At 70.4% G+C, this 227,978-nt stretch carries 205 protein-coding genes, 1 tRNA gene, 3 pseudogenes and 2 riboswitches (2 of these 211 only partly in view); of the genes and pseudogenes, 97 read left to right on the top strand and 112 right to left on the bottom strand.

The window, feature by feature from the left end; genetic code table 11:
- Nucleotides 1–1,259: the 3' portion of an IS256 family transposase gene (locus ACVN90_RS05025; RefSeq protein ID WP_475098597.1), read on the top strand. 10 nt of this gene lie to the left of the window's left edge; 1,259 of the gene's 1,269 nt are visible here — the last part of the coding sequence; its start codon lies off the left edge, out of view; it ends in the stop codon at nt 1,257–1,259.
- Between the two features lie 281 nt (nt 1,260–1,540).
- Nucleotides 1,541–2,491 (top strand): hypothetical protein, encoded by a 951-nt coding sequence (locus tag ACVN90_RS05020; RefSeq protein ID WP_475101064.1) that lies wholly within the window; start codon nt 1,541–1,543, stop codon nt 2,489–2,491.
- Nucleotides 2,492–2,834: 343 nt separating this feature from the next.
- Here the strand turns inward: ACVN90_RS05020 and ACVN90_RS05015 are convergent, their stop codons facing one another.
- Nucleotides 2,835–4,769 (bottom strand): BglG family transcription antiterminator, encoded by a 1,935-nt coding sequence (locus ACVN90_RS05015; RefSeq protein ID WP_475101063.1) that lies wholly within the window; start codon nt 4,767–4,769, stop codon nt 2,835–2,837.
- Between the two features lie 129 nt (nt 4,770–4,898).
- Between ACVN90_RS05015 and ACVN90_RS05010 the strand changes: the two genes are divergently transcribed.
- From ACVN90_RS05010 to ACVN90_RS04960, 11 genes are all read left to right on the top strand, one after another.
- Nucleotides 4,899–5,252: a PTS sugar transporter gene (locus ACVN90_RS05010; RefSeq protein ID WP_475101062.1), complete on the top strand. Its 354-nt coding sequence runs from the start codon at nt 4,899–4,901 to the stop codon at nt 5,250–5,252.
- A 42-nt stretch (nt 5,253–5,294) separates the two neighbouring features.
- Nucleotides 5,295–5,573, top strand: coding sequence for an HPr family phosphocarrier protein (locus ACVN90_RS05005; RefSeq protein ID WP_475101061.1), 279 nt, complete (start codon nt 5,295–5,297; stop codon nt 5,571–5,573).
- Nucleotides 5,574–5,576: 3 nt separating this feature from the next.
- Nucleotides 5,577–7,232: a phosphoenolpyruvate--protein phosphotransferase gene (gene ptsP, locus ACVN90_RS05000; protein ID WP_475101060.1), complete on the top strand. Its 1,656-nt coding sequence runs from the start codon at nt 5,577–5,579 to the stop codon at nt 7,230–7,232.
- A 40-nt stretch (nt 7,233–7,272) separates the two neighbouring features.
- Nucleotides 7,273–8,832 carry a PTS mannitol transporter subunit IIBC gene (locus ACVN90_RS04995; RefSeq protein WP_475101059.1) on the top strand — a complete coding sequence of 520 codons (1,560 nt, stop codon included), beginning with the start codon at nt 7,273–7,275 and terminating at the stop codon, nt 8,830–8,832.
- Between the two features lie 167 nt (nt 8,833–8,999).
- The gene (locus tag ACVN90_RS04990; protein WP_475101058.1) at nt 9,000–9,437 is read left to right on the top strand and encodes a PTS mannitol transporter subunit IIA; all 438 of its coding nucleotides are present in this window, start codon (nt 9,000–9,002) and stop codon (nt 9,435–9,437) included.
- On the top strand, nt 9,437–10,600 hold the full coding sequence (locus ACVN90_RS04985) for a mannitol-1-phosphate 5-dehydrogenase (RefSeq protein ID WP_475101057.1): 1,164 nt from the start codon (nt 9,437–9,439) through the stop codon (nt 10,598–10,600). The genes ACVN90_RS04990 and ACVN90_RS04985 overlap by 1 nt, the downstream gene beginning before the upstream one ends.
- A gap of 150 nt (nt 10,601–10,750) precedes the next feature.
- On the top strand, nt 10,751–11,434 hold the full coding sequence (locus ACVN90_RS04980) for an alpha/beta hydrolase (RefSeq protein ID WP_475102064.1): 684 nt from the start codon (nt 10,751–10,753) through the stop codon (nt 11,432–11,434).
- Between the two features lie 4 nt (nt 11,435–11,438).
- The gene (locus ACVN90_RS04975) at nt 11,439–12,167 is read left to right on the top strand and encodes a TSUP family transporter (protein WP_475101056.1); all 729 of its coding nucleotides are present in this window, start codon (nt 11,439–11,441) and stop codon (nt 12,165–12,167) included.
- 113 nt (nt 12,168–12,280) lie between these two features.
- Entirely contained in the window at nt 12,281–13,672 is a 1,392-nt protein-coding gene (locus ACVN90_RS04970; protein WP_475101055.1) for a flavin-containing monooxygenase, read from the top strand.
- Nucleotides 13,669–14,676 carry a bile acid:sodium symporter family protein gene (locus tag ACVN90_RS04965; RefSeq protein WP_475101054.1) on the top strand — a complete coding sequence of 336 codons (1,008 nt, stop codon included), beginning with the start codon at nt 13,669–13,671 and terminating at the stop codon, nt 14,674–14,676. The genes ACVN90_RS04970 and ACVN90_RS04965 overlap by 4 nt, the downstream gene beginning before the upstream one ends.
- On the top strand, nt 14,673–15,629 hold the full coding sequence (locus tag ACVN90_RS04960) for an SDR family oxidoreductase (RefSeq protein ID WP_475101053.1): 957 nt from the start codon (nt 14,673–14,675) through the stop codon (nt 15,627–15,629). Before ACVN90_RS04965 ends, ACVN90_RS04960 begins: the two co-directional genes overlap by 4 nt.
- Before the next feature lie 223 nt (nt 15,630–15,852).
- Here the strand turns inward: ACVN90_RS04960 and ACVN90_RS04955 are convergent, their stop codons facing one another.
- The 8 genes from ACVN90_RS04955 to ACVN90_RS04920 form a co-directional block, all read right to left on the bottom strand.
- On the bottom strand, nt 15,853–16,968 hold the full coding sequence (locus ACVN90_RS04955) for an adenosine deaminase (RefSeq protein ID WP_475101052.1): 1,116 nt from the start codon (nt 16,966–16,968) through the stop codon (nt 15,853–15,855).
- A 92-nt stretch (nt 16,969–17,060) separates the two neighbouring features.
- On the bottom strand, nt 17,061–18,350 hold the full coding sequence (locus tag ACVN90_RS04950; protein ID WP_475101051.1) for a thymidine phosphorylase: 1,290 nt from the start codon (nt 18,348–18,350) through the stop codon (nt 17,061–17,063).
- Nucleotides 18,347–18,748: a cytidine deaminase gene (locus ACVN90_RS04945; RefSeq protein ID WP_475101050.1), complete on the bottom strand. Its 402-nt coding sequence runs from the start codon at nt 18,746–18,748 to the stop codon at nt 18,347–18,349. The genes ACVN90_RS04950 and ACVN90_RS04945 overlap by 4 nt, the downstream gene beginning before the upstream one ends.
- A gap of 97 nt (nt 18,749–18,845) precedes the next feature.
- Complete coding sequence (locus tag ACVN90_RS04940) at nt 18,846–20,126, bottom strand: ABC transporter permease (RefSeq protein WP_475101049.1); 1,281 nt, start codon at nt 20,124–20,126, stop codon at nt 18,846–18,848.
- Complete coding sequence (locus ACVN90_RS04935; protein WP_475101048.1) at nt 20,123–21,490, bottom strand: ABC transporter permease; 1,368 nt, start codon at nt 21,488–21,490, stop codon at nt 20,123–20,125. Before ACVN90_RS04935 ends, ACVN90_RS04940 begins: the two co-directional genes overlap by 4 nt.
- Nucleotides 21,487–23,001, bottom strand: coding sequence for an ABC transporter ATP-binding protein (locus tag ACVN90_RS04930; RefSeq protein ID WP_475101047.1), 1,515 nt, complete (start codon nt 22,999–23,001; stop codon nt 21,487–21,489). The genes ACVN90_RS04935 and ACVN90_RS04930 overlap by 4 nt, the downstream gene beginning before the upstream one ends.
- A gap of 113 nt (nt 23,002–23,114) precedes the next feature.
- A complete protein-coding gene (locus ACVN90_RS04925; RefSeq protein WP_475101046.1) occupies nt 23,115–24,260 on the bottom strand; it encodes a BMP family lipoprotein in 1,146 nt (381 codons plus the stop codon).
- Between the two features lie 179 nt (nt 24,261–24,439).
- Nucleotides 24,440–25,555 (bottom strand): mannose-1-phosphate guanylyltransferase, encoded by a 1,116-nt coding sequence (locus tag ACVN90_RS04920; RefSeq protein ID WP_475101045.1) that lies wholly within the window; start codon nt 25,553–25,555, stop codon nt 24,440–24,442.
- Between the two features lie 296 nt (nt 25,556–25,851).
- Here ACVN90_RS04920 and sdhC point away from each other — a divergent pair, with 296 nt between their 5' ends.
- The 7 genes from sdhC (at nt 25,852) to trpS (ending at nt 32,775) form a co-directional block, all read left to right on the top strand.
- Nucleotides 25,852–26,283, top strand: coding sequence for a succinate dehydrogenase, cytochrome b556 subunit (gene sdhC, locus ACVN90_RS04915; protein ID WP_082497100.1), 432 nt, complete (start codon nt 25,852–25,854; stop codon nt 26,281–26,283).
- A complete protein-coding gene (locus ACVN90_RS04910; RefSeq protein WP_056370644.1) occupies nt 26,283–26,732 on the top strand; it encodes a succinate dehydrogenase hydrophobic membrane anchor subunit in 450 nt (149 codons plus the stop codon). Before sdhC ends, ACVN90_RS04910 begins: the two co-directional genes overlap by 1 nt.
- Before the next feature lie 44 nt (nt 26,733–26,776).
- A complete protein-coding gene (sdhA, locus tag ACVN90_RS04905) occupies nt 26,777–28,600 on the top strand; it encodes a succinate dehydrogenase flavoprotein subunit (RefSeq protein WP_475101044.1) in 1,824 nt (607 codons plus the stop codon).
- On the top strand, nt 28,600–29,400 hold the full coding sequence (locus ACVN90_RS04900; protein WP_475101043.1) for a succinate dehydrogenase iron-sulfur subunit: 801 nt from the start codon (nt 28,600–28,602) through the stop codon (nt 29,398–29,400). Before sdhA ends, ACVN90_RS04900 begins: the two co-directional genes overlap by 1 nt.
- Nucleotides 29,401–29,476: 76 nt before the next feature.
- Nucleotides 29,477–30,829 (top strand): YihY/virulence factor BrkB family protein, encoded by a 1,353-nt coding sequence (locus ACVN90_RS04895; protein WP_475101042.1) that lies wholly within the window; start codon nt 29,477–29,479, stop codon nt 30,827–30,829.
- Between the two features lie 41 nt (nt 30,830–30,870).
- Complete coding sequence (locus ACVN90_RS04890; RefSeq protein WP_475101041.1) at nt 30,871–31,737, top strand: exodeoxyribonuclease III; 867 nt, start codon at nt 30,871–30,873, stop codon at nt 31,735–31,737.
- A 30-nt stretch (nt 31,738–31,767) separates the two neighbouring features.
- Complete coding sequence (gene trpS / locus ACVN90_RS04885; protein WP_475101040.1) at nt 31,768–32,775, top strand: tryptophan--tRNA ligase; 1,008 nt, start codon at nt 31,768–31,770, stop codon at nt 32,773–32,775.
- A 179-nt stretch (nt 32,776–32,954) separates the two neighbouring features.
- Here trpS and ACVN90_RS04880 read toward each other — a convergent pair whose 3' ends face one another.
- Nucleotides 32,955–33,752, bottom strand: a complete 798-nt coding sequence (locus ACVN90_RS04880) for an endonuclease domain-containing protein (protein WP_475101039.1) — start codon at nt 33,750–33,752, stop codon at nt 32,955–32,957.
- 649 nt (nt 33,753–34,401) lie between these two features.
- Between ACVN90_RS04880 and ACVN90_RS04875 the strand changes: the two genes are divergently transcribed.
- Nucleotides 34,402–34,971, top strand: coding sequence for a GNAT family N-acetyltransferase (locus ACVN90_RS04875; protein WP_475101038.1), 570 nt, complete (start codon nt 34,402–34,404; stop codon nt 34,969–34,971).
- A 42-nt stretch (nt 34,972–35,013) separates the two neighbouring features.
- Nucleotides 35,014–35,874, top strand: a complete 861-nt coding sequence (locus ACVN90_RS04870) for an Fpg/Nei family DNA glycosylase (RefSeq protein ID WP_475101037.1) — start codon at nt 35,014–35,016, stop codon at nt 35,872–35,874.
- Nucleotides 35,875–35,876: 2 nt separating this feature from the next.
- Here ACVN90_RS04870 and glpK read toward each other — a convergent pair whose 3' ends face one another.
- Both glpK and ACVN90_RS04860 read right to left on the bottom strand, forming a co-directional pair.
- The gene (gene glpK, locus ACVN90_RS04865) at nt 35,877–37,415 is read right to left on the bottom strand and encodes a glycerol kinase GlpK (protein WP_475101036.1); all 1,539 of its coding nucleotides are present in this window, start codon (nt 37,413–37,415) and stop codon (nt 35,877–35,879) included.
- 73 nt (nt 37,416–37,488) lie between these two features.
- Complete coding sequence (locus tag ACVN90_RS04860; protein WP_475101035.1) at nt 37,489–39,228, bottom strand: glycerol-3-phosphate dehydrogenase/oxidase; 1,740 nt, start codon at nt 39,226–39,228, stop codon at nt 37,489–37,491.
- 79 nt (nt 39,229–39,307) lie between these two features.
- On the opposite strand from ACVN90_RS04860, the gene ACVN90_RS04855 reads away from it, so the two are divergent.
- From ACVN90_RS04855 to ACVN90_RS04825, 7 genes are all read left to right on the top strand, one after another.
- A complete protein-coding gene (locus ACVN90_RS04855) occupies nt 39,308–40,267 on the top strand; it encodes a sugar-binding transcriptional regulator (protein WP_475101034.1) in 960 nt (319 codons plus the stop codon).
- Between the two features lie 90 nt (nt 40,268–40,357).
- A riboswitch (FMN riboswitch) is annotated at nt 40,358–40,534 on the top strand.
- Nucleotides 40,535–40,602: 68 nt separating this feature from the next.
- Complete coding sequence (gene ribD, locus ACVN90_RS04850; RefSeq protein WP_475101033.1) at nt 40,603–41,640, top strand: bifunctional diaminohydroxyphosphoribosylaminopyrimidine deaminase/5-amino-6-(5-phosphoribosylamino)uracil reductase RibD; 1,038 nt, start codon at nt 40,603–40,605, stop codon at nt 41,638–41,640.
- Complete coding sequence (locus ACVN90_RS04845) at nt 41,640–42,290, top strand: riboflavin synthase (RefSeq protein ID WP_475101032.1); 651 nt, start codon at nt 41,640–41,642, stop codon at nt 42,288–42,290. The genes ribD and ACVN90_RS04845 overlap by 1 nt, the downstream gene beginning before the upstream one ends.
- Nucleotides 42,287–43,561: a GTP cyclohydrolase II gene (gene ribA / locus ACVN90_RS04840; protein ID WP_475101031.1), complete on the top strand. Its 1,275-nt coding sequence runs from the start codon at nt 42,287–42,289 to the stop codon at nt 43,559–43,561. The genes ACVN90_RS04845 and ribA overlap by 4 nt, the downstream gene beginning before the upstream one ends.
- Nucleotides 43,558–44,034 carry a 6,7-dimethyl-8-ribityllumazine synthase gene (ribH, locus tag ACVN90_RS04835; RefSeq protein ID WP_475101030.1) on the top strand — a complete coding sequence of 159 codons (477 nt, stop codon included), beginning with the start codon at nt 43,558–43,560 and terminating at the stop codon, nt 44,032–44,034. The genes ribA and ribH overlap by 4 nt, the downstream gene beginning before the upstream one ends.
- 109 nt (nt 44,035–44,143) lie before the next feature.
- Nucleotides 44,144–44,497, top strand: coding sequence for a Fe-S protein (locus tag ACVN90_RS04830; RefSeq protein ID WP_475101029.1), 354 nt, complete (start codon nt 44,144–44,146; stop codon nt 44,495–44,497).
- A 229-nt stretch (nt 44,498–44,726) separates the two neighbouring features.
- Nucleotides 44,727–46,208: an MFS transporter gene (locus ACVN90_RS04825; protein ID WP_475101028.1), complete on the top strand. Its 1,482-nt coding sequence runs from the start codon at nt 44,727–44,729 to the stop codon at nt 46,206–46,208.
- Here the strand turns inward: ACVN90_RS04825 and ACVN90_RS04820 are convergent.
- From ACVN90_RS04820 to ACVN90_RS04805, 4 genes are all read right to left on the bottom strand, one after another.
- On the bottom strand, nt 46,205–46,828 hold the full coding sequence (locus ACVN90_RS04820) for a DUF4166 domain-containing protein (RefSeq protein ID WP_475101027.1): 624 nt from the start codon (nt 46,826–46,828) through the stop codon (nt 46,205–46,207). The genes ACVN90_RS04825 and ACVN90_RS04820 overlap by 4 nt on opposite strands.
- A gap of 154 nt (nt 46,829–46,982) precedes the next feature.
- Nucleotides 46,983–47,810, bottom strand: coding sequence for an ABC transporter permease (locus ACVN90_RS04815; RefSeq protein ID WP_475101026.1), 828 nt, complete (start codon nt 47,808–47,810; stop codon nt 46,983–46,985).
- Nucleotides 47,807–48,679 carry an ABC transporter permease gene (locus ACVN90_RS04810; protein ID WP_475101025.1) on the bottom strand — a complete coding sequence of 291 codons (873 nt, stop codon included), beginning with the start codon at nt 48,677–48,679 and terminating at the stop codon, nt 47,807–47,809. Before ACVN90_RS04810 ends, ACVN90_RS04815 begins: the two co-directional genes overlap by 4 nt.
- Nucleotides 48,676–49,617 (bottom strand): ABC transporter ATP-binding protein, encoded by a 942-nt coding sequence (locus ACVN90_RS04805; RefSeq protein ID WP_475101024.1) that lies wholly within the window; start codon nt 49,615–49,617, stop codon nt 48,676–48,678. The genes ACVN90_RS04810 and ACVN90_RS04805 overlap by 4 nt, the downstream gene beginning before the upstream one ends.
- Before the next feature lie 153 nt (nt 49,618–49,770).
- Here ACVN90_RS04805 and ACVN90_RS04800 point away from each other — a divergent pair, with 153 nt between their 5' ends.
- Both ACVN90_RS04800 and ACVN90_RS04795 read left to right on the top strand, forming a co-directional pair.
- Nucleotides 49,771–49,986, top strand: a complete 216-nt coding sequence (locus ACVN90_RS04800; protein ID WP_045300911.1) for a transcriptional regulator — start codon at nt 49,771–49,773, stop codon at nt 49,984–49,986.
- Nucleotides 49,987–50,011: 25 nt separating this feature from the next.
- Entirely contained in the window at nt 50,012–52,012 is a 2,001-nt protein-coding gene (locus tag ACVN90_RS04795; protein WP_475101022.1) for an ABC transporter ATP-binding protein, read from the top strand.
- A 150-nt stretch (nt 52,013–52,162) separates the two neighbouring features.
- On the opposite strand, the gene ACVN90_RS04790 is transcribed toward ACVN90_RS04795, so the two are convergent.
- Nucleotides 52,163–54,043: a phosphoenolpyruvate carboxykinase (GTP) gene (locus tag ACVN90_RS04790; RefSeq protein WP_475101021.1), complete on the bottom strand. Its 1,881-nt coding sequence runs from the start codon at nt 54,041–54,043 to the stop codon at nt 52,163–52,165.
- A 141-nt stretch (nt 54,044–54,184) separates the two neighbouring features.
- Here ACVN90_RS04790 and ACVN90_RS04785 point away from each other — a divergent pair, with 141 nt between their 5' ends.
- A complete protein-coding gene (locus ACVN90_RS04785) occupies nt 54,185–55,621 on the top strand; it encodes a helix-turn-helix domain-containing protein (RefSeq protein ID WP_475101020.1) in 1,437 nt (478 codons plus the stop codon).
- A gap of 146 nt (nt 55,622–55,767) precedes the next feature.
- On the opposite strand, the gene ACVN90_RS04780 is transcribed toward ACVN90_RS04785, so the two are convergent.
- Together ACVN90_RS04780 and ACVN90_RS04775 are read right to left on the bottom strand one after the other, a co-directional pair.
- Entirely contained in the window at nt 55,768–56,847 is a 1,080-nt protein-coding gene (locus tag ACVN90_RS04780; protein WP_475101019.1) for a winged helix DNA-binding domain-containing protein, read from the bottom strand.
- Between the two features lie 45 nt (nt 56,848–56,892).
- A complete protein-coding gene (locus ACVN90_RS04775; RefSeq protein WP_475101018.1) occupies nt 56,893–57,324 on the bottom strand; it encodes a winged helix-turn-helix transcriptional regulator in 432 nt (143 codons plus the stop codon).
- 113 nt (nt 57,325–57,437) lie between these two features.
- Here ACVN90_RS04775 and ACVN90_RS04770 point away from each other — a divergent pair, with 113 nt between their 5' ends.
- From ACVN90_RS04770 to ACVN90_RS04755, 4 genes are all read left to right on the top strand, one after another.
- The gene (locus ACVN90_RS04770) at nt 57,438–57,803 is read left to right on the top strand and encodes a DoxX family protein (protein ID WP_475101017.1); all 366 of its coding nucleotides are present in this window, start codon (nt 57,438–57,440) and stop codon (nt 57,801–57,803) included.
- Nucleotides 57,804–57,897: 94 nt separating this feature from the next.
- Complete coding sequence (locus ACVN90_RS04765; protein ID WP_475101016.1) at nt 57,898–58,038, top strand: hypothetical protein; 141 nt, start codon at nt 57,898–57,900, stop codon at nt 58,036–58,038.
- Nucleotides 58,039–58,047: 9 nt separating this feature from the next.
- A complete protein-coding gene (locus tag ACVN90_RS04760; protein ID WP_475101015.1) occupies nt 58,048–58,719 on the top strand; it encodes a VOC family protein in 672 nt (223 codons plus the stop codon).
- A 69-nt stretch (nt 58,720–58,788) separates the two neighbouring features.
- Entirely contained in the window at nt 58,789–58,995 is a 207-nt protein-coding gene (locus ACVN90_RS04755; RefSeq protein ID WP_475101014.1) for a three-helix bundle dimerization domain-containing protein, read from the top strand.
- Between the two features lie 59 nt (nt 58,996–59,054).
- Here ACVN90_RS04755 and ACVN90_RS04750 read toward each other — a convergent pair whose 3' ends face one another.
- From ACVN90_RS04750 to ACVN90_RS04730, 5 genes are all read right to left on the bottom strand, one after another.
- Nucleotides 59,055–59,648 (bottom strand): GNAT family N-acetyltransferase, encoded by a 594-nt coding sequence (locus tag ACVN90_RS04750; protein ID WP_475101013.1) that lies wholly within the window; start codon nt 59,646–59,648, stop codon nt 59,055–59,057.
- 3 nt (nt 59,649–59,651) lie between these two features.
- Nucleotides 59,652–60,020 carry a hypothetical protein gene (locus ACVN90_RS04745; protein ID WP_475101012.1) on the bottom strand — a complete coding sequence of 123 codons (369 nt, stop codon included), beginning with the start codon at nt 60,018–60,020 and terminating at the stop codon, nt 59,652–59,654.
- Between the two features lie 84 nt (nt 60,021–60,104).
- Entirely contained in the window at nt 60,105–60,311 is a 207-nt protein-coding gene (locus tag ACVN90_RS04740; RefSeq protein ID WP_116194131.1) for a dodecin family protein, read from the bottom strand.
- 86 nt (nt 60,312–60,397) lie between these two features.
- Nucleotides 60,398–61,867 carry an NAD-dependent succinate-semialdehyde dehydrogenase gene (locus ACVN90_RS04735; RefSeq protein ID WP_475102062.1) on the bottom strand — a complete coding sequence of 490 codons (1,470 nt, stop codon included), beginning with the start codon at nt 61,865–61,867 and terminating at the stop codon, nt 60,398–60,400.
- A 241-nt stretch (nt 61,868–62,108) separates the two neighbouring features.
- A complete protein-coding gene (locus tag ACVN90_RS04730) occupies nt 62,109–64,028 on the bottom strand; it encodes an FAD-binding monooxygenase (RefSeq protein WP_475101011.1) in 1,920 nt (639 codons plus the stop codon).
- 123 nt (nt 64,029–64,151) lie between these two features.
- Between ACVN90_RS04730 and ACVN90_RS04725 the strand changes: the two genes are divergently transcribed.
- The gene (locus ACVN90_RS04725; RefSeq protein WP_475101010.1) at nt 64,152–64,865 is read left to right on the top strand and encodes an IclR family transcriptional regulator; all 714 of its coding nucleotides are present in this window, start codon (nt 64,152–64,154) and stop codon (nt 64,863–64,865) included.
- 12 nt (nt 64,866–64,877) lie between these two features.
- Here ACVN90_RS04725 and ACVN90_RS04720 read toward each other — a convergent pair whose 3' ends face one another.
- Nucleotides 64,878–65,186 (bottom strand): hypothetical protein, encoded by a 309-nt coding sequence (locus ACVN90_RS04720; RefSeq protein ID WP_475101009.1) that lies wholly within the window; start codon nt 65,184–65,186, stop codon nt 64,878–64,880.
- 151 nt (nt 65,187–65,337) lie between these two features.
- On the opposite strand from ACVN90_RS04720, the gene ACVN90_RS04715 reads away from it, so the two are divergent.
- A complete protein-coding gene (locus tag ACVN90_RS04715) occupies nt 65,338–66,990 on the top strand; it encodes a thiamine pyrophosphate-binding protein (protein WP_475101008.1) in 1,653 nt (550 codons plus the stop codon).
- 85 nt (nt 66,991–67,075) lie between these two features.
- Here ACVN90_RS04715 and ACVN90_RS04710 read toward each other — a convergent pair whose 3' ends face one another.
- The 10 genes from ACVN90_RS04710 to ACVN90_RS04665 all read right to left on the bottom strand — a co-directional run bounded on the left by ACVN90_RS04710 (nt 67,076) and on the right by ACVN90_RS04665 (nt 76,059).
- Nucleotides 67,076–67,837, bottom strand: coding sequence for an enoyl-CoA hydratase/isomerase family protein (locus tag ACVN90_RS04710; RefSeq protein WP_475101007.1), 762 nt, complete (start codon nt 67,835–67,837; stop codon nt 67,076–67,078).
- A 10-nt stretch (nt 67,838–67,847) separates the two neighbouring features.
- Nucleotides 67,848–69,062 (bottom strand): 1,2-phenylacetyl-CoA epoxidase subunit PaaE, encoded by a 1,215-nt coding sequence (paaE, locus tag ACVN90_RS04705; RefSeq protein ID WP_475101006.1) that lies wholly within the window; start codon nt 69,060–69,062, stop codon nt 67,848–67,850.
- Nucleotides 69,062–69,517, bottom strand: coding sequence for a 1,2-phenylacetyl-CoA epoxidase subunit PaaD (paaD, locus tag ACVN90_RS04700; protein ID WP_475102061.1), 456 nt, complete (start codon nt 69,515–69,517; stop codon nt 69,062–69,064). The genes paaE and paaD overlap by 1 nt, the downstream gene beginning before the upstream one ends.
- Nucleotides 69,518–69,549: 32 nt before the next feature.
- Nucleotides 69,550–70,374 (bottom strand): 1,2-phenylacetyl-CoA epoxidase subunit PaaC, encoded by an 825-nt coding sequence (gene paaC, locus ACVN90_RS04695; RefSeq protein ID WP_475101005.1) that lies wholly within the window; start codon nt 70,372–70,374, stop codon nt 69,550–69,552.
- Nucleotides 70,371–70,676, bottom strand: a complete 306-nt coding sequence (gene paaB / locus ACVN90_RS04690; protein WP_159845965.1) for a 1,2-phenylacetyl-CoA epoxidase subunit PaaB — start codon at nt 70,674–70,676, stop codon at nt 70,371–70,373. The genes paaC and paaB overlap by 4 nt, the downstream gene beginning before the upstream one ends.
- Complete coding sequence (gene paaA, locus ACVN90_RS04685; RefSeq protein WP_475101004.1) at nt 70,676–71,650, bottom strand: 1,2-phenylacetyl-CoA epoxidase subunit PaaA; 975 nt, start codon at nt 71,648–71,650, stop codon at nt 70,676–70,678. The genes paaB and paaA overlap by 1 nt, the downstream gene beginning before the upstream one ends.
- 39 nt (nt 71,651–71,689) lie before the next feature.
- A complete protein-coding gene (gene paaI, locus ACVN90_RS04680; RefSeq protein WP_475101003.1) occupies nt 71,690–72,148 on the bottom strand; it encodes a hydroxyphenylacetyl-CoA thioesterase PaaI in 459 nt (152 codons plus the stop codon).
- A gap of 142 nt (nt 72,149–72,290) precedes the next feature.
- Nucleotides 72,291–74,408, bottom strand: a complete 2,118-nt coding sequence (gene paaZ / locus ACVN90_RS04675; RefSeq protein WP_475101002.1) for a phenylacetic acid degradation bifunctional protein PaaZ — start codon at nt 74,406–74,408, stop codon at nt 72,291–72,293.
- On the bottom strand, nt 74,405–75,217 hold the full coding sequence (locus ACVN90_RS04670) for a 3-hydroxyacyl-CoA dehydrogenase family protein (RefSeq protein WP_475102060.1): 813 nt from the start codon (nt 75,215–75,217) through the stop codon (nt 74,405–74,407). Before ACVN90_RS04670 ends, paaZ begins: the two co-directional genes overlap by 4 nt.
- Nucleotides 75,218–75,324: 107 nt before the next feature.
- Entirely contained in the window at nt 75,325–76,059 is a 735-nt protein-coding gene (locus ACVN90_RS04665) for an enoyl-CoA hydratase/isomerase family protein (protein WP_475101001.1), read from the bottom strand.
- 114 nt (nt 76,060–76,173) lie between these two features.
- Here ACVN90_RS04665 and ACVN90_RS04660 point away from each other — a divergent pair, with 114 nt between their 5' ends.
- Nucleotides 76,174–76,782 (top strand): TetR/AcrR family transcriptional regulator, encoded by a 609-nt coding sequence (locus ACVN90_RS04660; protein ID WP_475101000.1) that lies wholly within the window; start codon nt 76,174–76,176, stop codon nt 76,780–76,782.
- 67 nt (nt 76,783–76,849) lie between these two features.
- On the opposite strand, the gene ACVN90_RS04655 is transcribed toward ACVN90_RS04660, so the two are convergent.
- The gene (locus ACVN90_RS04655) at nt 76,850–78,235 is read right to left on the bottom strand and encodes an MFS transporter (protein WP_475100999.1); all 1,386 of its coding nucleotides are present in this window, start codon (nt 78,233–78,235) and stop codon (nt 76,850–76,852) included.
- A gap of 128 nt (nt 78,236–78,363) precedes the next feature.
- On the opposite strand from ACVN90_RS04655, the gene ACVN90_RS04650 reads away from it, so the two are divergent.
- The 15 genes from ACVN90_RS04650 to ACVN90_RS04580 all read left to right on the top strand — a co-directional run bounded on the left by ACVN90_RS04650 (nt 78,364) and on the right by ACVN90_RS04580 (nt 92,042).
- A complete protein-coding gene (locus tag ACVN90_RS04650) occupies nt 78,364–79,869 on the top strand; it encodes a fumarylacetoacetate hydrolase family protein (protein WP_475100998.1) in 1,506 nt (501 codons plus the stop codon).
- Nucleotides 79,866–80,555 carry a GntR family transcriptional regulator gene (locus ACVN90_RS04645; protein WP_475100997.1) on the top strand — a complete coding sequence of 230 codons (690 nt, stop codon included), beginning with the start codon at nt 79,866–79,868 and terminating at the stop codon, nt 80,553–80,555. Before ACVN90_RS04650 ends, ACVN90_RS04645 begins: the two co-directional genes overlap by 4 nt.
- Nucleotides 80,556–80,614: 59 nt before the next feature.
- The gene (hpaE, locus tag ACVN90_RS04640; RefSeq protein ID WP_475100996.1) at nt 80,615–82,147 is read left to right on the top strand and encodes a 5-carboxymethyl-2-hydroxymuconate semialdehyde dehydrogenase; all 1,533 of its coding nucleotides are present in this window, start codon (nt 80,615–80,617) and stop codon (nt 82,145–82,147) included.
- A 43-nt stretch (nt 82,148–82,190) separates the two neighbouring features.
- Nucleotides 82,191–83,357 carry a 3,4-dihydroxyphenylacetate 2,3-dioxygenase gene (gene hpaD, locus ACVN90_RS04635; protein WP_475100995.1) on the top strand — a complete coding sequence of 389 codons (1,167 nt, stop codon included), beginning with the start codon at nt 82,191–82,193 and terminating at the stop codon, nt 83,355–83,357.
- Nucleotides 83,358–83,366: 9 nt separating this feature from the next.
- The gene (locus ACVN90_RS04630; RefSeq protein ID WP_475100994.1) at nt 83,367–84,152 is read left to right on the top strand and encodes a 2-keto-4-pentenoate hydratase; all 786 of its coding nucleotides are present in this window, start codon (nt 83,367–83,369) and stop codon (nt 84,150–84,152) included.
- Nucleotides 84,137–84,955 (top strand): aldolase/citrate lyase family protein, encoded by an 819-nt coding sequence (locus ACVN90_RS04625; protein ID WP_475100993.1) that lies wholly within the window; start codon nt 84,137–84,139, stop codon nt 84,953–84,955. The genes ACVN90_RS04630 and ACVN90_RS04625 overlap by 16 nt, the downstream gene beginning before the upstream one ends.
- 146 nt (nt 84,956–85,101) lie before the next feature.
- Nucleotides 85,102–85,899 carry a transglutaminase-like domain-containing protein gene (locus tag ACVN90_RS04620; RefSeq protein ID WP_475100992.1) on the top strand — a complete coding sequence of 266 codons (798 nt, stop codon included), beginning with the start codon at nt 85,102–85,104 and terminating at the stop codon, nt 85,897–85,899.
- 40 nt (nt 85,900–85,939) lie between these two features.
- Complete coding sequence (locus tag ACVN90_RS04615; protein WP_475100991.1) at nt 85,940–86,503, top strand: hypothetical protein; 564 nt, start codon at nt 85,940–85,942, stop codon at nt 86,501–86,503.
- 76 nt (nt 86,504–86,579) lie between these two features.
- Nucleotides 86,580–86,960, top strand: coding sequence for a YciI family protein (locus tag ACVN90_RS04610; RefSeq protein WP_475100990.1), 381 nt, complete (start codon nt 86,580–86,582; stop codon nt 86,958–86,960).
- On the top strand, nt 86,960–88,015 hold the full coding sequence (locus ACVN90_RS04605; protein WP_475100989.1) for an RNA polymerase sigma factor: 1,056 nt from the start codon (nt 86,960–86,962) through the stop codon (nt 88,013–88,015). Before ACVN90_RS04610 ends, ACVN90_RS04605 begins: the two co-directional genes overlap by 1 nt.
- Nucleotides 88,016–88,327: 312 nt before the next feature.
- Nucleotides 88,328–89,182 (top strand): ABC transporter substrate-binding protein, encoded by an 855-nt coding sequence (locus tag ACVN90_RS04600; RefSeq protein ID WP_475100988.1) that lies wholly within the window; start codon nt 88,328–88,330, stop codon nt 89,180–89,182.
- Nucleotides 89,183–89,204: 22 nt separating this feature from the next.
- Nucleotides 89,205–90,050 carry an amino acid ABC transporter permease gene (locus tag ACVN90_RS04595; protein ID WP_475100987.1) on the top strand — a complete coding sequence of 282 codons (846 nt, stop codon included), beginning with the start codon at nt 89,205–89,207 and terminating at the stop codon, nt 90,048–90,050.
- Entirely contained in the window at nt 90,047–90,781 is a 735-nt protein-coding gene (locus ACVN90_RS04590; RefSeq protein ID WP_475100986.1) for an amino acid ABC transporter ATP-binding protein, read from the top strand. Before ACVN90_RS04595 ends, ACVN90_RS04590 begins: the two co-directional genes overlap by 4 nt.
- A gap of 155 nt (nt 90,782–90,936) precedes the next feature.
- Nucleotides 90,937–91,398, top strand: coding sequence for a MarR family winged helix-turn-helix transcriptional regulator (locus tag ACVN90_RS04585; protein WP_475100985.1), 462 nt, complete (start codon nt 90,937–90,939; stop codon nt 91,396–91,398).
- Nucleotides 91,395–92,042: an NAD(P)H-dependent oxidoreductase gene (locus ACVN90_RS04580; RefSeq protein WP_475100984.1), complete on the top strand. Its 648-nt coding sequence runs from the start codon at nt 91,395–91,397 to the stop codon at nt 92,040–92,042. Before ACVN90_RS04585 ends, ACVN90_RS04580 begins: the two co-directional genes overlap by 4 nt.
- 2 nt (nt 92,043–92,044) lie before the next feature.
- Here the strand turns inward: ACVN90_RS04580 and ACVN90_RS04575 are convergent, their stop codons facing one another.
- The gene (locus ACVN90_RS04575; protein ID WP_475100983.1) at nt 92,045–92,926 is read right to left on the bottom strand and encodes a bifunctional methylenetetrahydrofolate dehydrogenase/methenyltetrahydrofolate cyclohydrolase; all 882 of its coding nucleotides are present in this window, start codon (nt 92,924–92,926) and stop codon (nt 92,045–92,047) included.
- A 136-nt stretch (nt 92,927–93,062) separates the two neighbouring features.
- A complete protein-coding gene (gene glyA, locus ACVN90_RS04570) occupies nt 93,063–94,337 on the bottom strand; it encodes a serine hydroxymethyltransferase (protein WP_475100982.1) in 1,275 nt (424 codons plus the stop codon).
- Between the two features lie 38 nt (nt 94,338–94,375).
- Nucleotides 94,376–94,460, bottom strand: a riboswitch (ZMP/ZTP riboswitch).
- A gap of 151 nt (nt 94,461–94,611) precedes the next feature.
- On the opposite strand from glyA, the gene ACVN90_RS04565 reads away from it, so the two are divergent.
- The 5 genes from ACVN90_RS04565 (at nt 94,612) to ACVN90_RS04545 (ending at nt 101,445) form a co-directional block, all read left to right on the top strand.
- On the top strand, nt 94,612–96,126 hold the full coding sequence (locus ACVN90_RS04565) for a beta-N-acetylhexosaminidase (protein ID WP_475102058.1): 1,515 nt from the start codon (nt 94,612–94,614) through the stop codon (nt 96,124–96,126).
- 27 nt (nt 96,127–96,153) lie between these two features.
- Nucleotides 96,154–97,290: an N-acetylglucosamine-6-phosphate deacetylase gene (gene nagA, locus ACVN90_RS04560; protein ID WP_475100981.1), complete on the top strand. Its 1,137-nt coding sequence runs from the start codon at nt 96,154–96,156 to the stop codon at nt 97,288–97,290.
- A gap of 313 nt (nt 97,291–97,603) precedes the next feature.
- A complete protein-coding gene (locus ACVN90_RS04555) occupies nt 97,604–99,583 on the top strand; it encodes an RNA polymerase sigma factor (RefSeq protein WP_475100980.1) in 1,980 nt (659 codons plus the stop codon).
- Nucleotides 99,584–99,640: 57 nt separating this feature from the next.
- Nucleotides 99,641–100,057: a YrdB family protein gene (locus tag ACVN90_RS04550; protein WP_475100979.1), complete on the top strand. Its 417-nt coding sequence runs from the start codon at nt 99,641–99,643 to the stop codon at nt 100,055–100,057.
- Complete coding sequence (locus ACVN90_RS04545) at nt 100,054–101,445, top strand: FAD-binding oxidoreductase (RefSeq protein WP_475100978.1); 1,392 nt, start codon at nt 100,054–100,056, stop codon at nt 101,443–101,445. Before ACVN90_RS04550 ends, ACVN90_RS04545 begins: the two co-directional genes overlap by 4 nt.
- A 21-nt stretch (nt 101,446–101,466) precedes the next feature.
- Here the strand turns inward: ACVN90_RS04545 and ACVN90_RS04540 are convergent, their stop codons facing one another.
- The 6 genes from ACVN90_RS04540 to ACVN90_RS04515 all read right to left on the bottom strand — a co-directional run bounded on the left by ACVN90_RS04540 (nt 101,467) and on the right by ACVN90_RS04515 (nt 107,736).
- Nucleotides 101,467–102,246, bottom strand: coding sequence for a glucosamine-6-phosphate deaminase (locus tag ACVN90_RS04540; protein ID WP_475100977.1), 780 nt, complete (start codon nt 102,244–102,246; stop codon nt 101,467–101,469).
- Nucleotides 102,239–103,192 (bottom strand): ROK family protein, encoded by a 954-nt coding sequence (locus tag ACVN90_RS04535; protein WP_475100976.1) that lies wholly within the window; start codon nt 103,190–103,192, stop codon nt 102,239–102,241. The genes ACVN90_RS04540 and ACVN90_RS04535 overlap by 8 nt, the downstream gene beginning before the upstream one ends.
- 43 nt (nt 103,193–103,235) lie before the next feature.
- On the bottom strand, nt 103,236–104,078 hold the full coding sequence (locus ACVN90_RS04530; RefSeq protein ID WP_475100975.1) for a carbohydrate ABC transporter permease: 843 nt from the start codon (nt 104,076–104,078) through the stop codon (nt 103,236–103,238).
- A complete protein-coding gene (locus ACVN90_RS04525) occupies nt 104,075–105,040 on the bottom strand; it encodes a carbohydrate ABC transporter permease (protein WP_475100974.1) in 966 nt (321 codons plus the stop codon). Before ACVN90_RS04525 ends, ACVN90_RS04530 begins: the two co-directional genes overlap by 4 nt.
- Before the next feature lie 87 nt (nt 105,041–105,127).
- A complete protein-coding gene (locus tag ACVN90_RS04520) occupies nt 105,128–106,402 on the bottom strand; it encodes an extracellular solute-binding protein (RefSeq protein ID WP_475100973.1) in 1,275 nt (424 codons plus the stop codon).
- Between the two features lie 134 nt (nt 106,403–106,536).
- Entirely contained in the window at nt 106,537–107,736 is a 1,200-nt protein-coding gene (locus ACVN90_RS04515) for an ROK family transcriptional regulator (RefSeq protein ID WP_475100972.1), read from the bottom strand.
- A gap of 220 nt (nt 107,737–107,956) precedes the next feature.
- Between ACVN90_RS04515 and ACVN90_RS04510 the strand changes: the two genes are divergently transcribed.
- Nucleotides 107,957–109,810, top strand: coding sequence for a L,D-transpeptidase (locus ACVN90_RS04510; RefSeq protein WP_475100971.1), 1,854 nt, complete (start codon nt 107,957–107,959; stop codon nt 109,808–109,810).
- Between the two features lie 89 nt (nt 109,811–109,899).
- On the opposite strand, the gene ACVN90_RS04505 is transcribed toward ACVN90_RS04510, so the two are convergent.
- Entirely contained in the window at nt 109,900–112,113 is a 2,214-nt protein-coding gene (locus ACVN90_RS04505; protein WP_475100970.1) for an NADP-dependent isocitrate dehydrogenase, read from the bottom strand.
- A 146-nt stretch (nt 112,114–112,259) separates the two neighbouring features.
- Between ACVN90_RS04505 and ACVN90_RS04500 the strand changes: the two genes are divergently transcribed.
- Nucleotides 112,260–112,712: an N-acetyltransferase family protein gene (locus ACVN90_RS04500; RefSeq protein WP_475100969.1), complete on the top strand. Its 453-nt coding sequence runs from the start codon at nt 112,260–112,262 to the stop codon at nt 112,710–112,712.
- 161 nt (nt 112,713–112,873) lie between these two features.
- Nucleotides 112,874–113,842, top strand: coding sequence for an acetylxylan esterase (locus ACVN90_RS04495; RefSeq protein ID WP_475100968.1), 969 nt, complete (start codon nt 112,874–112,876; stop codon nt 113,840–113,842).
- Between the two features lie 10 nt (nt 113,843–113,852).
- On the opposite strand, the gene ACVN90_RS04490 is transcribed toward ACVN90_RS04495, so the two are convergent.
- Together ACVN90_RS04490 and ACVN90_RS04485 are read right to left on the bottom strand one after the other, a co-directional pair.
- On the bottom strand, nt 113,853–115,988 hold the full coding sequence (locus ACVN90_RS04490; RefSeq protein ID WP_475100967.1) for an alpha-galactosidase: 2,136 nt from the start codon (nt 115,986–115,988) through the stop codon (nt 113,853–113,855).
- Nucleotides 115,985–117,010 carry a LacI family DNA-binding transcriptional regulator gene (locus tag ACVN90_RS04485; protein ID WP_475100966.1) on the bottom strand — a complete coding sequence of 342 codons (1,026 nt, stop codon included), beginning with the start codon at nt 117,008–117,010 and terminating at the stop codon, nt 115,985–115,987. The genes ACVN90_RS04490 and ACVN90_RS04485 overlap by 4 nt, the downstream gene beginning before the upstream one ends.
- A gap of 292 nt (nt 117,011–117,302) precedes the next feature.
- Between ACVN90_RS04485 and ACVN90_RS04480 the strand changes: the two genes are divergently transcribed.
- Genes ACVN90_RS04480 through ACVN90_RS04455 form a run of 6 tightly spaced genes read left to right on the top strand, consistent with a single transcriptional unit; the run spans nt 117,303 to nt 124,924 of the window.
- On the top strand, nt 117,303–118,616 hold the full coding sequence (locus ACVN90_RS04480) for an ABC transporter substrate-binding protein (RefSeq protein WP_475100965.1): 1,314 nt from the start codon (nt 117,303–117,305) through the stop codon (nt 118,614–118,616).
- Between the two features lie 18 nt (nt 118,617–118,634).
- Nucleotides 118,635–119,627: a carbohydrate ABC transporter permease gene (locus tag ACVN90_RS04475; protein ID WP_475100964.1), complete on the top strand. Its 993-nt coding sequence runs from the start codon at nt 118,635–118,637 to the stop codon at nt 119,625–119,627.
- The gene (locus ACVN90_RS04470) at nt 119,624–120,532 is read left to right on the top strand and encodes a carbohydrate ABC transporter permease (RefSeq protein ID WP_475100963.1); all 909 of its coding nucleotides are present in this window, start codon (nt 119,624–119,626) and stop codon (nt 120,530–120,532) included. The genes ACVN90_RS04475 and ACVN90_RS04470 overlap by 4 nt, the downstream gene beginning before the upstream one ends.
- Nucleotides 120,529–123,045 carry a glycoside hydrolase family 2 protein gene (locus tag ACVN90_RS04465; protein ID WP_475100962.1) on the top strand — a complete coding sequence of 839 codons (2,517 nt, stop codon included), beginning with the start codon at nt 120,529–120,531 and terminating at the stop codon, nt 123,043–123,045. The genes ACVN90_RS04470 and ACVN90_RS04465 overlap by 4 nt, the downstream gene beginning before the upstream one ends.
- A complete protein-coding gene (locus tag ACVN90_RS04460) occupies nt 123,042–124,013 on the top strand; it encodes a glycoside hydrolase family 113 (protein WP_475100961.1) in 972 nt (323 codons plus the stop codon). Before ACVN90_RS04465 ends, ACVN90_RS04460 begins: the two co-directional genes overlap by 4 nt.
- The gene (locus ACVN90_RS04455; protein WP_475100960.1) at nt 124,010–124,924 is read left to right on the top strand and encodes an N-acetylglucosamine kinase; all 915 of its coding nucleotides are present in this window, start codon (nt 124,010–124,012) and stop codon (nt 124,922–124,924) included. The genes ACVN90_RS04460 and ACVN90_RS04455 overlap by 4 nt, the downstream gene beginning before the upstream one ends.
- Nucleotides 124,925–125,056: 132 nt before the next feature.
- On the opposite strand, the gene ACVN90_RS04450 is transcribed toward ACVN90_RS04455, so the two are convergent.
- The 14 genes from ACVN90_RS04450 to ACVN90_RS04385 form a co-directional block, all read right to left on the bottom strand.
- On the bottom strand, nt 125,057–126,886 hold the full coding sequence (locus ACVN90_RS04450) for an ABC transporter ATP-binding protein (protein WP_475100959.1): 1,830 nt from the start codon (nt 126,884–126,886) through the stop codon (nt 125,057–125,059).
- Nucleotides 126,868–128,727, bottom strand: a complete 1,860-nt coding sequence (locus ACVN90_RS04445) for an ABC transporter ATP-binding protein (protein WP_475100958.1) — start codon at nt 128,725–128,727, stop codon at nt 126,868–126,870. The genes ACVN90_RS04450 and ACVN90_RS04445 overlap by 19 nt, the downstream gene beginning before the upstream one ends.
- 403 nt (nt 128,728–129,130) lie before the next feature.
- A complete protein-coding gene (locus ACVN90_RS04440; protein WP_475100957.1) occupies nt 129,131–129,640 on the bottom strand; it encodes a methylated-DNA--[protein]-cysteine S-methyltransferase in 510 nt (169 codons plus the stop codon).
- The gene (locus ACVN90_RS04435; RefSeq protein ID WP_475100956.1) at nt 129,637–131,220 is read right to left on the bottom strand and encodes an Ada metal-binding domain-containing protein; all 1,584 of its coding nucleotides are present in this window, start codon (nt 131,218–131,220) and stop codon (nt 129,637–129,639) included. The genes ACVN90_RS04440 and ACVN90_RS04435 overlap by 4 nt, the downstream gene beginning before the upstream one ends.
- Before the next feature lie 62 nt (nt 131,221–131,282).
- The gene (locus tag ACVN90_RS04430; RefSeq protein WP_475100955.1) at nt 131,283–131,528 is read right to left on the bottom strand and encodes an LIM domain-containing protein; all 246 of its coding nucleotides are present in this window, start codon (nt 131,526–131,528) and stop codon (nt 131,283–131,285) included.
- Nucleotides 131,525–131,908: a hypothetical protein gene (locus ACVN90_RS04425; protein ID WP_475100954.1), complete on the bottom strand. Its 384-nt coding sequence runs from the start codon at nt 131,906–131,908 to the stop codon at nt 131,525–131,527. The genes ACVN90_RS04430 and ACVN90_RS04425 overlap by 4 nt, the downstream gene beginning before the upstream one ends.
- Complete coding sequence (locus tag ACVN90_RS04420) at nt 131,901–134,234, bottom strand: WXG100-like domain-containing protein (protein WP_475100953.1); 2,334 nt, start codon at nt 134,232–134,234, stop codon at nt 131,901–131,903. The genes ACVN90_RS04425 and ACVN90_RS04420 overlap by 8 nt, the downstream gene beginning before the upstream one ends.
- Nucleotides 134,231–134,524 (bottom strand): hypothetical protein, encoded by a 294-nt coding sequence (locus tag ACVN90_RS04415; protein ID WP_475100952.1) that lies wholly within the window; start codon nt 134,522–134,524, stop codon nt 134,231–134,233. The genes ACVN90_RS04420 and ACVN90_RS04415 overlap by 4 nt, the downstream gene beginning before the upstream one ends.
- Nucleotides 134,521–134,850, bottom strand: coding sequence for a WXG100 family type VII secretion target (locus ACVN90_RS04410; RefSeq protein WP_378900156.1), 330 nt, complete (start codon nt 134,848–134,850; stop codon nt 134,521–134,523). Before ACVN90_RS04410 ends, ACVN90_RS04415 begins: the two co-directional genes overlap by 4 nt.
- A gap of 80 nt (nt 134,851–134,930) precedes the next feature.
- Nucleotides 134,931–135,224, bottom strand: a complete 294-nt coding sequence (locus ACVN90_RS04405; RefSeq protein WP_109212292.1) for a WXG100 family type VII secretion target — start codon at nt 135,222–135,224, stop codon at nt 134,931–134,933.
- A 125-nt stretch (nt 135,225–135,349) separates the two neighbouring features.
- Nucleotides 135,350–136,090: a hypothetical protein gene (locus ACVN90_RS04400; RefSeq protein ID WP_475100951.1), complete on the bottom strand. Its 741-nt coding sequence runs from the start codon at nt 136,088–136,090 to the stop codon at nt 135,350–135,352.
- A gap of 76 nt (nt 136,091–136,166) precedes the next feature.
- Nucleotides 136,167–136,850 carry an FHA domain-containing protein gene (locus ACVN90_RS04395; RefSeq protein ID WP_475100950.1) on the bottom strand — a complete coding sequence of 228 codons (684 nt, stop codon included), beginning with the start codon at nt 136,848–136,850 and terminating at the stop codon, nt 136,167–136,169.
- 117 nt (nt 136,851–136,967) lie between these two features.
- Nucleotides 136,968–141,296 carry an FtsK/SpoIIIE domain-containing protein gene (locus tag ACVN90_RS04390; protein ID WP_475100949.1) on the bottom strand — a complete coding sequence of 1,443 codons (4,329 nt, stop codon included), beginning with the start codon at nt 141,294–141,296 and terminating at the stop codon, nt 136,968–136,970.
- Nucleotides 141,293–142,345 carry a hypothetical protein gene (locus tag ACVN90_RS04385; protein WP_475100948.1) on the bottom strand — a complete coding sequence of 351 codons (1,053 nt, stop codon included), beginning with the start codon at nt 142,343–142,345 and terminating at the stop codon, nt 141,293–141,295. The genes ACVN90_RS04390 and ACVN90_RS04385 overlap by 4 nt, the downstream gene beginning before the upstream one ends.
- A gap of 87 nt (nt 142,346–142,432) precedes the next feature.
- Between ACVN90_RS04385 and ACVN90_RS04380 the strand changes: the two genes are divergently transcribed.
- Nucleotides 142,433–143,188: a hypothetical protein gene (locus ACVN90_RS04380; RefSeq protein ID WP_475100947.1), complete on the top strand. Its 756-nt coding sequence runs from the start codon at nt 142,433–142,435 to the stop codon at nt 143,186–143,188.
- A complete protein-coding gene (locus ACVN90_RS04375) occupies nt 143,181–143,873 on the top strand; it encodes a hypothetical protein (RefSeq protein ID WP_475100946.1) in 693 nt (230 codons plus the stop codon). Before ACVN90_RS04380 ends, ACVN90_RS04375 begins: the two co-directional genes overlap by 8 nt.
- Nucleotides 143,874–143,887: 14 nt before the next feature.
- Here ACVN90_RS04375 and ACVN90_RS04370 read toward each other — a convergent pair whose 3' ends face one another.
- Genes ACVN90_RS04370 through ACVN90_RS04355 form a run of 4 tightly spaced genes read right to left on the bottom strand, consistent with a single transcriptional unit; the run spans nt 143,888 to nt 148,001 of the window.
- Nucleotides 143,888–144,220 carry a hypothetical protein gene (locus ACVN90_RS04370; protein WP_475100945.1) on the bottom strand — a complete coding sequence of 111 codons (333 nt, stop codon included), beginning with the start codon at nt 144,218–144,220 and terminating at the stop codon, nt 143,888–143,890.
- A 19-nt stretch (nt 144,221–144,239) separates the two neighbouring features.
- Nucleotides 144,240–145,844: a bifunctional phosphoribosylaminoimidazolecarboxamide formyltransferase/IMP cyclohydrolase gene (purH, locus tag ACVN90_RS04365; RefSeq protein WP_475100944.1), complete on the bottom strand. Its 1,605-nt coding sequence runs from the start codon at nt 145,842–145,844 to the stop codon at nt 144,240–144,242.
- A gap of 28 nt (nt 145,845–145,872) precedes the next feature.
- Nucleotides 145,873–146,475 carry a phosphoribosylglycinamide formyltransferase gene (purN, locus tag ACVN90_RS04360; protein ID WP_475100943.1) on the bottom strand — a complete coding sequence of 201 codons (603 nt, stop codon included), beginning with the start codon at nt 146,473–146,475 and terminating at the stop codon, nt 145,873–145,875.
- Nucleotides 146,476–146,516: 41 nt separating this feature from the next.
- Nucleotides 146,517–148,001: a cell division protein PerM gene (locus ACVN90_RS04355; RefSeq protein ID WP_475100942.1), complete on the bottom strand. Its 1,485-nt coding sequence runs from the start codon at nt 147,999–148,001 to the stop codon at nt 146,517–146,519.
- Nucleotides 148,002–148,129: 128 nt separating this feature from the next.
- Here ACVN90_RS04355 and ACVN90_RS04350 point away from each other — a divergent pair, with 128 nt between their 5' ends.
- Entirely contained in the window at nt 148,130–149,614 is a 1,485-nt protein-coding gene (locus ACVN90_RS04350) for an NCS2 family permease (protein WP_475100941.1), read from the top strand.
- A gap of 58 nt (nt 149,615–149,672) precedes the next feature.
- Here the strand turns inward: ACVN90_RS04350 and ACVN90_RS04345 are convergent, their stop codons facing one another.
- From ACVN90_RS04345 to ACVN90_RS04330, 4 genes are all read right to left on the bottom strand, one after another.
- On the bottom strand, nt 149,673–150,416 hold the full coding sequence (locus ACVN90_RS04345; protein ID WP_475100940.1) for a formylglycine-generating enzyme family protein: 744 nt from the start codon (nt 150,414–150,416) through the stop codon (nt 149,673–149,675).
- 65 nt (nt 150,417–150,481) lie between these two features.
- Nucleotides 150,482–152,050 (bottom strand): polysaccharide deacetylase family protein, encoded by a 1,569-nt coding sequence (locus ACVN90_RS04340; protein ID WP_475100939.1) that lies wholly within the window; start codon nt 152,048–152,050, stop codon nt 150,482–150,484.
- Nucleotides 152,047–152,571, bottom strand: coding sequence for a hypothetical protein (locus ACVN90_RS04335; protein ID WP_475100938.1), 525 nt, complete (start codon nt 152,569–152,571; stop codon nt 152,047–152,049). The genes ACVN90_RS04340 and ACVN90_RS04335 overlap by 4 nt, the downstream gene beginning before the upstream one ends.
- Nucleotides 152,572–152,645: 74 nt before the next feature.
- Nucleotides 152,646–153,086 (bottom strand): nitroreductase family deazaflavin-dependent oxidoreductase, encoded by a 441-nt coding sequence (locus tag ACVN90_RS04330; RefSeq protein ID WP_475100937.1) that lies wholly within the window; start codon nt 153,084–153,086, stop codon nt 152,646–152,648.
- A 57-nt stretch (nt 153,087–153,143) separates the two neighbouring features.
- Here ACVN90_RS04330 and ACVN90_RS04325 point away from each other — a divergent pair, with 57 nt between their 5' ends.
- Entirely contained in the window at nt 153,144–153,377 is a 234-nt protein-coding gene (locus ACVN90_RS04325; protein WP_475100936.1) for a tautomerase family protein, read from the top strand.
- 57 nt (nt 153,378–153,434) lie between these two features.
- Here the strand turns inward: ACVN90_RS04325 and sucD are convergent, their stop codons facing one another.
- The 3 genes from sucD to ACVN90_RS04310 all read right to left on the bottom strand — a co-directional run bounded on the left by sucD (nt 153,435) and on the right by ACVN90_RS04310 (nt 157,292).
- Nucleotides 153,435–154,337 carry a succinate--CoA ligase subunit alpha gene (gene sucD / locus ACVN90_RS04320; protein ID WP_475100935.1) on the bottom strand — a complete coding sequence of 301 codons (903 nt, stop codon included), beginning with the start codon at nt 154,335–154,337 and terminating at the stop codon, nt 153,435–153,437.
- Nucleotides 154,338–154,370: 33 nt separating this feature from the next.
- Nucleotides 154,371–155,534, bottom strand: coding sequence for an ADP-forming succinate--CoA ligase subunit beta (sucC, locus tag ACVN90_RS04315; protein ID WP_475100934.1), 1,164 nt, complete (start codon nt 155,532–155,534; stop codon nt 154,371–154,373).
- Nucleotides 155,535–155,708: 174 nt separating this feature from the next.
- Nucleotides 155,709–157,292, bottom strand: a complete 1,584-nt coding sequence (locus ACVN90_RS04310; RefSeq protein ID WP_475100933.1) for an FAD-dependent oxidoreductase — start codon at nt 157,290–157,292, stop codon at nt 155,709–155,711.
- Between the two features lie 122 nt (nt 157,293–157,414).
- Between ACVN90_RS04310 and ACVN90_RS04305 the strand changes: the two genes are divergently transcribed.
- From ACVN90_RS04305 to ACVN90_RS04290, 4 genes are all read left to right on the top strand, one after another.
- Nucleotides 157,415–158,104: a TetR family transcriptional regulator gene (locus ACVN90_RS04305; protein WP_475100932.1), complete on the top strand. Its 690-nt coding sequence runs from the start codon at nt 157,415–157,417 to the stop codon at nt 158,102–158,104.
- A 64-nt stretch (nt 158,105–158,168) separates the two neighbouring features.
- A complete protein-coding gene (locus ACVN90_RS04300) occupies nt 158,169–160,889 on the top strand; it encodes a cation-translocating P-type ATPase (RefSeq protein ID WP_475100931.1) in 2,721 nt (906 codons plus the stop codon).
- A gap of 79 nt (nt 160,890–160,968) precedes the next feature.
- On the top strand, nt 160,969–162,123 hold the full coding sequence (locus ACVN90_RS04295; RefSeq protein WP_475100930.1) for an alcohol dehydrogenase catalytic domain-containing protein: 1,155 nt from the start codon (nt 160,969–160,971) through the stop codon (nt 162,121–162,123).
- A gap of 9 nt (nt 162,124–162,132) precedes the next feature.
- Entirely contained in the window at nt 162,133–162,522 is a 390-nt protein-coding gene (locus ACVN90_RS04290; protein WP_475100929.1) for an MmcQ/YjbR family DNA-binding protein, read from the top strand.
- Here the strand turns inward: ACVN90_RS04290 and ACVN90_RS04285 are convergent.
- Nucleotides 162,519–162,941, bottom strand: coding sequence for a DUF1801 domain-containing protein (locus tag ACVN90_RS04285; RefSeq protein WP_475100928.1), 423 nt, complete (start codon nt 162,939–162,941; stop codon nt 162,519–162,521). The two genes, ACVN90_RS04290 and ACVN90_RS04285, sit on opposite strands and share 4 nt — an antisense overlap.
- Nucleotides 162,942–163,016: 75 nt before the next feature.
- On the opposite strand from ACVN90_RS04285, the gene ACVN90_RS04280 reads away from it, so the two are divergent.
- The 7 genes and pseudogenes from ACVN90_RS04280 to ACVN90_RS04250 all read left to right on the top strand — a co-directional run bounded on the left by ACVN90_RS04280 (nt 163,017) and on the right by ACVN90_RS04250 (nt 172,109).
- Nucleotides 163,017–163,358 (top strand): YciI family protein, encoded by a 342-nt coding sequence (locus tag ACVN90_RS04280; protein WP_475100927.1) that lies wholly within the window; start codon nt 163,017–163,019, stop codon nt 163,356–163,358.
- A 201-nt stretch (nt 163,359–163,559) separates the two neighbouring features.
- Nucleotides 163,560–164,798: an acyl-CoA dehydrogenase family protein gene (locus tag ACVN90_RS04275; protein WP_475100926.1), complete on the top strand. Its 1,239-nt coding sequence runs from the start codon at nt 163,560–163,562 to the stop codon at nt 164,796–164,798.
- 63 nt (nt 164,799–164,861) lie between these two features.
- Nucleotides 164,862–166,012: pseudogene (locus ACVN90_RS04270) on the top strand (AI-2E family transporter).
- A gap of 179 nt (nt 166,013–166,191) precedes the next feature.
- Nucleotides 166,192–166,386 (top strand): hypothetical protein, encoded by a 195-nt coding sequence (locus tag ACVN90_RS04265; protein WP_475100925.1) that lies wholly within the window; start codon nt 166,192–166,194, stop codon nt 166,384–166,386.
- A gap of 426 nt (nt 166,387–166,812) precedes the next feature.
- Nucleotides 166,813–169,740 (top strand): helix-turn-helix transcriptional regulator, encoded by a 2,928-nt coding sequence (locus ACVN90_RS04260; RefSeq protein ID WP_475100924.1) that lies wholly within the window; start codon nt 166,813–166,815, stop codon nt 169,738–169,740.
- A 53-nt stretch (nt 169,741–169,793) separates the two neighbouring features.
- Entirely contained in the window at nt 169,794–170,840 is a 1,047-nt protein-coding gene (locus tag ACVN90_RS04255; RefSeq protein WP_475100923.1) for an ATP-dependent DNA ligase, read from the top strand.
- 96 nt (nt 170,841–170,936) lie between these two features.
- Complete coding sequence (locus tag ACVN90_RS04250; RefSeq protein ID WP_475100922.1) at nt 170,937–172,109, top strand: serine hydrolase domain-containing protein; 1,173 nt, start codon at nt 170,937–170,939, stop codon at nt 172,107–172,109.
- 42 nt (nt 172,110–172,151) lie between these two features.
- Here ACVN90_RS04250 and ligD read toward each other — a convergent pair whose 3' ends face one another.
- From ligD to ACVN90_RS04220, 6 genes are all read right to left on the bottom strand, one after another.
- Nucleotides 172,152–173,195, bottom strand: coding sequence for a non-homologous end-joining DNA ligase (ligD, locus tag ACVN90_RS04245; protein ID WP_475100921.1), 1,044 nt, complete (start codon nt 173,193–173,195; stop codon nt 172,152–172,154).
- A gap of 41 nt (nt 173,196–173,236) precedes the next feature.
- A complete protein-coding gene (locus ACVN90_RS04240; RefSeq protein ID WP_475100920.1) occupies nt 173,237–173,833 on the bottom strand; it encodes a dihydrofolate reductase family protein in 597 nt (198 codons plus the stop codon).
- A gap of 3 nt (nt 173,834–173,836) precedes the next feature.
- A complete protein-coding gene (locus ACVN90_RS04235) occupies nt 173,837–174,313 on the bottom strand; it encodes an SRPBCC family protein (RefSeq protein ID WP_475100919.1) in 477 nt (158 codons plus the stop codon).
- Entirely contained in the window at nt 174,310–174,684 is a 375-nt protein-coding gene (locus tag ACVN90_RS04230; protein ID WP_475100918.1) for an ArsR/SmtB family transcription factor, read from the bottom strand. Before ACVN90_RS04230 ends, ACVN90_RS04235 begins: the two co-directional genes overlap by 4 nt.
- 137 nt (nt 174,685–174,821) lie before the next feature.
- Complete coding sequence (locus tag ACVN90_RS04225; protein ID WP_475100917.1) at nt 174,822–176,018, bottom strand: SseB family protein; 1,197 nt, start codon at nt 176,016–176,018, stop codon at nt 174,822–174,824.
- A 188-nt stretch (nt 176,019–176,206) separates the two neighbouring features.
- Complete coding sequence (locus tag ACVN90_RS04220) at nt 176,207–176,623, bottom strand: hypothetical protein (protein ID WP_475100916.1); 417 nt, start codon at nt 176,621–176,623, stop codon at nt 176,207–176,209.
- Between the two features lie 76 nt (nt 176,624–176,699).
- Here ACVN90_RS04220 and ACVN90_RS04215 point away from each other — a divergent pair, with 76 nt between their 5' ends.
- Nucleotides 176,700–177,308: a MerR family transcriptional regulator gene (locus tag ACVN90_RS04215; RefSeq protein WP_475100915.1), complete on the top strand. Its 609-nt coding sequence runs from the start codon at nt 176,700–176,702 to the stop codon at nt 177,306–177,308.
- A 104-nt stretch (nt 177,309–177,412) separates the two neighbouring features.
- On the opposite strand, the gene ACVN90_RS04210 is transcribed toward ACVN90_RS04215, so the two are convergent.
- Entirely contained in the window at nt 177,413–179,872 is a 2,460-nt protein-coding gene (locus tag ACVN90_RS04210; protein WP_475100914.1) for an ATP-dependent helicase, read from the bottom strand.
- A 79-nt stretch (nt 179,873–179,951) separates the two neighbouring features.
- The gene (locus tag ACVN90_RS04205) at nt 179,952–180,833 is read right to left on the bottom strand and encodes a CHAD domain-containing protein (RefSeq protein ID WP_475100913.1); all 882 of its coding nucleotides are present in this window, start codon (nt 180,831–180,833) and stop codon (nt 179,952–179,954) included.
- Between the two features lie 90 nt (nt 180,834–180,923).
- Between ACVN90_RS04205 and ACVN90_RS04200 the strand changes: the two genes are divergently transcribed.
- Complete coding sequence (locus ACVN90_RS04200; protein WP_116194236.1) at nt 180,924–181,313, top strand: YccF domain-containing protein; 390 nt, start codon at nt 180,924–180,926, stop codon at nt 181,311–181,313.
- Nucleotides 181,314–181,318: 5 nt separating this feature from the next.
- A complete protein-coding gene (locus tag ACVN90_RS04195) occupies nt 181,319–181,996 on the top strand; it encodes a GntR family transcriptional regulator (protein WP_475100912.1) in 678 nt (225 codons plus the stop codon).
- Nucleotides 181,997–182,134: 138 nt separating this feature from the next.
- On the opposite strand, the gene ACVN90_RS04190 is transcribed toward ACVN90_RS04195, so the two are convergent.
- The 3 genes from ACVN90_RS04190 to ACVN90_RS04180 all read right to left on the bottom strand — a co-directional run bounded on the left by ACVN90_RS04190 (nt 182,135) and on the right by ACVN90_RS04180 (nt 186,543).
- Complete coding sequence (locus ACVN90_RS04190) at nt 182,135–182,653, bottom strand: hypothetical protein (RefSeq protein ID WP_475100911.1); 519 nt, start codon at nt 182,651–182,653, stop codon at nt 182,135–182,137.
- A gap of 92 nt (nt 182,654–182,745) precedes the next feature.
- Entirely contained in the window at nt 182,746–185,781 is a 3,036-nt protein-coding gene (locus tag ACVN90_RS04185; RefSeq protein WP_475100910.1) for a hypothetical protein, read from the bottom strand.
- Between the two features lie 15 nt (nt 185,782–185,796).
- Nucleotides 185,797–186,543: an EAL domain-containing protein gene (locus ACVN90_RS04180; RefSeq protein WP_475100909.1), complete on the bottom strand. Its 747-nt coding sequence runs from the start codon at nt 186,541–186,543 to the stop codon at nt 185,797–185,799.
- 181 nt (nt 186,544–186,724) lie between these two features.
- Between ACVN90_RS04180 and ACVN90_RS04175 the strand changes: the two genes are divergently transcribed.
- On the top strand, nt 186,725–187,045 hold the full coding sequence (locus ACVN90_RS04175) for a hypothetical protein (protein ID WP_475100908.1): 321 nt from the start codon (nt 186,725–186,727) through the stop codon (nt 187,043–187,045).
- An 8-nt stretch (nt 187,046–187,053) separates the two neighbouring features.
- Here ACVN90_RS04175 and ACVN90_RS04170 read toward each other — a convergent pair whose 3' ends face one another.
- Nucleotides 187,054–187,494 (bottom strand): MarR family winged helix-turn-helix transcriptional regulator, encoded by a 441-nt coding sequence (locus ACVN90_RS04170; RefSeq protein ID WP_475100907.1) that lies wholly within the window; start codon nt 187,492–187,494, stop codon nt 187,054–187,056.
- Between the two features lie 227 nt (nt 187,495–187,721).
- Here ACVN90_RS04170 and ACVN90_RS04165 point away from each other — a divergent pair, with 227 nt between their 5' ends.
- A complete protein-coding gene (locus ACVN90_RS04165; protein WP_475100906.1) occupies nt 187,722–189,068 on the top strand; it encodes a diguanylate cyclase in 1,347 nt (448 codons plus the stop codon).
- A gap of 50 nt (nt 189,069–189,118) precedes the next feature.
- Here the strand turns inward: ACVN90_RS04165 and ACVN90_RS04160 are convergent, their stop codons facing one another.
- Nucleotides 189,119–189,913, bottom strand: coding sequence for an ABC transporter permease (locus tag ACVN90_RS04160; protein WP_475100905.1), 795 nt, complete (start codon nt 189,911–189,913; stop codon nt 189,119–189,121).
- Entirely contained in the window at nt 189,910–190,968 is a 1,059-nt protein-coding gene (locus tag ACVN90_RS04155) for an ATP-binding cassette domain-containing protein (RefSeq protein ID WP_475100904.1), read from the bottom strand. The genes ACVN90_RS04160 and ACVN90_RS04155 overlap by 4 nt, the downstream gene beginning before the upstream one ends.
- Before the next feature lie 61 nt (nt 190,969–191,029).
- Here ACVN90_RS04155 and ACVN90_RS04150 point away from each other — a divergent pair, with 61 nt between their 5' ends.
- A complete protein-coding gene (locus ACVN90_RS04150; protein ID WP_475100903.1) occupies nt 191,030–192,052 on the top strand; it encodes a helix-turn-helix transcriptional regulator in 1,023 nt (340 codons plus the stop codon).
- A gap of 137 nt (nt 192,053–192,189) precedes the next feature.
- On the top strand, nt 192,190–193,920 hold the full coding sequence (locus ACVN90_RS04145; RefSeq protein ID WP_475100902.1) for a cation:proton antiporter: 1,731 nt from the start codon (nt 192,190–192,192) through the stop codon (nt 193,918–193,920).
- Nucleotides 193,921–194,025: 105 nt separating this feature from the next.
- On the opposite strand, the gene ACVN90_RS04140 is transcribed toward ACVN90_RS04145, so the two are convergent.
- Together ACVN90_RS04140 and ACVN90_RS04135 are read right to left on the bottom strand one after the other, a co-directional pair.
- Entirely contained in the window at nt 194,026–194,250 is a 225-nt protein-coding gene (locus ACVN90_RS04140) for an HNH endonuclease (RefSeq protein ID WP_475102057.1), read from the bottom strand.
- Nucleotides 194,251–194,310: 60 nt separating this feature from the next.
- A pseudogene (locus ACVN90_RS04135) lies at nt 194,311–194,760 on the bottom strand (DUF222 domain-containing protein); the annotation flags it as partial.
- 307 nt (nt 194,761–195,067) lie between these two features.
- Here ACVN90_RS04135 and ACVN90_RS04130 point away from each other — a divergent pair.
- The 3 genes and pseudogenes from ACVN90_RS04130 to ACVN90_RS04120 all read left to right on the top strand — a co-directional run bounded on the left by ACVN90_RS04130 (nt 195,068) and on the right by ACVN90_RS04120 (nt 197,549).
- A pseudogene (locus tag ACVN90_RS04130) lies at nt 195,068–196,014 on the top strand (SDR family oxidoreductase).
- A 133-nt stretch (nt 196,015–196,147) separates the two neighbouring features.
- Nucleotides 196,148–196,993 carry a helix-turn-helix transcriptional regulator gene (locus ACVN90_RS04125; RefSeq protein ID WP_475100901.1) on the top strand — a complete coding sequence of 282 codons (846 nt, stop codon included), beginning with the start codon at nt 196,148–196,150 and terminating at the stop codon, nt 196,991–196,993.
- 28 nt (nt 196,994–197,021) lie between these two features.
- Entirely contained in the window at nt 197,022–197,549 is a 528-nt protein-coding gene (locus ACVN90_RS04120; RefSeq protein WP_475100900.1) for a DUF1697 domain-containing protein, read from the top strand.
- Between the two features lies 1 nt (nt 197,550).
- Here ACVN90_RS04120 and ACVN90_RS04115 read toward each other — a convergent pair whose 3' ends face one another.
- From ACVN90_RS04115 to ACVN90_RS04075, 9 genes are all read right to left on the bottom strand, one after another.
- Entirely contained in the window at nt 197,551–198,444 is an 894-nt protein-coding gene (locus tag ACVN90_RS04115) for an aldo/keto reductase (RefSeq protein WP_475100899.1), read from the bottom strand.
- Nucleotides 198,445–198,527: 83 nt separating this feature from the next.
- On the bottom strand, nt 198,528–199,523 hold the full coding sequence (locus ACVN90_RS04110) for a LacI family DNA-binding transcriptional regulator (protein WP_475100898.1): 996 nt from the start codon (nt 199,521–199,523) through the stop codon (nt 198,528–198,530).
- A gap of 9 nt (nt 199,524–199,532) precedes the next feature.
- Nucleotides 199,533–200,546 (bottom strand): acetylxylan esterase, encoded by a 1,014-nt coding sequence (locus ACVN90_RS04105; RefSeq protein WP_475100897.1) that lies wholly within the window; start codon nt 200,544–200,546, stop codon nt 199,533–199,535.
- Nucleotides 200,543–201,943 carry a Gfo/Idh/MocA family protein gene (locus tag ACVN90_RS04100; protein WP_475100896.1) on the bottom strand — a complete coding sequence of 467 codons (1,401 nt, stop codon included), beginning with the start codon at nt 201,941–201,943 and terminating at the stop codon, nt 200,543–200,545. The genes ACVN90_RS04105 and ACVN90_RS04100 overlap by 4 nt, the downstream gene beginning before the upstream one ends.
- Nucleotides 201,940–205,683 carry a hypothetical protein gene (locus ACVN90_RS04095; protein WP_475100895.1) on the bottom strand — a complete coding sequence of 1,248 codons (3,744 nt, stop codon included), beginning with the start codon at nt 205,681–205,683 and terminating at the stop codon, nt 201,940–201,942. Before ACVN90_RS04095 ends, ACVN90_RS04100 begins: the two co-directional genes overlap by 4 nt.
- 31 nt (nt 205,684–205,714) lie before the next feature.
- Nucleotides 205,715–206,653: a carbohydrate ABC transporter permease gene (locus ACVN90_RS04090; protein ID WP_475100894.1), complete on the bottom strand. Its 939-nt coding sequence runs from the start codon at nt 206,651–206,653 to the stop codon at nt 205,715–205,717.
- Entirely contained in the window at nt 206,650–207,633 is a 984-nt protein-coding gene (locus ACVN90_RS04085) for a carbohydrate ABC transporter permease (protein WP_475100893.1), read from the bottom strand. Before ACVN90_RS04085 ends, ACVN90_RS04090 begins: the two co-directional genes overlap by 4 nt.
- A gap of 72 nt (nt 207,634–207,705) precedes the next feature.
- Nucleotides 207,706–209,109, bottom strand: coding sequence for an ABC transporter substrate-binding protein (locus ACVN90_RS04080; protein WP_475100892.1), 1,404 nt, complete (start codon nt 209,107–209,109; stop codon nt 207,706–207,708).
- A 90-nt stretch (nt 209,110–209,199) separates the two neighbouring features.
- On the bottom strand, nt 209,200–209,847 hold the full coding sequence (locus ACVN90_RS04075) for a prolyl oligopeptidase family serine peptidase (protein ID WP_475100891.1): 648 nt from the start codon (nt 209,845–209,847) through the stop codon (nt 209,200–209,202).
- Nucleotides 209,848–209,955: 108 nt separating this feature from the next.
- On the opposite strand from ACVN90_RS04075, the gene ACVN90_RS04070 reads away from it, so the two are divergent.
- Nucleotides 209,956–212,982, top strand: coding sequence for an alpha-mannosidase (locus ACVN90_RS04070; protein ID WP_475100890.1), 3,027 nt, complete (start codon nt 209,956–209,958; stop codon nt 212,980–212,982).
- Nucleotides 212,983–213,015: 33 nt separating this feature from the next.
- Here ACVN90_RS04070 and ACVN90_RS04065 read toward each other — a convergent pair whose 3' ends face one another.
- Together ACVN90_RS04065 and ACVN90_RS04060 are read right to left on the bottom strand one after the other, a co-directional pair.
- Nucleotides 213,016–213,807, bottom strand: coding sequence for a ZIP family metal transporter (locus tag ACVN90_RS04065; RefSeq protein ID WP_475100889.1), 792 nt, complete (start codon nt 213,805–213,807; stop codon nt 213,016–213,018).
- A 262-nt stretch (nt 213,808–214,069) separates the two neighbouring features.
- On the bottom strand, nt 214,070–214,987 hold the full coding sequence (locus ACVN90_RS04060; RefSeq protein ID WP_475100888.1) for a DMT family transporter: 918 nt from the start codon (nt 214,985–214,987) through the stop codon (nt 214,070–214,072).
- 242 nt (nt 214,988–215,229) lie between these two features.
- On the opposite strand from ACVN90_RS04060, the gene ACVN90_RS04055 reads away from it, so the two are divergent.
- Complete coding sequence (locus ACVN90_RS04055) at nt 215,230–215,637, top strand: DUF4383 domain-containing protein (RefSeq protein WP_475100887.1); 408 nt, start codon at nt 215,230–215,232, stop codon at nt 215,635–215,637.
- Nucleotides 215,634–216,164, top strand: a complete 531-nt coding sequence (locus ACVN90_RS04050) for a hypothetical protein (RefSeq protein WP_475100886.1) — start codon at nt 215,634–215,636, stop codon at nt 216,162–216,164. The genes ACVN90_RS04055 and ACVN90_RS04050 overlap by 4 nt, the downstream gene beginning before the upstream one ends.
- Nucleotides 216,165–216,211: 47 nt before the next feature.
- Here ACVN90_RS04050 and ACVN90_RS04045 read toward each other — a convergent pair whose 3' ends face one another.
- The 5 genes from ACVN90_RS04045 to ACVN90_RS04025 form a co-directional block, all read right to left on the bottom strand.
- A complete protein-coding gene (locus tag ACVN90_RS04045) occupies nt 216,212–216,802 on the bottom strand; it encodes a fasciclin domain-containing protein (protein WP_475100885.1) in 591 nt (196 codons plus the stop codon).
- A gap of 137 nt (nt 216,803–216,939) precedes the next feature.
- Nucleotides 216,940–217,713 carry an anti-sigma factor gene (locus ACVN90_RS04040; RefSeq protein ID WP_475100884.1) on the bottom strand — a complete coding sequence of 258 codons (774 nt, stop codon included), beginning with the start codon at nt 217,711–217,713 and terminating at the stop codon, nt 216,940–216,942.
- Nucleotides 217,700–218,251 carry an RNA polymerase sigma factor gene (locus ACVN90_RS04035; RefSeq protein ID WP_475100883.1) on the bottom strand — a complete coding sequence of 184 codons (552 nt, stop codon included), beginning with the start codon at nt 218,249–218,251 and terminating at the stop codon, nt 217,700–217,702. Before ACVN90_RS04035 ends, ACVN90_RS04040 begins: the two co-directional genes overlap by 14 nt.
- A 37-nt stretch (nt 218,252–218,288) precedes the next feature.
- A complete protein-coding gene (locus ACVN90_RS04030) occupies nt 218,289–218,918 on the bottom strand; it encodes a class F sortase (RefSeq protein WP_475100882.1) in 630 nt (209 codons plus the stop codon).
- An 11-nt stretch (nt 218,919–218,929) separates the two neighbouring features.
- A complete protein-coding gene (locus tag ACVN90_RS04025) occupies nt 218,930–219,754 on the bottom strand; it encodes a DUF4397 domain-containing protein (protein ID WP_475100881.1) in 825 nt (274 codons plus the stop codon).
- Nucleotides 219,755–219,941: 187 nt separating this feature from the next.
- On the opposite strand from ACVN90_RS04025, the gene ACVN90_RS04020 reads away from it, so the two are divergent.
- A tRNA-Met gene (locus ACVN90_RS04020) sits at nt 219,942–220,014 on the top strand.
- A gap of 22 nt (nt 220,015–220,036) precedes the next feature.
- On the opposite strand, the gene ACVN90_RS04015 is transcribed toward ACVN90_RS04020, so the two are convergent.
- From ACVN90_RS04015 to ACVN90_RS03985, 7 genes are all read right to left on the bottom strand, one after another.
- Complete coding sequence (locus ACVN90_RS04015) at nt 220,037–220,750, bottom strand: head GIN domain-containing protein (RefSeq protein WP_475100880.1); 714 nt, start codon at nt 220,748–220,750, stop codon at nt 220,037–220,039.
- Between the two features lie 90 nt (nt 220,751–220,840).
- A complete protein-coding gene (locus ACVN90_RS04010; RefSeq protein ID WP_475100879.1) occupies nt 220,841–221,653 on the bottom strand; it encodes a M23 family metallopeptidase in 813 nt (270 codons plus the stop codon).
- 383 nt (nt 221,654–222,036) lie between these two features.
- Nucleotides 222,037–222,933: an alpha/beta hydrolase gene (locus tag ACVN90_RS04005; protein ID WP_475100878.1), complete on the bottom strand. Its 897-nt coding sequence runs from the start codon at nt 222,931–222,933 to the stop codon at nt 222,037–222,039.
- A 477-nt stretch (nt 222,934–223,410) separates the two neighbouring features.
- The gene (locus ACVN90_RS04000; protein ID WP_475100877.1) at nt 223,411–223,737 is read right to left on the bottom strand and encodes a putative quinol monooxygenase; all 327 of its coding nucleotides are present in this window, start codon (nt 223,735–223,737) and stop codon (nt 223,411–223,413) included.
- Between the two features lie 9 nt (nt 223,738–223,746).
- Nucleotides 223,747–225,789 (bottom strand): vWA domain-containing protein, encoded by a 2,043-nt coding sequence (locus tag ACVN90_RS03995; protein WP_475100876.1) that lies wholly within the window; start codon nt 225,787–225,789, stop codon nt 223,747–223,749.
- A gap of 99 nt (nt 225,790–225,888) precedes the next feature.
- Nucleotides 225,889–227,277 (bottom strand): AAA family ATPase, encoded by a 1,389-nt coding sequence (locus ACVN90_RS03990; RefSeq protein ID WP_475100875.1) that lies wholly within the window; start codon nt 227,275–227,277, stop codon nt 225,889–225,891.
- 115 nt (nt 227,278–227,392) lie between these two features.
- On the bottom strand, nt 227,393–227,978 hold the 3' portion of the coding sequence (locus tag ACVN90_RS03985; RefSeq protein ID WP_475100874.1) for a PepSY domain-containing protein. Its footprint extends 167 nt past the window's final position; the window shows 586 of its 753 coding nt (coding positions 168–753); the start codon falls outside the window, past its right edge; the stop codon is at nt 227,393–227,395.

Genomic DNA, 227,978 nt, shown 5'->3' with positions numbered 1-227,978 from the left:
ACCAGTCTGCCTTGACGACCCTGATTGCCGAAGTCCTCGCCGAGCCGGAGCTCGCTCATTCGGACGTGTTCCGCCGGATGCTGCAGGCCGGCTTGCAGGACCTGATCGACGCGGAAGCGACGGTGAAGATCGGCGCGGCGCCGCACGAACGCACCCCGGAGCGCACCACTCGGCGGAACGGCACCCGCCCCAAGACGCTCGCGACCCCGGCCGGGGAGGTGGACTTGGCGATCCCGAAGCTGCGGGAGGGATCGTTCTTCCCGTCGTTGCTGCACCCGCGCCGCCGGGTCGACAAGGCGCTCTACGCCGTGATCTGCCAGGCCTGGATCGACGGGGTGAGCACTCGCAAGGTCGACCAGCTGATCCGGGCGCTGGGCAACGACACCGGTATCAGCCGGTCGACGGTGTCGCGGATCTGCAGTGAGATCGACGAGGCCGTGCAGGAGTTCCTGCACCGCCGGATCGACCACACGTGGTTCCCCTACCTCTTCCTGGACGCCACCTACCTCGACGTCCGCCACCGCGGCCGGGTCGTCTCCCAAGCCCTCGTCGTCGCCACCGGCGTCAGCGGCGAGGGCCGCCGGGAGATCCTCGGGATGGCGCTGGGAGACGCGGAGACCACCGACTTCTGGACCGAGTTCCTCCGCAGCCTCCGCGACCGGGGACTGAAGGTCGCCACCGACGCCGACCCGCTCGGGGTCGCCCTGGTCACCAGCGACGCGCACGCCGGCCTGAAAGCAGCGGTGAAGGCGATCCTGCCCGGAGCTGGCTGGCAGAGATGCCGAGTCCATTTCGCCCGCAACGTCACCCAGAAGATCGGATCCGCGCGCTCCAAGCCGGTCAACGCGCTGATCACCACGATCTTCGCGCAGACCACGCCGGAGGCCGTGCTCGCCCAGTACCAGGCCGTCACCGACAGCCTCCGCGGGTCGTTCCCCGAGATCGCCGCCATGCTCGAAACCGCCGAGCCAGACCTCACCGGTTTCGCCTCGACCCCTCGAGAGCACTGGCAGAAGGTCTGGTCCAACAATCCGATCGAACGGCTCAACCGCGAGATCAAACGCCGCGCCGACGTCGTCCAGATCTTCCCCGACCGCGACTCCGTGACCCGCCTCATCGGCGCTGTTCTGCAGGAGCAGCACGAGGAGTGGCAATACGGCGAACGCCGCTACTTCTCCGACATCTCAATGCGCAAGCTCATCCACTCCCTGCACGAACACACCGAGCCCGCCCGCACCGAGCTGTACCTCACCGCCTGACCATCACCCACCATCGGCAACAACAGAAGTGACACCACGCCACGGGACTTGACCCGCCCGGGTATCCGTGTCCACTCCCGGCCCTCGGGATTTGGGGCGCGGCGCGTGCAATCGGGGCGCACGGCGCACGCCCCAAGAGATGGCCGCGCGCCCCAAGACTCGCCCAAGCGCGGGGAACGGATGCCGCGAGCGCAGGCGGCCCCTCCTCCACAGGGTGGTCTTGTCCACAGTTTCTGGTTCGGACGCCGTGCCCGCGGTGGAATCGCCGGAGACTCGCCAACATGGGCACCCTCGCACTCCTCAGACGCGCCGAGCTTCTCGAAGCAACGACACCCCGCCGGCTCACCGCCGCGGTCACCGCCGGTGAGTTCACGCGACTCCGCGTCGGGGTGTACGTGGAAACGGCGGCGTGGAACGCCGCGAAGCCGGAGGCTCGCGTCATCGCTCGCGCCCACGCCCTGGCGCTGACCGTGCGCTGCGTTCCCGTCGTCTCACACGAAACGGCGGCCGCCGTCCACGGTCTCCCGCTCTATCGCGCGGATCGAAACCGGATTCACGTCATCGCGCCCCAGGCGCGACCGGGCGCTGCCGGTGGCGTGATCCGCCACCGCGGAGAACTTCGGGACGATGAGGTCGTCGACATCGATGGACTGAAGGTCACTTCGCTCGCGCGCACCGTCGCAGACGTCGCCCGAACCGCCTCGTTCGAGCAGGCTGTCACTGTCGCTGACGCCGCCCTCCGCCAGCAGTTCGTCACCGCTCCGGATGAGTACGACCTCGACGCGGCGGCGCGATTCCGGCAGGAGGTCCTCGCGATCGCGAGCCGATCAGCGCATGGCCTCACGCGTGCTCGTCGCGTCGTCGGATTCGCTGATGGCCGCGCACAACTCCCCGGCGAGAGCATCAGCCGAATCCGGCTCCGCGAGATCGGTTTCCGTGTCATCGAACTGCAGGTTGCGGTGCCCGGGCGAGGCATCCATCCGTACTACGTCGACTTCGGCCTGGACGAGGCCAACGCCTTCGGCGAGTTCGACGGCGCGATCAAGTACGTCGACGGGAAGATCCTCGACGGCCGCACGTCGTCGCAGGTCTTCGATGAGGAGAAGCAACGCGAGGACTGGATCCGCGGAACCACACAGCGCCGCTACGCCCGGTGGGGGTGGCCGCACGTCGCGTCGGCGACGGAATTGCGGACGCGACTCGAAGCCTTCAGCATCCGCCCGCCCCGCTGACGTCGTCGCCCGGGTATGGGGCGCGCCGCGTCCGTTCGGGGCGCGCGGCGCGCGCCCCGAGAGTTCGGCACGCGCCCCAATCCAGAGCGAGCGTCACCCCGTACCCGCGACGCGACACCGGCGCGCAGCATCCGCTCCCGTCTACTGAGTTTGGGGCGCACCGCGTGCGTTCGGGGCGCACGGCGCACGCCCCTAACGCGCGCCACGCGCCCCAGAAGCTCGCCGCGCACCCCGAACCCGTCAGCAACCCAGAACGAGAGCAGCCGGAGCGGAAAGAGATGAGACGGATGCTGCGCCCCGGGGCGCGACGACACGCGTGCGGGCCGGCGGGCCCGGGCGCGGCTCAGCCGTCGATGACGGCGACGAGCTCGTCGAGGAAGGCGTTGAACTCGGCGCCGCGGCGCACGATGCGCTGCACGCTGTCGCGCTCGCTGAACACCTCGACGAACTGCTCGAACACGGTCTGGAAGGCCTCGCGGTCGGTCTCGGAGAACGCCACCAGCGCCACGACCTGCACGCGGCCGTCGCCCCACGGGATCGAGGGGTCGGCGATGCCGATGGCGATGGCGGTGCGGGATGCCGTCATCTCGAGCGCGTGCGGCACCGCCAGGGCGTCGGTGAACGCGGTCGACGACAGGCGCTCGCGTTCGATGGTGCGTTCGACGTACGCGGCGTCGATGACGCCACGGGCCTGCAGCAGGGCGCCGAGCCCGCGGATCACCCCCTCCTCCCCCGCGGCCTCGTCGAGGCCGCGCAGGAACGCCGACGGCTCGAAGTAGCGCTCGAGCTCCGCGCGCAGCCGGGCGAGGCGCCGCGAGCGACGGATGCGGCCCGCCGCCGACTGCACGCGCTCGACGTCGGCGTCGGTGAGGAACGGCTGGATGCGCACGATCCGGTCGGTGGTCGTCGGCGGGTCGATCGTCGTCAGGACGAGGTCGGTGTCGATCGAGGACCAGTCGGGATCGACGCGCGTCTCGACGCCGACGACCTCGATCGCCTGCCCGAGCGAGCGGTCGACGCTCGAGCGCAGCAGCTCGTGCAGGTCGTAGTAGCCGGGGCACACGATGGTCGCGGTGAGCAGCTGGTCGGCGCGGCGGCTGCGCTCGAGCCTTCCCCCGACGTGCATCGCGATGTACGCGATCTCGTCGTCGGGCAGCGGAATGCCGAGCCGCTGCTGCAGGCGGCTCGCGATGAACACCGCGACCTCGAAGATCATCGGGTACGTCGACTTGAGCGACCGCGTCAGCGGATTGCGCGACCACGCCTGCTCGCGCGCCCGGTGGAGCAGGTTCTGCACGTGCAGGGCGAGCCGTGACACGAAGTCGTCGTGGGCGATGTCGACCAGGAACTCGTCAGCGGCCGCGGTCACGACCTCGCGCACGACGGCTTCGATCTCGGGATCGAGGGAGGACGGCGCGGTTCCGGATGCTGCGTCCTCGTGCCCGTCGGGCGCCACGACGCGCGTCAGCACGAGCGTCGCAAGGTGCTGCAGATCGGCGCTGCCGAGCCGTACGCCGAGGTGCCGCTCGGAGAGCTCCGCGATGATCTCGGCGACCTGGTTCTGGGTCGGCCGCTCCTGCACCGAGCCCCCGACGGCGTCGAGCGGGCGGTCGCGCGAGGTGCGGTCGGCCGCGATGGCGATGTGCATCACGACGTCGGCGATGCCGAACTCGTTCACGAACCAGCCGAGCTCGCCGAGACGAGCGACGAGCTCGGTCTTGAACGGACCGAACGCCTGGGCGCCGACCGACCCTTCGCCGAGCGTGCGGCGGAGGGCCGCGAGGTCGAAGGATCCGGCATCCATCTCGTCGTGCGCGAGCTTGCTCAGCAGGCGCCGCTGGGCGCCCTCGGTGCCGCGCAGCCGGGCGCGCGACGCCGAACGCTCGAGCGTGAGCTCGGTGCCGCCCAGGAGGCCCCGGACGCGGGCGAGGTCGGCGTCGAGGGTGGCGGGCGAGACGTGCAGCGCGTCGGCGGTCTCGAACACGTCGATGCCGTCGGGGGCGTCGAGGAGCGTGCGCACCAGCGTGTGCAGCCGGTCACGCGGGGTGCCCGTGTCGCCGCCGGCACGGAGCGCGGCTGCGGCGTCAGATCCGGCGCGGTAGCCCTGCGGGCCGGACTCGACCGCGACGCCCGGCGCCACCCGCGCGTTCGCGGCGGTGACGTAGGAGCGGATGCTGCGCGGAGTCACGCCCAGCGCGTCGGCGAGAGCGGATGCCGTGACCCAGTCGCCGTCACGCAGGAGGAGTCCGAGCACACGATCTTGCCGGGCTCGGGTCACGGTCCCAGTCAACCACGCGCGTCCGGGCCCGCGGCCGCCGACGCCCCATCGTTTCCGCCCCTGCGGAAGAAGGAGTGGTTGTGCCACTCCCAGCGTTCTCACAAGAATGGCCAATGAGGAGGCGGATCGATGAGGATCCTGGTGGTCTGCGGAGCGGGTGCCTCGAGCACCTTCGTCGCTCAGCGCGTGCGTCACGCGGCCCACGCAGAGGGACTCGACTATTCCGCCTTCGCCGGCACCGAGCAGTCGCTTCCGATCGATCTCGATGCCGCCGACGTCGTCCTCGTGGGTCCGCACCTGCTCCATGCGCTCGAGCGCATAGAACGGGATGCTGCCGCGCGAGGCACGACGGTGGTGCTGCTGCCGCCCGACATCTTCGGAGACCGGGACGGCACGCGGACACTCGCGCTGGTCCGCGCCGCGATCGGGGGCCCCGGGGGGCCGCTCCCGGCCGCGGATGCGGCGCCGCCCCACCACGACTGAACAACACCGCGACGAACCAGGAACAGACAGAGAGGTCACGACATGCCACCCATCTCCCGCACCGTCCGGATCGGATCGGCGCACGGTCTGCACGCGCGTCCGGCGAAGCTGTTCGCGCAGGCGGCGAAGGATGCCGGCATCCCGATCACCATCGCGAAGGATGCGGGCAGCCCCGTCAACGCGGCGAGCATCCTCGGCGTGATCGCGCTCGGCATCGAGCAGGGCGACTATGTGACCCTCACCGCGGACGGCGACACCGCCGAACGGGCGCTCGACACGCTCGCGGAACTCCTCACCACCGACCACGACGCGGAGGCCTGAACCATGACCGAACTCCGGGGTGTCGGAATCGGACTGGGCGTCGCCCAGGGACCCGTTGCACGCATGGCAGAGCCCGCGCCGGCGCCGTCGGACGCGCCGAGCACGATCAGCGCGGACGAGGAGCAGGCGCGGGTGACGGATGCCGTCGCCGCCGTCGCGCGCGAGCTCGAGGCCCGCGGCGCGCAGGCGGGCGGAGCGGCGCAGGAGGTGCTCGAGGCGCAGGCCATGATGGCCGAGGACCCGACGCTCGCCGACGAGATCGGCACGCGGCTCGCGCAGGGGAAGACCGGCGAGTTCGCGGTCTTCGACGCGTTCGCGTCGTTCCGCGACCAGCTCACGGCGATGGGCGGCTACCTCGGCGAGCGCGCGGCGGACCTGGACGACGTCGCGCAGCGGGTGATCGCCCGGCTGCGCGGCGTGCCTGCTCCGGGTGTCCCCGATCCGGGGCATCCGTTCGTCCTCGTCGCGAAGGACCTCGCACCGGCCGACACGGCGCTCCTCGACCTCGACAAGGTGCTGGCGCTCGTGACCACCGAGGGCGGCCCCACCTCCCACACGGCGATCCTCGCGCGCGAGAAGTCGATCGTCGCGATCGTGGGTGCGACGTCGGCGACGGGACTGCGCGACGGCGAGACGGTGATCGTGGATGCTGCCGCCGGCGTCGTGACGACCGAGCCGACCACCGACGAGCTCGAGCGGGCGCAGAACCGCGCCGACGCGCGCGCCGCGCAGGCGTCGGCGCCGATCACCGACGGAGCCCTCGCCGACGGGACCAAGGTGCCGCTGCTGGCGAACCTCGGCAACCCGGACGGCGCCACCGATGCTGTCGCGCTGGGCGCCGAAGGCGTGGGACTGTTCCGCACCGAGTTCCTGTTCCTGAGCTCGAACCAGGCGCCCACCGTCGAGCAGCAGCGCGAGGCGTACACGAAGCTCCTCGCCGCGTTCCCGGGCAAGAAGGTCGTCGTGCGCGTGCTCGATGCCGGCGCCGACAAGCCGCTCGCGTTCCTGAACGACGCGCACGAGGAGAACCCCGCACTCGGGCTCCGCGGCATCCGTGCCCTCCGCGCCAGCGAGGACATCCTGCGCGAGCAGCTCACGGCACTCGCCGAAGCGGATGCCGCCACCGACGCCGACCTGTGGGTCATGGCGCCGATGATCGCCACCGTCGAGGAGACGAACTACTTCACGGATCTCGCCCGCGACTACGGCATCAAGACCGCGGGCGTCATGGTGGAGGTGCCGTCCTCGGCTCTGCTCGCCGACCGCATCCTGGTGGACGCGGACTTCGCCTCCATCGGCACCAACGACCTCACGCAGTACACGCTCGCCGCAGACCGCCTCCTCGGGTCGGTCGCGTCGTTCCAGGACCCGTGGCACCCTGCCGTGCTGCGCCTGATCCGCGAGGTCGGCGACGCCGGCGCCGCGAACGGCAAGCCGGTCGGCATCTGCGGTGAGGCGGCGGCAGATCCCCTGCTCGCCGTCGTGCTCGTCGGCCTGGGCGCCACGAGCCTGTCCATGGCACCCACGGCCCTCGCCGACGTGCGCGCCACCCTTCTCCAGCACACCATCGCCGAGGCACGCGACATCGCCTCGGCCGCACTCGCCGCGAACGACGCGGCATCCGCCCGGTCCGCAGCCCAGCAGGCGGCCACCCGATAGGCCGTCGCGGCGGCCCGGAACCCACAAGGGAGACAGCAAAATGACAACGGCGTCAGTGCCCACTTCGGGCACCAGCAGGGCGCGGGTCGGAGTCCAGCGCTTCGGCACGTTCCTGTCCGGCATGATCATGCCGAACATCCCCGCGCTCATCGCGTGGGGCATCTTCACCGCGTTCTTCATCGCGGTCGGCTGGACCCCGGTCCCGGCGCTCGCGACGCTGGTGGGGCCTTTCATCCACTACCTCCTGCCGATCCTCATCGCATACACCGGCGGAAGCATCATCTACGGCGTGCGCGGCGGCGTGGTCGCCTCGATCGGCACGTTCGGCGCGATCGCCGGGTCGGACTACCTGATCGCGCAGATCAACGCCGACCTGCCGGCCGACAACCAGCTCGGCCAGGTGCACATGTTCATCGGCGCGATGATCATGGCGCCGATCTGCGCCTACTCGATGAAGTGGCTCGACAGCCTCTGGGACGGCAAGATCCGCGCGGGCTTCGAGATGCTCGTGAACATGTTCTCGGCGGGCATCTGGGGCTTCGTGCTCGCGATCATCGGCTTCTACCCGATCGCGTGGATCGTCAACGGCATCATGCAGGTGCTGAGCAACGCGGTGGACTGGCTCGTCTCGATGAACCTGCTGCCGCTGACGAGCATCATCATCGAGCCGGCGAAGGTGTTCTTCCTGAACAACGCCATCAACCACGGCGTGCTGACGCCGCTCGGCATCCAGGAGTCGGCCGAGACCGGATCGTCGATCCTGTTCCTCCTCGAGGCCAACCCCGGCCCCGGTGTGGGTCTGCTCCTCGCGTTCACCTTCTTCGGCATCGGCGCTGCGCGCGCGTCGGCCCCGGGCGCCGCGGTGATCCAGTTCTTCGGCGGCATCCACGAGGTGTACTTCCCGTACGCCCTGATGAAGCCGATGCTGATCCTCGCGCTGATCGCGGGCGGCATGACCGGCGTCACGACGAACATGCTCCTGGGCGGAGCCCTCCGAGCCCCGGCCGCACCGGGCAGCATCTTCGCGGTGATCGCCCAAGTCGCGAACAACGCGTACTTCGCCGTCCTGCTCTCGGTGGTGCTGGCGGCGACGGTGACGTTCGTCATCTCGTGGGTCATCCTGCGGGCCTCGCGCAAGCGCGACCTCGAGGCCATGGCGGCGACCGATGACGCGTTCGGCGCGGCGATCACGCAGACCGCGGCCGCGAAGGGCAAGTCGTCGGCGGCACTGGACGGCCTGCGCAGCGGCGCCGCCACGAGCGCGGACGGCGGCATCGAGCCGGCGACGATGACCGAGCGCGACATCAAGAACATCGTGTTCGCGTGCGACGCCGGCATGGGTTCGTCGGCCATGGGCGCCAGCGTCCTGCGCAACAAGATCAAGAAGGCGGGCATCGAGGACGTCACGGTCACCAACAAGGCGATCGCGGCCCTGGACGCCTCGGCCGACCTGGTGATCACGCAGAACCAGCTCACCGACCGCGCGCGGCAGAAGACGCCCAACTCGGTCCACGTGTCGGTCGACAACTTCATGAACTCGCCGCGCTACGACGAGGTCGTGGACCTGGTCCGCGCCCAGCACGAGGATGGGACCGCGTAGCTGAGACCGCGGTGGGGCCGGGCGGGCGCGAGCCCCCGGTCCCACCGCCCTCGGCACGGCCGCGCCCCGCTGCTCGGAACGGGCGGCGGGTCGCGGCATCCGTTTCTCCTCCGACAGCACCCCCGACGACGACGACACACCAGACGAACGACGAGAAAGGCGAGAACATGGCACGCGAGGTTCTGAGCATCGGCCAGGTGCGGATCCACTCCGGGAGCGCGACGCGCGATGAGGCGATGCGGGAGGCCGCCGACATCCTGCAGTCGGCGGGCGCCGTCACCGGCGCCTACTACGACGCGATGCTCCAGCGCGAACAGACCGTGTCGACGTACATGGGCAACGAGCTCGCGATCCCCCACGGCACCAACGAGACCAAGGGCGAGATCCTCGACTCGGCGCTGTCGGTGGTGCGCTACGACGGCGGCGTGGACTGGGACGGCAACCCGGTGACCTTCGTGGTCGGCATCGCCGGCAAGGGCGACGAGCACCTCGAGATCCTGTCGCAGATCGCCATCCTGTTCTCGGACGAGGACGAGGTCGAGCGTCTCAAGACGGCGCAGACGCCGGAGGAGCTGTTCGGCCTGGTGTCGGCGGCGGGCGTGTGATGAAGGCCGTCCATTTCGGGGCCGGCAACATCGGGCGGGGGTTCGTGGGGCTGCTGCTGCACGAGGGCGGCTACGAGGTCGTGTTCTCGGATGTCGCGGCCCCGCTCGTCGACGCGATCAACCGCGTGTCCCGCTATACGGTGCACGAGGTGGGCGAGGGCGGTCGCGACACCGTGGTGACGGGCTTCACGGCCATCAACAGCGCGGAGCATCCCGAGCTCGTCGTGGAGGAGATCGCCGGCGCCAACGTGGTCACGACGGCCGTGGGGCCGACGATCCTCAAGTTCGTCGCGCCGCACATCGTCGCCGGGCTCGCGCTGCGCGACCCCTCCAGCCCGCCGCTGCAGGTCATGGCGTGCGAGAACGCCATCAACGCCACCGACCTGCTGCGCGACGAGATCAAGGCCCTCGCGGGCGACGCGTGGGACGCGCTGGCCGCACGGGCGGTGTTCGCCAACACCGCCGTCGACCGCATCGTGCCGGCCCAGCCGGAGGGGGCGGGTGTCGACGTCACTGTCGAGCCGTTCTTCGAGTGGGCGATCGAGCGGCCCCCGTTCGGCGACGACCCGCCGAACATCCCCGGCGCGCACTTCGTCGACGACCTCGCGCCCTACATCGAGCGGAAGCTGTTCACGGTCAACACCGGGCACGCGGCGACGGCGTACTTCGGGGCGCAGGCCGGCGTGGAGGGGATCGCCGGGGCGCTGGCCGATCCCGACATCGCATCGCGTGTCGAGGCTGCGCTCGAAGAGACGTCGGCGCTGCTGGAGGCCAAGCACGGGCTCGACGCCGCGTCGCTGGCGGACTACCGCGCGACGATCCTCGGTCGCTTCCGCAACAGGGCCCTCCCCGACACGGTATGGCGTGTCGGCCGGCAGCCGCTGCGCAAGCTCTCGCGCCACGAGCGATTCGTCGGCCCCGCGGCCGAAGCCGCCGAGCGCGGGCTCGGCGTCGACGCCCTCGTCGCCGCGATGGGCGCGGCGCTCGCCTTCGACGACACCGAGGACGCCCAGTCCGTCGACCTGCAGCGGATGCTGCGGGAACAGGATGCCGCGTCCTTCACCGCGTCGGTCACGGGCCTCGAGCCGGGGCATCCGCTGTTCACGAAAGTCGAGGCCGTCGTCGCGGCCCGGCAGGCGGACCTCGGAACCGCGAAAGGGTAGATTTCCGCCGACTACGCTCATGTGGTGACCGCACGCGACGCCGACCCCGCTCCCGACACTTCGACGGACACCCCGTCCGAACGGGTGGCGAAGCCCCGCCGCCGCGGGGTGCGGGTCTTGTGGTGGATCCTGGGCTCGCTCGGGGCGCTCATGGTGCTCGCGGTCGTCGGCATCCTCATCTGGAGTCAGGTCGGCGTGATGGCAGCCGAGCCCGAGCCGCTCGCCGAGGTGGAGGCGAACGCCGCGATCGAGATCACCGACACCGACGCGGGCATCGTGCTCTCCCCCGCCGGCGAGTCCGCCGACGTGGGCCTGGTCTACATCCCGGGCGCCAAGGTCGACCCGTGGGCCTACGCCTACAAGGTGTCGGGCCTCGTCGAGGACGGGGTCACCGTCGTCATCACCAAGCCGTGGCTCAACCTCGCATTCTTCGACATCAGACCGCTGTCGACCTTCACCGGCCTCGCGCCCGACGTCGACACGTGGCTGGTCGGCGGCCACTCGCTCGGCGGTGTGCGGGCGTGCCAGCTGGCGACGGACGCGGACGGCCTCGCCCTGTTCGGCTCGTACTGCTCCAACGACCTGTCGGAGTCCGGCCCGCCGGTGATCAGCGTCTCGGGCAGCGAGGACGGGCTCTCGACCCCGCAGAAGATCGCCGACGCGCGACACCTCCTCCCCGAGGACGCCGAGATGCACGAGATCGAGGGCGCCAGCCACTCCTCGTTCGGCGACTACGGTCTGCAGGCGGGCGACAACGAGCCGACGATCTCCGACCAGGACATGCGCGACCAGCTCACCGAGCTCGTCGGAGCGTTCGCCCTCGCGCAGGGCTGAGAGCGTGGCCCTCACCCTGGTCCTCGCGGCGATCGCGACCTTCGTCGCGGCGGTGATCCAGCGCATCACCGGACTCGGATTCGTGCTCGTTCTCGTGGGGCCGATCGTCCTGCTCTACGGCCCCGTCGAGGGCGTCACCATCGCCGTGCTCCTCGCGCTCGTGGCCGCACTCACCGCGGTCCCCTTCGTCTGGAGGCACGTCGAGTGGAAGCGCACGTGGCGGCTGATCTGGCCAGGCCTCGTCGCGTCACCGTTCGGCGTCCTGCTGGCGCACCTGCTGCCCGAAGCCGCGCTGCTGCTCCTGATCGCCGCGATGGCGTACTTCGCGCTGGTCGCGAGCCACATCCCCGCGCTCTCGGCATCGCTGTCGGGTCGGCCGGGCGCGATCGTCGCCGGCTCGGCCGCCGGCTTCATGAACGCCGCGAGCGGTCTGTCCGGCCCCGCGCTGGCCGCGTACGCCGTGGGCGACAAGTGGCCGCAGCGCCGGTTCGCGGCCAGCGTGCAGGTGATCTTCCTCGCGTTCGGCATCGCTTCGGTCCTCCTGCGCGGGCTCCCCGTCTCGCCGATCGAGGACGTGGGGACGCTCGTGGTCGCCACGATCGCGGGCATCGCGATCGGCACGATCCTGTCGCGCAACGTGTCGCCGCGAATCGCCCGGGCAGCGATGCTCGCCATCGCGTGGACCGGTGCGACGGTGGTGCTGGTGCGGGGCATCCTGGCAGTCTTCGTCTGAGCGCGATGCCGGATTTCGGTTAATCCCGACTCACGCTTAGGGTTGCTTCGAACCTGGGGTCGGCACCGTCGCGCCGACGACACGACGACGTGTGGAGACGGAATGAAGGACGCATGAGCGCGCACCGCTATGCCATCATCGGCGCCGGCCCGTCGGGCCTCTCCGCCGCTCGGGTGCTGCAGAGGGCCGGGATCGCCTTCGACGGCTACGAGGCCTCGCGCGGCGTCGGCGGGCTCTGGGATATCGAGAACCCGCGCTCCACGATGTACGAGTCGGCGCACCTCATCTCGTCGCGCACGACGACCGAGTTCGCCGAGTTCCCGATGCGTACGAAGGCCGACTACCCGAGCCACCGCGAGCTCATCACGTACTTCCGGGACTTCGCCGACCACTTCGGGCTGACCGAGCGGTTCCGGTTCGACACGAAGGTCACCTCGCTCACTCCCACAGACGACGGCGGGTGGATGCTGCGCGCCGAAGGCCCGTCGGCAGGCTCGGGGACCGGCCCCGCCTCGGGCGACGGAGTCGCGGTCGAGCAGCGCTACGACGGCGTGATCCTCGCGAACGGCACGCTCGCCGAGCCGAACGTCCCGGCGTTCCGCGGCGAGTTCACCGGTGAGCTCCTCCACACCAGCGCCTACAAGTCCGCGACCCAGCTCACCGGCAAGCGCGTGCTCGTCATCGGCGCCGGAAACTCCGGCTGCGACATCGCCGTCGACGCCGTGCACCACGCGGCCTCCGTCGACATGAGCGTGCGCCGCGGCTACTACTTCGTGCCGCGATACCTGTTCGGCAAGCCCTCCGACACGCTGAACCAGGGCAAGCCGCTCCCGGCGCGGATCAAGCAGTTCGTCGACACGCGGGTGCTCCGCGCCTTCACCGGCGACCCGGTGCGGTTCGGCTTCCCCAAGCCCGACTACAAGATCTACGAGTCGCACCCCATCGTCAACACGCTGATCCTCAACCACCTCGGCCAAGGGGATCTGCGGATCGTTCCCGACGTCGACCGCTTCGACGGCCGCACCGTGCACTTCCGCGACGGGTCGTCGGGCGAGTACGACACAGTCCTCCTCGCGACGGGCTACAAGCTCGACTACCCGTTCGTCGACCGCGCGGCGCTGGCATGGTCGGGCATGGCCCCGCGCCTGTTCCTCAACACGTTCACCCCGACGTTCAACGGCCTCTACGTGATGGGCATGATCGAGGCATCCGGAATCGGCTGGCAAGGCCGCTACGAGCAGGCCGAGCTCATCGCCGCCTACCTCGCGGCTCTCGAGCGCCACCCCGAAGCGGCGTCAGCCTTCCGCGCGCGGGTGGCCGGTGAGCCGTGGCCCGACCTCACCGGCGGCTACAACTACCTCGGACTCGAGCGCATGTCGTACTACGTCAACAAGGACGCGTACCGCAGCGCAGTGCGCACCGCCACGCAGGCTCTGAAGACGGATGCTGCGCCCCGGGCGCCGCGACGAGCGCGCGGTGCCGCGCGGAAGAAGGTGACGGCGTGAACCCCGACGACGTGCTGCTCAACTTCAACCCGGGCACGCTCGTGATCCTCAACGTCGTGCTCGGACTCATCATGTTCGGCATCGCGCTCGACACGACGCTGGACGACTTCAAGGTCGTCGCACGCAAGCCGAAGCCGTTCGTCATCGCGATCCTGGCGCAGCTCATCGTGCTGCCCGCCGTCACCTTCGCGCTGACACTCATCCTGCCGGTCACGCCGTCGATGGCGCTCGGCATGATCCTCGTGGCGTGCTGCCCGCCCGGCAACATCTCGCAGGTGCTCACGCATCGCTCGGGCGGCAACGTCGCACTGTCGGTGTCGATGACGGCGGTGTCGAACCTCATCTACATCTTCGTGCTGCCGCTCTCGGTCGCGTTCTGGGGCTCGCTGCACCCGACCGCGCGAGAGCTCCTCGTCGCGGTGGAGCTCAACCCGTGGACGATGTTCGCCGACATCCTGCTCATCATCGGTGTGCCGTTTGCACTGGGCCTGTTCATCCGCCACCGCTTCCCCGCGTTCTCCAAGCGCGTGCAGCCGTTCGTGAAGTGGTTCTCGCTGCTCGCGCTCGTCGGCTTCATCGTCGCCGCGCTGGCGGGCAACTGGGCGTACTTCGTCGCGTTCCTCGGCATCATCGTGCTCGTCGTGACGATCCACGACGCCGTCGCCCTGGGGATCGGCTACAGCACGGCCGTCGTCGGCGGCCTCGGCACGCGCGAACGCAAGGCGATGACGTTCGAGGTCGGCATCCGCAACGCCGGCCTCGGTCTCGGGCTCGTGTTCGCGTTCTTCGGCGGCCTCGGCGGCATGGCGATCGTCGCCGGCTGGTGGGGCATCTGGGACATCATCGCCGGGCTCATCGTCGCCGCGCTCTGGGCGCGGCACACGAAGAAACGGACGGGCTCCGCCAAGGGCGACGCGTCACGCCGGGCGCTTCGCGCCGCCTCGACCGAGCGCACGGCGGGCCCGACGAACGACCCGGCTGGTCCCGCGGAGCCGGTCAAATGAGCCGGCGCGTCCTGGTCACCGGCGGCTCCGGCTTCCTCGGGTCTCACGTCGCCGCCGCGCTCGTGGCCCGCCCCGATGTCGAACTGGTCGTGGCCGGCGACGTGCGGCGTCCGCAGCATCCCGTCGACGGCGTCGTCTACGACGACTGCGACGTGACCCGCCCCGATGGCCTCGTGCCGCTGCTGCGCCGCCACCGGATCGACGTGGTCGTGCACCTCGCCGCCATCGTCAACCCCGGACGCGACCACCATCTCGAGTACCGGGTGGACGTCGACGGGTCGCGCCACGTGCTCGAGGCGTGCGTCGAGGCCGGCGTGAAGCGGGTCGTCGTGTCGTCGTCCGGCGCCGCGTACGGCTACCACCCCGACAACCCCGACTGGCTGCGCGAGACCGATCCGGTGCGCGGCAACGACGAGTTCCCGTACTCCAAGCACAAGCGCCTCGTCGAGCAGCTGCTCGCGAGCTACCGCACCGCGCACCCCGAGCTCGAGCAGGTGGTGTTCCGCATCGGCACGATCCTCGGCCCCGCCGTGCAGAACCAGATCACGGCGCTCTGGGACGGCCCGGCCCTCCTCAAGGTGCGCGGCTCGGAGTCGCCCTTCGTCTTCGTCTGGGTCGACGACGTCGCGGCCGCGTTGGCGCGCGCCGCCACCGACGGCCCGGCCGGCGTCTACAACGTCGCCGGCGACGGCCGTGTGACCGTGCCCGAGATCGCCCGGCGCCTCGGGAAGCCGGTCGTGACCGTGCCCGCCGCGTTGCTGGGCTTCGGCCTGCGGATGGGACGGATGCTGCGCCTCACCGTCCACGGACCCGAACAGGTCGGCTTCCTCCGCTACCGCCCCGTGCTCGCGAACACGCGCCTGAAGGACGAGTTCGGCTTCACGCCCTCGAAGACGTCGTCCGAGGCCTTCGAGGCGTACCTTGCGTCGCACCCCGGCGTCGCCCGCCGCTGACCGCTTCTTTACCCCGTCCACCCGCCCACCCGCCCGCCGCTGACCCCTCGCCCGCCGCTGGCGTCGGGCACACAGCATCCGTCTCCCAGATCAGGAGATCTGACGGGCACAGGATGATCCGCGCGAAGATCTCCTGCCTCCGACAGATCTCCTGATCTCAAGAAGACGAGGGAGAGCGGATGCCTCGAGCCGAGGCATCCGTTCACCTGAACCGGTGAGTCGACTACGCGTCGAAGCCGTCGGCGATGAGGTCGATGAGCTCCTCGCGCTCCTCCACGGGGAGGAAGGCGCCCGCGGCGGCGTTGAGCTGGAAGGCCTCGAGGTCGTCGAGGCCGTACTCGAAGGTCTCGGCGAGGAGGGCCAGCTCGCGCGTGAGCGAGGTGCGGCTCATCGTGCGGTTGTCGACGTTCACGGTCACCGCGAAGCCGAGCTGGTAGAGCAGGTCGAAGGGGTGGTCCTCGAGGGTCGTGCCCCAGCGCTCGATGGCGCCGGTCTGCAGGTTCGACGAGGGCGACAGCTCGAGCGGGATCTCGCGGTCGCGCACCCAGCGCGCCAGGTCGCCGAACTGCACGAGCACCTCTTCGCCGGCACGCGAGACGACCTCGAGGTCCTCGGCGAGGCGCACGCCGTGGCCGAGGCGCAGCGCGCGGCCGTCGATGAGGGCCGAGCGGATCGAGTCGAGGCCCGCCGCCTCGCCCGCGTGCACCGTGACCGGGAAGAACTCCGAGGCGAGGTAGTCGAAGGCCTCGCGGTGGTTCGAGGCCGGGAAGCCGTCCTCGGCGCCCGCGATGTCGAAGCCCACGGCGCCTCGATTGCGCCAGTCGACGGCGAGACGTGCGATCTCGAGCGATCGGTCGGCGTGGCGCATGGCCGTGATGAGCTGACCGACGCGGATGTCGTGTCCCCGGCTCTCGGCCGCGTCCTCGCCCTCCTCGATGCCCTCCTGCACTGCGGCGACGACCTCGTCGAGCGACAGCCCGCGGCCGAGGTGCTGCTCGGGCGCCCAGCGCACCTCGCCGTAGATCACGCCGTCGGCCGCGAGGTCCTCGACGAACTCTCGCGCGACGCGCGTCAGGCCCTCGCGGGTCTGCATGACGGCGGTGGTGAGGTCGAACGTCTTCAGGTACTCGACGAGCGAGCCCGAGTCGCTCTTCTCGGCGAACCAGTCCGCGAGGTCGTCCGGGTCGGACTCGGGAACCTCGAGCCCGATCGCGTCGGCCAGCTCGATGATCGTCGCGGGACGCACTCCGCCGTCGAGGTGGTCGTGCAGCGAGACCTTGGGCAGGCTCCGCAGCGAGACTCCGTCGAGGATGGCGTCGCCGTGCTGGTCGATGGGCATGGGGTTCTCCTCGATTGCGATCGCAAGGTGGGGGTGTGGACGGATGCTGCGGCCCGGGCGCCGCGTGGGGTCCGGCGCGGGACTGCCCCAGCCTAGGCCGTGATGCGTTCCAGGACGAGCGGAGTGCGCTCCGGTGCGTCCGCGCCGATCTCCCACGCGCCCTCGAGCGCTTCGAGGGCACGGTCGAACCGGGAGGCATCCTCGCCCAGCAGGGTGAACAGCGGCTGACCGGCCGACACCTGGTCGCCGGGCTTCACGTGAAGATCGATGCCCGCGGCATGCAGTACGGGGTCCTGCGCTCGCGCGCGTCCGGCGCCCAGGCGCCACGCGGCGACGCCGAACGGGAGCGCCTCCATGCCGGTGACGTAGCCGCCCTCGGTCGCGGTCACCGTGTGAGTCTCGTTCGGGGCCGGGAGCGCAGCATCCGGATCCCCGTCCTGCGCCGTGATCATCGCGCGCCAGGCGGCCATCGCGCGGCCGTCGTTCAGCGCCGCCTCGACGTCGGCATCGGGCTGACCCGCGAGCGCGAGCATCTCGCGGGCGAGCGCGACCGTCAGCTCGACGACATCTGCGGGGCCGCCGCCGGCGAGCACCTCGACCGACTCCCGCACCTCGTTGGCGTTGCCGATGGCGAGGCCGAGCGGCGTGTTCATGTCGGTGAGCAGGGCCGTCGTCTTCACGCCCGAGTCGGTGCCGAGCGCGACCATCGTGCGGGCGAGCTCGCGCGCACGGTCGACGTCGCGCATGAACGCGCCCGAGCCGAACTTCACGTCGAGCACGAGTGCGTCGGTGCCCTCGGCGATCTTCTTCGACATGATGCTCGACGCGATGAGCGGGATCGCCTCGACCGTGCCGGTGACGTCGCGCAGCGCGTAGAGCTTCTTGTCGGCCGGTGCGAGGCCGGAGCCCGCGGCGCAGATGACCGCGCCCACGCCCTGCAGCTGCGCGAACATCTCGTCGTTCGACAGTGCAGCGCGCCAGCCCGGGATCGCCTCGAGCTTGTCGAGCGTGCCGCCGGTGTGGCCGAGCCCGCGGCCCGACAACTGCGGCACCGCGACACCGAAGCTCGCCACGAGGGGGGCGAGGGGAAGCGTGATCTTGTCGCCGACGCCGCCGGTCGAATGCTTGTCGACGGTCGGCTTGCCCAGCCCCGAGAAGCTCATCCGCTCCCCCGACGCGATCATCGCGTCGGTCATGACGCGGATCTCGTCGCGGGTCATGCCGTTCAGCAGCACGGCCATCGCGAAGGCCGCCATCTGCGAGTCGGCGACGTAGCCGCGCGTGTACGCGTCGACCATCCAACGCAGAGCCGGCTCGGCGACCGCGCCGCCGTCGCGCTTCGTCCGGATGACGTCGACCGCGTCGAAGGCCTCGACGGTCATCGTGCGGCCTCCTCGAGGTCGCGCGGGCCGAACGCGTCGGGCAGCACCTCGTCGATGGTGCGGATGCCCGACACCGTCTCGAGCAGCATGCCCGGGATCGCGAACTCGTACAGCAGCTGCCGGCAGCGGCCGCACGGCATGATCGTGTCGCCGTGGCCGTTGACGCACACGAACGCCACGAGGCTCCCGCCGCCCGAGTTCGCGAGTTCGCTCACGAGCCCGCACTCGGCGCAGAGGCTGATGCCGTACGACGCGTTCTCCACGTTGCACCCGGTCACGATGCGCCCATCGGTCACGAGGGCGGCGGCGCCGACCCTGTAGCGCGAGTACGGGGCGTACGCGCGCTCCATCGCGTCCGTCGCCGCGCCGCGCAGCTCATCCCAGTCGATATCGGTCATGAGCGCGCTCCGTTCGCGGGGGTTCGGGTATCAGGAGGGTCGACGGATGCCGCTTCCCGGCATCCGTCGGCCTTCATCGGCACTGCAGGCACCGGCGTCATCCCTTGATGTACGGTTTGCCCGCTGCCGCGGGGCCGCGTATCTGACCCGCGAAGCCGGCGACGGCGATGATCGTCACGACGTACGGCAGCATCAGCATGAACTCGCTGGGGATCGGCGTCCGGAGCACGGTCAGGAGATTCTGCAGGTTCGTCGCGAAGCCGAACAGCAGCGCCGCGAGGGTCGCCCGGATCGGATCCCAGCGGCCGAAGATCACCGCGGCGAGGGCGATGAAGCCGAGGCCCGCGGTCATCTCCTTCGTGAACTGTCCCACCGAGACGAGGGTGAAGTATGCACCGCCGATGCCGGCGATCGCGCCCGCGAGCGAGACATTCCAGAACCGGCTGGTGTTGACCTTGATGCCCACCGTGTCGGCCGCCTGCGGGTGCTCGCCGACGGCGCGCAGACGCAGCCCCCAGCGGGTGCGGTAGAGGCCCCACGCGACCAGCGCGATCGTGGCATACATGAGGTAGACGATGAACGTCTGGTTGAACAGCACCGGACCGATGATGGGGATCTCGCTGAGGAGCGGGATCTCGATGCGGGTGAAGCGCACGGGGCGGTTCAGTTCGGCCTCGTTCGGCACGAGCAGCGCTCCGTAGAGGAAGCCCGTCAGGCCGGTGACGAGCACGTTGAGCACGACACCGACGATCACCTGGTCGACCAGGTACTTGATCGAGAACGCCGCGAGCACGAATGCGACCAGCACGCCGCCCACCATCGCGCCGACGAGGCCGACGAACGGGTTGTGCGTGATGCTCGCGAGGAGCGCCGCGCTGAACGCGCCGAAGAGGAACTGACCCTCGATCGCGACGTTGACGACGCCGACCCGCTCGCCGATCACGCCGCCCAGGGCGCCGAAGATGAGCGGCACGGACAGCGACAGCGCGCCGAACAGCAGCCCGGTGACGGGCACGAGGCCGCCTGCTGCGGCCCAGACGAGGAACGCGAACACCGCGAGCAAGCCGAAGACGATCGGAAGCCAGATCCCCGTGGAACGGTAGTTCGCGGAGTCCCAGAACGCCCACAGCGTGAGCAGCACCAGGACGCCCACGAGGATCCAGCAGGTGATGGCCGTCGGGACGCTCAGGTTCGGCAGCGCGATCGACGACGACGGGTCGCTGAGACGGAACGTGCTGATGCCGTTGCGCGGGACGAACAGGAAGAGCAGCGCGACCAGCGCCGTCGCGATGGCGAGGGTGATCGGCAGCTTGAGATGCCGCACCTTCACGGTGGCGAGCTGGATCGTGCCGTCGGGCGCAGGAGCCAGAGCGGTCATGCGGACACCGCCTTCTTCGCGGCCTTGGCTCTCGCCTTGGCGGCCTTCTCGGCATCGGTCTTCGGCAGGAAGAAGATCGTGCGGATGAGCGGCGGCGCCGCGATGAACAGCACGATGAGCGACTGCACGACGAGGACGATGTCGACCGGGATGCCCTGGGACGCCTGCATCGTGAACGAGCCGGCCTTGAGGGCGCCGAACAGGATGCCGGCTGCGAACACTCCCCACGCCCGGCTGCGGCCGAGCAGGGCGACGGTGATGGCATCGAAGCCGATGCCGGCGTCGATGAGCCCGTCGAACCCGGTGGTCACCGAGCCCTGGATCTGGTTCATGCCCGCGAGGCCCGCGAGACCGCCGGCGAAGAGCATCGCGTAGATGTACATGCGCTGCACCGAGATGCCCGACGCCCGCGCGGCGTGCGGGTTCTCGCCGACGGCGCGCAGGCGGAAGCCGAGGCTGGAGCGCTCGACCAGCCACCACACGAACACCGTCGCGGCGATCACGATGATGAAGCCCCAATCCAGCAGCGGGAAGCGGGGCCCGAGCAGATCGGGGAACTGCGCGTTCGCCGGCGTCGCCGCCGAGATCGGCTGGTCGCCGGCGGGGCGCTGCAGGATGCCGGGCGTGCGCACCATCCACGTCACGAGGTAGAACGCGACGTAGTTGAGCATGATCGTGAGGATGACCTCGTGGGCGCCGGTACGCGCCTTCAGCACACCGACGATGCCACCCCAGATCGCACCGCCGGCGATGCCGGCCGCGAGGGTCAGGGGCAGCTGCAGGAACATCGGCAGGTTCAGGTTGAACGTGAACAGGGCCGCCGTCGCACACGCGATGAGAATCTGGCCGCGGCCGCCGATGTTGAACAGTCCCACCCGGAACGCCAGCGCGACGCCGAGACCCGCGGCGATGAGCGGGGCGGCGAAGCCGAGCGTGTTGGTGAGCGGGCGGATCTGCGTCGCGAAGTCGTTCGCGCGGGGGTTGTAGATCGCACCCCGGAAGAGCGCCTCGTAGCCGCCGTACACGGCGTTCCAGATCGCGCCGAGGGTGTCGCCGGGTCGCGCGAAGAAGTATCCGGACGCCGCCTGGACGTCCTCGTCGGTAAGAGCCATGAGGATGCCGCCGACGACCATCGCGACGACGATCGCGAGGACGGTCGTCACCCAGTTGCTGCGCAGCAGCTCCTTGATGAAGACGTTCTGGCGCGGCGGCGGCGGCACCTCGCCGTCCACCGCACCGGGTGCCGCGGGCGTGGGTGCGGGAAGGTCGGGAGAGCCGGTGAGCGGACCCGACACGGGCGGGAGCTGTTCGGCCGGCAGCCCCTTGAGCGGGTCTCCGCCCGCGGCGGGGTTCTGATCGTTCACGCGACGGCCTCCTCTGGCTTCTCGCCGGCCATCATGAGGCCGAGAACGTCACGGGGGGTGTCGCCGGGGACGATGCCGACGATCGCGCCGCGGTACATCACGGCGATGCGGTCGGCGAGGGCGGCGACCTCGTCGAGCTCGGTCGAGACGACGACGACCGGGATGCCGGCATCCCTGGTCTCGACGATGCGCTTGTGGATGAACTCGATCGAACCGACGTCGACGCCTCGGGTCGGCTGCGCCGCGACGAGCAGCTTCAGCTCGCGGCTCATCTCGCGGGCGATCACGACCTTCTGCTGGTTTCCGCCCGAGAGCGTGCCGGCGGGCACGTCGGCTCCCTGGGTGCGGATGTCGTACTCGGAGATGCGCGCCTTGGCGAAGTCGTCCAGCACGCCGCGCCGGATCGTACCGCCCGACACGAAAGCCTTGTCGCCGGACCGGTCGAGGATGAGGTTCTCGGCGACCGTGAAGGTGCCGACGAGGCCGTCCTCGGTGCGGTCCTCGGGCACGAAGCCGACCCCTTCGTCGAGGATGCTGCGCACGCTCTTGCCGACGAGCTCGACGCCGCCGAGCTCGATCGAACCGGTCACTCGCTCGGCGAGGCCCACCATGGCCTCGATGAGCTCGGTCTGGCCGTTGCCCTGCACTCCTGCGACGGCGAGGATCTCGCCGGGGCGGACATCGAAGCTCACGTCGTCCACGACGACGGTGCCGTTCGCGGTGACGACACGGAGGTCGCGCACCTCGAGGCCGCCCTCGCCGCGCTTCGGCGGGTCCTTGTGGACGGTCAGCTCGACCGCGCGGCCGACCATCAGCGAGGCCAGCTCCGCGTTGGACGCGGTCGGCGACGCCTCGCCGACGACCTTTCCGAGCCGGATGACGGTGATGCGGTCGGCGACGGCGCGGACCTCGCGCAGCTTGTGGGTGATGAACACGATCGACGTGCCCTCGTCCCGCAGCTGCTTCATGATCGTCATCAGCTCGTCGGTCTCCTGCGGCGTGAGCACCGCAGTGGGCTCGTCGAACACGAGCACCTTCGCGTCGCGCGACAGCGCCTTGATGATTTCGACGCGCTGCTGCACCCCCACCGGCAGGTCGCCGACGATCGCGTCGGGATCGACCTCGAAACCGAAGCGGTCTGCGACGGCGCGCACGTGCTGGCGGGCCTTGGCGAGGTCGAGCGCCCCGAGCGCCTTGGTGTCTTCGTGACCGAGCATGACGTTCTCGGCGACCGTGAAAACCGGAATCAGCATGAAGTGCTGATGCACCATGCCGATGCCCGCGTTCATCGCGTCGCCGGGACCCCGGAAGTGCTGGACCGCGTCGTCCAGGAGGATCTCGCCCTCGTCGGCCTGGTACAGGCCGTAGAGCACGTTCATGAGTGTGGATTTGCCGGCGCCGTTCTCGCCGAGAAGGGCATGGATCTCACCCGGCTGGACCACGAGATCGATGTGGTCGTTCGCGACGAGGGACCCGAAACGCTTCGTGATCCCACGGAGCTCGAGCTTCATATGTGCACCCTATATATGCTGTCGGCCGCCGCGCCATCCATCTGATGGCGACGGGGAAGAACGCGGCCGGGTGGAGTCGTCCACCCGGCCGCGTTCCGCTGATTCCTGCTGCCTTACGGCGAGCTGGGCGAGGTCACCTCGAGGTCGCCCGAGATGATCTGCTCCTGCAGCGCGGCGAGCTCGTCGAGCAGGCCCTCCGGCAGCTGCGACTCGAACGAGCCGAAGCCCGACAGGCCGACGCCCTCGTTCTCGAGCGTTCCGATGTAGGTGGTGACGTCGAAGTCACCGGTCGCCGCCTCCATGGTCGCCTGGTAGACGGCCTCGTCGATGCGCTTCATGATCGAGACCAGCACCATGTCGGCGACCGAGGGGTCGGCGGCAGCGAGGTCGGAGTCGACACCGAGCATGACGGTGCCGCTGCCCGCGTCGGTGATCGCGTCGCGCGCGCTCTGGTAGATCGGGCCGCCGACCGGGAGGATCACGTCGACGCCCTGGTCGAGGATGCCCTGCGCGGTCTGCTTGGCGGTGTCGTTCGCGGCGAAGCCACCGGTCATCGAGCCGTCCTGCGCGTCGACGTCCCAGCCGAAGGTCTCGACCGCGGCACCCTTGTCTTCGTTGTACTTCTCGACGCCGTCGATGAAGCCGTCCATGAAGATCGTCACGGGCGGGATCGGGATGCCGCCGAAGGTGCCGACCTTGTTGACACCGGCCTGCTCCGACCACGCGGCGGCGGCGTAGCCGCCGAGGTACGCGGCCTGGACCGTGTCGAACAGGAGGGGCTTGATGTTCGGCGCGTCGGTCGTCCCGTCACCGGTCTCCTTGCCGTCGTCGCCGGTCTTGCCGCTGTTGTCAGCCCGGTCGTCGATGATGGCGTAGTTCACATCGGGGTTCGCAGTCGCGGAGGCGATGGTGTCGGCGGAGAGCTTGAAGCCGACCGAGACGATGAAGGTGCAGCCCTCTGCGATCAGGTTCTCGAGGTTCGGGGCGTAGTCGTTGGCCGAGCTCGACTCGACCTCGATCGGCTCGACGCCGAGCTCCTCGGCGGCGCGCTCCATGCCTTCGAGGGCGGACTGGTTGAACGACTTGTCGTTGAACCCGCCGTCGTCCGACACGAGGCAGGGGGTGAAGCCCTCGACGACGTCTGCGGCGTCTCCCGTGGATTCCGTCTCCTCAGGGGCGGAGCCGCAGCCGGCGAGGGCGATCAGCATGCCCGCGGCGACGGTGACGCCGACGAGCTTCTTGGTGCGTGAGATGGTCAACTCAGCCTCCACTACGTTCCCCCGCGTCCTTCACGGGGACTGCACAAAGTTACCCACTGTGACGGCGCGGTTGCATGCATCGTGAGGCGTCGTTCGCGAAAGGTTACAAAGACGCAATATCCCGCTCAGATGAGCAGACCATCAGGGAAAACGGATGCCGCGGGCAGCGGCATCCGTTTTCACAGAACTTCGCCGCGCCCGCTGAGCTTGAGGGCGTCGACGACGCCCTTCACGCGCTGCGCGTGCTCGCTCGTGGTGACCAGCAGGGCGTCCTCGGTGTCGACGACGACGATGTCGCGCACGCCGATGAGGCTGATGACGCGCCGGGTCTGGCTGACGACGATGCCGCTGGCCGCGTCGGAGAGGATGCGGGCGTTCTCGCCGAGGATGGCGAGGTCGTTCTTGCGGCCGTGGGAGTTGAGCTTGGCCAGGCTGGCGAAGTCGCCCACGTCGTCCCAGTCGAAGTGCCCGGGGATGACGGCGAGGCGCCCCTTCGCGGCGGCGGGCTCGGCCACGGTGTAGTCGATCGCGATCTTCTTGAGCGTCGGCCACACGCGGTCGACGACGGGTCCGCGCTCTTCGCGATCGTCCCAGGCCTCGGCGAGATCCATGAGGCCCGCATAGAGGTGAGGCTCGTTCTCCGCGATCTCGCCGAGCAGCACGTCGGCGCGCGAGATGAACATGCCCGCGTTCCACAGGTAGTTGCGGTCGGCGAAGTACTCCTTCGCGGTCTCGAGGTCGGGCTTCTCGACGAAGCTCTCGACCAGCGCCGCCTCGGGCGCCCCCTCGACCTTCAGCGCGTCGCTCTTCTTGATGTAGCCGAACCCGACGGACGGCTCGGACGGCTGGATGCCGATCGTGCAGATGTAGCCCTCGCGCGCGGTCGCGACGGCCTGGTTCACGGCCCACTCGAACAGCTGCGGCACGCGGATGACGTGGTCGGCGGCGAACGAGCCGATGATCACGTCGGGCTCGCGGCGCGAGAGGATCGCCGCGGCGAGCCCGATCGCGGCGGTCGAATCGCGGGGCTCGGACTCGAGGAAGACGTTCTTGTCGTCGATGCCGGGGAGCTCCTTCTCCACGGCGGCCCGGTGCGCGCGGCCCGTCACGACGGCGATGCGGTCGGGTCCGGCAAGCGGCTCGAGCCGGTTCCAGGTGTCGCGCAGCAGGGTGTGGCCCGACCCGGTCAGATCGTGGAGGAACTTCGGCGCGTCGGCGCGCGACAGCGGCCACAGCCGGCTGCCGATGCCGCCGGCGGGGATCACGGCGTAGAAGTCGTCGATGGGTCCAGGCATGGCACCAGGCTATCGGGCGACGTTTCGCGGGGATGGACATCGTGCGGCGACCGCGTGACAGGACTACATCCGGCGGCCCACCGCCAAGAATCCAGGTTCTTTCGCCCCGCGAAGATCCCTCCGGATGGAGGGGTCGTAAGGGTCCCCTTCGTCGCCCGCCCGCGAAATGCGGGAATAGGATGTTTGCAGCGCCCGCGTGACGCCGATGGCCCGAAGCCCCGGTTCCGGGCCCTCTTCGGGGGCCGTCTCGCCGTCCGAGGCCAGCCCCATCGTGTTTCGATCCAAGGAGGACGCACGTGTCTGCACCAGCACGCGTCACACCGTCGGTATCCGAGACCACCTCCCGAGTCCCCCGAGGCACGCTCTATCGCGGGAACGAAGGCATGTGGTCGTGGGTGCTCCACCGCATCACCGGCGTCGCCATCTTCTTCTTCCTGCTCGTCCACATCCTCGACACGGCCCTCATCCGGGTGTCGCCCGAGGCGTACGACGCAGTGATCGGCACGTACAAGAACCCGGTGATGGCCCTGGGCGAGGTCGCCCTGGTCGGCGCCATCGCGTACCACGCGTACAACGGCCTGCGCATCATCCTGGTCGACATGTGGTCGTGGGCCACCCGCCACCAGCGCCAGCTGTGGTGGGGCGTGCTGGGCCTCTGGGCCGTGACGATGCTGGGCTTCGTCCCGCGTCACCTCATGCTCGCCTTCGCTCCGGGAGGGGGCCACTGATGACCGCCATCGCCGATCCGCGCGCACCGCGCGCCGCCGTCCGCCGCCGGGGCGCCAACCTCGAGAAGTGGGGCTGGGTCTACATGCGCGCCTCGGGCGTGCTGCTCGTGGTCCTCATCTTCGGCCACCTCTTCGTGAACCTGATGGTCGGCGAGGGCATCCACGGCATCGACTTCGCGTTCGTCGCCGGTAAGTACGCCACGCCGTTCTGGCAGTGGTGGGACGTGCTCATGCTGTGGCTGGCGCTCATCCACGGGGCGAACGGCATGCGCACGATCGTCAACGACTACGTGACCCACGCGGGCACGCGGCGCGTGCTGGTCTGGGCGCTCGGCCTCGCCGCCGCGTTCCTCATCGTGCTCGGCACGCTCGTCGTCTTCACGTTCGACCCGTGCATCGGGTTCGACGCCGAGACCGCGTCCGACACCATCATCAGCATCTGCGGCTAAGCGTTCGGGCGTTCCCCGAGCATCGACCACCGAAAGCACACAGCGTGAGCACTGAGACCACCGACAGCTACGTCAAGGACGGCGTCCACTACCACCAGTTCGACATCGTCATCGTGGGCGCCGGCGGCGCCGGCATGCGCGCCGCCATCGAGGCGGGCCCCGGGGCGAAGACGGCCGTCATCACGAAGCTGTACCCCACCCGCTCGCACACCGGCGCGGCGCAGGGCGGCATGGCGGCGGCCCTCGCCAACGTCGAAGAGGACTCGTGGGAGTGGCACACCTTCGACACCGTCAAGGGCGGCGACTACCTCGTCGACCAGGACGCGGCCGAGATCCTCGCCAAAGAGGCGATCGACGCGGTCATCGACCTCGAGAACATGGGCCTGCCGTTCAACCGCACGCCCGAGGGCAAGATCGACCAGCGCCGCTTCGGCGGCCACACGGCCGACCACGGCAAGACCCCGGTGCGTCGCGCGTGCTACGCCGCCGACCGCACCGGCCACATGATCCTGCAGACGCTGTTCCAGAACTGCGTCAAGCTCGGCATCAACTTCTTCAACGAGTTCTACGTGCTCGACCTGATCACCGTCGGCGAGGGCACCGACAAGCAGATCGCGGGCGTCGTCGCGTACGAGCTCGCCACCGGCGACCTGCACGTCTTCCAGTCCAAGGCCGTCATCTTCGCGACGGGCGGCTTCGGCAAGATCTTCAAGACGACCTCCAACGCTCACACCCTCACCGGTGACGGCGTCGGCATCATCTGGCGCAAGGGCCTGCCGCTGGAGGACATGGAGTTCTTCCAGTTCCACCCCACCGGCCTCGCCGGGCTCGGCATCCTCCTCACCGAAGGCGCCCGCGGTGAAGGCGCGATCCTGCGCAACGTCTCGGGCGAGCGATTCATGGAGCGCTACGCGCCGACCATCAAAGACCTCGCGCCCCGCGACATCGTCAGCCGCTGCATGGTGCAGGAGGTCGCGGAGGGCCGCGGCGCCGGCCCGCACCGCGACTACGTGCTGCTGGACTGCACCCACCTCGGTGCCGAAGTGCTCGAGACGAAACTCCCCGACATCACCGAGTTCGCCCGCACGTACCTGGGCGTCGACCCGGTCGTCGAGCCGGTGCCCGTCATGCCGACCGCGCACTACGCGATGGGCGGCATCCCCACGAACAACGACGCGCAGGTCCTCTCGGACAACACGACGGTCGTCCCCGGACTGTACGCCGCCGGCGAGTGCGCGTGCGTGTCGGTGCACGGCTCGAACCGCCTCGGCACCAACTCGCTGCTCGACATCAACGTCTTCGGCAAGCGCGCCGGCCGCAACGCCGTCGAGTACGTGCAGACCGCCGACTTCGTGCCGCTCCCCGAAGACCCCGCCGCCGAGGTGCGCACCCTCATCGAGGGCCTGCGCAACAACCCGGGCACCGAGCGCATCGCCGTCCTCCGCAAGACGCTGCAGGACGAGATGGACCGCAAGGCGCAGGTGTTCCGCACCGACGAGTCGCTCGGCGAGGTGCTCCTCACGATCGAGGAGCTGCGCGAGCGCTACAAGAACGTGCACGTCGACGACAAGGGCAAGCGGTTCAACACCGACCTGCTCGAGGCCGTCGAGCTCGGCTTCCTCCTCGACATCGCCGAGGTCGTCGTCGTCACCGCGAAGAACCGCCAGGAGAGCCGCGGCGGTCACATGCGCGACGACTTCCCGAAGCGCGACGACGAGAACTACATGCAGCACACCATGGCGTACCTGTCGGGCGACCCGCACTCGTCGAACGCCGAGGACCACATCCGCCTCGGCTGGAAGCCGGTCGTCTTCACGAAGAACGAAAAGGGCGAATTGAACTACCCGCCGATGGAGAGGAAGTACTGATGGCGACCTCGGTCACCGACGTCATCGAGCGCACCGACGCCGACGCGCCCGTCCGCGCGGAGGAGTCCCAGAGCGACACCGGCATCCAGTCGTTCCTCGTCACCTTCATCATCCGGCGCTTCGACCCCGAGGTCGACGAGGAGCCGCGCTGGGTCGACTACGACGTCGAGCTCTACTCGACGGACCGCGTGCTCGACGCCCTGCACAAGATCAAGTGGGAAGTCGACGGCTCGCTGACGTTCCGCCGCTCGTGCGCCCACGGCATCTGCGGGTCCGACGCGATGCGCATCAACGGCCGCAACCGGCTCGCGTGCAAGACGCTCATCAAGGACCTCGACATCTCGCAGCCGATCTACGTCGAGGCGATCAAGGGCCTTCCCCTCGAGAAGGACCTCGTCGTCGACATGGAGCCCTTCTTCGCGTCGTACCGCGAGGTGCAGCCGTTCCTCATCGCGAACTCGACGCCCGAGAAGGGCAAGGAGCGCATCCAGTCGATCGTCGACCGCGAGGTCTTCGACGACACCACCAAGTGCATCCTCTGCGCCGCCTGCACGTCGTCGTGCCCGGTCTTCTGGACCGACGGCCAGTACTTCGGCCCGGCCGCGATCGTCAACGCGCACCGCTTCATCTTCGACTCGCGCGACGACGCGGGCGACGTGCGTCTCGACATCCTCAACGACAAGGAGGGCGTGTGGCGCTGCCGCACGACCTTCAACTGCACCGAGGCCTGCCCGCGCGGCATCGAGGTCACCAAGGCCATCGCCGAGGTCAAGCAGGCGGTCCTCCGCGGACGCGTGTAACCCCGGTTCTCTTTCACGCAGACGGATGCCGCATCCCTGAGGGATGCGGCATCCGTCTGTCGCTAATCTGAAGACCGTGACGCACACTCCCCCGCCCGATGCCCGTGCGGCAGCGGACGCCGCGCAGCGCGAAGAGGAGTCGCTGCGCGAGCGCTGGGAGGCGACGGAGCACAGCCTGCGCCAACGGTTCGACGCACCGATCACCCGCGCGACGCGGCTGACGCAGGCGACGATGGCGTGGTTCCCGGTGCGGGTCTGGCGGCACTTCCTCATCGAGAACGGGTTCCTCCTCGCGGCGGGCGTCAGCTACGTCGCGCTGTTCGCGTGCTTCGCCGCGATCTACCTCGTGTTCGCGATCGTGGGGATCTGGCTGGGCGGCAGCCCGCAGGCGGTCGAGGCGCTCATCGAGCTGATCAACGTCTACATCCCCGGCCTGATCGCCGACTCGGGCGGTCTCGCCACCCCCGAGCAGGTGCAGGAGATCGCCTCGTCGAACTCGGGGGTCCTCGGGTGGACGGGTGTGATCGCGCTCGGCACCCTCATCTGGACCGCCATCGACTGGGTCACCTACTCGCGGCGGGCGGTGCGTGAGCTGTTCGCCATCCCGCCGGATCGCCGCAGCTACTTCCTGCTGAAAGCGCGGGACTTCGTCGCCGCCCTCATCTTCGGCGCCGCGCTGATCGTCGGCGCCGCGCTGAGCACTGTCGGCGCCCTGGCGATGAACTGGATCTTCTCGTTGCTCGGCTGGACCGAGACCAGCGCGTTCACCGAGATCAGCGTGAGCATCGGCTCGCTGGTGATCGGGTTCGTCGTGACGTCGACCGCGCTCGTCGGGCTCTTCCGCTTCCTCACCGGAACGAAGCTGCCATGGCGGCGCATCTGGCCGGGCGCCATGCTCGGCGGCCTCGGGATCTCGGTGCTGCAGCTCGGTGCCGGCCTGCTCCTGAGCTACACGCCCTCGAACCCTCTGCTGGCGACCTTCGCGATCTTCATCGGGATGCTGCTGTGGTTCCGGCTGCTCGGAATCGTCATGCTCGTCGCCGCGGCGTGGATCGCCGTCGCGGCGAAGGACCGCGACGTCGTGCTGCTGCCGCAGACCGACGCCGAGCGCGTCGCCGCCGAGCACGCGGCGCTGCTCGTTGCCGCGAGGGTGCGGCTGCGCACCGCGCAGGACGCCCGCGACCAGGCACCCTGGTACCGGGTGTGGGTCGCCGACCGCGCGGTGCGCGACGCCGAGGAGGAGCTCAGTCAGGTCGAGGCGGCGACTCCCGCGGCGGCAGGGCACAGCCCCTCCGCGGCCGCGACGGCGTCGAAGCCGGCCGCGCCGGCGGCCTCGGCGCCGACGTCCGCCCTGCCGAAGTCTGCGGGTAAGGCGAAACGTTCGCGGACGTCGAAGGACACGTCGCGCACAGGCGCAGACCACCTCTGACACGTCTGCCGATGTCGGTGGCCCCGGATAGTCTTTCCGTCGTGTCTCGCCGTGTTCGCATCGCCTCTGTCAACGTCAACGGAATCCGCGCGGCGACGCGCAAGGGCATGCTCGAGTGGCTCGACGCCGCCGATATCGACGTGATGGCCTTGCAGGAGGTCCGTGCGACCGAGGACGAACTGCGTGCCGCTCTCCCCGGCTGGGAGATCGTGAACGACGAGGCCCTCGCCAAGGGGCGCGCCGGCGTCGCCGTGGCGAGCCGCATCCCCTCGGTGGAGGTGCGCCGCGTGCTCGGGCCCGCGGCCGAAGACGCTGCTGAGGTGCTCGACAGCGCCGGCCGCTGGATCGAGGCCGACTTCGACATCGACGGCGAACGCCTGATCGTCGTGAGCGCCTACGTCCACACCGGCGAGGCCGATACGCCCAAGCAGGACGCCAAGTGGGCCTTCCTCGACGCGATGGAGACACGGATGCCGCAGCTCAAGGCCGCGTCCCCTCTCGCGCTCGTCATGGGCGACCTCAACGTCGGCCATCGCGAGTTCGACATCCGCAACTGGAAGGGCAACGTCAAGAAGGCCGGCTTCCTCCCGCGCGAGCGGGCGTACTTCGACCGGTTCTTCGGCGAAGAGGGCGCGGAGGTCACCGGCGCCGACGGCTCGACCGGCCCGGGCCTCGGCTGGGTCGACATCGGCCGCCGCTTCCACGGCGACGTCGACGGCCCCTACACGTGGTGGTCCATGCGCGGGCGCGCGTTCGACAACGACACCGGGTGGCGCATCGACTACCACCTCGCGACGCCCGAGCTCGGCGACCGGGTCGCCGACTACCGTGTGGTGCGCGCACCCTCGTGGGACACGCGCTGGAGCGACCACTCCCCCGTCGTCGCCGACTATTCGATCGGGCGCTGAGGCGCAGCATCCGCTTTATAGACTTGTCGGATGAGTAGATCGCGCCTGTACTCCGGCATGCAGCCCTCCGCCGACTCGCTTCAGATCGGCAACTACATCGGGGCTCTCATGCAGTGGCGCGACCTGCAGGAGTCGTACGACGCGTTCTTCTCGGTCGTCGACCTGCACGCGATCACCGTCGCGCAGGACCCCGAGCACCTCCGCGAGAAGACGCGCCGCACCGCCGCCCAGTACATCGCCGCCGGCATCGAGCCCTCGAAGTCGACGCTGTACGTGCAGTCGCACGTGCCCGCGCACCCCGAGCTGGCGTGGATCCTGTCGACGATCACGGGCTTCGGCGAGGCCGGGCGCATGACGCAGTTCAAAGACAAGTCCTCGCGCTACGGCTCGGACGCGACCTCGGTCGGACTGTTCACGTACCCGGTGCTGATGGCCGCCGACATCCTGCTGTACCAGACCGACATCGTGCCCGTCGGCGACGACCAGAAGCAGCACGTCGAGCTGACCCGCGACCTTGCCGAGCGGTTCAACAGCCGCTTCGGCGAGACGTTCAAGGTGCCGATGCCGGTCATCCAGCAGGAGACGGCCCGCATCTACGACCTGCAGAACCCCACCGCGAAGATGTCGAAGTCGGCCGAGACCGATGCCGGCGTGCTGTGGCTGCTCGACGACCCGGCGGTGTCAGCGAAGAAGATCATGCGCGCGGTCACCGACTCCGAGGGTTCGGTGCGCTACGACCGCGAGGCCAAGCCCGGTGTCTCGAACCTGCTGGTGATCTACGCGGCCCTGACCGGTCGCCAGATCCCGTCCATCGAGGACGAGTACGCGGGCCGCGGCTACGGCGACTTCAAGAAGGGCCTCGCCGAGGTCGTGGTGAACGAGTTCGGCCCGGTGCGCGAGCGCGCGCTCGAGCTGCTCTCCGACACCGCCGAGCTCGACCGCGTGCTCGCGGTGAACGCAGGCAAGGCCGAGGAAGTCGCGAACCGCACCCTCGCCGACGTCTACGACAAGGTCGGCCTCCTCCGCCGCTCCCGCTGACCGCGGACGGGTGCCGCGGCCCCGGGCTGCAGCATCCGTCCGTCCCGGTTCCCAATTCAGGATCGGCATCCCGTCGCTCTGCGGTGCCGCCTGTGTTCTCGGGCCGAGGACCAACCATCCTGCGCGCATCTCCTGAATTCGGAACGCTCTGAACCGGGGACGCAGGCGCGGCGGCACGCTCAGCGACCGTTGCGGGCCGTCAGCCCCGAGATCGCCTGCATGACCTCGTCTGGCCGGTGCATGATGTCCTGTGCTGTCAGCCGCAGTACTGAGTAGCCCTGGCGCGCGAGCGCGAGGTCGCGGCGGTAATCCTTGAGCTGCTGTGCCCAGTCACTGTGGTGCTGCTTGCTGTCGCACTCGATGACGAGCCAGCCGTCGACCACAAGGTCGACGAACCCGACGTCGTCGAACTCGACCTGCAGGTCGAAGGTGCAGCCGAGAGCCCGCAGGATGAGGCGGACGAAGGTCTCGGGTCCCGACTGCGCGCGGCCGTCGATGAGCGGGCGAAGGACCGAGTACCGCGCGGGAATCAGCGCGAAGACCTCGGAGACCTGCGCTTCGGTGAGCAACTTCTTGTTGAGCGCGCTGTCGATCGAAGCGACTGCGGCGCGGGGACTCTGGCAGATCATGGCCTGCGCGAGGGCGACAACGATGTCGACGCAGGTCGCACTGCCCGGATCCTCAGGCAGCACCTCCCAGTGGAGCCGTGTGCCATGCGGCTTCGACAGGTCGAGACGCTTCTTGCGGTTGTGCGGCGAGCGCATGCGGCTGGCCCTCGGCGTGAGATGCACGTGCAGCCGGGAATTCTCCAGCACGAAGACCTCGAGCATCTCCAGCAGTGACAGGCAGGTCAGGCGGCCTCCGACCCGCACGGCCCGCACAACGGCGTCCGGGGCATCGGCGGGCAGGTAGCGGTCTCGCCGGGCGCGTATGAGCTTCCCGGTGCGCACGAGCGCCGTGATCTCCCGCCGGGTCATGCCTTCTTGGAACATCTCCGCGCGTGTTCTGTGCCTCTCCCACATTCGACCGAGGCTCGCGCAGGGCGGACGGCACGGTCGGACACTCGCCCGGTTCTGTGGAGGACTGCTGGCCGCCGCCGCCTGTGGAGGAGCCCCCGCTCGCCCCTCTTCCTCCTCCTCCCCTCTTGTTCCTCCTCCCCTCTTGTTCCTCCTCCCCTCTTCTTCCTCCTCCCCTCTTCTTCCCCCTCCCCTCGGCGCTGTTCCGAATTCAGGATGCGCAAACGCGCCGGACGACCGGCGCCCCGGAATCTCGGCACCAGCGGTCCGGTATCCCGTCGGCCGTCCTGAGTAGGGAACTGAGGGGGATCTCGGCCGAGCCCTGGAACGGCGAGCGCGGCCGCGTCGAGCGCGGGGCGGTGATGGCGGAGACACGCCCCGGACGGTGTTCCCAACTCAGGACGGGCGTGCGCAGATCTGCGGCGGGCCGCGGATTCACCCGATCCGGGGTCCGGCGAGCACCCGCCGATCCTGAATTCGGAACTTGGGCGCCGCCGCCGACACTGGGGCGCCGGCCATCGGATCAGTACCGCAGACGCGCGGCATACATGTTGGCAACGAGACGCGTGGGGAGGCGAGCGGCGCACCCAGGAGCTCATAGGGTGGGCTGATGGAGCCCGTGACCCTGCGCACCGCGCGCCTCGAGCTGTCGGTGCCGCGCGTGGAGGACGTCGACGCCATCCACGCCGCGTGCCAGGACCCCGACATCCAGCGCTACACCAGGGTGCCGTCGCCGTACGCGCGCGAGGACGCCGAGAAGTTCGTCGTCGCGGTGGCCGAGCAGTGGGCGGGCGAGCTGCATCGCACGTGGGTGATCCGCGACGGCGCGACGCTGGTCGGCACCATCGGGTTCTACCGTCTCGACGGTCACGGCAACGGCGAGATCGGGTACTGGATCGCTCCGGACCAGCGCGGGGGCGGACGCCTGCGGGAAGCCGCGAATGCCGTGATCGACTGGGCCTTCTCGCCCGACGGCGCGGGCCTCACGCGCATCGAGTGGCGGGCGGTCGTGGGCAATGAGGCGTCGGCGCGCGTCGCCCGCGCGCTGGGCTTCCGCTTCGAGGGCACCCTCCGGCAGGCGCTCGTCAACTTCCAGGGCCGCCGCGACGACGGCTGGATCGGCGCGCTCCTGAAGACGGACGACCGGATGCCGCAGCCCTGGCCTGTGCTCGGGGGCTGACGGCCCGGCCCGCGTGTCGCCGCGGCATGGCAGGATGAGCGCATGCCCGAGATGCCCGAGGTGCAGGGACTCGTCGACTTCCTCGGCGAGCGGCTCACCGGCGTGCAGATCACGCGGGCGACGGTCGCGAACATCGCCGCACTGAAGACGTACGACCCGCCGATCGACGCGCTTCAGGGGCAAGCGATCACCGGTGCCTCGCGCCACGGCAAGTTCATCGACCTTGCCACCACCGGCCCTCACCTCGTGTTCCACCTCGCCAAGGCCGGATGGCTCCGCTGGTACGACGAGCTGCCGAAGACGATCATCCGCCCCGGCAAGACGCCCATCGCGCTGCGCGTCGCGCTCTTCGACGGCGCCGGGTTCGATCTCACCGAGGCCGGCACGAAGAAGTCGCTCGCCTACTACGTGGTACGCGACCCCGCGGACGTGCCCGGAGTCGCCCGGCTCGGCCCCGACCCTCTCGACGCCGCCTTCACACGCGACACCTTCGCCGACCTCCTCGCCGGTCGTCGCACGCAGATCAAGGGCGTGCTACGCGACCAGATGATCATCGCGGGGGTCGGCAACGCGTACTCCGACGAGATCCTGCATGCGGCGAAGATGTCGCCGTACGCCCTCGCGTCGTCGCTCTCCGACGACGACATCACCCGACTCTTCGAGGCGATGACGGTGACATTGACGGATGCTGTCGCCGAGGCATCCGGAAAGCCACCGGCCGAGCTGAAGGACGCGAAACGCCGGGGCATGCAGGTCCACGGGCGTCGCGGCGAGAAATGCCCGGTCTGCGGCGACGAGGTGCGCAGCGTCTTCTTCGCCGACAACTCGCTCGAGTACTGCCCCACCTGCCAGACCGGCGGCAAGATCCTCGCCGACCGACGCCTGTCGCGTCTCCTCAAGTAAGGTCAGTCGCCCGTCGTGCCCATGAGCACGCGAGCATCGTCGTCGACCCAGTCGAGCGACTTCGACACCGCCTTGCGCCACTGCCGGTAGCGGCGTTCGCGCTCGTCCTCGGGCATCCGCGGTTCGAAGCGGACATCCTCCCGCCAGTGCGCGCGCAGCTCGTCGAGGTCGTTCCACACTCCGGTCGCGAGACCCGCGGCGTACGCGGCACCGAGCGCCGTCGTCTCGACGACCTTCGGCCGCACGACCGGGATGCCGAGGATGTCGGCTTGGAACTGCATGAGCAGATCGTCGCGGGTCATGCCGCCGTCGACACGCAGCTCGTCGAGCGTGCGGCCGGTGTCGGCGACGACCGCGTCGATGACGTCGCGAGTCTGGAACGCCGTCGACTCGAGCGCCGCGCGCGCGATGTGCGCCTTGTTGACGTAGCGGGTGAGGCCGACGAGCGCGCCGCGCGCGTCGGGGCGCCAATACGGCGCGAACAGCCCCGAGAACGCCGGCACGAAGTAGGCGCCGCCGTTGTCGTCGACGCTCGCCGCCAGGGTCTCGACGTCTTCCGAGCGCTCGATGATCCCGAGGTTGTCGCGCAGCCACTGCACGAGCGATCCGGTCACCGCGATCGACCCCTCGAGGGCGTAGCGCGCGGGCTCATCCCCGATCCGGTAGCCGACGGTCGTGATGAGACCGCTGCCCGAACGCACGATCTCGGTCCCGGTGTTCACGAGGAGGAAGTTCCCGGTGCCGTAGGTGTTCTTCGACTCGCCGGCGTCGAACGCGGCCTGGCCGAAGGTCGCCGCCTGCTGGTCGCCGAGGATCCCGGCGATCGGCACCCCGTCGAGCACCGACGGCAGCGAGGAGTGCCCGACGACCTCGGACGACGAGCGGATCTCGGGCATCATCGCGCGCGGGATGCCCCACACGGCGAGGAGGTCGTCAGACCAGTCGAGGGTGCGCAGGTCCATCAGGAGCGTGCGCGACGCGTTGGTGACGTCGGTGACGTGGATACCGCCGCGTGCACCGCCCGTGAGGTTCCACACCACCCAGGTGTCGGGCGTGCCGAACAGCAGCTCCCCCGCTTCGGCGGCCGCGCGCGCGCCGTCGACGTTGTCGAGGATCCACGCGACCTTCGATGCCGAGAAGTACGTCGCCAGTGGCAGCCCGGTCGACTCGGCGAACCGGTCCGCCCCGCCCTCGCCCGCCAGTTCATCGATGCGCGGCTGGGTGCGGGTGTCCTGCCACACGAGCGCGTTGTGCACGGGGCGCCCGGTGCGCTTCTCCCAGACGATCGCGGTCTCGCGCTGGTTCGTCACACCGATCGCGGCGACGTCGGATGCTGCGAGCCCGGCGCGCGAGAGACATGAGGCGATGACCCACTCGGTGTTGGTCCAGATCTCCACAGGGTCGTGCTCCACGCGTCCGGCACGGGGAAAGATCTGCTCGTGCTCCCGCTGAGACACCGCGACCACGGCACCGGCGGCGTCGAACACGATGGCACGCGTGGAGGTCGTGCCCTGATCGATGGACAGCACGTGGTCGGGCAACGAAAGTCTCCTTGCTCGGCGGGCGACATCGCCCGCGCGGGTCGGCCGCGCGCCGAGCGCGCGTGCGGTCAGGCTATCGCGCGGCGGCGGGGATCCAGGACGGGTCCGCAGCGTGGATCCGGTCCAGCGCGCGCTCCGCCTCGAGCGCGGTGCGTGCGCCATCCCAGTCGAGCACGGAGGCGACTGCGTCGGCCGCCTCGGCGACCGCCTCCGCCGTCGCCTCGCCGAGGAATGCGATGCTGGTGCGCCGCAGCAGGAGGTCGTCGAGGTGCGCGACGTCCTCCGTCGCCGCGAGGTGCCGCAGCTCACCCGAGCTGTACCCGGGCAGGTGCTCGAGCAGCACGTCGTCGGCATCCGCCGCGATCGCGTCGACGACCGCAGCGGCGACCGTGCCGTAGCGGTCGAGCAGCATCGCGACACGGGCGGCCGGCACGGCGGCGGCATGGGCCGAGATCCACTGCTGCCGCGCGCGCTCGGTCATCGGGAAGCCGCGGCCGCCGCCGATCGGCACTCCCCGGGTCGAGCTGCGGCGCGGCCGCGCCAGCAGCTCGAGGGCGCGGTCGGCGAGGTGCTCGGCCGACGCACGGAAGGTGGTCCATTTGCCGCCGATGAGGCTCAGGACCGTGGCATCCCCACCGATCAGCGGTGCGGACTCGACCCGGTAGTCGCGCGAGACGAACCCCGGCGAGACGTCGTCGTGGCCGGGGAGCGGCCGGACGCCCGCGAACCGGTAGACGATCTGGGAGCGCACAACCGGAATCGTCGGCAGCACCTGGCCGATGAGCTCGATGAAGTAGTCGACCTCCGCCTCGGTGCACACGATCGAGTCGGCCATGTCGTGCTCGAGGTCGGTGGTGCCGACGAGCACGCGTCCCTTCAGCGGGTAGATGAGGACGATGCGGCCGTCCTCGTTCTCGAAGAACAGCTCCCGTCCGCCGGTCGCCGCGAGCAGTTCGGGGTGGTCGAGCACGACATGCGAGCCCTTGGTGCCGCCCATGTACCGGGTCGGATCGCCGAGGGCGAGGTTGGTGAGGTCGGTCCACGGACCACTGGCATTGACGACGACGGATGCTGAGAACCGCACCTCTCCGCCGGTCAGCGCGTCGCGCAGCACGACCCGCCCGTCGTCGACCCCGACAGCTGCGGTGTAGTTCGCCGCACGGGCGCGATCGCCGCCCGCTGCGCGACCGTCGCGCAGCACGTCGATGGCAAGGCGCTCGGGGTCGTGGAGGGACGCGTCCCAGTAGGTCGCGGTGTACTTCACGTCGGGGTTCAGCTGCGGCAGCTGGGCGAGCGAGCGCTTGCGCCCGTGGAAGGTGTGCCGCGGCACCGTGCTCTTGCCGAACACGCCGCCGCCGCGCGAGAACGAGTCGTAGATGACGAGCCCGATCTTGATGAGCGCCGCGCCGCGCTCGTGGTGCGTTCCGCCGCCGTGGCGCAGGAATCGCAGCGGCGCCGAGAGCACGCCGGAGAACGTCGAGAAGATCGGGATGGTGGTCTGCAGCGGCCTCACGAAGTGCGGGGCGGTTCGCAGCAGCGCGTTGCGCTCGGTCACGGCCTCGTGCACCAGCCGGAACTCACCGTTCTCGAGGTAGCGGATGCCGCCGTGGATCATGTGCGACGACGCGGCCGACGCGCCGCTCACGAAGTCGTCACGCTCCACGAGCGCGACATCGACCCCCTGCATCGCGAGGTCGCGGAACGTCGCCAGACCGTTGATTCCGCCGCCGATGATGAGCACGTCGGCGTAGGGCCGCTCCGCGAGCGTCGCCCATCCTCGTTCCGCAGCCCGCGCCGTCATCGCATCCCCCATCGTCGTGCTGTCCGCAGTCCCATCATGACACCTCTGGACGTCCTTGCAGGCGATATGCACATACGTGCACGATGGTTCCATGGACCAGATCGGGGACGCCCGCACGATGCACCGCGCGCTCACCGCCGCGCACCTCTATTACGTGCAGGACCGCACGATGGATGCGATCGCACGCGAGCTCGGCACGTCGCGCTCGACCGTGTCGCGGCTCCTCACCCACGCACGTGCGACCGGCATCGTCGACATCCGCATCCGGTCCCCCTTCGCCGCGCCGCAGCGACTCGAGGACCAGCTCGCCGAGCGCTTCGGCATCCTCGCCCAGGTGGTTCCCGTGCCCGACGACGCCACCGACGTCGACCGGCTCCAGCGCGTCGCCGTCGCGGCCGCACATGCACTCCTCGACCTCGTCCAGGACGATATGACGGTGGGCGTCGCGTGGGGATCGACCACCGCCGCGGTGAGCCGTCACCTCGTTCCGAAATCGGTGCACGGCGCGACCTTCGTGCAGCTGAACGGCTCGGGCAACACCCACTCGACGGGCCTGCTCTACGCGAGCGAGATCCTCAGCCGCTTCGCCGCCGCCTACGACGGCAGCGCGCAGCAGTTCCCCGTGCCGGCGTTCTTCGACGACCCCGCCACGAAGGACGCGATGTGGCGCGAGCGCAGCACGCGACGCATCCTCGACATGCTGCCCTCGATGGATCTCGTGCTGTTCAGCACCGGCTCGGCCGGGTCGCGCGTGCCGAGCCACGTCTACAGCGGCGGCTACCTCGAGCCCGCCGAACTCGACCAACTCGCCGACGATGGCGTCGTCGGCGACGTGGCCACGGTCTTCTACCGCGCGGACGGATCGAGCGACGGCATCGCCCTGAACGACCGCGCCACCGGGCCCAGCCTCGCCGTGCTGCGCGGCATCCCGCGACGTGTATGCATCGTGTCGGGGGTGTCGAAGCTGGCGAGCCTGAAAGGTGCGCTCGCCGCACATATCGCGACGGACCTCATCGTCGACGAGGCGACCGCGCGAGCGCTCCTGGAGTGAGGTTCCGGCGCCGAGACTCGTGCACACGGACTTCATGCGAAGACATGGAATGAATGGACGGATGCCGCGTTGACTACACTCGAGAGCAGCAAACGTGCTCCGGGGTCGGTGTGAATCCGAACCGGCGGTGACAGTCCGCGAGCCAAGGCATCAGCATCCCTTTCGGATGCCGCCGCGGCCGATCCGGTGGAATTCCGGAACCGACGGTGATGCGACAGGTTTCTTCACGGAGGCCGGTCGCTAGTCCGGATGGGAGGCAGCACGAAGGCGACGCCGTGCGCGCGCCTTCGCTTCCCTTGCCCCGGGGCGTCGAGAACGACGAGACGAGGGGCCGGATGGCGAGCACAGCGGAACACGACGCGATGCGTCGGGCGCTGGCGATTGCGCGACGCGGCCCTCGCGGCGTCAACCCGCAGGTCGGCGCCCTGTTCCTCTCCCCCGACGGTGAGGTCCTCGCCGAGGGCTGGCACCGCGGCGCCGGCACCCCGCACGCCGAGGTCGACGCGCTGTCACGGCTCGCGCCCGGCGCCGCACGCGGCGCGACCGCGATCGTGACGCTCGAGCCGTGCAACCACACGGGTCGCACCGGCCCTTGCTCGGAGGCGCTCATCGCCGCCGGCGTCACGCGGGTCGTCTACGCGATCGCCGACCCCGGCGACCACTCCTCCGGCGGGGGCACGCGGCTGCGCGCGGCCGGGGTCGAGGTCGAGGCGGGCCTGCTCGCCGACGAGGCGACAGCGCTCCTCGACTCGTGGCTGACCGTCCAGCGCCTGCGCCGCCCGCACGTGACCGTGAAGTGGGCCCAGAGCCTCGACGGTCGGGCGGCGGCAACCGACGGCACCAGCAAGTGGATCACCGGGCCGCAGGCGCGCGCCGACGTCCACCGCCGCCGCGCCGAAGCCGACGCGATCGTCGCCGGCACCGGCACGGTGCTCGCCGACGACCCGGCGCTCACCGCCCGCACCGACGACGGCTCGCTGCTCGGCCACCAGCCCGTTCCGGTCGTCGTGGGCTCGCGCGCGGTGCCCGACGCGGCGGCTGTGCGGCAGCATCCCCACGCATTCCTCCAGTACCCGGGCGACGACGCGTCGGGCGGGCTGCCGGCCGTGCTGGAAGACCTTCGCCACCGCGGCGTGCAGCGCGTGTTCGTCGAGGGCGGCCCGGCCCTCGCGGCGTCGTTCCTGCGCGAACGCCTCGCCGACGAGCTGCTCGTGTACGTCGCACCGGTGCTGCTGGGCGGCGAACGGGTCGCAGTGCAAGACATCGGGGTGACCACCATGAGCGAGGCGAGGCGCCTGGCCGTAGCATCCGTCATCCCCCTCGGCGACGATCTGCTGTTCGTCGCCCACCCCGCTTCGGAAGGAGACGAGTGATGTTCACCGGAATCATCGAAGAGATCGGCGAGGTCACGGGTGTCGAGCCGTCAGGAGACGGCGTGCGCGTGACGGTGCGCGGGCCGAAGGCCGTGTCGGATGCCGCGCATGGCGACTCCATCGCGGTCAGCGGCGTGTGCCTCACCGTCGTCGAGCAGGGCCCCGACTGGTTCACCGCCGACGTCATGAAGCAGACGCTCGACATGTCGACGCTCGAGGGCGTCGCCGCCGGTCGCGTGGTCAACCTCGAGCGCGCGACCGCCGCCCACGGCCGCCTCGGCGGGCACGTGGTGCAGGGCCACATCGACGGCACCGGCACGGTGCTCGAGGTGCGCCCCGGAGAGCAGTGGCAGGTGCTGCGCATCTCCGTGCCGGGCGAGCTCGCCCCGCTCGTCGTCGACAAGGGCTCGATCGCCGTCGACGGCGTCTCGCTCACGGTGAGCGGTGCAAGCCCGGCCGCCCCCGGCGACGGGTGGTTCGAGGTCTCGCTGATCCCCGAGACCCTCGCCGCGACCACCCTCGGCGCCCGTGTGCCGGGCGACCGCGTCAACCTCGAGACCGACATCCTCGCGCGCCACGTGCAGAGGCTGATGAACTTTGCTCGATTCCCCGCGGACGCGTCCGCACCCACGGAAGGAGGCTCGAAGTGAGCCTTGCCACCATCCCCGAGGCACTGGAGGCGCTGCGCGCCGGCCGGCCGGTCATCGTCGCCGACGATGAGAACCGCGAGAACGAGGGTGATGTCATCCTGTCGGCCCAGCTCGCCACCCCCGAGTGGGTCGCGTGGACTGTCCGCTGGACGAGCGGATTCCTGTGCGCGCCGATGCCCGCCGACTGGGCCGACCGCCTCGACCTGCCGCCCATGGTCGAGAACAACGAGGACGCCCGCGGCACCGCGTACACCGTGAGCGTGGATGCCGCCGACCGCATCTCGACGGGCATCAGCGCCACCGATCGCGCGCACACGCTCAACGTTCTCGCGAACCCGGAGTCGACGCCCACCAGCGTGATCCGTCCCGGCCACATCCTGCCGCTGCGTGCCGTCGACGGCGGCGTGCGCGACCGCGCGGGCCACACCGAAGCCGCGGTCGAGCTCATGAAGCTCGCCGACCTCGCACCCGTGGGCGTGATCGGCGAGGTCGTCGCCGAGGACGGCAGCATGATGCGCCTGCCCGGACTGCAGGAGTTGGGCGCCGAGTACGGCATCCCCGTCATCACGATCGAGCAGCTCGTCGCCTACCTCGATGAGAACGTCCCGTGCGACCCCGCGACCCGCAGCGCCCACAAGCGCCGCGTGAGCCTCCGCGCCGAGGCTCACGTGCCCACCGCGCACGGCGAGTTCCGCTTCCTCGCATACAAGGACCGTGTCACCGGCACCGACCACATCGCGGTCGTGTCCGGCGAGCTGTCGGAGGCGCCGCTCGTGCGCGTGCACTCGGAGTGCCTGACCGGCGAGGCGTTCGGCTCGCTCAAGTGCGAATGCGGCCCGCAGCTCGAAGCGGCGCTCGACGCCATCGAGCAGGACGGCGGTGTGGTCATCTACATGCGCGGCCACGAGGGTCGCGGCATCGGCCTCATCAACAAGCTGCGCGCCTACTCGCTGCAGGAGCGCGGCCTCGACACCGTCGACGCCAACCTCGCACTGGGCCTGCCCGCCGACGCGCGCGACTACGCGGCGGCCGCCGGCATCCTCACGGACCTCGGCGTCGAGAAGGTGCGCCTGCTGACCAACAACGCCGACAAGGTGAAGCAGCTCCGCGACCTCGGACTCGACATCGTCGAGCAGGTGCCGCTGCTGGTCGGCGTCGGCCCGAACAACCACCAGTACCTGGCGACGAAGCGCGATCGCATGGGACACCTGATCGACGAGGCGGATCTGGCAGACGCCATCGCCCACATGCACGAAGGAGCAGAACGATGAGCGGCAAGGGCGCACCCGAGGCCACGGCACCCGTCGACGGCAGCGGGCTCGACGTGGTCGTCGTCGCGGGCACGTGGCACGAGACGATCACCGACGGCCTCATCGCCGGTGCCGCGCGCGCCGCCGAAGCCGCCGGCGCGTCGCACCGCCTGGTGCGCGTGCCCGGCTCGTTCGAGCTGCCGGTCGTCGCGAAGGCTGCTCTGGAAGCCGGAGCCGACGCCGTCGTGGCGCTGGGCGTCATCATCCGCGGCGGCACGCCGCACTTCGAGTTCGTGTCGAACGCGGCGACCGACGGCCTGACGCGCGTCGCACTCGACACCGGCAAGCCGGTCGGCTTCGGCGTGCTGACGCTCGACGACGAGGCACAGGGCATCGCCCGCGCCGGTCTCGAGGGCTCCGTGGAAGACAAGGGGTTCGAGGCCGCCGACGCGGCCATCCGCACCGCGGTGGTGCTCCGCAATCTGCGTTCCTGAGCCGTGCGGAACTCTACCCTTTCGCGATTCCCGGGAATCGCGAGAGGGTAGATCTCCGCACGAGTGACAGCGGCGGGTGACAGAAACAACCTTCAGCTAGACTGATGGCATGGAAATCCTCCGCCACGTCGTCGTGCTCGTCCACCTCGTGGGCTTCGCCATCCTCTTCGGCGCCTGGGTCGTCGAAGCGGTGAACGGAAAGCACCAGATCACGCGCCTCATGAACTGGGGCCTTGCGATCGCCGGCCTCGCCGGCCTCATCCTCGCCGCCCCGTGGGGCATCGACTACGAGCTGAACTACGTCAAGATCGGCGTGAAGCTCGTCATCCTCGTCATCATCGGCGCACTCCTCGGCATCGGCGCCGGCCGCCAGCGCAAGACCGGCTCGGTGCCCGGCGCCATCTTCTGGTCGATCGGCGTGCTCACCTTCGCCAATGCCGCGATCGCGGTGCTGTGGCGCTGACCGACTGACACACGAAACGGATGCTGCGGCCCTGGGCCCGCAGCATCCGTTTCCGTATTCGGGAGCCGCTGCGGAATCACAGGACTAGGCTGGTCTTTTGTGCCGGGCGACACGCCCGCACTCACGGTGATCCAGTGCAGTGCCGCCTGACGCGTCACCCCTGCGCCCGGCGTCCGCCCACCGCTGCATCCCACCCGGATGCCCCGCTCCGCGCACGCCCCAGGTGAATATGTCCTCCCCCAGCACGACCGTCGCGACTCCCGCGGCGCCCGCCAATCCCCGCTCCCGCGTCATCCTCGCGAGCCTCGTCGGCACCACGATCGAGTTCTACGACTTCTACGTCTACGCGACCGCCGCCGTCCTCGTCTTCCCGATCCTCTTCTTCCCGACCGGCAACGACACCACATCGCTGCTGCTGTCGTTCAGCGTCTTCGGGGCCGCGATGGTCGCGCGTCCGCTCGGCGCGATCGTCTTCGGCCACTTCGGCGACCGGTTCGGCCGCAAGGCCACCCTCGTCGCCTCGCTGCTCACGATGGGTATCGCGACGTTCCTCATCGGGTGCCTGCCGACGTTCAACGAGATCGGCGTGTGGGCGGCGGTGCTGTTGCTCGTGCTGCGCCTCGCGCAGGGCTTCGCGCTCGGCGGCGAGTGGTCGGGTGCGGCGCTCGTCGCGACCGAGAACGCCCCCAAGGGCAAGCGCGCCTGGTACGGCACGTTCCCGCAGCTCGGCGCACCGCTCGGCTTCATCATCGCGAACTCGGTGTTCCTTGCGATCAACTTCCTGCTCCCCCACCCGGACGGCGCCGGTCAGCGCTCGGCCGATTTCCTCGCGTGGGGCTGGCGCGTGCCGTTCCTGTTCTCGGCGGTCATGGTCATCATCGGCCTGTGGGTGCGTCTGCGCCTCGTTGAGTCCCAGACGTTCGTCAAGGCCGAAGAGAAGGGCGCGATCCGCAAGTTCCCGCTCGGCACGGTCATCCGTCACCACTGGTGGCACCTGATCCTCGGCACGTTCATCATGCTGGCGACCTACGTGCTCTTCTACCTGATGACGAACTTCACGCTCTCGTACGGCACGAAGGCCGCCGACCTCGAGGTCGCCTCCGCCGCCGCGCAGAAGGCCGCCGAAGCTGCAGGCACCGCGTTCGACCCGGCCGCCTTCGCCGCGCAGTTCTACCCGGGGCTCGGTTTCGGCTACACCGACTTCGTGCTGATGCAGATCATCGGCGTGGTGTTCTTCGGCATCTTCACCCTGCTGTCGGGCCCGATCGCCGACGCGATCGGACGCCGCCGCCTGCTGCTGTGGGTCACGGGCCTCATCATCGTGTTCGGCCTCACGTTCAACCTGTTCCTGTCGCCGCAGCTCGACCCGAAGTTCACCGGCGCGCTGACGCAGGCGTTCCTCATCTTCGGCTTCATGCTGATGGGCTCGACGTTCGGCCCCATGGGCGCCGTGCTGCCGGAGCTGTTCCCGACGAACGTCCGCTATTCGGGCTCGGCCATCTCGTACAACGTGTCGTCGATCCTCGGCGCCGCGCTGGCTCCGATCGTCGCGGTCGCGCTGTGGGCCTGGGCGGACGGCAGCCCGTGGCTCGTGGGCGTCTACCTCTCGGCGATGGGCGTGCTGACCTTCATCGCCCTCCTCCTCTCCCCCGAGACGAAGGACGTCGACTACGACGCCGACCTGGGCGTCGGAGCCACCGGCTCGCTCTAGCCCCGCTTCGGAGGACGACGGATGCTGCAGCCCCGCGCGGGTTGCAGCATCCGTCGTTCGCACTCACGTGCGTCGCTCGTGCCGAACGGGCTTCGTGTGGGCGGGCGCGTCGGACGCGTCCGGGAACTCGCAGTGGAACTCGCCCGCGTACCGAAGAGGAAGCCGAAGACGCGGTTGTGCACCTCGAGGCGGATGCGGAAGACCTGCGCGCGATCGTCGTAGCTCTCGCGCAGCTCGGCACGACCGCTGAAGAGCATCGGGAAGCGGAAGCCGAGCGGCCCCGCGTAGAAGCGCTGCCGGTCGGATCGCAGCAGGAGGCTGCCGTCGGGCTCCGCGACCAGCTCCAGGTCGACCGCGAGGTGCTGATGACTGCCGAGGTAGTCGACCACCCGCCCGTCATCGCCGAGGATCATCGTGGCGTCGAAGCGGCGCACGGCACGAGGCATCCTGAAATGACGCACGAAGGTGACCGTCTCGCGTCCGAACGGGTCCCGGTAGGGATAGTTCTCGATCGTGAACGCGATGTCGCGCCCCGTCTCGGGGATCAGGATGTTGCGGAAGCGGCCGATCTGCAGGAACGGTATCGTCCACCACGGGCCGCGGGCGCTGCGGCGTGCCACAACTCCTCCTGCCACGCCTGCCCGCTCCGTCCCGCCGCGGTCTGGCCGGGGGCGCCGGCTCATCCCAGCGGAGTTATGGCACACGCCCCTGCGCGCACGACGACCGGCGCCGCGACCCCGCGGTCCAGAAGACGAATTCGACGTCGAGCGGGGATCAGTCGAGGAACAGAGCGCGGAGGCGCTTCGTCGTGAAGATCAGACCGATCGCGATCATGACCACGTAGTAGAGGACGTGCCACCACATGGCGGGGGTGAGGATGCCGGTGGTGAGGCCGCGGACGAGCTCGACGCCGTGCCACAGCGGGAAGGCCATGATGACGTGCTGGATCCACTCGGGGTAGATCGTGATCGGGTACAGCGTCGCCGAGAACAGGAACATCGGCAGCAGCACGAAGTTGATCCAGTCCATCTGCTGGAATGTCTTCATGTAGCTCGTGACCGCCATGCCGAGGCTCGCGAACCCGAAGGCGATGAGCAGCACCGCGGGCAGCGCCAGGATCGCGGTCCAGGCGAGGTTGAGGCCGAGGATCTGCATGATGATCATGAAGCCGGTCGCGTACAGCAGGCCGCGCAGCAGCGCGTAGAGGATCTCGCCCAGCGCGACGTCGAGCGGGCCGAGCGAGGTCGCGAGCATGCCCTCGTAGAGCTTGCCGTAGTTGAGCTTGAAGAAGACGTTCCACGTCGAGTCGTAGATCGCGCCGTTCATCGCGGAGACGGCGAGGAGCGCCGGGGCGATGAACGCCGCGTAGGGCACCTCGACGCCGCTGGAGGTCTGCACGTCGCCGATGAGGGCGCCGAGGCCGATGCCCATCGAGGCCAGATAGAAGACCGGCTCGAAGAAGCCCGAGAGCACGACGGCCCAGCTCGACGAGCGGGCGGCGATGAGGCCGCGCTGCACGACGGACTGCGGGTTGCCCGCCCACAGCGCGCGCACGCCGCCGGCGCGGACGGCGCCGGTCTCGGTTCCGGTCGCGACGGTCATGCGCCGAGCCTCCTCTGGAAGATACGGCGGCCGACGAGGTACCCGCCGATCGAGAGCAGAAGGAGGTATCCGACGTGCACGACGATCGCGAACGGGTCCATCGGCAGGCCGTAGGTGACGACGCGGCCGAGTTCGGTCGCGTGCCAGAGCGGCGACACCCACCCGATCCACTGCAGCCACAGCGGCAGCGTGTCGAGGGGGTAGAACGTGCCGGAGAACAGGAACATCGGCATGAAGATGAACCGCTGCACGAGAGCGATCTGGCCTTTGTCGTCGGTGATCGACGCGGCGTACGCCATGTAGGGGATGCCGAACGCGAGGCCCGCGAGCAGGCCGATCGGGATCGTCAGCCAACCCGTCTGGGGGTCGGGCACCGCCTGGAACAGCCACAGGAACAGGTAGTACGCGACCGTGACGACGATGATGCGCGCCGACGCGCCGACGACGACGCCGCCCGCGATCTGCCCCGGCGACAGCCCGGTCGCGCTGAACCCGTAGAAGTAGCGGCGCCACTTGAATCCGGCCATGACCGGGTACGAGAACTCCTCCGACGCGACGGAGATCGCCGCCGTCATCAGCAGTGCCGGCGCGACGAACACGAGGTACGAGACCTCGACGCCGTTCTGCGTGATCGGCGCGTCGATGAGGGCGGCGAGGCCGACGGCGAGCCCCAGCAGGTAGAGGATCGGCTGGCCAAGGGCGCCGACGATGATGGTCCAGCCGTATGCGCGCATCGCGCGCACCATGTGCTCGGTGACGTACCAGGTGCCGAGGGCGCGGGGTTTGCGACCCCACTGCATCGCCTCTTGGCGCAGCTCGTCGAGGGTGGGCTGCACGCGGATGGTGGCGTCTTCGGAAGGAGCGGTCATTCGATCAGCGACCTTCCGGTGAGCCGGAGGAACACGTCCTCGAGGCTCGAGCGGCGCACGAGCGACGTGATCGGCGTCAGCCCGCGATGGGCAACGGTCTCGAGCGCGGCCTCGCCGTCGTTCGCGTACACGAGGATGCGGTCGGGCAGCACCTCGACGCGGTCGCCGATACCCTCGAGCTGCGGGGCGACCTGCTCGTTGCGGTCGGAGCCGAAGCGCACCTCGAGCACCTCGCGGCTGGAGTGCTCGCGGATGAGCGAGGCCGGCGTGCCCTCCGCCATGATGCGGCCCTTGTCGACGACGATGAGGCGGTCGCAGAGCTGCTCGGCCTCGTCCATGTAGTGCGTGGTCAGCACGAGCGTCGTGCCGCGCTCCTTCAACCGGAACAGGCGGTCCCACAGCACGTGACGGGCCTGCGGGTCGAGACCCGTGGTCGGCTCATCGAGGAGCAGGATTCGGGGATCGTTGATGAGACCGCGCGCGATCGTGAGCCGCCGCTTCATGCCGCCCGAGAGTTGCTCGACCTTGCTCTTCGCTTTGTCTTCGAGCTGGGCGAACGCCAGCAGCTCGTCGGCCTTCTGGTGGCAGACCTTGCCGGGCAGGCCGAAGTAGCGGCCGTAGATGTAGAGGTTCTCGCGGGCGTTGAGCTCGCCATCGAGGTTGTCCTGCTGGGGCACGACGCCGAGGCGGGAGCGGATCTCGGGGCCGTAGCGATCGGGGTCGAGCCCGAGGATCGACAGCTCTCCGCTGGTGCGCGTCGAGACCGCGCCGACCATCTTCATCGTCGTGGACTTGCCCGCGCCGTTCGGGCCCAGCAGGCCGAACGACTCGCCCGGCGCCACCTCGAACGACAGGCCGTCGACGGCGAGGAAGTCGGGCTTGCCTTTGACCTTGTAGGCCTTGACGAGGTTCTCAGCGGTGATCACGGGGGCGGGCACCGGACTACCCTAACGCCCCGCTCCGACACGGCCCAGTGGCGTGCCGAGCTCACGTCGCGTCAACCGTAGTTGACACTCCCGGAGGCGTCAACTACGGTTGACACGGATGCCGCGACCCGCAGCATCCGTCACCGAAGAACGAGAGGCTGTCCGATGAGCGGCGACGAACTGACCACCCTGATCGGGGCGGCAGGCGGTCGCGAGCCGATCGCGGAGCTGCACCGTCTCGCCGAGGTGCGCCGCGAGCTCGCCCGCGCCGAAGAGGTGCAGGTGCGCAAGGCGCGCAACCTCGGCTTCTCGTGGCAGGCGATCGCCGGCGCCCTCGGCGTGAGCCGACAGGCCGTCCACAAGAAGTACGGTCGAAGGTAAGCCCCTTCACGAACGAGGTACACCCATGCCCTCCGCCGATCTCGACGAAGCCCCCGCCGGCCCCACCGAGGCATCCCCGCGCTCCCGCCCCCACCGCGGGCGCGGACGCCGCGGAAAGGCCGAAGAGGGGCCGCGCGCGACCTTCTCGCAGCTGCTCCCCTATCTCTTCGAGCACAAGCGCACGCTCGCGGTCGTGGTGGTGCTGAGCATCCTCAGCGCGGGCGCATCGCTCGTCCAGCCGCTCCTGGTCGGCCAGGTCATCACGCGCGTGCAGGAGGGGCTCGACCTCGGCCTCCTCATCTGGGCGCTGGTCGGGTTCGTCGTGCTGGCCTCGCTCATCTCGGGCTGGCAGCACTACCTGCTGCAGCGCACCGGCACAGCCGTCGTGTACTCGAGCCGCCGCCGGCTGATCGCGCGCATCCTGCACCTGCCGATCAGCGAGTTCGACGCACGCCGCACCGGCGACCTCGTCTCGCGCGTCGGCAGCGACACGACCTTGCTCTACGCCGCCCTCACCCAGGGCCTCGCCGACTCGATCGGCAACGCGCTGCTGTTCGTCGGCGCACTCGTCGCGATGGCGATCATCGACCCGCTGCTGCTCGCGATCATCGTGCTCGTGATCGGGGTCTCGGTGCTCGGCGTGGTCGCGCTGAGCGGCCGCATCCGCACGGCGTCGACCGAGCAGCAGGAGAAGGTCGGCGCACTCGCGTCGGGCGTCGAGCGCGCCGTCGGCTCGATCCGCACGGTCCGCGCCTCGGGCGCCACCGCCCGCGAAGTCGACGCGGTAACCGCGCAGGCGACGGAGGCGTACACCGTCGGCGTGCGCATCGCGAAGGTCTCGGCACTCGTGGTGCCGATCGCCGGCATCGCGCTGCAGGTGTCGCTGCTCGTGGTCATCGGACTCGGCGGCTTCCGCGTCGCGACGGGCGCGCTGTCGATCGCGAGCCTCGTCACCTTCATCATGTTCCTCTTCATGCTGATCGCACCGCTCGGCTCGTTCTTCGGCGCGATCACCTCCGTGAACCAGGCGCTCGGCGCCCTGGGCCGCATCCAGGAGGTGCTCGACCTTCCGACCGAGTCGCAGGACGACGCGGCGATCGCCGCACGAGCCCACGAGGCATCGGCGACCGCGCCGGCCTCGCACGAGCCCGCCGCGATCGAGTTCCGCGATGTGCGATTCCGCTACCCCGAGAACGTCGTGGCGGCGCGCCGCAAGGCGGAGTCCGAGGCACTGGCGGTGCTCGAGAGCGCGCACGTCGACACGTCGACGATCGTGCTCGGCGACGGCGCGGGCGACAGCGGCCTCGAGGGACTGGCGGATGCCGCAGCATCCGTCTCCGCAGAGTCCGGCGTGCTGCGGGGCGTGTCGTTCTCGGTTCCGCGCGGGGCGCGCGTCGCGCTCGTGGGTCCGTCGGGTGCAGGCAAGAGCACGACCCTCGCGCTCATCGAGCGCTTCTACGACCCGACCGACGGGGCGATCCTGCTGGACGGCACCGACGTACGTACCCTCGACCGCGACGCGCTGCGCGCGCAGCTCGGATACGTCGAGCAGGACGCGCCGACCCTCGCCGGCACCATCGGCGACAACCTGCGGCTGGCGTCTCCCGAGGCGACCGATGCGGAGTGCGAGGCGGTGCTCCGCGCCGTGAACCTCGGCGAGGTGCTGGACCGCAACCCGCTCGGCGTCGACGCGCCGGTGGGCGAGTCGGGCGTCATGCTGTCGGGCGGCGAACGCCAGCGTCTCGCGATCGCGCGGGCGTTGCTGGCCGCTCCCCCGATCCTGCTGCTGGACGAGTCCACCTCATCGCTCGACGGCCTCAACGAGCAGCGCATGCGTGAGGCGATCGACGCCGTCGCCGCCGGCCGCACCCTCGTCGTGATCGCGCACCGCCTGTCTACCGTCGTCGACAGCGACCACATCGTGGTCATGGAACACGGCCGTGTCGTCGGCCAGGGCACGCACTCCGAGCTGGTGCAGACCACCCCGCTCTACCGCGACCTCGCCAAGCACCAGCTGCTCGTCTGATCCGGGAGACGCCGACAGGCAGAAGGATGCCCCGGTCTCCCGCACAGAGGGGGCCGGGGCATCCGCGTCGACCGGCACGGTCCGAGGACCGCAGGTCGCTCAGGCGCCCGGCCCCTCTGCCAAGAAGAGGGCCGGGCGCCGGTCAGGGGGTCAGACGCGCTGCAGGCGGTACCGGAGCGCGGCGAGCTCGGCCCACAGCGGAGCCGGGACGCGACCGTCGAAGGTGCGGTAGAACTCCTCGGTGAGGTCGGCTTCGCGCAGCCACAGCTGCGGGTCGACCGCGAACAGCTCGTCGAGGTCGGCCTGCGACACCTCGATGCCGTCGAGGTCGAGGTCCGAGCTCTGCGGCAGGCGGCCGATCGGGCTCTCCACAGCGCCGACCTCGCCCTCGATGCGGCGGATGATCCAGTCGATCACACGCGAGTTGTCTCCGAATCCGGGCCACAGGAAGCGGCCGTCCGTGCCCTTGCGGAACCAGTTGACCTGGAAGACGCGCGGCGCGCGGTCGAACCGCAGCTTCTGGCCCACCTTGAGCCAGTGCCCGAAGTAGTCGGCCATGTTGTAGCCGCAGAACGGGAGCATCGCGAACGGGTCGCGACGCAGCTCGCCGACCGTGCCCTCCTGGGCGGCCGTCTTCTCGGACGAGATGTTCGAGCCCATGAAGACGCCGTGCGTCCAGTCGGTGGCCTCGACCACGAGCGGCACGTTCGTGGCGCGGCGTCCGCCGAACAGGATCGCGTCGAGCGGGACGCCCTGCGGAGCGTCCCAGTCGTCGGCGATCTGCGGGCACTGAGCCGCCGCGACGGTGAAGCGCGAGTTCGGGTGCGCGGCGGGACGACCGGATGCCGGGGTCCACGGGTTGCCCTCCCAGTCGGTGAGCTGTGCCGGCGGCTCGTCGGTGAGGCCCTCCCACCACACGTCGCCGTCGGGGCGCAGTGCCACGTTCGTGAAGATGGTGTTGCCCCACAGCGTCTCGACCGCGGTGACGTTGGTCGACTCGCCCGTGCCGGGCGCGACGCCGAAGAATCCGGCCTCGGGGTTGATCGCCCAGAGGCGGCCGTCGTCACCGGGACGCAGCCACGCGATGTCGTCGCCGAGGGTCTCGACGCGCCAGCCCGGGATGGTCGGGCGGAGCATCGCGAGGTTCGTCTTGCCGCACGCCGACGGGAACGCCGCGGCGATGTGGTACGCGCGGCCCGCCGGGTCGATCACGCGGATGAGGAGCATGTGCTCGGCGAGCCAGCCCTCGTCGCGGCCGATCACCGAGGCGATGCGCAGCGCGAAGCACTTCTTCGCGAGGATCGCATTGCCGCCGTAGCCCGAGCCGTAGGACCAGACCTCGAGGGTGTCGGGGAAGTGGACGATGTACTTCTCGTCGTTGCACGGCCACGCGACGTCCTGCTCACCCGGCTGCAGCGGGGCGCCGACCGAGTGCACCGTCTTGACCCAGTGCGCACCGCCCGCGATCTCGCGCAGCACGTCGGTGCCCACGCGCGTCATGATGCCGATCGAGGTGACGGCGTACGCGCTGTCGGTGACCTGCACGCCGACGTGCGACAGCGGGCCGCCGACCGGACCCATCGAGAACGGCACGACGTACATCGTGCGGCCCTTCATCGACCCCTCGAACAGCGGCGTGATGGTGGCGCGGATCTCATCGGGAGCGGCCCAGTTGTTGGTCGGGCCGGCGTCCTCCTCGCGCTCCGACGCGATGAACGTGCGCGCCTCCGTGCGCGCCACGTCGCTCGGGTGCGAGCGGGCGAGGTACGAGCCCGGGCGCCATTCCGGGTTGAGCTTGATGAGCTTGCCCTCGTCGACCATCTCGCGAAGGAGCATGTCGTTCTCGGCGCGGGAGCCGTCGACCCAGTGGATGCGCGCCGGCTGCGTGAGCGCAGCGATCTCGTCGACCCACGCGCGCAGAGCGACCATGCCTTCGCCCTGAACGGTCGGCGCTTCGCCATACGTCCGGCTGAGGGTGGGACGGGCGGAGGTGGAGCCTTCGGTTCGGGGGAAGATGTCGGCAAGGGCCATGGTGTCGCTCCTCGTTGATTCGACCGTCAGATGGTTTTGACGATGCAGATTCGTGCTCTTCCTCTACTTTCGGGCGTAACGGGCGGCTCTTCCCATGAAATCTGGTGTCAAGAGTTTCGATTCTTTCGCTAGCATCAAGGAATGCCCCCCACGTCCCTCGAACTGTCGACTCTGGGCCACCGCATCCGCCATCAGCGTCTCGCCCACGGGTACACGCTCGATGAGCTGGGCGCGCTCGTCGGAGTCGCCGGCAGCCAGCTCAGCCTCATCGAGAACGGCAAGCGGGAGCCGAAGCTCTCCCTGCTGCAGGCGATCGCGTCGACGACCGGCGTCGAGGTCGGAGACCTCCTCTCGGCCGAGCCACCCAACCGCCGCGCGGCGCTCGAGATCGAGCTCGAGCGCGCGCAGACGGGGTCGGTCTTCCGTCAGCTCGGCGTCACCCCCATCAAGGTGACGAAGGGCATGTCCGACGACACGATCGAATCGATCCTGGGCCTGCACCGCGAGCTGCAGCGCCGCGAGCGCGAGGCCATCGCGACGCCCGAGGAGGCGCGCCGTGCCAACACCGAGCTCCGGCTCATGATGCGCGAGCGCGACAACTACCTCGCCGACATCGAGAAGCTCGCCGAGAAGCAGCTCAAGGCTGCGGGACATGTGTCGGGTGCTCTCACCCACCGCACCGTCAGCATCATGGCTGAGAAGCTCGGCTTCGAACTGATCTACGTCAACGATCTCCCGCACTCCACGCGCTCGGTCACCGACCTCGAGCACGGCCGCATCTACCTGCCGCCGGCCTCCATCCCGGGCGGGCACGGTCTGCGATCCATGGCGCTCCAGGCGATGGCGCACCGCCTTCTCGGTCACAAGAGACCGACCGACTACGCCGACTTCCTGCAGCAGCGGCTCGAGATCAACTACTACGCTGCGTGCTGCCTCATGCCCGAGACGGCGTCGGTCGCGTTCCTCCAGCAGGCCAAGAAAGACCGCAACCTCGCCGTCGAGGACTTCCGCGACGCGTTCGGCGTGACGCATGAGGCGGCCGGCATGCGGCTCACGAACCTCGCGACGCACCACCTCGGCATCAAGCTGCATTTCCTCCGCGTCGACGGTTCGGGCGCGATCTCGCGCGTCTACGAGAACGACGACCTGCCGCTCCCGATGGACGTCACGGGCGCCGTCGACGGCCAGATCGCCTGCCGCAAGTTCTCGGCCCGCGCCGCCTTCTCCGAGCAGAACCGCACCACCGAGCACTACCAGTACACCGACACCCCCGCCGGCACGTATTGGTGCTCGACGCAGACCGGCACCACCGCCGAGGGCGAGTTCTCGATCACGGTGGGCGTGCCGTTCGACGACGCGCGGTGGTTCCGCGGCCGCGAGACGCAGAAGCGCGCGACCTCGACGTGCCCCGACGAGTCGTGCTGCCGCCGGGTCGCGTCCGACGTCTCGGAGCGCTGGACGGGCAAGGCATGGCCGAGCGCCCGCGTGCACATGCAGATGTTCTCGCCGCTCCCCCGCGGTGCGTTCCCCGGCGTCGACGACAACGAGGTGTACGACTTCCTCGACCGCCACGCGTGACCGCCGTCGCTCGGCGAAGGGTGCGTCCTGCCGAAAAACGGGTCGGGAACAGCGACCCGCCGGAGATGGATGCTGCGCCCCGGCGTGTCGCGTGACGGACCCGTGTTTCGGCGCTTGCATTGAGGGTCGGCCGGCGCGACCCGGACCTACGCCGTGATGAAGTCGCGGTAGCGGTCGAGGGCGGCGGCGATCTCTTCGTCGGTCGCGGCGCCGGGGGTGAACAGCTCGGGCACCGGGGACTCGGCATGGCGGCCCACCGCCAGGGAGTGCGTCCACACGCCGACCGCCTCGCCGCGGGCGACGAGGATGGGTCGCACGATGCCGTTCATGCTCGGCCCGATCGCGCTGAGGAACTCCGGCGCGCAGGGAACGGTGCGGTCGACGTACGAGAGGTAGTACTCCTCGAAGGGCGGCAGCGCGACGACCTCCGGGGCCGCCGCGCTGCGACGCGGCGCGGCACCGGCGACGACGTACTGCGGCTCGGGTTCGTCGGCGACGACACGCAAGGCGTCGGATGCCGCCTCCGCCGCCGCGCGTGAGACCCCGAGCGGAAGCCCGGTCCACCACGCGAAGTCTCGCGCGCCGGCCGGCCCGTGCGAGGCGATGTAGCGGACGAAGAACTCGGCCATCGGATCGGCCGGGGTCGCAGCATCCGTGATCCATTCGTCGGCGAGCACGAAGAACTGCTCCCGTGTCGGTCCCTTCTCGCGCGGCACGACCGGCCCCTGGCACAGCACGGCGCGCAGCGACAGTGCGACCAGCAGGTGATAGCCCCGCTGCCGGAACGTCGAGACGCCGCCCTGCTCCCACACCTCGAACAGCTCCTTGCGGGTGAGGCGGTTGCCGCCGCCGAGCGCGGCCCGCGCGAGGCGCTCCGCGCGGTCGGCCTCGTCGGCGTCGATCCCCTCGCTGCGATGAACGGCCGCCGCCTGCCGGCGCTGGCGCTCGGCGGTGAGCGACAGCACCCACTCCATGTCTGCGGTGGGGATCGTGTGGATCGTCCCGCGCATCGTCCACGTGCGCACGATCTCGCCGCGGCCGTAGGCGGCGTCGACGTCGCGCACCGTCGTGCGACCTCGCACGCGCGACGCGAGCGCCCAGCGCCCGCCCCAGAACTCCTGGCTCTGCGTCGCGAGCATGTGCCGCGCTGCGTCGGCGACCGTCGCCGCCGGGGCGCTCAGGCGATGCGACCTGAGTCGCTCGTGCCGCAGGGTCGAGGCATCCACCCGCCCATCATGGCGCAGGCCACGGACGCGCGGTGTCCGCGATCGTCAGCGCTGGTGCGCGGCGTCGTAGGCCTCGCGGGAGTCCTCGATGCGCGGGTGGTTCTCGATCGCCCAGTCGGCGAGCGCCATCGCGAGCTGGATGAGCGTGCCGCCGAGCGGGGTCAGCTCGTACTCGACGCGCGGCGGCACCTCGGCGTGCACGGTGCGCGTGATGAGGCCGTCGCGCTCGAGCTGGCGGAGCGTGAGCGTCAGCATGCGCTGCGAGATTCCCGGGATGTGCCGCTGCAGCTCGGTGAAGCGCAGTCGCTCGCGCCGCAGCGTGCCGATGACCAGCAGCGACCACTTGTCACCGATGCGGTCGAGCACGTCGCGGATCGCACGCCCGTGGTCGGAGCCGGGTGAGGCCTGCTCGCAGGAGCGCTCATAGCCGGTCGGCGTGGGCTCGCCGGGGAGTTCGACGGTGAGAGTGGTCGCCATCGCGTGTCACCTACTTACATCGGTGTGCCTTTTGCACGCGTCGTCCTCCTGACGCATCATGAGGTTGCTTACAAACAGTAACAGACCCCACGATCTCTCCCTGGAGTACCCGCATGATCATCGCCCTCTGGATCCTCAACGGCCTGCTCGCCCTCGCCTTCATCGCGGCCGGAGCGATGAAGGTCGCCCGTCCCAAGTCAGCCCTCGTCGCGAGCGGCATGGGATGGGCCGACGATTTCACCGACCCGACCGTGAAGCTGATCGGCGCCGCCGAGGTCATCGGCGGCATCGGCCTGATCCTGCCGCTCCTGACCGGCATCGCACCGATCCTCACCCCGATCGCCGCCGCCGCCCTGACCGTCGTCATGGTCGGCGCGGTCGCCGTGCACGTGCGGCGCAAGGAGAACGCGACCCCGTCGATCGTGCTTGCGGTGCTGTCCGCGGCGAGCGCCGTGGTCGGCTTCCTGGTCGTGCTCTGATCCCGCGCCGAGAGGAATGAGCGGATGCCTCGGCCCGAGGCATCCGCTCTCTGCTGTCGTGGACTCCGGGCACGCGGTTTCCTAAGCTGACGGAATGACGGTGCCCGCCGAGGATCCGCGAAGCTGCCCCACGTGCGGCGATCCGCTGCGGTTCGAGATCCTCGACGACGAGCGCTTTCTGGTCGCCTGGTCGTGTGTGAACTGCGGCCTGATCCGTACGACCGAACCGGTCTAGGAGATCCCCATGAGCGAGTCGACGAGCACGCCAGGCTGGATCTCTCCGGCCGCATTCCACCGGGCGCCGGGCGTCTCCGACTGGCGGGTCACCGGCACGGGTCCGCAGGCCGTCTTCACCGCGACCTCGCTCGCCCACGCCGCCGAGCTCGTCGCGCCGGTCGTCGCCGCCGCCGCGCGGCTCGACCTCCTTCCCGATATCGACGTGCGTCCCGAGGGGATCGTCGTGCGCATCCCCTACCGCGACGCGGAGGGCATTCCGGCGGCCGCCGTGGACTTCGCGGCTGCCGTGTCGCGGTCGGCCGCCGAGCGCGGACTGTCCCCGGATCCCTCGCGCGCGCAGTCGATCGGCGTCTACGTCGCCGAGCACTCGCAGACCGACGTGCGACCGTTCTTCATCGCCGCACTCGGCTACGAGCCCGTGGGCGACACGGATGCTGCGGACCCGCTGCGGTGCGGACCGCAACTGGCGTTCAACCCGATCACCGGAGACTCGCCGTCGAGGGGCCGCACGCACTTCGACGTCTTCGTGCCGGCCGACCAGGCCCAGGCGCGTGTGGATGCCGCACTCGCAGCCGGCGGGCGACTCGCGGACGACTCGCACGCTCCGGCTTGGTGGTCCCTCGCCTCGCCCGACAACCACGGCGTGGACATCGCGTCCTGGACGGACACCTTCGACTGATCGGCGTTATCCGCGACAGCGGTTCTCTTCTTCTTGACGAGAACCGCGGACGAAGAGCACCCTGAGCACATGACCCGTGAGCTGGCGGACGAGGATCAAGCCCTCTCCGACGTCGTGGACCGGCTGGAAGAGCGGTTCCCCTCGAAAGATCGTTCCGAGATCGAGCGCGCCGTGACCGAGGCCCGCTCGCACTTCGAGCGCGCGAAGGTGCGCGACTTCGTCCCCGTGCTCGTCGAGCGTGAAGCACGCGCGCGGCTGGAGCATCCCATCCAGTAACCCTCACGCGCGAGCGTTGTGTGGCAGCGTGCCGGCGTGCCGTCGCCCGGGTCGCGCAGTCAGGCGCCTGCCGGCGGGACCGTGATGCGCATCACGGTCTTGTTCTTGCCGATATGACGCTCGAACGTGAACCCCGCCTTCTGGAACATGGCCCTCGTTCCGTTGTGAAGGAACGACGACGACGTCTTCTTTCCGGCAGGCAGCTCGTTGGGGAACGAGACGACCTCGCCGCCGCCCGCCTGCGCGATCAGCCCGAGTGCGCCGTCCAGTGCCTCTCGCGCCACTCCCGAACGCCGGTGATCGCGGTCGACGAAGAAGCAGGTGATGCGCCACGGCGCCGGGTTCGTCTCGCCGGCGTCGTACTCCTTGCGGTGATAGATGCCGGGGAGTTCGGCCGGGCTGCCGTACTCGCACCACGCGATCGCATCGTCGCCGTCGAAGACCAGCGCGGCGTGCGCGACGCCCTCCTCGACGAGTCGCCGCTTGAATGTCGGCCCGTCGTACTCGCTCTTGACGGTCTGCACGGTGTCGCCGTGGAAGTACGAGCAGTAGCAGCCGCCCCAGACCCCGTTGTGCTTCTGCGCGAGCGCCAGCCACGCCGGAAAGGTCTCCGGAGTGAGCGGCTTGATCACGTGCGAGGTCGCCAGTGTCACGTCCTACCTCCGACCCGACCTCACGGCGGTGATGATCCGCGCCAGCGCCCACCCGGCGGCCGACACGAGCGGTACGCTCACGATGATCATGGCCACGGGGTTCGGCTGGAACTTCGGACCGTTCGGACCGTTCACGTACGCGCCGATGGGCAGCACATAACCACCGCCGCCCCCGCCGCTTCCTTCGCCCTCACCCTCGGGCAGACCGCCGCGCTGGGGCCACTTGCCCGACCCGCCGCCGCCGCCGAAACCGAAGATCACCAGCGCCGCCGGGGTCACCTGGCGCCCGCCGACGTCGATGGTCTCGCCGAACGCCATCTTCGCGCCCCAGGATGGCGCTGACTGGGTCAGGCTCTCGATCGGTGACTCCATCGCCCGCTCCTCCGGTTGCGTCCGCACGCGCTGACACCCAACATAGGGAGCCGTGCGGGACGCCACCAGAGGCGGCGCGACGGATTACTCCGGCGCGTACTTGAACGAGAGCTGGATCCGCGAACGGAACAGCAGGGTCCCGTCGTCGCCGACGACGACGTCCTGCTTCGTCACCTCGGCGATGCGCAGATCGTGCAGCGATCCTGACGCGGTGCTGATGGCTTCTCGGGCGGCCTCCTCCCAGGAGGCGGCACTCGTGCCGATGACGTCGATCACTCGGTAAACGCTCATCTTCAACCCCTCATCGCTTCATCGTCGATGCCGACAGGTCCATAGTGATCGCGCTCACGCGCGTATGGAAGGGGTCTCGCTGCGCATCAGAACGGGTTGGGCGTCAGCGTGTACTTGGTCTGCAGGTACTCGTGGATGCCTTCCGCACCGCCCTCGCGTCCGAGGCCCGACATCTTCCAGCCGCCGAACGGGGCGGCCGCGTTGGAGACGACGCCCATGTTGAGCCCCATCATCCCGGTCTCGAGGCGCTCGATCATCCGCTGGCCGCGGGCGAGGCTCTCGGTGAACACGTACGAGACCAGGCCGTACTCGGTGTCGTTGGCGAGGCGGACGGCCTGGTCCTCGTCGTCGAAGGGGACGATGGCGAGGACCGGTCCGAAGATCTCCTCGCGGAGGATGTCGGATCCCGCCTGCACGTCGGTCACGACGGTGGGCTCGTAGAACGTGCCGGGACCGTCGACCTCGTTGCCGCCGGTGGCCACCTTCGCGCCCCGCGACACCGCATCCTGCACGAGCTGCGCCGCCTTCGCGACCGCACGGTCGTCGATGAGCGGGCCGATCACGACGCCCTCTTCGGTGCCGCGACCGATCTTGAAGCCGTTGACGCGCTCGGTGACGCGACGGGCGAACTCCTCGGCGACGGAGCGGTGCACGATGAAGCGGTTCGCGGCGGTGCACGCCTGTCCGATGTTGCGGAACTTCGCCGCGATCGCGCCGTCGACCGCCTTGTCGAGGTCGGCGTCGTCGAACACCACGAACGGCGCGTTGCCGCCGAGCTCCATCGACGTGCGCAGCACGCCCTGCGCCGCCTGCTCCAGCAGGCGCTGACCCACCTGGGTCGACCCGGTGAACGAGAGCTTCCGCAGCCGCGGGTCGCGGATGATCGGCTCCGACACCGCACCCGACGTCGAGGTCGTGAAGACATTGACCACACCGGCCGGCACGCCCGCGTCCTCGAGCAGCTTCGCGAACGCGAGAGTGGTGAGCGGCGTCAGCTCCGCAGGCTTGATGACCACGGTGCAGCCGGCGGCGAGCGCAGGCGCGATCTTGCGGGTCGCCATCGCCAGCGGGAAGTTCCACGGGGTGATGAGGAAGCAGGGGCCGACCGGGTGCTGCGAGACGATCATGCGGCCGGTGCCCTCCGGGTTCGCGCCGTACCGGCCCTGCACGCGCGCGGTCTCCTCGCTGAACCAGCGCAGGAACTCGCCGCCGTACGCGACCTCGCCGCGGGCTTCGGCGAGCGGCTTGCCCATCTCGATCGTCATCAGCAGCGCGAAGTCCTCCTTGCGCTCCTGCAGCAGATCGAACGCGCGACGCAGGATCTCGGCGCGCTCCCGCGCCGGCGTCGCCGCCCAGCCCGGGAACGCCGCGGAGGCCGCGTCCAGCGCCGCGATGCCGTCCTCGGGCGACGCGTTCGCGATCTCCTTGACGACCTCGCCGTTGGACGGGTCGTAGACCTTCAGCGTCTTGCCGCCGGATGCCGCACGCCACTGCCCGCCGATGAACAGCCCGTCGGGGACGGACGCCAGCAGCTCGGACTCACGGGTTTCGGTGATCGTCGTGGTCACGGGGACTCCCTTGTCGGTGGACGGATGCCTCGGCACCCTCTTCGATCGTTGGTCTGGGGCTATTCTGCCCGCGGCCGCCAGTGCCGGCCGATGTACATCTTGTACAGTTCGCTGTCATGATTCGCCCGCCCGCACAGCGGTTGTGCTCTGACCGATTTCCTCATTCGAGGTCGAGCGCCGAGATGAGGACCGAGACTCGGGCCGCGAGTGCTCATCTCGGCTCTGCTCCTCAATTGAGGACGCGCGCGAGTGCCGGAGCGTGCTGGTCGACGAAGGCGCCGGCGAGGAACGCCGTCAGCTCGTCGGTCGCCGCGAGCGGGAGCACCGCGGCGACGTACTGGTCGGGGCGCACGACGACCACCACGCCGTCGCGCGAGAGGCCGCGCGCCTCGAAGATGTCGTCGGTCGTCCAGGCGCTCGGCGCGGCCGCGTAGACCTTCTCCCAGTCGGTGAGCCCGAGGGGTCCGGTCTTCGGCAGGAACAGTTCGGGCACGCGGTTGAGGTCGACCTCTTCGTGCGGCTGCTGGTAGACGACCTTGAGGTCGAACACGGCGTCGACGTCGGCCCCCTCCGGCGTGAAGCGCTGCACGGGCGACTCGGACGACGCCATGAACGCCGCCCAGTCGGAGAGGACGGATGCCTCGCCCGGGGCGGGTGCATCGGCGAACGCGTAGATCCGCCACCGGCCGTCGGCCTTCGCGTGGTGGCCGAGGTGGATGGCGTTGCCGTCGCACACCCGGACGACTTCTGCGGACTTGAAGCGCTTGCCCAGCGGGAACCCGTCGGCGAGCGCCTGGTGCGCAGCATCCGTCACGACCATCGACGCCCCGTACTGCGTCATGAAGCCCGACGGGAACTCGGCGGTGCCGAGGTAGAAGGTCGCGAGTTCCTGCGGGTCGGAGATCTCCTCGGGCTTGCGGGCCATGAGGGTCGACCACTCGCGGTCGAAGTCGATGAGCTGCTGCGCGACCGGCTGCCGCTCGGCCGAGTACGTCGACAGCAGCGAGGCGGGGCTGAGGCCCGTGAGCACATGCCCCAGCTTCCAGCCGAGGTTGAAGCCGTCCTGCATCGACACGTTCATGCCCTGGCCGGCCTTGGCGCTGTGCGTGTGGCACGCGTCGCCCGTGAGGAAGACACGCGGGTCGTGGCCCTGGTCGACGTCGACGTCGTCGAACTTGTCGGTGACGCGGTGGCCCACCTCGTACACGCTGTGCCACGCGACCTGCTTCACGTCGAGCGTGTAGGGATGCAGGATGTCGTTCGCTTTGGCGATCACGGCCTCGATCGGCGTCTGGCGCACGCGGTGATCGTCGTCGGCGGCGACCGCACCGAGGTCGACGTAGACGCGGCAGAGGTAGCCGCCCTCGCGCGGGATCAGGAGGATGTTGCCCGCCTCGGCGTTGATGGCGCACTTGGTGCGCCAGTCGGGGAAGTCGGTGTTGACGAGCACGTCCATGACGCCCCACGCGTGCGCCGCGAACTGCCCGACGTGCTTGCGGCCGATCGCCTCCCGCACGCCGCTGCGGGCGCCGTCGCAGCCGACGACGTACTTGGCGCGGACGGTGCGCTCCTCGCCGGCGCGCTCCCCCGCCGTGTGGCGCACGCGCACCTCCACCGGGAAGTCGCCGTCTTCGTGAACCGTCAGCCCGACGAACTCGATGCCGTAGTCGGGGACGATGCGCCCCGGGCCGTGCGCGGCGGCCTCGGCGAAGTAGTCCAGCACGCGCGCCTGGTTCACGATGAGGTGCGGGAACTCGCTGATCTTGAAGGCGTAGTCCTCGGTGCGCGCGGTGCGGATGATGTTGTCGGGGTTCTCGGGATCGGGGCCCCAGAAGTTCATCCACGCGATGTTGTAGGCCTCGGCGATGATGCGCTCGGCGAACCCGAACGCCTGGAACGTCTCGACGCTGCGCGGCTGGATGCCGTCGGCCTGCCCCAGCACGAGGCGTCCTTCACGGCGCTCGATCATCCGCGTCGTGACGCCGGGGAACTGCGACATCTGCGCCGCGAGGAGCATGCCCGCGGGGCCGGAGCCGACGATGAGGACGTCCGTCTCGTCCGGCAGTTCGGTCGGGCGGTCGATGCCGGTGCCGGCGGCGTCCTGCACGCGCGGGTCGGCGGAGACGTAACCGTAGTGGTGGAACTGCATCGGTGTCCTCCTCGGACGACGGTGTCGAGGGCTCGTGGCCTGAGGTTGCTGCGAGCGGAAGCGTGTTCTATATTCGAACACGCCGTTCTACTATTGAACAGATCGTATACGAAGGGATGTCGCATGACAAGGCTCGACGGCACCACCGCGCCCGCGTCGCAGACGCTGAGCCGCGGCATCCGGATCCTCGAAGTGCTCGCCGACGCACGCGGGCCCCTCTCGATCGACGAGATCGCGCTGCGCCTCGAGGTGCACAGGTCGGTCGCGTACCGGCTCCTGCGCACGCTCGAAGATCACGGGCTCGTCGAGCGCGACGCGGCGGGCCGCATCGAGCTCGGAGCACGTCTCGCGGCCCTCGCGGCGGGCGTCGCGCACGACCTTCAGGCCGAGGCGCTGCCCGAGCTCACGGCGGTCGCGGGCGACCTCGGCGTCACGTGCTTCCTCGCGGTGCTCGACCACGAGCAGTGCGTGACGCTCTCGAGCGTCGAGCCGCGGCACGCGGTGAACCCCGTCGCGCAGCGGCCGGGGACGCGGCATCCGGTCACCCGCGGTGCCCCGGGCAAGGCGATCCTGTCGCTGCTGCCGAAGTCCTCGTGGCCGGCCGACGTCTCAGCCGAGCTGGCGGCGGAGGTGACGGATGCTGCGGCCCGCGGCTTCGCGACCAGCCACGACGAGGTCATCCCGAGCCTGCGCGCGGTCGCGGTTCCCTTCGTGGTGCGCGGGCGAGGGCCCGCCGCGATCGCGGTCGTCTTCGTCGCGAGCTCGCACTCGGATGAGGAGATCGCGGCGCGTCTCACAAGCTCGGCGAGCGCGATCCGTGAGGCGCTCGGCGGCTGAGGTTCTTCCGGGCTACGCGGTCGTCGGGTACTCGGTGACGAGGCGGATGTTGTACTCCGCGACGCGCTGCGGCACCCCGGCGAACGCCTCGGCACGCGCCTCGGACGCCAGATACTCCTTCTCGAGCCCGGCGAACGCGTCCTCGTCGCCCGGGGCGCTCACGGCCCACACGAACTCGTTCGTCTCGGGAAGGCCGTAGGCGAACTCGATCGCAAAGCCGGCGGCGGGCCGCACCCGCGGCATCCACTCGTTCCACCAGGCGACGAACGCGTCGTACTCCCCATCGACGAGCGTGTACCGGCGGAGCTGGGTCGTCTTCATGACTCCCATCCTGCCCGAAGACCTATACTCGTCACGTCCGGTGGCACCGTCGCCCGCCGGTGCTCGAAAAATGGGCACGCAGCGCGCTCGCGCGAGACACATACGGCTCTTGATCCGTTCCGTCTCGAAAGGCACCGCCATGTCTCCTGCCATGAGCACCGTCTCGGCGCACGTCGCCCTCACGCTCGCCCGCCACATCGACCACGTCTTCGGCGTGATGGGCAACGGCAACGCGTACTTCCTCGACGCGCTCGAGCGCTCCACCGATGTGCACTTCACCGCGGTGCGCCACGAGGCCGGCGGCGTCGTCGCCGCCGACGCCTACCACCGGGCCTCCGGACGGCTGGCCGCCGCGACCGCGACGTACGGCGCCGGCTTCACGAACACGCTCACCGCCCTCGCCGAGGCGGTGCAGGCGCACGTGCCACTGGTGCTCGTCGTCGGCGACGAGCCGACCTCCGGACCCCGCCCGTGGGACGTCGACCAGATCGCCCTCGCGTCGGCTGTCGGCGCACGCACCTATACGGTCGGACGAGCGGATGCTGCGGCCACCACGATCATCGCGATCGAACACGCGCTCACGTACCGGGTGCCCACGGTGCTCGCGATCCCCTACGACGTCGCCGCCCGCGACGCCGGCCCGCTCCCCGAGGCTCCGGAGCCGCGTCTTCCCGCGCCTCTCGTGCCCGTGGGGCCTTTCGCCGAGGGCGCGGTCGAGGGACTCGTCGAGGCGCTCGCCTCGGCGGAGCGGCCCTTCCTGCTCGCCGGTCGCGGGGCGTGGATCTCGGGCGCCGGCGACGCTCTGGGCGACGTCGCCGACGCGGTCGGCGCCGTCACCGCCTCCACCGCGCTCGGCCGCGGCATCTTCCCTCGCGGCGAGTACGACCTGGGGGTGACCGGCGGCTTCGGGGCCGAGGGGGCGATGGAGCTTGTGCGCGAGGCCGACGTCGCCGTCGTGTTCGGCGCGTCCCTCAACCAGTTCACGATGCGCTTCGGCGATTTGTTCGCGCCCGGCACGCGGGTGTTCCAGGTCGACGTCGCGCCCGCCGCGACGCACCCGCACGTGGGCGGCTACGTGCGCGGCGACGCCGCGGTCGTGGCGCGCGCGGTCGCCGACGGACTGCGGGCGCGCGGCGGCACGGCGAGCGGCTGGCGCGAGTACGTCGACCTCATGCCGCTGCGCGCATATGAGCCCGGCGACGACGTCGCCGCCGACGGCCGCCTCGACCCGCGCACGGTCGCCGCGCGCATCGGCGAGCTGCTTCCGTCGGATCGAGTGGTCGTCTCAGACGGCGGTCATTTCATCGGCTGGGCGAACATGTACTGGCCCGTCGCCTCGCCCGACCGCATGACGATGGTCGGCACGGCGTTCCAGTCGATCGGCCTCGGCTGGCCGTCGGTGCCCGGCGCGGCGCTCGCGAAGCCGTCGGCGACCGTCGTGCTGACGACGGGCGACGGCGGCGGGCTCATGGCGTTGGCCGACCTCGAGACCGCCGTGCGGATCGCCGGTGGCCGGGGCCTCGCCGTCGTCTGGAACGACGCGGCCTACGGCGCCGAGATCAACCTCTACGGACTGAAGGGCCTCGCGAAGGAGCCCATGCTCATTCCCGAGGTCGACTTCGCCGCGCTCGCGGCCGGCGTCGGCGCCGAGGGCGTCGTCGTGCGCACCCTGGAGGACCTGGACCGGCTGGCGGAGTGGGCGGCCGAGCCCACAGCATCCCGTCGCTTCCTCGTGCTCGACTGCCGCATCTCGGGCGAGGTGATCGCGCCGTATCAGCGCGAGATCATCCGCGTGAACACCTGACCCGGCCTCTGCAATCGCGAAAGGGTAGGGTTCCGCCCACCCGAGGCGTGCGGACACAGACCCTTTCGCGATTCCTGCGTGGCTGTCACTCGCCCCGGAACTCGGGCCGGCGCTTCTGCTGGAAGGCGGCGAAGCCCTCGCGGTAGTCGGCGGTCGCGCGAAGCGCATCCTGCCCGCGGGTCTCTTCGGCGACGGCATCCCACAGCCGCGCATCGCGCAGGCGCGCGATCAGACGCTTCGACGCGACGAGGGCCGCCGTGGCGCCCGACGCCGCGCGCGCGGCGCGCTCGCGCGTGAACGACAGCACCTCGTCGGCCGGCATCGTTCTGCTGAACAAGCCGGCCGCCACCGCCTCGGCCCCGGTGAGCAGGTCGCCGGTGTAGATGAGGTCGAGCGCGCGGTGCGCGCCGAGGCGCTCGTACAGGAGCGCGTGACCGCCCGAGTCGAGCATCGCGCCCAGGTTCGCGAACGGCGAGCCGACCTTGGCCGTGTCGGCGACGTAGACGACGTCGGTCGCGATCGCGAGCCCGAGCCCCACACCGAGGCACGCTCCCTGCACCGCCGCGAAGGTCGGCGCGGGAAAGTCGGTCATGCGGCGCATCAGCCGCTCGACCTCGCCGAGGTATCCGGGCACGTCGTCGGTCTTGGGGTCGACGCCGGCGATGTCGCGGCCGGCGCAGAACGCGCGTCCCTCGCCCCGCAGCACGAGAGCGCGGGCACCGGATGCTGCGGCCTCGGCGTACGCGTCATCCAGCTGCCGGAGCGCCTCCAGGGAGAGGGCGTTGAGCTTCTCGGGCGCGTTCAGGGTGATCTCGGCGACGGCGCCGTCGATGGCGAGGTCGATCAAGGCAGTCCTCCTAGACGTCGTAGTCGACGACGACGGTATCGGTCGTCGGGTGCGACTGACAGGTGAGCACGTAGCCGCGCTCGAGTTCGTCGGGCTCGAGCGCGTAGTTCTCGGTCATCGTGACCGATCCCTGCAGCAGGCGCGCACGGCAGGTGCCGCACACCCCGCCGGCACACGCGAACGGCACTTCGGGGCGCACACGCAGCGCCGCGTTGAGGATCGACTCGTGCGCGGCGATCGGGCTGTCGACGGCCTGGGACTGCCCGTCGAGCGTGAACTCGATGCGGCGCACCGGCTCGTCCTTCGCGACGACCACCGGGCGCCCGGCCGACGGCTCGGCCCGCTCCCCCTCGCCCGTCGTGAAGAGCTCGTAGCGCACGTGCGCGGGGTCGACGCCGATGTCGGCGAGGGTGTCGCGGCACAGCTGCACGAGCTCGAACGGCCCGCACAGGAACCACTCGTCGACGGTGTCGGGCAGCACGAGGTCGCCGAGGATGCGCCGCAGGCGCGGCTCGTCGATGCGGCCAGACAGCAGGGGTGCGGTCCGTTGCTCGCGCGAGAGCACGTGATGCAGGGCGAGCCGGGTCGGGTAGCGGTCCTTCAGGTCCGACAGCTCGTCGAGGAACATGACGTCGAGGCTCGAGCGGTTCGTGTAGACGAGAGTGAACCGCGAGGTGCGCGACCGCGCGAGCACGGTCGCGGCGAGTGCCATCAGCGGCGTGATGCCCGACCCGGCAGCGATCCCCGCCACGTGCGTGTCGTCGAGGTCGGCGAGCTTGGAGGTGAACGTGCCCTGCGGGCTCATGACGTCGATCTCGTCTCCGACCTTCAGTTCGGTCTGCGCCCAGGTCGAGAAGCGGCCGCCGAGATCGCGCTTGATCGCGACGCTGATCGTGCGCGGGCCGCCGTCGCCCCCGCCGGCCTCCCCGGTCCCTGAGCTCGTCGAAGGGCGGCACAGCGAGTACGAGCGGCGCATCTCATGCCCGTCGAGCACGGTCCGCAGCGCGACATGCTGACCCGCGAGGTAGTCGAATTCGTTCCGCGACTCCTCGGGGATGGCGAACGTCACCTCGACCGAGGCATCCGTCAGCGGCCGCACCGCGGCGACCCGCAATGTGTGGAACCGCGCGCGACGTTTGGCGCCGCGCGGACCGCCGACGGCGGTCGTGAGCAGCGTCTCGGCGATGCGCGCGTTCTCGCTCGCCGCCGCCTCGTCCGGCCGCATCAGTGCACCTTGAAGTGGTCGAAGGGCTCGAGGCAGGCGCGACACTCGTACAGTGCCTTGCACGAGGTCGATCCGAACCGGGCGATCTCGCGGGTGTCGAGCGACCCGCAGCGCGGGCACCGCACCGACAGCTGCAGGCGGATGGGTCCAACCACCGCCGCGCGCCCGGTCGGCGGCGCGATGCCGTACTCGACGAGCTTGTGCTTGCCGGCATCCGTCATCCAGTCCGTGGTCCACGCCGGGGCGAGCACGAGCCTGACGTCGACCTCGTCGAAGCCCGCCGACGTGAGGGCGAGCACGACGTCGTCGCGGATCGCATCCATCGCCGGACACCCCGAGTAGGTCGGCGTGATCGTCACGGTCACGCGCCCCGCGTCAACGGCGACGTCGCGCAGGACGCCGAGATCCTCGATCGTGAGAACGGGGATCTCGGGATCGAGAACGGATGCCGCCATCTCCCACGCGCGCTTACGCGTCGCCGTCGCGGTCACCACGTCGCCCCCGGGTGCTGCCGCGCGAGCACCTGCATCTCGGCGAGCAGGTAGCCCAGCGTCGGGAAGTGCGAGCCGCGGCGTCCGCCGGCCGACGACATCGGCGTCGGCGGCACCTCGAGCTCGGCCTTCACGAACACCGCCGCGATCACCGCGTCGAACGCCGGCTGCAGGGCGGAGGGCCGCACGGCGACCCCGTCGAGCCGATCGATCAGCGTCTCGTCGCGGAACAGCTCTCCCACGTACGGCCACACGTCCCCGACCGCGCGCACCATGCGCCGACGCGACTCGTCCGTGCCGCCCGCGAGGCGCAGCGTCCATTGCACGGCGTGGTCGCGGTGGTACTCGACCTCCTTGACCGCTTTCGCGGCGATCGCGGCGAGCGTCTCGTCGGACGACCCCGTGAGCGCGGTGTACAGCTCGAACAGATACACGGATGCCGCCAACTGGCGCGCGATCGTCTGCGCGAAGTCTCCGTTCGGCTGCTCGAAGAGCCACGCGCTGCGGAACTCCGGCTCGTCGCGCCAGTACGCGAGGTCGTCCTCCGACCGGTCGTCGTACGTGCCGGCGTAGCGCAGGAACGAACGCGCGTGCCCGAGCAGGTCGAGCGCGATGTTCGCGAGCGCGACGTCCTCCTCGAGCTCGGGGGCGCGGGCGATCCACGCACCGAGCTGCTGCGACAGCACCAGCGCGTCATCACCGAGCCACAGCGCGTACTCGGCGACGTCCGCGGTCGCCGCGCGCCCCTCGCCCCCGGCGAGCTCGGCCGACAGCTCGACCTGCTCGACGGTCACGTCGCCGTGCGGGAGTTCCTCGCTCACAGGTGCGGCACCCCCTCCGACGCCGTGTAGTACGTGGCGTGCCGGTAGTTCTTGCCCGCAGGGCTCTCGAAGAACGCCCCCTTGGCGTCGGGGTCGCTCGTCGTGATCGCGTCGGCGGGCACGACCCAGATCGACGTGCCCTCGCCCCGGCGGGTGTACAGGTCGCGGGCGTTGCGCAGCGCGAGCTCGGCATCCGGCGCGTGCAGCGACCCGGCGTGCACGTGGCTGAGCCCGCGGTTCGCACGCACGAACACCTCCCACAGCGGCCACGACTCCCGCGGCGATGCACCTGGCGTGGTCATCACGCGGCTCCCTTCAACGACTCGGCCTCGCGCAGCTGCTGCTTGCGCGCGTACTCCGCGGCGGCCTCGCGCACCCAGGCACCGTCCTCGTGGGCGTTACGGCGGTTGCGGATGCGCTCGACGTTCATCGGCCCGCGGCCGGCGAGCACCTCGTGGAACTCCGTCCAGTCGATCTCGCTCGTGTGCCACCTCCCCGCCGCCTCGTCCCAGCGCAGCTCAGGATCGGGCAGCGTGACCCCCAGCACCTCCGCCTGTGGCACCAGCATCCCGATGAACCGCTGCCGCAGGTCGTCGTTCGAGAAGCGCTTGATCTTCCACGCCATCGACTGCGCAGAGTTCGGCGACTCGTCGTCGGGGGGCCCGAACATCATGAGCGACGGCCAGTACCAGCGGTTCACGGCATCCTGAGCCATCTCGCGCTGCGCGGGCGAGCCCTGCATGAGCGTCAGCAGGATCTCGAACCCCTGCCGCTGGTGGAACGACTCCTCCTTGCAGATGCGCACCATCGCCCGCCCGTACGGACCGTACGACGCTCGGCACAGCGGCACCTGGTTGCAGATCGCGGCGCCGTCGACCAGCCAGCCGATCGCGCCCATGTCGGCCCACGTCGGCGTCGGATAGTTGAAGATCGACGAGTACCGCGCGCGGCCTTCGATGAGCTGCTCGGTCATCTCGTCGCGGGTGATCCCCAGGGTCTGCGCGGCCGAGTAGAGGTAGAGGCCGTGACCCGCCTCGTCCTGCACCTTCGCCATCAGGATCGCCTTGCGCTTGAGGCTCGGCGCGCGCGAGATCCAGTTGCCCTCGGGCTGCATCCCGATGATCTCGGAGTGCGCGTGCTGCGAGATCTGCCGGATCAGCGTCTTGCTATACGCCGCCGGCATCCAGTCCCGCGGCTCGATGCGCGAGTCGGCCTCGATGATCGCATCGAACGCCGCCTGCTCGGCGGCCTCATCGATCAGCGTCTCGGTCGTCATCATCGACTCCTCATTTACAGACCGTTCGTTCAGTAAAGTCTACCCGGTGACGGATGCTTCGGCACCGCCGACCGCATCGTCGGGGTGGGCGCGGCGAGTGGTGACGGACCGGCCGCGGAACTCGGCGACCACGTCGCCGGTCTCGTCGGTGACGGTGACGTCATAGAGGCCGTTTCGTCCGGAGAGGATCCGCCGCCGGGCGTGTGCGGTGAGCGTCTGTCCGGCGTGCGTCGCCTTGAGGAACGAGATGTCGGCGCCGGCGGCGACCGTCACGTCGTCGTCCTCGTTGCAGGCCATTGCGAACGCCGTGTCGGCGAGCGCGAACACGAGCCCGCCGTGGGTGATCGCGAAGCCGTTCGTCATGTCGTCGCGCACTCGCATCGACACGACCGCTTCGCCCGGCTCGTCGCGCTCGACGACCATGCCGAGCGCGGCCGACGCGCGGTCGCGCTGCAGCATGCGACGCTGCCCGGCGAAGTGCGTGGCGGGGTCGGTCATGACGTCACGTCCACGCTGTCGAAATCGGCATCCGCTGCACGCCCGGTGGCGCCGTCCGCGCTCGCGCTGCACAAACCGGCATCCGCTGCTGAACAATTCGATCGCGATCGCCGATTTCGACCGCGCGACGCAGACGCGAGCATCACGCGGTCACCTCGGCGGACTCAGGAGAGACGGATGCCGCGGGGGTGGCAGCATCCGTGTCCGCCGTCTTCGCGACCAGCGTCAGCACGTCGTACGTCGCGACGATCTCCTCGCGCTGGTTGAGGATGACGGCGTCCCACCGCACCTCGCCGTACTCGTCGGTCTCGCGCGGGGTGATCTGCTTCGCCGTGAGCACCACGCGGATCTCGTCGCCAGGCGAAACGGGCGTCGTGAACCGCAGGTTCTCGAGGCCGTAGTTGGCGAGCACGGGGCCGGGCTCGGGGTCGACGAAGAGTCCAGCGGCCCACGAGACGAGCAGGTAGCCGTGCGCGACGCGGCCCGGGAAGAACGGGTTCGCGGCGGCGGCCTCCTCATCCATGTGGGCGTAGAACAGGTCGCCCGTGAAGTTCGCGAAGGTCTCGATGTCGTCAAGCGTCACCGGGCGCAGCGGCGACGCGATCTGGTCGCCGATCGCGAGTTCGGCGAGCGACTTGCGGAACGGGTGACGATCGGAACGGGATGCTGCGCCCTGGTGCCACACGCCGGTCAAGGCGGTGAGCATCGCGGGCGAGCCCTGCACCGCGGTGCGCTGCATGTGGTGCAGCACCGCGCGGATGCCGCCGAGCTCCTCGCCGCCGCCCGCACGGCCGGGTCCGCCGTGCACGAGGTGCGGGACCGGCGCGCCGTGGCCCGTCGACGTGCGCGCGTCGTCGCGGTCGAGGAACAGCAGGCGTCCGTTGTAGGCGGCGGTGCGGGCGAGCAGGGTCGCCGCCACCGCCGGATCGGACGTGGCCACGCTCGTCACGAGCGAGCCACCGCCCCGGCCGACGAGATCGGCCGCTTCATCCACGGTGCGATAGGCGAGCACGCTCGCGACCGGCCCGAACGCCTCGACGTCGTGCACCGCGTCGGGCAGCGCATCCGGCGCGCCGTCGAAGCCGATCACGATCGGCGCGAGGAAGGCCCCGTCGGGGGCGGTGCCGGTCGAGCCGTCGGCGAGCGTCACGTCCGGGGCATCCGTGCTCCCCAGCAGGATCCGGCCGCCCGCAGCCTCGAGAGCACCGACCGCGCGCAGCACCTCATCGCGCTGCGCCAGCGAGACGAGCGGGCCCATCGTGACGCCGTCGGCGTGCGGGTCGCCGACCACGACGCGCTCGGCGAGCTTGGCGCGGAGGGCGTCGACGAGCGGCTCGACGGCGTCCGCCGGCACGATGGCGCGACGGATCGCCGTGCACTTCTGGCCGGCCTTCGTCGTGAGCTCGACCATGAGCTGCTTGACGTACGCGTCGAACTCGGGCGTGCCGGGCACCGCGTCGGGGCCGAGGACGGAGGCGTTGATCGAGTCGGTCTCGCTCGTGAACCGCACGCCGGGCGCCGCCTGCTCCCTGAGCCGGGAAGCCGTCGACGCGCTGCCGGTGAAGCCGACGAGGTCGCCGAGCCCGAGGTGGTCGAAGAGTCCGGGAATCGCGCCGCTCACCAGCTGCAGCGAGCCGGCCGGCAGGCGCCCGGTCTCGACGAGGATGCGCACCCACGCCTCAGCGACGTACGCGGTCGGGGTCGCCGGCTTCACGATCGTCGGCACGCCCGCGAGGAAGGCCGGAGCGAACTTCTCGAGCGCCCCCCACATCGGGAAGTTGAAGGCGTTGATCTGCACGGCGACACCCGGCAGCCGCGTGTACACATGACGCCCGAGGAACGAGCCGTCCTTCGACAGCGGCTCCACCGGGCCGTCGAGGTACACCTGCGCGTTGGGCAGCTCGCGCCGGCCCTTCGACGAGTAGGTGAAGAGCACGCCGATGCCGCCGTCGACGTCGCTCAGCGAGTCGCGCGTCGTCGCGCCGGCGCGCTTCGACAGCTCGTAGAGCTCCTCCTTGCGCGCGGTCAGCGCAATGCCGAACTCCTTCAGCAGCAGTGCGCGCTGGTGGAAGGTGAGAGCGCCGAGGCTCGCCTGACCGACGGTCCGCGCGTGGGTGATCGCTGCGCCGAGGTCGATGCCGTCGGTGCTGACGAGCGTGACGATCTCGCCGGTCGACGCGTCGCGCACTTCCGTCGCGCCCGCTTCGGAGGCGGGAGCCCACCATGCGTCGCGCAGGTAGCTGGGGAGGATGCCGGTCACTTGTCACTCCATTCGTAGAAACCGCGGCCGGTCTTGCGGCCGAGATGTCCGTCGGCGACGAGGCGCCTGAGCAGCTCCGGAGGCGCGAAGCGCTCCCCGAGTTCGCGGTGCAGCTCCTCGGCGATGCCGAGGCGCACGTCGAGGCCGACCAGGTCGGTCGTACGGAGGGGACCGACCGGATGCCGGTACCCGAGCTCCATCGCCGCGTCGATGTCGGCAGCCGAGGCGACGCCCTCCTCGAGCATGCGGATCGCCTCGAGCCCGAGCGCGACGCCCAGCCTGCTCGACGCGAAGCCCGGGCTGTCGCGCACGACGATCGGCGTCTTGCCCAGCGCCGCGATCCATCCCTTCGCCCTGTCGACCAGCGTGGGATCGGTCGCGGTGCCGGTGACGATCTCGACGAGCTGCGACGCCGGCACGGGGTTGAAGAAGTGCAGCCCCAGGAAGCGCTCCGGGCGCTCGAGGCCGGAGGCGAGGTCGTCGATCGAGATGGACGAGGTGTTCGTGGCGAGCGCCGCGTCCGGCGCGAGAACGCGCTCCGCGCGGCCGAGGGCCTCGAGCTTCAGCGACCGATCCTCCGGGACCGCCTCCACCACGAGGCCGCAGCCGCGCAGGGACGCAGCATCCGTCGCCGTCTCGACCGCCGCGGCGAGCGCTTCGTATCCGATCTCGGTCGTGCCGCGCTCGACGCTGCGCCGCACGCTCTCGAGAAGGCGGACGGATGCTGCGCCCGCCGCCTCGTCGTCGCGCTCGACCACGATCACCTCGGCGCCGGCGAGCACGAACGCATGCGCGATGCCCGCGCCCATGCGCCCGCCGCCGATGACCCCGACCCGCCCGGGCACTCCGGTGGGCTCAGCGCGTTTCGTCTCGCTTCGCTCGCTCAACGACCGGAGGTCTTCGCCCGCCACGCCCATCAGCGCTTCCTCTCGAGGAAGGCGGCCATGCGCCGCTCCTTCTCGGGGCTCTCGAAGAGCTGCGCCTGCAGCTCCAGCTCGATCTCGGGGTGCGCCGCACGCGGGGCGAGCAGCGCGGTCTTCGTGTGACGCGTCGCCAGCGCATCGTTGTGCGCGATGCGGTCGGCGATCGCGTGGGCCGCGGCGAGCAGGTCGGCGGGTTCGTACAGCGACGACACGAGGCCCCAGTCGACGGCGGTGTCGGCATCCAGGATCCGTCCCGTCAGCAGCATCTCGGAAGCCCGAGCCTCGCCGACGATCTCGGGCAGACGCCACGTCGCGCCGGCCGCCGCGATGATGCCGAGGCCGGTCTCGGGGTTGCCGATCTTGAGGCTCGGCGTGCCGATGCGGATGTCGGCCGCATAGGCGAGCTCGGCACCGCCGCCCAGCGCATAGCCGTCGATCGCGGCGATGACCGGCATCGGCAGGTTCCGCACCCGCGTGAACGCCCGCGTGTTGATGCCCCTCCGTGCGTCGGCGGCGCGGCGCTCACGCAGCTGCGCGATGTCGGCGCCCGAGGCGAACACACCGTCGGATCCCGTGAGGATCAGCGTGCGCGGCTCGCGCTCGAGCTCGCCGCACAGCTCGTGCAGGCGGTCGATCGTGTCCTGGTCGATGGCGTTGCGCACCTCCGGCCGCGACAGCGTCGCGATGACGCGATCATCGCGGCGCTGGACCTTGAGCGACTCAAGCATCGGCATCCTCTCGATCCGCTCCGTCGCGGTCTCGCGCCCATAATATCTGATCGATCGTTCAGTAATGTCACCGTGTTGCGCGGCGTCGACGCCGACGGGTGCGAGACTGGGCGCATGTCCGCGAGCACCGACGCCTCCCCCGCGCGACGCGGACGACCGGGCTACGACCGCGAACAGGTGCTGGCGGTCGCCGTCACCCTCTTCAACGAGCAGGGATACGACGCCACGTCCGTCGCGGATCTCGCCTCACGTCTCGGCCTCACGAAGTCGGCGCTCTATCACCACTTCGACTCGAAGGAGCAGTTGCTCGCGCTCGCTCTCGACGAGGCGCTCGACGGACTCGAAGGCGTGCTCGACGAACCCGAGGCGTCGGCGGGCGACCCGGCCGAGCGGCTCGGCGCGGTTCTCCGCGGGGCGGTGCGCGTGCTCGTCGACAAGCTCCCCTACGTCACCCTCCTGCTGCGCGTGCGCGGCAACAGTGACGTCGAGCGTGCCGCCCTCGAGCGTCGGCGCGCTTTCGACCACCGCGTGACGGCGCTCGTGGCCGAGGCGCAACGCGCCGGTCAGGTTCGCGCGGATGTCGACGGCGCCGTCGCCACACGCCTGGTGTTCGGCATGGTGAACTCGATCGTCGAGTGGTACCGCCCCGGCGGCCCGACAGGCCGCGAGCGACTCGCCCACGACGTCGTCGCCGTCGCGCTCGACGGCATGCGCACCCGCTGAGACAGACGGATGCTGCGACCCTGAGCCTTCACAGCGGCTCAGGGGCGCAGCATCCGTTCCTCGAGAGTCAGGCCTTCGACAGGCCGTAGATGGGGCTGACCGACTGCTCGGCCTCGTGGTCCGGGCCGAGCGGGATGCCGGAGCGGTCGCGCAGCAGCAGCGTCGCGATGAGGCCGACGACCGTCATGCCGGCCAGGTACCACGTGACCGACAGCGTCGATCCGGTCTGCTGCACGAGCCACTGCGCGATGGTCGGGGCGAACGCGCCGCCGAGGATCGCGCCGATCGCGTACGAGATCGAGACACCCGAGAAGCGGATGGATGCGGGGAACAGCTCGGAGTAGAGCGCCGCCTGGGGTCCGTAGGTGAATCCGAGGCCGATCGTGAGGATCGCAAGACCCAGGAACAGCAGCCAGATGTTCCCGGTGTTGACGAGCGGGAAGAGCAGGAAGACACCGACGAGCTGGAGGATCCAGCCGATGATGTACGTCGTGCGGCGGCCGATGCGGTCGGAGATGAAGCCGGCGGCGAGCGTCGACAGCAGCCACGTGACGGCCGAGCCCGCGACGGCCCACAGCACGGGTCCGCGCTCGAGGCCGAGCGGTCCCTCGGGGTTCGTCGAGTAGCCCTGGATGTAGCCGCCCGTGGTCATGTAGCCGACGGCGTTGTTGCCCGCGAAGACCAGCGCGGCGATGAACACGAGGAGCAGGTGCTTGCGGAAGAGCGTGATGATCGGCATGCGCGCCTTCTCCTTGCGCTCGGCGAGCTCGGCGAAGACCGGGCTCTCCTCGACGCGGCGACGCACGTAGTAGCCGACGAGGATCAGCACGACGCTGAGCAGGAACGGCACGCGCCAGCCCCACACGAGGAACGCGTCGCCGGGGGCGATCATCGCCATGAGCGCCATGACGCCCGAGGCGAGCAGCAGGCCCAGCGGCACGCCGATCTGCGGCGAGGCGCCGAACGCGCCGCGGCGCTTCCTGGGGGCGTGCTCGACGGCCATCAGCACCGCGCCGCCCCACTCACCGCCGGCGGAGATGCCCTGGATGATGCGCAGGAGCACGAGGAGGATCGGCGCGGCGATCCCGATCGCCTCGTAGGTCGGCAGCACGCCGATGAGGGCGGTCGCCGCGCCCATGAGGATCAGCGTCCACATGAGCACGACCTTGCGGCCGTACTTGTCGCCGAAATGGCCGGCGAGGAAGGCGCCGAGCGGGCGGAAGAGGAAGCTCACGCCGACCGTCGCGAAGGCGACGATCGCACTGTTGGCGCCGAGCGGCGCGAAGAACAGCTGGCCGAAGACCAGGCCGACCGCGGTCGCGTAGATGAAGAAGTCGTACCACTCGACGGTCGTGCCGACGACGGTCGCGAAGACGACGCGACGGCGGTCTGTGGTGGACGCAATGGTTCCTGTGGGGGTGAACCCTGCTGCGGGCCCGGATGTGCTGCTCATGGTGACTCCTATGTCGGGGGGCTGACGGCGTCGTCGCCGGCGGACCGTTGGGGAATGGTTGCCGGATCTGGCACGATCATATACGATTTCGAATACGACGGAACAAATCGCTTCGAGTGAGGGAGCTCATGGACGAGATCACGGATGCCGCAGACCGCCGTTTCGCGGCCCTCCCCGGCCGCCCGGGCAAGATCGTGGCCATCCACCTCAGCTACGCGTCCCGTGCTGATCAGCGCGGGCGGCGGCCGCAGCATCCGTCGTACTTCTTCAAGCCGTCGAGTTCGATCGCCGCTTCGGGCGACACGATCGAGCGGCCCGACGGCACCGAGCTGCTCGCGTTCGAGGGTGAGATCGCGCTCGTGATCGGCACCCCGGCGCGCCGCGTCGGACTCGCCGACGCGTGGGACCACGTCGCGTGGGTGACGGCCGCCAACGACTTCGGGCTGTACGACCTGCGGGCGAACGACAAGGGCTCGAACGTGCGCTCCAAGGGCGGCGACGGCTACACGCCCGTCGGTCCTTCGCTCATCGACGCCCGCGCCATCGACCCGTCCGCGCTGCGGGTTCGCACCTGGCTCAACGGCGACATCGCGCAGGACGACACCGCCGCGGCCATGATCTTCCCGCTCGCGCAGCTGGTCGCCGACCTGTCGCAGCACTTCACCCTCGAGACGGGCGATGTGATTCTCACCGGCACCCCGGCGGGGTCGTCGGTGGCGCAGCCCGGCGATGTCGTCGAGGTCGAGGTCGATGTTCCGGGTGGCCCGTCGTCTGGCCGGCTCGTCACGACCGTGGTGCAGGGTTCGGCCGCGTTCGACGCCGAACTCGGCTCGCTGCCGGCGGTCGACGACCTCCAGCGCACCGAGGCGTGGGGCTCCCGCGAGGCGGCCGGACTGCCGACGGTCGACGCCGCAACCCCGGCCCTCTCCCGCGCGCTGCGCGCCAAGCTCGAGGCCGTGCCGGTGGCGGGGCTCTCGGCGCAGCTGCGCAAGCGAGGGCTGAACAACGTGCACATCGACGGCGTGCGCGCCCTCCATCCGACGTCTCTGAATGGCACCGTCAAGCTCGTCGGCGTCGCCCGCACGCTGCGGTTCGTGCCCAACCGCGAGGACCTCTTCGCGTCGCACGGCGGCGGCTACAACGCGCAGAAGCGCGTGTTCGACGCGGTGGGCGACGGCGAGGTCGTCGTGATCGAGGCGCGCGGCGAGGCCGGTTCGGGCACGCTCGGCGACATCCTCGCGATCCGCGCGCACGCCCGCGGCGCGGCCGGCATCGTCACCGACGGAGGGGTGAGGGATGCTGCGGCCGTCGCCGCGGTCGGCATCCCGGTCTACTCGTCCGGGGCGCACCCTGCGGTGCTGGGCCGCAAACACGTGCCATGGGACGCCGACGTCACGATCGCGTGCGGCGGCACCACCGTGCAGCCCGGCGACGTCATCGTCGGCGACGCGGACGGGGTCGTCGTGATCCCGCCGGGGATCGCCGAGGAGGTCGTCGACGCGGCGCTCGCCCAGGAGGACGAGGACGCCTGGATCGCCGATCGCGTCGCGGAGGGACATTCCGTCGACGGACTCTTCCCCATGAACGCCGAATGGCGCGCGAAGTACGACGCCCGAGAAGGAGGCCGCGCATGAGCCCGACCGAAGCCGACACGCTCAGCAAGTCGCAGCAGGCGTACCGCTGGATCAAGGAGCGCATCGCCAACCAGGAGTTCACCCCCGGCTATCGGCTGGTACTGGGCAGTATCGCCGGCGAGCTCGACATGAGCGTCGTGCCGGTGCGCGAGGCGATCCGTCAGCTCGAGGCCGAGGGGCTCGTCACCTTCGAGCGCAACGTCGGCGCGCGGGTGTCGATGGTCGACGACTCGCAGTACCGCTACAGCATGCAGGCGCTGTCGATCCTCGAGGGCACCGCGACGGCGCTGGCCGCCCGACGCCTCACGGCCGACGACATCCGCAAGGCGCGCCGCATCAACGAGCTGATGATCGAGACGCTCGAGCACTTCGACCCGCGCGCGTTCACCGCGCTCAACCAGGACTTCCACGCGGCGCTGTTCGAGAAGTGCGCGAACCCGCGCATGCTCGACCTCGTGCACGCCGAGTGGGCGCGCCTCGGCCACCTGCGTGACTCGACCTTCAGCTTCGTGCCGGGCCGCGCACAGGAGTCGGTGCGCGAGCACGAGAACATCCTCGTGCTCATCGAGACCGGTGCGCCGCTCGGCGAGATCGAGAAGGCCGCCCGCCGCCACCGCTCGGCGACCCTCGACGCCTACATGATCCACGAGCACCCCGACGAGGCCCTGGGCCTTCCCGCGTTCTGACTCACGGATGCCGCGCGCCGCGGCATCCGTCCCCCACAACCTCCGACGAAGGAGCAGCAATGACTGACACGACAACCGTTCTCGCGACGCGGCATGTGCCCGACGGGCTGCCGAGCCGCATCCAGCACTACATCGACGGGGAGTTCGTCGACTCGCAGGGCGGCGACACGTTCGACGTGCTCGACCCGGTGACGAACGAGACGTACGTCCAGGCCGCGGCAGGGAAGAAGGCCGACATCGACCGGGCCGTGGCCGCCGCGCGGCGCGCGTTCACCGAGGGACCGTGGCCGCGCATGCTGCCGCGCGAGCGTTCCCGCGTGCTGCACCGCATCGCCGACATCGTGGAGTCCCGCGACGCCCGCCTCGCGGAGCTGGAGTCGTTCGACTCGGGTCTGCCGATCACGCAGGCCCTGGGTCAGGCGCGGCGGGCGGCGGAGAACTTCCGGTTCTTCGCGGACCTGATCGTGGCGCAGGCCGACGACGCCTACAAGGTGCCGGGCCGGCAGATGAACTACGTCAACCGCAAGCCGATCGGCGTCGCCGGGCTCATCACACCGTGGAACACGCCGTTCATGCTCGAGTCGTGGAAGCTCGGCCCGGCGCTCGCGACCGGCAACACGGTGGTGCTCAAGCCCGCCGAGTTCACGCCGCTGTCGGCGTCGCTGTGGGCGGGCATCTTCGAGGAGGCGGGGCTGCCGACGGGCGTGTTCAACCTCGTCAACGGGCTCGGCGAGGACGCCGGCGACGCCCTGGTGAAGCATCCGGACGTCCCGCTCATCTCCTTCACCGGCGAGAGCCGCACCGGGCAGATCATCTTCGGCAACGCCGCCCCGTTCCTGAAGGGCCTGTCGATGGAGCTCGGCGGCAAGTCCCCGGCCGTGGTGTTCGCCGACGCCGACCTCGACGCCGCGATCGACGCCACCATCTTCGGCGTGTTCTCGTTGAACGGCGAGCGCTGCACGGCCGGTTCGCGCATTCTCGTGGAGCGCCCGATCTACGACGAGTTCGTCGCGCGCTACGCGGCGCAGGCCGACCGCGTCGTCGTCGGCTACCCGCACGACCCGAAGACCGAGGTGGGCGCGCTCGTGCATCCCGAGCACTACGACAAGGTCGTCTCCTACATCGAGATCGGCAAGTCCGAGGCGCGCCTGGTCGCCGGCGGCGGCCGCCCCGACGCGTTCGAGACCGGAAACTTCGTGCGCCCCACCGTGTTCGCCGACGTCGCGCCGGACGCCCGGATCTTCCAGGAGGAGATCTTCGGCCCGGTCGTCGCCATCACGCCGTTCGACACCGACGAGGAGGCCCTCGAGCTCGCCAACGGCGTGCGCTACGGCCTCGCCGCGTACGTGTGGACCAACGACCTCAAGCGCGCCCACAACTTCTCGCAGGCCATCGAGGCCGGCATGGTCTGGCTCAACTCGAACAACGTACGTGACCTCCGCACCCCGTTCGGCGGCGTCAAGGCCTCGGGTCTCGGCCACGAGGGCGGCTACCGCTCCATCGACTTCTACACCGACCAGCAGGCCGTGCACATCACGCTCGGCCCCGCCCACAACCCCACCTTCGGAAAGGCGGATGCCGCCGGCCACTGAGGGCCGCAGCATCCATCTCCGATATCCCACGTAAGGACGCGACATGACCCACCGTGACCAGATGACCCGCACCTCCTCCGGCTTCTACGTGAGCCAGGAGGCGCCGATCCTCTCCGACAACCCGATCCCCACCCCCTCCGTGCCGGCGCCGGACATCCTGCGCTGCGCATACATGGAGCTCGTCGTCACCGACCTGCTCGCGTCGCGCGAGTTCTACGTCGACGTGCTCGGCCTGTACGTGACCGAGGAGGACGAGAACACGATCTACCTCCGGTCCACGGAGGAGTTCATCCACCACAACCTCGTGCTGCGCCAGGGGCCGGTCGCCGCGGTCGCCGCGTTCTCGTACCGCGTCCGGTCGGCGGAGGATCTCGACAAGGCCGTCGCCTTCTACGAGGAGCTCGGCTGCCGCATCGAACGCCGCCCCGACGGCTTCACCAAGGGCATCGGCGACTCGGTGCGCGTCACCGACCCGCTCGGCTTCCCGTACGAGTTCTTCTACGCCACCGAGCACGTCGAGCGCCTGTCGTGGCGGTACGACCTGCACACCCCCGGCGAGCTGGTGCGCCTGGACCACTTCAACCAGGTCACCCCCGACGTGCCGCGCGCGGTGAACTTCATGCAGTCGCTGGGCTTCCGCGTCACCGAGGACATCCAGGACGACCAGGGCACGGTCTACGCCGCCTGGATGCGCCGCAAGCCCACCGTGCACGACACCGCGATGACCGGCGGCGACGGCCCGCGCATGCACCACGTCGCCTTCGCCACCCACGAGAAGCACAACATCCTCGCGATCTGCGACAAGCTCGGGGCGCTGCGCCGCTCTGACGCGATCGAACGCGGACCCGGCCGCCACGGCGTCTCGAACGCGTTCTACCTGTACCTGCGCGACCCCGACGGCCACCGCGCCGAGATCTACACGCAGGACTACTACACCGGCGACCCCGACAACCCCGTCGTCACCTGGGACGTGCACGACAACCAGCGCCGCGACTGGTGGGGCAACCCGGTCGTGCCGTCCTGGTACACCGAGGCCTCGCTCGTGCTCGACCTAGACGGCAACCCGCAGCCCGTCGTGGCGCGAACCGACAACTCGGAAATGGCGGTCACGATCGGCGCCGACGGCTTCTCGTACACGCGTCCCGACGACCAGACCGAGGCGATGCCCAGCTGGAAGCAGGGCGAGTACAAGCTCGGCCACCAGCTGTAAGGGGAACGGATGCTGCATCCCGATGACATCGCCCAGGTCGCGGCCGAGCTGGCCGAGGCCGACCGCACGCACGGCGTGATCCCGCGGATCACGGCGCGCTACCCCGACGCGACGGTGGAGGACTCGTACGCGATCCAGGGAGTGTGGCGCGACCAGAACATCGCCGCCGGGCGCACGCTCGTCGGCCGCAAGATCGGGCTCACGTCGAAGGCGATGCAGCAGGCGACGGGCATCACCGAGCCGGATTACGGCGTGATGTTCGACGACACCGTCTACCGCTCCGGCGCCGAGATCCCGGTCGAGAAGTTCTCGAACGTGCGGATCGAGGTCGAGCTCGCGTTCGTGCTCAAGGAGCCGCTCGAAGGCCCCGACTGCACCCTCGAGGACGCCCTCGCCGCGATCGACTACGCCGTGCCGGCCCTCGAGGTGCTGAACTCGCACATCGAGCTCGAGGGCCGCACCATCGTCGACACCATCAGCGACAACGCGGCGTACGGCGCCATGGTGCTCGGCGACGTGCACAAGCGCCCCGACGAGATCGACCTCCGCTGGGTGCCCGGCGTGCTCTCCCGCAACGGCGAGATCGAGGAGACCGGCGTCGCCGCGGGCGTGCTGGGTCATCCCGCGACCGGTGTGGCGTGGCTGGCGAACAAGTTCCACCAGCACGGCGCGCGGCTCGAGGCGGGCGAGATCATCCTCGCCGGCTCGTTTACGCGCCCCATGTGGGTGTCGCGGGGCGATACCGTCAGGTGCGACTACGGACCCATGGGAGTGATCGAATGCCGCTTCGTCTGAGCCCGACCTTCCGCGACGCGCTCGCGGCGGCCGACCGCCCGCTGGCGGGGATGTGGGTGTGCACCGGCTCGCCGCTGGTCGCCGAGATCTGTGCCGGCGCGGGCCTGGACTGGGTGCTCATCGACATGGAGCACTCCCCCAACGGTCTCGAGTCCGTGCTGGCCCAGCTGCAGGCCGTCGTCGCCTACCCGGTCACGCCGGTCGTGCGGGTGCCGATCGGCGACGTCGTCACGATCAAGCAGGTGCTCGATCTCGGAGCCCAGAACCTGCTCGTGCCCATGGTGTCTTCGAGGACGGATGCCGAAGCCGCCGTCGCAGCCGTGCGCTATCCGCCGCGGGGCATGCGTGGCGTGGGCTCCGCACTCGCCCGGTCCGCCCGGTGGAACCGCGTCGACGACTACCTCCAGGACGCCGACGACCATGTGTCGCTGTTCGTCCAGATCGAGACGGCGGCGGGGGTCGAGGCGGCCGCCGAGATCGCCGCGGTCGACGGCGTCGACGGGGTCTTCGTCGGCCCGGCCGACCTCGCCGCGTCGATGGGCGTCCTCGGCCAGCAGACCCACCCCGACGTCGTCGCCGCCGCCCGCCGCACGTTCGACGCCGTGCGCGCGGCCGGCAAGCCCGTCGGCGTCAACGCCTTCGATCCCGCCGCGGCCCAGGCCTACCTCGACGCCGGGGCCTCCTTCGTGCTCGTCGGCGCCGATGTCGCGCTCCTGGCCCGCGGCTCGGAAGCCCTCGCCGCGCGGTGGGTCGCAGCATCCCATCCCTCCGACGGCGTCGCAGGCGAACGCGCCTCGTACTGACCCGCGTACTCCGCGGGCGCATGCCGCCTGCCGCAGTCCTGTGTCCGCGCCGTCGCTCGACGCCGGTGACGGAGACGGCAGCTCTGGTGGCGCCGCACCGATGTCAAGGCCACGCGTCGGACCTGACCTCATGACACGCTGTGTCCATGAAGCGCGACGTCTCGAGCCGCATCACCCTGAACGTCACCGAACCCGCCGACCTCGTCTTCGCGGTCGCGGTGTCGGGCCACTACACACCGAATCACGAGGAGTTCCGGGCGACGCTCGACGGCTCGCCCATCGTGTCGCACGAGCTCTCCGATGTGCACGGCACGCGGCTGCACCGGCTGACCAGCGGGCCGGGCGAACTCGTGGTCGACTACAGCGCCCATGTGATCGGCCCGGGCGACACCGCGATCGCCCGCGAGCCCGACCTGCTCACGTACGCACGTCCGAGCCGCTACGCCGAATCGGACGCGCTGGCCCCCACCGCCGCCGCGGAGTTCGCGGGCATCGAGGATCCGGGGGCGCTGCTCACGGCCGTCTCGTCGTGGGTGGGCACGCGCCTCTCGTACGTCTCCGGCTCCTCGCTTCCCACCGACGGCGCGATCCGCACCCTGCTCAACCGCCGAGGGGTGTGCCGGGACTACGCGCACCTGTGCGTGGCGCTGCTGCGGGCTCTCGGCATCCCCTCCCGCGTCGTCGCCGTGTACGCGCCGGGACTCGATCCGATGGACTTCCACGCCGTCGCCGAGGCGTGGATCGACGACGCCTGGCGAGTGGTCGATGCCACAGCCCTCGCGCCGCGCCAGACGCTCGTGCGGATCGCGACGGGTCGCGACGCCGCGGACACGGCATTCCTCACCGTCGCCTCCGGTCGCGCCGACCTCGTAGCCCTGTCCGTCATGTCGACGGCCGATACCCTCCCGGTTGACGACATCGACGAACGGGTCTCGATCGCCTAGCGGTGCCGCGGCACGCCCCGAACGTGGCACAGTGATTCCCATGAAGAAGTGGGTCGTGCGGTTCGCGTCGCTGCTGGTGTTCAACATCGTCGTGCTGCTGGTCGTCGGCTGGCTGACGCCGGCGCGCGTCGGCTGGGCGGCGCTGTGGGCGGGCATCGTGCTGACGGCCCTGGTCATCTGGATCAAGCCGCTCGTCGAGAAGTGGTTCCGCTCTATGGCGGCGAAGTCCTCGAACCAGCGCACCAAGGCCGGCGAGAAGCTCGTCGAGTTCCTGCTCGCCTTCGCGGTCGCATTCCTCGTCTGGATCGTCACCGTCGTCTTCACCGGCGTCTCGATCGGCGGCGGCATCTTCGGCGCGTTCTGGGGCTGGGTCATCCCGCCGGTGATCCTGCTCATCGGCTGGGCGATCTACGGCGCCATCGACGACAAGGTCGAGACCCACGCCGGCACGCTCTACGACAAGGCGACCGGTTCGAAGGCCGGATCGACGGATGCTGCGGCCCCGCCCATCCCTTCGCCCGAGGCATCCACCGGCCGCCGCGAACTGAACGACGGACTCACCGACGAGCAGCGACGCATGCTCGACGAACTCGGCAAGGGCTGATTCCGCCCGACCTGTCGATCGGGGCGCACACCGATCGTCATACGGGTGTCGACAGCCCTCCAGAAAGGACGACACCATGCGGTACGCACTCCTCCTCCATTACCCCGAAATGACCCCCGACGACATGGGCGACGACGCCTGGGCCGAGGGCATGCGCGAGTTCGACGAGTACGCCAAGGCGCTCGACGACGCGGGCGTGCTGATCTCGGCCGAGGTCCTCCAGCCATCGGCCGTGACCACGACGGTGACCGCGCCCGACGGCACACTGCGCGTGCAGGACGGCCCGTTCGCCGACACCAAGGAGCAGCTCGGCGGCACGTTCGTGATCGAGGTCGCCGACCTCGACGCCGCCATCGGCTGGGCCGGCAAGGCGCCGTCGATCAGCTGGGGCACCGTCGAGGTGCGACCCAGCGCGACCCGCTTCGAGAACGGCGCCTGGACCCCGTTCGCGAGCTGATGCCCGCCGCCTCCGACTCCCGCACGGTTGCCGAGCGCACCGCGCGGGAGTCGTACGGCCGCATCCTGGCGGTCGTCGCCGGCTCCACGCGCGACGTCGGCCTCGCCGAAGACGCCCTCGCCGACGCCTTCGAGCGTGCCCTCACGACCTGGCCGGACTCCGGCATCCCCGCCAATCCCGAAGGGTGGCTGGTCACCGTGGCCCGTAACCGACTGCGCGACGCCCTCTCGTCGGCGGCTCGCCGCACGGGTGTGCCGCTCGACGAGGGGATCGCCGCGGTGCGCGCCGATGAGCGGGAGGTCGACGCGCTCACGGCGCTGGAGCGGGCCGAGGCGATCCCCGACCGCCGGCTCGAGCTGCTCTTCGCGTGCGCGCATCCGGCGATCGACCCGGCCATCCGCACGCCGCTGATGCTGCAGACGGTGCTGGGATTCGACGCGGCCGAGATCGCGCGGTCGTTCGGAGTCGAGCCCGCAGCGATGGCGCAGCGGCTGGTGCGGGCGAAGCGGCGGATCAGGGATGCCGGCATCCCGTTCCGCGTACCCACCCGCGCCGACATGCCGTCCCGGCTGCCGGCGGTGCTCGAGGCGATCTACGGCGCCTACGCCATCGGCTGGCTCGACCAGGGCGACGAACCGAGGGAGTCGCTCGCGGACGAGGCGCGATGGCTCGCCGTGCTCACGGCGACGCTCCTCGACGGTGAGCCCGAGGCGTGGGGTCTGGCGGCGCTGCTCACCTACGCACAGTCGCGCGCGCCGGCGCGTGCCGGCCTGCCCTGGCCCCCGCTCGACCAGCAGGACCCGGCACAGTGGGATCGCTCGCTCATCGCCGAGGGTGCCGCACTGCTTCGCCGCGCGTCGGCACTCGGGTCGCCGCTCGGGCGCTTCCAGCTCGAGGCGGCGATCCAGGCGGTGCACTGCGACCGCGCCCGTACCGGGGCCCTCGACGTCGCCGCCCTCGTGAAGCTCTACCGGGGGCTCGTCGCCATCGCGCCGACCGACGGTGCGCGGCGAGCGCTGGAGGCGGCCGAGGCGCGGCTCGCGTCCGCGTCGTGATGACGGATGCCGGGGCCGCGGCATCCGTCTTCCGCGTTGCGCTGCCGGAATCGGCATCCGCCGCCGTTCGGAGCAGCCGCGGATGCCGATTGCGGTAGCGCGAGCGCAACCGGCCGCGCGGGAACAGCCGCAGATGCCGGTTCGGGCAGCGCGAAGATGTTGGGGAACGGATGCTGCGGATCCCGGTTTCCTCGGCATCGGACCTGTAACAAACCGACCCGCAACCGAGCGCTTCGGCGGACCCGTGGCCAAGATGGAGGGATCGCGAAGCGACAGCACGCACGCGCGATCACCCGACTCCAGGAGGCACCCATGTCGCGCCGCATCCGTCTCATCCGCACCGCCGCCGTCGGCGTCGCCGTCGCGGCCCTCGCCCTGACCGGCTGTGCCTCGGGCTCCGCCCCCGCGAGCAGCGAGGCGCCGGCCGCCGACGCGGGCTACCTCACGCCCGGCAAGCTCACCATCGCCACCGGCGAGACGGCGTACGAGCCCTATGTGATCGGCGACGACCCGGAGTCGGGCGAAGGGTTCGAGGCAGCCGTCGCCTACGCCGTCGCCGAGGAGCTGGGCTTCGCCGCCGAAGACGTCGAGTGGGTGCGGACGAGCTTCGAGTCGGCGATCGCGCCGGGACCGAAGAGCTTCGACTTCAACATCCAGCAGTACACGATCACCGACGAGCGCAAGCAGGCCGTCGACTTCTCGTCGCCGTACTACGAGGCGAGCCAGTCGGTGGTCGCGCTGAACGGCGGCGCGGCCGAGGGCGTGACCGACATCGCCGGACTCAAGGATCTGGTGCTGGGCGCGATGTCGGGATCCACGAGCGCGACGACGATCGAGGAGGCCATCGCCCCCACGACGGCACCCCAGCTGTACAGCTCCAACGAGGACGCGGTCGCCGCGCTCAAGGCCGGCCAGATCGACGCCATCGTGCTCGACACCCCGACGGCCTACACCGCCGTGAACTTCTACATCGACGACTCCTTCACGGTGGGCGAACTGCCAGCGGCGGGGGTCCCCGATCAGTGGGGCCTGCTTCTGGCGAAGGACTCCCCGCTGACCGCGGACGTCACCGCCGCCGTCGACACGCTGCGCGAGAACGGCACACTCGACGAGCTCGAGGAGGAGTGGCTCTCGGTGCTGAGCGAGGGCGTGCCGCAGCTCAAGTGACGTCGTCGGCTACGTTCGTTCGGTGACCACGCACCAGCCCAGCGCGCTCGAGCTCGACCGCCGCGCCTATCGGCGCCGCCGCTCGCGGCAGTCGGTGCTCCTCGCGATCGCCTCGTCGCTCGTGTTCGCGGTGATCGTCTGGGTGACGGTCATCAACACCGAGGGCTGGTCGAAGGTCCAGCAGTCGTTCTTCAACCTCGACGTCGCGATCCAGGCGCTGCCGAAGGTGTGGGACGGCTTCCTGATCAACCTGCAGGTCCTCGCGTACTCGGTCGTGACCGTCGCGGTGGTGGCTCTCGTGATCGCCGTGCTGCGCACGCTCCGCGGGCCGGTGTTCTTCCCCGCGCGCGTGCTCGCCGCCGGCTACACCGACCTCTTCCGCGGACTGCCGTTCATCATCGTGCTCTACCTCATCGGCTTCGGCCTGCCCACGATCACGAACACGCGCATGCCGGTGGTGCTGCTCGGCGTCATCGCCGTGACACTCACGTACTCGGCCTATGTCGCCGAAGTGATCCGCGCCGGGATCGAAGCGGTCCACCCGTCGCAGCGCCTCGCCGCGCGGGCGCTCGGCCTCGGCTACGTGCAGACGCTGCGCCGTGTCGTGCTGCCCCAGGCTCTGCGCAAGATCACACCGCCCCTGATGAACGACTTCATCTCGATGCAGAAAGACGTCGGGCTGATCTCCATCCTGGGCGCGGTCGACGCGATCGCCGCCGCGAGATCGGTGGCGTCGCTGACCTACAACTTCACCCCGTATGTCGTCGCCGGCGTGCTGTTCATCCTGCTCGCGATCCCGACGATCCGTCTGACCGACTGGTACACCGCGAGGCTGCGCGAGCGCGAGCAGGCGGGGGCGATCCTGTGACCGCCCTGCTGCGCGCGACCGGCATCCACAAGTCGTTCGGCGAGCGCGAGGTGCTCCGCGGCGTCGATGTCGAACTCGCGACCCACGAAGTCGTCGCGCTCATCGGCGCGAGCGGGTCGGGCAAGTCCACGCTGCTGCGGTGCCTGAACCTCCTCGAGCCGATCGACGACGGGCAGATCTTCCTCGAGGACGAGGACATCTCCGACCCGCGCGTGGACGCCAACCGCGTGCGCGCCCGCTTCGGCGCGGTGTTCCAGAGCTACAACCTGTTCCCGCACCTGACCGTGCTCGACAACGTCACCCTCGCCTCACGGGTCGTGCACCGGATGCCGCGGCGCCAGGCCGAGACGCGCGCACTCGAGCTGCTCGGCCGCATCGGGCTCGCCGACCTCGCCCGCGAGCACCCCGACCGGCTCTCGGGCGGCCAGCAGCAGCGCGCAGCGATCGTGCGGGCGATCGCGACCGACCCCGAGGTGCTCTTCCTCGACGAGATCACGTCGGCACTCGACCCCGAGCTCGTCGGCGAGGTGCTCGAGCTCGTGCGGCAGCTCGCCGCCGACGGTGCGACGATCCTCATGGCGACGCACGAGATGGCGTTCGCGCGCGACGTCGCCCACCGCGTGGTGTTCCTCGACGCGGGCACGATCGTCGAGGAGGGCCCTCCGTCCGAGGTGCTCGCGACTCCTCGCGAAGCTCGCACGCGGGAGTTCCTCGCCCGCTTCACCGCCTGACCCCAGATCCTCGGCATGTTCATATCGCGTGCTCTCACCGAGCGCACGCGTTATGCGCGGGCATAACGCGTCACCTCGGCGAGATCACGTGATGTGAACGCGGCGTAGTGAGTCAACTTGTTGACTCAGGGTGAGTCAACTGGTTTACTCAATATGTGTCCGACCGCCTGACCTTCACCCTCCACGAGCTCATCGCCGAGCTCGACGCGTTCGCCGACGCCGCACTGCAGGCCGGGTGGGGCGTGACGTTCAACCACTTCCAGTTCCTCGCCGTGCTCTATGACCACGAGCCGGTCGACATGACGACGCTCGCCCGCTGCCTCGGCGTCACGAAGGCCGCCGTGAGCAAGCGGGTTCCCGCGCTCGTCGAGGACGGGTGGATCACCGCGGCCTCCCAGCCCGGCGCGGGACGCAGCATCCTGCTCGCCCTCACCCCCAAGGGCACGGCGCTCGTGCGCGACGCCGGCGAGGTGCTCGAGCGCGAGTTCGCCGCGATGCTGACGCACCCCTCCCTCGCGGGCGACCCCATCGACGCCCCCCGCCTCAACGCCCAGCTCGTCGCCCTCACCGCCTTCATCCAGCAGCAACCGACCGCCCCACAGGAGACCCTCGCATGAACGCTCCCCGCATCCTCGTGATCGTCGGCACGCCCTTCGCCGGCAGCCTCAACCACGCCCTCGCCCAGTCGTACGCCGACGCGGCGCGCGCCGGCGGCTCCGAGGTGCGCGTCGTCGACCTCGCGAACGACGCCGTGCCGCAGCATCCGTCCGTCCGCGATGACGTGCGCCTCCCGCGCACCGATGCCGATGTGCAGCTCACGCCCGAGGTCGCCGCCTACGTCGCCGACGTCGACTGGGCCGACCACCTCGTGTTCTTCTTCCCGCAGTGGTGGGGGTCTCTTCCGGGCGCCCTCAAGACGTGGATCGACCGCGTCTTCGTGCGCGGCTTCGCGTACCGCTACCGGCCCACCGGGCGACTGTGGGACAAGCTGCTCACCGGACGCAGCGCCCGCATCGTGATGACGATGGACTCCCCCGCGTTCTGGAACGCGTGGGTCTACCGCAACGCGCCGATCCGGTCGCTGCGCAACGCGACCCTGGAGTACTGCGGCGTCAAGGTGCGCGGGGTGACGCGACTGGCGCAGGTGCGGCACAGCTCCGAGGCCGACCGTGAGCGCTGGGTCCGCGGCATGGCATCATTCGGGGCGACGGATGCCGCGTCCGTGCGTCCGCGCGAGCGGTCCGAGCTCGTCGCCGCCTGACGTCAGGCGAGCGAGCGCTCGGCGGCCTCGACGACGTTCGTCATGAGCAGGGCGACCGTCATCGGGCCGACCCCGCCGGGGTTCGGCGAGAGGTAGCCGGCGACCTCGGCGACGTCGGGAGCGACATCGCCGTAGACGCGGGCCTTCCCCGACTCGGGGTCGTCCTCGCGGGTGACGCCCACGTCGAGCACCGCGGCGCCCGGCTTGACGTCCTCGGCGCGCACGATGTGCTTGACGCCCGCCGCGGCGACGATGACATCGGCCTGGCGCAGGTGGTGCGACAGGTCGGCCGTGCCCGTGTGGGTGAGGGTCACGGTCGCGTTGATCTCGCGGCGCGTGAGCAGCAGGCCGATCGAGCGGCCGATGGTCACGCCGCGGCCGACGACGACCACATCCTTGCCCTTGAGGTCGTAGTCGTTGCGCAGCAGCAGCTCGATCACACCGCGCGGCGTGCACGGCAGCGGCGTCGTGATCGGGGAGTTGACGTTGAGCACCAGGCGCCCGAGGTTCGTCGGGTGCAGGCCGTCGGCGTCCTTCGCGGGGTCGATGCGCTCGAGGATCGCGTCGGTGTCGAGGTGCTTCGGCAGCGGCAGCTGCACGATGTACCCGTGGCACTCGGGGTCGGCGTTGAGCTCGTCGATCAGGGCCTCGACCTCGGCCTGTGTGGCGTCGGCGGGCAGCGCGCGCTGGATCGAGTTCATGCCGATGGCCTCGGACTGGCGGTGCTTCATGCCGACGTACAGCTGCGACGCCGGGTCGGCGCCGACGAGCACCGTGGCGATGCCCGGGGTGATCCCGCGGGCTTTCAGCGCGGCGACGCGTTCGCGCAGCTCGTCCTTGATCTCGGCCGCGGCCGCGCGCCCGTCGAGCTTCTGTGCGGTCATCCTTGGTCTCCTCGTATGGTCGTGCGCTCGTACGCCGGGGCGGGGCGGGGACGGATGCTGCAGCCCGAGGCAGGGCCGCAGCATCCGTTCGACTGTGGTACCAGACGGCGCCGCCGGAGTGCGGCGGCGTTCCCACTCAGTGGCGGAAGTCGGGGTACAGCGGGAACGCGGCGGTCAGGGCCGAGACGCGCAGGCGCAGCTCCTCGACGTCGGCGCCGGGCTGCAGCGCCAGCGCGATGACGTCGGCGACCTCGGTGAACTCGGCATCGCCGAAGCCGCGGGTCGCGAGCGCCGGCGTGCCGATGCGCAGGCCCGACGTGACCATCGGCGGGCGCGGGTCGTTGGGCACCGCGTTGCGGTTCACCGTGATGTGGATCTCGTGCAGGAGGTCCTCGGCCTGCTTGCCGTCGATCTCGGCGTTGCGAAGGTCGACGAGCACGAGGTGCACGTCGGTGCCGCCCGATCGGACCGCGATGCCGGCGTCCTTCACGTCCTGCTGCGACAGGCGCTCCGCGATGATGTGGGCGCCGCGCAGCACGCGCCCCTGGCGCTCCTTGAACTCGGGCGTCGCCGCGAGCTTGAACGCGGTCGCCTTGGCGGCGATGACGTGCATCAGCGGGCCGCCCTGCTGGCCCGGGAAGACGGCGGTGTTGATCTTCTTCGCGATGTCGGCGTCGTTGGTGAGGATGAAGCCCGAGCGGGGGCCGCCGATCGTCTTGTGCACGGTCGACGACACGACGTGCGCGTGCGGCACGGGGTTCGGGTGCAGACCCGCGGCCACGAGGCCGGCGAAGTGCGCCATGTCGACCCACAGGGTCGCGCCGACCTCGTCGGCGATCGCACGGAAGGCGGCGAAGTCGAGCTGACGCGGGTAGGCCGACCAGCCCGCGATGATGACCTTGGGCTGGTGCTCGAGGGCGAGGCGACGCACCTCGTCCATGTCGATCGTCGAGGTCTCGGCGTCGACGCCGTAGGCGACGATGTTGTAGAGCCGGCCCGAGAAGTTGATCTTCATGCCGTGCGTGAGGTGACCGCCCTGGTCGAGCGACAGGCCGAGCAGCGTGTCGCCGGGGCGCGCGATGGCGTGCAGCACGGCGGCGTTGGCGGTGGCACCCGAGTGCGGCTGGACGTTCGCGAACTCGGCACCGAACAGGGCCTTGGCGCGGTGGATCGCGAGCTCCTCGGCGACGTCGACCTCTTCGCAGCCGCCGTAGTACCGGCGGCCCGGGTACCCCTCGGCGTACTTGTTGGTCAGCACCGAGCCCTGCGACTGCAGCACCGACACGGGCACGAAGTTCTCGGAGGCGATCATCTCGAGGTAACCGCGCTGGCGGTCGAGCTCGCGGTCGAGCACCTGGGCGATCTCAGGATCGACCTCGGCGAGCGGGGCGTTGAAGAACTGATCGGTCATGCGATCTCCAGACTCACGGCTTTCGGATAGGGGTGTCCCACATCGGCCCAGGCGTGCGGTCGAATGCCGTAGTCGGTCGCTCCCCGGTGGTGGCCCACCTCAACGCCAGTCGCGACAGACCGAGCATAACGGAACACGACCCGCTAGGCTGAGTCCGATCCCTTTTGTTAGGACTCTTTACATGAAAAGTCGACGAGGACGGGCTGTCGCGGCAGCGGTTCTCGCCGCTGCGCTGCTGGCCGGCTGCACCCCGGTCGCTCAGAATGGAGACACCGTGTCGCTTCCCGCCGTCGTCCCCGCCCCCGCCTCGATCGAGGCCGGCTCCGGCGCGCCCTTCCGGCTCGCCTCTGCCACGGCGGTGAAGGGGGACACGGATGCTGCCGCCGCCCTGTCCTCGATCGTCGAGGCTCGCACGGGCCTGACCCTCGCGACGGGCGACGGCGCGGGCATCGAGCTGCGGATCGACGCGGGTTCCGGCGAACCCGAGTCGTACCGGATCGCGGCGGACGCAGCATCCGTCGTCGTCACCGCCGCCGATGCGGCCGGACTCTTCTACGGCGTGCAGACGCTGGGCCAGCTCATCGCCCGCGAGGGCGACCAGTGGACGATCCCCGCTGTGACGATCGAAGACGCCCCGCGCTTCGCGTACCGCGGCGTCATGCTCGACGTCGCCCGCCACTTCCACCCCGTCGAGACAGTCACGGCCTACATCGACCGCGCGGCGTCGCTCAAGTTCAACGCGCTGCACCTGCATCTCACCGACGACCAGGGCTGGCGTCTCCACCTCGACTCGCGACCTGAGCTCACCGCGAAGGCCTCGGGCACGTCGGTCGGCGGTGACCCGGGCGGGTTCTACACGAAGGCCGACTACCGCGAGATCGTCGAGTACGCGGCATCCCGTCACATGATCGTGGTGCCCGAGATCGACATGCCCGGCCACACCCACGCGGTCGGTCTCGCGTATCCCGAGCTCGCGGAGGACCCGAGCATCAGCGACCACATGCGCGAGATCATCCGCGACTACGGCGGCGAGGAGCCGCGCGTGGGCGCGCCGTACGACGGCATGGCCGTCGGGTTCTCGTCGCTGAAGATCCACGACGAGGCGACGTACGACTTCGTGGCCGACGTGTTCGGCGAGCTCGCCGCGATGACGCCGGGGCCGTACCTGCACTTCGGCGGCGACGAGTCGCTCTCGACCACCGACGAGGACTTCGCCGAGTTCGTGGCGCGCGCGAGCGAGATCATCGCCGACCTCGGCAAGACGCCGGTGGCGTGGCACGAGGCGGGCGCCGCGGCCGGCATCGCCGACACCACGGTCGGCCAGTACTGGGGATTCCTCACGCCGCAGGAGGGCGCCGCCGAGAAGGCCAGCGCGTTCGTCGACAACGGCGCGCAGCTGATCCTCTCCCCCGCCGACGCGATCTACCTCGACATGAAGTACCCGTCCGGCCCCGAGCTGGGCCTCACGTGGGCGAACGGCCCGACGAGCGTCGAGCGCGCGTACTCGTGGGAGCCGTCGGATGTCGTGCCCGGCGTCGACGACTCCGGCATCCTCGGCGTCGAGGCGCCGCTGTGGACCGAGACGATCCGCACCGCCGCCGACATCGACACCATGGCCTTCCCGCGCGCCGCTGCGGCCGCCGAGGCCGCCTGGTCGCCGGCGACCGGAGCGAGCGAACTGCGCACGTGGGCGTCGTTCCGCGAGCGTGTCGGCGCGCTCGGGCCGCTGTGGACGAGCATGGGCATCGGCTTCCACCCGTCCGACGAGATCCCGTGGGCCACCGAGTGACCCGCGCCGAGTGATCCGGAGCACCGTATGAGCACCCTCGTCCACTCCGTCCGCCTGCTGGGCTCCGCCACGGTCGACAGCGACCGCACCGACGCGTGGGCGCTGTTCGACGACGGTCGCATCGCGGCGGCCGGCGCAGGAGTCGAGCTCCCGGCTGCGGACGAGGTCGTGGACGGCGGGAACGGATGCCTCGTCCCCGGCTTCATCGACATCCACGTACACGGCGGAGCGGGCGCGAGCTTCGACGACGGCCCGGATGCCGTCGCAACGGCCCGTGCCGTGCATCGCGCGCACGGCACGACGCGCGCGGTGCTCTCGCTCATCACCGCGCCGATCGACGACCTCGCCGCCCGCGTCGCCATGGTCGCAGACCTCTGCGACGCCGATCCCACCGTCCTCGGCTCGCACCTCGAGGGCCCGTTCCTCGACCCGGGCCACAAGGGCGCGCACACCGAGTCGCTGCTGCGGGCGCCGGACGCGGCATCCGTCGACCGTCTTCTCGAGGCCGGACGTGGCACGATCCGCCAGGTCACACTCGCTCCGGAGCGCCACGGCGCCTTCGATGCGATCCGGCGCTTCGTCGACGCGGGTGTGGTGGTCGCGGTCGGCCACACGAACGCCGACGCCGATACGACACGGCGCGCCTTCGACGCCGGCGCGACCCTCATCACGCACGCGTTCAACGCGATGCCGGGCATCCACCACCGCGCTCCGGGTCCTGTGGTGTCCGCCCTGCGCGACGAACGGGTGACGCTGGAGGTCATCGCCGACGGCGTGCACGTCGACCTGGAGCTCATCGCGACGCTGTTCGCGATCGCCGGCGACCGGATCGCGCTCATCACCGACGCGATGGCCGCAGCCGGCTCGCAGGACGGCCGGTACGAGCTGGGCGGACTCGCGGTGCGCGTGACCGACGGCGTGGCACGGCTCGAAGAGGGCGGCGCGATCGCCGGCTCGACCCTCACGCAGGACGCCGCGCTGCGGCGCGTCGTGGGCGCGGGCGTGCCGCTCGAGGTCGCCTCGCACGCCCTGAGTCGGCAGCCCGCCCATGCGATCCACCGCGACGACCTGGGCACGCTCGACGTGGGCGCGCTCGCCGATGCGGTGCTGCTCGACGATGCCCTCGCCGTGCACCGTGTCTGGGTCGCCGGGCACGACGCCTGAGCCCGCTCGCGAGCACGTGAAAGGCGGGGCCGAAGGTCCCTCCCCCGAGATACCTTCGAGCCCCGCCTTGTCCGCGGGAGTCCCGCGGGGGGCGGCCACCGTCGTGCCCCACACAAGGGCGGCCGGCCACTCTGACGAAAGAGACGGCGAGACTCCCGATCTATTACGCGAGTTCTGGAAAATCGTTCGGAACGGATGCTGCGCCTTCGGGTCTCAGCCCTGGTCAAATCCGGGTGCGGCGGCGACAATGGAACCTGCCGCGGTCCGCACCCGGGATCGACATCGTCGATGTGCGCCGCGGAACTGGGGGACCATGGACCACGACGAAGTGCAGGAGCACGAGACCGACGTCGCCACCGACGCCGACGCCGATCTCGTCCTGCGGACGAGATCGGGCGACACCGACGCGTTCGCGGAGCTCTGGCGGCGCCACTACCGCGCGGGCGTCACCGTTGCGCGCAACATGACCTCGAGCCTCGATGCCGACGACCTCGTCCAAGAGGCGTATACGCGCATCTACCACTCGATCGTCCACGGCGGCGGCCCGACCGGGTCGTTCCGCGCGTACCTGTTCACCAGCATCCGCAACACCGCGGCCGCGTGGGGGCGCGCGCGCCGCGAGACCGCGTACGAGGAGCTCGACGGCGTCGAGGATCCCTCGGGCGCCGAGCACGAGAGCGAGGCCGCGCTGGACCGCGGGCTCACGCATCAGGCGTTCCGCAGTCTTCCGACACGGTGGCAGGAGGTGCTCTGGTACTCCGAGATCGAGCGCATGAAGCCCGCCGAGATCGCACCGCTGCTGGGCATGAAGCCGACGGCGGTCGCGCAGCTGACGTTCCGCGCGCGGGAAGGCCTCCGCGAGGCCTGGATCCAGGCGCACCTGCGGTCGGTCGTCGACGGCTCGGACTGCCAGTGGACCATCGAGCACCTCGGCGCGTACTCGCGTCTCAATCTCGGCCGCCGCGACCACGCCAAGCTCGAGCGGCATCTCACCGGCTGTGTGCGGTGCTCGATCGTCGCGAGCGAGGCGAAGGAGGTCTCGAGCCGCCTCGCGCTCGTGCTGCTGCCGATCGCGCTCGGCGCGGTGGGCACCGCGGGCTACCTCGCGACCGTCCAAGGCGGCGGCACCTCGTTGGTGGCGCTGGCCTCGATGCCCTCGAGCGTGGTGCACGGCACCGTCACCATCGCTCCGGGCGGAGTCGTGGGGGCGGGGGCGAGTGCGAGCGCCGGGGTGGGTGCGGGTGTGGGCACGGGTGCGGCGGTGACGTCGGCCGGTGTCGGATCGGCGGGGGCGGTCGGCGCAGCAGGGGCGGCGACCGCCGTCGCTTCGTCGGCGGCGGTCTTCGGCACGTCAGCGGTCGCCGGCATCGGGGCGGCCTCCGGGCTCGCCGCCGCCGGCCTCGTCGTCGTCAGCGGCGTGGTCGCCGCAGCGGTGATGCTGCCGGCTGCAGCCGGCCCCGAGCCGGCGCCGACTCCCGCACCGACGACCGAGATGTCGGCCGAGAACGCGAACGCGCCGGCACTGCTTCAGGACGACACCGGCGACTCCGCGCTCCAGCTGCCGGCCGAGCCGGGTCCCGGCCCGGCGGACATCCCCGTCGTCCCCGATGCCGCAGCCGGCGACGTGAACTCGCAGGGCGGCGGCACCGCGGAGTCGGGCGGCGGCAAGGCCACCGGCCAGACCGGCAACGGCAACGGCAACGCCTCAGGCACGAACAGCACCACGTCCGGCAGCAACGGGAACGGCAATGGCGGGACCACCGGTAACGGCGGCTCGACCGGCAACGGAACACCCACCAACGGCACCGGCAACGGCAATGGCGGGACCACCGGAAACGGCGGCTCGACCGGCAACGGAACACCCACCAACGGCACCGGCAACGGCAACGGCAACGGCAAGGGCAACGGGGGCGCCACCGGAAACGACGGCACCACCGGCAAGGGCAACGGCAACGGCAACGGCAACGGCAACGGCGGCGCCACCGGAAACGACGGCTCGACCGGCAACGGAACACCGACGAACGGAACCGACAACGGCAACGGGGGAACCACCGGAAACGGAGACTCGACCAGCAACGGAACACCGACCAACGGCACCGGCAACGGCAACGGCGGCAACACGGGCGCCGGCGCCGGCCCGTCGAAGGTGGGCGCGAACGTTCCTCGCGGCGTAGGACGCGGCGTCGCAGACCGCAACAACGCCATGCTGCCGCCTCCTGCCGAGGCGCCTGCGGACGCTGACGTCCCGAACGGCGTCCCCGTCGAGACCGTGCCGGCCGACGGCGGCGACTGACCCGCGCACGAGGGGGCCTGGCGGACGCGGACCGTACGCCGCCGTAGACTGGAAGCCATGTCCGACACGCCGAACGTCACTCCCGCGCGCCCTGCCGAACCGGCACCGGGAACGCGCGCACCCCTGGCCGATGGCAAGGCTTCGCCGCTGGCGGCGATCGACATCATCGCGTTCATCTGCGAGATCTTCGCGTTCGGCACGCTGGCGCTGTGGGGCTTCACGATGTGGCAGTTCCCGTGGAACATCGTCGCCGGCGTCGGGGCTCCTGTGGTCGCGATCCTTCTCTGGGCCCTCTTCGTGTCGCCGCGCGCCGTGTTCGCGGTGCACCCCTTCGTGCGCGCCGTCGTCGAGCTGCTCGTCTACGTCTCCGCGACCGCCGCCTGGTGGTCGATGGGCAACGCCTGGATCGGCCTCGCGTTCGGAGCCGTCGCGGTGACCGCCGGCGTCGTCGCCGGCCGACGGCGCCTGTCGTGACCGCGGGCGCCGACGCGCTCGCACTTCTCCGCACGGCGCTCGGCGACCGTGTCGACACCTCACCGGACTCGCTCCACGCCGCGCGCGCCGACAAGTCGGGGCACGCGGCATCCGGTCTCCCCCTCGCCGTCGTGCACGCGCGCAGCGTCGACGACGTGCAGCAGACGCTCCGCATCGCCGCCGGCACGGGCACGCCCGTGGTGACCCGCGGCGCCGGCACCGGCCTCGCCGGGGGTGCGAACGCGGGAGACGGCGAGATCGCCCTGTCGGTGCGGGGCATGGACCGCATCCTCGAGGTGCGCCCCGACGACCTCCTGGCGGTCGTCGAGCCCGGCATCCTCAACGCCGAACTCAACGCCGCGCTCGCCCCGTACGGCCTCTGGTGGGCGCCCGACCCGGCGAGCCGCGCGATCTCGACGGTCGGCGGCAACATCGCGACCGGCGCGGGCGGACTGCTGTGCGCCAAGTACGGCGTGGTGCGCGACGCGGTGCTCGGCGTGGACCTGGTCCTCGCCGACGGCCGCCTGCTGCATCTCGGCCACCGCACCGTCAAGGGCGTGACGGGCCTCGACCTGACGTCCTTGGTCATCGGATCGGAAGGCACCCTCGGCGTCGTCGTCGGAGCGACGCTGAAGCTCCGCCGCCTGGTGCCCGGTGAGGTGTGCACGATCGCCGCCACCTTCGGCGACGTGCGCACGGCGGCCGAGGCATCCGCCGCGGTCACGGCGTCGGGCGCGCAGCCCGCGATCATGGAATTGATGGATGCTGCGTCCCTCGCCGCCGTCCACGCGCTCCTGGAGCTCGCGGCCCCGACTCCCGGTGCGGCTCAGCTCACGATCCAGACCGACGGGCCCGCCGCGATCGCCGAAGCCGAGGCCATCGCCGAGGTGCTCCGTCGCGCCGGTGGGACCGTCGCCGTCTCGCACGACCGCGAAGAGGGCGAGCGGCTGCTCGCGATCCGCCGGTCGATGCACCCGGCCATGGAGTCGCTCGGCACCGCGCTCATCGAAGACGTGTCGGTGCCCCGTTCCGCCCTGCCGGCGATGTTCGACGAGATCGCCCGCGTCGAGCGCGATCACGGCGTCGTGATCCCGACGGTCGCGCACGCGGGCGACGGCAACCTCCACCCCAACTTCATCTTCGAGGCCGAGCCGGACGAGTTCGGTGTCGTCGAGGCTCCGGATCACATCTGGGCGGCCGCCGACGACCTGTTCCGCGCGGCGCTGCGCCTCGGCGGCACGCTCACCGGCGAGCACGGGGTGGGTGTGCTGAAGCGCCGCTGGCTCGCCGACGAGCTGGGCGACGACCAGTGGGAGCTGCAGCGACAGATCACCCGCGTGTTCGACCCACAGGGCATCCTCAACCCCGGCAAGGTCTTCGCGCGCTGAGTCGCAGCATCCGCCCCTGCGTCAGATGCCCTGCCAGTCGGGCTTGTTGTCGTAGGCGTAGCGGTAGTAGTCGGAGCGGGTCAGCTGCGATGCGGCGGCCTCGTCCACCACGACCGTGGCGTGGGGGTGGAGCTGGATCGCCGAGCCCGGGAGCGACGCCGACAGCGGGCCCTCGACGGCGCCGGCGACCGCGGCCGCCTTGCCCTCGCCGAACGCGAGCAGCACGAGGTGGCGGGCGCGCAGGATCGTGCCCAGGCCCTGCGTGATGCAGTGCATCGGCACGTCGTCGATCGAGTCGAAGAATCGCGCGTTGTCGCGGCGGGTCTGCTCGGTGAGGGTCTTCACGCGGGTGATCGACGAGAACGACGAACCCGGCTCGTTGAAGCCGATGTGGCCGTCGGTGCCGATGCCGAGGATCTGCAGGTCGATGCCGCCCGCATCGCGGATGGCCTCGTCGTACTCCTCGCCATGGTGCTCGATGCCCTCCGGCGTGCCGTCGGGCGTGCGGATGAGCGCTGGATCGAGGCCGAGGGGCTCGACGACCTCGCGCGTGATCACCGAGCGGTAGCTCTCGGGGTGCGCGGGGTCGATTCCCACGTACTCGTCGAGCGCGAAGCCGCGCACGCGCGAGAGGTCGACGCCCTCGAGGCGCGTGCGCAGCGCCTCGTACACGGGCAGCGGGGTGGACCCGGTCGCAAGGCCGAGGACCGTCTCGGGGTTCGAGCGGATGAGCCCTGCGATGTGGTCGGCGACGAGCGCTCCCGCTGCCGCCTTGTCGCGGACGATGACGATCTCAGCCATGGACCAGTGCCTCCTCGGTGTCGTGTGTGGCGTCGCCCTCCGCGCCCACGAGCGCGGCTCCGAGCGCGGCGGCCGGCGAACCCGGCGGCAGCAGCTCGACCCGGTCGGCGAGGTGCAGCGAGCGCATGAACGGGGATGCCTCGGCGCTGGCCGCGAGCTCGGCTGCGACATCCGTCATCAGTCGGTCTCCCAATGCCGTCACACCCCCTCCGAGGACCACGATATCGACGTCGGCGGTCAGCACCAGCACCCTGATCGCGGCGGCGACGCCCCGGGCGAGACCGGCCCGCAGCTGCCGCGCCGACGCGTCGCCCGCGTCGGCGGCGTCGAAGACGTCGCGCACGGGCAGGGCTGACCGTTTCGCCCAGCGCTCGGCGATCGCGCCGCCGCCCGCGAAAGCCTCGATGCAGCCGCGCTGACCGCACCGGCACAGCGGTCCGTTCGGGTCGACCGAGATGTGTCCGACTTCGCCGGCGGTGCCGCGCGCCCCGCGCCACAGCACGCCGTCCGAGACGATGCCCGCGGCGATGCCGGTGCCGAGGTTGAGGTACGCCATCGATCCCGGCGCCGGGGCGCCGCCACGGGTGTGCAGCGCGTGCGCTCCGAGCGCAGCCGCCTTGACGTCGTTCTCGACCTGCACCGGCACGCCCAGCGCGGGGGCGACGGCGGCGGCGAGGTCGAGCTCGTCCACCCCGAGGTTCACCGCGTGCACGACGCGGCCGGTGCCCGGCTCGATCTGACCCGGGATGCCGACCCCCACCGACCGCACGGCCGAGAGATCGACGCCGGCCTCGGCGCCGAGCGCACGCACCGCATCGAGGACGGTCTGGGCCACAGCATCCGGTCCCCATCCCGTGGGAATGCGGAGACGACCTGCGATCTCGCCATCGGCGTCGACCGCGACGGCGTCGGTCTTGGTCCCGCCGACGTCCAGCCCGACCTTCATCGGCCGACCTCCCCGTGGGAGGCGGCGTGGTCCTTCGTGCGCATCAGCCCTTGACCGCCCCCGAGACAAGACCGCTCGTCATGCGGTGCTGGACGATGAGGAAGAACACGATGACCGGGATGGCCATGATCGTGGACGCGGCCATGACGACTGCCCAGTCGGTGGCTTTCGTCGCCTGCACGAACGACTGAAGCCAGATCGGGAGGGTCTTGGACTCCGGGCGCGTCATGATGACCAGCGCGAGCAGGAACTCGTTCCACGCCTGGATGAAGGCGAACACGCCGGTCGCGATGAGGCCCGGAGCCAGCAGCGGGAAGGTGATCCGCCAGAACGCGCCGTTGCGGCTGCATCCATCGATCATCGCCGCCTCCTCGAGGTCCACCGGAACCCCGTTGACGAAGCCGCGCAGCGTCCAGATCGTGAACGGGAGCACGACGGCGATGTACACCATGCTCAGCCCGATGATCGTGTTCAGGAGGTACCACCCGTCGAGCAGGCGGAACAGCGAGATGATCATCGCCTCGATCGGGATCATCTGGATCACGAGGATCGCGATGATGAACGCCGTGCGCGTGCGGAACCGGTAGCGCGAGACGGCGATCGCGCCGAGGAACGCGAAGGCGAGCGCGACGACCAGCGTGATTCCGGTGACGGACAGCGAGTTCAGCAGCGCCGTGATCAGGCTCTCGTCGCCGAGCGCCTCCTGATAGTTGCTGAGCGTGAATTCGTCGGGCCACCAGTGCGGTGTCGTCGTGCGAACGGCGGAGGCGGGCAGCAGCGACGTGTTCAGCATCCAGTACACGGGGAACAGGGATGCCACGATCACGACGATGGCGGCGATGTTCAGGAAGACGCGCGAGACGGCGCGACGTGGCCGGGCGGTCATGATTCCTCCTTGAGCATCGTGCGGATCCAGTAACCCGAGATGACGAGCATGATCGCGACCAGGATGACCGAGATCGCACCGCCGGCACCGAGGTCGCCCGAAGCCATCGAGACGCTGTAGATGTAGACGCCGATCGTGTTGGTCTCGGCGCGCACGCCGCCGATCGACTGCAGGCCATAGATCTGGGCGAACACGCGCAGATCCCAGATGACCTGAAGGACGAGGAGGACGAGCAGGATCGAGCGCAGGTAGGGGAAGACGATGAGACGGAAGCGCGCGAAACCGCCGGCGCCGTCGAGGGCGGCGGCTTCCAACACCTCGTCGGGAACCTGGGTGAGTGCGGCGTACGTGCTGAAGGCGACGAAGGGGATCGCGCCCCACGTGATGATGATCGCGGCCACACTGAAGAAGCTCACCGGGTCGATGAGCCAGCTGTGGCCGATCCAGTTCTGGCCGGTGATCTGCGTCAGCAACCAGTTCACGAGGCCGTACTGGGTGTCGAAGATCCAGCCCCAGACGATCGTCGCGGTCAGTGCAGGCATGGCCCAGGCGAGCAGCAGCGAGACGGACACGGCCGTGCGCATCGCCTTGCCCAGTTTGGTCATCATGACCGCGATGGCGACACCGAGCAGCATGGTGGCGACGACGCTCACGATGCACAGGGCGATGCTGCGTCCGAGCACGGCCCAGAACTCGGGATCGGTGAGCACGTCCGCGTAGTTCTGGATGCCGATGAACTCAGGCGGGGCGCCGAAGATCTGCGCGCGTCCGAACTTCTGGAACGACATGATCGCCAGCTGGACGAGCGGCCAGCCGATGAAGACCACGAGCATGATGAGGGCCGGCGTCATCAAGGCGAGCGGAGCCCACGGGAAGCTGCGCTTCTTCGGCTGTTCGGGGTCTGGCCGCGACTCGGGTGACGGGACGGGCGGAGCCGACGCCTCTGCGGGGATCGTCGTCATGGCAAACCTCCTCTCAAGAATTGTGTCGAGCCCTGAGCGGGCATGGAACGGGGTGCCCCGCGGCACGGAGCACCCCGTCCCGTGATGTCAGCCGTTCAGGATCGATTCGATCTGCTCGTCGGCTGCGGTGGCGAGCTCCTTGATGTCGCCGCCGTTCGCGATGTTGACGAACAGGTCCTGCATGATGCCCTGCGCCTCGACGTCCGCCCAGTTCGGCGAAGCCGGGGTGAGCTTGGAGTTGGCGGCGGCTTCGGCGATGACGGTCGCGAGCTCGGGCGTGGCGGCGGCCACCTTGTCGCCGAGCGAGACCAGCGCGGGAACGAGGCCGTTCTCGGCGAGGATCGTCTGGTACTCGTCGCTCAGCATTATCTCGAGCGCGCTCTTGGCGAGGTCGGGGTTCTTCGACTTCGCGGCGATGCCGACGTTCGAGCCACCCGCGAAGACCTGGGCGGCGCCGCCGTCCATGCCCGGGAGTGCGTAGTAGCCGGTGATGTCGGCGACGGCCGTCGGCTGCTTGTCCTCATCGGCGACGATCGACCAGTAGGCCCAGCTCGGAGCCGAGTACGTGGCGGACTGCTCGGTGCGGAAGGGCACCCAGCCATCGGCCTCGTCGCCGTCCTTCGGGGCGAGCGACGCCTTGGTCATGAGCTCCTGGACCTGCGCAAGGCCGGCGAGCGACTCGTCGCTCGACAGCTGCGCGTCCCACTCGTCGCCGTCCTGCACGGCGATCTCGCCGCCGTTCTCCCAGATGAAGGGCAGGCCGTTGTACCAGTCCTTGCCCGGGAAGTAGACGCCCGAGACACCCGGCAGCGCGCCGGCGAGGGCCACACCGTTCGACACGTACTCGTCGAGCGTGGTGGGCACGGCGACACCCGCCTGCTCGTACATCGCGGTGTTGTAGAAGACGACGCGGGCGCCCGAGTAGTACGGCGCCGCGTACAGGGTGCCGTCCCAGCTGCCGGCCTCCACGAAGCCGGGGAGCAGGTCGTCGCCGCCGAGGTCGCCCTCGATGTCGGCGAGGCTCAGGAGGGCCCCGCTCGAGGTGAACGCGGGGGCCTGGGTGTTGCCCATCTCGACGATGTCGGGGCTGTCGTTCGACGACAGGCTCGTGGTGAGCTTGTCGACGAGACCGGTCCACTGCTGCTCCTCGATGACCAGCGTCGACCCGGGGTTCTCGTCCTCGAAGGTCTTCTTCAGGTAGTCGCGAGCGTCGTGCGGGGTGTCGGTGCCGACCAGCCACACGCGGATCTCGGCGCCCTCCTCGGAGCCCGAGTCGCCGCCGTTGCCGCTGCCGCCGGCGCAGCCGGCGAGCACCAGTGCCGAGGCGCCGATGAGCGCCACGGCTCCAAGCGTCTTCTTCATGGTGTCTTCCTTCGTTTTCGGTGTTCTCTTGGTGTTTCGGGTGGGCCGGGTGACCCATCCGGGGGTGGATGCTCGCAAGGAGCGCTCCGTGTTGTTTCGGGATCCGGGGGGATCCGCCGGGGAGTCGCGTTGTGTCAGGACACCCCGAGTTGTCCGGACAGGACCATGACGGCGGCGCCGCGCAGGACGATGTCCTGGCCTTGCTCCGTCATCCGCACGCGCACGCCTTCGTCGACGGACGGCGCGAGCGTGCGCGCGCGGAGTGTCTCGACGGTCTGCTCCGCCAGGGAGCCGCCGAGGAGTTCAGGGGGGCCGGAGAGGACGATCTCCGACACGTCGAGGGCGCCGACCACGGGCGCCAGCGCGATGCCGAGCCGCTCCCCCGCGTCGCGGAGGATGCCCTCGTGTGCGGCGGGATCGCCGGCGGCGTTCAACCGCGATGTCAGCGAGGGCACCGAGAGCCAGGCTTCGAGGCATCCGACCTTGCCGCAGGCGCACTGGGGACCGCCGTCCGTGCCGACGGTGACGTGGCCGATCTCGCCCGCGGCGAAGCGGCTGCCGCGCATGGGCTGGCCCGCCAGCAGCAGGCCGGAGCCGACGCCTCGGCCGACCTTGACGAGCAGCACGTCGTCGGGCGCGCCGCCGAACGTGTATTCGGCGAGCACCGCCGCGTTGGCGTCGTTCGCCACCAGGACCGGAACGCCGAGTGCGCCGCGCAGCGCGCCTTCGAGGTCGAAACCGGCCCAGCCGAAGTTCGGCGCCGTGAGGATGACGCCGCGGTCGTCTACGACACCGGGGGTGCCGACGCCGATGCCGAGCACAGGCGCGTGGGAGTCGGCGACGAGGGCGCGCGCGAGTTCCACGACGGTGTCGACGAGGGCGTCGGCGTCCGGCACCGGGACCTCGCGTCGTGCGACGATGCCGCCGTCGAGCGTGAGGACGGCGCCGATGAAGGTGTCGCTCCCGGAGAGGTCGAGCCCGATGATGCGGTGCCCGGCGTGGTCGAGGTCGACGAGGATCGCCGGCTTGCCTGGTCCCGAGGCCTCGCGCACCCCCATCTCGGCGACGAACCCGTCGGCGATGAGCTCGGCGACGAGGTCGGAGATCGTGACCCGGGTGAGCCCCGTCTCGCGGGACAGGTCGGCGCGGCTCATCGCGCCCTGGTGGAACAGGGTCTGGAGCACGAGTGAGCGGTTGTGACCGCGCGCGTGCTCTGGCAGGACTTTCGCGCCCTGGCGGAGCGTGCGGCCAGGGGCGAATGCGCGGGCATTCGTGGTGGGGCTCTGCGGCGTGTCGATAATGGAAGGGCCGCGTCGCGCTTCCGTGTTGGGCATGTTTGTTAGTAGACCTTACGAACTAACTTTTCGCAAGTCCTTGAGCCCTATTTGAGCGGATGCTTTACAAAACTGTGATGCGCCGTGTTCGGATCGTTACGGAGCCGAACGTCCGTTTCCTGGCTTGACCGGCGGTTCGTGCGTGACCATGACGTGACCTCAGCACCCGTGCGCGTCGCCTACCATGGGGGGAAGCGTGGATCACAGTCGGGGGTGTGGCGTGACGAATCTGGCGACCGAGTCGCAGGCCGGAAAGGCGTCCGGGGACGACGCCGAGAAGGCCGAGCAGGCCGTCGAGGGCGAGCAGTCCGAAACAGCGGATGACACGGCATCGGATGCCGTGGACGAGACGGATGCTGGGTCCCCGGCGGATGCCGAGGCGGCCGACGCCGTCGCGCCCGCGGACGAAGATGACTCCCCCGCTGAGGACGCGGAGCCCGAGCCGGCCGAGGGCGCGGCCCCCGAGCCGGCCGAGGACGCGACCCTCGCTGACGAGCCCGAGGCCGACGAAGGCACCGGGGACGAGGCATCCGTCACCACCGACATCGATGCCGACGCAGAGACCGTCGCCGTCGCGACTGCTGTGCTCGCCCCGGCGCCCGCAACCGCCCTCGCGCCGACCGCCGACCTCTCGTCCGAGACGGCGACCGCCGTCGCCACCGCGACCGCTCCGGCGGACGGCTCCCCCACCTTCGCGTGGGCGCCCGCCGAGCCCAAGCCGAAGAAGAAGCACACCGCGATCTGGATCAGCGCGGCCGCAGGCGTCGCCGTGGTCGGCCTCGTCGTGTCGTCGCTCGTGCTCATCGCGCCCGGAACCTCGGTTGCCGGCGTACCGGTGGGGTGGCTGACGCCCGGCGCAGCCGCCGACGCCATCGAGCAGCGTCTGGCGGAGACGACCGTCGTTCTGACGGGCTCAGGAGAGGACGCCGAGGTCACCGGCGCCGAGCTCGGCGCCGCGGTCGATGCCCAGGCCCTCGCCGACGCCGCGTTCGCGCAGCATCCGATGTGGAACCCGACGGCGTGGTTCGCCGCGACCGACGCGGAGATCGAGCTCGACCCCGCGACGGCCACTGCAGCACTGCGCGAAGTCGCACCGCAGCTCTACACCGACGCGAGCGACGCGACGCTCGCGTTCGACGCGGCCACCGCGTCGTACGTCTCGACGCCCGCCGTCGCCGGCACCGGGATCGACGTCGCCACCGTCCAGGACGCGATCCAGGCGGCCTTCGAGGCCGGCCAGACGCGCGTGCAGCTCGACCCGGTCCCGGCCGAGGTCCCCGCCGACATCTCGACCGAGACCGCCGACGCGACCGTCGCACAGCTGAACAGCATGCTCGACACCGCCGGCTTCTACGTGGGCGAAGAGCGCACGGTGCCGATCGATCGCGCGACGATGGCCGCCTGGCTGACCGTGGCACCCGACCCCGAGAACGCCGCGTACGACATCACCGCCGACGAGTCGGCGATCCAGACCGTGGTGGACGGGCTTCCCGCAGCCGTCAACCGGTCGGCCGAGAACGGCGCCGTCATCACCAACTCGGCGGGCAAGGTGCTCCGCGAGGAGGCGCCGGGCATCTCGGGGCGCGAAGTCGGCGACACCACGAACTTCGCCTCCGACTTCGCCACGCAGCTGGCCGCCGGCAACGCGGTCTTCGAGACGCCCGTGACCGAGGTCGCGCCCGTCGTCTCCACGTTGGCCCGCACGGTCGAGGTCGACCTCTCCAGCCAGACGGCGACGTTGTTCGAGAACGGCAACGTGGTCGCCTCGTACACGATCTCGTCGGGGCTCTCCGGCACGCCGACGCCGACCGGACACTTCACCGTGAACGCCTTCACCCGCGTCCAGGACATGGGCGCGCTGTGCTACAACCCGGCCGCCGTGAACAGCTACTGCACGAAGGACGTGCCATGGATCACATGGTTCGCCCCCGACATCGCGTTCCACGGCGCGTCCAACTTCCGCAGCCGTCTGGGCTTTCCGCAGAGTCACGGCTGCGTGAACATGTGGAACGACGACGCCAAGTTCGTCTACGACTGGACCGCGCGCGGCACCGAGGTCTGGGTCCACGCCTGATCGCGGTCGCGTCTCGGAGCCGCTCCGCACGAACCTGAAAACGACGAGAGGGCGGATGCTGCAGCATCCGCCCTCTCGCTCATCAGTCGTTACAGCGCGTCGATGACCCCGTTGAAGGTCTGCGACGGGCGCATGACACCGGCGACCAGGTCGGCGTCGGGGCGGTAGTAGCCACCGATCTCGACGGCCGAGCCCTGCACCGCGAGGAGCTCCTCGACGATCTTCTGCTCGTTCGCGGCGAGCGCCTCCGCCACGGGGGCGAAGGCCGCCGCGAGGTCGGCGTCGGCCTGCTGCTTCGCGAGCTCCTGCGTCCAGTAGAGCGCGAGATAGAAGTGGCTGCCGCGGTTGTCGATCGTGCCGAGCGCGCGGCCGGGCGACTTGTCGTTCTCGAGGAAGGTGCCGGTCGCGGCATCCAGTGTGTCGGCCAGCACCTGCGCCTTCACGTTGCCGGTGAAGTCGGCGAGGTGCTCGAGCGACGCGGCGAGCGCGAAGAACTCACCGAGCGAGTCCCAACGGAGGTAGTCCTCGGCGAGGAGCTGCTGCACGTGCTTGGGGGCCGAGCCACCCGCGCCGGTCTCGAAGAGGCCGCCGCCCGCGAGCAGCGGGACGATCGACAGCATCTTGGCGCTCGTGCCGACCTCGAGGATCGGGAACAGGTCGGTGAGATAGTCGCGCAGCACGTTGCCGGTGACCGAGATCGTGTCTTCGCCCTTGCGCAGGCGGTCCAGCGAGTACTGGGTCGCCGCGGCCGGGGCGAGGATCTCGATCGTGAGGCCCTCGGTGTCGTGATCGGCGAGGTAGGTCTTCACCTTGGCGATGAGCGCCGCGTCGTGGGAGCGGTTCTCGTCGAGCCAGAACACGGCGGGGGCGCCGGTGGCGCGGGCACGCGTGACGGCGAGCTTCACCCAGTCGCGGATGGCGACGTCCTTGGTCTGCGTCGCGCGCCAGATGTCGCCCGGGGCGACCTCGTGCGACAGCAGCACGTCGCCCGCCTGGTTCACGACCTCGACGGTGCCGGCTGCGGCGAGCTCGAATGTCTTGTCGTGACTGCCGTACTCCTCGGCGGCCTGCGCCATGAGGCCGACGTTCGGGACGGTGCCGATGGTCGCAGGGTCGAGCGGGCCGTGCGCGATGACGTCGTCGATCACGGTCTGGTAGACGCCCGCGTACGACGAGTCCGGGATGACGGCCAGCGTGTCGGCTTCGCCGCCGTCGGCGCCCCACAGCTTGCCGCCGTTGCGGACGAGCGCGGGCATCGACGCGTCGACGATGACGTCGGACGGGACGTGCAGGTTCGTGATGCCCTTGTCGGAGTTGACGTACGACACGCGCGGGGTGTCGGTCGCGGCGGCGAACGCGGCGGCGATCTCGTCGCCGCCCTCGATGTTCGCCAGGCCCGCGAGGATCGCGCCCAGGCCGTCGTTCGGGGTGAGGCCGGCCTCGGCGATCTTGTCGCCGTAGCGATCGAACACGTCGGCGTAGTAGGCCTTCACGACGTGGCCGAAGATGATCGGGTCGCTGACCTTCATCATCGTCGCCTTGAGGTGCACCGAGTACAGGACGTCTTCGGCCTTGGCGGTCTCGAGCGTCTCGGCGAGGAACGCGTCGAGCGCGGCCGCCGAGAGGAACGTGCCGTCGACGATCTCACCCGGGAGCACCTTGATGCCGGTCTTCAACTCGCTGGTGGTGCCGTCGGCGCCGGTGAAGCGCACCGAGAGCACGTCGTCCGCGGGGATGACCGTCGTCTTCTCATTCGACTTGAAGTCGTCGTGGCCCAGCGTCGCGACGCGCGTCTTCGAGCCCTCGCCGAACGCCTTGTTGCGGTGCGGGTGCTTGCGCGCGTAGTTCTTCACCGACAGCGGCGCACGACGGTCGCTGTTGCCCTCACGGAGCACCGGGTTGACCGCCGACCCCTTGATGCGGTCGTAGCGGGCGCGCACATCCTTGTCTTCGAGCGACTGCGCTTCGTCCGGATAGTCCGGGATGTCGTAGCCCTGCGCCTGCAGCTCTGCGATCGCGGCCTTGAGCTGCGGGATCGAGGCCGAGATGTTCGGCAGCTTGATGATGTTGGCCTCGGGGAGGGTCGCGAGGCCGCCGAGCTCGGCGAGCGCGTCGCCGACCTGCTGCTCGGGCGTCAGGTTCTGCGGGAACGCCGCGAGGATGCGGCCCGCGAGAGAGATGTCGCGGGTCTCGACGTCCACTCCCGCCTGGCGGGTCACGGCCTGCACGATCGGCAGGAACGATGCGGTCGCGAGGGCCGGTGCCTCGTCGGTGTAGGTGTAGATGATGGTCGAGTCGGTCACCAGTCACGTCCTTCTTGCGGGTCGGCGTTCAGCCTATCGCAAGCGACCGAGATATCTCGACGTCAAGATACTTCCGCGTATGAACACCGTGTTAATCCGACACTCGGACGATGCCGGATGCCGTCATGGGGGCTAGCCTTTGGTCCATGGGTGAACTGCGACTCGTCGAACTGTCCGCCGCGACCATCGTGGCGGTCAACAATATGTCGCTCAAGCCCGGCCAGGAGGAGTTCCTGTCGCCGGTGAGCTACGGCATCGCCGCGACGGTCGTGAACCCGCAGACGACCTGGCAGCGCGTGGTGGTCGACGGCGAGGAGGTCGTCGCCTTCGTCAGCGGCAACTTCGACCTCGACGACCCGCAGGAGCACTTCCGCTCCGTGCTGTGGCGCATCAACGTCGACGCCGACGACCAGGGCCGCGGCGTCGGCCGGTTCGCGGTGGCCGGACTCCTCGAAGAGGCCCGCAACCGCGGAATGGACCACGTGAACGTCATCTACGAAGCGGGCGTCGGCGGTCCGCAGGCATTCTTCGAGCGCGTGGGCTTCACACCGGTCGGCGAGACCGAGTACGGTGAAGTCATCGCAGAGATCCGTCTCTGACGCAGCGCCGCACGATCGACCCGAAGACTTCCCCACACAGCGCCCGCTGGGCGCCCAGAGACCGGCGGCGGGGCCTCGAATACCCCTCCCCCATCGAGACTCCGTCGCCTTCTCGGTCTCCTGCGTCGAAACGCTTCCGCGCGACACGCTAGGGTGAGCGCGTGCCGAGATTCGATCTGTCCCCTGCTGAGCTCGCGGTCTACACCCCCGACGTTCGCGAGCCCGCCGACTTCGACGCCTTCTGGGCCGACACGCTCGCGCAGTCGCGGCAGTGGGACGCCGCACCCGACGTCGTGCGCCTCGACATGCCGTACACGCTCGTCGACATCTTCGATGTGACGTTCCCGGGCTTCGGCGGCGACCCGGTCAAGGCCTGGCTGACGCTGCCCGCCGGGGCCGAAGGTCCGCTCCCCGCGGTCGTCGAGTACCAGGGGTACGGCGGCGGACGCGGGCTCGCCGGCGAGCGCCTCGGCTGGGCCGCGGCCGGATACGCCCACCTCTTCATGGACACGCGCGGACAGGGCTCGATGTGGGGCTCCGGCGGCGACACGCTCGACCCGCACGGCACGGGGCCCTCGTCGTCGGGTTTCATGACCCGCGGCATCGAGGACCCCGAGACGTACTACTACCGCCGGGTCTTCACCGATGCCGTGCGCGCCGTCGACGCCGTGCGTGCGCTGCCGCAGGTCGACGCCGACCGCGTCGCCGTGTGCGGCGCGAGCCAGGGCGGCGGCATCGCGATCGCGGCGGCAGGCCTGTCGGACGGCATCGTGGCCGTGGTGCCCGATGTACCGTTCCTCTGCCACTTCGAGCGCGCCGTCGGGCTCACCGGCGACGACCCGTACCAGGAGGTCGTGCGCTACCTCGCCGTGCACCGCGGTCGCGACGAGCGCGTGTTCGAGACGCTGTCGTACTTCGACGGCGTGAACATGGCGAAGCGGGCGGATGCTGCGGCCCTGTACTCCGTCGCCCTCATGGACACGATCTGCCCGCCGTCGACGGTGTATGCGGCGTTCAACCGCCACCCCACCTCGACGAAGCAGATCGAGGTCTACACGCACAACGGCCACGAGGGCGGGCAGGCGTTCCAGTTCCCGAAGCAGGCCGCCTTCCTCGCCGACCTGCTCTGACCCCGCGGGGTCAGACGACCTCGAGGTGGAGCACGAACGCCTGCAGCGGCCACAGCGTCGGCAGCTGCAGCCCGACCTCGGCGAGCAGCGATCCGGGCAGTTCGAGCTCGCCGGCGGTGAACCACTCCGGCGCGATCCAGCCGTACTCGGCCGCGCCGATCTCGCGGCGTGCGCGCACGCGGTAGCGACGATCGCGGTCGAGCCCGGGCAGGCGCAGGCGCTCGGCGCGGGCGTCCTCGAGGCTTGCCACCGTCGCGACGACCACGACCGCGGCATCGTCCGTGACGAAGGCCGTCGCACGCCAGGCGGGATCGCGGAGTTCGGGGTGCAGCATCCGTCCGCCGTGCACGATGGGCCGCAGCTCCTTGTAGAGCGCGGCGAAGCGCGTGATCGTGGCGGTCTCGTCGTCGTCGCACGACAGGATGTCCCACTCGAAGCCGGCCGACCCCATGAGACTCGTCGCCATGCGGTACGACAGCGAGGTCGTGCGTCCCGACGAGTGCGAGGTCGTCGGGCCGACGTGCGCGCCGACGAGCTCGGGCGGCAGGAGCAGTCCGGTCCAGCGTTGGATGTCCTGCCGTTCGACGGGGTCGTTCGAGTCACTCGCCCACACGCGGTCGGTGACGTCCAGGATGCCGAGGTCCGTCCGGGCGCCGCCGCTCGAGCACGACTCGATCTCGAGGGACGGATGCCGCGACTTCAGCTCCGCGATGAGCCGATAGACCGCGGTCATCTGGGTGTGCCCTCCCGGGCGCCCGTCGTGCACGCTCTCGACGAGATCGCGGTTGTGGTCCCACTTGATGAAGTCGATGCCGAGCTCGGCCACGAGCGCGTCGATCTGCCCGAGCACGCGGGCGTACGCATCCGGATGAGCGAGATCCATCACGTACTGCCCACGCCACGACACCCCGGGATCGTGTTCCAGGTGGCCAGGCTCGTGGAGCAGCCAGTCGGGGTGCGCGCGAGCGACGTCGGAGTCGAGGCTGACCATCTCGGGCTCGAACCACAGCCCGAACTGCATGCCCAGCTCGTGCACGCGCGTCGCGAGCGGGCCGAGCCCCTCTGGCCACACCGACCGGTCGACGACCCAGTCGCCGAGGCTCGTCGAGTCGTCGCGGCGCCCCTGGAACCAGCCGTCGTCGAGCACGAACCGCTCGATGCCGACCTCGGCGGCGCGGTCGGCGAGCGCGGAGAGCCGATCGGCGTCGTGATCGAAGTACACGGCCTCCCACGTGTTGAGCACGAGAGGACGCACGGACGACGGATGCTGCGGCCTGGCCCGCAGCCACGTGTGCACGCGGTGCGCGAACCCATCGAGCCCCTCGCCCGTGTGCACGAAGGCCGCGCGCGGCGCGCGGTAGTCGTCGCCGGGCGCGAGCCGGATCTCGCCCGGACGCAGCAGCTCGCCGGCGCCGATCAGTGTCACGGCGTCGGTGACGCGGTCGACCCGGGTCGTGAGGTCGCTCGACCACGCGAGATGCACGCCCCAGAGCGCGCCGCGCTGCCAACGGGGTTCGCCGATCGCTGCGATCGCCGCCACGGGGTTGTCATGCCCGGGGCGACCGCGCCGCGTCTGGCGCACGGTGGCGCCGGCGGGCATCGGCGTCACGACCGGCCGCTTCTCCCGCGTCCAGCGCCCGTCGAACGTCAGGAGCGTGTCGGTCGTCGACGGCACCGGCAGCGTCGCCTCGAGCCAGTCCACGTCGACGGGCGCAGCATCCGGGTCTCCCTGGTGCGCGAGCGCGTGCTGCACCCACACCACACCCCCGGCCTCGATGCCGACCGTGATCGACAGACGCAGAGCGGATGCCGCGTCCCGCGCCTCGACGGTGAGCGACCGGTCGTCGGCCTCGATGCGGCGCACGTCCCACCGCGGGTGGTGCACGACGCCGTCCCGGCGCAGCTGCATACCCGGGCGACCGGTCCACCCGTCGCCCTCCTGCGGGGAGAGCGACACCTGCCACGCGGCGTCGAGTGTCCCGGGTCGGGTCTGACGGCTGAGAGCCTTCGCGAGCGCGTCGGCGTCGGCATCCGTGATCCCGCCGACCGGCGCACCCCAGTGCAGCACCTGCGGGAGTCCGGGGCCGCGGGCGTCGATCAGCACGCCGACACCCTCGCTCTCGAGATGGATGAAGGCGGGGGTCATGCGGTGGTCCTCTCTGCGGGGGCGCGTTCGCCGGTGCCGCGCTCGACGATCCACGTCGGCATCTCGAGCTGTCGGGTGAAACCGGCGGGGTCCTGCATGCGCTCGATGGCGAGCGTCGCAGCGGCCTTGCCGAGCGCCAGCGGGTCGTAGCTGATCACGGTCACCCCGAGCACGTCGGCGGTGTCGAAGTCGTCGAAGCCGACGAGGGCCGTGCGGCCGTCGTCGTGAAGATCGCGCAGCACGCGCAGCGCGTCGATCGTCACACGGTTGTTGCCCGTGATGATCGCGGTCGGCGCATCGTCGCGGTCGAGCAGGTCGGCGATGAGGTCGTCGGCGGGCCGGGACAGATCGTCTTCGAGACGCTCCCACGCCGACGAATCGCGGATGCCGTAGGCGGCGAGCGCGTCGCGATACCCGCGGAGGCGCTCGACCTGCGTGTAGACGGAGGCCGGATTGCAGATGTAGCCGATGCGCCGATGGCCGCGCTCGAGCAGGCGGGTCGTGGCATCGAACACCCCGCGGTGGTTCTCGAGCACGATCGAGTCGGCGACGAGGTTGCGCGCCGGCCGGTCGATCGCGATCACCGGCGTGCCGAGGTGCCGCTCGCCCTCGAGATAAGACTGATCGTCGGCGACGGGAATGAGCAGCAGTGCGCCGAGTCGCTGGCCGAGGAGGGCGTCGGCGACGCGCTCCTCACCCTCCGCGGTGTCGTCGGTGGTCGCGACGACCAGCGAGAAGCCGTGTGCCGCCAGCTCGCGCTCGATGCCGGCGGCGAGCTTGTAATAGAACGGGTTGTTCAGCTCTCCCATGATGAACCCGATCGTGTTCGTGGGTCCGCCACGGCGCAGATTCCGAGCCAGCGGGTTGGGCCGGAACCGCAGCCGCTTGGCGGCGCCGAGCACGCGCTCCACGGTCTCGGGTGCGACCAGGTCGCGGTGGGTGAAGACGCGCGAGACGGTCTTCGAGCTCACTCCCGCGAGCCGTGCGACGTCTTCGAGGGTCGCGCGCTGCTGAACCGTCATCGGAGGCCTCCTCGCACTGCCGGGCCCCACGCTAGCACTCCGAACGCTGAAATGTCCACGTAGGACATTGCTGAGACATCCGCGATGCGTGGTCGTAATCTATTACAAAATAATCCCAGATCAAACGAGCTGTTTCTCAGAACGGAGTCAATCGGACAGGACAAGACAGCGCTGACATTCGATGCTTGCGGAACCGTTTCGAAGATGCGTAGTCTGACCGCGCGACGAACCACGCAACGGTGCGACGACGCGCACCGGCAGTTCAAGGGCGAACCTGACAAGGAGAAATCACATGGCGAAGAAGGCATTGGCGGGCATCGTGCTGCTGGCCACCGCCGCTGTCGCGATCAGCGGCTGCGCGGGCGGCGGCGCGAGCGACGCCGACAACACGATCGACGGCGAGATCAAGGGCGACATCAAGGTCCTCACCTGGCGCACCGATCTCGTGCAGGACGGGACGTACGACCGCTACGTCGAGGAGTTCGAGAAGAAGTACCCCGAGGTGAACGTCACCATCGAGGCGGTCACGGACTACGCCACCGAGATGCAGACGCGCATGTCGACAACGAACTACGGCGACGTCCTCGGCATCCCGACCATCCAGCCCGACCAGTTCGAGCAGTTCCTCGAGCCGCTCGGCGAGACGGCGGACTTCGAGGACACGTACCGCTTCCTCCCCGCCGCCAGCTACGACGGCACCCAGTACGGCATCGCGTGGGGCGGCAACGCCAACGGCGTCGTCTACAACAAGAAGGTCTTCGAAGAGGCCGGCGTCACCGAGCTCCCGACGAGCGAGGAGGAGTGGCTCGAGGCCCTGCAGAAGGTGAAGGACAACACCGACGCGATCCCGCTGTACACGAACTACAAGGGCGGGTGGCCGCTGACCCAGAGCTTCGGCAACCTCGGCGGCGTCACCGACGATGCCGATGCCCCGATCACCCTCGCCGAGGACCCGGCGCCGTGGACCGAGGGCACCGACATCTACGCGATCGACTCCCTGCTGTACGACAGCGTGGCGGCCGGCCTCACCGAGGACGACCCGCTCACCACCGACTGGGAGCAGTCGAAGGTGCTCATCGGCACCGGCGAGGTCGCAGCGATGACCCTCGGCTCGTGGGCCGTGTCGCAGATGACGGCCGCCGCCGAAGACAACGGCGCCTCAGCCGACGACATCGGGTTCTTCGCGTTCCCGGCGAACGTCGACGGCCAGCAGTACGCCGTGATCGGCGGCGACTACAACCTCGGCGTGAGCAAGCACTCGAAGGCGAAGGCCGCGTCGTGGGCGTTCATCCAGTGGATCGTGGGCGAGTCCGACTACACCGACGTGCAGGGCATGGTCTCGACGCTGAAGGACGACCCGCTCCCCGCGTCGCTCACCGACTTCGAGGCCGCAGGCGTCGAGCTCATGGAGATCAACCCCGCCCCGGCGGGCAAGGAGGCGCTGCTCACCGAGACGGCGAACGAAGCCCAGATCGACCTCTACGGCCCGATCTACCGTCAGAAGCTCGTCGACATCGCCCGCGGTGCCGCCGACGGCGACAAGGAGAGCTACTTCGCCGAGCTCAACGACAAGTGGGGCGCCGCCGTCGAGAGCCTCAAGGGCTGACGGAGGGGACGCCAGTACATGGCCATCGCAACTCCTGGCGCGGCACCGGCGGACGCCCCTGCTGCCCTCTCGGCGCCCCTGCGCGGTCGCCGGCTCCGCGGGATCTCCCGCGGGGCCGGTGGCCGGCGGGGCGGCTCCGCGGGTCGGAGCGTCATGCAGCACCTCACACCGTGGCTGTTCCTCGCCGCTGCCGTGGGACTGCTGCTGCTGTTCACCTACTGGCCGGCGATCAACCTGTTCTATTACAGCGTCACCGACTGGGACGGCATCGACCAGCAGAAGAACCTCGTCGGCCTCGAGAACTACGTGCAGGTCTTCACCGATCCGCGCATCTTCACGGTGTTCTTCGTCAGCCTCTACTACTTCGCGGCGTCGTTCTTCCAGATCGCGATCGCGCTGTACTTCGCGACGATCCTGAGCTTCTCGACGCGCTTCTCCGGCTTCTTCCGGGGTGTGCTGTTCTTCCCCTATCTGATCAACGGCGTGGCCGTCGGCTTCGTCTTCCTGTACCTGTTCCAGCCCGGCGGCACGCTCGACACGGTGCTGAGCTGGTTCGGCGTCACCGAGCCGCCGCAGTGGCTGGGCGACCCCGACGTCGTGAACTGGTCGCTGGCCGCGACCTCGGTCTGGCGGTACACCGGCATGGGGTTCGTGCTGTTCCTCGGCGCGATCCAGTCGATCCCGCACGAGCTGTACGAAGCTGCCGAGATCGACGGCGCGAACCGGTGGTCGCAGTTCTGGGCGATCATCTTCCCCGGCATCCGCCGCGTCGTGGGCCTCACCGTGATCCTCGCGATCGCCGGCAGCCTCAGCGTGTTCGAGGTGCCCTTCGTGATGACCGGCGGCGCGAACGGTTCGTCGACCTTCGTCATCAACACGCTGCAGACCGCGTTCAGCTACCGGTCGGTGGGCCTCGCCTCGGCGATGGCCGTCGTCCTGCTCGTCGTGGTGCTGGTCGTGACCTGGATCCAGCGCAAAGTCTTCCCCGACGAGAAGGTCGATCTCACATGACCACCACACAGGAACCCCTCCGCACCATGCCGCTGCGGACGACCCCGCCGGAGAAGAAGATCCGCGGCCGCTCTCCGCTGGAGAAGCTGCGGTCCGGCACGGCGACCTCGGCGAAGTACACGAGCCTCGTCGTCGCGGCGATCGTGACCATCCTTCCGCTGTCGGTCCTGCTGTTCGCCGGGCTCAAGACGGCCCCCGAGTACGCGCAGACCGGGCCGTTCACTCCGCCGTCGAACTGGCTCAACTTCGACAACTTCGTCACCGCGTTCGTCAGCGGGAAGATGCTCGAGGGCTTCGTGAACACCACGATCGTGCTCGTGGTCTCGCTCGTCGGCACGATCTTCATCGGCACCATGGCCGCCTATGCGCTGGACCGCTTCAACTTCCGCGGCAAGCGACTGGTGCTCGCGCTGTTCCTGATCGCGACGCTGATCCCCGGCGTCACGACGCAGGTGGCGACCTTCCAGCTCATCAGCACCTTCGGGCTCTACGACTCGATGGTCGCCCTGATCATCCTGTTCATGGGCACCGACATCATCGCGATCTACCTGTTCATCCAGTTCATGCAGTCGATCCCGGTCTCGCTCGACGAGGCGGCGATGATCGACGGTGCGAACCGGTGGACGATCTACTGGCGCATCATCCTGCCGCTGCTGCGGCCGGCCATCGCCACCGTCGTGATCATCAAGGGCATCGCGATCTACAACGAGTTCTACCTCCCGTTCCTCTATCTGCCCTCGCAGGGGTTCATCTCGACCTCCCTGTTCCGTTTCAAGGGTCCCTACGGCGCGCAGTGGGAGGTGATCGCCGCGGGTACGATCCTCGTGATCATCCCGACGTTCATCGCCTTCCTGCTGCTTCAGCGCTGGATCTACAAGGGCCTCACCGCAGGAGCCGTCAAGTGACAACCGCTCTCTCCCTCCGTCCCCTCCACACCGGCTGGACGCTCCGCGCATCCGCCGGCCCGGTTCCGGATGGATTCATCACGGATGCTGCCGCCGCCGTAGCCGCGACGGTGCCGGGGTGCGTGCACACCGACCTTCTGGCCGCGGGCCTCATCCCCGACCCCTTCCTCGACGACAACGAGTCCGCGCTGGCCTGGATCGGACTCGTCGACTGGACGTACGCGACGACGTTCACGTGGGCACCGGACGACGCCGACCGCACGGACCTCGTCTTCGAGGGCCTCGACACCGTGACGACGATCCTCCTCAACGGCACCGAGATCGGGTCGACGGCGAACCAGCACCGCTCGTACCGTTTCGACGTGCGCGACGCGCTGGTCGAGGGCGACAACCAGCTCGAGGTGCGCTTCCGCTCGCCGGTGAAGTACGCCAACGAGCAGAGCGTCGCGCTCGGGGTACGCCAGCGCCCGTACCCGCTCCCCTACGACGCGATCCGCAAGTCCGCGTGCAGCTTCGGCTGGGACTGGGGCATCGCGACCTACACCAGCGGCATCGTGAAGCCGGTCGGGCTGGAGTCCTGGTCGGTCGCACGGCTTGCGCAGACGCGCGTTGTCGCGACCCCCGTGGGCGACGGCGGTACGATCACGGTCGACGTAGACCTCGAGCGGGCAGCGGATGCAGCATCCGATCGTCTTCTCGTGCACGTCGCGGTGAACGGACCCGGACTCGACGACGACGCCCTGCCGAACACGTTCGTCGAGGTGGACGGCGATCGGGCGCACGTGCGACTCGAACTCCCCCACGCCGAACGATGGTGGCCTGCGGGGTACGGCGAGCAGCCGCGGTATGTCGTCGACGTCCGCCTGTACGGCGACGCACCCGACCCTCTGGACGCGACGCATCGCGTGGTCGGCTTCCGCGACGTGCGGTGGGACACGACGCCCGACGCCGCCGGCACTCCGTTCACCCTCGTCGTCAACGACCAGCCGGTGTTCGTCAAGGGCGTCAACTGGATCCCCGACGACGCGCTCACCGTGCGCGTCACGCGCGACCGCCTGCGCCGCCGCTTCGAGCAGGCGCTCGGCGCGAACCTCAACCTCATCCGGGTGTGGGGCGGCGGGCTCTACGAGTCCGACGACTTCTACGAGCTCGCCGACGAGCTGGGCCTCCTGGTCTGGCAGGACTTCCTGTTCGCATGTGCGGCGTACGCCGAGGAGGAACCGCTGCGCTCCGAGATCGAGGCCGAAGCGCGCGAGAACATCGTCCGACTCGCCCATCACGCCTCGCTCGTGCTGCTGACCGGCAACAACGAGAACCTTTGGGGCTACGAGGACTGGGGCTGGAAGCTGCGACTCGACGGCAAGACGTGGGGCGCGCACTACTACTACGAGCTGTTCCCCTCTCTGGTCGCCGAGCTCGCGCCGCACGTGCCGTACGCACCCGGCAGCCCGTTCAGCCCCGGCGCGGGCTGGGACGGCGAGACGCAGACCGGCCCGCACCCCAACGACGAGCAGCACGGCTCGATGCATCTGTGGGAGCAGTGGAACCGCCGGGACTGGCCCACCTACCGCGAGCACAAGCCGCGGTTCGTCGCCGAGTTCGGCTGGCAGGGGCCGCCGGCGTGGTCGACGCTCGTCCGCTCCGTATCGGACGCCCCGCTGACCCCCGAGTCGCCGGGCATGATCGTGCACCAGAAGGCGATGGAGGGGAACACGAAGCTCTCCAACGGGCTCATCCCCCACTTCCGGATGCCGGAGGCCATGGAGGACTGGCACTGGGCGATGCAGCTCAACCAGGCGCTCGCGGTGCGCACCGCTCTCGAGCACTTCCGCTCGTGGGCGCCGCACACGCAGGGCGCGATCGTATGGCAGCTCAACGACTGCTGGCCGGTCACCTCGTGGGCCGCGATCGACGGCGACGAGCGCCCGAAGCCGCTGTACTACGGGCTGAAGAACGCGTTCGCGCCGCGCCTCGCGACGATCCAGCCCCGCGAGAGCGGGCTCGCCGCGGCACTCGTCAACGACACGGCCGAGCCGTGGTCCGGGGAGTTCGTGGCGCGCCGGGTCGGCTTCGCCGGTGACGAGCTCGCCCGATTCACGGTGTCGGTCTCGCTCGCGCCGCGCGAGACCACGACCGTCATGCTGCCCGCCGAGGTCGCGGTCGCCGCCGAAGCCGCCTCCGAGCTCGTGGTCGCTGGCGTCGACGGCGTGCGGGGCTTCTGGTTCTTCGCCGAGCCCCGCGACTCGGCGCTCGGCACGGCCGAGGTCGAGGTCCGCACCGAACCGGCCGCAGATGGCACGGTGGTCACGCTCACGGCCGCGACGCTGGTGCGCGACCTCACGCTCCTCGTCGACAAGGTCGACCCCGGTGCCGTGGCGTCCGACGCACTCGTGACTCTGCTGCCGGGCGAGAGCACGACGATCGTCGTGCGGCACGACGGCGAGCCGCTCGCAGCATCCGTCCTCTCCGATCCGCGGGTGCTCCGCACCGCCAACGAGCTGGTCGTCCGATGACCGCCGAGACCGCCCAGGCGCTCGGGCCCTACGTGGCCGGAATGACCTGGGGATGGACGGGCGTGCGCGGAACCTGGGCGACCGCCGAGGCATCCGCCTCGATGCGGCTGATGGCGGACCACGGCGTGAACTGGACAGCCCTTGCGTACTCGGCACTGCAGGACACTGCGCAGTCGACCGAGGTGCGGTTCCGCGACGAGCCCACGGTGACCGACGACGAGATCGTGTGGGCGATCCGCGAGGCGAAGGCGCTCGGGCTGAAGGTGTGCCTGAAGCCCGTCGTCAACGTCGCCGACGGCACCTGGCGCGCGTACATCGGGTTCTTCGACCAGGACGTCCCCGGTGAGCCGACCTGGGGCGAGTGGTTCGCGTCGTACCGGGAGTTCATCGTGCACGCCGCGCGCATCGCCGAGGCGGAGGGCTGCGAGATGCTCTGCATCGGCTGCGAGATGGTGCGCGCCGACGCCCGCGAGACCGAATGGCGCGAGCTGATCGCCGCCGTGCGCGCCGTGTACTCGGGCCTCGTGACGTACAACTGCGACAAGTACCAGGAGGATCGCCTCGCCTGGTGGGACGCGGTCGACGTCGTGTCATCGAGCGGGTACTACCCCATCGACCGGTGGGAGGCGGAACTCGACCGCATCGAGGCGGCCGTCGCCGCGACGGGCAAGCCGTTCTTCTTCATGGAGGCCGGATGCCCCTCGCGCGAAGGGTCGCCCGATCGACCGAACGACTGGTCGCTGCCCGGGGAGGTATCGGGCGACGAGCAACTGCGGTACTACAGGGTCATGTTCGAGGCGTGCGCCGAGCGCACGTGGGTGGGGGGATTCATGTTGTGGGACTGGCCCGCGCGCCTGTACTCCGCGGAGGAGGCGGCCGCGAACGACGACTACTGCCCGTACGGCAAGCCCGCGGGCGTGTACCTGCGCGCGCAGTACACGGCGCTTTCGGCAGGGGCCCTGCGATGACCGCCGCGGTGCTCGCGATCGACGCGGGCCAGACGGGCATCAAGGTGCGCGTGCGCGAACACGACATCGTCTTCCCCGGCATCCGCACCGGCGAGCCGCTCCTCCCCCAGCTCGCGGCCGTCACGCACGCCGCGATCGAGCGCACCGGCGCCGACGTCTCGGTCGTGAGCGCGGGTGTGTCGGGGCTCACGACACGGGAATCGGATGCTGCCGCCCTCCTCGCCCGGATCGACGACGCCGCCGTGCACGAGGTCATCCTCGCGCACGACTCGACGACCTCGTTCCTCGGGGCGCTCGGGGACACGCGGGGGGCCGTGGTCGCGGCAGGCACCGGCGTGGTGACGCTCGCGGTCGGCGCCTCGCGTGTCGCCCGTGTCGACGGGTGGGGCTACCTCATGGGCGACGCGGGCAGCGGGTACTGGATCGGCCGCGAGGCCCTCGACGCCGTGATGCGCGAATACGACGGCCGCGGGCCGACCACCGCGCTGCGCGCCGTCGCCGAGGAGCGGTGGCCCGACCTCAGCCAGGCGTACATCCACCTGCAGTCCGACCCCGAGCGCGTGAGCGTGATCGCTTCCTTCGCGGCCTACGTCGCGCGCCTCGCCACGGAGGGCGACGCGGTGTCGCAGAACATCACCGTGCGCGCCGGCGGCGAGCTCGCCCACAGCGTCGAGACGGCGCTGCGCAGTGTGCGCTCCGACGAGCCAGGCGAGCACTTCGCCGCGTGCGCGATCGGCGGCGTCTTCCGCTCCCCGCAGCTGCGCGAGGCGTTCGCGTCGCACATCGCCGCGAGCGAGTTCGACGTCACGCTCGTCGAGCCGCTCGGCCACGGAATCGACGGCGCCGCTGCCCTCGCAGGCCTCGCGCCGCAGCATCCGCTCGCCCACGCGGTCTCGATCGCCCACGCCTGAGGCCTCTCCGTCCCACCGCTCGTGGGCGTCGCGAAAGGGTAGATCTCCGCACGCCGTGGACGCGGACGACGGATGCCCCGGCCCTGAGTGTGGACAGGGGGCCGGGGCATCCGGGGTCGAGGCGGGGTGCGACTAGACCAGCGACTCCCGCCATGCGGCGTGAAGCTGGGCGAACTTGCCGGTGCCGCCGATGAGCTCCTCGGGGGTGTCGTCCTCGATGATCTCGCCGTGCTCCATCACCAGCACGCGGTCCGCGATCGCGACCGTCGACAGGCGGTGCGCGATGATGATCGCGGTGCGGTCTGCGAGCAGCGTCTGCAGGGCGTCCTGGATCTGGCGTTCCGACGGGATGTCGAGCGACGCCGTCGCCTCGTCGAGGATCAGCACCGCCGGGTTCGCGAGGAACGCCCGCGCGAACGAGATCAGTTGACGCTGACCCGCCGATACGCGTCCGCCGCGCTTGTTGACGTCGGTGCCGTAGCCGTCGGGGAGGGCCTGGATGAAGGCGTCCGCGCCCACCGCACGTGCCGCGGCCTGGATCTCGTCGAGCGTCGCATCGGGCTTGCCCAGCGCGATGTTGTCGGCGACCGTGCCGCTGAAGAGGTACGCCTCCTGCGTGACCATGACGATCGCGCGGCGGAGATCCTTCGGGTGCAGGTTGCGGAGGTCCACGCCGTCGAGTGTCACCGCACCGCGCGTCGGGTCGTAGAACCGCGACACGAGCTTGGCGAGCGTCGACTTGCCGGCACCCGTCGTTCCGACGAGCGCGATCGTCTGACCGGCCGGAATGTCGAGCGAGAAATCCGGAAGGATGACGCGATCCTGCGAGTACCCGAACAGCACGTCGTCGAACCGGATGTGGCCCTTCGCCTCCCAGAGGTCGACCGGGGTCTTGGGGTCGGGAACCGTGGGCTCCTCCTCCAGGACGCCCGACACCTTCTCGAGCGCCGCCGTCGCGGACTGGTACGAGTTCAGGAAGAACGCGACCTCCTGCAGCGGCGAGAAGAAGTTGCGGACGTACAGCACGGCGGACAGCAGGAAGCCGATCTCCATCGCACCGTCGACGACCCGGATGCCGCCCCACGCGATCACGATCGCGAGGGTGAACGACGCCACGGCCATCAGGCCGGGCTCGAACGTGCCGAACAGGCGGATCGAGCGCATGTTGACGTCGCGGTAGTCCATCGCCAGACCGCCGAACTCCTCGTCGTTGCGCCCCTCCTTGCGGAAGGCCTTCACGGCGCGGATGCCCGTCATCGTCTCGACGAACTTCACGATCACCTTCGCGCTGATGACGCGCGACTCGCGGTACACGAGCTGCGAGCGCGTGTAGAACCAGCGCATCAGGAGGAAGAGCGGAATGCCCATGAACGTGAGGATCAGGCCCGACTGCCAGTCCACGATGAACAGCGCGACCAGCGTGAACGCGCCGTACAGGATGCCCGAGACCAGCTCGTTGAGCCCGCCGTCGAGGAGCTCGCGGATGGTGTCGAGGTCGCTCGTCTGGCGCGAGATGATGCGGCCCGACGTGTACGACTCGTGGAACTCCAGGCTCAGCCGCTGCGTGTGCAGGAAGATGCGCTTGCGGAGGTCCAGCATGATCGCCTGCGTGAGGCGCGCCGCCACCACGACGTACCACCCGATGAGGGCCGCGCCGCCGATCGCGGTCACGAGGTAGACGAGCACGACCAGGATCGTCGGCATCCAGTTCATCTGCTCCACCGCGGCGGGCAGGGCGTTGTTGATGCCGATGCCGATGAGCCAGGGGCCCGCGACGCGGAGTGCCGTCGAGACGACGAGCACGACGCCCGCGAGGATCAGCTGAGCCCGCACGGGAGTGATGAGGGAGCCGAGCAGGCGCAGCGAGCGCTTGCGGATCGCCTTGCTCTCGACGCGCGTGTAGTCGGAGCGGTCCTCGCCGCTCGTTCCGGTCACCGTGGTGCTCACAGGGTCACCTCCCATTCCTGGTCTTCCTGTCTGGCTCTCAGCCGGGCTTCTTCGACTTCGAGACTCGAGATCACGTGACGGTAGTGCTCGCTGGTGCGCAGCAACTCCGAGTGGGTGCCGACCGCGGTCACGCGGCCGGCCTCGAGCAGCGCGACGCGGTCGGCCAGCGTGACCGTCGACGGACGGTGCGCGACCACGAGGGCCGTCGTCTCGTGCAAGACCTCGCGCAGCGCGTCCTCGACGAGCGCCTCGGTGTCGACGTCGAGCGCCGACAGCGGGTCGTCGAGCACGAGCACGGCGGGCCGAGCGGCCACGGCGCGCGCGAGCGCGAGGCGCTGGCGCTGGCCGCCCGAGAGCGAGAGGCCCTCTTCGCCGATGATCGTGTCGACGCCGTCGGGCAGATCGTCCACGAACGACGCCTGCGCGACGTCGAGCGCCTCCCGCATCACATGCTCGGCCTCGGGGCTGCCGGGAACGAGGTCTTCTCGACCCAGCAGCACGTTGTCGCGCACCGACTGCGAGAAGAGCGTCGCGTCCTCGAAGGCCATGCCGATGTGCCGGCGCAGCTCGGCGAGCGTCAGGTCGCGCACGTCGACGCCGTCGAGCGTCACGCGGCCGCCGGTCACGTCGTACAGGCGCGTCGGCAGGGTCGTGAGGGTCGTCTTGCCCGAGCCGGTGAGACCGACCAGCGCCATCGTCTCGCCCGGCCGCAGCACGAGGTCGACGCCGTTGAGAAGATCCCGCTCGCGGTCCGCGGCATCCTGATACCGGAAATGCACGCCCTCGAACGCGAGCTCGCCGCGCGGCTTCGCGATGGTCTTCGGATCCTCGGGGTCGACGATCGAGTTCTGCTCGTCGAACACCTCGAAGATGCGGTCCGTCGCCGTGCGCGCGTCGAGGAGGAAGGAGAACAGGAAGCCGATCGACTCCATCGGCCAACGCAGCACCGTGGCCATGGCGAAGAACGCGATCAGCTCGGCGCCCTGGAGTTGGCCGATCGCCGTGAGGTAGATGCCGGCGCCGAGGCACAGCGCGAAGGCGATGTCGGGCAGGAGCACGAGCCAGAACCAGATCCAGCCGACGGCGCGTGCCTTGCTCAGCTCGGTCTCACGCAGCGTCTCGGCCTGGCGGGTGAACTTCTGCAGCGCGTGCTTGCCGCGGCCGAAGGCCTTGAGCACGCGGATGCCGTGCACGCTCTCCTCGACCGAGGTGGCGAGGTCGCCCGCCTGGTCCTGCGACTGGCGCGCGAGCGTGCCGTACGACTTCTCGAAGCGGTACCCCGCGTACCAGAGTGGCGCGGACGTCACGAGGAAGATCGTGCCGAGCAGCCAGTGCCAGCGGAACAGCAGCGCCGTGCCGACGACGATCGTGATGACGTTGACGACGAGAAGCACGACGCCGAAGGCGAGCCAGCGCCGCAGCATGCTGATGTCCTGCATCATGCGGCTGAGCAGCTGCCCCGACTGCCACCGATCGTGGAAGGCGACCGGCAGTCGCTGCAGGCGGGAGTAGAAGGTCTGGCGCAGCTCGTACTCGACCATGGTCGCGGGGCCGAGCACGAACCAGCGACGGAGCCAGACCATGAGGGCCTCGGCGAGGCCCAGGGCGAGGATCGCGGCCGCGCCCCAGCCGATCATGACGATGTCGCCGGAGGCGATCGGACCGCCGACCACCTGCTCGAGGACGAGCGGAATGGTCAGCGCGAGCAGGCTGGCGACGAGCGCGCTGGCGGCGCCCATCACGAGACGCGGAAGCACCGGCTTCGCGAAGGGAAGGAGCCGGGCGAGGGCTGTGAAGGTGGACAGTTCGGACCGTTGCGGCTGTTCTGATCGCTCAGGAAGGGCGGTGGTGGTCATGATCCTTGTGAGGGTGGTGATGCGGTGACCCGTCGTCGGGTCGCGTGGCGACAGCGCCGTGTGGGAGCGCTGTCATGAGAGAGGAGCCTCCTCCGGGGAGGAACGCTCGGGGGGACGGCGGTATGCCGAATCCGGCAGAGCCGGCAGATGCGAGGAGCGGACTACCCCTGGACGCGGGGACGCGGCAGCCAGGAAGCGGTGCGGGGTCCCGCGAAACGGAGGACGAAAGCGGTCTTCGCGGCGACGGCGGCCTGATACATTTCTTCCTCCTTGAGGTCAGCGGAAAGGGCTGTGCGCGTCGCTAGGTCGTAGCGACGCGACAGCCCTCCAGCATATACCTGGGAATTCTCTGAACGCAACAACCGCTTTCCGGTCCCCCGGAAAGCGGTTGAAAACGAGTCCTTCAGACGAGCGCGGGCACCGCCGCCTCGCGGTCGAGCAGACGCTGCTTGACCGCCAGCCCCCACGCGAACCCGCCGAGCGTGCCGTCCGTGCGCAGCACCCGGTGGCAGGGCACGAAGAGCGCGGGTGCGTTGCGCGCGCAGATGGATGCCGCGGCCCGCACCGCGCTCGGAGACCCGAGCTCGACGGCGAACTCGCTGTACGTGAGCGGGCGCCCCGGCGTGATGCGCCGCAGCGCAGCCCAGCCGGCGAGCTGCATCGCGGTGCCGTGCTGCGACACATCGACCGTGTCGATGGCCGCGAGGTCGCCGCCGTAGTAAGCGGAGACGGCGGCCGCAGCATCCGTCTCGCCCTTCTCGACGGATGACGGGCGCACTCGGTCCGCGAGACGCGCGAGGATCGCGTCGGTGTCGGCGGTCCACCCCGAGGCGAGCACGCGGCCCTCCTCGTCGGCGAGGAGCGTGAAGGCGCCGTCGGGGGTGTCGAGGGTCTGGATGGTGGCGGTGGTCATGAGATGCCTCCGGTGGTCGATTCGGATGTGAGGACGGTGACGGATGCTGCTCCCCGCCGCGGTGCGGCGGGTTTCGGCGGGACCGCGCGCCACAGGTGGGCGGTGAGGTAGCTGCGCCAGGGGGCGGTGCGGGCGGCCCAGACGTCGAGCGCGCGAGCCTCGGCGGGAAGGCCTGCCGCGGCAGCGCCCGCACGCACCGCGACATCGCCCGGGAGGAAGACGTCGGGGTCGGCGAGCACGCGCATACGCACGTAGTCGGCGGTCCAGGGGCCGATGCCGGGCATCGCGAGGAGGGCGGCACGCTGCTCGGCGGCGTCGTCGCCGGCGGTGAGGGTGAGCGAGCCGTCCGCGAGAGCCGCGGCGGCCCCGGTGATCGCGCGGATGCGGGCTGCGGGTCCGCGGTGCACCTCGGGTCCGCGCTCGGCGATCGCGGCCATCGTCGGGAACAGCCTCGCCGGCGCGGGGCCCTCGTCAGGCGCAGTGCCGGTCGCGAGCATGCCCGCGAAGGCCGGCACCTCCTCGCCCAGTGCCGCGGTGAGCGCGGTCAACGCGGTGCGTGCGGCGACCACCGTGATCTGCTGGCCGACCATCGCCCGGATCAGCATCTCGTGCGGGTCGGCGGCACCCGGAACCCGGATGCCGGGCAGCGCCTCGACGAGGGGAACGAGCTCCGGATGCCGCATGAGCGACTCGTCGACCGCGTCCGGGTCGGCGTCGAGGTCGAACAGGCGCCGGGCCCGGGTGACGAGCGTCGACAGGTCGGCGAGGTTCGTCAGCGCGGCCCGCAGCCGCACTCTTTCCACGTCGTCGAGGCGGAGTTCGAACCACGCGGGCCCGTGCGGCAGCCGCAGAGTGCGCGCGAAGGTCGACGCGGTCGCCGCCTCGGCGCCCGAGACCGCACGCGCCGCCATCCACGCGAACAGACCGGGCGCATCCAGCGCGCCGCGGTGCGGGAGTGCGAGGTCGATGGTCACACCCGGTGCCGACGCGGTCGGACCCTCGTGTCGCGAGACGCGACGCCGCGCGCGGAGCTCGAGGGGCGGCATCCCGAACACCTCCCGCACCGTGTCGTTGAACTGGCGCACGCTCGCGAACCCGCTCGAGAACGCGACGTCGGCAGCCGAGAGGTCGGTGCCGACGAGCAGCATGCGCGCGGTCTGCGCGCGGTGCGCGCGGCTCAGCGCCAGAGGCCCGGCGCCGAGTTCGGCGGTGAGGAGACGCGTGAGGTGGCGCGGCGAATAGCCCAGGCGGCGGGCGAGCCCCGGCACGCCCTCGCGTTCGACGACGCCGTCGGCGATGAGCCGCATGGCGCGACCTGCGGTGTCGCCGCGCAGGTTCCACTGCGGCGAGCCGGGCGCCGCCTCGGGCAGGCACCGCTTGCACGCGCGGTATCCCGCCTCGTGCGCCGCGGCGCTCGTCGGATAGAACGTGACATTGGACGGCTTCGGCGTTCGCGCGGGGCAGCTCGGGCGGCAGTAGATGCCGGTGGAGCGCACCGCGGTGACGAACTGACCGTCGAAGCGGGCGTCGCGCGAGTCGATCGCGCGGTACCGCTCCTCGAACGTCATAGCCAGGCTCATGCCCCTAGCCTGACACGCTCCCCCGACATCGGCTCGCGGAAATCGGACACGACTGTGCGGTGTCAGTCGAGCCCCGCGAGCCGTTCGCGCTCCTCCAGGTCGGGCAGCCGCTCGAGAGCCTGGTCGCGGGTGATCACGCGGGGATTGACGATTCCTTCCTCCCAATACGTCCCGCAGCGCCCACAGCGATAGACCTGGACCTGGAAGTCACGGCTCTGCCCCAGCAGTCGGGGCTCGTCGGATCGCCAGATCCATTTCTCCCGGCACCAGGGGCACCCCCGCGCGTCGGCGGGTTCGCTGAAGGTCATTCTCCTGACGTCTGCTTGGCGCGAATCTCATCGAGCAACTGGGGCGACAGATCGAATCCGGAATGAGCAGTTCGGACGAGCACCCCGAGACCCGGCCGCACGCCTCGGAGCGCGTCGCGCCCTCTCATCGATGCGGCGTAGCGCGCGAGATGCGAGACCTGACCGGCCGTCGCCAGCGAGTCGAAGATCACGACGTGCTGGATCTCATCGATCGTGACCAGCACGGGCTGGGTGGGTGACGTCATCGGATCGGTCGCACTCGGCAGCACGACCGGCGCGTCGAGGAATGCCGCCACCAGCTCGTCGACGGTGGCGCGACCCGCTTGCGCCGCGGTCGCCGTGCGGTCGAGAGCGTTCTCGTTCGACTCGTCGTCAGCCATGGATCGCAATCACCTCCCAGTTTCCTCCGTCGAGGAGGCGGAAGATGATGGTACCGCTCGGCATCGGCTTGCCTCCATCGATGACGAACTCCCGCGTCGGGTTGAGGAAGAACTCGTCGCCCACCTTCACCGCCGTGTGGCCGCCGGGGACGAAGTGCTCCCAGCCACCCGCGTCGTTGTAAGTGGGAAGTCGCTGCGGCACTCCATCGAGCGGGACCATCATGCCGAAGACATCGTCGCCGTTACGCCAGGCATTCATGGCGCTGGGCGCCATGCCGCTTTCGATGGCGGCGCTCAGACTGTCGTATACGTGGGAAGCATCCGCTTCCGGCATGAAGAACACGGCGTCGCCTGGTCTACCCAGGTTCGCGCCATCGAGCCACAGTTCCAACTGCTCGGGCCCGAAGAAGCGCACCCCGTTCTCGTAGTGGACGGGATCCCCCGGATCGCCCAGCATGTGCGAGTCCGCCGTGGGGTCGGGAGTCGCCGGATCTGCGCCTGCGGCCACGCCGTCAGCCGGCGCCGGAGAAACGGCGTCTGCGGCGTCGGGAACGTCGGCAGGAGAGCCGATGTCGTCGGCCCCGTCGCCGCCATCGGCCAGCTCATCGAACTGGCGGTCGATGTCGGCCTCGAGGTCATCGAACTGGCGATCGATGTCCGCCTCGAGGTCATCGAACTGGCGATCGATGTCCGCCTCGAGGTCATCGAACTGACGCGAGATGTCGTCGGACGTGGTCGGAGCATCGGTGACGTCGATCGACGGGGACTGCGGCGCCTGGCCCTCGGGAATACGGATGCCGCCACCGTCGCCGCCGCTGCCGCCGCTGTCGCTCGCACCCGTCACCTGAGGACCGTCGTAGTCGGGCCGCGTGCCGGAGCCGCCGTCGCCCGCGCCGCTGCCGGCGCTGTCGCTGCCGCCGGTCACCTGAGGACCGTCGTAGTCGGGCTGGCGCCCGATGCCGCTGCCGTCGCCGGTGCTCGGGCCGTCGGAGCCGCCGATCCGCGGACCCTCGGCGTCGGGAGTGCGGACGCTGCCGCTGCCGGGGTCCGCCGCATTCGACGTGCCGCCCCGGCGCCCACGGATGGACATGCCCGCACCCATCACGCTGCCGCCCGCGCCGCCGATGATGACCTGGCGGATGTCGACGCCATCGCCGTTGAGGAGGCCGTTCGACGCGCCGCTGGACGCACCGCCGGCGCCGTTGGCCAGTGCCTGCACAGCCACGCGCTGGCCGTACTTTCCGAACGCCAGCGCCACCGTGTCGGTGACGGCACCGCCGACGAGGCCGCTGCCCATGGCGACGAGGAGGTTGCCGTCTCTGCCCTTCACCAGCAGCTCGGACGAGCCGGCGGCAAGGGTGCCCGACGTGACGCTCACGACGATGCGCGCGGTCCGCTGGAAGCGGTTCGCGAGCGGGATGACGCGGGCCGAGATCGCGGCCAGCCGCGCCACGATGCGCGCCGCCGTGCCCGAGACCTTGGTGAGGAATGTGACGATGCGCTGCGCGACCAGGATGATGCGGGCGGTGAGGCCGCCGCCTGCGACGACGGCGCTCGCGCCGAAGGTGAAGACGCTGAGCGCGGCGCCGATCGCCACGGTCGCCGCGATCTCGATCGCGAGCTGCACGAGCATCTGGATGACCTCGCGGTGCGCCTCTTCGACGTCGGTCGCGTACTCGCGGCAGAGATCACCGACCTCCGAGATGTCACCCGCCGCGGCCGACACGTCGGTGGCGAAATCGCCGACCTCGGAGCGGAGCTTCGCCAGTTCGGCGCTGTTGAGGCCCATGAGCGCGTTGTCGGCCTGCCGGATCTCGGTCGCGAGGGCACGGACGTCGGTCTCGACGCCGTCCCAGGTGGTGCCGGCGCTGCGCAGCTTCGCGACATCGGCGTTGGGCCACATCATGCCGACGAAGTCCTTGACGACGTCCCATGCGTCGGGGGTGTCGTCGCTGCCGCCGAAGGCCGAGGGCGGCGCCCCGACGGTCACGGGCGTGCGCGCCGGTCGCACGGTGAAGGAGCCGCCGGCGGGCTTGCCGCCCGCTGCCTCTTCTGCGGCGGCGTGGTTCCAGCCGCTCTGCATGATGGCGCGGTCCATGGTGTTCGCGAGCACCGCGATGTCGGAGAGCGCCTGCAGGGCGTCGCGCGCCATGTCGTCGTAGCCCTGGGCGAGCTGCTCACCGCCGGGGTCGTCGCCGGCCATGCGGGCGTACTGGCTCAGCGAGCTGCGGGCGTCCGACAGGCGGTTCGCTGCGGACTCGCTGATCGCGCGGAACTCGTCGGCCGCGGCGATGTACTGCGTCGGGTCGATTCTTCTCTGGCTCACAGGCTGGCCCACATCGTCTGGGTGTCGGTCTGGGCGGTCTCGTACGCCGTCGCGGCGTCGCCCGCCCACGTCTTGAGGTCCTCGGCGAAGGCGCGGAGCGAGACGGCTCCGACCTGCCACGTCTGCACGCGCGTCAGGAACTCCACGCTCGCGACGCCCGACCACTGCCCGGTGGCGGCGGCCGTGGCGCCCGCCGCGTGGGTCTCGAGGTCGCTGCAGTACTGCACGAGGTTCGACAGAGTGGTTTCGAGCTCGCGCAGCTCGGCGATGTCGAAGGTGTGCTGGCTCATGCGTGCTCCCCCGGCTGTCGTGCGCTCACGCGCGACGTACGCGACGCGGCGGTCAGACCGGCCTCCGTGGTCGCATATCCCGCCTCGGCGCCCTGCAGGCGCGCGACGATGTCGGCGAGCGCAGCACGCGTGGTCGCGGCGCCGGCGAGCCACTCGGCCCAGGAGGTCGCGAACTCGTCGGAGGCGTCACCGGTCCACGAGGCGCCGACGACCGAGTTGACGGATGCCGAGACCTGGGCCACCCGCGCGTCGAAGTCTGCGAGAGCCGCAGCCATCGACGCCGCCGAGTACCCGAGCGCAGGGGTCGATACGGAGAAGTGCGCCACGACAGCGCTCCCTTCACGTCGATCACCGCCCCCGCAGGGGCGGCCGGACCGGGCGGACGGCCCGGTCCGTCACGGACAGGTCAGGCGCGGAAGCTGTTCGAGATGTTGTTCTCGGACTCCTCGTAGGCCAGCGCCGCCTTCGACAGCTGGTCGCTGATGCCGTTGAGGGACTCCTTCAGCTGCAGGCCCGCAGCATCCCACTGCTCGTACAGCTCGTTGAACGACTGCGAGGCGGCCCCGCCCCAGTCGCCGGCGATGAGGCCCTGCACGAGGGACTTGAGGTTGCTCAGCTGCGACTCGATCGCGGTGGCGCCCGACGCCAGCTGGTTCGCGACGCCCGAGAGCGACTCAGAAGTGACCTTGATGTCCGCCATGGAATCCTCCGTGGGTGGGGGGCGCTGTACGCCCGTGTGAAACGTTCGGTCTCATCCTGACATGCACGGCGGCAGGTGCCATGGGGACAATTCCCCATGGCGGATTCCGGACGCCGCGCGGGACGTCAGGAGACGGTCAGCCGCTTTCCGCCGCCCATCTCCAGGGTGGCCTGGGCGACCACCCCGTTCTCGGCGGTGAAACGGAAGGGAACGCCGTTGAGCGTGGCAGCGGCGCGCAGCGCCTCGCGGACCTGATCGCACTGCTCGCGGTTCAGGGCGACATCGAGGTTGAGCACGACCGCGCCGTGGTCGTGCATGCCGAGATCGAGCGACGCGACCCGGGGACCGCTCGCCGCCGCCCGCACGGAGCGCATGTCGTGCAGGCCGATGACGACGGAGTTCAGCGAGCCGCCGGTGTCGTAGGTGAGCTTCCGCAGCCGGCGCCCGAGACCCTTGCCCGCCTCGATCGTCGCCCGGTTGTCGGAGACGACGACGCCGAGCGTCTGCGCCCACACGAGCGGCGGCACGCCGGCCAGCCGCACACCGGTCGCGTCGATCTCGATGAACACGCCCTGGACCGCCAGCGTCTTCAGCACGCGCCGGCGCGAGATGAGACCCAGCCCGACGTTCCCCAGCATCACGACGAGGAGGATCGCGAGCAGGACGTACGTGACCGCGCGCCCGATGCCCGTCGCGAACAGCGCGACGATGACGACGAGCACGAGGGCCGAGATGCCGCCCATCGCCAGCAGGTAGCGCGTGTTGCGCTTCAGCGTCGCCGTCGCCTGCGTGCGGTCGATGTCGAACCGCAGGACGCGGCCGGACTGGACGAACTGACGCCAGGGATCGGCAGAGATGTCGGTCACGGTGTCTCCTCATTGCGGAACGGGGCTCTGGGGCATGGGGCCAGAACCGCATGGTGGCGGGCCGGCGTCTTCGCGGTCACGCCACGTCGACGATCACATCGCCGAGGGCGAGACGGTCACCGGCCGCCAGCTCGAACGGCACGTCACGGACGAGTGGATGCTTCGTTCCGGCGCGCACGACGACCGTGCCGTTGCCCGATCCCGGGTCGGTGGCGGTCGTGCCGCCGTCGGCGCGCGTCTGCACCACGAGGTGCACCCGCGACATGGAACGCGACGGGTCGATGACCTCCACGGGCACTCCCCCGCGCTGGGCCGCGCCTGCGCCGGGCTGTCGCCCCAGGACCAGCACGCGGTCGACCGGGATCCGGGCGCCCCCGGGAAGCAGCAGAGCGAGCGGCGACGCTGCGACCGCGGGCTGCGGCGTCCGCAACGGGCCCGGTGCGGGAGCCGCGGCGGGCGGGCGGGCGGCACCGGGCGGCGCTGCGGCCGGCGATGGTGGGATCGAGGCGGGCGCCACGACAGGCGCCGCCACGGGCGGCTGCACCCGCCCCCAGGCCGGCGCGTCCGGCAGCGGCACCGGCGGCAGCTCGGCCGGCGACTGCGCGGGAGCCGGGGCATCCTGCCGCCGCCCGCCCGTGGTGGGGAAGGGAGGCGCACTCTGCGGGCGCGGGGCGTCGCCGACGATGATCTGCCCGCATGCGGGACAGAACATCGTGTTCGGCCGGACGGCCTCGCCGCAGAAGCGGCAGTGGGTGGTCATGGGCGAGATCCTCGAGATCGCGAGAGCGGCGGTCCAAGCGTGTCCGATACACAGCGGGCCGGGTTCCACAGTAGACGCTCCGTCCGGGCGGCGGCTCGCAGCATCCGTTCCCCGCCGTCACACGCGCAGGTCCGGCACCTGCACCGCGCGGTACTCGCCGCCGAGGAACAGCACGCCGCTGCCGGGACCGCCCCGGCCGACGAGGTGGCGCGGCAGCTGCGCGCCGAACACCTGGGTGCCGATGATCGATGTCGGCGGCGACAACACGATGCCCGCGCGGCCGCGCTTGGCGTCCGATACAGGCCCCGACACCGCGGTTCCCGCCGCGTCCGCGGCGATCGAGACGACGAATCTCAGGCGCCCGCGCGCGGTGACGAACGCGCGCTCGAGCGCCGAGTCGCGGATGGACTCCGCGTCATCGATCACCGCCGTGAGCACCTCGTCGCCGGTCAGAACGGCCTCGATCTGCGCCGCGTCCGAGCCGGTCGAGAGGACGGGTGTGCCGTGGGATGCCGCGACCTCGGCGAGCACGGAGCCTGCGGCGGCGACCACGACCACGCGCTGGCCCGCCCAGGCGAGCTGGTGCGCGATGAGCGCCAGGGTGTCGGTCTTGCCGCTGCGGCGATCGCCGACCACGACGAAGCCGCCGGTGCCGGGCCAGTCGACGGTGAACCGCGACAGCGTGTCGCCGCCGACGCCGACGATGGGCGCCTCGGGCATATCGGCCGCGGCGACCGGCAGCGCGTAGGCGCGGGACAGCCCGATGTGGCTGGGAAGCGGGTCGACCCGCACCGGGACGGGCAGCTCGGCGAGCTGGGGGAACCGCGCGAAGTGCGCCGCGACGTGCTCGACGGTGCCGCGGAGCGCGCCGTTCTGCGCCTCGCCGCTCGTGTCGGCCGACAGCACCGCGATCTGCCCCTCAGCGCCGGTCGGCCCGAACAGCACGCGGCCGGGCGGCATCTCGGGGGCGATGTCGCGGACCATGATGCCGGCGGCGCGGTAGTCGTTGACGTCGCGCATCGGCAGCGCGTACTGCGTGTCGATGAAGCCCGCGATCTTGTCGGACGGCACCGCACGATCGGCCGTGATCACCACGCGGATGCCGACGGCGGGCCCCTCGCGCAGCAGGCGCATCACCTGGTCGCGGATGGCGAGCATCTCGTCGGGCGTCATCGAGGCCGCCAGGCGCTCCCAGCCGTCGATCACGACGACCGCGTACGCGAGGGCGTCGCGCGGCGACGCCTGCCGGCGCTGCTCGGCGATGCTGCCGACCGCCGCCTGCGCGAGCACGCTCTGGCGCCGCGAGAGCTCCGCCCCGAGGCGCCCGAGCAGGCGCGGCAGGCGTTCGGCGTCCTGCGGCGTGACCACCGCACCCGTGTGCGGATCGGCCGCCAGCGGCAGGAGGGCGCCGTTGCCGTAGTCCACGACGTACAGATGGAGGTCGGCCGGGGTGAAGCGGAGGATCGCCTGCGACACGATGGTGCGCAGCGCCGTGGTGCGACCGGAGCGGCTGCCGCCGAAGAGGAGCAGGTGCGAGTCGTCGTGGATGCTCCACAGCAGCGGCTCCTGACGCTGCTGTGCCGGCACGTCGGCGAGGCCGAGCACGACGGCGCCCTCGGGCGCGGCGCTCTCGTCGAAGCGGTCGAGCGGCAGCACCTCGGGAAGGGGCATGAGCCACGGCGACGGGCTCTTCGCGATCCCGAGGAGCGCGGCCGCCTGGGTCGCCAGCTGGACGAGGGCGCGCAGATCGGTGTCGTCCTGGTCGGGGCGGTGCACGCCGGCCTCGGCCGTCGCCGGGAACCGCGGCGGAAGTCCGAGCGTCTGCCACCCCACCTTCGCCACCGGAGGCAGCACGCGCGCCGAGCGCTGATGGCCGACGCGGAGCGCGGCGACACGCGCGGTCTGGAACGGGATCGGCGAGGCGTCCAGGCCGGCGCGGACGTACCCCCGGCCGGGCGACCCGGCGGGGATGAGCGCAGCGTCGGGCGTGCCGATGACGTCCGACGAATCGCCTCGGTCCGTCACGCGCAGGGCCACGCGGAGGTTGATGTTCGACTGCATCTCGGGGGTGATGACGCCCGACGGCCGCTGCGTCGCCAGCACCAGGTTGACGCCCAGCGACCGGCCGACGCGGGCGATGCGAACGAGCCCGTTGATGAAGTCCGGAAGCTCCGTCTTCAGCTCCGCGAACTCGTCGACGACGATCATGAGGCGCGCGAGACCGAGCCGGGCCGCGGCATCCGGATCCTTCTCCCACGCGGCGTCGACGTCCTTCGCGCCGATGTCGTCGCGCAGCACGCGTTCGCGCCGCTTGAGCTCGGCGTCCAGCGAGGCGAGGGCGCGCTCGGTCTCGCGGGCGTCGAGGTTCGTCACCATGCCGACGGTGTGGGGCAAGCGCGCGCAGTCGGCGAACGCCGACCCGCCCTTGTAGTCGATGAGGACGAAGTTGAGCGCGTCGGGGCGGTTGGCGAGCGCCAGCGAGACCACCAGGGTCTGCAGGAACTCGGACTTGCCCGAGCCGGTCGTTCCGGCGACCAGCGCGTGCGGGCCGTCGGCGGCGATGTCGATCGCGAACTCACCCTCGGTGCCCGCGCCGATGACGACGTACGACTGCCGCGGTACCAGCTGCCACTGCTCGGCGACGGGGCGAGCGTCGTCGAGGTCGACTCCCATGAGCTCGGTGTACCGCACGCTGGAAGGCAGGGTCGCGTCGTCGCCCACACCCCGCACGTGCTCGATGGGGCACAGCGCTCGCGCGACGTCCTCCGCGTAGGTCGTGGTGACCTGGTCCACGAGCACCGGTGCGAAGTACTCCTCGGCCGTCTCGACGCGACCCAGCAGCGGGTCGGCGCCGTCGACGGTGATGACGGATGCTGCCTCCTCGGGCAGTCGCGTGCGGTCGGAGTCGATGGCGATGACGTGGATGCCGTACTGCGCACCCTTCTCGAGGATCGTCACCATGCCGGGGAGCATGCGGTAGCGGCGTGCCCCGTCGACGACGACGATCAGCTGCGCGTCGGAGCGGCGGTCGCCGCCCGAGCGCATGCGCGCCTCGAGGAGCGTGCCGGCCTCGCGCAGCCGCTCGCGACGGGTGAGGTCGGTGTTGCCGATGAGTGCCACGGGACCCGCCCCGGGCTGTACGTGCGGCAGCCACTGCACCCACGACCACTCCGCGTCCTGCTCGCGGTCGCACAGCACCATGAGGTGCAGGTCCCGCGGCGAGCGCAGGGTCGCGAGCCCGGTCACGATCGACCGGGCGATCCCGCCGGCGACATCGGCCGGACCCGAGATCGCCAGTGGGCCGGCGGAGAGGTCGACCGACACCGGCGAGGGCGACGTGCCGACGCGCCGCTCGGCGGTGCGCTCCTTCTGCGGGCCGCCCTCGAACCGCACGTCGAGAGGCACGTCGGCGACGCCCACGCGAATCCGGAGCGAGTCCTCGTCGCTGCGCCGGCGCTCCCACAGGCGGGCGAGCGGCCGCGTGGCGATGTCGCGGATGAGCACCGGGTCCAGCGCCCGGTACCAGGCGTCGAGCCGCTGCGACCGCACGAGGTCGGCGATGCGCGTGCGCGCCGTCTCGATCTCGGCCACCCACTCGGCCTCGGTGCGCTCCCCCTTGCGCCGGGCGAGGCGCTTGTTCGCCATGAACGAGCCGACGACCATGACCGGCGACGCCGCCGCCATGATGAGCATGATCGGCCGCTGGAAGACGATCGCGAGGGTCACGCCCAGCACGATCGGCACGATGGCCGACAGCCACGGCAGGGGTGACGCGTCGGTCTCGGCGGGCTTGTCGCCCGGAAGTTGGACCACCGGCGTCGCGGACGGGGTGCGGATGCGCGAGGGCCGGTTGAACGCACGGGCGCCGAGCTCGTCGACGGTGATGTCGGCGTCCGATGCCGGCGCCATGCCGATGCGCACCACGCTGCTGCCGAGCTGCACCAGGTCGGCAGGCACGATGCGCACCGGGCCCTCCGCCGGCTGACCGTTGACCAGCACCTGCGCGGCCGGGTCGCCGGGCTCGACCGTCGCGGACAGCGGCTGGAAGCTCCCGTCGGCGGCATAGCCGCCGGTCGCGGTGATCGTGACATGGCGGGGAGCCAGGTGCGGGTCGGCGACGACGACGTCGCCGCTCGTCTCGCGGCCCACCGACACCGGCCGGTCGGGCTGCAGCGGCACCGCCTCGCCGGCGAACGCGCCGGCGACGAACTCCAGCCGGAGGCGCCCGGGCGAGATCACCTGCGGCGAGGCGGCGGGCACCACCTGGCCGCTGCGCAGTCCCGATCCGGCGAGGGTCTCGACGGCATCGGCCGACGGGGCGAGGATCGCGGGGTCGACCTGGAGCGATTCGGCCAGCTCCGAGACGGTCGTGGCCTCGTCGACCTTCACCACCCACGACTCGGCGGACGTGGTGTGCCGATCGGCGATCGTCAGGCGCAGGGTCATGGCGTGGGCACTTCCTGGAGGATGCGGGACAGGCGGGACAGCACGGTCGCGCCGTCGTCCTCCTCGTCCGAGGGCGGCGCGGGAACAAGAATTCCGAGCGGGCCGGCCTGGGCCCACTCGACAGGTATGGGAGAGACGGATGCTGCGTCCCCGCCGTCGTGCGTGAATGTGACGCTCCCGATCGCCTGGAGGCCACGATCGTCGACGACGCGGAACGAGAGCTGATCGCCGGAAGCCGGGTCCGCAGGGAGCGAGACGGCGCCATCCGACCCACAGGTCGCGCCGGCGATCGTCGTCGGACAGGAGAACGTGAGGTCGTCGCCCCAGGCGAGGTCGGCGAGATCGATCGTGCGGGCGGGCGCCGAACTCACATGCAGCGCCAGGGGCGCAGCATCCGTCATCGCCTCGACCATGCTCACGACCACCTCGGCCGTCGCGATCTGGCCCGCGTCATCCTCGACCGAGAGCTCGATCGTGATGTCGCCCGGTGCGTCGGAGCGCACGGCGAGGTGCGTCGGACCGATGCCGGCGTTCGCCGTGGCGGGCGACACCGCGCCGACGCGCAGCGAGGCCGTCTCGGGGGTGCAGAGCGTGCACGTGATGCCGAGGAGCGAGAGCGGGATCAGCACCTGGCCGCCCGCGGCGAACGGGGCGTCGACGCGGGGAGTCGAGATCTCGGGCGCGGGGGGCGGCGCGAGGGCGACGCGATAGTTCACGACGGCGCGCGTGGCGCCGGAGACGAGGGTGACCGGCAGGACGCGCTCGCCCCATTCCGGGTCGTACTCGGGGACCGTCAGGGTGATCCCGGTCGGTTCGCACGCGGTCTCGAAACCATCCCCGGTCGGCAGAGCGGCGCAGTCGACCGTGACCCCTTCCGCGACGGCCAGTTCGGCCGGCTCGCCGTAGGGGATCTCGATGAGGGCCGTGTTCGCCGCGGGCTGTGCGTCGGCCCCGTCGGCGGACGAGGCGGCCGATGCCGCGGCCGGCATGATCGCGGCCATCCCCGCCAGGATCACCGCACCGAGCGTCGCCGTCGGTCTGCGGAACATGGGACTCCAGGGGCTGGCGACGGCGGACGACACTATAGTAATCGGGTGTCCGGACCCCACTCGGGCACCCGACGACGCCGGAAGCATATGACCGACAATCCCTCGACGCGCCGCCTCCACCGCCAGTCGGCGACGCTGGACGCGCCGCAGGTGCTCACTGTCGACGCCGACCCGCCGGCCACCGATGCGATCCCGCTCGCCACGATGTCGCGGCCGCCGCGCCGCCCCACCGCCATCGTGACGGCCGCGCCCGTGTTCGCCCCCGCGCCCGTCGAGCTGCCGTCCGCCGGCTCCGGCCCGGTGCGCGTGGGCTGGGAGTCCGGCCGTGCGAGCCTGGCCACCACCCCCGGCCCGATCCGGCCGCTCGAGACCAGCGCCGACATCCTCCCCGAGCTCACCGAGGCCGTCGAGAAGCCGCGACCGCTGTGGCGGCACCCGGCTTCGCTCGTCTCCATCGGCACGACGCTCGTCGCGCTCATCGCCCTCGGCGCCTTCCTCGTGATCGGCATGCTCAACCCGGGCGCCGCGGCCTCCGGGCTCACCCTGGCGGTCAGCCCCGACAACGTGCGCGCCACCTGGTCGGGCCCGGACGTGCCCTACCAGCTGCTCGTGGTGGGCGGCCCCGGCGGCGAAGCCGTCGACGCCTCGCAGCTCGTGACCGGCGAAGAGGCCTGGATCCCCGTCTCGGCGGGCCTCATCGACGACCGGTCCTGCGTGGTCGTCCGCCCCGCGTCCGCCGCGGAGGAGCCCGTCACGCTCGACGCCGATGCGCTCGCCGCGCAGGGCGCGTCGTCCGCCTGCGTCGCGGAGGCCGCCGAGGCCGGCGCCCCGGCCGATGACTGAGCTCCGGCGCACCGCGGCAGTGGGAGTGGCCGCCACGCTGCTCCTGATGACCGGCTGCGCGAGCGCCCCGGCTGCGCCCGTGCCGACGCCGACGTGGGTGGATCTCAGCGGCTACGACCCCGAGCGCGACGCCAACGGCCTGTCGCTCCTGGACGCGAGCGACGCGCGAGCGCAGATCCTGGCGGACGCCGCCGCCACCGACGCCTCCATGACCGTGACCTTCCGCGACGCCTCGGGGCGGCCGCTCGAGGTCGCCTTCACCGGCGGCCCGCAGCGCTACAGCGCGGAGGTGACGGCCGATGGCGAGGCGACGTCGATCGTCGTGGACGGCGCTCGCGCGGCGGTCACGCCCTCTCCCGCCATCGCGGCCTCAGCGGGCATCGAGCCGGGCGTGGTCGAGTGCGTCGCCGCAACCGACGACCTCGTGACCCGCTGGCACCCGCTGCTGGACCCGGCTGCGTTCATCGCAGACGCGACGGCGGATGCCTCCGGTGTCGGAGCGCCCGCGGGCGATGCGGTCGAGCTGCTGCTGGGCGAAGACGGCACTGCCGGCGTGCTGAGGGTGAGCACGACGGGGCCCGCGCTCCCCTCGGAACTGATCCGCGCCGACGAGTCGGGCACGGTGCACGCGCTGTTCAGCGGCTGGGGAGACGCCGCGCCGCAGCAGCTCCCCGACGCCTGCTGATCACCGCCGGCTGATCACCAGCGCGGCTGACCGGCGCAGGCGGTGCCCAGCCGGTGCAGGCCCGCCTGCGGGTCGGCGAACGCCGCCCACACCGCGCGGCTGTCGCGGCGCTCGGCGGCCTCCGCCATCTCGGCGAGCAGGCGCGGCGCCGCCGCGGTCCACGCGACGTAGTCGGCCTGGTCGATCCCCAGGCTGCCGCGCTCCGCGACCCGTCGCACCTCGGCGGCGAGATCCGCCACGCGGGCGAAGGCATCGGCCCCGCCCGCCTGGCATTCGATCGCGGCCGCCATCAGATCCACCACGGGCTGTGCGAGCGTCGCGCAGCGGTCGGCCAGTGCGTCCGTCATCCGTCAGGGTCCTCTCGGATCAGTGGAAGAAGTGGCGCTCGTTCGTGAAGAACATGGTCACGTTCGCGGCCTTCGCCGCAGCGATGACCTCGTCGTCGCGGACCGAGCCGCCCGGCTGCACGATCGCCGAGATTCCCGCGTCGAGCAGGATCTGCGGACCGTCCGCGAAGGGGAAGAACGCGTCGGATGCGGCGACCGACCCGGCGGCGCGGTCACCGGCACGCTCGACCGCGAGGCGGCACGAGTCGACGCGGTTGACCTGGCCCATGCCGATGCCCACGGTCGCCGAGCTCTTGGCGAGCACGATGGCGTTCGACTTGACGGCGCGGCAGGCCTTCCACGCGAAGATGAGGTTGGTCATCTCCTCGTCGGCCGGGCGCTCGCCCGACACCAGCTGCCAGTCCTTGGCGACGGACTCGATGTCGTCGGGGAAGCGGTCGGCGTCCTGCAGCAGCAGACCGCCCGAGACCAGACGCACGTCCATGCGCTCCTGCTGCCAGTCGGCGGGCAGCTGCAGCAGGCGCAGGTTCTTCTTCGCCTTGAAGACCTCCAGCGCCGCGGGCTCGAACGCCGGCGCGACGATGACCTCGGTGAAGATGTCCTTGAGGTTCTCGGCCATCTTGAGCGTCACGGTGCCGTTCGCGGCGATCACGCCGCCGTACGCCGACACCGGGTCGCACTCGTGCGCGCGGAGGTGCGCGCTCGCGATGGGGTCGAGGGCGTTCGGCGCCGTCACCGCGATGCCGCAGGGGTTCGCGTGCTTGATGATCGCGACGGCGGGCTTGACCATGTCGAAGGCGGCGCGGAGGGCCGCGTCGGCGTCGACGTAGTTGTTGTACGACATCTCCTTGCCCTGGAGCTGGACCGCCTGGGCGATGCCGTGACCGCCGTTGCGGGTGTAGATCGCGGCGCGCTGGTGCGAGTTCTCGCCGTAGCGGAGCGTCGCGAGGCGCTCGGCCTTGATCGTGAGGTGCGCCGGCAGGTCCTCTTCGAGGAGCGTGCCCTCGGTGAACCACGTCGCGACGGCACGGTCGTATTCGGCGGTGTGCGCGAAGGCGCGGGCGGCGAGCTCGCGGCGCTGCACCAGGCTCGTGCCGCCGGCGCGGACGGCTTCGATGACCGCCGGGTAGGACGACGGCGAGACGACGATCGCGACGTTGGCGTAGTTCTTCGCCGACGCGCGCACCATCGCGGGGCCGCCGATGTCGATCTGCTCGACGACGTCGTCGCCCTGTGCGCCCGAGCGCACCGTCTCGACGAACGGGTACAGGTTCACCACGACGAGCTCGAACGGAGCGATGCCGAGCTCGCCGAGCTGACGCTCGTGGTCCTCGAGGCGGAGGTCGGCGAGAAGTCCCGCGTGCACGCTCGGGTGGAGCGTCTTGACGCGGCCGTCGAGGGACTCGGGGAACCCGGTCACGCTCGACACGTCGGTGACGGTGTAGCCGGCCTCGCGCAGCAGCGTCGCCGAGCCGCCCGTCGACACGATCTCGACGCCGGCGGCGGCCAGCGCCTCGCCGAGCGCCAGCAGGTCGGTCTTGTCGCTCACTGACACGAGTGCGCGGCGCACCGGAACGACATCGCGGGGGCGGTACAGGGCGGGGTCGTGGCTCGGTCCGGCCATGGCGGATCTCCTCGGTGGGGGTGGGGGGTCAGAGCTGGGCGCTCGCGGACACCGCCGCGAGGTCGAGATCGCCGGTCGCGACGCGGCGCACCACGTCGATCAGGAGGCGGCGTTCGACGGGCTTGATGCGCTCGTGCAGGGCGTGCTCGTCGTCGCCGGGGAGCACGGGCACGCGCTCCTGGGCGAGGATCGGCCCCGAGTCGACCCCGTTGTCGACGATGATGACGCTGGCCCCGGTCTGCACCACGTCGGCGGCGAGCGCGTCGCGCACGCCGTGCGCACCGGGGAACTCCGGCAGATACGCCGGGTGGGTGTTGATGATGCGCGGCGACCACGCGTCGACGAGCTCGGCCGGCAGCAGGCGCATGAGCCCGCTCAGCACGACGAGATCGGGCCGCCAGACGTCGAGCTGGGTGCCGAGCTCGGCACCCCACTCCTCGCGGCTCGCGAACTGCGCGAACGGCACCATGAAGGTGGGGATGCCGTACTCCTCGGCGTGCGCGAACCCGTCGGCTTCGCGATCGGCGCCGACGACGACGATGCGGGCGGGGAACTCGGGATCGGCCGCCGCGTCGAGCAGAGCGCGCAGGTTCGACCCTGTGCCCGAGATGAGAACGGCGACCGTGAGCACCCGGTCAGTCTAGTCGGAACCATCCCTCGCGCCGGGCGGCGCTAGTCGGAACCATCCCTCGCGCCGGGCGGCGCCGACCGGGGCAGCTCGATCGGCTCGGTCGTGGCGTCCGATGCGACGGGAGGGGACGGATGCTGCCTCCCGGCGTCATCCGCTGGCACGGCGCCGCCCCGCCGGGCGGTGAACGCCGCGACCGCCGCGAACGCGGCTGCCTCCGGGGGCTCGGGATGCGGGCCCTCGTCCGCGGGCACCTGCTCGGCCGACGCCGCGGGGGCGGAATCATGCGCGGTCGACCGGCCCCGACCGGCAGATCGCGGCGACAGCAGCAGGATCGCGGCGCCGAGCAGCACCTCGAGGCCGACCGCCAGCGCGACAGGCCCGGCGTCGGGCCCGAATTCGGCGAGCCGCCCGGGCCCGAGCGATCCCGACGCCGCCCACGCGAGCAGCGCCGCCGCGCCGCCCGAGAGGAGCGCGATCCCCGCGGTCACGACGAGGCGCGCGGCGATCGGATCCTCGGGGTCTTCGACGTGGTCGTCGCGATGCGCCTGCAGGAGCCGCGACCGCGCGATCCACCCGGCGAGCGCACCCAGGGCGACCGGCAGGAGGGCGAGCAGCAGCAGCCACGACGTCGTCGACTCGGGAACGGCGCCCAGTGCCGGCAGCCCCGGCACGACGCCCACCTGGGTGCCGGCGGGCGAGACGGACGTGCCGGTGCCGACGGCGAAGCCGGGGCCGGCGACGAAGCTCATCCCCCACACCGCGAGGGTCGGCACGTAGGCGAGCTGGGCGAGGGTGATGACGACGACGCCGAGCGGGTCGACGTCACCGGCCTGGAACAGGGCGACGATCTGCCCCGCGCGGGAGAACAGGGCGACAGCCGCGACGGCGGCGCCGAGGCCGACGAGTCCGACCACGACGACGGCGGTGCCGCGGGCGACGAGTGCGGGCACGTCGCCCCAGCCGTGCGGCGCGGCCTCGACGCGGTCGCGCAGCCGGGCGATCGCACCCGACCCGGCCTCGGACCACTCCGTCACGACCGCGGCGACGAACGCGGGAACGGCGAACAGCAGCGTCGGCACGAGGATCGCCTGCCACGGCTCGGCGCGCGCGACGTCGTTGGCGCCGGTCAGCGCGGCGCCGGCGGTCAGGATCGCGAACACCGCACTCGAGGAGAGAACACCGGTGAGCCACGCATCCGCGTGCGAGGCGCGGGCCCCCGAGCGGGCGGCGAAGATCACCGTGAAGCCGGCGAACGCGAGGGGGGCGAGCGAGAGGGCGAAGGATGCTGCGCCCGCATCGATCCCGGTCGCCGCGAGGTAGTCGGGGGGAAGCGTGATGCTGAGCGGCACGAGGTTGCCGAGCTGCCAGACCGACACCGCCGACGGCCACAGCACGCCCCAGTCTGCTCCGCCGCCGAATCCGAACACCCACAGCAGGGTGAGCGGGGCGAGGGTCACGGCAAGGCCGACGGCCGCCGCGATGACGGCGTCGACGGATGCGAGGAGGGCGACGATGAGGCGATGCATGCGCCATCGACCCTACTTCGACGCACCGCGTCGGCTCCGGCGCCCGCGCGCGGGGCCGAGGCATCCGTCCAGCGAATCCTCAGGTTGGCCGACGAGCGACTAACGTTTCCCTTCGGAGGTCCCCCCACATGAGCACAGCCGAGTCCACGGCGCACAACGCCCCCGACGACATCGACGACACCCAGACCCCGGAGCCGAAGAACGGCTTCGACAGGTTCTTCGAGATCACCAAGCGCGGATCGACCATCCCCGCCGAGATCCGCGGCGGTGTCGTCACGTTCGTGACGATGGCGTACATCGTCATCCTGAACCCGATCATCCTGTCCAGCGGCACGGATGTCGCGGGGAACACCCTCGGGTTCACGCAGGTCGCTGCGACCACCGCGCTGACCGCCGGCGTCATGACCGTCCTGTTCGGTCTCGTGACCCGTCTGCCCTTCGCGTTCGCCGCAGGCCTCGGCATCAACTCGTTCCTCGCGGTGTCGGTCGTCGGGCAGGTCACCTGGCCCGAGGCGATGGGCCTCGTCGTCATCAACGGTCTGATCATCGTGCTGCTGGCCGCGACGGGCCTGCGGCGCATGATCTTCGACGCCGTGCCGATCCAGCTGAAGCTCGCCATCACGGTGGGCATCGGCCTCTTCATCGCGTTCATCGGCTTCGTCGACGCCGGCTTCGTCACCGCGACGGGCACGTCCTCTCCCCCGGTCGGGCTCGGCGTCAACGGCTCGGTCGCGACGGTTCCGACGCTCATCTTCGTCTTCACGCTGCTGCTCACCGGCATCCTGGTCGCCCGCAAGGTCAAGGGCGGCATCCTCATCGGCCTCGTCACCGGCACCGTGGTCGCGGTGATCGTCGAAGCGATCTGGAACATCGGGCCGAAGTTCAGCGGCGACGAGGTCAACCCCGGCGGCTGGGGCCTCTCGGTCCCCGAGCTGCCGTCGTCGCTCGTGAGCGTGCCCGACCTGTCGCTCGTCGGCCAGGTGTCGTTCGGCTCGTTCGAGCGCATCGGCGTGCTCGCCGCGCTGATGCTCGTCTTCACGCTCGTCTTCACGAACTTCTTCGACGCGATGGGCACCATGACGGGCCTGTCGAAGGAGGCCGGCCTCGCGAACGAGAAGGGCGACTTCCCGCGCATCAAGTCGGCGCTCATCGTCGAGGGTGTCGGCGCAGTCGCGGGTGGTTTCACCTCCAGCTCGTCGAACACCGTGTTCATCGAGTCGGGCGCCGGCATCGGCGAAGGCGCCCGCACCGGCTTCGCGAACGTCGTCACGGGCGGCCTCTTCCTCGTCGCCATGTTCTTCACGCCGCTGGTGTCGATCGTGCCCACCGAGGTGGCGGCATCCGCTCTGGTGATCGTCGGTGCGCTGATGATGTCGCAGATCCGCTTCATCGACTTCTCGGACTTCTCGATCCTGCTGCCGGTGTTCCTCGCGGTCACCGTCATGCCGCTCACCTACTCGATCGCGAACGGCATCGGCGCGGGCTTCATCTCCTGGGTCGTCGTCCGGTCGCTCTCGGGCAAGGCCCGCGAGATCAGCCCCCTGCTGTGGATCGTCGCGGCCGGCTTCGTGCTCTACTTCGCCCGCGGACCGCTCGAGACCCTACTGGGCTGAGCCACTCGGTTCACGGACGGAAGCGGATGCCTCGACTCGAGGCATCCGCTTCCGTCTTTCAGCGCAGCGGGGTCCAGCCGGGCGGGGTCGGGCCGTCGTTCGCGGCGCGTTCGGCGTCGGCGCGAGCGGACCAGCCTTGGGCAGCGTCGACCGCGTCGAAGCCGCCGCGCGCGACGCGGAAGCCGACGTCGTCGTGGTGCATGCGCGGGCCGCCGCCGCGGCGCGTCGAAGCGCGGACGCTCCAGGCGTCGTCGGCGAAGCCGCCGCCGCGGAACACGCGGTAGTCGGCGTAGCGGGCGGGGTCGAGCAGGTCCCAGGTCCACTCCCACACGTTGCCGAGGGTGTCGAACAGCCCGTTCAGGTTGGGGAGTCTGCCGCCGACGTTCTGCGGAGCGCTCACGCCGTCGGCGCTCGTCCACGCGACCTCGGCGAGCAGGCCGTAGTGCGGGCCCGTGGAGCCGGCGCGGCACGCATGCTCCCACTCGGCCTCGGTGGGCAGGCGATAGCCGTCGGCGTCGACGTGCCACGTGACGTCCTCGCCGTCGAACGAGTACGCCGGATCGAGGCCCTCCCACTCTGACGCCGCGTTGCAGAACCGGATCGCGCGCAGCCAGCTGACGTCGGTCGCAGGGCGGCGCGGGTGGGACGCGGGCTCGCCGAGAAGCTCCGCGAGCTGCTCCTGCGTGACCGCGTAGACGCCGATCTCGAACGGCTCGAGTTCGACGGTCCAGCGGGCCTTGCGACGGGCGTCGTGCAGGGTGACCGTGCCGCCGGCGATGCGGGCGAGCTCGATGTCGGTCACCGCGGAAGTATCCCACGCGGGCCGCGGGCCGCGGGCCGCGGGCCGCGGCCCGCAAGTCCGAACGCTCAGGGGGCGCGACGCCAGGAGCCCGAGGCGGGCAGCTCTCCGCCGAAGAGCTGCCGCACGGTGACGAGCTGGAACCCCCGGTCGAGGAGTCCGTCCAGAACGGCGCCCGTGGTGCGCGCCGTTCCCGGATGGATGTCGTGCAGGAGCACGATCGATCCCGCCCGCGGCTGTTCCACGGCCCGCGCGATGAGCACGTCGTCGGCAGGCCCCTGCCAGTCGTTCGTGTCGATGTCCCAGAGGATCGCCGGCATGCCCGCCGCGGCGAGCACCCGGGGCGTGAACTCGCCGTACGGCGGACGGAACACGGTGATGTCCTGGCCCGAAGCCGCCTCGAGCGCCCGGGTGGAGTCGACGATCTGGGCGGTGACCTGCGCGTCCGTGAGTTGCGGAAGATGCGGGTGGTTCCACGTGTGGCCCTCGACCTCGTGGCCGTCCCTCGTCATGCGGGCGAGCGTGTCGGCGTAGCCCTGCGCGTTCTGCCCCATCGCGAAGAACGTCGCCGCGGCGTCGCGTGCCGCGAGGTCGTCCAAAATCCCTGCCGTGTAGGCGGACGGACCGTCGTCGTAGGTCAGCGCGACGCAGGGCACGAGTGCGCAGTCGACCGCGCGTGCTCCGGCGGGTGCCGCGGCGGGTCCTGTGTACGGCTGTCCGGAGGAGGCCAGCACGCGCGTGCCGAGCGGCGAGACGAGCTCGGCGGCGACCTCGGCGGGAACCGCGATGTCGAGGGGCTCGGTCGTCGGCGGCGCGCCGAGCCCGGCGAGGTCCGGTGCGGTGAAGCCCGGCGGGACAGTGATGACGAGGCCCTCGTCGGACGGGACGGTCGTCGCCAGCGCGGCCTGGATCGCCGCGAGCAGCGTCTCGTCGCCGACCACCACCGGTCGCTGACTGAGGGCGCCCGCGTCGCGGCGGAGTGCCTCGACGAGGTGTGTGCCGAGCGCGGCCGCCGCACCCTCGGCCCACAGGCCATCGGCGGTGGACGTCTCGCCGGTCGCGACGTCGGAGTACAGCGTCGTGGTCGTGTCGGAGTGGACGCCGGTGGGGTCGCCGCTGACCACCCGGACGCGCTCCCCCACGATCGTCCCGCCTGCGGCGACGATGCCGCACACCACGGCTGTGCCTGTGCCACCCGCCGGGCCGAAAGCGGGATCGGCCAGCAGCTCGGAGGCCGGACGCCGCGTGCTGTCGGCGGCACAGCGGCGATCCCCGAGGCCCGATCCGACGGGCGACGGCGTGGGGACGAACGCGCTCCCCGACGCCACGACGCGGTCTGCGATCGCGCCGCGGACGAACTGCTCCACGAGGGCGTTGAACGGGTCTGTGGTGGCGCCGGCCGGGAGCAGCGCGACACGGGCCTGGAGACCGACTGCGTCGTTGCGCACCCGGAGGGGCACGATGCCCGCGCCGAGCGGCCCGTCCGCAGCGGCGGTGATCTCGGGGACCGGATCCGTCGTGTGCACCACTTCCGGGGCCCAGGCCGGGGGCTCCCAGCTTCCGCGCGACGCCGGCGCGCACGCCGACAGCACCAGGGCGGCGACCGCGAGCACGACGATCGCCGCACGCGCCCTCATCGCCGGATGCCTTCCAGCAGGTCTCCGATGGCGGTGCGGTACGCCGCCGGCTCGTCGCCCTCGGCCGGACGAACCTCGACGACGACGCGGACGCTGGGCGCAGCATCCGCTTCCCCCACCCCGGCGACGACTCCGCCGTCGTCGAGGTCGACGTGGACCGCGGTCAACCCGGATGCGAGCAGTTCCGAGCGCGGGCTGCCCGCGGCGTCGGCGACGGCGTCCGAAGGTCTCTCGTCGACCGACTCGAGACTCGCCCGCAGCGCACCGTCCGGCGTGCGCACCGTGATCGCGTCCTCCGCGTCGCGTGTGACGACCCAGTCGGCAGGCACGACGACGGCCGCGTCACCGAGGTCGGTCGGTTCGGTCCCGTCCGACACCTCGCTCGAGAGGTTCGCGATCGTCGGTGGCACGGCCACGAGGGCGGCGACGGCGACGGCCGCGAGCACCAGGGCTGCCGCCGCGCAGGCGAGCGCGATCTCCCACCGGCGCGCGGTGGTTCTGACGCGTGCATCCCCGGACACGGTCACCCCCTGACGGGGCCGAGTCTATGAGCGGTCCGGTCGCGGATCGCTCAGGAACACCTCAGTTCCGAAGATCAGTCCTCGCGCGGCTCGAGGGCGAAGATCGCGATCTGCCGGTCCGTGCGCTTCTGGTAGCTGTCGTAGTCGGGCCAGACCTCCGCGGCCCGCGCCCACCACTCGATGCGCTCCGCGCCCGACAGCTCACGTGCGGTGTAGTCGCGCTTCTCGTCGGCGTCCTGCAGCTCGACGTGGGGCTGCCGCCGCATGTTCTCAGCCCACTTGGGCTCGTCGGGGGCGCCTCCCTTGGACGCGACGACGGCGTAGCGGCCGTCGTGCTCGACGCGCATGAGCGCCGTCTTGCGCAGTGCCCCGGACTTTGCGCCGACCGTCGTCAGCACGATGATCGGCACGCCGCGCAGCGTGTTCGCCTTCTCGCCGTTCGATGCTTCGAACGCCTCGGCCTGCGTGCGTGCCCAGTCCGACGTGGACGGCTTGTACTCTCCGGTCAGCGGCATGCCACCAGCGTAAGCGGCCGCGGCGGGGTCGGGTCGCGCAACCCCTATGGTCGAGGCATGCCCAACCTCAGAGTCGAACTCCTTCCCGGACGCACCGTCGATCAGCGCCGACGCTTCGCCGAACTGGTGACCGATGCCGCCGTCGAGGCGCTCGGCGCCCGCCGGCAGGACGTCCGCATCATGTTCGAGGAGGTCGCCGCCGACTTCGTCGCCAACGGCGGCGTGCTCGCCAGCGAAGACGCCGATCGCGCCGGCCAGGTCGCCCGGTTCGGCGGTTCGGCCGCCGGATGAGAATGACGAGGGCGGATGCTGCGGCCCTCGGCCGCAGCATCCGCCCTCGCTGAAGCCTTACAGGCTCTCGATGATCTCGCGCATCAGCGACGCGGTCTCGGACGGCGTCTTGCCGACCTTGACGCCGGCGGCCTCGAGGGCCTCCTTCTTCGCCTGTGCGGTGCCGGCGGAGCCCGACACGATGGCGCCCGCGTGGCCCATGGTCTTGCCCTCGGGGGCGGTGAAGCCCGCGACGTAGCCGACGACCGGCTTGGTCACGTTCGCCTTGATGAAGTCGGCCGCGCGCTCCTCGGCGTCGCCGCCGATCTCGCCGATCATGACGATCGCCTTGGTCTCGGGGTCGGCCTCGAACGCAGCGAGCGCGTCGATGTGCGTGGTGCCGATGATCGGGTCGCCGCCGATGCCGATGGCCGTCGAGAAGCCGATCTCGCGTAGCTCGTACATCATCTGGTAGGTCAGGGTGCCCGACTTCGACACGAGGCCGATCGGACCCTTGCCGGTGATGTTGGCGGGCGTGATGCCGACCAGCGACTCGCCGGGCGTGATGATGCCGGGGCAGTTCGGGCCGATGATGCGGGTCTTGTTCCCCTTCGACTGCGCGTACGCCCATGCCTCGGCGGTGTCGCCGACGGGCACGCCCTCGGTGATCACGACGAGGAGGGGGATCTCGGAGTCGATGGCCTCGACCATGGCGCTCTTGGTGAACGCGGGCGGCACGAACGCGATCGAGACGTCGGCGCCGGTGGCGTCGATGGCCTCCTGCACCGAGGCGAAGACGGGCAGCTCGATCGGGTTGCCGTCGGCGTCGGTGTGCAGCACGGTGGTGCCGGCCTTGCGGGCGTTCACGCCGCCGACGACCTGGGTCCCGGCCTTGAGCATGAGCGCGGTGTGCTTGGTGCCCTCACCACCGGTGATGCCCTGGACGATGACCTTGGAATCCTTGTTCAGGAAGATCGACATTTCTGGAGTTCCTCGTTCTTTCAGATTCTCAGATCACGCGTTGGCGAGCTCGGCGGCCTTGTCGGCGCCCTCGTCCATCGTCTCGGCCAGAGTCACGAGCGGGTGGTTGGCGCCCTGCAGGATCGCACGGCCCTCCTCGACCTTGTTGCCGTCGAGGCGCACGACCAGCGGCTTCGAGGCCGACGAGCCGAGCTCGGCGAGCGCGCCCACGATGCCCTTGGCGACCGCGTCGCACGCGGTGATGCCGCCGAACACGTTGACGAACACGGACTTCACCTGCGGGTCGCCGAGGATGACGTCCAGGCCCGCGGCCATGACCTCGGCCGAGGCGCCGCCGCCGATGTCGAGGAAGTTGGCGGGCTTCACGCCGCCGTGGTTCTCACCGGCGTACGCGACGACGTCGAGCGTCGACATCACCAGGCCCGCACCGTTGCCGATCACGCCGACCTCGCCGTCGAGCTTGACGTAGTTGAGGTCGTTGGCCTTGGCCTTGGCCTCGAGCGGGTCGGCGGCGTCCTTGTCTTCGAGGAGGGCATGCCCGGCGTGACGGAAGTCGGCGTTCTCGTCGAGCGAGACCTTGCCGTCGAGGGCGATGACATCGCCCTCCTCGGTGAGCACGAGCGGGTTGACCTCGACGAGCGTCGCGTCCTCGCCCTTGTACACGTTGTAGAGCTTGACGAAGACGTCGCTCACCTTGTCGACCAGGTCGGCCGAGAAGCCGGCGGCCTCGGCGATCTCGACGGCCTTCGCCTTGTCGATGCCGGTGCCGGGGTTGACGTCGATGCGCGCGAGCGCCTCAGGGCGCTCGACGGCGAGCTCCTCGATCTCCATGCCGCCCTCGACGCTCGCGAGCGACAGGTACGAGCGGTTGGCGCGGTCGAGCAGCACCGAGAAGTAGTACTCCTTGTCGATGCGGGCACCCTGCGCGACCATGACGCGCTTGACGACGTGGCCCTTGATGTCGAGGCCGAGGATGGCCTTGGCGGCCTCATAAGCCTCATCGGGAGTCTTCGCGACCTTCACGCCGCCGGCCTTGCCGCGACCGCCGGTCTTGACCTGGGCCTTGACGACGACGACACCGCCGATCTTCTCGGCTGCGGCACGCACCTCCTCCGGCGTATCCGCGACGATGCCGGCGAGCACCGGCACCTCGTACTTCTCGAAAAGGTCTCGTGCCTGGTACTCGTACAGATCCACAGTGATTTCCTTCGCAGGTGGCGAATGGGGGTGGGGACGACGCTCAAAAGCGTCTCGACGTCGAGATATCGACCAGTCCCCCAGCCTACTACCGGTCGTCGTCCGGTTCTGACCGCAGCGACGCGCCGCCGGGTTCCGAAGAGCTGAACGGATGCTGCTCTCTCGCGCCCGCCGTCACCGCGAGGTGGTGGTCTCCGGCGTCCGGAGCTCGGCGGGGTCGTCCTCGATCTCCTCGCCCGGCACGCGGGGCAGGCGCGCGAGGTCCCGGAGCGCGGGGCCCTCGATACGGCATCCGTCCGCGGTGAACCGCGACGCGTGCAGCGGACAGTCCCACGTGAGCTCGGCGTCGTTCCACCGCAGCACGCCGCCGAGGTGGGTGCAGACGGCGCTCACCGCGCACGTGCGCCCGTCGACAGTCGAGATGCCCACGGGCTGCCCGGCACGGCTGGCGACGACGCCCTCGCCCTCGGCCGGCCGGCGTACCGGCGTCGGCACCGCCTGCGCGCCGATCCAGCCCGACGCCGCCTCCCACCCGACGCGCAGGTTCTCCACGCCGCCGCGGGCCAGATCCGCGGGCACCGTGAACCGTGCGGAGATGACGTTCATCCAGTCGGGGCGCTCGCGCCGGGGCACACGCCGGATCTCCGCCGTCAGTCGCAGCGCCGCGGCGGGCGCGTTCGAGAGGCCCCACTTCGCGTACCCGGTGGCGAACCGGATGCGGCCGAGCCCGCGCGGCATCGCGCCGACGAACGGGATGAGGTCGTGCGACTCGTAGTCCTGGGCCGACCACGAGGCCACCGGCTCCGCACCCGGGAAGTGGTGCTGCGCCCACGACACGAGACCGTTCACGGCCGCGAGCGGGGAGGACGCACGCCCGACGGCGAAGCCGTTGCCGCCCACGATGAGCTGGGCGGCGTCGGCCGGGCCGTCCGCGGGGGTGATCGACCGCACCGACTTCGTCTCACCGTCGACCGAGATGTACAGCCCCTCGGGGAGGGGGCCGTCGGTCGCGAACGCGACGCACGACGAGCGCAGCCCTCGCACTTTGGCGAAGTAGAGCCCGCGATCGATGATCGGGGTCGCCGTCGCGAGCACGACGTGGTTCGCCGCGATGAAGCCTCTCGTCGTCTCGACGCCGGACCACGGCACCGCGTGCACGCGCGTGACGCGCACGCCGGTGTGCAGGGTCCCACCCTCCCGCAGCAGCGCCTGCGCGAGCGCCACGAGGAGACGCTGCGGGTCGATCGCGACCTGGCGGTCGAGCGCGATGGCGTCGACCATGTCGAACGGGGATTGCGCGAGCTGATCGGGTTCCACCCGGCGCACCGGGAGACCGGCTTCGACAGCCGCGCGCAGCTCCGCCTCGATGCACTCGGCGCCTTGCGGCGTCTGTGCGTACGAATAGGCCGCGCGCCGGGAGTACGGCACGCCGAGTTCGTCGGCGATCCCCGTGAGCCACTCCGCGCCGTCGCGGTTGGACTCGACGTAGGCACGGACGAGGTGCGCGGGGTGATGGCGGCGCAGTGCCGAGAGCACGGATCCCTGCAGCAGCGTCAGCTTGCCGGTGTTGCCTCCCGAGGCGAGCGCGCCCACCTCGGCGGCGTCGACGACCGCGACGTCCAGGCCTTCGCGCGTCAGCAGCAGTGCCGTCGACAGACCCGTCAGCCCCGCGCCCACGACCACGACGTCGCGGCGCCGGGCCGACTGGAACGGCGTGCCCGTGACGCTTTCGGCTTCTCTCTTCCAGATCGGCGTCATGGACCTATAGAAGACCCCCGCCTGCGGTGTGTCGACCCCGTTGACAGCGCGGGGCCGATGCGGGCGCGGCGCGCGCGGGCATGCCGCGCTTGCCGCGGCGCGAGCATTAGGCTCTCCCCGAGATGTCCGACACCGCTGCCGCCTCCGCAACACAGGCCGCCTCCCGCGCGGCCGTGGTCACCGCCGCGCTCGAACTGTTCGCCGAGCAGGGGTTCGACCAGACCTCGGTGGAACAGATCGCGCAGGCGGCGGGCGTGTCGCGCTCGACGTTCTTCCGCCAGTTCGGCGGCAAGGACGACGTCGTGTTCACCGACCACGAGTTGCTGCTGGAGCGCCTCCGCGAGTTCCTGGCGCAACCGCATCGCGATCCGTGGGCGGCCGTGTGCGAGGCATCCGTCTTCGTGTATTCGCATTTCGCGGCAGACCCCGAGCTGGCCCGGCGACGCTATGCCGTCGTGCGCGGGGTACCGGCGCTGCGCGACCGCGAGATCGTGACGGTGTTCCGCTACGAGCGGCTCTTCGACGAATACCTGCGCGCGTCGCTGCCCGGCCTCGACCCGCTCGACGCCGTCGGCTTCTCGGCCCTCATCACCGCGATCCACAACCACGTGCTGCGCCGGCTCATCCGGGGCCCCAAGAAGGTGCCCGTCTCGGTGCTCCGCACCGCACTCGACGACGCCCGCCGCCGCTTCGGCGTGCTGCCCGACGGCGAGGCGGATCCCGCCGCGGACCAGGTCGTCGTCGCCGTGTTCCCCCGGTCGATGCCGACCGCCGAACTCACCCGTCGCCTGCGCGAGCGACTCGACGACTGACCCGGGCGGCGCGCCGCCCGGATTCACTGTCGCACGGCGCCCGCACGGCGCTATGTTCAAGACCATGAGCACCGTGGACACCTCGCCGGACACGGCAGGAAAAGCCCCCTGGTACACACAAGACCCCGACGCCGTCGTCGCCGCGCTCCGCAGCGACCGCGACCGCGGACTGACCGCCGCCGACGCCGCGCAGCGGCTCGCCGAGCACGGTCCCAACTCGATCGCGGCCGAGAAGCCGCCGTCGACGCTGCAGGTCGCACTGCAGCAGCTCGCCGACCCCATGAACGTCATGCTGGTCGCCGTCGCTGTCATCAGCCTCTTCATCAACCAGGTGAGCGTCGGCATCCTGGTCGGCGCCCTGGTCGTGCTGAACATCGTGCTCGGCACGCGGCAGGAGCTCAAGGCGAAGGCATCCGTCGACGCCCTCGCCAAGATGCAGATTCCCCAGGCGAAGGTCGTCCGCGACGGGTCTCTCCTCCAGGTCGACGCGACGACCCTCGTGCCCGGCGACATCGTCGCCCTCGAGGCCGGCGACATCGTCCCCGCCGACGGCCGCATCGTGCGCTCGGCGACGCTCGAGACGCAGGAGGCCGCACTCACCGGTGAGAGCGCGCCGATCCCGAAGGACGCCGGCACGCTCACCGACCCCGAGACGACGCTCGGCGACCGCACCGACATGGTGTTCCAGAACACCCATGTGACACGCGGCACCGCGACGGTGGTCATCACCGACACCGGCATGCAGACGCAGATGGGCCAGATCGCGTCGATGCTGTCGGCGGTCAAGCCGGCGAAGTCGCCGCTGCAGCGCGAGCTCGACTCGCTCACGGGAGTGCTCGGATGGATCGCGTGGGGCGCGGTCGCGATCATCATCATCACGGGCCTGCTCCGCGGCCAGGAGATCACGTCGGTGATCCTCCTCGGCATCTCCATGGCGATCTCGGCGATCCCGACGGGCATGCCCTCATTCGTGCAGGCGATGCTCTCGTACGGCTCGCGGCAGCTCGCCGAGCACAAGGCCGTCGTCAAGAACCTGACGGATGTCGAGACGCTCGGCGCGACCAGCGCGATCAACTCCGACAAGACCGGCACGCTCACGATGAACGAGATGACGGTCGAGTCGCTCTACTACCGCGGCGAGTGGTTCACCGTCGCCGGCTCCGGCTACGAGAAGACCGGCGAAGTCCGCCACGTCGCCGGCCAGCCGGTGCCGCAGTTCAACCAGCTCGCGCTGGGGCTGACCCTCTGCAGCGACGCCACCGTCTCCGACGACGGCGCCGTGATCGGCGACCCGACCGAGGCCGCCCTCGTCGTGCTCGCCGCCAAGCTGGGCGCGGACGCGGAGCTCACGCGGGCGAAGTTCCCCCGCGTCGCCGAGGTGCCGTTCGACTCGGCGTACAAGTTCATGGGCACCTTCCACGAGATCCCTGTGGAGGGTGTCGAGACCCTCGTCGGGTACGTGAAGGGCGGCCCCGACGTCGTGCTCGACCGCTGCAGCTCGGTCGCCACGATGGAAGGCGTCGTGCCCATCGCCGACCGCCGCGACGCGATCCTCGAGGCGAACCGCTCGCTGTCCGAGCAGGGCCTGCGCGTCCTGGCGTTCGCCTTCCGCCGCTTCGCCCCCGACGCGCCGGTGGTCGACGACCCGATGGCTGCTGTCTCGGACCTCACGTTCGTCGGTCTCGTCGGCATCATCGATCCGCTGCGCCCGTCTTCGAAGGAGGCGGTGCGCATCGCGCGCGAGGCCGGCATCGAGGTCCGCATGATCACGGGCGACCACGCGATCACTGCCGCCGCGATAGGCAAGAAGCTGGGGCTCGGCGATGGTGCGGCGAGCGGGGCCGAGATCCAGGCGATGAGCGACGACGAGCTCAAGGCCGCACTCCCGCGCCTGCACATGTTCGGCCGCGTCACCCCCGAAGACAAGCTGCGTCTCGCCCGCCTCATGCAGGAGCAGGGCGCGGTCGTCGCGATGACGGGCGACGCCGTGAACGATGCGGCCGCGCTCAAGCAGGCCGACATCGGCGTGGCGATGGGCTCGGGCAGCGACGTCACCAAGCAGGCGGGGAAGATGATCCTCGTCGACGACAACTTCGGCACCCTGGTGACCGCGGTGCGGCTCGGCCGGTCGATCTACGAGAAGATCGTCAGCTACGTCCGCTTCCAGATGTCGCAGCTGTTCTCGCTCGTGCTGCTGTTCCTCGTCGCGAGCATCTTCGACATCAACAACGGTGTGCCGCTCACGCCGATCATGGTGCTGTTCCTGAACTTCTTCGTCGCCATCTTCCCGGTCATCGTGATCCTCCTCGATCCGACGCCCGACGGCATCATGCTGAAGCCGCCGCGCGACCCGAAGAAGACCATCGCGAACCCGGCCGCGGTCACGCTCTGGTTCGTCTACGGCGGCCTGATCTTCATCACGACCCTCGTGCCCCTGCTGATCTACCCCGACCAGCTCAGCTCGACCGAGCCCAATGTCCCGGTCACGATGGCCTTCGTGGTCTGCGCCCTCGGCTCGATCTTCGGCGGGCTCGTCATGCGCCGCGACCCCGAGTCCGGCCTCGCCGCGCCGATCCTCGTCGCGGTGAAGTGGCTCTCGATCCCGCTGGCCCTCACGGTGGCCGCCGTCGAGATCGGCTTCATGCAGCGCCTCGTGGGCACGATCGGTCTCTCGGGCAACGAGTGGCTGACGGCACTCGGTCTGGCCCTGCTGGTGCCGGTGCTGATCGAGCTCGAGAAGTGGATGCGCCGGGCGCGACTGCGCCGCCGCGCCGCCCGGGCCTGACCCGCACCACGAAAGCGCGCGCCACCCGACGGGGCGCGCGTTCTTCGTTCGAGGTACGGTCGCACGACGAGGAGGTCGCATGAAGATCACCGGAGCAGTGCTCGAAGTCTCGGGCGCCGAACCCCCGTTCGCCCAGACGCGCCCGTTCACGGTGGGCGAGCTCGAGCTCGACCCACCCGGGGCAGGCGAAGTACTGGTGCGGATCGAGGCCGCGGGCGTGTGTCACTCCGACCTCAGCGTCGTCGACGGCAACCGCGTGCGCCCGGTCCCGATGCTGCTGGGACACGAGGCCGCGGGCATCGTCGAGCAGCTCGGCGACGGCGTCGACGACCTCGCTGTGGGCGATCGCGTGGTCATGACGTTCCTGCCCCGCTGCGGCACATGCGACGGATGCCTCACCGATGGGCGCCTGCCGTGCGCGCCGGGTTCGGCGGCGAACGGCGCAGGCACGCTGCTCGGCGGCGGCATCCGTCTCCATCGCGACCGCGACGGAGAGACGCAGGACGTGCACCACCACCTCGGCGTCTCGGCGTTCGCGTCGCACGCCGTCGTGAGCCGCGCGTCGGTCGTGCCGGTCGACGCCGATGTGCCGCCCGAGATCGCGGCGCTGCTGGGCTGCGCGGTGCTCACCGGCGGCGGCGCCGTCGTCAACGCGGGCTGCCCGGCGGCAGGCGAGCGTGTCGTCGTGGTCGGACTCGGCGGCGTGGGCATGGCCGCCCTCCTCGTCGCTGTCGCGCTCGGCCACGAGGTGATCGGCGTCGACACCCTGCCCTCCAAGCTCGCCGCCGCCCTCGACTGCGGGGCGACCAAGGCGCTGACTCCCGCAGAGGCGGTGGACCGCGGCATCCGTGCTCCCGTCGTCGTGGAGGCCGCCGGTGCCGCGCGCGCCTTCGAGACCGCGCTCGCGCTCACCGCGCCGGGCGGCACCACCGTCACAGTCGGGCTGCCGGCGCCTGACGCACGCGCGAGCGTATCGCCGCTGCAGCTCACCGCTGAGGCGCGCACCATCGTCGGCAGCTACCTCGGCTCGGCCGTGCCCAGCCGCGACATCCCCCGGTACGTCGAGCTGTGGCGCGCGGGACGGCTGCCGCTCGAGCGCCTCGTCTCCTCCCGCATCGGCCTCGACGATCTCGACGCAGCCATGGACCGGCTCACCGCGGGCGGCGAGCTGCGCCAGCTGATCACCTTCGGACCGGTCGACAGCTCCCCCGGCCGCGTCGGAGGGGCGCCGTAGGCTCGGGGCGTGGCCACCCTCGACGATCTGCGCGGAACCGCGGCCGGGCTTCCGGGCAGCGAAGAACGCGCGACGACCGGCGGCGCCGCCTGGTTCGTGCGCGGCAAGCCCTACGCGTGGGAGTGCCACCCGTGGCCGAGCATCCCCGACGACATGCGGGCGATCATCGCGTCCGAGCTCGTGGTGGGAGTGAAGGTCGCAGACCCCATCGACGCGCTCGCCCTCGTCGAGATGGAGCCCGACGTGTTCCTGCGCACGACGACGCCGTGGAGCGAGCCGAAGGTCGCGTTCCGCATGGGCGGCATCGACGCCGAGCACCTCGCCGAGTTGGTGACCGAGGCGTGGCGCGTGCAGGCGCCGAAGTACCTTCGCCGCGCGTTCGACAGTGAGGCGGATTAGGGCAGCGGGTCGTCGCCGCGGCCCCACGCGATGGCGATCAGCCGTCGCAGCACGTCGAGGTCGATGTCGTCGAGCTTTTTCACGTACACGCAGCCCGCCCCCTCGGTGTACTTTCCGAGTTCCGGCAGCAGCTCGGCCCCCGCGGGCAGGTCCTTCAGTCCGTAGAGCGAGAGCTGCGCCTTGCGCGGCGAGAACGCCGTCTTCGGCCACTGGCCGTGCCGCTTGGGGTCTGACGGAGACACGTACCGATAGCTGCCGTAACCGACCATCGACGGGCCCCACATGACGGGGTCGACCCCGGTCACCTCATGGAAGATGTCGGCGAGGGCCAGACCGTCCTCGCGCCGCCGCTGCGGTGTCGCCGCTTCGAGGAATGCCGACACATCCGCATCCGTCGCCTGGGTCTTGATCTCGCTCACGCCGCCATTATGGCGGGCAAGTCGGGCGTAGGCCAGGATGGGGCCGTCGTCCCCGCGAACCGAGGAGCCGAATCGATGACGAAGTACCTGATCTCGTTCCCGAGCGAAGCGATGGTCCTCGGCCCCGAGGATTTCCAGACGGTGTCGGATGCCTCGCACGCTGTCGTGCAGGAGGCGAAGGATGCCGGCGTCTGGGTGTTCGGCGGGGGCATAGACGAGACCGTCCCGCCGGTCATGGTCGACGGCGACGGAAACGTGACGGAGGGTACGTATCCGCAGACGACGCAGCTCGAGGGCGGCTACACCGTGCTGGAGCTGCCGTCCCGCGAGGACGCCGTGGAGTGGGCGCGGAGAATCGCCGTCGCGTGCAGGTGCGCGCAGGAGCTGCGGGCCTTCCAGTACGACCCCGAGAGCTGAGTCGTCCCGCCCCGGCGACTCAGTCGGAGCCCCTCACCTCCCCCGCCTGCAGCGGGGAGTTCACGCACCGCAGCGGTTGCGCGCAGACCGCGCCCGGACATTCCGACGGCGGCACATGACACTGAGTACTATTGATCGTGGTATTCAGTTCCACGAGAATCGGAGACCGCACCACCCGTCCTTATCGCCAGGAGTCCGACCGTGACCGACTTCCAGCCCCGCCCCGGCCAGCGCGTCGAGGGCTATGACGTCACCCGCCGCCAAGGCACCGACTACTACGCCGTGTTCGCCGACATCCCCGCGGCCGACCGCGAGGTCTGGGAGCGCGCGCAGGCGTACGTCGACGAGGTGGGCACGCGCATGCAGGACGCGTGGGACACCGGCGAGTACCCGCTCGACATCGCGATGCGCGGCGGCGAGCTCGACCTCTTCAACGACGGCATCGTGCACCCGTCGCTCACGCGGTTCTCCCCGCTCGCGGCCGGCCTCGTGAACATGGAGATCTCGCGCGGCGACGGCTCGCTCGGCACGGTGCTCGCGGTGCAAGGCGGACTCGCCCTCCGAACCCTGGCCCTGTTCGGCAGCGACGCGCAGCAGGCCCGCTGGCTCGTGCCGGTCGCACGAGGCGAGGTCGCAGCATCCTTCGCCCTCACCGAACCCGACCACGGATCCGACTCGGTCTCCCTCGAGACCGTGGCCCGCTGGGACTCCGCCGCCCAGGAGTGGGTGATCGACGGCGCGAAGAAGTGGATCGGCAACGGCGCCTCGGGCGGCATCACGTTCGTGTGGGCGCGCGTCGAGGCCGAAGACGACGAGTTCCACGGCGCGGTGCGCTGCTTCCTCGTCGAGCAGAGCGCCCCGGGTTACACGGGCACCGTGATCCAGGGGAAGGCGTCGCTGCGCGGCATCCATCAGGCTCATATCGTGCTCGACGGCGTACGCGTGCCGGCTGACGCGGTCCTTCCGGGCACGAAGAGCTTCAAGGATGCCTCGACCGTGCTCTACTCGACACGCTCGGGTGTCGCGTGGTCGGCGCTCGGTCACGCGACGGCGTGCTACGAGGCGGCGCTCGCGTACTCGCAGCAGCGCATCCAGTTCGGCAAGCCGCTCGCGAAGTTCCAGATGGTGCAGGAGCGCCTCGCGAACATGCTCGAGGAGCTCACCGCGATGCAGCTGTTCTGCCGCTGGATGGCCGACCTCGAGGAGCGCGGCGAGCTGCGCCCGACGCAGGCGTCACTCGCGAAGTACCACAACACCCGCGCCGCGCGCCGGATCGCGTCGACCGCCCGGGACATGCTCGGCGGCAACGGCATCCTGCTCGAGAACGGCGTCATGCAGCACCTCGCCGACATCGAGGCGATCCACACGTACGAGGGCACCGAGAGCGTGCAGGCGCTGCTCATCGGCCGCGACATCACGGGCATGAGCGCGTTCGCCTAGCCGTTTCGCCCGGTTCACCGCAAGTCACCGGGCTCGATCGCCCGCGCCGCATACCCTCGGGGCATGGGACTGTTCCGTAACGACCCGCAGCGCGTCGTCCTCGACTCGCACGATGTCGAACCCCGTGCGACGCGTGCGCCGTGGAGCCTGTGGGCCGACGGCTTCGGCAAGCTCGGCATCCGCGCGATCCAGATCATTGTCGTGGTCACGGTCGTCGGCGGCATCGTGTTCGCACTGCAGTTCCTCACCCTGGTGACCATCCCGCTCATGATCGCGCTCATCCTCGCGTGCGCGTTCGCGCCGGTGATGGGATGGATGCTGCGGCGCGGCGTGCCGTCCGTGCTCGCGACCGTGCTGACGCTGCTCGGGATCACGATCATCCTCGCCGGAGTCGGCTGGCTCATCGTGTGGGCCGTGCGCGACCAGTGGGACGAGCTCTACGCGCAGGCGCTCGACGGGATCGACGCGGTGATCGCCTGGGTGCAGACGCTGCCGTTCGCGCCGACGCAGGACCAGCTCGACGGGTGGCTCGAGGGCATTCTCGACTTCATCACGAGCGCGCAGTTCGGATCGGGGGCCCTCGCCGGCGTCAGCGCGGTGGCGAACTTCGTGACAGGCCTCGTGCTGATGGTCACGATCCTGTTCTTCTTCCTCAAGGACGGGCCGCAGATGTGGGAGTTCGTGCTCCGTCCGTTCCGCGGCGAGAATTATCTGCGGGCACGCCGCATCGGCGACAAGACAGTCGGCGTGCTCGGCTCATACATGCGGGGAACGGCGACGGTCGCGCTCGTCGACGCCGTCGGCATCCTCGTCGGCCTGCTGATCCTCGACGTGCCGCTCGCCATCCCGCTGGCGGTGCTGACCTTCCTCCTGGCCTTCATCCCGATCGTCGGTGCGACAGTCGCCGGCATCGTCGCGGCCCTCGTGGCTCTCGTCGCCAACGGATGGGTGAACGCGCTGCTCGTCGTCGGCGTGGTGGTGCTCGTGAACCAGCTCGAGGGCAACTCCTGCAGCCGGTGCTCATGGGTCGGTCGATGAAGCTGCACGCGTTCGTGATCCTCGTCGCCCTGACCGTGGGCACGGTGCTCGGCGGCATCGTCGGCGCCGTGCTGGCCGTGCCGATCGCCGCGGCGGCATGGGGAGCCGTGCAGGTGTGGGACGGCGCGGACCTCCCCGCACGCTGGGCGCGACCGAAACATCCGATCGCCCACTGATGACCCGAGCCTGCGGTCGAAGCCGCGTGCCTAAGACGCCGGGACCCCGGACTAAGGTACCTGCGGCCGCCAAGACAAGGCGATCGCCCGATGAGGGGTGCCCGCCTTAGCGAGGAAAGTCGTACCTGTCAGCACAACCGGGACCCGATCCGAGGTTCCGCCGCAGACGGGAGAGACCCATGAACGACACGACTTTCACCGGCTACATCCTCGACCAGCACCGCGCCGCCGACCTCGTCCGCCAGAACGAGATGATGCGTGCGCACCGCGAGCGCGGCCAGGCACCGGCAGGGCCCGCCGGCCAGCCGCTGTCGGCCTGGTTCCGCGGACTCCTGCACCACGGCGGGGGCGCCGCGGCGATCGCGGGCCACTGACCTCGACTTCCCGAGCCGGGGGGCGCACACCCCGAACTGTCCACGCGAGTGCGCACGAAGAGGGCGACGCCGGTACCGGCGTCGCCTTCTTCGTTCCGGTACTCACCCCATTGCCCGAGCGGCCCGAAGGGAGGACCGTGGATGTGCAGGGGTGTGAGATGAAGTGCATGTGCAGACGGCTGTCCGCCGGCGTCGCCCGCTGGCTCGAATTCACCGCCGCGGTGACGAGCGTCCTGCCGTGGGTGCTGCAGGGGTGACAGGGGCGGGATCTGAGGAGACGGATGCGGCGAATAGGGCATCCGCCCGATGAGCGCCGTACCCCTTAGCGAGCACAGTCATACCTGTAGGAAGCCCGCCTCGGCGGGTGGCCTGACAGGAGACGCGCATGAGGGTCCGCCGGGGCGGGGAAGGTGCCACGATATGACCATGCCCGCTCTCCCCTCGAGCCCGCGCATGGTCGGCCGGCACACCGAGCTCGCCGCCCTGCTCGATGCGTACGACGCCGGCGCGGGCGGAGTCCCGCGCACGGTCGTGGTGCGTGGCGAGGCGGGAGTCGGCAAGACGCGGCTGGTGCAGGAGTTCCTCGCGCTCGTCACGGCCGACCCGCTCGGAGCCCGGTCCACCCCGAACGAGGAGCCCGTCATCGCGTTCGGGCAGTGCGTGGACCTCGGGCCGATCGGCGCCCCGTTCGGCCCGGTGCGTCGGGTGCTGCGCGACTTGCACGCTGCCGTCGGCACCGACGCGCTGCGCGACGCCGCAGGCTCCGCTGCCGCGATCGCGAGTCTCGCCGCCCTCGTACCCGGCATCGCCGACGAGACCCCCGAAGCCGACGAGCCGGCGGGCGAGTTCGCCGAGGCGATCGAGGTGCTGCTCGAGCGGCTGTCGCAGCGCCGTCATGTGGTCGTCGTGCTCGAAGACCTGCAATGGGCGGATGCTGCCACCATGGCCCTGCTCAAGACCCTGGCCAGCACGCTCAGGGGGCGCAAGCTCACGATCGTCGCGACCTATCGCTCCGACGACATCGACCGCTTCCATCCCCTCCGCCCCGTGCTCGCCGAGCTCGACCGCACGCGCTCCGTCGTGCGCGTGGAGGTGACGCCGCTCACACCCGACGAGGTCGCCGAGCAGGTCGCGCAGCTGGCGGGCGGCCTCGACCCGCGCGTCGTCGAGCCGCTCGCGGAGCGCAGCGGCGGCATCCCGTTCCTCGTCGAGGAGCTCGTGGATCTCGGCGACCGCGCCCTCCCCGACACGTTGCGCGAGCTCGTGCTCGCGCGCTACGCGCGCCTCGGCGACGACGCGCAGCAGACGATGCGCACGATGGCGGCCGGCGGCATGCACGTGGACGACGACGTGCTCGCCAGCGTGACGGCGCTCGACGATCGCGCGCACGATCATGCGCTGCGGGAGGCGGTCGACAGCCGCGTCGTCCTCGCCGACGGCGACGGCTACAGGTTCCGCCACGCGCTCACCCGCGAGGCCGTCGAGGGCGAGATGCTGCCGAGCGAACGCGTGCGCGTGCACCGCCGCTACGCCGAGCACCTGACCGAGCATCGGGGCGAGTCGCCGGACGACGCGTCGGCGGTCGCCGAGCACTGGCTGGCCGCGCGCGACCTCCCTGCGGCGTTCGACGCGACGGTCGCGGCGCTGCGCCGATCGCGGTCTCGGTTCTCACCCGCAACGCGGGCGAAGCTGGCCGAGCGGCTGACGGAGCTCTGGGACCAGGTCCCGGATGCCGCGATCCGAGCCGACACGACGCTTCCCGAACTGCACCTCGACGCCGCGCAGGCCTGGCATGACCTGGGTGACGCCGAGCGGTCGCTCCGCTCCGCCACCGAGGGGCTCTGCGTGTGCCCCGACGACCCGCTCACGCGCGCCGCGCTCCTGCGTCAGCGCTTCGTGCAGACGTACAACCTCGAGCACCGCGGTCGCGGTGAGGACCTGCAGGAGGCGGTCGCGCTCCTCGAAGATGTGGACGATCCTCGCGCGCGCGTCCTGCTGTCGCGGGTGCTCACCAACATCGCGCTCGACGAACACGGCGAGGCGGCGGCGGCCCACGCCGCGCGCGCGATCGCACTCGCCGAAGAAGCGGGCGACGACGCCGCGCTCGCCGTCGCCCTGACGGTGGAGGCCTGGCGCATCGCGGGCGACGAGGACGACGAGCCCCGCGCGCTGGCGCCGCTCGAGCGAGCGGTGGGGCTGCGGCTCGATCCGCCGATGCGGGCCTACGTGGCCAACGCCCTCACCGACATGCTGTTGCGCGTCGGGCGGTTCGACGAGGCGGTCGTCGTCGGCACACAGCACTACGAAGACATCACCCGGGCGGGCATCGAACGCGGATCGGGGTCGAGCCTCGCCTACGCGCTGGCACTCGCGCTGTTCGCCGCCGGGCAGCCCGAGAGCGCGCGACGGTACGCCCAGCGCGCCCGACGGCTGATGAATCCGCTGCATGGCGCGTCCATCGTGCGGCTGCTGGCTTCGCACCTGACCTGGGACGACCGCGACGCCGAGCGCGAGGAGCTCCTCCTGGCCGAGCGCGCGACGATCGAGGATTCGCGCCGGCGCTACCCCGACAAGCACGGGTGGTGGGCGGTCGAGCGCGCGGAGGCGATGCTCACCCTGCGCGGAGCGAGCACCCTCGGCGAGGTGCTCGCCCCGGTGCTGGCCGACGTGTTCGACATCGCGGACGGAGAAACCGGCACACCCGCTGTGCGCCGGTACGCCGTCGTCGCCGCGGCACTCCTCACCCTCACCCCGGGCCGGGCCGTCGACCCCGAGCTTCGAGACCGACTCACCGGGAAGATCGAGTCGTGGCCCGATCACGAACCGGCGCAGGCCCACGCCGAGTTCATCCGCGCGCTCCTCACCGATGCCGAGAGCGCGTCTGCCGATCAGCGCGTCGACGTGTGGCGCTCGCTCATCGACGCGCCTGCCGGCGCCCTGCTGACCGTCTGGCACCGGCAGGTCGCCCGCTGCCGGCTCGCCCTCGCACTGCTCGATGGCGGGCACCGCGATGCGGCGGCCACGCTCCTCGCGGACATCGTCGCCACGGCCCCCGGCGAGGGCGTCGCCCGCATCGGCCGGTGGGCGGCGGAGCTCGCCGCGCGCGCCCGCCTTGCGCCGGGTTCTTCGGGTGCCGACTCCTCACTCGGGGTCGTTGCGACGCTCACCCCGCGCGAGCTCCAGGTGCTCGAGCTCATCGCCGAGGGCCTCACGAACCCGCAGATCGGCCAGCGCCTGTTCATCAGCCCCAAGACCGCGTCGGTGCACGTGTCGGCGATCCTTGCGAAGATCGGCGCCGCCAACCGTGCCGAGGCCGCCGCCCTCTACGCCGCGTCGGCGTCGGCATCGGTCTGACGGGCGCACACCCGGGGTGTCGGGTGTCGGCGGGGCGCGGCAGGATGAGACCCATGCCGTACGAGATCCCTGCGCCGATGCTCGCGAAGTCCGTGCCCGACGTTCCCGATCCGGCGAAGTCGTCCGGCGGGCTCAGCTTCGAGCCGAAGTGGGACGGGTTCCGCGCGCTGATCTCGTGGGACGGCGAGAACGTCGAGATCGGATCGCGCGGCGCGAAGCCGCTGACGCGGTACTTCCCCGAGCTCGTCGAGGCGTTCAGCAGGCTGCTGCCCGAACCATGCCTCCTCGACGGCGAGATCGTCGTGCCGATCGACCGCGACGGCCGGCGACGGCTCGACTGGGAGTCGCTGTCGCAGCGGATCCACCCCGCGGCATCCCGCGTCAACATGCTCGCCGAGACGACGCCCGCGATGTTCATCGCGTTCGACCTGCTCGGGGTGGGCGACCGCGACCTCCAAAACGAACCGTTCGAGACGCGGCGACAGACCCTCGTGGATCTGCTGCGCGACGTGCCCGATCCCGTGCACGTCACGCGCACGACCGACGACCCCGAGCTCGCGCGCCGCTGGCTCGCCGAGTTCGAGGGCGCGGGTCTCGACGGCGTGGTCGCGAAGCCGCTCGACCAGCCGTATGCGCCGGGCAAGCGCACGATGTTCAAGATCAAGCACGCGCGGACGGCCGACGTGGTGGCGATGGGCTACCGCATCCACAAGTCCGGCGAGGGCGTGGGTTCACTGCTCGTCGGGCTGTACTCCGACGACGGCACCCTCTACCCCGTCGGCGGCGTCGCCGCGTGGAGCAACGCCCGCCGGCTCGAGCTCATCGACGAGCTCGCCCCGCTCGTCGAGCGCGACGCCGACGGGGAGGCGCTGCGCGGCGAGGGCGAGAAGTCGCGCTTCCAGGCGGGCCGGGCAGACTCGTCGTTCGTGCGCCTGCGCCCCGAGCGCGTGCTCGAGGTGCGGTACGACCAGCTCGAGGGGTGGCGCTTCCGCCACACTGTGCAGTTCGAGCGGTGGCGCCCCGACCGCGATCCGCGCTCGTGCACGTACGAGCAGCTCGAGGTGATCGCCGCGTACGACTTGGCCGACGTGCTCGTCTGACGCCCCCGGCGGCGGGCGGATGCCGCAGCCGTGGCCTGTTCGTCGGCTCGGCGCGGGTGTACGGTGCGGTCAGGGTCACCGCTGTGGGAGGCATCCATGGCCCGCCGAGACCACCAGGATTCCCGCGGTCGCACCGGCACGCGGATCGCGCTGATGTGCGCCGTGATCGGGGCCGTGCTGATCTCCGGGTGTTCGTCCCCCGTCTCGCTTCCGGAGCAGCCGCAGCCGGCCGATGCCATCCGCGAAGACGTCGAAGCGATCTTCGGCACGCTCTATGGCGAGGATGCTGTCCGCGCGGTGCTCGTGCAGCAGCACGGCGAACTCGTGTACGAGCAGTATCAGGAGTCGACTGCGGAAGACACGTGGGATGTGCGAGGCGTCACCCGCGCGGTGACGTCGACCCTCATCGGCATCGCCGTCGATCGTGGGCTCATCTCCGGGGTCGATGCCACCCTCGGTCAGCTGCTCCCCGACTACGCGGCCGTCCTCACTCCCGAGACCGCGGCCATCGAACTGAGGGCCGTGCTCACCCATACGGCGAACTTCGCGCCGATGTCCGAGGAGCGCGACATCCGGGGAACCCCCGCCGACCTGTACGCGCAGCCGGACTGGGTCGCCGCGATCCTCGCCGATCGGGCGGCCCGCGGGCCGGGCGACGGCCGGTTCCTCGTCTCCGACCCGGGCACGCACATCCTCGCCGCCGTCGTCGCCGAAGCGACCGGGACCTCGCCCTTCCTCTTTGCAGACGAGGTGCTGTTCGACCCGCTCGGCATCGACACCTCGCCGCTGTGGGAGGAGCGTTTCGCGCCGGGCGGGGATCCGCAGGTGCTTCTCGAGGAGTACCAGGATGTCGAAGGGGCATGGCCCGCCGACCCGCAGGGGGTGAACCTCGGCTACACGCACCTGCGGCTGCGCGCGACGGACCTCCTGCGCATCGGCCAGCTCATGCTCGACGAGGGCGTCTGGGACGACGAGCAGGTGGTGTCGGCCACGTGGGCCGTCCAGGCGACCAGTCCCGTCGTCGCCACCGTCGGCTACGGCACGATCGCCTACGGCTACCACTGGTGGGTCGACCCGCAGCGCGGCGTGTTCTACGCCCAGGGTGAGGGCGGAACGGCGCTGGTCGTCGATCCGGCCCGCGATGCCGTCGCGGTGATCGCATCCGAAGTCACGATCGACGATCCGCGCGGAAACCACGGCTTCGCGAGTGCGACGGCGGTGGGGCTCGCTGCCCTGCTCCTCGCCGATCTGTCCGACGACCCCGGGTGAGATCGGCGGATCACTCGGCCGCCGCAGCCGGCGCGCGCCCCCTCAGCCCTCGTCCTTCGGCCAGTTCGCCTCATTCTTGCGGCTCGGCTGCACGCGCGGCGGCTCGCCGGGCATCTTGGGGAAGTCGGGCGGGAACGGCAGCTCGCCGAGCCCGTCGTCGAGGTCGCGCTGCCACCACTGGAGCAGCGTGTCGATCCGCCCCGGCTTCGCGAGCAGGTCCGCCCAGGGATCGCCGATGTCGGCGAGGCGCTGCGGAACCGTCCGCACCGTGAATGCCGCCGGGTCGACCCCGGCCTCGAGCTCGTCCCACGTGAGCGGCGTCGACACCGTCGCGGTCGGGAGCGCCCGCGGGCTGTACGCGCCGGCCATCGTGCGGTCGCGGTTGGCCTGGTTGAAGTCGATGAAGATGCGCTCGCCGCGCTCCTCCTTCCACCAGTTCATCGTCACCTTGTCGGGCAGGCGCCGCTCGAGCTCACGGCCGGCGGCGATGACCGCGTGCCGCACGTCGAGGAACTCCCACTCCGGTTCGATCGGGCAGAACACGTGGATGCCGCGATTGCCACTGGTCTTGAGGAACGCCGTCAGCCCCGCCTCGGCGAGCACGTCGCGCATCGCGGGGGCGACGGCGGCGGCATCCGTGAAATCCGTCCCCGGCTGCGGGTCGAGGTCGATGCGCAGCTCGACGGGATTGTCGGTGTTCGCCGCGAGCGACGCCCACGGGTGGAACACGATCGTGTTCATCTGCACGGCCCACACCGCCGCGGCGACCTCGGTGAGGATGATCTGCGGATGCCGCCGCCCGCTGTTGTACGTCACCGTCTGGGCCTCGACGAAGCCCGGTGCCCCCTTCGGCGGGTTCTTCGAGTAGAACCGTTCGCCGTCGACGCCCTCGGGAAACCGCTCGAGCGACACGGGCCGGTCGCCGTTCGCGGCCAGGAACGGCCCCCGTACTGCGATGAGGTACTCGGCGAGCTCCCGCTTGGTGATGCCGAGCTCGGGCCAGATCACCCGGTCGGGATTCGAGATCCCCACCTCGCGATCGCCGTCGGGACCGGGCACGGTGAGGGTGATCCGCGGGGACGCCATGGTCCGACGCTAGCGGGGAGCCGCGACATCCGTCACCCCGCTCACCGCTCGACGGGGAACACCATGTGCGTCACGCGCGTGCTCGGGATCACGACCGTCGGGTCGCCCAGCCGCACGGCAGCGGGATCGACCTCGGCGAAGTACCGGTGTCCCGACCCGAGCACGACGGGAACGAGGTCGATCGCGACCTCGTCGACGAGCCCGGCGGCGAGGGCCTGACCCGCGACAGTGCCGGCGGCCACCGCGACCGTCCTGCCACCCGCCAACTCCTGGGCCTTCGCCACCGCCGCTTCGATCCCGTCCGTCACGAAGTGCGCGTTGCCGGTGTGGGCATGTGCCCAGCCGGTCGGCGCTTCATGCGTGAGCACGACGAACGGCACACCCAGCGGGTGCACGCCGCTCCAGCCGTCCGTGATGTCGAACAGCAGACGGCCGACGACGAGGCATCCGAGTTCCCCGATGAAGCTGCGCCAGTAGTCCGCGCTGGTCGGGGTGAGGTGGAACGAGGCCGGCTCGCTCGCGGTGACGACCTCGACCTCACCTGCCTCGTACCAGTCGAAGAGGCGCCCGGGGTCGTTGTTCTCGTGCGCCACGAAACCGTCGAGCGACATCGACGCCGACGTCACGACCTTGCCCACGGCTCAGCCCTCCGCCGCGAGCAGTTCGTCGAGCTTGTCGTAGCCCTCGCGCATGCCGCGCTCCATCCCCTCGGACTGCATGTTCTCGAGCACCTCGACGGTCGAGAACACGCTGTGGTCCACGATCCGCGAGCGTCCGCCCTCGAGCGCCTCGAAGCGGATGCAGTCGACGCTCACCTCGTCGGGCCAGCCCTCGAACTCGAACGTCTGGATGATCAGCTCGTTCTCGCGCACCGTGTGGAACACGCCGCGGAACGCGTACTCGCCGTCCTTGTCGCGCTGCACGAAGCGGTAGCCGCCACCGGTGCGGAAGTCCCAGTGAGTGATCTCGGTGCGCTCCTCGCCCGGCCCGATCCACTGCTGGAACAGCTCCGGATCGGCATGCGCCCGGAACAGCGCCTCGACGGGAGCGTCGAACTCCCGCGTGATGTCGGCATACGACGTACCCGGAACGGCTTCGATGATGAGCGGGTTGCTCATGATTCCTTCTCCTTCGTGTCGGTCCTGCGAGGGGTCGTGGTTGGGGGGACGGATGCTGCAGCCGCGAGCACTGCGTCGAGCCGCCGGTACGCCCGCTCGGCGTCGAGCCGGTAGCGGTCGATCCACGCGGTGAGCTGTTCGAGCGCCGCGGCGTCGAGGTGGACGGGTCGCCGCTGCGCCTCGCGCGACCGCGTGACGAGCCCGGCGTCCTCGAGCACCTTGATGTGACGGGAGACCGCCTGCATCGTGATCGGGAACGGCTCGGCGAGCTCGCCCACGGTCGCCGGCCCGCGGCTCAGGCGCGCGATGATCGCGCGGCGCACCGGATCGCCCAGCGCTACGAACGCTCGATCGAGTCGGTCCTCGTCCATTGCTCAACGCATCCCTTTATCAACGTTTATGTTGAATAGAGTACACGCGATCGCACTGGTGTCAACCCCTGCGCCAGCTCCTCGACAGGTCAACCGCGCTTCCGGCGCGAAGCGGCTTCACCCAGCGGTGGCGAGGCTCAGTCGGCGAGGGCGAGAAGCGGGGCGAGGTCGTCGCGGCTGAGCCGGATCCACGGCCCCGCGGGGTCGACCAGGACACCCGTGAGCCCGTCGTCGGCGCGGAGCGCCTTCGCGAGCTGGACGGGAGTGATCGGCCCGGCGTTGTCGCCGCGGCCCATCACCGCGACCTCGAGCGGGTGCGAGTAGACCTCGAGGAAGCGGCGCCCTTCGGCGTCGCGCCCCTCGGCGATCCCAGGTGCGCCGCTCGCCGCGACGCCCACGGCGACCCAGAGTGGAACGCGCGTGAGCGCCTCGGCGACCTTGGCGTCGATCTCCGGCGTGCGCTCAGCGGCGAGGAGCGTCTTCACCGTGAGCTGCGGATCGGCCTGCTCGACCGCGCGCTCGAGCAGCTCCTTCGGCAGCACGGCACGCGACGGCGACGATGCGGGGTCGATGATGATCCCGTCGTACGAGCTCGAGAAGACATGCCGCAGCACCGTGAGCACGGGTTGGCCCATCGCCGACGTCTCGGCGTCGCCGTCGGCCTTGACGCTCGCCTGCAGCGCGGCGCCGCTCGAGTAGACGAGTGCGAAAGTGCGGTCCCCCGAGTTCGCGATCGCGAGCGGCAGCCCCTTCCCCTCGGCGAGGAGCGTGCGCGCGTCGCCCTTGACCCGGAGGAACACGTGCCCCTGCAGCAGCTGTCGCGTGACGTCGAGCAGCGCCTGCGATGCCGGGGCATCGCCGATCCGCCCGAGTGCGGCGCGCAGGAGCACGTTGTCGCGCAGTCCCGGCACGGTCTCGGTCTGCTCGGGCGCCGTGCGCATCCATTCGCGGGCGCCCACGCGCGGCTTCGGCCCCGGCGGCACGGTCTCGCCCGCCTGCGGCTCGCGCGGCTCCGCCGACGGAGACGTCGCCGGCGACACGCCGAGCCCACCGAACGCCGAGACGGAGATGGACACGGATGCTGCAGCATCCGCTTCCGCGCTTTCAGCGGGCGCGTCCGCCGCGGGGCCCTCCTGCGCAGGCCCGGCCGCAGCATCCGTCTCCGGGGCGGGTGAATCACCCGCGGACTGCTCGGCGGCGACCGTGTCGGCAGCCGGCGAAGCTTCGGCGGGAGCAGCCACCGTCTCGGCCGCGACCTCGTCAGCCGGTGAGGGCTCGGGGGAGGTCGGCGGCTGCTCGGCGGGCTTCTTCGGACGGCGCGAGAACAAGGCCATTGTGCGAGCCTAACCCGCCCTCCCGTGCCCGAACGCGTGCCGTTCTCAGGATGGCTGCCTGCGGCGCCCGCTCACCGCCGCGGAACGACGCGGAACCCCGCGCGGCACGGCGGCAACGATCCTGAGTTGGGAACACGGGCGAGGCGCCAACGACCACCGCGGACGTGCCGAAGCCGCAACCGCGGCGCTCAGCCCAGCAAGGACACTCCAGCGACGATCACCCCGATGCCGACGGCGAGGAGGGATGCTGCGAGCACGACGACTCCGGCCCACAGGAGCGCGATCGCCCGACCCGGCCGCTGCGGGTCGCGTCCCAGCACCGACAGGAAGAACCCACCGGGGATGAGGAGTGCGCTCGCGAGCACACCGGCCGACGCCCACTGCCACGGCAGGGGCACGCCGACCGTCGACACCAGGAGAAGACTCACGAGGCCGAGGATCACGAGCACGCCGGCATGGGCGTGTCCGGCGCGGAAGAAGGTCTTCTGCAGCCCGTTGAAGGGCAGACCGCGCGTCGCGATCCGCAGCAGGAAAGTGCCGCCCGACATGATGCCGATGACGGTGAGGATCGTCGCGCCGGCGACGATCGTGAGGATCGGGTCCATCGTGGCCTCCGTTGGATAGTTTCGCTCTCCAATATTGGATAGCTATAGTATCCAAAGTCAAGACCAAGGGGGCCGGATGAGGATCTCGGAGCTGTCGGAGCGCAGCGGCGTGCCCGTCGCCACCGTGAAGTTCTACATCCGCGAGGGCATGCTACCCCGCGGGGAGGCGATCTCGACGACGCGGGCCGAGTACGGCGAGGAGCACCTCGTGAGGCTCAGGCTCATCTCCGCTCTGGCCGATGTGCGCGGTCTTCCACTGTCGCGCGTGCGCGACGTGCTCGCGCTGGTCGATACCCCCGACGACGACCCGATCGCCACGCTCGGGCGTGCCGTGGGTGCTCTCCCGCCGTACGTCGAGGCCGACCGCGACGACTTTCCCCGGGCGCGCGCGGCCATCGACGCACTCGGCCTCACTTATGACCCCGACTTCACCGCCGTCGCTCAGCTCGACGAGGCGCTGCAGGCCCTGGAGGCGGCGGGATTGGATGCCTCCCCCACCGTGCTCGGCCGCTACAGCACCGCGATGCGCCAGGTCGCCGCCGAAGAGCTCGCGCCGATGGCCGGGATGTCGCGCGCGGAGGCCGTTCCCTACGCGGTGCTCGGCACCGCCCTGTACGAGCCGGTGATGCTGGCGCTCCGCCGGCTGGCGCACCACCACTTGCTCGTCGAAGGCGCCGGCCGCTGAGCACGCCCACCCCGGGTTGCGCCCGAGGCCAAACCAGCGATCGTTGAGCGAGCTTGCGAGTCGAGACGTCTCGAGCCGGCGAGGAAACTCCGGGCTCGACGCGGTCAGAGCTTGGTGATCGGGGCGATCTTGATCAGCAGCTTCTTCGGGCCGGCGGAGTCGAACCGCACGTGCGCGACGCGCTTCGCGCCTTCGCCGGTGACGGCGTCCACGCGCCCCTCGCCGAAGTCGTCGTGACGGATGCGGTCGCCCGGCGCCAGCTCCATGTCGCCGTTGTCGCGCACCTTGGCGGGGATCTTGTTCGCGAAGCGCTCGAGGTTTCCCGACGGCTCGCGACGCGCGAGCGGCACCAGATCATCCCCGTACCGTCGACTGCCCGAACCCCCGAACCCGGACCCCGAGCCCGAGCCCCGGCGCGCGTTCAGCGCCCGCGACTGCGTGCCGCCGCGCGAGTTCACGTCGCCCGGCGACTGGCGCCAGTGCAGCAGCTCGTGCGGGATCTCCTGCAGGAACCGGCTCGGCATCGCGACGGTCACCTCGCCGAACTGCGCGCGGGTCATGGCGAGCGACAGGTACAGGCGCTTGCGGGCGCGCGTGATGCCGACGTAGAAGAGGCGTCGCTCCTCCTGCGGACCACCGGGCTCCCCCGCCGAGATGCGGTGCGGGATGAGGTCCTCCTCGACACCCGTGACGAACACGGCGTCGTACTCGAGGCCCTTCGCCGTGTGCAGGGTCATGAGCGACACCGAGCCCGAGGCGTCCTCGAGGTCGTCGGCATCTGACACGAGAGCGACCTCGGTGAGGAAGTCGAGCAGCGTGCCCTCGGGGTTGTTCCGCGCGAATTCGCGCGCGACGGCCACCATCTCGTCGAGGTTCTCGATGCGCGCTTCATCCTGCGCGTCCTTGCTGGCGCGCAGCGCGTCGTAGTAGCCGCTCTTGTTCAGCAGCAGCGTGAGCCCCTCGGCGACCGCGGTCGGCGGGGCGAGCTCGCCCGACGACGGGAGCATGATCTCGGATGCCTCGGCCAGCACCGCGTCGAGATGCGCGATGGCCGCCTGGATCTTGGGGCCGACGCCCAGCGCCGACGAGTTCGCGAGCGCGTCGCGGAACGTGATCTGCTGATCCACCGCGTACCGCGAAATGGTCTCGATCGTCACGTCGCCGATGCCACGGCGGGGCCGGTTGATGATGCGCCGCATCGCCATCTCGTCGGCCGGGTTCGCGACCGCGACCAGGTACGCGAGGGCGTCCTTGATCTCGGCGCGCTCGTAGAACTTCGTGCCGCCCATGATCTTGTAGGGCAGCGCCGAGCGGATGAAGATCTCCTCCAGCGCACGCGACTGGGAGTTGGTGCGATAGAAGACGGCCATCTGCGAGTAGTCGACGCCGCCCCGGCGCAGAGCCTCGATCTCATCGGCGACGAACTGCGCCTCGTCGTGCTGCGAATAGCCGGTGAAGCCGACGATCTGCTCGCCCTCGCCGACGTCCGTCCACAGCTTCTTGTCTTTGCGGTCGAAGTTGTGGCTGATCACAGCGTTGGCAGCAGACAGGATGTTCTGCGTCGACCGATAGTTCTGCTCGAGGAGCACGACCTTGGCGCCCGGGTAGTCCTTCTCGAACTCGCTGATGTTGCGGATGTCGGCGCCGCGGAACGCGTAGATCGACTGATCCGAGTCGCCGACGACGGTGAGGGACGCGCCGTCTTCGGCGGCCGGCTCGGGCTCGAAGATCATCATGCCGCCGGACGCGGCGAGGGGCGCAGCATCCGATCCGGGCGGCCTGGTCAGCTCGTGGATCAGCGCGTACTGCGCGTGGTTGGTGTCTTGGTACTCGTCGACCAGCACGTGCCGGAAGCGCCGCCGGTAGACGTCGGCGACCTGCGGGAACGCGCGGAACAAGAAGACCGTCTGCCCGATGAGGTCGTCGAAGTCGAACGCGTTGGCCTTCTGCAGCTCGCGCTGGTAGGCGCCGAACAGCTCGACGAACACACGCTCGGCAGGGTCGCTCATGTTGGCCGAGCGGGCGTAGGACTCAGCATCCGCCAGCTCATTCTTCAAACGCGAGATCTTCGACTGCGTCGCCGCCGGCGTCAGGCCGAACGCGTCGGCCTCGTGCTCTTTGACGAGGCGCTTGATGAGTGCGCGCGAGTCGCCCGAGTCGTAGATCGTGAACGACTTGGTGAAGCCGAACTGCTCGGCCTCGCGCCTCAGGATGCGCACGCACGCGGAGTGGAACGTCGAGATCCACATACCGCGCGACGAGTCGCCCACGAGGTGCTCGACGCGCTCGCGCATCTCGCCCGCTGCCTTGTTGGTGAACGTGATCGCCAGGATCTGGCTCGGCCATGCCTCGCGGTTCCGCAGCAGCGAGGCGATGCGCCGCGTCAGCACGCTGGTCTTGCCGGAGCCCGCTCCGGCCACGATGAGCAGCGCCTGCCCGCGATACGTCACGGCCTCCCGCTGCTGCGGGTTGAGGCCTTCGAGCAGGTCGTCGTCGGGGCGTGCGCCGGGGGCCTGAGGGCCGATGTCTCTGCCGACGATGATGGGGGTGCTGGCGTCCGTCATTGCCCGTCAAGTCTAGGCGCGCGCGCCGACACCGACGCTGCCCGTCTCCTGCCCTTCCAGAGCGGACGGATGCTGCGCCTCACGGCAGCCGCGATGCCGCAGCCTTCAGCTCCCGGAGGGCCGAAGGCACCTCTTCGAGCCGCTCCTCCGCCTCGGTGCGCAGCAGATCGGCGATCGTCGCGTACGCATCGGACAGTTCGCCCGCCCGGCCCGCGAGCGCGCCTTCGTGCGCCACCCGGTTTGCGAGGAGCATCGCGTCGCGGTGCGCGCCGAGCGCGTCGTGCAGGTCGTCGCCGGCCTCCGCGATGGCCTCGACCTCCGTCGGGTACAGCTCCGGGGCGACGTCGGCGATCGCCTCGGCGACGTACCGCGTGCGGCGGGCGGCTTTCCGCAGTTCGTGGTGCGCCTCGTCGGAACCGTCGAGGCGGCCCTCCGCCTTCTCCACGCGACCGGCCTGCTTCGACAGCACCGCGGCGATCACGTCGACTGCGGGCCGGTCCGGCTCGACGACGCCCGCCGCTTCGACGAACTCCCGCAGCAGCCGCGCGCGCTCCTCCGCCCGCGGCGAGCGTGCGAGCTCCACGAGCCGCTCGTGCGCCGTGGGATACGCCTCCCGCTCGCTGTCGACGAGCCGCTGCACGATCGCCGGGTCATCGATCTCAGCGCGCTCCAGCAGCCGCTCCGCGACGTCGGCGCGCACCTCGATGTCGCGCACGACGCCGAGTTCGCGCCCCCACTCCGCGTACGCGACGCGCAGGCGCTCGGCCGATCGGGTGTCGAGCACCTCGCGGAAGCCCGCGAGCACGCTGCGCAGCCGCCGGACCCGCACGCGGTGCTGATGCACACCGTCGGTCTCGTCCGCCAGGGCAGCAGCGGCGGTGTCTTCGACCTCAGCCGCCGCGCGGCGCACGATCTCGCCGAGTACGTCCCCGACGGTCAGGTCCTTCGGAGTCGTGCCCATTCCCCGAGCCTAGACAGGCGCCGCGCCGCGGGAAAGATCCGGGGGCCGACCGGAGCGAGCTTTCAGCCGCTCACCGGCAAGATGGACCCCATGCGCACCCTCCTCAACATCATCTGGCTCGTGCTGTCGGGCTTCTGGATGTTCCTCGGCTACATGCTGGCGGGGGTGGTGCTGTGCATCCTCATCCTCACCATCCCGTGGGGCATCGCCTCGTTCCGCATCGGCCTCTACGCCCTGTGGCCCTTCGGCCGCACGATCGTCGACAAGCCCACCTCGGGCGTCGGCTCGTTCCTCGGCAACGTCGTCTGGGTGATCCTTGCGGGCTGGTGGCTGGCGATCGGCCACATCCTCACCGGCATCGCGCTGTGCATCACGATCATCGGCATCCCGCTCGGCATCGCGAGCTTCAAGCTCGTGCCGATCTCGCTGATGCCCCTCGGCAAGGTCATCGTCGACAGCCGCACGCTGCAGCCGGTCTGATCCCCATGACCGCACAGCCGCCATCCACCCGCGCTGCGTCGACGATCGGCGCGACGCATCAGCCGCTGCGCGAGCGGGTGCGCGACCTGATTCGCGATCGGATCGTGCGCGGCGACTTCGTGCCCGGCGACCGCCTCGTGGAACGGGTGCTCGCTGAGGAGATGGGCGTCTCGCGCGTCCCCGTGCGCGAAGCGCTCACCCTCCTCAAGGGCGAGGGGTTCGTGCAGGAGGTGCCGCGTCGCGGGGTGATCGTCACGGTACTGGCGAAGGAGGACGTCGACGACCTGTTCGATGTGCGCGTCGCCCTCGACGTGCAGTGCGCGCGGCTCGCGAGCGCGCGGGCGACGGATGCTGAGATCCAGGCGCTCTCGGCCATCGCCGACGACGCCGATGCCGCTCTCGCGCGGGGCGACCTCGTCGCGGTCGCCGAGCTCAACCAGGCGTTCCACGACGCCCTCCCGCGCATGGCGCACAACCGCATCCTGGCGTCGACCCTCGAACCGCTCGAGGGCCGGCTGCACTGGGTGCTCCGCCAGAACCGGTCGCCCGAGATCCTCCTCGCCGAGCATCGCGAACTGGTGGTGGCCCTCGCGAACCGCGACGCCGATGCGGCGGCCGCCGTCGCGCTGCGCCACGTGGACACGAGCCGCGCGCTCTGCCACGAGATCATGTTCGGCGCCTGAAGCGGCACCCGACCAACGCCGTTCGACCATCCACATCGGGAGCTGACCTGCCGGAAGGCGAACGCGCCGCGTGCCCGAAGGCACACGGCGCGAATGCGGTGGATCAGGCGCCAGCCGTGGGGCGGCCGACACACGGGATCACTCGGCGGCGAGGCTGCTGCAGCCCTCGTCACCCTCACCGACGCACAGCACGAGCGTGGAGGCGTCGACGAGGTCCTCGGGAACCTGGAAGCTCCACACGAACGTGTAGGACTTCTCGGGCGTCATCGGCACCTCGACGGCGCGCTGCGAGACGGCCTCGGCCGAGAAGGACTCGTCGTCGGTCGAACGCAGCACGGGGGCGACGTCGACGTCGGACTGGCCCTCGTCGGTCACCCACTGGGCGACGTTGACGGTGACCCACTGGTTGCCCTCGGCGGGCTCCTCGAGGGCTGCGGCAGCGCTCTCGTCGGGGACGATGCTGCTCCACACCTCGAGCTCGTTGCCGTCGGCGCCGACGCGCTCACCGGCGGCGGCGGGCTCGGTCACCGACGACTCGACGACGGAATCCGCGGCCGAGGTGGCGGTGGGCTCCGAGTCGGCGGTCGACGCGCAACCGGCGAGCAGAAGGCCGGAAACGGCGGCGATGGACAGGAGTGCTGTGCTTCGTGAGCGCATGGTGAATACCTCTTCGAATTGTTTCGGGGATGTTTCCACGCTACTCCTCCGAGACGTGTGGTCCGACCACGCCGCCCCTGCGACCCCCTTCTTCAGGAGGGGACGGATGCTGCGCCCCGCCGCCGTCGCCACGGCACCGCCAGCAGCAGGCCGACGACGAGCAGCGCACCGCCGAACGCCGCGGCCGCCCAGGGGGTCTCGGAAGGGATCTCGAGATACGTCGTGATGCCGAGGATGCGCGCGAGGCCCCACGGCAGCAGGCCCATCTCGTCGTTCCAGAGCGTCAGTGCGGATTCGAGGCCGACGAACCCGACGATCGCCGCGGGCACGAGCAGCCCTGCGCCCACCGCCGCGAGCACGTACCCGGTCGCGCGCCGCGCGCGCACCTGCGCCGACAGCGCCCATCCGGCGGCGACGAACACCCAGACGAACAGGGCGAACGCGACGGTGATGTACACGGTGCGCAGCACGGGGTCGGTCCAGAACGCGAACCAGTACCCGCCCGGGCCGGTGAACGACAGGGCGAAGAGCGTCACGATGCAGCGCAGCATCACGACCCCGCCGACGGCGGCGATGACCGGCCACGGCGAGCGCTCCCAGACGAAGAGGCGCAGCACCAGGGCGAACACAACCCAGGCGCCGATGATGACGGCGAGGTGGGTCCACGACAGGAACGACGTCTGCACGGCGCGCGTCGCGATCAGCAGCCCCGCGGGCACGATCAGCAGCAGCCAGCGGTCGAGCTCGAGCATGCCGAGTGTCGACTCGCGCGCCCGCCAGGGCCGCGTCGACGCGATCCACGTGGCGCGCGCCGCCGCGGCGCCGGGCTTCGCGACCAGGCGCGTGCGCGCGGCGAGCATGCCGATCACGACCCAGGCGATCGCGAGCACGAGCAGCACGCGCGCGATCCACGCCATGGGCTCGTCACGCACCGCCCGTTCGACGCCGAGTTGCGCGGCGGTGAGGTTGAACGCCGGGTAGTCGATGCTCCCCTCATACTTCGCGAGGTGCTCCGCCGCGCGCTCCTCGTACACGACGCGATCCGCATCCCATCGCGCGTGCGCCTCGGCCGAGAGCGTGTCGTGCCACTGTCCCTGGTGCAGGATCATCGCGCGGTACGCCTCGAGCAGGCGCAGGGTGTCGAGCTCGTAGTCGAGCGTGTCGAGGAATGCGGTCCGGATCTCCGAGGAGTGCCAGGTCGCAGCATCCGTCTCCGAAACGAGATCGCGCATCTGCTCGACCGCCGCCACCGCGTCGCCACCGGAAGCGATCGCGTCCTCGACGCCGTTCGCGCCGCTGTCGCGGACGATCGCATACAGCACGTCGAGCACCGCGGAATCGCCGGTGAGGATGTCCCACTCGAAGATCCACATCATGGGCGGCGGCTCGAGCCCGATCGCGAAGACCCGCTGCTGCGCGAACTGCGGCACATACATGCCCTGCGCGATAGCGTCGCGGGAATGGGTCATCGCCTCGACGATCGCCTCGACGGTGGCGGGGTCTTCGGAGAAGTACTCCCGGGCCCAGGCCGCGGTGATACCGGCGACCTCGGCTTCGGGATTCTGGGCGAGGGATGCTGCGAGCTGGGTGTTCAGCTCGTACAGCTGCCAGAATCCCGACTTCAGGTAGAGCGACATCGGACCGGCGCGCCACGGGCCGCCGTCCTGGGTCCAGACCCAGACGCCCTCGACCTGGTCGTTCTGTGCGAGCAGCTGCTGCAGCGCCCACTGGTACTGCGGGCCGAGGTCGTTCGGAAACGCCCCGAAGTTCTCGAACTCGCGCCGGCTCTGGAACTCGACGATGCGCCGCTGCGCCCCCTGCTCGAGCGTGTCGTTGAGCGGCAGCCACGTGTAGAAGTCGCCGAGCGTGTACTTCGTCGACACGATGAGTGCGGGCGAGTCCATGCCGCCCAGCACCGCCTCGTAAGACTCGTCGTTCGTGTGCATGTCGCCCACGGCGCCCACACCCACCGACCAGGTGCGGAAGATCACTTCGCGATCGGATGCCTCGGCCTGCCCCGTGAACGCCTCGAGCATCGTGCGCACGGCGTCGACCGAGGTCACCTCGAGCGCGGAGTAGTAGTCCCAGCCGCCCACGTCGTAGACCGGCCCCGCCTCGCCGATGCGGATGAGCACGCCGTCGAGTGCGGGCACGGCGTCGTAGAGCTCGTCGAGGCCGGCGGTGTAGACGCTCCACAGGTCGGGGTTCTCGGTGTCGAGCGAGCCGAACTCGTCGGTGAGGTGCTGCTCGAGCGGTCCGGTCAGCGCGAGCATGTCGGTGCGCAGGAACACCTTCATGCCGAGCTCGTCGGCGCGCTCCCAGAACGGCGCATAAGCCTCGCGCAGGGCGAGCGCCTTGTCGCGGTGGTCGTCGCCGTCGGCGTAGACCGGGCCGCCAGGCGCGTCGTCGAACGTGACGTACTCGACGAAGCCGGGGAACGCGACGGCGTTGAACCCGTTCGCGAGGGAGTGCCGGAGGAACCCGTCGAAGTCCTCGAACGCGGCGGCGAGCGCGGTCTCGTCGACGTACGGCGGCTCGGGCTGCATGACCGCGGCGAACGCCTTCGACGCGTGCGAGTAGTCGTCGCCGGATCCCCACTCGGCAGGATCCGGGATCACGCCGACCGCGCCGAGGTCGGTCATGCGCAGCTGCAGGCGCGAACTCTGGTGCGCGCCGATCAGGTCGGTGACCGACGCCGCGGCGCGGATCTGGTTGCTGAGGTCGTAGATCGCGCGGGTGGCTCCGGCCTCGCTCGTCGCGTTGACGCGCAGCGAAGTCGCGTCGCCTGCGAGGGTGTAGGCGTCATCATCGGTCGCGATGAGCGTCGGGTCGATCCGCACCGTGAGCACGGCTTCGCCGGAGGTTCCGGATGCTGCGGCCGCAGCATCCGTCAATTCCTCCAGTGCGACCGAGAGGCGTTCGGTGTCGGGTGCGTTGAACGTGAAGGAAGGCGGGAGGACGGGGTCGGCGACCTCGGGGACGACGGCGGCCGCGGGCTCCATCTGCGCCGACGGCTCGGTGCGGATGCCGAGCGCGTCGCCGACGGCGAACGCGACCCCGGCGCCGAGCGCGAGGAGGATGATCGCGGTGACGACAGCGAGGATGCCTCGCCGTCGCGCCGTCGTCATCCCTTGATCCTAGATCTAGGGGAACACGATCTCTGAGTGCGGCTGACGGATGAGAAACCCCTGCGCGCGATCGCAGCCCAGCTCCACCGCGATGTCGAGGTGCGTGAGGGTCTCGATCCCCTCGGCCACCACCCGCAGACCGTGCGCATGTGCGACCTCGACCTGGCTGCGCAGCCACGGCGGTGCCGGTCGCTCTGCGGCGCGCACCAGTTCGCCCGGCAGCTTCACCTCGGCGACCGGCAGGCTTCGGAGGAGTTCGGGCGAGGGCGGCTCCGCACCGGCGCCGGCGAGCGAGAACTCCACACCGATCTCGCGCAGCATGTGCAGCTGTGACAGCACCGCATCGTCGTCGATCGGCTGCAGATCGCGGGAAAGCTCGAAGACGAGTGAACCGGGCGCGAGCGAGCGTCGCGTGAACTCGCCGGCGACGTGATCGGCGAACGACTCGTCCTCGAACTGCGCGGGCGAGACGTTGACGGCGACGGCCCAGGCACGGCCCGTCTTTCGCCAGTCGTCGAGCGTGTCGAGGCACTCGTCGAGCATCCGCCGCCCGAGCGCATGGATCGCACCGCTGCGCTCGGCGACGCCGATCATCGTGACGGGGTCGATGTCGCCGAGCCGCGGGTGCCGCCACCGGCACAGCGCCTCCGCGGCGACGATCGAGCCGCTCTCCAATGACACCTGCGGCTGGTAGACGGCGAAGATCTCGGAACCGCCGACAGCGGCCGTCAGATCGTCCGCGAGGTCTCCAGTGGTGGGCATCCTTCAAGTCAGCCCTGCCAGGCGCCTCGATCGCAAGCGACAGCACGAGGAGCGACGATCGACTACAGTCCGCCCCATCACGCTCGTGGGCGTCCTTCGAGGACGGATCCGCCGGTCCATATACTTTTCTCGTCGCAGAGGTAGCAGGAGGATCGCGATGGCGTTTCGGAATCTGGAGACGTTGGAGACTTGGCTCGCCGAGTATCGGGCGCTGGGCAAGCCGATGGCCGATTCAGCACGCGTGATGGCGCAGGACGGTGATGGTGGCGCCGACACCGGTCTGGTGTTCTTCCGCCTCGGTCACGCTCCGACCGGCGTGTTCATCCAGCCGATCACGCAAGACGCCTCCGGCTGGGTCGCGACGATGGAGCCCCGCGAAGACAACCTGGTCCTGGACGCGTCGGGACTGCTCGAGCTGTCTGTCGAGCTGGCCGCGGTCTCCGATCTGTGCGCGTTCCTGGAGGCGAAGTCGCAGGCGTATCAGGGCATCGACGTCGCCTGAACGGCGGGTCAGTGCCGCGTGCTCACCGTCGCCGCGGTCAGGGCCTCGAGCAGCGCGGCCGAGTCGCCGACCAGGGTCTGATCGGCAGCTCCTACGGCGACGTCGAAGTCGTCGTCGAACCGATTGAGTGCGGACCACGGATCTTCGGCGATGTCGATCGTGGCGGTGATGCGGTTCACCCGCCTGTCGGCCGGGTCGACATCGCGTCGCACGAGAGCGCGGCCGACGAGCCGATCGATGAGCGTCGTCACGCCGGCCGAGGTGATGCCGAGGTACTCACGCAGCACCGTCGGCCGTGTTCCCGGATTCCCCACCACGAACAGCAGGGCGCGGGCATCGGTGTCGGTGATGCCGAGGCTGGCGCGCGCGGTCACCATCGCCGCATTGCGCGCATCGAGGTACCGACGCAGCGCCACCCCGAGGGTCAGCGCCGGGGTGTCGTTCGCCATGCCGCCATTCTCCCTCAGCCGCTTCGCGATCAGAATAGCTCAGTGAGCGAATATTTAAGATACTTACCTATATCTGCGAGGCATCGACTAGGCTGAAGCAACCCGCAGACGCGACACCCCTCGCCACACGCACCGCCTCGACACAGAAGCCAGGAGGCAACCGTGACCCCCCGAATTGCGCTGATCGGATGCCGCATCCTGACGACCCGGCGCGCCGCAGGCCTCCCATGCTAGGCGTCGCGGCCTGCGGGCTGATCGCCGTCGATTGCGAGTCGACGATTCTCGACGCGGATGCGCAGGTGCTGGACTGGATGAGCTGCGATCGCGAGGACGTGATCGGAAGACCGCTCGAGTCCCTGCTGACTCTGCGGATGCCACTGGCCGATGCCGACGGGCAGCGCCCCACAGATGCCACCCTCCATGGCGTGTCTGGGGTCGTCCGCCCCGTGGTGGTCGGCTCGCTCGGTGAGGACGAGTCCGGCGTCGAGCGCATCGCGGTGTACGACGTGTCGACTCGATCGGCGTTCAGCCTGGGGTTCCGCGGCGCAGAGGCGAAGACCGAGCGCGGCCGGCAGCGCCTGCAGATCCTCCTCAACGCCGCGGTCGGGTTCGGCAACGTCAGGACCGAGGTCGACGCGGCCGAGCTCCTGGTGGACGTCGCGCAGAGGGCGTTCGCCGCGAGTGCGGTGAGCGTACACATCAGCGGACCCGATGGGCTCGTGCAGGTGGCAGGGGTCAACCCGCTCGCCGACCATTGGCCACCGGGACTCCGGCCGGCCGGAACAGTGACCATGCTCGGGGGCCAGGTGCTGATCGTGCGCTCCCCCGAAGACGCGAACGCCTACGTCCCCGGGGTCGATATGAGCGAGATCTATCGGGCGGGCGGAGTGCACGCGGCGATCGCCTCGCCGATGCGCTCTCACGGAGACGCGGTGGGCTCGATGGTCTGCTTCTTCGACCACCCGCGGGAGTTCGACGAAGAAGCCGTGCCGCTCGCCGAGGCGCTGTCGAATCAGGCTGCCCAGGCCATCGCACGCATCCGGCTCGAAGACACCCTGCGCCGAGCGGCCATGCACGACGAGGTGACCGGGCTGCCGAACCGGCGGCTGATCGAAGAAGACGTCACGCGCACGCTGTTCCAGGACTATTCGGCGCTGACCGTGATCTTCATCGATATCGACGGCTTCAAGGCTGTCAACGATCTCCTGGGTCACGCAGCGGGGGACGCACTCCTCCATGAGATCGGGCAGCGGCTGCGCGGGGTCATCCGGGAGTCGGATGTGCTCGGGCGGTTCGGCGGCGACGAGTTCATCGCCGTCGCCGCCGTGGACAGCGTCGGTGACGCCGCGGCGCTCGCCGACCGCATCCGCGCCGCGATCGCGGAGCCGTACGACGACCTGCCGTCCGCGCTGACCATCACAGCGAGCGTCGGCGTGGTCACCGTCGGGAACGACGGCGCCCCGGTCATGGATCAGCTCATCCGCGCCGCCGATCACGCCATGTACGAGGCGAAGATGGCCGGCGGCGACCGCGTCGCCGTCGCCCACCACGCCTCGACCCCCATCCTCCGGTAGCTCCCGGCCCGGACCCGGCGCAGAACGCCGGGTCCGCAGCATCCATCGTCCTAACTGCTCTTGCGCATCGCGCGGATCCCGACCACGAGCCCCACCACCGCGAGCACGATCGCAGCCACCCATCCCCAGAGCACCTCGACCGCGCCGAGGTCGCCGGCGAAGAGCGCGCGCTCGGCCTGCACGACCCAGTTGACCGGGTTCACTGTCGACACCGCCCTCATCCAGGCCGGGCCCTCGTCGAGGGGCAGGAGCATGCCCGAGAGGATCAGCAGCGGGAAGATCAGCGTCTGCTGCACGCCCCAGAACAGCCACTCGCGGTCCTTGGTCTTGAGCGCCAGCGTGTACGACAGCGACCCGAGGCCGACGCCGAACACCGCGAGCAGCGCGAGTCCGATCACGAGTCCGGGCACGTTGATCGTGAAGCCGAACGGCCACGCGATGAGCACGATGATGAGCGCCTGCACGACGATCGGCGCGATCTCCTTGAGCGCGCGGCCGACCAGCAGCGACGACCGCGCGAGCGGCGCCACCAGCGTGCGCTCGTGCGAGCCCGTCATCATCTCGTACTGCAGGTTCGACCCGGTCGCGCCGGTGCCGAACAGCACGATCATCACGAGCACGCCGGGCACGAACCACTGCAGGGTCTCCCCCACGGGTGCGCCCGACGAGCCCACGAGCAGCGGCGCGAACAGCCCGAGGAACACCAGTGGCTGCACGAGGCTGAAGATCAGCGTGAACGGATCGCGCACCACCGGCTTCAGCTCGCGCGTCAGCACGTTCCACGTGTCGCGCGCAGGGTTCGCCCGCACCGCGGTGTCGGGCCGGGTCTCGATCTGGGTGCTCATCGCTTCGCTCCTGTCGTCTCGCTCACCTGTTCTGTGGTGACGGATGCCGCGGCCGCGGCATCCGTTTCTTCTTCGGGTTCGCTCTCTCCCTCGCCGGCCTCGCGCAGCGTGCGGCCGGTGAGCGCCAGGAACACGTCGTCGAGAGTCGGCGGCACTCCGGTCGCCGTCCGCACCGTGAGCCCGGCCGCGTCGAGAGCTCGCACTGCGGCGGGCAGCAGCGCGTCGCCTTCCGGCACCGTGAGGACGACGGATGCCGCGTCCCTTCGCACCTCCCGATCGGTGAGCTGCTGCACCACGTCGACGGCGGCGGCAGCATCCGTCTCGTCCGCGAAGCCGAAGGTGAGCACGTCGCCCGCCAGCTCCGCCTTCAGCCGCGCGGCGGTGTCGTCGGCGATCACGCGACCCTTGTCCATGACCATCACGCGCTCGGCGTAGCGGTCGGCCTCCTCGAGGTAGTGGGTCGTGAGGAAGACCGTCGTGCCGTACTGCGCGCGCAGGTCGATGATGTGCTGCCAGAGGTTGGCGCGGCTCTGCGGGTCGAGTCCGGTCGACGGCTCGTCGAGGAACAGCAGCGGCGGCGCGTGCATGAGCCCGAGGGCGACGTCGAGCCGGCGCTTCTGGCCGCCCGACAGCTGCTGCACCGACCGGGTCGCGAAGCCCGCCAGGTCGAGCGACTCGATGAGCTCGTCGGCTCGCGTGCGGGCTGCCGCCTTCGACATGCCGTAGAACGCGCCCTGGCTGAGCAGCTCGTCACGGGCGCGCTGCGCGAAGCTGCCGCTCGTGAGCTGGCCGACGTAGCCGATGCGGGCGCGGACTTCGGCGGGCTGCTTCAGGATGTCGAACCCGACGACCCGCGCCGTGCCCGATGTCGGCGGGATCAGGGTGGTGAGCATACGCAGGCTGGTCGATTTGCCGGCGCCGTTGGGTCCGAGGAACGCGACGAGCTCGCCGCGCGCCACCTCGAACGCGAGGTCGGTGACGGCCTCGACGGTCTTGCCTTTCACGGTGAAGCGCTTGGTCAGTCCCTGCGCTTGGATGATCGATTGGTTCGCCATGCCCCCAAACTAGGAGCGGATGCGGACAGATCCTGTCCGCGATGCGTGGCAATCTTGAGACATGTCCGACACGACCACCCGAGCCCTCTCGCTGCTCAACCTGCTCCAGACGCACCGGCACTGGCCGGGTTCCGAGCTGGCAGACCGGCTCGGCGTCACCGAGCGCACGGTGCGGCGCGACGTCGAGCGGCTGCGCGACCTGGGCTATCGCATCGAGTCGATCCCCGGTGCGGCGGGCGGTTACCGCCTCGAGGCCGGCAGCGCCGTGCCGCCGTTGCTGCTCACCGATGAGGAGGCGGTGGCGATGGCGATCGGGCTGCGGGTGGCAGCATCCCAGCGACTCGTGAGTGGTCCCGAGACGACCCTCACCGCCCTCGCGAAGCTCGAGCAGGTGCTGCCCGCTCCGCTCCGCCGGCGTGTCGCCGCGCTGGCGGAGACGGTGCAGCCCGCGGGCCTCAACGCCGGCGCCGCCGTCTCGGGCGAGGTGCTCGGCGAGCTGGCGCTCGCGACCCGCGACCACGAGCGCGTGCGCTTCATGTACACCGCGGCGTCGGGCGAGGTCACGCACCGCCGCGTCGAGCCGCACGCGCTCGCGCCCGCCGACCGGCACTGGTACCTGCTCTGCTGGGACCTCGACAAGGACGACTGGCGCACGTTCCGCGTGGATCGCCTGACGGATGTCGCGCACACGCGTGTGCTCTTCGAGCCGAAGCCGCTGACCCCCGAGCAGGTCGAGGAGTTCATCTTCGTCGCACGCTCGTGGGTGCGGCAGGCCGTCGAGGCGGATGCGGTGATGGAGATGCCGCTCGACGAGATGCGCGACTACTTCGGCCAGTGGGGCCAGGGCGCGTCGGCGGAGGACGCGACGCACACGCGGTGGCCCGTGGGCGGTTCGGACTTCCGCGAGACGATGTACGGCTTGACCTGGATCCCCGCGGGGGTCGAGTACACGACGGACCTGGCCTCGCCGGCGCGGGAGGAGCTGCGGGAGACGCTGGAACGGATGCTGCGCGCCCTCGACGCTCCCGCCCCGCCGGTGCCGCCTGAGCGGGCCTCGGCAAGGGAGCGCCAGCTCCCGGCGTGACCACCGCTCGTTGAGCGAGCGAAGCGAGTCGAAACGCCCGAGGGCGGCGCACCACCCCGGGGCGCAGCATCCGTCCCCTTGCTCACCCATCGGCACACGGCCCCACCAACCGGACAGTCGCTCAATAGGCTGAGCCCATGGAGCTGGGGATCTACGCGGTCATCGCCGTGGCGGTCATCGTGGCGGTCGCCGCGTTCTCCAAGAAGCTCGGAGTCGCGGCGCCGATCATCCTCGTCGTCGTGGGTGTGGGGCTGTCGTATCTGCCGGGTGTGCCCGACATCGAGGTGCCGCACGAGATCATCCTCGACGGGGTGCTGCCGCCGATCCTGTACGCCGCGGCGATCAGTGTGCCGATCACCGACTTCCGCCGGAACGTCGGGTCGATCGCGAGCCTGTCGGTCGTGCTGGTGATCGTCACCGCGTTCGCCGCGGGCTTCCTGCTGTTCTCGCTGCTGCCGGAGCTCAACCTCGCCGCGGCCATCGCGCTCGGGGCGATCATCAGCCCGCCCGACGCCGTGGCCGCGACCTCCATCGGCCGGCGTCTGGGGCTGCCGCCGAGGCTGCTCACGGTGCTCGAGGGCGAAGGCCTCCTCAATGACGCGACGGCGCTGGTGCTGCTGCGCTCGGCCGTGGCCGCCGCAGCGATCGGCGGCCTCACGACGCCGTGGGCCGGAGTCGTCGACTTCGTCTATGCCGTCGTCGTCGCGGTCGCGATCGGCCTTGTCGCCGGGTACGTGACGGTGTTCGTGCGGTCGAAGCTCAACGATCCCGTGCTCGACACAGCCCTGTCGATCGCTGTTCCGTTCGTCGCCTTCGCACCGGCTGAGGCGCTCGGCGCGTCCGGCGTGATGGCGGTCGTCGTCGCGGGCCTCTACACCGGACACGCGGCCCCCACGAAGTTCTCCGCGCAGGCGAGGATCAGTGACCGCATCAACTGGCGCACGATCCAGTTCCTGCTCGAGAACGGCGTGTTCCTCCTCATCGGCCTCGAGATCCGCACGCTCGTGGATCACGTGGATCCGACGGTCCTCAGCGCCGGCGACGCCGTGGTGATCGGCCTGATCGCCCTGGCCGCCCTCATCGTGATCCGCTTCCTGTGGATCGGCCCGCTCGTCTACTTTCTCGGCAAGCGTGAGGAGCGCACCGAGAGACGCACCTACCATGCGCTTCTCGCCCTGTACTACTACCGAAGTCACCCGGTCAGCACGGCGCGGCAGGCCCGCACCCGCGATCGCCTCGAGCGCGACTACGAGCGTCGGCGCGCCGACCTCGAGCAGCAGCGCCAGGAGCACATCGACTGGCGCGGCGGACTCGTGCTCGGCTGGTCGGGCATGCGCGGCGTGGTGACCCTCGCCGCCGCCCAGTCGCTGCCCGAGAACACCCCGTACCGCCCGCAGCTGATCCTGATCGCATTCACCGTCGCGGTGGTGAGCATCGTCGTGCAGGGCGGCACGCTGCCGTGGCTCATCCGCCTGCTCAAGGTGCAGGGCATCGACGCGCAGGAAGACCGCCGAGAGCTCGCCGCCCTCCTCGAAGACATCAGCCACGTCGGCCTCCAGACATTGGACGAGACCGAAATGGATGCTGCCACCACCGCCCCGATCGACCCCGATGTCATCGAGCGCGTGAGGCGTGCGTCTTTCTTGAGTACAGAGGCCGCGTGGGAACGCGCGCGTGTGATGCGCAAGCCGGGAGAGATGCCGCATCAGCGGTATCGCGAGATCCGTCTCACCGTCGTCGAGGCGGAGCGGGAACGCCTGCTGGAGCTGCGGTCCCAGGGCCGCTACTCTTCCCGCGTGCTCGCCGAGGCCCAGGCCATGCTCGATCTCGAGGAGACCCGCCTGTCGCGCCACTCCGGCGACCACTGACCCCGGCTCTCGCCCTTCCCCTCCACCGACCTCCCAGGGACGTCGTGAAGCACGCTGGTAGGCCGCCCGACCCTGGGCCGGGCCGGTGGTGGAAGTGTCGGTGATCTATGCGGACCTGGCGCGTCTGAGTTGGTCGAGGAGGAGCCGGTTGGGTCCGCGCCATCGTCGCTGCGGGTCGATCCAGCCGGGTGGTCGCACCTGCGGCATGCCGTCGACCATGCGGATCTCCCACCCGCTGGTCTCAATGCCGTGATGGTGGTGCCAACAGAGCAGCACGCCGTTGTCGACTGTGGTCGGGCCGCCCTTGGCCCAGTCGATGACATGGTGCACTTCGCACCATGCGGCGGGAACTGTGCAGCCGGGGGTGATGCAGCCTCCATCGCGAGCGCCGATCGCCTTGCGCTGCCAGTGGTTGAAGACCCGGTCCTCGACGTGCAATGCCTTGATCGCACCATTCTCGGCGAGGGTGAGTCGGTGAATGGTGCCGTGGCAGCCCGCGTGCCGAGCGAGCGACGCCGGCACCGGCACGGGACCGCCCGCGCTCTCGATGAACGCGACGCCGTCCGGATCGGCCAGGTCTTGTTCCGTCGTGGTGACGATCAGGGTCGGCGCGGCGCCGCCCAGCGTCGGCGTCGCGGCCGCACCGGCCGCCACCGACAGCACCGACGCGAACGCATCGTGCCGCTTCTGATCCGCGCTCCGCGGATCCAGTACCCGATCCTCCGAACCCTCAACCCCGTCGGATGCTGCGGTGTCCACGAAACGAGGGCCGCGATCCTGCGCGCGCGGGTTCAGATGCGCGTCCATCAGCCGGTCGAACTGCGCCGCGACATCCTCGGTGAGATCGCCGGACCGAGCGTGTCACCGAGCAGGCCGGCAATGCTCCGGAGGTCCGTCAGGGGGAAGTTCATAGCCCAATTCTCCCGAGGGGTTCCGACATGCACACCCCCGAAAAGCGCCGGTCAGAGTTCATTCTGTGGATAACTTCCGATCGGGTGGATTCGCCACTGCATGGGGAGGAATCGCGCCCAGGCCTAGCGATCCTCAGCCGGTATCCACGGACCCCCGATCCCCGGATGACCGCGCCCTGAATCCCCTTCACGCCGACGCCCAGCATGAGAAGCACGCACCCACCTAGGAGCCCCTCATGCCCAAGCCCCTCGACATCCCCGTTCCCGACCTCACCGGCAAGGTCGCCCTCGTCACCGGCGCGAGCGACGGCGTCGGCCTCGAGATCGCCGCGCGTCTCGCGCGCGCCGGTGCCGACATCCTCATGCCCGTCCGCAACCCGCAGAAGGCGAGGCTGCGGCAAACCGGATCGCGGAGCGAACCCCGCGCGGCGGCATCCGTGTCCTCCCCCTCGACCTCGCCTCGCTCGACTCGATCGCCACCCTCACCGCGCAGCTGAACGCCGACGGCCGCCCCATCGACCTCCTCATCGCGAACGCCGGCGTGATGACCCCACCGACGCGACAGCTCACCGCCGATGGGTTCGAGCTGCAGCTCGCGACGAATCACCTCGGCCATTTCTCGCTCGTCGCCCAGCTGCTCCCGCTCCTCGTCGAGGCGAAAGCGCACGTCACCAGCCAGGTGAGCGTCGCGGCCGATCAGGGCGCCGTGAACTGGGACGACCCCAATTGGGAGCACGGCTACGACCCGATGAAGGCGTACAGCTCGTCGAAGATCGCTTTCGGCCTCTTCGCGATGGAATTGCAGCGGAGATCGGATGCTGCGGCCTGGGGCCTCCGCAGCACCCTCTCGCATCCGGGCATCACGCCCACGAACCTGCTCGCCGCGCAGCCGGGCATGGGGCGGTCCACCGACACCAGCGCGGTGAGGTTCATCCGGGCGATGTCACGGCGCGGCATCCTGTTCGGCACTCCCACGTCGGCGGCGCTGTCGGCGGTGCACGCGGCGACGAGCCCCGACGCCCGCGGCGGCCACCTCTACGGGCCGAAGGGCTTCCGCCACTTGAGCGGCCTCCCGGCGGAGCAGCTGGTGTATTCACGGCTGCAGAGCGAGGCCGACGCCCGGCGCGTGTGGGAGCTCTCCGAGCGCCTCACCGGCGTGCGGGTCGAGGTCCCTGGTCGTTGAGCCAGCGAGCCATCTCCCGGTCGTTGAGCCAGCGGGCCACCTCCCGGTCGTTGAGCGAGCGAAGCGAGTCGAAACGCCACAGAGGGATCCGCGCTCCCTGGTTGAGGGATGACGGATGCCGCAGACTCGGGTGATGGACAGAGCACAGCTGGCCGACTTCCTGCGTCGCCGCCGCGAGGCCCTGCAGCCCGAAGACGTCGGGCTGCGCCGCGGGTCTCGTCGCCGGACGGCGGGCCTTCGGCGCGAGGAGGTCGCGGTGCTCTGCGACATGTCGACCGACTACTACAGCCGGCTCGAGCAGGCCCGCGGTCCGCAACCGTCGGAGCAGATGCTCGCGGCGATCGCCCGCGGTCTGCGGCTGACGCTCGACGAGCGCGACCACCTGTTCCGGCTCGCCGGCCACACGGCGCCGGCGCGGGCCCTGCGGAGCGAGCACGTCTCCCCCGGCCTCATGCGCATCCTCGACCGGCTCGCCGACACGCCCGCTCAGGTGATGACCGAGCTCGGCGAGACGCTCGCGCAGACGCCGGCCGCCCGCGCGCTCTTCGGCGATGAGACCCGATTCGAGGGGTTCGCCCGCAGCGTCGGGTACCGCTGGTTCACGGATCCGTCGGCGCGCACCGTGTACCCGGCCGAGGACCATCCGATGCACTCGCGCGCGTTCGCCGCCGAGGTCCGCACGGCCTACGCGAAGTTCGGCGCCGACTCGCGCGCCGGCGCGATGGTGTCGGCGCTGCTGCGGGAGAGCCCGGAGTTCGCTGAGCTCTGGGCCGAGCACGAGGTGCGCTCGACGCACGCGCGCGAGAAGCGCCTGCAGCACCCCGAGGTCGGCGTGATGGACATGCAATGTCAGTTCCTCATCGACCCCGAGCAGGGCCAGACCCTCCTCGTGCTCACCGCGACGCCCGGCACCGAGAGCTATGAGCGACTGCAGCTGCTCTCGGTGATCGGCACGCAGGAGATCGCAGCCGGCCGCTGAGGTCGGGCTCCTCCTCTACTCTCGGCGTATGCGCTGCGTCGCCTTCATGCGGAACGTCAACCAGGGTCAGCGCGGCCATCCGTCCACCGCGGACATCGTGGCCGGCTTCGCCGACGCCGGCTGCCCGGAGGTTCAGACCTTCCAGAGCAACGGCACCATCATCTTCGACTCCGACGAGCCCGCGGAAGTGGTTGCGAGCGCCGAGGAGGCGATCGCCGCCCGATCCGGACACGAGCGCGACATCCTCTGGATCCCGTTCGCCGACCTGCTGTCGATCGCCGACCGCCACGCCGCGCTCGACCCGCACGGGCACGAGTTCACGCTTCACCGCGGCGGCACGGTCGATGCACAAGCCCCCCACGCGCTCGCCCTCACCGCTCGGGCCAGCTGCGAGATCGTCGACGCCGGGCCGGGCTGGGCGCTCATCAGCAACGACGTCGAGGGCCAGGGCAACGCCACCCCCGTGCTCGAACGCCTCACCGGCGACCGCGCGACCTCCCGCGGGCTGCCGACGATCCTCCGTCTGGTCGCGCGCTTCGGCTCCCCACCTGGGTGAGTCAGTCGTCGAAGATCCCCACCGACTCCGACAGCCGCGTGACCTCGTCCGCGCTGAGCTCGAGGTTCGCCGCCTGCGCCGAGTCGGTGACGGATGCTGCGCGCCGAGCTCCCGGAATCGGGATGACGTGCGAGCCCAGCGCCAGCTCCCAGGCGAGCACCGCCTGCTGCGGGCTGACGCCGTGCGCCTCACCGATCTCGCGGAACGCCGAGAACCGGTCGCCGACCCGGCGTGCTCCGCCGCCGGTGCCGCCCAGCGGGCTCCACGGCAGGAACGCGATGCCGTGCTCCTCGCAGAAGCGCAGTTCGTCGATGCTTCCCGGGTGCTTCGGTGAGAACTCGTTCTGCACGCTGGCGAGATTGCCCTCGCCGAGCACGTCGATCGCGATCTGGATCTCTTCGACGCTCGCGTTCGAGATTCCGATCGCATGAATGAGGCCGTCGTCCTGCAGCGCCTTCAGTCCCGCGATGATGTCGCCGTAGACGAGCCAGCGATCGGGGCGGTGGTACTGGTACAGCTCGATCTGGTCGATGCCGAGGATGTCGAGCGACTTCTCGGCCGCCGAGCGCAGATACGCCTCAGAGCCGTCGCGCCCCTTGGACCCGTCTTCGCGGAGCGTGATGCCGCCCTTCGTCGCGACGAAGACGCTCGACGCGTCGCCGTCCCACGTGCGCAGCGCCTCGGCGACGATGCGCTCGTTGTGCCCCATCTCCTCACCGTCCGGCGCGTAGATGTCGGCGGTGTCGATGAGCGTGACGCCGGCGTCGAGCGCGGCATGCACGGTCGCCACAGCGTCCTCGAACGACGGGTAAACCTTGTCGTTGTTCATCGACAGCGGCATCGCGCCGAGCCCGATCGCCGAAACCTGTCGCCCCGCCAGCGTGCGCTGCTTCATCGCATCTCCTTCTCGCATGAGCCCAGCCTGCCACCGACCCGAACAGCCGAGCGCGGGCTGGACAAACGCCGTCGGAGTGGGTCCTAGGTAGAGGGGCCGAGCACAAGGCGGGGCTCGACGAACCGTTCACCGCCTGTCAAGGCGGGCTCGATGACATTGTCGGCTGCCACGCGGCCCACGCCGGTCAGATCGAGGTCGACCGTGGTGAGGCGCCGCAGTTTCTGATCGAGGATGACTTCCTCCCAGTTGTCGACGCCGACGACCGCGACATCGCCCGGTACGTCCGCTCCCGCTGCCTCCAACGCATCGAGGACGCCGAAGCCGATGTGGTCGTTGCCGCAGAAGACGGCGTCGAACTCGTCGCCCGACTCCCGCAGTGCTGCGACCGCCTGCTCGCCCCACTCGCGGCGCCAGCTTCCGTAGAGGCTCGCCAGCGATGCCACGCCGGCTTCGGCGAGCGCGCGGCGGAAGCCGGCCTCGCGACGACGAACCGCGAGGTCGTCGGCGTCCGCGGTGACGTGGGCGATCCGCGTGCGTCCGAGGGAGATCAGATGCCGCCCCGCGAGGTAGCCCGCCTGCTCGTTGTCGGGCACGAAGAGCGAGTCCCCGGGATTGTCGGAAGCCGCGAACGCGTAGGTCACCGGTACGTCGAACTGATGCGTGATGGACGGGGTGACCCGCCCGAATCCCGCTCCGACGACAAGGAGCCCGTCGATGCGCCGGTCGCGCAGGGTACGGATGCTCTCGGTCATCTCGTGGTGGGCGTTGATGCGTCCGTCGAAGACCAGGACGGCGCGCTCGCGACGACCGAACTCGAGGATCGCTCCCATGACGACGGCGCGGGAGAACGTTGCGGTCGCTCGGTGCGTGAGTAGACCGACGGTGCGGCTGCGGCCCGACGCGAAGGACAGCGCCAGCGCGTTCGGCCGGAAGTCGAGCCGTTCGGCGGCCTCGCGCACGCGGGCCTTGGTCGCCGCGGACACGACGGGACTGTCGTTGAGGGCCTTGGACGCCGTCGCCTTCGACACGCCCGCCACCGCAGCGACGTCGCTCAACCGCACAGCGCGTTGCGTGACCATCTCGTGATCCTACTGACCCGAGCCCGCGAGCACGGGGACGTCGTGCGTGCGACTCGCACCCGATTCGCTGCCCAGCTGCTCCTCGACGAATCCCACCTGATGCGGCCAGTGCTCCGCCCCGCCGCCCTCGTGCTCGTTGAATTCGAACGTGACCATTTCCTTCACGGATGCTGCGTACGCGTTGTACGCCGCGAACACCGTCGACGGCGGGCACACGGGGTCTTGGAGCCCGACGGAGAACAGTGCCGGTGCGGTCGCGCGCGCGGCGAAGTTCACACCGTCGAAGTACGACAGCGTCCGGAACACCGCGTCGGTGCGACCGCGGTGGATCGCGAGGTATCGCACGACCTCCTGATAGGGCTCGCGCCCTGTCATCCCGACGGCGCGACGGAAATGGCAGAGGAACGGGAAATCGACGACCGCTGCGACGAGATCGGACTGGAGCCCCGCGACGGCGAGCGCGATGCCGCCCCCTTGGCTGCCGCCGGCGACGGCGACCGCCGAAGGGTCGATTCCCTCGATACCGCGCACCGCGTCCACGCACCGAACGCCGTCGGTGTACACCCGGCGGTAGTAGTACGTCGTGGGACCCCCGATGCCGCGCGTGAGGAATCCGGGCACGCTCGGCTCCGATCCGTGCGGATCGGGGGTGTCGGCGGCCGCCTGTCCGCGCGTGTCCATGACGATGTGGGCGAATCCTGCGGCCGCCCACGTGAGCCGCTGCTGCGGCATCCCTCGCCCCCCTCCGTAACCGAGGAACTCGACGATCGCCGGAATGTCGCCGGTGACCCCGGCGGGGCGCAGATACCAAGCGCGCACCGGATCGCCCGCGAAACCGGGAAAGACGAGTTCGCGTGCTTCGATCGCGCGGAGCGGTGAAGACGCATCGGCGACCGTGACGTGGCCGCCGGCCGCCCGTGCCTCGCCGATCGTCTGGGCCCAGAACAGGTCGAAGTCGTCAGGGGCCGCGACCTCCGGTGCGAAGCGGTGCAGCTCCTCGAGCGGAAGATCGAACCGCGTCATCGCGACGCCTCCGCTACCGGCGCGCCGACCGCCGCACGTGCCCCGCCGGGCGCGAGCGCGGTCGCGGCGGCTCCGAAGGGCAGGTCGCGGATGAGCACCGGTGCTCGATCGACGAGGGAGTCGTTGCCCGCGACGCCGACCGCCATCGCCCGAACACCGTCCAGCCAGGTGGCCGCCTGACCGAGGGGATCGGCGTCCGCTCCGACCAGCAGATCGTGGAGCAGGGCGTCGTCGGCGCCCCCATGCCCGCCGGCGGCATGCGGGATCCGGATCTCACGTGCCGCGTCGAAATGACGCTGGACCACCAGTCGCTCCCCGACCGGGCGGCCGGTCTCGTCGACGACCCCGTCGGGGCTCGCGCTCGGGTCGACGACCTGCTGACGCCCGGACTCGTCGAGCAGGAGGGCGCCGCGCTCGACGACCGACAGCTCGGCGCGACCCGCCGTGCCGTTGACGGCGACGGTGTAGCCCTCCCACGGGGAGTGTGCGTTGAGCGCGTACGTCATGGTGGCGCCTGCGGCGTAGTCGACGATCAGCGAGAGGTTGTCTTCGATGCTGATGCCCTCGTCGAACACATCGCGGTCGCGCAGATAGCCGTCGTGCTGCTCCTGCTCGTAGTACAGCCCGCGCAGCACGTCGTGCTCGCGCAGGTCGAGCGCGAACGGATCGCGGCGCTCAGCGTCGACCGTGCCTCGCTCGGGCCGCTTCCCCAGCCCGCGGATCGCGGCGTTCTGCGCCCCGTAGAAGCGCAGCCCGCCACTGGCGAACACGCGCACGGGCAGATCGGCGAGCCACCAGTTGACCAGATCGAAGTGGTGCGACGACTTGTGGACCAGCAGCCCCCCGGAGTTCTGCTTCTGCCGATGCCAGCGGCGGAAGTAGTCGGCACCGTGCGACGTGTCGAGCAGCCACTCGAAGTGCACCGAGGTGACCTCGCCGATCTCTCCACCCGTGATGACGCTCTTGAGGGCCGCGTTGCGCGGCGAGTACCGGTAGTTGAAGGTGACGGTCACCGCGCGCCCGGTGGACTCGACGGCGTCGGCGATGCGGCGGACGCCGTCGGCGTCGGTCGTCAGCGGCTTCTCGACCACGACGTCGGCGCCGCCGTGGAGGGCGGCGACGACCAGGTCGGCGTGGGCGAAATCGGGCGCCGTGACGATGACCCGCTCGATGCGCAGCCGATCGATCGCAGCAGGCAGTTCGGCCGCATCGAACCGCGCCGGCGCCGGCCGACCGGCTGCCGCGACCCTCCGCTCGTTCCAGTCCAGACGGCCCTCATTCGGGTCGGCCCAGGCGGCGAGCTCGGCGACATCGGCGTAGGGTCCGGTGAGCGCGTCGATGTACATCTGCGCTCGCGCTCCGGTGCCGATGATCGCGTAGCGGGTCGGTGCGGTCATTGGAGGTCTCCCTGTTCATCTGGCTGGGCATCGGTACGCGCGCAGTCGACCGCGGGCACCGGCAGCTCCACGGTCGTGTACGACGCGGCGCGATCGGGCTCGCGGTACGGCACGTAGGCCGCGACCCGCACGTTCCCCGCGTCGGCCGTCGCGTGCGCGGATCGCAACTCCATGACGCGGGTCGCCCCCGCGGGGACGGCCGAGCGCTTCTCGTCGGCGAACGACGAGGTCGCGCGGATGTCCGACGCGAACACGGCGGTGTTCCGCACCGACACGAGGTAGCTCACCCGGTCGCCGAGACAGCGCGCCTGGACGGATGCCTCGACCGAGGCGTCGTCGCCCCGCACCCGCTCGATCGCGATCGTGTAGATCGTGCTCGGCCGCCCGTCCGCCGAGGCGACCACGGTCGCGGTGCCGGGGGCATCGGTCGGCTGCGTCACCTCGAGACGGATGCCGTCACCCGCGGTCGCGGTGATGACGGGCAGCGGTCCTCCGGCGAGCGCCGGCACCCGGTACTCGGTGCGGTCGGGCGCGAAGCCGGCGAGCGGCTCGCCGTCGACCTCGATGCTCACGGCCTCCGCCGGGCGCACGGGCTCGACGGGCACGACCGGCAGGAAGAGGGCCGCGTTCTTGCCCGCGCCGATCCCGCTCCCCCACTCGGAGAATCCCTCGCGGGTGCCGCCGTCGTTGTCGTTCACGAGAAGCGAGAACGAGAAGGCGCCGTCGGCCGGATCGACGCCGAGCACGTCCCACGGGACGGTGACGTCGTACGACGTGGTCGTGCCGTCGCGCGTGACCGCGGCGGGGGCGTCGATGACGCCGACAGGAGAGGTGTAGCGGTAGACGCCCGGACCCGTCGCACCGAGATACGCGCCGATCTCGACGCGCGAGGCGGGGGCGGCGCCCGGCAGCCCGCGCGCGACGGCGAACTGCAGCGAGTCGCCCGACCACAGCCGGTCGATCGTCGCCGCGGCGGTGTGGTCCTCGTCCTGCACGTCGGCGCGCACGCGCAGACCGTCGGCGCTCCACGACACCGCGAAGGTCCCGCCGAGGTCGTCGGCCGAGGCGACGGGGCCGCTGAGCGGCACATAGGTGCCGAGCTCCCGCAGGTCGACCGCGACCGCGTCCGACGGCGCGCCCGCGATCGCGGCCCGAGCCGTCGTGCCCGAGAGCCGGCGCTCGTCCGACCCTGCGGTGGCGCTCACGGTGAACGGGTACCCCCGCCAGGCGTCCAGGTCGCCGAGATCCGGCGCGAGCGTGGCCGTCTCGCCACCGGCGACCTGCACCGCGGGCAGCACGCCCGACGCGCCGCCGACCGACCACGAGATGTCGTCGACCTCGACCATCGGCGCTCCCGCGAGGTTGCGCACGGTCAGTGCGAGGCCGACGCCGTCCTCTCCGGCGACGGGTCCGAGCGACAGGACGGGGTTCTGAACGACGGTCGTGCTGTCGTCGACGAACGCGACGACGGCGTCGCCGCTGCGCACGGTGTAGGCGACGGGGTGGGCGCCGAGTTCACGCAGGGCGGCGAGCGGCAGCGAGCCGGCGACCTCGGTCGCCGGACCGGTGAGAGTCGTGCCCCCGCCGACCGGCCCGAACACCGACACGTCGCCGGTGACACCGAGCGCGGCCCGATCGACCGCGACGGGCACCTCGGGGGTGCCGTCGAGCGGGATCTGGGCGGGGGTGTCGATGCGCACGGCAGGATCCGCGACGAGAGCCGGCGTCGAGAGTGCACCGGTCACGTAGACGGGGTTCGCCCCGACGGTGACCTCGACCCGTCCGTTCGGCTGCGCGCGCCACGATCGGCCGTCGCCCTTCACCAGCCGGGCGGCGCTGCCGGTGTCGATCGCGAGCGTCACCGGGTCGCCGGTGGCCCACAGCATCCGAAGCACGGCGCCCGAGGCATCCGTGTACTCCGCCACGACCGCGCCGTCGAGGCGGTGAAGGCCCGAGAGCTCGTGCCCGGCGGTCAGCCGGTTGAAGACCGCGAGCGCGGGATACGCCGGCTTCGGGGTGAGTGCCGTGCCACCGTCGGCGGGCAGGCGCGAGATGCCGAAGTTGTGCTCGGGCTCAGCACGGTTGCCGCCCGAATCGATCAGCTCGTAGTAGACGACGCGATCGACTCCCGCGGCTTCGAGCAGCGCCGCTGACCGCACGATGTACGCGGCCTGCTGCTCTTCGGTGGTGCCGCCGGTAGTCGTCGTCCAGCCGTGCTCGCTGAGCCAGATCGGGATACCTGCGCCCGGCGCGTACTCGTCGATCAGGGCGCGCAGGGTCGCGACGCCGGCTTCGGTGCGGCCCTCGGGAGCGACCGGGAAGTCGTACGTGTGGTAGCTGACGACGTCCAGGTGTTCGAGCGCGCCGAGGGCGAAAAGGTCCTCCATGAAGTCCCACTTGGCCCCGGCGCTGACCGGACCGACGACGCGCGCACCCGGTGCGGCATCGTGGATCGCGGCGGCCGCCGGCACGAGCAGATCCATGTAGCAGCCGGCGGTCATGCCACAAGCCCCGTTGTTGAAGGTGTGGTTGAACTCGTTGTAGATCTCGTAGTCCACGTCGGACCCGTAATGGGCGGCGGCCGCCGCGGCGTAGTCCGCAAAGGCGGCGATCCCCTCCGGCGAGCTCGGCGTCTTGCCCCCGTCGTACCAGCGGCTGAAGTACGCGAGGATGACCAGCGGCCGCTCGCCACGAGCCTTCGCGGCAGCCAGCTGCGCGTCGAAGTGGGCAGGGAACTGATACACGCCGGGCGACGTCTCGATGGTGTCCCACGACGGCCCCTCGCGCAGCACGCCCGCGGCGAGCGGGCCCATCAGGCTGTCGACCTGATCGACGGAGTACCGGTTCACGTGCACCGCGACACCGACCGGATGGTCCGCAGGTGCCCGGTCGCCGGCGCTCTCGACGATCGCGAGCGTGGCGGTGCGGGTCGCCGCGACCGGCGCGGTCACCGACATCGTGACGGAGTAGTAGCCCGCCGGCAGCGCGTCGAGATCGATGGATGCCTCGCCCCCGGCGACCGCTTCGACGTCCGAGTCGAGGCGCTGCCCGGAGGAGGCACGCACGTCCCACGTGACGCTGTCGGCCAGGGTCGTCACGCCGACGTGCGCGTCGCCGACCTTGTAGACGAGCGCGGTGTCGGTGAACGCCAGGGTGCCCGGCGGTGGATCATGCTGCTCGAACGACGGATTGATCACGAGGTTCGCCTCGCTCGCCGGCGCGGTCATGCGCACGTCGTCCACCCACACCGTCCCGGCACCGCGCACCAGCAAGCGCATGACGAAGGTCATGCTGCCGAGCGGCTGGGTGTAGGTCCACTCCAGCTTCGTCCACTCGTTCGTGCCCGCAGGGAGCTCGACCCGCTGTGAGTGATCGCCGCTCAGCACGAAGTACGCGGCACCGGACGACGAGAGGTCCTGCGTCTTCACCCACGCACTCATTGCATACGTGGTGCCGCCCGTCGCCCGGACGCTCTGACGCAGATCGACGTAACTGTTCGAGTAGGGCGAGGCGAAATCGACCCGCGCAGCCGTCGCTCCCTGGTAGGCCTCGGCCGTGTCGGCCGACACCACGAAGTCGGGCGTGCCCGAGGCTGTCGCCGTCCAGCCCTCGAAGGAGTCGGACTCGGTGAGGCTCGCCCGCGCGGGCGGGGACACCGCGAGCAGGAGGCCGACGACGAGGGTGAGCGTCGTCAGCAGGGCCGCCAGGGGCGCGACACTGCGCCGGTGCACATGGGACATGTGGAGGATCCGATCCGGGTGACCGTCGTGGTCACCCCTTGATCGCGCCGGCCTGACCGGCGCTGCGGAGGAACTGACGCTGGAACATCAGGAACAGCGCGATGGGGATGATCACCGAGATGAACATGCCCGCCATGAGCAGGCTCGTCGGGGCGGTGTCGCTGACGCGGTACAGCCCGACCGACAGCGGCTGCAGATCCGGCGAGGGCAGCACCAGTAGCGGCCAGAGGAACTCCTTCCACGAGCCGACGATCGTCAGCAGCGACACCACGCCGATCACGGGCCGCGACATCGGGAGGACGATCGACCAGAACACCCGGAACACGCCGGCGCCGTCGATCCTCGCGGCTTCGAACACATCGCGGGGCAGGCGGTCGAAGAAGCGGGCGACGAGCAGCACGTTGAAGGCGCTGGCCGCGGTCGGCAGCCACACCGCCCAGTACGTGTTGACGAGGTTCACACCGATCAGCGGCACGTCGAGGATGGTGACGTAGAGCGAGATCAGCGACACGACACCCGGGATGAAGAGCGTCGCGAGCACGCCGATGTTGACGACCTTGGCGTAGCGGGGCTTGAGGATCGAGATGCCGTACCCACCGGTCAAGGCGACCAGGAGACCGAAGAACCAGCAGCCCGCCGCCATCCAGACCGTGTTGAGCAGGTACTGGCCGATCCGGATCTGCGACCACGCGTCGGGGAGGTTCTGCCACTGGATGCCGCTCGGCCACCATTCGAACGGATACTTCAGGATGTCCTGGCTGGTCGAGAGCGCGGCCTTGAACAGCCACAGCAGCGGCCCGAACGAGACGACGACGAGGGCGACGATGAGGACGACCGCGAGGATCCGCGTCGTGAGGCGCACCGAGCGCCGCGACCGGTCGAGCGTCGAGACGTTGGTGCGGTCGTCGGACGCTTCCGCCTCTTCCTTCCCCTTGCCGATGGCGCGGACCGTGGTGGTCACGAAGGTCACGAGTCGCTCCACTTCCGCGTGAGTCGCAGGTAGATCGCCGAGATCGCGCTCAGGACGACGGCGAGCAGCAGGCTCAGCGCCGTCGCCTTGCCGAAGTCGCCCGACAGGAAGGCGTAGTTGTAGATGAGCATCAGGAGGGTCACGGTCCGGTTCTCGGGCCCGCCGCCGGTCATGACGAACGGGTCGGTGAAGACCTGCATGGTGCCGATGATCTGCAGCAGCAGCATGAGCAGGATCACGCTGCGCAGCTGGGGAAGCGTCACGTGCCAGGTGCGCTGCAGCACCGAAGCCCCGTCGACCTCGGCCGCGTCGTAGAGCTCGGCCTGGATCGACATGAGCGCGGCGAGGTAGATGATCGTCGCGGTGCCCGCGGTCGCCCACGTGGCCTGGATCACGATGCTGGGCATCGCGAGGGCCGGATCCTGAAGCCAGCCGACCGGCCCGAGGCCGAACCAGCCGAGCACGGTGTTGAAGAGCCCCGAAGACGACGGGTCGTAGAACTGCTTCCAGAGCAGAACGCTCACGACCGGCGGGATGATGACGGGGAGGTACACCAGCACGCTCGAGAGCTGCCGGCTCCGCCGCAGTTCAGCCATGACCATGGCCATCAGGATCGGCAGCGGGAACCCGATGAGCAGCGCCAGGACGGCGAACCAGACCGTGTTGCCGGCGGCGGTCCACAGCACCGGGTCGGCCAGCACGCGCTCGAAGTTCCGCAGCCCCACCCACGAGGGCTCGTTGATGAGGTCCGTCTGCTGGAAAGCCAGGATGAGGCTCTTGAGGATCGGCCACCACGCGAAGTAGCCGAACGTCAGCAGCAGCGGCAGGAACATGAGGAGCGTCGGAACCCCGCCGTTGCGTATCCATGCCAGCACTCGCGTGCGCGGCCCCTTGCGTCGCCGGGGTGCTCCCGGCGCTGTGGCGGGGTCCGCCGCCGCAGCGGTCGGCGGGCCGACGAACGGCGGTGCAGTTGCGGTCACGATGTGTCTCCGTCGATGGTTTTGAGCCGGACACCTCCGGTGGCCGCGGCTGACCGCGGCCACCGGATCGGGTCATTCGGCGTCGATCAGGTCCTGGACCTGCGTCTGCGCCGACGTCAGCAGCTCGGAGATGTCGGCGTCTTCGCGCGTGAGCACCGCCTGCACCACCGGGTCGAGCGCGGCGTACAGCTCCTGCGCCTTCTTGGCCGGCTCGGGCACGATCGTCGCCGTCGCGAGGCTGTCGAGATACGCGGTGTAGTTCTCGCGGGGAACGTTGATGTACGGCTCGATCCAGCCGAAGTACGCCTCGTACTGCTCGTCGGAGACCACGGGCACTTCGGGCTGGCCGACCGGCAGGTCGTCGGCGACCTGGGCCTCAGCCCACGTGATCGCCGCCTCTTCGTCGACGTAGCGGTTCAGGAAGTAGAACTTCGTCCACTCCAGCGCTGCGCAGAGCTGGTCGGGGGTGGCCTTCGGGTTGAACCACTGGATGTTGCCGCCACCGAGCACGCCCAGCGGATCGTCGCCCGTCGGGAACGGCGCGAGCCCGAAGTCCTCCTTCGGCATGCCCCGCCCGATGACGAGGCTGTTGTACAGGTTCGCCCCGTTGAGGCTCTGGCCGATCGTGCCGGCGGCGATGTCGTCACGGATGGCGTTGTTGTCGTAGAGGAAGTTGGCCCCGGCGGCCTCCTCCTCCCACCGCACATCGTGCAGGAACTGCAGACTGGCCTCCATGCCGGGGGTGTCGAGCGTGACAGTCGCGGTGTCGCCGTCGACCTCTTGGACGAGGTCGCCGTTCGAGTACGACATCGACGTCAACAGCCAGCCCCCGGTGTTGGCGGTGGTCGGGATGATGAAGCCGGTCTGCCCGGTCTCCTCCGAGATCGTGGCGGCGGCGTCCAGCACCTCGTCCCACGTCGACGGCGGTGCGTCGGGATCGAGACCGGCCTCGGTGAAGAGGGCGCGGTCGTAGATGAGGCCCATCGTGTACGCCGCCCGCACGACCCCGTAGGTGTGGCCGTCGGCGTCCTCCGTCACGGCCTTCAGCTGCGGGTTCAGCTGGCTGAGCACGTCGTCGTTGTCGACGTAGGCCGTGATGTCGGCCGCTTGACCGCGCTCGATCAGTGACTGGATGTCGGTGAACGGCACCTGGAGGGTCGTCGGCAGGGTTCCGCCGACGAGCAGTGCGGGGAACGTAGCGACGTCGTACTTCGTCTCTTCGTCGTCGATCGTGATGTTGGGGTGTTCTTCCTCGAACGTCGCGACCGCGTTCTCCCAGGCCTCGAGATTCGCCGCCTGGTCCGCGGTCGGGCGCTCACCCAACGTGATGGTCACATCGGCGTCGGGATCGCACGTCACCGCCTCAGCCGACGGCGTCGACGCGGGAGTGCCGCCCGCGCACCCGCTCACGAGCAGTCCCGTGACGGCGATGCCCGTGACGAGCCCGCCCACGCGGACCCAGCGCTGCTGTGTCATCTGTCTCTACTCCTTCGTAGTTCGGCGTGCAGTTCCGATCAAACGCAATCTCAACCGGTTTCATCACTCTTGCCGCAATGCGTTCCGATGTCAAGTCGGGATCAAGGCGTTCTGCAGCCAGCCCTCTCGCTCCAGCCACGAGGCGCAGGCGCCGGTCCACGGCACGAGGTCGCCTCCGAGGCCGCAGCCGTGCCCGCCAAGAGGGTACAGATGAAGCTCGTGCGGGACCGCGGCGCGCTGCATCGCCGCCGAAAGGAGCAGCGAGTGCTCGACCGGAACCTTCTGATCGTCGAACGAGTGGAACAGGAAGGATGCCGGCGCAGCGGCGGTGACAAGCGACTCGAGCGAAAGCGCCGCCCGGCGCTCCGCCGTGTCTTCACCACCGAGCAGGACCTCGCTCGATCCCTGATGAGAGTGCTTTTCGAGCGACACCACCGGGTACCCCAGCACCAGCCCGTCGACGCGTGCGGCCGGCCTGATCGGACGGAGAGCGGCCAAACCCGCTGCATGCCCCCCGGCGGAGAATCCCACGAGCAGCACCCGATCGGCACCGCCGGCGCGCAGCCGCGCGATGCGGGCGCCGATCGCATCATGCGCCGCGGGGTGCGCCATCCCCACCGGGTACCGCAGGATGTCGGCTTCGATCCCGAGACCGCGGAGCCAGGCGGCGACGGGCTCCGCCTCGTGGGGCGCATGGCGGCGGTAGCTGCCGCCGGGGAGAACGAGGGCTCTGATCATCATGTGACACCTTTGAAACCGGTTGTTGCAACACAGCGTTGCATGTACGCTCGTCGGCGGGCAACTCCGATGCATCGAATGCGGACGCCCCTGCAGCGAGGAGCAAAGGTGCACGACGACCGGTCGCATGTTCAGGCACGCCTGCGAAGGTTCATCAGGGAACGACTCGAGCCGGCCGTGCACTCGGACTTCCGGCCGCTGCGCGTCGAGCATTGGTCCGTACCCGACGAACCAGTGCCGTTCGCACAGGCCGTCGCGCGCGACTACGAACCGACACCGGCGGGATGGACGTGGGGCCGCGCCTGGAGCTCGACCTGGTTCCGGCTGTCGGGGCGCCTGCCCGAGGGGTGGAGCCCGCAGCACACCGAGATCGTCTGCGATCTCGGGTTCACGGCCGATCGCCCGGGGTTCCAGGTCGAGGGCCTGGCGTTCCGCCCGGACGGCAGCATCCTCAAGGCGGTGTCGCCGCGCAGCCACCACCTTCCATTGGATGTCGCCGACGCAGGCGATCTGACGCTCTACATCGAAGCGGCCGCCAATCCGGACGTGGCCGGCGAATGGACGTTCGCGGAGACGGCGCTGGGCGACAAGCTGACCTCGGGCGGCGATCCGCTGTACCGGCTCGGTGCCGTCGGCTTCGTCAGGCGTGATGAGACTGCGTGGGAGCTGCTCCAGGACGTACAGCTGCTGAGCGGCCTGCTGCAGGAGCTCTCCCTGGACTCCCCCCGCCACCACACCATCGTCCGTGGGCTCGAGCGCATGCTCGACATGGTCGATCCTGACGACGTCGCGGGCACGGCGGAGCTCGCCCGTGCGTCGATCGCGCCCCTCCTCGCCTCCCCCGCCCACGCGTCCAGCCACCGCATCGTCGCGGTCGGTCACGCGCACATCGATTCCGCATGGCTGTGGCCCACCCGCGAGACGATCCGCAAGGTCGCGCGGACATTCGCGAATGCGCTGGAGCTCATGCGGCAGCATCCGGAGTTCGTCTTCGCCGCTTCTTCCGCACAGCAGTATGCGTGGCTCGAGGAGCACCACCCCGCACTGTTCGAGCGTGTACGCGAGCAGGTGCAGGCGGGCAGGTTCGTGCCCGTCGGCGGCATGTGGGTCGAGTCCGACACCAACATGCCGGCCGGCGAGTCGATGATCCGGCAGTTCCTCCACGGCAAGCGGTTCTTCCGCGAGCGATTCGGGATCGAGACCCAGGAGGTCTGGCTCCCGGACTCGTTCGGCTACTCGGCGGCGCTGCCGCAGATCGTCCGTGGAACGGGAAACCGCTGGTTCCTGACTCAGAAGCTGTCGTGGAGTCAGGTGAACAGGCTGCCGCACCACACGTTCTGGTGGGAGGGCCTCGACGGCACACGCGTGTTCACCCATCTGCCGCCGGCCGACACGTACAACTCCGAGCTGACTCCCGCCGAGCTGCTGCACACCGAGCGGAACTTCAAGGATGCCGGTGCCGCCACGACCTCGCTGGTGCCGTTCGGATTCGGCGACGGCGGCGGCGGACCGACGCGCGAGATGCTCGCCGCGGCCGAGCGGTCACGGGACCTCGAGGGCCTGCCCCGTGTGGAGATCGCCGCGCCGCACCGATTCTTCACGCGCGCCGAGGCCGAGTACCCGGACGCCCCGGTCTGGGCAGGTGAGATGTACCTCGAACTGCACCGGGGCACCTACACCTCGCAGCTGCGCACCAAGCAGGGCAACCGGCGCAGCGAACAGCTGCTGCACGAGGCGGAGCTCTGGTCGGCGACCGCTACGATTCACACGGGGGAGCCGTACCCGTACGACGAGCTGCGACGGGCGTGGGAGAACGTGCTGCTGCTGCAGTTCCACGACATCCTGCCGGGCAGCTCGATCGCCTGGGTCCATCGCGAGGCCGAGCGCGACCACGCGCGGATCCGCGACGCGCTGACCGCGATCATCGACGGAAGTGTGGCAGCCCTGGTCGGATCCGGGTCGACGACGTTCGTCGCCAACCCGATGCCCCTGCCGGGTCGCGGCGTCGATGCGTTCGCCATCGGCACGCCAGACCCGGCCGGAGATCCGACGACGTGGGAGCGCCGCGACGACGGCTGCCTGGTGATCGGCAACGGGGCGCTCCGAGCCGTGATCGACGAGCGTGGTCTCATCATCTCGCTGATCGATGCGGTCTCGGGCCGCGAGGCGGTGGCTCCCGGCGGCGCCGCGAACCGGCTGGTGCTGCACCGGGATACGCCCACCGAATGGGACGCCTGGGACATCGACGACCACTACCGCCGCAACGCCACTCCGCTCGACACCGGCGCCCCCGCGTCGCTGGACGTGGTGACGGGCGACGACGGAACGGTGACGGTCGTCGTGGACCGCTGCTTCGGCGCGTCGCGCGTCACCCAGCGGCTGGCATTCTCGCCGGGCGCCCCCGCCATCGACCTCGAGCTCGTCATCGACTGGCACGAAAGCCAGAAGCTGCTCAAGCTCTATGTCGACATCGACGTGCACGCCGATGTCACCGCCGCGGAGACGCAGTTCGGTCACGTGCACCGCGTCACACACGAGAACACGTCATGGGAGGCCGCGCGCTTCGAGTTCTGCGCGCATCGCTGGGTTCACGTCGGCGAGCCGGGCTACGGCATGGCGGTGGCGAACGACTCCACTTACGGGCACGACGCCCGCCGCACGCCACGGACCGGGGGCGGACGAACCACCACGCTGGGCACGTCGCTCATCCGCGCGCCCCGCTACCCCGACCCCGTTGCCGACCAGGGCACGCACTCCCTGCGGGTCGCGTTGCGGCCGAATGCCGGCATCAGGGATGCCGTCGCCGAGGGATACCGGCTCAACCGGCCCATGCGACGCGTCGTCGGTGATCACGCCGCCTCGGCTCTCTTCGACGTTCGCAGTGAGACCGTCTTCGCCGAGACCGTGAAGCTGGCTGACGACGAGTCCGGCGACGTCATCCTCCGGCTCTACGAGTCGGTCGGCGGGCGCGGATCGGTCTCGGTGACGGCGTTGTTCGATGCAGTGGGCTGTGAACGCACCGACCTGCTCGAGCGGGCGACCGGGGAGACTCACAATGCATCGTCCACCACACTCGAGCTGCGGCCCTTCGAGATCGTCACGCTCCGCTACCGGTGTTCGACCGGACACGACTGACCTCGACCTCGTCCCCGACGCGCTCGATGGCGCTCAGCCCAAGGACAGGACGAATGAGAGGACGAATCCGGCGGCCGTGCTGAGAGCAACCGCAGGACCGCCGTGCTCGTAGGCTTCGGGCATCAGCGTGTCGGCGAGCGAGGCGATCACGGCGCCGGCGGCGAACGCCAACGGCAGCGAGATCACCGTCGGACCCTGGTCGGGAAGAAACACGGCTCCTGCGACGACGGCGGCGGTGAGCAGCACTGCGCAGGCCGACCACAGCCCGATGATCTGGGCGGTGGATCGGCCCTGCTCGCGCATCGAGGCCGCTCCCACCAGGGATTCGGGCAGGTTCGAGGCGAAGATCGCCGCGAGCAGCGCGATACCGCCGCTCTCCTCGGTGAGCGCGATGCCGAGTGCGAGGTTCTCGGGCACGCCGTCGAGCGTGACGGCGGCAAGCAGCGCGAGTCCGGCAGCTCCCCGCGTGCTCGCGGCGCTGGGCGCCTTCTCGGCAGCGGCCGCGTCGGTGTCGAGTTTGGCACTTCCGCGGTACTCGTCCGCTGCCTTGGTGCGGGAGCCGGCCTGCGCCCACCGGTCGAGCAGCGCGCTCAAGCCCGTGAAGACGGCTGCGCCCACGAAGAGGCCGGTTGCCGCGATCCAGATCCCGCCCGCCTCGTACGCATCCTCGAAGAGCTCGAACGACAGCGCCGTGATAAGGGCGCCGGCCGCGAACGAGAGCAGCACCGCGAGCAGACGTTTGGGCAGCTGGAATCGCGCACCGATCGCGGCGCCGATGATGAGCGGGACGGATGCCACGATTCCGAACAGAACGATGGTTCCCACGCGAGCCTCCTCCAGGGCACAACAGCGGTGTGCGGGATGGGTCGAGGATTCCGCCGAGATCGCCGGCCGGCAAGGCGGTTGACACGCGTCAGGCTTCCCGGTCCGATGCCGCCCACGACTTCACGCTGGAGGCGCCGCTGTGCCCTCACGCCCGAACCTGCTGCGGTTCGCTTCCCCCTCACCCTCGCTCGTTGAGCGAGCGAGGGTGAGTCGAAACGCTCGAGCCGGCGAGCAACCCCGCCCCCGCAGCATCCTTTCCCCGTCAGCTCCCGACCGAAGCGTCGCTCGCCCGTGTCTGCTGCTCCCGGGCGAGATCGATCACGCCCCACACCGCCACAGCGCCGGCAGCCGCCAGCACGAGCAGCGACCACACCGGCGCACCCATCGCCTCACCGAGGATGGTGATCCCGAGCACCACGGCGACGAAGGGATCGATGACCGTGAGCCCGCCGACGACGACTTCGGGGGAGTTGACGGTGTGCGCGCGCTGCACCAGGTAGATCGACAGACCGCCGGAGACCGCGATCCCGATCAGGCACGCCAGGGTCAGCAGATTCGAGGAGTCGAAGCTGAAGTCCTGATGGAGGAGTACCGTCTGCACGCGCAGGATCACCGTCTTGCCGAGCGTCGCGACGAAACCCGAGAACACGCCGGCGGCGATCACGGTCAGCACCGCGGGCAGGTCGCGTCCACGCGACACGACGGCGACGACGATCGCGACGCAGAGCACGACGGCCAGCGCCACCAGGATGGCGACGAGCTGGCGATCCTCGATGGTGCGCTGGGTGCTCACCAGCGCGGCGACGGTGACGAAAGCCCCGACTCCGATGACGCTGGTCGCGATGGCACGCATCTCCCTGCGCGACGGCTTCCGGTGTGTCGCGCGGGCCGTGAGCAGCGAAGCGAAGACGAGGGCGACGACCCCGACCGGTTGCACCACGATGAGCGGTGCGAACGTGAGGCTCGCCAGCTGCAGCAGAACCGCGCCCCCGATCAGCAGCGCACCGATCACCCAGGGCCCGTTGCGCAGCAGCGCGAAGAACTGCCTCGCCCCGAAGGATTCGGTGACGCCGCGTCGCACGCCGCGCGCCTGCATCATGTTGCCGAGCGCCAGCGCGGCCGCCGAGGCGATGGCCAGGACGATACCCAGCACGGGGAACGAAGCGATGGTCGACGGCACCGGTCCCCCTCTCGGCAGTGGTCTTCACGCTACACAGCGCGCGCGACGAAGGTCGGCGGCGCCTGCGTTCAGAGCACGAACTCCGCCCTCGCTCCCTCGCCCCGCTCGTTGAGCGAGCGAAGCGAGTCGAAACGCCCCGGACCAACGAGCGACCCCACCCCGCGGCATCCCATCCGATTCCTCACCCGCCCCGAAGAACTCTCACAGCACGGCAGATCGCCGCTGGGAAAGAGAGGTCTCTCATGGGCTCGTCACCGAATCGCATCGTCGCCACGGTCTTCGGCGCCGTCTACCTCGTCGTCGGCCTTCTCGGGTTCTTCGTCACCGGTCCGATCAGCTTCATCGCGACCGAGGGCGGGCTGCTCCTGGGCATCTTCGAGGTCAATCCGCTGCACAACGTCGCGCATCTGCTCATCGGCGGAGCGCTGTTGATCGCCGGCATCGCCGGTGCGCGCTGGGCCAAGATCGTGAACATCACGGTGGGCGCCGCGTACCTGCTGCTGGGTGTGGTCGGCTTCTTCCTCGTCGGCACGCCGGCGAACATCCTCGCGCTCAACGCGCCCGACCACTTCCTGCACCTCGCAAGTGCGATCGTGCTGCTCGGTGTCGGCCTGGCCGCCGAGCGGGCGCCGCGAGTCGCCACCGCGTGACCAAGATCGGGGGGACCACGACGGGGCGCATCAGCCGCGCCCCGTCGTGGGTTTCGGTCGCCGCGTGGGGTTACGGGCTCGTCGCGGTCGCGCTCGGTGCTGCCGCGATCGTGGGCGTGCAGGCCGACACCCTCTCGCGGGCGCTCGGCGGACTGTCGGTTGCGGTCGGGCTGGGCGCCCTGGCGTGGGGAGCCGCGAGCCTCTACGTCAACCGGACGCCGGCGCCGCGGGCTGCCGTCGCCGCCGTGTTCGTCGGGATGGGGGTCGCGGTGGCGTTGCTCTCGACCGCGCCGGGCCGGGCGAGCATCCTCGCGGTCGCTCTCGAACTCGGGCTCGGCGTCGCTGTGGCCTGCGGGATCGTGCGAGGCACGCGGCATCCATCTCCCCGTTCCAATCTGTGGGGTCTGTTCGCCGCGGCTGCGCTCGTCACCGTGCTCGTGGTGCCTGCGCTCGGCGTCTGCCAGGGCGCCGCGCTCCTCGACGCCGACGGCACCGTGCTTCCCGTCGTCACGCACGACGGGCATTGACGGATGCTGCCACCGCCGTTGCCGCGGTCGTCAACGTCGGCCGGAGCTTAGGACGCGGGAACGAGGACGCGGTCGATCGTGTGGATCACCCCGTTGGTCGCGGGGATGTTGATCGCCCAGAACACGAGCCGCGGGTCGCGGAGCGCAGGTGTCTCATCGCGCAGGTTGATCCCCCGCGGTTCGACAATGCCCCCGTTGGCCATGGTGAGGGAGCGGGCCGTGAGGACCTTCACCGGGCCGAGCTTCTGGCCTGCGACGACGTGGTACAGCAGGATGTTCGAGATCTGCTCGACGCTGAACGTCGAGACGATCGCCGACAGCGCGTCAGCCTCGCTGGCCGGTTCCGATCCCGTGAGGTCGGTCACGAGCCGCAGGAAGGCGCGATCGTTCGGTGCGAACACCGTGTAGGTCTGGCTCGTGTCGGCGAGCGCGCCGTCGAGCCCGGTGGCGAGCACGGCCTGGACGAGGATGTCGTAGTCCCACGGGTTGCTGTCGGGTGTGCCGCCGCCGGATGCTGCGACCGCGACGTCCACGATCGTGCCGGTGGGGGCCGAGCCGCCGTGAGCCTGGGCGGGCGTGGCGGTGAACACGAGAGCCAGGGCGGCGACCGCCGCGACGGCCAGGCGAGACTTCTTCATGGTCCGATCTCCTTCGATGCGATGCCCGGCACGCTCCGAACGGAGGGTGCCGTAGGGGTATTCGCTCGAAACTGCGGAGTTGGATGCAGCGGGCCGAACTCCGTTGTCCACGAAGACCGCACCCGACCCGCACCGGGTCAGGTGAACTCGAGCTCTCCGCGCACGATCGAATCGCCGGAGTGGGTGGGATCACCGTCGAGGGGCTCCTGCGAGATGTCGACCAGCACGTAGTCGCGCAGATCGACGTCGGTGGGCACGACGAACGTCCCCTCCGTGCCTTCGAGCTCGCCGAGGCTCACGAGCGCCGACGCGTCCGCGGTGATGAGCCAGACCTCGCGGAAGCCGTCACCGTCGTCGGCGTCGTCAAGGGTCACCGTCAGCGTGCGCTCCCCGTCCGACATCTCGGTCACCAGCGCCGTGCCTGCGGCGTCGGGGTGGGCGGGGAACGCGGCCAAGGTGGCCGACGCGATCTCCACGGACTGCGGCGCTCTGACGAGGTTCCACACGCCGACGACCGCAAGGACGGCGGCGATGCTCGCGGCCAAGGCGAACAGCATCCGTCCGCCCCGCCGCCTGCCCCGTGGTTCCGGCTGGTCCTCCCCCGCCGGCTGCGACGCAACCACAGGAGCGGCCCCGGCCGCCGCCGCCGGCTGCGGCGCAACCACAGGAGCGGCCCCGGCCGCCGCCGCCGGCTGCGACCGGACCTCGTCGAGAATGCGGTCCCAGACGCGCTCCGGCGGCGTCTCGAGTTCGCCCAGCGTCACGGTGGACCGGCCGACCGCGACGGTGTGCTCAAGCTCCGCGAGTTCAAGAGAGCAGACGTCGCACGTCGCGAGGTGGTCGTGCTCAGCATCCGTCATTTCTTCTCCGACGGCGACCAGCGCAAGACGCTCGGGATCAAGGTGCGACATGAGACACCTCCAATCGGTCGCGCAGGCGGGTGAGACTTCGGCGGATGTGACTCTTCACGGTACCCAGCGGCATGTCGAGGCGCGTGGCGATCTGCTGGTGGGTGAGGTCGTCGTAGAACGCCAGCCGCACCACGCGCTGCGCGTCGGGCTCGAGGCGGTCGATCTCGTCGGCGAGCAGCAGCCGGTCCCCGAGGTCCAGCTCGACCGCGTTCGGCGCTTCGGTGACGGCGAATCGCTGCAGCTTCTCCTGCAGCTCGCGTACACGCCGCCGCGCATCGAGCGTGTCGGCGATGCGGCGGCGGGTGATCGTGACGAGCCAGGTCGACAGCCGGCCCTTTGCCGGGTCGTACGACGCCCGCGAGGTCCACGCCGAGACGAACGTCTTCTGCGTCACGTCCTCGGCATCCCCTCGGTCGCCGAGCACGCGCAGCGCCAGCGTGAACACGATGGGCGACCATCGCCGGTAGATCTGCTCGAGGGCGCGCTCGTCACCGGCGGCGAAACGGCCGCACAGCTCGCGCTCTTCCTCGTCGTCCACGCTGGTTCCCCTCTGCTCGTCCGGCGCCTTCGCCGGCTCACTCGATCGGGGTCGCGATGGCGACCACGTTATCCGCGTACCGGCCGGTGCGGGAGTCGAACTGCCCACCGCACGTGATCAGCACGAGGCTTCGCGTGCCCGATCGGGCGAACAGCTCGTCGACCGGCAGCTCGGCCTTCGGGTAGTAGGTGACGCTCTGCACCGCGTACCTGCGCACGTCGCCCGCGGCATCCGTCACTTCCACCACTTCCCCGACGGCGAGGTCGCGGAGCCGGCTGAACGGGCCGATCGGATGCTCCGGCGCATCGATGTGCGCCGAGATCACGACATTGCCGTCGGATGCCGCGGGGTCGGCCCCGAACCGGTACCACCCGCCGATCGCGGGGTCGACCGGGAGCTCCATGAAGCCGCCCGCCTCGACGCCGACCGGCACCACGGGCACATCGACATCGATGGAGGCGGCGACCACCCTCACCGGCGGAACGGGCCGCCGAGCGGCAGACGGGGTGGCCGCCGCGACCGGCACCTCGACAGCGGGCGTGGGGAGCGCCGACGCCGTCGCAGAGGGTGCCGGTGCCGACGGGGCGGCCCCTGGGGGTGAGCCGCACGCCGTCAGCGCGAAGGCGATCGCAAGAGATGCTCCGACTCCTGCGACCGCCCTGCCCATGTTGTGTTTGTTCAGAGCTGCGCCCGACCGCGCGCGATGATGAGAGTGGATGCCGCGACCGCTGCCGCACCGACGAGTCCGCCGACCGCCCACATCCACTGCTGGAACATGTCATGCTGCGCGAACTGACCGCCGGTGCCGGAGTTCACGCCATCCGGCGCCGAGTGCAGACCCGTGACCGTCTGGACCGCGAGCGCGAGGTTGTCGTCCTCGAGGCTCCCCCACGCGTACGCGATGGTGAGCACGCCCTCCTGCACGTCGACAGGTGCCGGGCCGAGCACGGGATCGGTCGTTCCCGCCGCGGCCACGGAGGCCTCGATCGTTCCAGCGGGGAGGTTGAGCGACGCCTCGTCGGGGTTGGCGAGCCCCTGGGTCACGGCCGTTCCGCCCGCGAGCACATCGACCGCGGGCGCGGCAGCGACGTGCCGCACGGTGAGGCGGCCTTCGCCGGCACCGACCGGTGACGTGTCGTTGACGAACGGAGTGAGTGCCGGGGCGCCAGACTCGTTGAGATGGGCGACCGCCGTGTAGTTCATGCCGGCCTCGAGTGTCAGCGTCGCCGGGCCGAGCACGGGCGAGCTGGCGTCGGTCGCGTCGGGCGCGGTCAGCGCGACCTCATAGGCGCCGGCGGGCAGATCCAGAGGACCCGCCAGGTCGCCGGGCTGGAAGTCGTCGAGCGTGAGGTCGCCGTTGACGTAGACGTCGACTGGCGTGTCAGGGATGCCGTGCAGCACCGAGAGCACGGCGTTGTCGTTGGTGGCTGCGCCTGCGGGAACGCCCACGCAGAGCGCGGCGAGAATGCCGACGGCGATTCCCGCGAGAACCTTCTTTCGCATCGTGTTCCTCCTTCTCCGAGCGGCTCATCGCCGCCGTGTGAAGAGTTGTTCCTGTGGGCGGGGGCGTTCGGATGCAGGGGCCACGGGGTTCGTCGGGCGTCAGGGTGTGTCGTCACATCGCGTCATCGCCAGACACGCTCAGACACTCACAGGCGATCCATGCGCCGGGCGTCTAGCGTGGGGTCATCGCGGCGATCCGGGCGGTCCCGGGCTCCGGTTCATACCCGGCAGCGTTGCGGGTTCGACTCCCGCCGTCGCGTCTACATGAAGGGCGTCGCCGCCTCAGCGGCGCACAACGTCTCCCGACCCCGACACCCGGACGTCGGTACTCGGGTCACCGGAGTACGTCACCCGACCGCTGCCCGAAAGGTCGACGGCGAGGTTGTCGCTCGCCGAGACGTCGACCTCACCCGATCCGGAGAGGTTGACGACGGCGTCCTGCGCCTCGAGCTCCTCGGCGTCGATGTGCCCGCTGCCCTCCAGGTCGACCGTGAACTCAGTTGCAGAGCCCGCCAGCTCGACGTCGCCGGACCCCGAGAGGCGCACTTCGACGCGATCGCCCGCGAGGCCCGACCAGTCGACGTCGCCCGAGCCGTCGATGTCGAGCCGCACGGTGCCGTCGGACGACACCGTCGCCTCGACATCGCCTGAGCCGTTCAGCTCGATCATCTCGAGCTGCGGCAGTGTCAGGTCGTAGCGCACCTCACCGAACCCCATCGTGAAGCCCGGCTCGGCCGCCAGCACGAGCGTGTCGCCGTCCACGTCGGACGTGAGACGTTCGATCACTCCCTCAGGCGCGTGCACGGTGAGCGCCGGCTCCCCCTCTGAAACGACGAGATTCCCCGACGTGTCGAGGACGACGCGCATCACCTCGCCGATCTCCCGCTCCTCGGAGGCCATCGGCCCGACGGGGATCATCAGTGAGCATCCCGAAAGCGCGAAGACCGCTGCCGCGACGACAAGAGCGCCGGGCACCCGGCATCCGTTCTCCTTCATCGGTAACCCCTTCCCCGGGCCCCATCTCTCGTCACCATGATCCGAGCACAAGCGCTCTCGCACCACCCACCTCCCCGCACGGCATTAGGCCTACGGGTACTGCGGCTTCCCGCCCTTCCACCCGACCGGGTAGCGCACGCACGGCCCGGTCGTCGCGTCGGTCACGCCGGCGGCGTAGTTGTCGGGCGTCGAGTACACGCCGTAGGGGTCGAAGAAGTAGAACTGCCCGTCGGTGTCGCGCCGCGCCCAGAAGATGTGCAGGTGGGTGTTGGGGCCGCCGCTCCCCTTCTTCCCGCCCGGACCCGTGTTGCCGGCCCACGCGATCCGCTGCCCGCGGGAGACCTGCTGACCGACCGAGACGGGGATCGCCTGCGCGTTCGTGCCCCAGTGCGCGGCATCCAGGTTCCGGGTCGCGGGATCCTTCGTGTTGCCCGTGTCGAGCAGATGCGTCTTGTAGTCGGCGAGATCGGATGCCTTGATCCAGGTGGCCGTCATCGTGTCGTTCCACGCGGCATCCGCGTCGTGATCAGCGCCGTCGCGCAGGTGCATGTAGATGGTGCGGTACGCGTCGGCACGACCATTTACGTCGTGGCTGAGGATGACCGTGTTGCCCGACCACTGGTCCCAGCCCACGTAGACGACCTCACCCGCGGCGGAAGCCTTGACCTCGAACGTCGCGTCGCCCTGCGAGTAGTCGCCCGCATGGTGCCAGCCGCCGTCGCCGTAGCGCCAGATGCCGTTGCGCGTCACATCGGTGTCGGAGAACGGCAGGGTCAGGAACGGCTCCACCGCCATCAGGTGGCTCAGCCGCGCGAACCGCGTCGCGCCCGTCGTGTCCTGCACCGGCCAGTGGTACACGTCGGCGTGACCCGTGACGGCGTAGTTGTAGGTGCCGGTCGGCATGACGACTTGATTGAGGGCATTTGCCGTGCACGGATGCTGCGCCCCGGCCGTGTCGACCAGCCTCAGGCCCTGCTGCGACCACTCGTGCCAGCGGGCCGTGAAGCTCTCCCAGTCCTGCCATCTCGGTGTCGGTCGAGAACGACGTGCCGCAATTCGTCGGCACCTATCGCGCGGGCTCGGGCGGCCACGCGTTGCCGGGGAGGAAGACCCCGGTGTATGCGCGAGCCATCTCGCACCTCCGTCCGCGCGGCTTCCCGCGAGCCCCGCTCCCACGAAGAGCGCGGTCACGCGCAGGATGATACCGAGCCAGGGTCACCCGGGTCAGCGGCACGGCCGGCATCCGCGCCCTTGCCACATGTCACCGAAGTCGTTCGGCGTGCGATTCACCCGAGGTGATGACGTGCGAAGGCGCCGAACTCGGCGAGCGCGGCGCGCGCCGCCGGGAGCACGGCGTTCCACAGCGGGAAGGCGTGGATCATGTGCGGCAGCACGTGCAAGCGCACATCCGCCTCGGCGTGAGCAGCGGCTCGCACCAAGCGCAGAGAGTCGTCGAGCAGCGTCTCGTCGGCGCCGACCTGGACAAGCGTCGGTGGCAGTCCGGTCAGGTCCGCGAAGAGAGGTGAGACCCGCGGGTCATCGCGCGCCACGCTGGGCGGCACGTACGCCGCGGCGAGCTCTTGCAGGTACGGCCGGTGCAGCAGCGGGTCGATGGCGCCGTTGTCGTCCACGGAAGCGCCCGACACCGTCAGGTCGGTCCACGGCGACACCAGCCACAGGCACGCCGGCCCGTCGCGCCTGGTCCGACGGAGTTCCTGCCACAGCGCGAGGCTGAGTCCTCCCCCAGCACTGTCGCCGCCGACGACGATCTGGTCCGGCGCGATCCCCGGTGCGGTGAGCCAGTCCCACGCGGCGAGCGCGTCGGTGAGCGCGGCGGGAAACGGATGCTCCGGCGCAAGGCGGTACTCCAGCGCCAGGGTTCGGATTCCCGCAGCGCGGCCCGCCTCGGCCGCCATCGTGCGGTGGCTCGCGATCGAGCCGGAGCAGTACCCGCCGCCGTGAAGGAAGAGCAGGACGCGCGTGGTGTCGGCTCCGGGAGCTCGCGACCATTCGGCGGGAACGCCTCCGGCATCCGTCGGCTCGAACTCGATGTCGTCGGCCACAGGCCAGGCCGACCCGACCTCGACGATGCGCGCTCGGCGCTCAGCCCACCCCACCGGTCGCGGCTTGGATCCGAGGAGCGCGCGCACCTGCTCGATGCCGCTGTCGTCACTCGTGCTCACCCGGCCAGGTTAGTGACGGGTGCCGCCGGGGACGAGGCATCCGTCGTCCAGACAACCGTCTCCGTCGTCGCAGCTGATGTCGGAAGCCCTCCGTAACGTCGACTCACCACCGAGAGACGTGCCCCTCTCCGATCCAAGGAAGAGGTACGCCCCCATGTGTTCCTGCACACGTGTCATCCCCGGATTCCCGGAATTCTCCTTCACATGCATGCACGTCATCGAGAGTCGGCGCCCCGTCAGGTACGTAGACCGGGACGGTGGGGACTGGACGTTCGCCTGTGGCGACGGAGACCACTTCGGGGTGAGCGACTGGGGCAAGGCCCATACATTTCACCTGCTCGACGGTGACGCGAGCCTTCTTGAACTCGCGGGTTTGAAACCCGGCGCCCAAGCCTTCCGATTCGCTGCCGGCGCAGCGTGGCTGCGGCTCGAGTTGTGATGCATCGTCAGGCGACCTGCAGGCGCACCGACGAGCGCTCAGAGCGCAGCGGCGGGTCCGAGCTCGAGCAGGAGCGGGGCCATCGTCGTCCACGTCGTCGGTGCGGCGACGAACGGAGCGATCCGGCGGTCGAGCTCGGCGAGCGCCGGCGTCTCGTCATGGCGGTCGAGGTCCGCTCGCGAGGTCCACTTCTCGATCAGCACGATCGTCCCGTCCTCGGCGACGTGGATGGCGTACAGAAGGCACCCCTCCTCGCGATGCACCTCAGGAAGGTATTCGCGCAGCGCCTCGATGAGCTCCCTCTTGACCTCCGGCCGCGGGGTGAACACCGTCACGACCACCACGGCCTGCGTGTTCTGCGACATGTCGCGCTCTCACCACCACCACGATCTGCCGTGGAGCATGTCGCCGAAGTCCTCCGGCGTCCCGCGCCCGGTGTGCCGCGCGCCGAGGTAGCTGTCGACCACCGCGCGCCCCAGGTCATCCAGCTCCGGCGCCACGACATGCCCGCCGGCCCGGCGGGCAAGGGCGTCGATGAACCGGGCCAGCCCGGGATCCTCGCCCAGGCGGAAGAAGGTCGTCTGCGCGCCGAGCCGCTGCACGTTGTCGAGTTCGCGCACCGTGACCGCGACCGTCCGCGAGTCCGGCGGGTACGCGAAGAACACGCTCCCGTCAGGACGCAGGTGCGACGTCGGCTCGCCGTCCGTCACGATCAGCAGCACCGGCTGCGCCGCCGGATTCTTGCGGAAGTGCCGCTGTGCGAGGAGCAGCGCGTGCTGCAGGTTCGTGCCCTTGTCCCACACGGCGTCCTTCGCCGTGAGCTGCTCGATGTCGATCACCTCGGCGTGACGGGCGAACGCGATGAGCTGCAGCTTGTCGCCCCGGAAGCGCGTGGAGATCAGGTGATGCAGCGCCAGCGCCGTGCGCTTCATCGGCACCCACCGACCGTCCATCGCCATCGAGAACGACGTGTCCACCAGCAGCGCGACCGCCGCCTGGGTGCGGTCCTCGGTCTCGACCACCTCGACATCGCGGGTGTCGAGCCGCACTCCGGTGGACACCTCTCCCCCATCGAGCACCGTCCGCAGCACCGCGTTCGACACCGTGCGCGGGATGTCCCACGGCTCGGTGTCGCCGAACGCCCACTCCCGCGTCGAACCGGTGCGGTCGCCGGCGGCGCCCACGTTCCGCGTCTCGCGACGACCCGAACGCCCCGACTGCCGCGTCGCGATGTCCCGCAGCAACGCACGCCCGAGCTGCCGCATCGCCCGCGGGGTCAGTCTGAGCTGCCCGTCGGACGCGCGCTGCAGCATCCCGGTATCTCGCAGCTCCTGCTCCAGCTCGCGCAGCGTGCGCGCACTGACGGCGGCGTCCTCGCCCATGAGCCGCTCGAGCGCATCGAGATCGATGTCGTCCATGCGCGCGCCCGGGTACATCTGGCCGAGCTGATCGGTCAGCGAATCGAGGTCGGAGAGGTCCTGCATGATGCCGGTCGCCTCGCCGAGACCCGTCGGCTGATCGCCGGAGAAGGACGCCGACCCCGACCAGTCCTCGCCCGGCCGGAGCGAGCGCAGATTGTCGTCGAGACGCGACAGCGACTGCATGAGGTCGGGCGAGCCGAACGCCTGCTCGGCGAGGCTCAGCAGCTCGTCGCGCTGCTCGGGGGTCATGGAGTTGAGCATCCGCTGCGCCGCCGCGGAGCGCTCGGCGAGCGTGTCGAGCAGCTCGTCGAGGTTCTGCGGATTCTCGGGGAACTGATCCCCGTGCTTGCGCATGAACTCGTCGAAGTCCTCCTGCGTGTCTTCGCCGAGCCGGCGCTTCTCGAGCAGGTCGTTCAGATCGTTGAGCATGTCGCGGATCGCCTGGCGGTCGGCATCCGTCGCGTTCTCGAGGGCATTCTTCATGCCGGCGAACCGCTGATCCAGGAGCTCCCGGCCGAGCAGCTCGCGGATGCGGTCGTAGTCGGCCCGCGCGGTCGGGCTCTGCCAGTCGTAGTCGGCGAGGTCGTTGACGGCCGCTGCGGTGCTCGTGGGGAGGTTCTCGAGCCGCATCTCGGAGAAGGCGCGGACGTCGTCGTCGAGGTTCACGTCGCGGACGAGGTGCTTGCGCTCTTCGAGGACGGCGTGGTCGAGCAGGCGGCGGACCTCCTCGAGCGTGCCGTCGAGCCGATGCCGTTGGGTGAGTTGAGCGCGGCGCTCGCGGACGCGCCGGGCGAGCTCGTCGAGTCCCAGACGGTTCTGGTCGCCGCGGCGGAGGTACTCGCGCATCGCGCGCTCGGCGGAGGTTCCCTCCATCACCTCGCGGCCGATCGCCTCGAGCGCGGACTGGATGGGAACGGGAGGCGCGAGAGGGTCGCCGCCGGCGTAGCGGCCGTAGCGGGACGTGTGCGCGGGGGTGCGATGGAACGAGCGGGGCATTACGGATGCCTCGGGGGTGGGTTGCTCGGAGACCCCGGGCGTTTCGACTCGCTTCGCTCGCTCAACGAGCGAGACAGGCGCCGGGAACGCAGCCTCCGGTTATCCATAGACCGTCTCACCGCCTGCGCTGTCTTTGCCGATCTTCTTCTCCAGGTACAGCGACTCGAGGAGGAGCTCCAGCGCGCCCGCGCGCTCACCGGGCGTCACCGCCTCCAGCCGCTCCGCCACCTGGTCGTACAGGTCCGACTCGCCCAGCACCGGCAAGGCGGCCAGCACCTCGGCCGCGGGAACCTGCTCGCCCGTCATCACCGTCGCGCCGGTGTGCAGGGCATCCGCGAGAGCGCGGGAATCCAGGCCGCGCAGATGCGCTCGAGCCGTATCCGCCACCGCGGTGCGCAGCAGGTGCTCGAGGATCGCGCGTTCGCGACCCTCCTCCCCCGTCTCGAACTCGATCTTGCCGCCAAGCACATCCACCGCGGTCTCGAGGTCGACCGGGCGAGCTACCGCGACCTCTTCGTGCTGGCGCGTCGCGCGATGCAGCGCCGCGGCCGCGATCGTCTCGGCGCCGGCGATCGCGAACCTCGCGGATACGCCCGAGCGCTGGTCCACAGCATCCGATTCCCGAAGGTTGCGCGTGAAGCGCGCCAGGATCTCGAGCAGGTGCGCAGGCACCTCCGCGACGAGGTCGGCCTCCTGGCGGATGACGGCGATCTCCTCATCGATCGTCTGCGGGTAGTGCGTGCGGATCTCGGCGCCGAAGCGGTCCTGCAGCGGCGTGATGATGCGGCCGCGGTTGGTGTAGTCCTCGGGGTTCGCGGTGGCGACGACGAGCACGTCGAGGTCGAGACGCAGCACGTAACCGCGGATCTGGATGTCGCGCTCCTCCATGACGTTGAGCAGCGACACCTGGATGCGCTCGGCGAGATCGGGCAGCTCGTTGATCGCGACGATGCCGCCGTTGCTGCGCGGCACGAGCCCGTAGTGGATCGTCTCGGGGTCGCCGAGCGAACGCCCCTCGGCGACCTTGATCGGGTCGACGTCGCCGATCAGGTCGGCCACCGAGGTGTCGGGGGTGGCGAGCTTCTCGGCATACCGCTCGCTGCGGTGCCGCCAGGTCACGGGGAGGTCGTCGCCCAGTTCGCTCGCGCGGCGGACGGATGCCGGGGCGATGGGGTGGAACGGATGCTCGCCGAGTTCGGACCCCTCGATCACCGGGCTGTACTCGTCGAGGAGACCGCTGAGGCTGCGGAGGAGGCGGGTCTTGCCCTGACCGCGTTCGCCGAGGAGCACGATGTCGTGGCCGGCGAGGAGGGCCCGCTCGAGCTGCGGGATGACGGTTGTGTCGAAGCCCTGGATCCCCGGCCACGGGTCGTCGCCGTTCGCGAGGGCGGCGAGGAGGTTCTCGCGCATCTCGATGCGGACGGGGCGATAGGTGTGACTCGATGCGCGGAGCTGGCCGACGGTGGTGATCGCGGGCGAAGGCGTCATGACCGCACGCTACGCCTGGTGCGCGGGGGTCGGGGCCGGATCGGAGGAATTCCTCAGGTGACGGCGGGCAGCGGCCGCTGCGCCTCAGCGCGGCGGCCGCCGAGTGGGTCCATCCTCAGTCGTCGGTGTCGGTTCGGGTGGTAACGACTGCGAACTCGGCGTCGAGGTCGATCTCGACGAACTCGCCGCCGGTGGTCAGGACCGTGACGTCCCAGGGCGAGGTGCTGTCGTCGTCGGCCTCGATCTCGACGATGCGGCCGTCGGCCTCGGCGAGCGCCGCCGCCACGATCGCGGCGATCGAGTCGGCGTCGAGGACGTCCTGCGGGGCGCCGTCGTCGTCGGCGGACTCCGTGGAGACGACGGATGCCTCGCCGGCGGCGTCGACGCGCACCTCGGTCTCCGCGCCGTTCTCGGCCTCGAGCTTCACCTCGACGCTGCCGTCGCGCTTCAGGTCGATCGACGTGGGCTCGCCCTCACCCGCGGCCGATGCGGCGTCGATCATCGCGACCAGGTCGTCGGCGGAGTCCGTGCCCAGGTTCGACACGTCGCCGCCGGCGCTGTCGTCGCTCGAGTCGTCGCCAGACCCGTCGCGCGAGTCGTCGTCGCTGTCGTCGGACGCCGCCGACGCGGCGAGGTCGCCCGCCTCGTCGGCCATCTCCGCGCCGAGGGCGATGCCGCCACCGGCGAGCACCAGGGCGGCC

It is taken from the genome of Microbacterium sp. F01, assembly GCF_056156365.1.
This window is presented reverse-complemented; position numbering and strand designations above follow the sequence as displayed.

What these genes read in the sequence shown, in the direction of transcription:
- ACVN90_RS04210 (WP_475100914.1), bottom strand. Translation starts at nt 179,872, where the DNA reads ATGACGGACGCCAGCACCCCCATCATCGTCGGCAGAGACATCGGCCCT.
- ACVN90_RS04225 (WP_475100917.1), bottom strand. Translation starts at nt 176,018, where the DNA reads ATGGCCTTGTTCTCGCGCCGTCCGAAGAAGCCCGCCGAGCAGCCGCCG.
- ACVN90_RS04045 (WP_475100885.1), bottom strand. Translation starts at nt 216,802, where the DNA reads ATGAAGAAGTCTCGCCTGGCCGTCGCGGCGGTCGCCGCCCTGGCTCTC.
- ACVN90_RS04105 (WP_475100897.1), bottom strand. Translation starts at nt 200,546, where the DNA reads ATGACGCGGTTCGATCTTCCGCTCGAGGAGCTGCACCGCTTCGCACCG.
- ACVN90_RS04330 (WP_475100937.1), bottom strand. Translation starts at nt 153,086, where the DNA reads ATGCCGCTGACCGGAGAGTACAAGCCGTCCACGTCGGACTGGGCACGC.
- paaA (WP_475101004.1), bottom strand. Translation starts at nt 71,650, where the DNA reads ATGACGACCGAGACGCTGATCGATGAGGCCGCCGAGCAGGCGGCGTTC.
- ACVN90_RS04235 (WP_475100919.1), bottom strand. Translation starts at nt 174,313, where the DNA reads ATGAGCAACCCGCTCATCATCGAAGCCGTTCCGGGTACGTCGTATGCC.
- ACVN90_RS04610 (WP_475100990.1), top strand. Translation starts at nt 86,580, where the DNA reads ATGCGGTACGCACTCCTCCTCCATTACCCCGAAATGACCCCCGACGAC.
- ACVN90_RS04980 (WP_475102064.1), top strand. Translation starts at nt 10,751, where the DNA reads ATGGTGCTCGCGGTCGTCGGCATCCTCATCTGGAGTCAGGTCGGCGTG.
- ACVN90_RS04775 (WP_475101018.1), bottom strand. Translation starts at nt 57,324, where the DNA reads ATGGCGACCACTCTCACCGTCGAACTCCCCGGCGAGCCCACGCCGACC.
- ACVN90_RS04785 (WP_475101020.1), top strand. Translation starts at nt 54,185, where the DNA reads ATGCCCCCCACGTCCCTCGAACTGTCGACTCTGGGCCACCGCATCCGC.
- ACVN90_RS04760 (WP_475101015.1), top strand. Translation starts at nt 58,048, where the DNA reads ATGAGCGAGTCGACGAGCACGCCAGGCTGGATCTCTCCGGCCGCATTC.
- ACVN90_RS04010 (WP_475100879.1), bottom strand. Translation starts at nt 221,653, where the DNA reads ATGCCGACCGGCACCTACAACTACGCCGTCACGGGTCACGCCGACGTG.
- sucD (WP_475100935.1), bottom strand. Translation starts at nt 154,337, where the DNA reads ATGTCGATCTTCCTGAACAAGGATTCCAAGGTCATCGTCCAGGGCATC.
- ACVN90_RS04300 (WP_475100931.1), top strand. Translation starts at nt 158,169, where the DNA reads ATGAGCACCGTGGACACCTCGCCGGACACGGCAGGAAAAGCCCCCTGG.
- paaI (WP_475101003.1), bottom strand. Translation starts at nt 72,148, where the DNA reads ATGACCGACCCCGCCACGCACTTCGCCGGGCAGCGTCGCATGCTGCAG.
- ACVN90_RS04450 (WP_475100959.1), bottom strand. Translation starts at nt 126,886, where the DNA reads ATGGGAGGTGACCCTGTGAGCACCACGGTGACCGGAACGAGCGGCGAG.
- ACVN90_RS04800 (WP_045300911.1), top strand. Translation starts at nt 49,771, where the DNA reads ATGAGCGGCGACGAACTGACCACCCTGATCGGGGCGGCAGGCGGTCGC.
- ACVN90_RS04370 (WP_475100945.1), bottom strand. Translation starts at nt 144,220, where the DNA reads ATGACGGACGCACTGGCCGACCGCTGCGCGACGCTCGCACAGCCCGTG.
- ACVN90_RS04165 (WP_475100906.1), top strand. Translation starts at nt 187,722, where the DNA reads ATGCTAGGCGTCGCGGCCTGCGGGCTGATCGCCGTCGATTGCGAGTCG.
- ACVN90_RS04445 (WP_475100958.1), bottom strand. Translation starts at nt 128,727, where the DNA reads ATGACCACCACCGCCCTTCCTGAGCGATCAGAACAGCCGCAACGGTCC.
- ACVN90_RS04875 (WP_475101038.1), top strand. Translation starts at nt 34,402, where the DNA reads ATGGAGCCCGTGACCCTGCGCACCGCGCGCCTCGAGCTGTCGGTGCCG.
- ACVN90_RS04550 (WP_475100979.1), top strand. Translation starts at nt 99,641, where the DNA reads ATGTCCGACACGCCGAACGTCACTCCCGCGCGCCCTGCCGAACCGGCA.
- ACVN90_RS04475 (WP_475100964.1), top strand. Translation starts at nt 118,635, where the DNA reads ATGGCCATCGCAACTCCTGGCGCGGCACCGGCGGACGCCCCTGCTGCC.
- ACVN90_RS04770 (WP_475101017.1), top strand. Translation starts at nt 57,438, where the DNA reads ATGATCATCGCCCTCTGGATCCTCAACGGCCTGCTCGCCCTCGCCTTC.
- ACVN90_RS04185 (WP_475100910.1), bottom strand. Translation starts at nt 185,781, where the DNA reads ATGACGACGGCGCGACGGCGAGGCATCCTCGCTGTCGTCACCGCGATC.
- ACVN90_RS04255 (WP_475100923.1), top strand. Translation starts at nt 169,794, where the DNA reads ATGCCGTACGAGATCCCTGCGCCGATGCTCGCGAAGTCCGTGCCCGAC.
- ACVN90_RS04205 (WP_475100913.1), bottom strand. Translation starts at nt 180,833, where the DNA reads ATGGGCACGACTCCGAAGGACCTGACCGTCGGGGACGTACTCGGCGAG.
- paaE (WP_475101006.1), bottom strand. Translation starts at nt 69,062, where the DNA reads ATGCGGCCGGACGAGGCGGCGGCGAGCGAGAACGCGCGCATCGCCGAG.
- ACVN90_RS04950 (WP_475101051.1), bottom strand. Translation starts at nt 18,350, where the DNA reads ATGACCGTCGAGGCCTTCGACGCGGTCGACGTCATCCGGACGAAGCGC.
- trpS (WP_475101040.1), top strand. Translation starts at nt 31,768, where the DNA reads ATGAGTAGATCGCGCCTGTACTCCGGCATGCAGCCCTCCGCCGACTCG.
- ACVN90_RS04375 (WP_475100946.1), top strand. Translation starts at nt 143,181, where the DNA reads ATGACTGAGCTCCGGCGCACCGCGGCAGTGGGAGTGGCCGCCACGCTG.
- ACVN90_RS04755 (WP_475101014.1), top strand. Translation starts at nt 58,789, where the DNA reads ATGACCCGTGAGCTGGCGGACGAGGATCAAGCCCTCTCCGACGTCGTG.
- ACVN90_RS04580 (WP_475100984.1), top strand. Translation starts at nt 91,395, where the DNA reads ATGAACGCTCCCCGCATCCTCGTGATCGTCGGCACGCCCTTCGCCGGC.
- ACVN90_RS04390 (WP_475100949.1), bottom strand. Translation starts at nt 141,296, where the DNA reads ATGACCCTGCGCCTGACGATCGCCGATCGGCACACCACGTCCGCCGAG.
- ACVN90_RS04825 (WP_475101028.1), top strand. Translation starts at nt 44,727, where the DNA reads ATGTCCTCCCCCAGCACGACCGTCGCGACTCCCGCGGCGCCCGCCAAT.
- ACVN90_RS04115 (WP_475100899.1), bottom strand. Translation starts at nt 198,444, where the DNA reads ATGAAGCAGCGCACGCTGGCGGGGCGACAGGTTTCGGCGATCGGGCTC.
- ACVN90_RS04940 (WP_475101049.1), bottom strand. Translation starts at nt 20,126, where the DNA reads ATGACCGCTCTGGCTCCTGCGCCCGACGGCACGATCCAGCTCGCCACC.
- ACVN90_RS04490 (WP_475100967.1), bottom strand. Translation starts at nt 115,988, where the DNA reads ATGACCCCCGCCTTCATCCATCTCGAGAGCGAGGGTGTCGGCGTGCTG.
- ACVN90_RS04055 (WP_475100887.1), top strand. Translation starts at nt 215,230, where the DNA reads ATGGGCTCGTCACCGAATCGCATCGTCGCCACGGTCTTCGGCGCCGTC.
- ACVN90_RS04720 (WP_475101009.1), bottom strand. Translation starts at nt 65,186, where the DNA reads ATGAAGACGACCCAGCTCCGCCGGTACACGCTCGTCGATGGGGAGTAC.
- ACVN90_RS05005 (WP_475101061.1), top strand. Translation starts at nt 5,295, where the DNA reads ATGCCACCCATCTCCCGCACCGTCCGGATCGGATCGGCGCACGGTCTG.
- ACVN90_RS04725 (WP_475101010.1), top strand. Translation starts at nt 64,152, where the DNA reads ATGACAAGGCTCGACGGCACCACCGCGCCCGCGTCGCAGACGCTGAGC.
- ACVN90_RS04100 (WP_475100896.1), bottom strand. Translation starts at nt 201,943, where the DNA reads ATGACCGCACCGACCCGCTACGCGATCATCGGCACCGGAGCGCGAGCG.
- ACVN90_RS04880 (WP_475101039.1), bottom strand. Translation starts at nt 33,752, where the DNA reads ATGACCCGGCGGGAGATCACGGCGCTCGTGCGCACCGGGAAGCTCATA.
- ligD (WP_475100921.1), bottom strand. Translation starts at nt 173,195, where the DNA reads ATGGCGTCCCCGCGGATCACCCTCACCGTGCCCGGTCCCGACGGCGAT.
- ACVN90_RS04645 (WP_475100997.1), top strand. Translation starts at nt 79,866, where the DNA reads ATGAGCCCGACCGAAGCCGACACGCTCAGCAAGTCGCAGCAGGCGTAC.
- ACVN90_RS04405 (WP_109212292.1), bottom strand. Translation starts at nt 135,224, where the DNA reads ATGGCGGACATCAAGGTCACTTCTGAGTCGCTCTCGGGCGTCGCGAAC.
- ACVN90_RS04155 (WP_475100904.1), bottom strand. Translation starts at nt 190,968, where the DNA reads ATGGCGAACCAATCGATCATCCAAGCGCAGGGACTGACCAAGCGCTTC.
- ACVN90_RS04920 (WP_475101045.1), bottom strand. Translation starts at nt 25,555, where the DNA reads ATGCCTGGACCCATCGACGACTTCTACGCCGTGATCCCCGCCGGCGGC.
- ACVN90_RS04425 (WP_475100954.1), bottom strand. Translation starts at nt 131,908, where the DNA reads ATGGCTGACGACGAGTCGAACGAGAACGCTCTCGACCGCACGGCGACC.
- ACVN90_RS04830 (WP_475101029.1), top strand. Translation starts at nt 44,144, where the DNA reads ATGGAAATCCTCCGCCACGTCGTCGTGCTCGTCCACCTCGTGGGCTTC.
- purH (WP_475100944.1), bottom strand. Translation starts at nt 145,844, where the DNA reads ATGGCCGGACCGAGCCACGACCCCGCCCTGTACCGCCCCCGCGATGTC.
- ACVN90_RS04955 (WP_475101052.1), bottom strand. Translation starts at nt 16,968, where the DNA reads ATGCCCATCGACCAGCACGGCGACGCCATCCTCGACGGAGTCTCGCTG.
- ACVN90_RS04535 (WP_475100976.1), bottom strand. Translation starts at nt 103,192, where the DNA reads ATGAAGGTCGGGCTGGACGTCGGCGGGACCAAGACCGACGCCGTCGCG.
- ribH (WP_475101030.1), top strand. Translation starts at nt 43,558, where the DNA reads ATGAGCGGCAAGGGCGCACCCGAGGCCACGGCACCCGTCGACGGCAGC.
- ACVN90_RS04960 (WP_475101053.1), top strand. Translation starts at nt 14,673, where the DNA reads ATGAGCCGGCGCGTCCTGGTCACCGGCGGCTCCGGCTTCCTCGGGTCT.
- ACVN90_RS04620 (WP_475100992.1), top strand. Translation starts at nt 85,102, where the DNA reads ATGAAGCGCGACGTCTCGAGCCGCATCACCCTGAACGTCACCGAACCC.
- ACVN90_RS03995 (WP_475100876.1), bottom strand. Translation starts at nt 225,789, where the DNA reads ATGCCCCGCTCGTTCCATCGCACCCCCGCGCACACGTCCCGCTACGGC.
- ACVN90_RS04515 (WP_475100972.1), bottom strand. Translation starts at nt 107,736, where the DNA reads ATGCCCAACACGGAAGCGCGACGCGGCCCTTCCATTATCGACACGCCG.
- ACVN90_RS04280 (WP_475100927.1), top strand. Translation starts at nt 163,017, where the DNA reads ATGACGAAGTACCTGATCTCGTTCCCGAGCGAAGCGATGGTCCTCGGC.
- ACVN90_RS04650 (WP_475100998.1), top strand. Translation starts at nt 78,364, where the DNA reads ATGGACGAGATCACGGATGCCGCAGACCGCCGTTTCGCGGCCCTCCCC.
- ptsP (WP_475101060.1), top strand. Translation starts at nt 5,577, where the DNA reads ATGACCGAACTCCGGGGTGTCGGAATCGGACTGGGCGTCGCCCAGGGA.
- ACVN90_RS04145 (WP_475100902.1), top strand. Translation starts at nt 192,190, where the DNA reads ATGGAGCTGGGGATCTACGCGGTCATCGCCGTGGCGGTCATCGTGGCG.
- ACVN90_RS04075 (WP_475100891.1), bottom strand. Translation starts at nt 209,847, where the DNA reads ATGATCAGAGCCCTCGTTCTCCCCGGCGGCAGCTACCGCCGCCATGCG.
- ACVN90_RS04110 (WP_475100898.1), bottom strand. Translation starts at nt 199,523, where the DNA reads ATGGTCACGCAACGCGCTGTGCGGTTGAGCGACGTCGCTGCGGTGGCG.
- ACVN90_RS04855 (WP_475101034.1), top strand. Translation starts at nt 39,308, where the DNA reads ATGGACCAGATCGGGGACGCCCGCACGATGCACCGCGCGCTCACCGCC.
- ACVN90_RS04860 (WP_475101035.1), bottom strand. Translation starts at nt 39,228, where the DNA reads ATGGGGGATGCGATGACGGCGCGGGCTGCGGAACGAGGATGGGCGACG.
- ACVN90_RS04930 (WP_475101047.1), bottom strand. Translation starts at nt 23,001, where the DNA reads ATGAAGCTCGAGCTCCGTGGGATCACGAAGCGTTTCGGGTCCCTCGTC.
- ACVN90_RS04945 (WP_475101050.1), bottom strand. Translation starts at nt 18,748, where the DNA reads ATGACCGATATCGACTGGGATGAGCTGCGCGGCGCGGCGACGGACGCG.
- ACVN90_RS04250 (WP_475100922.1), top strand. Translation starts at nt 170,937, where the DNA reads ATGGCCCGCCGAGACCACCAGGATTCCCGCGGTCGCACCGGCACGCGG.
- ACVN90_RS04260 (WP_475100924.1), top strand. Translation starts at nt 166,813, where the DNA reads ATGCCCGCTCTCCCCTCGAGCCCGCGCATGGTCGGCCGGCACACCGAG.
- ACVN90_RS04600 (WP_475100988.1), top strand. Translation starts at nt 88,328, where the DNA reads ATGTCGCGCCGCATCCGTCTCATCCGCACCGCCGCCGTCGGCGTCGCC.
- ACVN90_RS04900 (WP_475101043.1), top strand. Translation starts at nt 28,600, where the DNA reads ATGGCGACCTCGGTCACCGACGTCATCGAGCGCACCGACGCCGACGCG.
- ACVN90_RS04310 (WP_475100933.1), bottom strand. Translation starts at nt 157,292, where the DNA reads ATGACGCCGATCTGGAAGAGAGAAGCCGAAAGCGTCACGGGCACGCCG.
- ACVN90_RS04350 (WP_475100941.1), top strand. Translation starts at nt 148,130, where the DNA reads ATGAGCACAGCCGAGTCCACGGCGCACAACGCCCCCGACGACATCGAC.
- ACVN90_RS04190 (WP_475100911.1), bottom strand. Translation starts at nt 182,653, where the DNA reads ATGCGCTCACGAAGCACAGCACTCCTGTCCATCGCCGCCGTTTCCGGC.
- ACVN90_RS04715 (WP_475101008.1), top strand. Translation starts at nt 65,338, where the DNA reads ATGAGCACCGTCTCGGCGCACGTCGCCCTCACGCTCGCCCGCCACATC.
- ACVN90_RS04870 (WP_475101037.1), top strand. Translation starts at nt 35,014, where the DNA reads ATGCCCGAGATGCCCGAGGTGCAGGGACTCGTCGACTTCCTCGGCGAG.
- ACVN90_RS04970 (WP_475101055.1), top strand. Translation starts at nt 12,281, where the DNA reads ATGAGCGCGCACCGCTATGCCATCATCGGCGCCGGCCCGTCGGGCCTC.
- ACVN90_RS04815 (WP_475101026.1), bottom strand. Translation starts at nt 47,810, where the DNA reads ATGACCGTCGCGACCGGAACCGAGACCGGCGCCGTCCGCGCCGGCGGC.
- ACVN90_RS04520 (WP_475100973.1), bottom strand. Translation starts at nt 106,402, where the DNA reads ATGAAGAAGACGCTTGGAGCCGTGGCGCTCATCGGCGCCTCGGCACTG.
- hpaE (WP_475100996.1), top strand. Translation starts at nt 80,615, where the DNA reads ATGACTGACACGACAACCGTTCTCGCGACGCGGCATGTGCCCGACGGG.
- ACVN90_RS04160 (WP_475100905.1), bottom strand. Translation starts at nt 189,913, where the DNA reads ATGAGCACCCAGATCGAGACCCGGCCCGACACCGCGGTGCGGGCGAAC.
- ACVN90_RS04660 (WP_475101000.1), top strand. Translation starts at nt 76,174, where the DNA reads ATGTCCGCGAGCACCGACGCCTCCCCCGCGCGACGCGGACGACCGGGC.
- ACVN90_RS04480 (WP_475100965.1), top strand. Translation starts at nt 117,303, where the DNA reads ATGGCGAAGAAGGCATTGGCGGGCATCGTGCTGCTGGCCACCGCCGCT.
- ACVN90_RS04985 (WP_475101057.1), top strand. Translation starts at nt 9,437, where the DNA reads ATGAAGGCCGTCCATTTCGGGGCCGGCAACATCGGGCGGGGGTTCGTG.
- ACVN90_RS04845 (WP_475101032.1), top strand. Translation starts at nt 41,640, where the DNA reads ATGTTCACCGGAATCATCGAAGAGATCGGCGAGGTCACGGGTGTCGAG.
- ACVN90_RS04810 (WP_475101025.1), bottom strand. Translation starts at nt 48,679, where the DNA reads ATGACCGCTCCTTCCGAAGACGCCACCATCCGCGTGCAGCCCACCCTC.
- ACVN90_RS04325 (WP_475100936.1), top strand. Translation starts at nt 153,144, where the DNA reads ATGCCCAACCTCAGAGTCGAACTCCTTCCCGGACGCACCGTCGATCAG.
- ACVN90_RS04485 (WP_475100966.1), bottom strand. Translation starts at nt 117,010, where the DNA reads ATGACGGTTCAGCAGCGCGCGACCCTCGAAGACGTCGCACGGCTCGCG.
- paaB (WP_159845965.1), bottom strand. Translation starts at nt 70,676, where the DNA reads ATGACCACGCCAGGTGCATCGCCGCGGGAGTCGTGGCCGCTGTGGGAG.
- ACVN90_RS04395 (WP_475100950.1), bottom strand. Translation starts at nt 136,850, where the DNA reads ATGACCACCCACTGCCGCTTCTGCGGCGAGGCCGTCCGGCCGAACACG.
- ACVN90_RS04670 (WP_475102060.1), bottom strand. Translation starts at nt 75,217, where the DNA reads ATGGGCGCGGGCATCGCGCATGCGTTCGTGCTCGCCGGCGCCGAGGTG.
- ACVN90_RS03990 (WP_475100875.1), bottom strand. Translation starts at nt 227,277, where the DNA reads ATGACGCCTTCGCCCGCGATCACCACCGTCGGCCAGCTCCGCGCATCG.
- ACVN90_RS04625 (WP_475100993.1), top strand. Translation starts at nt 84,137, where the DNA reads ATGCCGCTTCGTCTGAGCCCGACCTTCCGCGACGCGCTCGCGGCGGCC.
- paaD (WP_475102061.1), bottom strand. Translation starts at nt 69,517, where the DNA reads ATGGCGGCATCCGTTCTCGATCCCGAGATCCCCGTTCTCACGATCGAG.
- ACVN90_RS04340 (WP_475100939.1), bottom strand. Translation starts at nt 152,050, where the DNA reads ATGAGGGCGCGTGCGGCGATCGTCGTGCTCGCGGTCGCCGCCCTGGTG.
- ACVN90_RS04470 (WP_475100963.1), top strand. Translation starts at nt 119,624, where the DNA reads ATGACCACCACACAGGAACCCCTCCGCACCATGCCGCTGCGGACGACC.
- ACVN90_RS04605 (WP_475100989.1), top strand. Translation starts at nt 86,960, where the DNA reads ATGCCCGCCGCCTCCGACTCCCGCACGGTTGCCGAGCGCACCGCGCGG.
- ACVN90_RS04500 (WP_475100969.1), top strand. Translation starts at nt 112,260, where the DNA reads ATGGGTGAACTGCGACTCGTCGAACTGTCCGCCGCGACCATCGTGGCG.
- ACVN90_RS05010 (WP_475101062.1), top strand. Translation starts at nt 4,899, where the DNA reads ATGAGGATCCTGGTGGTCTGCGGAGCGGGTGCCTCGAGCACCTTCGTC.
- ACVN90_RS04230 (WP_475100918.1), bottom strand. Translation starts at nt 174,684, where the DNA reads ATGGACGAGGACCGACTCGATCGAGCGTTCGTAGCGCTGGGCGATCCG.
- nagA (WP_475100981.1), top strand. Translation starts at nt 96,154, where the DNA reads ATGAGCACCCTCGTCCACTCCGTCCGCCTGCTGGGCTCCGCCACGGTC.
- ACVN90_RS04080 (WP_475100892.1), bottom strand. Translation starts at nt 209,109, where the DNA reads ATGACACAGCAGCGCTGGGTCCGCGTGGGCGGGCTCGTCACGGGCATC.
- ACVN90_RS04200 (WP_116194236.1), top strand. Translation starts at nt 180,924, where the DNA reads ATGCGCACCCTCCTCAACATCATCTGGCTCGTGCTGTCGGGCTTCTGG.
- ACVN90_RS04095 (WP_475100895.1), bottom strand. Translation starts at nt 205,683, where the DNA reads ATGTCCCATGTGCACCGGCGCAGTGTCGCGCCCCTGGCGGCCCTGCTG.
- ACVN90_RS04455 (WP_475100960.1), top strand. Translation starts at nt 124,010, where the DNA reads ATGACCGCCGCGGTGCTCGCGATCGACGCGGGCCAGACGGGCATCAAG.
- ACVN90_RS04740 (WP_116194131.1), bottom strand. Translation starts at nt 60,311, where the DNA reads ATGAGCGTTTACCGAGTGATCGACGTCATCGGCACGAGTGCCGCCTCC.
- ACVN90_RS04305 (WP_475100932.1), top strand. Translation starts at nt 157,415, where the DNA reads ATGTCCGACACCGCTGCCGCCTCCGCAACACAGGCCGCCTCCCGCGCG.
- ACVN90_RS04665 (WP_475101001.1), bottom strand. Translation starts at nt 76,059, where the DNA reads ATGCTTGAGTCGCTCAAGGTCCAGCGCCGCGATGATCGCGTCATCGCG.
- ACVN90_RS04530 (WP_475100975.1), bottom strand. Translation starts at nt 104,078, where the DNA reads ATGACCGCCCGGCCACGTCGCGCCGTCTCGCGCGTCTTCCTGAACATC.
- ACVN90_RS04265 (WP_475100925.1), top strand. Translation starts at nt 166,192, where the DNA reads ATGAACGACACGACTTTCACCGGCTACATCCTCGACCAGCACCGCGCC.
- ACVN90_RS04220 (WP_475100916.1), bottom strand. Translation starts at nt 176,623, where the DNA reads ATGGACCCGATCCTCACGATCGTCGCCGGCGCGACGATCCTCACCGTC.
- ACVN90_RS04120 (WP_475100900.1), top strand. Translation starts at nt 197,022, where the DNA reads ATGCGCTGCGTCGCCTTCATGCGGAACGTCAACCAGGGTCAGCGCGGC.
- ACVN90_RS05020 (WP_475101064.1), top strand. Translation starts at nt 1,541, where the DNA reads ATGGGCACCCTCGCACTCCTCAGACGCGCCGAGCTTCTCGAAGCAACG.
- ACVN90_RS04015 (WP_475100880.1), bottom strand. Translation starts at nt 220,750, where the DNA reads ATGAAGGAGAACGGATGCCGGGTGCCCGGCGCTCTTGTCGTCGCGGCA.
- ACVN90_RS04990 (WP_475101058.1), top strand. Translation starts at nt 9,000, where the DNA reads ATGGCACGCGAGGTTCTGAGCATCGGCCAGGTGCGGATCCACTCCGGG.
- ACVN90_RS04000 (WP_475100877.1), bottom strand. Translation starts at nt 223,737, where the DNA reads ATGTCGCAGAACACGCAGGCCGTGGTGGTCGTGACGGTGTTCACCCCG.
- ACVN90_RS04030 (WP_475100882.1), bottom strand. Translation starts at nt 218,918, where the DNA reads ATGGGCAGGGCGGTCGCAGGAGTCGGAGCATCTCTTGCGATCGCCTTC.
- ACVN90_RS04195 (WP_475100912.1), top strand. Translation starts at nt 181,319, where the DNA reads ATGACCGCACAGCCGCCATCCACCCGCGCTGCGTCGACGATCGGCGCG.
- ACVN90_RS04380 (WP_475100947.1), top strand. Translation starts at nt 142,433, where the DNA reads ATGACCGACAATCCCTCGACGCGCCGCCTCCACCGCCAGTCGGCGACG.
- ACVN90_RS04125 (WP_475100901.1), top strand. Translation starts at nt 196,148, where the DNA reads ATGGACAGAGCACAGCTGGCCGACTTCCTGCGTCGCCGCCGCGAGGCC.
- ACVN90_RS04615 (WP_475100991.1), top strand. Translation starts at nt 85,940, where the DNA reads ATGAAGAAGTGGGTCGTGCGGTTCGCGTCGCTGCTGGTGTTCAACATC.
- ACVN90_RS04575 (WP_475100983.1), bottom strand. Translation starts at nt 92,926, where the DNA reads ATGACCGCACAGAAGCTCGACGGGCGCGCGGCCGCGGCCGAGATCAAG.
- ACVN90_RS04355 (WP_475100942.1), bottom strand. Translation starts at nt 148,001, where the DNA reads ATGCATCGCCTCATCGTCGCCCTCCTCGCATCCGTCGACGCCGTCATC.
- ACVN90_RS04215 (WP_475100915.1), top strand. Translation starts at nt 176,700, where the DNA reads ATGAGGATCTCGGAGCTGTCGGAGCGCAGCGGCGTGCCCGTCGCCACC.
- ACVN90_RS04295 (WP_475100930.1), top strand. Translation starts at nt 160,969, where the DNA reads ATGAAGATCACCGGAGCAGTGCTCGAAGTCTCGGGCGCCGAACCCCCG.
- ACVN90_RS04435 (WP_475100956.1), bottom strand. Translation starts at nt 131,220, where the DNA reads ATGAGCCTGGCTATGACGTTCGAGGAGCGGTACCGCGCGATCGACTCG.
- ACVN90_RS04655 (WP_475100999.1), bottom strand. Translation starts at nt 78,235, where the DNA reads ATGAGCAGCACATCCGGGCCCGCAGCAGGGTTCACCCCCACAGGAACC.
- ACVN90_RS04995 (WP_475101059.1), top strand. Translation starts at nt 7,273, where the DNA reads ATGACAACGGCGTCAGTGCCCACTTCGGGCACCAGCAGGGCGCGGGTC.
- ACVN90_RS04150 (WP_475100903.1), top strand. Translation starts at nt 191,030, where the DNA reads ATGTCCGACACGACCACCCGAGCCCTCTCGCTGCTCAACCTGCTCCAG.
- ACVN90_RS04765 (WP_475101016.1), top strand. Translation starts at nt 57,898, where the DNA reads ATGACGGTGCCCGCCGAGGATCCGCGAAGCTGCCCCACGTGCGGCGAT.
- hpaD (WP_475100995.1), top strand. Translation starts at nt 82,191, where the DNA reads ATGACCCACCGTGACCAGATGACCCGCACCTCCTCCGGCTTCTACGTG.
- ACVN90_RS04540 (WP_475100977.1), bottom strand. Translation starts at nt 102,246, where the DNA reads ATGGCTGAGATCGTCATCGTCCGCGACAAGGCGGCAGCGGGAGCGCTC.
- ACVN90_RS04730 (WP_475101011.1), bottom strand. Translation starts at nt 64,028, where the DNA reads ATGCAGTTCCACCACTACGGTTACGTCTCCGCCGACCCGCGCGTGCAG.
- ACVN90_RS04040 (WP_475100884.1), bottom strand. Translation starts at nt 217,713, where the DNA reads ATGTCGCACCTTGATCCCGAGCGTCTTGCGCTGGTCGCCGTCGGAGAA.
- ACVN90_RS04170 (WP_475100907.1), bottom strand. Translation starts at nt 187,494, where the DNA reads ATGGCGAACGACACCCCGGCGCTGACCCTCGGGGTGGCGCTGCGTCGG.
- ACVN90_RS04460 (WP_475100961.1), top strand. Translation starts at nt 123,042, where the DNA reads ATGACCGCCGAGACCGCCCAGGCGCTCGGGCCCTACGTGGCCGGAATG.
- ACVN90_RS04555 (WP_475100980.1), top strand. Translation starts at nt 97,604, where the DNA reads ATGGACCACGACGAAGTGCAGGAGCACGAGACCGACGTCGCCACCGAC.
- ACVN90_RS04415 (WP_475100952.1), bottom strand. Translation starts at nt 134,524, where the DNA reads ATGAGCCAGCACACCTTCGACATCGCCGAGCTGCGCGAGCTCGAAACC.
- ACVN90_RS04025 (WP_475100881.1), bottom strand. Translation starts at nt 219,754, where the DNA reads ATGCGAAAGAAGGTTCTCGCGGGAATCGCCGTCGGCATTCTCGCCGCG.
- ACVN90_RS04790 (WP_475101021.1), bottom strand. Translation starts at nt 54,043, where the DNA reads ATGGCCCTTGCCGACATCTTCCCCCGAACCGAAGGCTCCACCTCCGCC.
- ACVN90_RS04910 (WP_056370644.1), top strand. Translation starts at nt 26,283, where the DNA reads ATGACCGCCATCGCCGATCCGCGCGCACCGCGCGCCGCCGTCCGCCGC.
- ACVN90_RS04440 (WP_475100957.1), bottom strand. Translation starts at nt 129,640, where the DNA reads ATGACCACCGCCACCATCCAGACCCTCGACACCCCCGACGGCGCCTTC.
- ACVN90_RS04795 (WP_475101022.1), top strand. Translation starts at nt 50,012, where the DNA reads ATGCCCTCCGCCGATCTCGACGAAGCCCCCGCCGGCCCCACCGAGGCA.
- ACVN90_RS04385 (WP_475100948.1), bottom strand. Translation starts at nt 142,345, where the DNA reads ATGTTCCGCAGACCGACGGCGACGCTCGGTGCGGTGATCCTGGCGGGG.
- ACVN90_RS04630 (WP_475100994.1), top strand. Translation starts at nt 83,367, where the DNA reads ATGCTGCATCCCGATGACATCGCCCAGGTCGCGGCCGAGCTGGCCGAG.
- ACVN90_RS04430 (WP_475100955.1), bottom strand. Translation starts at nt 131,528, where the DNA reads ATGACCTTCAGCGAACCCGCCGACGCGCGGGGGTGCCCCTGGTGCCGG.
- ribD (WP_475101033.1), top strand. Translation starts at nt 40,603, where the DNA reads ATGGCGAGCACAGCGGAACACGACGCGATGCGTCGGGCGCTGGCGATT.
- ACVN90_RS04525 (WP_475100974.1), bottom strand. Translation starts at nt 105,040, where the DNA reads ATGACGACGATCCCCGCAGAGGCGTCGGCTCCGCCCGTCCCGTCACCC.
- ACVN90_RS04180 (WP_475100909.1), bottom strand. Translation starts at nt 186,543, where the DNA reads ATGCCCACCACTGGAGACCTCGCGGACGATCTGACGGCCGCTGTCGGC.
- ACVN90_RS04745 (WP_475101012.1), bottom strand. Translation starts at nt 60,020, where the DNA reads ATGGAGTCACCGATCGAGAGCCTGACCCAGTCAGCGCCATCCTGGGGC.
- glyA (WP_475100982.1), bottom strand. Translation starts at nt 94,337, where the DNA reads ATGACCGATCAGTTCTTCAACGCCCCGCTCGCCGAGGTCGATCCTGAG.